The 222,072-nt window shown below is 57.9% G+C and carries 236 protein-coding genes, 1 tRNA gene, 5 pseudogenes and 1 riboswitch (2 of these 243 cut by a window edge); of the genes and pseudogenes, 95 read left to right on the top strand and 147 right to left on the bottom strand.

The genetic code is table 11. From position 1 onward, the window contains the following. Window positions 1-9 carry the start of a hypothetical protein gene (locus ACZ1G7_RS16270; protein ID WP_472660431.1) on the bottom strand. Its footprint begins 168 nt before the window's first position, so 9 of the gene's 177 nt are visible here — the first part of the coding sequence; its start codon is at window positions 7-9; its stop codon lies beyond the left edge, outside the window. Window positions 10-178: 169 nt separating this feature from the next. After that, the gene (locus tag ACZ1G7_RS16265) at window positions 179-1,762 is read right to left on the bottom strand and encodes a winged helix-turn-helix domain-containing protein (protein WP_472660430.1); all 1,584 of its coding nucleotides are present in this window, start codon (window positions 1,760-1,762) and stop codon (window positions 179-181) included. A 316-nt stretch (window positions 1,763-2,078) separates the two neighbouring features. On the opposite strand from ACZ1G7_RS16265, the gene ACZ1G7_RS16260 reads away from it, so the two are divergent. The 7 genes and pseudogenes from ACZ1G7_RS16260 (at window position 2,079) to ACZ1G7_RS16230 (ending at window position 8,281) form a co-directional block, all read left to right on the top strand. Next, window positions 2,079-2,645, top strand: coding sequence for an OsmC family protein (locus tag ACZ1G7_RS16260; RefSeq protein WP_472660429.1), 567 nt, complete (start codon window positions 2,079-2,081; stop codon window positions 2,643-2,645). A 31-nt stretch (window positions 2,646-2,676) separates the two neighbouring features. After that, complete coding sequence (locus ACZ1G7_RS16255; protein ID WP_472660428.1) at window positions 2,677-2,892, top strand: DUF1127 domain-containing protein; 216 nt, start codon at window positions 2,677-2,679, stop codon at window positions 2,890-2,892. A 109-nt stretch (window positions 2,893-3,001) separates the two neighbouring features. Beyond that, complete coding sequence (locus ACZ1G7_RS16250) at window positions 3,002-4,234, top strand: NAD(P)-binding domain-containing protein (RefSeq protein ID WP_472660427.1); 1,233 nt, start codon at window positions 3,002-3,004, stop codon at window positions 4,232-4,234. Between the two features lie 21 nt (window positions 4,235-4,255). Next, on the top strand, window positions 4,256-5,413 hold the full coding sequence (locus tag ACZ1G7_RS16245; protein WP_472660426.1) for an NAD(P)/FAD-dependent oxidoreductase: 1,158 nt from the start codon (window positions 4,256-4,258) through the stop codon (window positions 5,411-5,413). Between the two features lie 92 nt (window positions 5,414-5,505). After that, window positions 5,506-6,546, top strand: a pseudogene (gene cysK, locus ACZ1G7_RS16240) (cysteine synthase A); the annotation flags it as partial. 117 nt (window positions 6,547-6,663) lie between these two features. Beyond that, window positions 6,664-7,002 carry a glutaredoxin gene (locus tag ACZ1G7_RS16235; RefSeq protein ID WP_472663747.1) on the top strand — a complete coding sequence of 113 codons (339 nt, stop codon included), beginning with the start codon at window positions 6,664-6,666 and terminating at the stop codon, window positions 7,000-7,002. A gap of 37 nt (window positions 7,003-7,039) precedes the next feature. Beyond that, a complete protein-coding gene (locus ACZ1G7_RS16230) occupies window positions 7,040-8,281 on the top strand; it encodes an MFS transporter (RefSeq protein WP_472660425.1) in 1,242 nt (413 codons plus the stop codon). A 78-nt stretch (window positions 8,282-8,359) separates the two neighbouring features. On the opposite strand, the gene ACZ1G7_RS16225 is transcribed toward ACZ1G7_RS16230, so the two are convergent. After that, window positions 8,360-8,788, bottom strand: a complete 429-nt coding sequence (locus ACZ1G7_RS16225) for an Lrp/AsnC family transcriptional regulator (protein WP_472660424.1) — start codon at window positions 8,786-8,788, stop codon at window positions 8,360-8,362. A gap of 123 nt (window positions 8,789-8,911) precedes the next feature. Here ACZ1G7_RS16225 and rocF point away from each other — a divergent pair, with 123 nt between their 5' ends. Together rocF and ACZ1G7_RS16215 are read left to right on the top strand one after the other, a co-directional pair. Beyond that, window positions 8,912-9,844, top strand: coding sequence for an arginase (gene rocF / locus ACZ1G7_RS16220; RefSeq protein WP_472660423.1), 933 nt, complete (start codon window positions 8,912-8,914; stop codon window positions 9,842-9,844). Then, a complete protein-coding gene (locus tag ACZ1G7_RS16215; protein WP_472660422.1) occupies window positions 9,841-10,884 on the top strand; it encodes an ornithine cyclodeaminase in 1,044 nt (347 codons plus the stop codon). The genes rocF and ACZ1G7_RS16215 overlap by 4 nt, the downstream gene beginning before the upstream one ends. A 66-nt stretch (window positions 10,885-10,950) precedes the next feature. Here the strand turns inward: ACZ1G7_RS16215 and ACZ1G7_RS16210 are convergent, their stop codons facing one another. The 8 genes from ACZ1G7_RS16210 to ACZ1G7_RS16175 all read right to left on the bottom strand — a co-directional run bounded on the left by ACZ1G7_RS16210 (window position 10,951) and on the right by ACZ1G7_RS16175 (window position 20,583). Beyond that, on the bottom strand, window positions 10,951-11,649 hold the full coding sequence (locus ACZ1G7_RS16210) for a peptidoglycan-binding domain-containing protein (RefSeq protein WP_472660421.1): 699 nt from the start codon (window positions 11,647-11,649) through the stop codon (window positions 10,951-10,953). Next, window positions 11,646-12,971: a DUF3131 domain-containing protein gene (locus ACZ1G7_RS16205; protein ID WP_472660420.1), complete on the bottom strand. Its 1,326-nt coding sequence runs from the start codon at window positions 12,969-12,971 to the stop codon at window positions 11,646-11,648. The genes ACZ1G7_RS16210 and ACZ1G7_RS16205 overlap by 4 nt, the downstream gene beginning before the upstream one ends. Then, window positions 12,968-14,833 carry a glycosyltransferase family 2 protein gene (locus ACZ1G7_RS16200; RefSeq protein ID WP_472660419.1) on the bottom strand — a complete coding sequence of 622 codons (1,866 nt, stop codon included), beginning with the start codon at window positions 14,831-14,833 and terminating at the stop codon, window positions 12,968-12,970. The genes ACZ1G7_RS16205 and ACZ1G7_RS16200 overlap by 4 nt, the downstream gene beginning before the upstream one ends. Beyond that, window positions 14,794-15,945 carry an acyltransferase gene (locus ACZ1G7_RS16195; protein ID WP_472660418.1) on the bottom strand — a complete coding sequence of 384 codons (1,152 nt, stop codon included), beginning with the start codon at window positions 15,943-15,945 and terminating at the stop codon, window positions 14,794-14,796. Before ACZ1G7_RS16195 ends, ACZ1G7_RS16200 begins: the two co-directional genes overlap by 40 nt. Beyond that, window positions 15,942-17,666 (bottom strand): DUF3131 domain-containing protein, encoded by a 1,725-nt coding sequence (locus tag ACZ1G7_RS16190; protein ID WP_472660417.1) that lies wholly within the window; start codon window positions 17,664-17,666, stop codon window positions 15,942-15,944. The genes ACZ1G7_RS16195 and ACZ1G7_RS16190 overlap by 4 nt, the downstream gene beginning before the upstream one ends. A 4-nt stretch (window positions 17,667-17,670) precedes the next feature. Continuing rightward, window positions 17,671-18,066 (bottom strand): ATP-binding protein, encoded by a 396-nt coding sequence (locus ACZ1G7_RS16185; protein ID WP_472660416.1) that lies wholly within the window; start codon window positions 18,064-18,066, stop codon window positions 17,671-17,673. A gap of 17 nt (window positions 18,067-18,083) precedes the next feature. Then, entirely contained in the window at window positions 18,084-19,610 is a 1,527-nt protein-coding gene (locus ACZ1G7_RS16180; RefSeq protein WP_472660415.1) for an anti-sigma factor antagonist, read from the bottom strand. A 358-nt stretch (window positions 19,611-19,968) separates the two neighbouring features. Continuing rightward, entirely contained in the window at window positions 19,969-20,583 is a 615-nt protein-coding gene (locus ACZ1G7_RS16175) for a LuxR C-terminal-related transcriptional regulator (RefSeq protein WP_472660414.1), read from the bottom strand. A 403-nt stretch (window positions 20,584-20,986) separates the two neighbouring features. Between ACZ1G7_RS16175 and ACZ1G7_RS16170 the strand changes: the two genes are divergently transcribed. Both ACZ1G7_RS16170 and ACZ1G7_RS16165 read left to right on the top strand, forming a co-directional pair. Then, window positions 20,987-21,490, top strand: coding sequence for a putative pterin-binding protein (locus ACZ1G7_RS16170; RefSeq protein WP_472660413.1), 504 nt, complete (start codon window positions 20,987-20,989; stop codon window positions 21,488-21,490). Window positions 21,491-21,531: 41 nt separating this feature from the next. Then, on the top strand, window positions 21,532-24,039 hold the full coding sequence (locus ACZ1G7_RS16165) for a hybrid sensor histidine kinase/response regulator (RefSeq protein WP_472660412.1): 2,508 nt from the start codon (window positions 21,532-21,534) through the stop codon (window positions 24,037-24,039). A 1,354-nt stretch (window positions 24,040-25,393) separates the two neighbouring features. Here the strand turns inward: ACZ1G7_RS16165 and ACZ1G7_RS16160 are convergent. The 8 genes from ACZ1G7_RS16160 to ACZ1G7_RS16125 form a co-directional block, all read right to left on the bottom strand. Further along, window positions 25,394-27,124: a hydantoinase B/oxoprolinase family protein gene (locus ACZ1G7_RS16160; RefSeq protein WP_472660411.1), complete on the bottom strand. Its 1,731-nt coding sequence runs from the start codon at window positions 27,122-27,124 to the stop codon at window positions 25,394-25,396. Window positions 27,125-27,128: 4 nt separating this feature from the next. Continuing rightward, on the bottom strand, window positions 27,129-29,147 hold the full coding sequence (locus tag ACZ1G7_RS16155) for a hydantoinase/oxoprolinase family protein (RefSeq protein WP_472660410.1): 2,019 nt from the start codon (window positions 29,145-29,147) through the stop codon (window positions 27,129-27,131). A 77-nt stretch (window positions 29,148-29,224) separates the two neighbouring features. After that, on the bottom strand, window positions 29,225-30,307 hold the full coding sequence (locus ACZ1G7_RS16150; protein ID WP_472660409.1) for a M24 family metallopeptidase: 1,083 nt from the start codon (window positions 30,305-30,307) through the stop codon (window positions 29,225-29,227). Between the two features lie 2 nt (window positions 30,308-30,309). After that, window positions 30,310-31,308, bottom strand: a complete 999-nt coding sequence (locus ACZ1G7_RS16145) for a zinc-dependent alcohol dehydrogenase family protein (protein WP_472660408.1) — start codon at window positions 31,306-31,308, stop codon at window positions 30,310-30,312. A gap of 3 nt (window positions 31,309-31,311) precedes the next feature. Next, window positions 31,312-32,949 (bottom strand): hydantoinase B/oxoprolinase family protein, encoded by a 1,638-nt coding sequence (locus tag ACZ1G7_RS16140; protein ID WP_472660407.1) that lies wholly within the window; start codon window positions 32,947-32,949, stop codon window positions 31,312-31,314. A 4-nt stretch (window positions 32,950-32,953) separates the two neighbouring features. After that, on the bottom strand, window positions 32,954-35,023 hold the full coding sequence (locus tag ACZ1G7_RS16135) for a hydantoinase/oxoprolinase family protein (protein ID WP_472660406.1): 2,070 nt from the start codon (window positions 35,021-35,023) through the stop codon (window positions 32,954-32,956). Then, window positions 35,020-35,514, bottom strand: a complete 495-nt coding sequence (locus tag ACZ1G7_RS16130; RefSeq protein WP_472660405.1) for a GAF domain-containing protein — start codon at window positions 35,512-35,514, stop codon at window positions 35,020-35,022. Before ACZ1G7_RS16130 ends, ACZ1G7_RS16135 begins: the two co-directional genes overlap by 4 nt. Further along, window positions 35,507-36,115 carry a helix-turn-helix domain-containing protein gene (locus tag ACZ1G7_RS16125; protein WP_472660404.1) on the bottom strand — a complete coding sequence of 203 codons (609 nt, stop codon included), beginning with the start codon at window positions 36,113-36,115 and terminating at the stop codon, window positions 35,507-35,509. The genes ACZ1G7_RS16130 and ACZ1G7_RS16125 overlap by 8 nt, the downstream gene beginning before the upstream one ends. Before the next feature lie 143 nt (window positions 36,116-36,258). On the opposite strand from ACZ1G7_RS16125, the gene ACZ1G7_RS16120 reads away from it, so the two are divergent. From ACZ1G7_RS16120 to ACZ1G7_RS16085, 8 genes are all read left to right on the top strand, one after another. Further along, window positions 36,259-37,845 (top strand): ABC transporter substrate-binding protein, encoded by a 1,587-nt coding sequence (locus ACZ1G7_RS16120; RefSeq protein WP_472660403.1) that lies wholly within the window; start codon window positions 36,259-36,261, stop codon window positions 37,843-37,845. Between the two features lie 72 nt (window positions 37,846-37,917). Next, window positions 37,918-38,940, top strand: coding sequence for an ABC transporter permease (locus ACZ1G7_RS16115; RefSeq protein WP_472660402.1), 1,023 nt, complete (start codon window positions 37,918-37,920; stop codon window positions 38,938-38,940). After that, window positions 38,937-39,767: an ABC transporter permease gene (locus ACZ1G7_RS16110; protein WP_472660401.1), complete on the top strand. Its 831-nt coding sequence runs from the start codon at window positions 38,937-38,939 to the stop codon at window positions 39,765-39,767. Before ACZ1G7_RS16115 ends, ACZ1G7_RS16110 begins: the two co-directional genes overlap by 4 nt. After that, the gene (locus tag ACZ1G7_RS16105) at window positions 39,767-40,642 is read left to right on the top strand and encodes an ABC transporter ATP-binding protein (RefSeq protein WP_472660400.1); all 876 of its coding nucleotides are present in this window, start codon (window positions 39,767-39,769) and stop codon (window positions 40,640-40,642) included. Before ACZ1G7_RS16110 ends, ACZ1G7_RS16105 begins: the two co-directional genes overlap by 1 nt. Next, window positions 40,642-41,457 carry an ABC transporter ATP-binding protein gene (locus ACZ1G7_RS16100; protein ID WP_472660399.1) on the top strand — a complete coding sequence of 272 codons (816 nt, stop codon included), beginning with the start codon at window positions 40,642-40,644 and terminating at the stop codon, window positions 41,455-41,457. The genes ACZ1G7_RS16105 and ACZ1G7_RS16100 overlap by 1 nt, the downstream gene beginning before the upstream one ends. After that, window positions 41,447-42,496: a proline racemase family protein gene (locus tag ACZ1G7_RS16095; RefSeq protein ID WP_472660398.1), complete on the top strand. Its 1,050-nt coding sequence runs from the start codon at window positions 41,447-41,449 to the stop codon at window positions 42,494-42,496. The genes ACZ1G7_RS16100 and ACZ1G7_RS16095 overlap by 11 nt, the downstream gene beginning before the upstream one ends. Window positions 42,497-42,500: 4 nt before the next feature. Continuing rightward, entirely contained in the window at window positions 42,501-42,815 is a 315-nt protein-coding gene (locus ACZ1G7_RS16090) for a hydantoinase B/oxoprolinase family protein (RefSeq protein ID WP_472660397.1), read from the top strand. After that, complete coding sequence (locus ACZ1G7_RS16085) at window positions 42,806-44,098, top strand: hydantoinase B/oxoprolinase family protein (protein WP_472660396.1); 1,293 nt, start codon at window positions 42,806-42,808, stop codon at window positions 44,096-44,098. The genes ACZ1G7_RS16090 and ACZ1G7_RS16085 overlap by 10 nt, the downstream gene beginning before the upstream one ends. Before the next feature lie 36 nt (window positions 44,099-44,134). Here ACZ1G7_RS16085 and ACZ1G7_RS16080 read toward each other — a convergent pair whose 3' ends face one another. Both ACZ1G7_RS16080 and ACZ1G7_RS16075 read right to left on the bottom strand, forming a co-directional pair. After that, window positions 44,135-45,448, bottom strand: a complete 1,314-nt coding sequence (locus tag ACZ1G7_RS16080; protein WP_472660395.1) for a type I glutamate--ammonia ligase — start codon at window positions 45,446-45,448, stop codon at window positions 44,135-44,137. Continuing rightward, on the bottom strand, window positions 45,445-46,305 hold the full coding sequence (locus ACZ1G7_RS16075) for a MurR/RpiR family transcriptional regulator (RefSeq protein WP_472660394.1): 861 nt from the start codon (window positions 46,303-46,305) through the stop codon (window positions 45,445-45,447). The genes ACZ1G7_RS16080 and ACZ1G7_RS16075 overlap by 4 nt, the downstream gene beginning before the upstream one ends. A 95-nt stretch (window positions 46,306-46,400) precedes the next feature. Between ACZ1G7_RS16075 and ACZ1G7_RS16070 the strand changes: the two genes are divergently transcribed. The 10 genes from ACZ1G7_RS16070 (at window position 46,401) to ACZ1G7_RS16025 (ending at window position 57,466) form a co-directional block, all read left to right on the top strand. Next, window positions 46,401-47,855, top strand: a complete 1,455-nt coding sequence (locus ACZ1G7_RS16070) for an isochorismatase family protein (protein WP_472660393.1) — start codon at window positions 46,401-46,403, stop codon at window positions 47,853-47,855. Continuing rightward, window positions 47,855-49,168: a M20 family metallopeptidase gene (locus ACZ1G7_RS16065; RefSeq protein WP_472660392.1), complete on the top strand. Its 1,314-nt coding sequence runs from the start codon at window positions 47,855-47,857 to the stop codon at window positions 49,166-49,168. The genes ACZ1G7_RS16070 and ACZ1G7_RS16065 overlap by 1 nt, the downstream gene beginning before the upstream one ends. Next, complete coding sequence (locus ACZ1G7_RS16060) at window positions 49,165-49,986, top strand: alpha/beta fold hydrolase (protein WP_472660391.1); 822 nt, start codon at window positions 49,165-49,167, stop codon at window positions 49,984-49,986. Before ACZ1G7_RS16065 ends, ACZ1G7_RS16060 begins: the two co-directional genes overlap by 4 nt. A gap of 19 nt (window positions 49,987-50,005) precedes the next feature. Then, window positions 50,006-51,235 (top strand): ABC transporter substrate-binding protein, encoded by a 1,230-nt coding sequence (locus ACZ1G7_RS16055; RefSeq protein ID WP_472660390.1) that lies wholly within the window; start codon window positions 50,006-50,008, stop codon window positions 51,233-51,235. 55 nt (window positions 51,236-51,290) lie between these two features. Next, window positions 51,291-52,010 (top strand): ABC transporter ATP-binding protein, encoded by a 720-nt coding sequence (locus ACZ1G7_RS16050; RefSeq protein WP_472660389.1) that lies wholly within the window; start codon window positions 51,291-51,293, stop codon window positions 52,008-52,010. Continuing rightward, window positions 52,007-52,723: an ABC transporter ATP-binding protein gene (locus tag ACZ1G7_RS16045; protein WP_472660388.1), complete on the top strand. Its 717-nt coding sequence runs from the start codon at window positions 52,007-52,009 to the stop codon at window positions 52,721-52,723. The genes ACZ1G7_RS16050 and ACZ1G7_RS16045 overlap by 4 nt, the downstream gene beginning before the upstream one ends. Next, window positions 52,724-53,587, top strand: a complete 864-nt coding sequence (locus tag ACZ1G7_RS16040) for a branched-chain amino acid ABC transporter permease (RefSeq protein ID WP_472660387.1) — start codon at window positions 52,724-52,726, stop codon at window positions 53,585-53,587. Then, the gene (locus tag ACZ1G7_RS16035) at window positions 53,587-54,543 is read left to right on the top strand and encodes a branched-chain amino acid ABC transporter permease (protein ID WP_472660386.1); all 957 of its coding nucleotides are present in this window, start codon (window positions 53,587-53,589) and stop codon (window positions 54,541-54,543) included. Before ACZ1G7_RS16040 ends, ACZ1G7_RS16035 begins: the two co-directional genes overlap by 1 nt. Next, window positions 54,540-55,604, top strand: a complete 1,065-nt coding sequence (locus tag ACZ1G7_RS16030) for a saccharopine dehydrogenase family protein (RefSeq protein WP_472660385.1) — start codon at window positions 54,540-54,542, stop codon at window positions 55,602-55,604. The genes ACZ1G7_RS16035 and ACZ1G7_RS16030 overlap by 4 nt, the downstream gene beginning before the upstream one ends. Before the next feature lie 680 nt (window positions 55,605-56,284). Then, complete coding sequence (locus tag ACZ1G7_RS16025; RefSeq protein ID WP_472660384.1) at window positions 56,285-57,466, top strand: tyrosine-type recombinase/integrase; 1,182 nt, start codon at window positions 56,285-56,287, stop codon at window positions 57,464-57,466. Window positions 57,467-57,685: 219 nt separating this feature from the next. Here the strand turns inward: ACZ1G7_RS16025 and ACZ1G7_RS16020 are convergent, their stop codons facing one another. Then, complete coding sequence (locus ACZ1G7_RS16020; protein WP_472660383.1) at window positions 57,686-58,552, bottom strand: LysR family transcriptional regulator; 867 nt, start codon at window positions 58,550-58,552, stop codon at window positions 57,686-57,688. Between the two features lie 304 nt (window positions 58,553-58,856). Between ACZ1G7_RS16020 and ACZ1G7_RS16015 the strand changes: the two genes are divergently transcribed. The 5 genes from ACZ1G7_RS16015 (at window position 58,857) to ACZ1G7_RS15995 (ending at window position 61,536) form a co-directional block, all read left to right on the top strand. Beyond that, window positions 58,857-58,979 (top strand): nuclear transport factor 2 family protein, encoded by a 123-nt coding sequence (locus ACZ1G7_RS16015; RefSeq protein ID WP_472660382.1) that lies wholly within the window; start codon window positions 58,857-58,859, stop codon window positions 58,977-58,979. Between the two features lie 33 nt (window positions 58,980-59,012). Beyond that, window positions 59,013-59,555, top strand: coding sequence for a protein tyrosine phosphatase family protein (locus tag ACZ1G7_RS16010; RefSeq protein WP_472660381.1), 543 nt, complete (start codon window positions 59,013-59,015; stop codon window positions 59,553-59,555). 29 nt (window positions 59,556-59,584) lie between these two features. Further along, complete coding sequence (locus tag ACZ1G7_RS16005) at window positions 59,585-60,388, top strand: sulfurtransferase (protein ID WP_472660380.1); 804 nt, start codon at window positions 59,585-59,587, stop codon at window positions 60,386-60,388. A gap of 38 nt (window positions 60,389-60,426) precedes the next feature. After that, on the top strand, window positions 60,427-60,858 hold the full coding sequence (gene gloA / locus ACZ1G7_RS16000) for a lactoylglutathione lyase (RefSeq protein WP_472660379.1): 432 nt from the start codon (window positions 60,427-60,429) through the stop codon (window positions 60,856-60,858). Between the two features lie 81 nt (window positions 60,859-60,939). Next, window positions 60,940-61,536, top strand: a complete 597-nt coding sequence (locus ACZ1G7_RS15995) for an FMN-dependent NADH-azoreductase (protein WP_472660378.1) — start codon at window positions 60,940-60,942, stop codon at window positions 61,534-61,536. A 37-nt stretch (window positions 61,537-61,573) separates the two neighbouring features. Here ACZ1G7_RS15995 and ACZ1G7_RS15990 read toward each other — a convergent pair whose 3' ends face one another. The 9 genes from ACZ1G7_RS15990 to dctP (ACZ1G7_RS15950) form a co-directional block, all read right to left on the bottom strand. After that, the gene (locus ACZ1G7_RS15990) at window positions 61,574-61,864 is read right to left on the bottom strand and encodes a hypothetical protein (protein WP_472660377.1); all 291 of its coding nucleotides are present in this window, start codon (window positions 61,862-61,864) and stop codon (window positions 61,574-61,576) included. A 97-nt stretch (window positions 61,865-61,961) separates the two neighbouring features. After that, complete coding sequence (locus ACZ1G7_RS15985) at window positions 61,962-62,567, bottom strand: flavin reductase family protein (RefSeq protein ID WP_472660376.1); 606 nt, start codon at window positions 62,565-62,567, stop codon at window positions 61,962-61,964. A 62-nt stretch (window positions 62,568-62,629) separates the two neighbouring features. After that, window positions 62,630-63,265, bottom strand: coding sequence for a YbhB/YbcL family Raf kinase inhibitor-like protein (locus ACZ1G7_RS15980; protein WP_472660375.1), 636 nt, complete (start codon window positions 63,263-63,265; stop codon window positions 62,630-62,632). Window positions 63,266-63,327: 62 nt separating this feature from the next. Then, window positions 63,328-63,852, bottom strand: coding sequence for a YbhB/YbcL family Raf kinase inhibitor-like protein (locus ACZ1G7_RS15975; RefSeq protein ID WP_472660374.1), 525 nt, complete (start codon window positions 63,850-63,852; stop codon window positions 63,328-63,330). A 102-nt stretch (window positions 63,853-63,954) separates the two neighbouring features. Then, complete coding sequence (locus tag ACZ1G7_RS15970; RefSeq protein WP_472660373.1) at window positions 63,955-64,737, bottom strand: helix-turn-helix transcriptional regulator; 783 nt, start codon at window positions 64,735-64,737, stop codon at window positions 63,955-63,957. A 54-nt stretch (window positions 64,738-64,791) separates the two neighbouring features. After that, the gene (locus ACZ1G7_RS15965; RefSeq protein WP_472660372.1) at window positions 64,792-65,577 is read right to left on the bottom strand and encodes a maleate cis-trans isomerase family protein; all 786 of its coding nucleotides are present in this window, start codon (window positions 65,575-65,577) and stop codon (window positions 64,792-64,794) included. 24 nt (window positions 65,578-65,601) lie between these two features. Then, window positions 65,602-66,918, bottom strand: coding sequence for a TRAP transporter large permease (locus ACZ1G7_RS15960; RefSeq protein ID WP_472660371.1), 1,317 nt, complete (start codon window positions 66,916-66,918; stop codon window positions 65,602-65,604). Further along, entirely contained in the window at window positions 66,918-67,469 is a 552-nt protein-coding gene (locus ACZ1G7_RS15955) for a TRAP transporter small permease (protein ID WP_472660370.1), read from the bottom strand. The genes ACZ1G7_RS15960 and ACZ1G7_RS15955 overlap by 1 nt, the downstream gene beginning before the upstream one ends. Window positions 67,470-67,530: 61 nt before the next feature. Continuing rightward, window positions 67,531-68,511, bottom strand: coding sequence for a TRAP transporter substrate-binding protein DctP (gene dctP, locus ACZ1G7_RS15950; protein WP_472660369.1), 981 nt, complete (start codon window positions 68,509-68,511; stop codon window positions 67,531-67,533). 131 nt (window positions 68,512-68,642) lie between these two features. Here dctP (ACZ1G7_RS15950) and ACZ1G7_RS15945 point away from each other — a divergent pair, with 131 nt between their 5' ends. Next, a complete protein-coding gene (locus ACZ1G7_RS15945; RefSeq protein WP_472660368.1) occupies window positions 68,643-69,284 on the top strand; it encodes a GntR family transcriptional regulator in 642 nt (213 codons plus the stop codon). A gap of 274 nt (window positions 69,285-69,558) precedes the next feature. Here ACZ1G7_RS15945 and ACZ1G7_RS15940 read toward each other — a convergent pair whose 3' ends face one another. Further along, the gene (locus tag ACZ1G7_RS15940; RefSeq protein WP_472660367.1) at window positions 69,559-70,167 is read right to left on the bottom strand and encodes a DJ-1/PfpI family protein; all 609 of its coding nucleotides are present in this window, start codon (window positions 70,165-70,167) and stop codon (window positions 69,559-69,561) included. A 41-nt stretch (window positions 70,168-70,208) separates the two neighbouring features. On the opposite strand from ACZ1G7_RS15940, the gene ACZ1G7_RS15935 reads away from it, so the two are divergent. Further along, window positions 70,209-71,249, top strand: coding sequence for a GlxA family transcriptional regulator (locus ACZ1G7_RS15935; RefSeq protein ID WP_472660366.1), 1,041 nt, complete (start codon window positions 70,209-70,211; stop codon window positions 71,247-71,249). A gap of 161 nt (window positions 71,250-71,410) precedes the next feature. Here ACZ1G7_RS15935 and ACZ1G7_RS15930 read toward each other — a convergent pair whose 3' ends face one another. Next, complete coding sequence (locus ACZ1G7_RS15930; protein WP_472660365.1) at window positions 71,411-71,962, bottom strand: TetR/AcrR family transcriptional regulator; 552 nt, start codon at window positions 71,960-71,962, stop codon at window positions 71,411-71,413. A 73-nt stretch (window positions 71,963-72,035) separates the two neighbouring features. On the opposite strand from ACZ1G7_RS15930, the gene ACZ1G7_RS15925 reads away from it, so the two are divergent. Next, window positions 72,036-72,908: an alpha/beta hydrolase family protein gene (locus ACZ1G7_RS15925; protein WP_472660364.1), complete on the top strand. Its 873-nt coding sequence runs from the start codon at window positions 72,036-72,038 to the stop codon at window positions 72,906-72,908. Window positions 72,909-72,992: 84 nt separating this feature from the next. On the opposite strand, the gene ACZ1G7_RS15920 is transcribed toward ACZ1G7_RS15925, so the two are convergent. The 5 genes from ACZ1G7_RS15920 to ACZ1G7_RS15900 all read right to left on the bottom strand — a co-directional run bounded on the left by ACZ1G7_RS15920 (window position 72,993) and on the right by ACZ1G7_RS15900 (window position 77,594). Then, window positions 72,993-73,463: a MarR family winged helix-turn-helix transcriptional regulator gene (locus ACZ1G7_RS15920; protein WP_472660363.1), complete on the bottom strand. Its 471-nt coding sequence runs from the start codon at window positions 73,461-73,463 to the stop codon at window positions 72,993-72,995. 414 nt (window positions 73,464-73,877) lie between these two features. Beyond that, window positions 73,878-73,954 (bottom strand) — tRNA-Arg (locus ACZ1G7_RS15915). Between the two features lie 63 nt (window positions 73,955-74,017). Further along, complete coding sequence (locus ACZ1G7_RS15910; RefSeq protein WP_472660362.1) at window positions 74,018-75,421, bottom strand: sensor histidine kinase; 1,404 nt, start codon at window positions 75,419-75,421, stop codon at window positions 74,018-74,020. 25 nt (window positions 75,422-75,446) lie between these two features. Beyond that, complete coding sequence (locus ACZ1G7_RS15905) at window positions 75,447-76,865, bottom strand: dihydrolipoyl dehydrogenase family protein (RefSeq protein ID WP_472660361.1); 1,419 nt, start codon at window positions 76,863-76,865, stop codon at window positions 75,447-75,449. Window positions 76,866-76,868: 3 nt separating this feature from the next. Further along, entirely contained in the window at window positions 76,869-77,594 is a 726-nt protein-coding gene (locus tag ACZ1G7_RS15900; protein ID WP_472663746.1) for a TVP38/TMEM64 family protein, read from the bottom strand. 321 nt (window positions 77,595-77,915) lie between these two features. Between ACZ1G7_RS15900 and rpmH the strand changes: the two genes are divergently transcribed. The 8 genes from rpmH (at window position 77,916) to yihA (ending at window position 83,833) form a co-directional block, all read left to right on the top strand. Beyond that, window positions 77,916-78,053: a 50S ribosomal protein L34 gene (rpmH, locus tag ACZ1G7_RS15895; RefSeq protein ID WP_472658398.1), complete on the top strand. Its 138-nt coding sequence runs from the start codon at window positions 77,916-77,918 to the stop codon at window positions 78,051-78,053. Window positions 78,054-78,076: 23 nt separating this feature from the next. Beyond that, a complete protein-coding gene (gene rnpA, locus ACZ1G7_RS15890; RefSeq protein ID WP_472660360.1) occupies window positions 78,077-78,493 on the top strand; it encodes a ribonuclease P protein component in 417 nt (138 codons plus the stop codon). Beyond that, window positions 78,490-78,711: a membrane protein insertion efficiency factor YidD gene (yidD, locus tag ACZ1G7_RS15885; RefSeq protein WP_472660359.1), complete on the top strand. Its 222-nt coding sequence runs from the start codon at window positions 78,490-78,492 to the stop codon at window positions 78,709-78,711. The genes rnpA and yidD overlap by 4 nt, the downstream gene beginning before the upstream one ends. A 37-nt stretch (window positions 78,712-78,748) precedes the next feature. Further along, window positions 78,749-79,618 carry a tRNA 2-thiocytidine(32) synthetase TtcA gene (gene ttcA / locus ACZ1G7_RS15880; protein ID WP_472660358.1) on the top strand — a complete coding sequence of 290 codons (870 nt, stop codon included), beginning with the start codon at window positions 78,749-78,751 and terminating at the stop codon, window positions 79,616-79,618. A 59-nt stretch (window positions 79,619-79,677) separates the two neighbouring features. Continuing rightward, window positions 79,678-80,310, top strand: coding sequence for a diguanylate cyclase domain-containing protein (locus ACZ1G7_RS15875; RefSeq protein ID WP_472660357.1), 633 nt, complete (start codon window positions 79,678-79,680; stop codon window positions 80,308-80,310). Between the two features lie 17 nt (window positions 80,311-80,327). Next, window positions 80,328-81,209, top strand: a complete 882-nt coding sequence (locus ACZ1G7_RS15870) for an EAL domain-containing protein (RefSeq protein WP_472660356.1) — start codon at window positions 80,328-80,330, stop codon at window positions 81,207-81,209. Window positions 81,210-81,322: 113 nt separating this feature from the next. Next, entirely contained in the window at window positions 81,323-83,149 is a 1,827-nt protein-coding gene (gene yidC / locus ACZ1G7_RS15865) for a membrane protein insertase YidC (RefSeq protein WP_472660355.1), read from the top strand. A gap of 33 nt (window positions 83,150-83,182) precedes the next feature. Then, window positions 83,183-83,833, top strand: coding sequence for a ribosome biogenesis GTP-binding protein YihA/YsxC (yihA, locus tag ACZ1G7_RS15860; protein ID WP_472660354.1), 651 nt, complete (start codon window positions 83,183-83,185; stop codon window positions 83,831-83,833). A gap of 3 nt (window positions 83,834-83,836) precedes the next feature. Here the strand turns inward: yihA and ACZ1G7_RS15855 are convergent, their stop codons facing one another. Further along, entirely contained in the window at window positions 83,837-84,571 is a 735-nt protein-coding gene (locus ACZ1G7_RS15855) for an SDR family NAD(P)-dependent oxidoreductase (protein WP_472660353.1), read from the bottom strand. Between the two features lie 136 nt (window positions 84,572-84,707). Between ACZ1G7_RS15855 and argB the strand changes: the two genes are divergently transcribed. The 4 genes from argB (at window position 84,708) to ACZ1G7_RS15835 (ending at window position 87,576) form a co-directional block, all read left to right on the top strand. Then, window positions 84,708-85,553: an acetylglutamate kinase gene (gene argB / locus ACZ1G7_RS15850; RefSeq protein WP_472660352.1), complete on the top strand. Its 846-nt coding sequence runs from the start codon at window positions 84,708-84,710 to the stop codon at window positions 85,551-85,553. A gap of 72 nt (window positions 85,554-85,625) precedes the next feature. Next, the gene (locus ACZ1G7_RS15845; protein ID WP_472660351.1) at window positions 85,626-86,420 is read left to right on the top strand and encodes a sterol desaturase family protein; all 795 of its coding nucleotides are present in this window, start codon (window positions 85,626-85,628) and stop codon (window positions 86,418-86,420) included. Then, a complete protein-coding gene (locus ACZ1G7_RS15840; protein WP_472660350.1) occupies window positions 86,417-87,073 on the top strand; it encodes a ferredoxin in 657 nt (218 codons plus the stop codon). Before ACZ1G7_RS15845 ends, ACZ1G7_RS15840 begins: the two co-directional genes overlap by 4 nt. After that, window positions 87,037-87,576, top strand: coding sequence for a SixA phosphatase family protein (locus ACZ1G7_RS15835; RefSeq protein WP_472663745.1), 540 nt, complete (start codon window positions 87,037-87,039; stop codon window positions 87,574-87,576). Before ACZ1G7_RS15840 ends, ACZ1G7_RS15835 begins: the two co-directional genes overlap by 37 nt. A gap of 19 nt (window positions 87,577-87,595) precedes the next feature. Here the strand turns inward: ACZ1G7_RS15835 and ACZ1G7_RS15830 are convergent, their stop codons facing one another. The 32 genes from ACZ1G7_RS15830 to ACZ1G7_RS15675 all read right to left on the bottom strand — a co-directional run bounded on the left by ACZ1G7_RS15830 (window position 87,596) and on the right by ACZ1G7_RS15675 (window position 115,612). Beyond that, a complete protein-coding gene (locus ACZ1G7_RS15830) occupies window positions 87,596-88,390 on the bottom strand; it encodes an ABC transporter permease (RefSeq protein WP_472660349.1) in 795 nt (264 codons plus the stop codon). Further along, on the bottom strand, window positions 88,383-89,321 hold the full coding sequence (locus ACZ1G7_RS15825; protein ID WP_472660348.1) for an ABC transporter permease: 939 nt from the start codon (window positions 89,319-89,321) through the stop codon (window positions 88,383-88,385). The genes ACZ1G7_RS15830 and ACZ1G7_RS15825 overlap by 8 nt, the downstream gene beginning before the upstream one ends. Then, a complete protein-coding gene (locus ACZ1G7_RS15820) occupies window positions 89,318-90,043 on the bottom strand; it encodes an ABC transporter ATP-binding protein (RefSeq protein WP_472660347.1) in 726 nt (241 codons plus the stop codon). The genes ACZ1G7_RS15825 and ACZ1G7_RS15820 overlap by 4 nt, the downstream gene beginning before the upstream one ends. Continuing rightward, window positions 90,037-90,720 carry an ATP-binding cassette domain-containing protein gene (locus ACZ1G7_RS15815; protein WP_472660346.1) on the bottom strand — a complete coding sequence of 228 codons (684 nt, stop codon included), beginning with the start codon at window positions 90,718-90,720 and terminating at the stop codon, window positions 90,037-90,039. The genes ACZ1G7_RS15820 and ACZ1G7_RS15815 overlap by 7 nt, the downstream gene beginning before the upstream one ends. Continuing rightward, on the bottom strand, window positions 90,717-92,240 hold the full coding sequence (locus tag ACZ1G7_RS15810) for an ABC transporter substrate-binding protein (protein ID WP_472660345.1): 1,524 nt from the start codon (window positions 92,238-92,240) through the stop codon (window positions 90,717-90,719). Before ACZ1G7_RS15810 ends, ACZ1G7_RS15815 begins: the two co-directional genes overlap by 4 nt. Before the next feature lie 11 nt (window positions 92,241-92,251). Next, window positions 92,252-92,536 carry a DUF6525 family protein gene (locus tag ACZ1G7_RS15805; protein ID WP_472660344.1) on the bottom strand — a complete coding sequence of 95 codons (285 nt, stop codon included), beginning with the start codon at window positions 92,534-92,536 and terminating at the stop codon, window positions 92,252-92,254. 212 nt (window positions 92,537-92,748) lie between these two features. After that, window positions 92,749-93,540 carry an amino acid ABC transporter ATP-binding protein gene (locus ACZ1G7_RS15800; protein WP_472660343.1) on the bottom strand — a complete coding sequence of 264 codons (792 nt, stop codon included), beginning with the start codon at window positions 93,538-93,540 and terminating at the stop codon, window positions 92,749-92,751. A 15-nt stretch (window positions 93,541-93,555) separates the two neighbouring features. Then, window positions 93,556-94,860, bottom strand: a complete 1,305-nt coding sequence (locus ACZ1G7_RS15795; RefSeq protein ID WP_472660342.1) for an amino acid ABC transporter permease — start codon at window positions 94,858-94,860, stop codon at window positions 93,556-93,558. 1 nt (window position 94,861) lies between these two features. Beyond that, on the bottom strand, window positions 94,862-96,091 hold the full coding sequence (locus tag ACZ1G7_RS15790) for an amino acid ABC transporter permease (protein WP_472660341.1): 1,230 nt from the start codon (window positions 96,089-96,091) through the stop codon (window positions 94,862-94,864). A gap of 136 nt (window positions 96,092-96,227) precedes the next feature. Further along, window positions 96,228-97,247 (bottom strand): amino acid ABC transporter substrate-binding protein, encoded by a 1,020-nt coding sequence (locus ACZ1G7_RS15785; RefSeq protein WP_472660340.1) that lies wholly within the window; start codon window positions 97,245-97,247, stop codon window positions 96,228-96,230. 238 nt (window positions 97,248-97,485) lie between these two features. Continuing rightward, window positions 97,486-98,193 (bottom strand): ATP12 family chaperone protein, encoded by a 708-nt coding sequence (locus tag ACZ1G7_RS15780; RefSeq protein ID WP_472660339.1) that lies wholly within the window; start codon window positions 98,191-98,193, stop codon window positions 97,486-97,488. Continuing rightward, window positions 98,190-98,870 carry an HAD-IA family hydrolase gene (locus ACZ1G7_RS15775; RefSeq protein ID WP_472660338.1) on the bottom strand — a complete coding sequence of 227 codons (681 nt, stop codon included), beginning with the start codon at window positions 98,868-98,870 and terminating at the stop codon, window positions 98,190-98,192. The genes ACZ1G7_RS15780 and ACZ1G7_RS15775 overlap by 4 nt, the downstream gene beginning before the upstream one ends. Continuing rightward, entirely contained in the window at window positions 98,858-99,913 is a 1,056-nt protein-coding gene (locus tag ACZ1G7_RS15770; protein ID WP_472660337.1) for an RluA family pseudouridine synthase, read from the bottom strand. Before ACZ1G7_RS15770 ends, ACZ1G7_RS15775 begins: the two co-directional genes overlap by 13 nt. Then, window positions 99,910-100,299: a fluoride efflux transporter CrcB gene (gene crcB / locus ACZ1G7_RS15765; RefSeq protein ID WP_472660336.1), complete on the bottom strand. Its 390-nt coding sequence runs from the start codon at window positions 100,297-100,299 to the stop codon at window positions 99,910-99,912. The genes ACZ1G7_RS15770 and crcB overlap by 4 nt, the downstream gene beginning before the upstream one ends. Before the next feature lie 168 nt (window positions 100,300-100,467). Further along, the gene (locus tag ACZ1G7_RS15760) at window positions 100,468-101,769 is read right to left on the bottom strand and encodes a replication-associated recombination protein A (RefSeq protein ID WP_472660335.1); all 1,302 of its coding nucleotides are present in this window, start codon (window positions 101,767-101,769) and stop codon (window positions 100,468-100,470) included. Beyond that, complete coding sequence (locus ACZ1G7_RS15755; protein ID WP_472660334.1) at window positions 101,769-103,148, bottom strand: trypsin-like peptidase domain-containing protein; 1,380 nt, start codon at window positions 103,146-103,148, stop codon at window positions 101,769-101,771. The genes ACZ1G7_RS15760 and ACZ1G7_RS15755 overlap by 1 nt, the downstream gene beginning before the upstream one ends. Window positions 103,149-103,285: 137 nt before the next feature. Continuing rightward, window positions 103,286-103,702: a 50S ribosomal protein L17 gene (gene rplQ, locus ACZ1G7_RS15750; protein WP_298299423.1), complete on the bottom strand. Its 417-nt coding sequence runs from the start codon at window positions 103,700-103,702 to the stop codon at window positions 103,286-103,288. 144 nt (window positions 103,703-103,846) lie between these two features. Beyond that, window positions 103,847-104,863 (bottom strand): DNA-directed RNA polymerase subunit alpha, encoded by a 1,017-nt coding sequence (locus ACZ1G7_RS15745; RefSeq protein ID WP_472660333.1) that lies wholly within the window; start codon window positions 104,861-104,863, stop codon window positions 103,847-103,849. Between the two features lie 114 nt (window positions 104,864-104,977). Beyond that, window positions 104,978-105,367, bottom strand: a complete 390-nt coding sequence (gene rpsK, locus ACZ1G7_RS15740) for a 30S ribosomal protein S11 (protein ID WP_472660332.1) — start codon at window positions 105,365-105,367, stop codon at window positions 104,978-104,980. Window positions 105,368-105,382: 15 nt separating this feature from the next. Beyond that, window positions 105,383-105,751, bottom strand: coding sequence for a 30S ribosomal protein S13 (rpsM, locus tag ACZ1G7_RS15735; protein ID WP_472660331.1), 369 nt, complete (start codon window positions 105,749-105,751; stop codon window positions 105,383-105,385). Between the two features lie 207 nt (window positions 105,752-105,958). Further along, entirely contained in the window at window positions 105,959-106,537 is a 579-nt protein-coding gene (locus tag ACZ1G7_RS15730) for an adenylate kinase (RefSeq protein WP_472660330.1), read from the bottom strand. After that, window positions 106,534-107,898, bottom strand: a complete 1,365-nt coding sequence (secY, locus tag ACZ1G7_RS15725) for a preprotein translocase subunit SecY (protein WP_472660329.1) — start codon at window positions 107,896-107,898, stop codon at window positions 106,534-106,536. Before secY ends, ACZ1G7_RS15730 begins: the two co-directional genes overlap by 4 nt. 104 nt (window positions 107,899-108,002) lie before the next feature. Beyond that, window positions 108,003-108,470, bottom strand: coding sequence for a 50S ribosomal protein L15 (rplO, locus tag ACZ1G7_RS15720; RefSeq protein WP_472660328.1), 468 nt, complete (start codon window positions 108,468-108,470; stop codon window positions 108,003-108,005). Between the two features lie 195 nt (window positions 108,471-108,665). Then, on the bottom strand, window positions 108,666-109,565 hold the full coding sequence (yghX, locus tag ACZ1G7_RS15715) for a YghX family hydrolase (protein ID WP_472660327.1): 900 nt from the start codon (window positions 109,563-109,565) through the stop codon (window positions 108,666-108,668). 166 nt (window positions 109,566-109,731) lie between these two features. Then, window positions 109,732-110,607 carry a dioxygenase family protein gene (locus ACZ1G7_RS15710; RefSeq protein WP_472660326.1) on the bottom strand — a complete coding sequence of 292 codons (876 nt, stop codon included), beginning with the start codon at window positions 110,605-110,607 and terminating at the stop codon, window positions 109,732-109,734. A gap of 9 nt (window positions 110,608-110,616) precedes the next feature. Further along, window positions 110,617-111,921, bottom strand: coding sequence for a TRAP transporter large permease (locus ACZ1G7_RS15705; protein ID WP_472660325.1), 1,305 nt, complete (start codon window positions 111,919-111,921; stop codon window positions 110,617-110,619). Further along, window positions 111,918-112,307 (bottom strand): TRAP transporter small permease subunit, encoded by a 390-nt coding sequence (locus ACZ1G7_RS15700; RefSeq protein ID WP_472660324.1) that lies wholly within the window; start codon window positions 112,305-112,307, stop codon window positions 111,918-111,920. The genes ACZ1G7_RS15705 and ACZ1G7_RS15700 overlap by 4 nt, the downstream gene beginning before the upstream one ends. 14 nt (window positions 112,308-112,321) lie before the next feature. Beyond that, window positions 112,322-112,468 carry a hypothetical protein gene (locus ACZ1G7_RS15695; protein ID WP_472660323.1) on the bottom strand — a complete coding sequence of 49 codons (147 nt, stop codon included), beginning with the start codon at window positions 112,466-112,468 and terminating at the stop codon, window positions 112,322-112,324. Window positions 112,469-112,498: 30 nt separating this feature from the next. Next, complete coding sequence (locus ACZ1G7_RS15690) at window positions 112,499-113,572, bottom strand: C4-dicarboxylate TRAP transporter substrate-binding protein (RefSeq protein WP_472660322.1); 1,074 nt, start codon at window positions 113,570-113,572, stop codon at window positions 112,499-112,501. 38 nt (window positions 113,573-113,610) lie between these two features. Beyond that, window positions 113,611-114,072 (bottom strand): OsmC family protein, encoded by a 462-nt coding sequence (locus ACZ1G7_RS15685; protein WP_472660321.1) that lies wholly within the window; start codon window positions 114,070-114,072, stop codon window positions 113,611-113,613. Window positions 114,073-114,086: 14 nt separating this feature from the next. Continuing rightward, a complete protein-coding gene (locus ACZ1G7_RS15680) occupies window positions 114,087-114,752 on the bottom strand; it encodes a malonic semialdehyde reductase (protein ID WP_472660320.1) in 666 nt (221 codons plus the stop codon). Then, window positions 114,749-115,612 carry a fumarylacetoacetate hydrolase family protein gene (locus ACZ1G7_RS15675; RefSeq protein ID WP_472660319.1) on the bottom strand — a complete coding sequence of 288 codons (864 nt, stop codon included), beginning with the start codon at window positions 115,610-115,612 and terminating at the stop codon, window positions 114,749-114,751. The genes ACZ1G7_RS15680 and ACZ1G7_RS15675 overlap by 4 nt, the downstream gene beginning before the upstream one ends. A gap of 83 nt (window positions 115,613-115,695) precedes the next feature. Between ACZ1G7_RS15675 and ACZ1G7_RS15670 the strand changes: the two genes are divergently transcribed. From ACZ1G7_RS15670 to ACZ1G7_RS15655, 4 genes are read left to right on the top strand one after another with little or no spacing between them, the layout of a single operon-like run. Further along, complete coding sequence (locus ACZ1G7_RS15670) at window positions 115,696-116,082, top strand: YciI family protein (protein ID WP_472660318.1); 387 nt, start codon at window positions 115,696-115,698, stop codon at window positions 116,080-116,082. Between the two features lie 14 nt (window positions 116,083-116,096). Continuing rightward, window positions 116,097-116,759, top strand: a complete 663-nt coding sequence (locus ACZ1G7_RS15665) for a GntR family transcriptional regulator (protein WP_472660317.1) — start codon at window positions 116,097-116,099, stop codon at window positions 116,757-116,759. A gap of 37 nt (window positions 116,760-116,796) precedes the next feature. Next, the gene (locus ACZ1G7_RS15660; protein WP_472660316.1) at window positions 116,797-118,065 is read left to right on the top strand and encodes a malonyl-CoA decarboxylase; all 1,269 of its coding nucleotides are present in this window, start codon (window positions 116,797-116,799) and stop codon (window positions 118,063-118,065) included. Beyond that, window positions 118,062-119,543, top strand: a complete 1,482-nt coding sequence (locus ACZ1G7_RS15655; protein WP_472660315.1) for an AMP-binding protein — start codon at window positions 118,062-118,064, stop codon at window positions 119,541-119,543. Before ACZ1G7_RS15660 ends, ACZ1G7_RS15655 begins: the two co-directional genes overlap by 4 nt. Window positions 119,544-119,626: 83 nt before the next feature. Here ACZ1G7_RS15655 and rpmD read toward each other — a convergent pair whose 3' ends face one another. The 11 genes from rpmD to rpmC all read right to left on the bottom strand — a co-directional run bounded on the left by rpmD (window position 119,627) and on the right by rpmC (window position 123,873). Further along, window positions 119,627-119,815: a 50S ribosomal protein L30 gene (gene rpmD / locus ACZ1G7_RS15650; RefSeq protein WP_472660314.1), complete on the bottom strand. Its 189-nt coding sequence runs from the start codon at window positions 119,813-119,815 to the stop codon at window positions 119,627-119,629. A gap of 3 nt (window positions 119,816-119,818) precedes the next feature. Then, window positions 119,819-120,391: a 30S ribosomal protein S5 gene (gene rpsE / locus ACZ1G7_RS15645; RefSeq protein WP_472660313.1), complete on the bottom strand. Its 573-nt coding sequence runs from the start codon at window positions 120,389-120,391 to the stop codon at window positions 119,819-119,821. Between the two features lie 103 nt (window positions 120,392-120,494). Further along, window positions 120,495-120,854 carry a 50S ribosomal protein L18 gene (gene rplR, locus ACZ1G7_RS15640; RefSeq protein WP_472660312.1) on the bottom strand — a complete coding sequence of 120 codons (360 nt, stop codon included), beginning with the start codon at window positions 120,852-120,854 and terminating at the stop codon, window positions 120,495-120,497. Further along, window positions 120,854-121,387, bottom strand: a complete 534-nt coding sequence (rplF, locus tag ACZ1G7_RS15635) for a 50S ribosomal protein L6 (protein WP_472660311.1) — start codon at window positions 121,385-121,387, stop codon at window positions 120,854-120,856. The genes rplR and rplF overlap by 1 nt, the downstream gene beginning before the upstream one ends. Window positions 121,388-121,397: 10 nt before the next feature. Continuing rightward, on the bottom strand, window positions 121,398-121,790 hold the full coding sequence (gene rpsH, locus ACZ1G7_RS15630) for a 30S ribosomal protein S8 (protein WP_472660310.1): 393 nt from the start codon (window positions 121,788-121,790) through the stop codon (window positions 121,398-121,400). Window positions 121,791-121,802: 12 nt separating this feature from the next. Further along, the gene (gene rpsN / locus ACZ1G7_RS15625; RefSeq protein WP_472660309.1) at window positions 121,803-122,108 is read right to left on the bottom strand and encodes a 30S ribosomal protein S14; all 306 of its coding nucleotides are present in this window, start codon (window positions 122,106-122,108) and stop codon (window positions 121,803-121,805) included. Between the two features lie 22 nt (window positions 122,109-122,130). Continuing rightward, a complete protein-coding gene (gene rplE, locus ACZ1G7_RS15620) occupies window positions 122,131-122,694 on the bottom strand; it encodes a 50S ribosomal protein L5 (RefSeq protein ID WP_472660308.1) in 564 nt (187 codons plus the stop codon). Then, complete coding sequence (rplX, locus tag ACZ1G7_RS15615; RefSeq protein ID WP_472660307.1) at window positions 122,694-122,999, bottom strand: 50S ribosomal protein L24; 306 nt, start codon at window positions 122,997-122,999, stop codon at window positions 122,694-122,696. Before rplX ends, rplE begins: the two co-directional genes overlap by 1 nt. 2 nt (window positions 123,000-123,001) lie before the next feature. Continuing rightward, the gene (gene rplN, locus ACZ1G7_RS15610; protein ID WP_116133200.1) at window positions 123,002-123,370 is read right to left on the bottom strand and encodes a 50S ribosomal protein L14; all 369 of its coding nucleotides are present in this window, start codon (window positions 123,368-123,370) and stop codon (window positions 123,002-123,004) included. A 60-nt stretch (window positions 123,371-123,430) separates the two neighbouring features. Next, window positions 123,431-123,664, bottom strand: a complete 234-nt coding sequence (gene rpsQ, locus ACZ1G7_RS15605) for a 30S ribosomal protein S17 (RefSeq protein ID WP_472660306.1) — start codon at window positions 123,662-123,664, stop codon at window positions 123,431-123,433. Further along, window positions 123,664-123,873: a 50S ribosomal protein L29 gene (rpmC, locus tag ACZ1G7_RS15600; protein ID WP_472660305.1), complete on the bottom strand. Its 210-nt coding sequence runs from the start codon at window positions 123,871-123,873 to the stop codon at window positions 123,664-123,666. Before rpmC ends, rpsQ begins: the two co-directional genes overlap by 1 nt. A 190-nt stretch (window positions 123,874-124,063) precedes the next feature. Between rpmC and ACZ1G7_RS15595 the strand changes: the two genes are divergently transcribed. Continuing rightward, window positions 124,064-124,495 (top strand): hypothetical protein, encoded by a 432-nt coding sequence (locus ACZ1G7_RS15595; protein ID WP_472660304.1) that lies wholly within the window; start codon window positions 124,064-124,066, stop codon window positions 124,493-124,495. Window positions 124,496-124,505: 10 nt separating this feature from the next. Further along, window positions 124,506-124,805 carry a DUF2085 domain-containing protein gene (locus ACZ1G7_RS15590; RefSeq protein WP_472660303.1) on the top strand — a complete coding sequence of 100 codons (300 nt, stop codon included), beginning with the start codon at window positions 124,506-124,508 and terminating at the stop codon, window positions 124,803-124,805. A gap of 55 nt (window positions 124,806-124,860) precedes the next feature. Here the strand turns inward: ACZ1G7_RS15590 and ACZ1G7_RS15585 are convergent, their stop codons facing one another. Then, complete coding sequence (locus tag ACZ1G7_RS15585; RefSeq protein WP_472660302.1) at window positions 124,861-125,475, bottom strand: pyridoxamine 5'-phosphate oxidase family protein; 615 nt, start codon at window positions 125,473-125,475, stop codon at window positions 124,861-124,863. 479 nt (window positions 125,476-125,954) lie between these two features. Between ACZ1G7_RS15585 and ACZ1G7_RS15580 the strand changes: the two genes are divergently transcribed. Both ACZ1G7_RS15580 and ACZ1G7_RS15575 read left to right on the top strand, forming a co-directional pair. Then, a complete protein-coding gene (locus ACZ1G7_RS15580; protein WP_472660301.1) occupies window positions 125,955-126,563 on the top strand; it encodes a TIGR02466 family protein in 609 nt (202 codons plus the stop codon). Window positions 126,564-126,630: 67 nt separating this feature from the next. Next, window positions 126,631-127,341 (top strand): lysozyme family protein, encoded by a 711-nt coding sequence (locus ACZ1G7_RS15575; RefSeq protein ID WP_472660300.1) that lies wholly within the window; start codon window positions 126,631-126,633, stop codon window positions 127,339-127,341. A 405-nt stretch (window positions 127,342-127,746) separates the two neighbouring features. Here the strand turns inward: ACZ1G7_RS15575 and ACZ1G7_RS15570 are convergent, their stop codons facing one another. The 8 genes from ACZ1G7_RS15570 to ACZ1G7_RS15535 all read right to left on the bottom strand — a co-directional run bounded on the left by ACZ1G7_RS15570 (window position 127,747) and on the right by ACZ1G7_RS15535 (window position 132,189). Further along, entirely contained in the window at window positions 127,747-128,064 is a 318-nt protein-coding gene (locus ACZ1G7_RS15570) for a hypothetical protein (protein WP_472660299.1), read from the bottom strand. 229 nt (window positions 128,065-128,293) lie between these two features. Continuing rightward, window positions 128,294-128,692: a hypothetical protein gene (locus ACZ1G7_RS15565; RefSeq protein ID WP_472660298.1), complete on the bottom strand. Its 399-nt coding sequence runs from the start codon at window positions 128,690-128,692 to the stop codon at window positions 128,294-128,296. Between the two features lie 145 nt (window positions 128,693-128,837). Next, window positions 128,838-129,251: a 50S ribosomal protein L16 gene (gene rplP, locus ACZ1G7_RS15560; protein WP_472660297.1), complete on the bottom strand. Its 414-nt coding sequence runs from the start codon at window positions 129,249-129,251 to the stop codon at window positions 128,838-128,840. A 13-nt stretch (window positions 129,252-129,264) separates the two neighbouring features. Then, the gene (rpsC, locus tag ACZ1G7_RS15555) at window positions 129,265-129,972 is read right to left on the bottom strand and encodes a 30S ribosomal protein S3 (protein WP_472660296.1); all 708 of its coding nucleotides are present in this window, start codon (window positions 129,970-129,972) and stop codon (window positions 129,265-129,267) included. Further along, a complete protein-coding gene (gene rplV, locus ACZ1G7_RS15550; RefSeq protein WP_472660295.1) occupies window positions 129,972-130,352 on the bottom strand; it encodes a 50S ribosomal protein L22 in 381 nt (126 codons plus the stop codon). Before rplV ends, rpsC begins: the two co-directional genes overlap by 1 nt. A 3-nt stretch (window positions 130,353-130,355) precedes the next feature. Further along, complete coding sequence (rpsS, locus tag ACZ1G7_RS15545; RefSeq protein WP_472660294.1) at window positions 130,356-130,634, bottom strand: 30S ribosomal protein S19; 279 nt, start codon at window positions 130,632-130,634, stop codon at window positions 130,356-130,358. Between the two features lie 3 nt (window positions 130,635-130,637). Further along, window positions 130,638-131,480, bottom strand: coding sequence for a 50S ribosomal protein L2 (gene rplB / locus ACZ1G7_RS15540; RefSeq protein ID WP_472660293.1), 843 nt, complete (start codon window positions 131,478-131,480; stop codon window positions 130,638-130,640). Between the two features lie 349 nt (window positions 131,481-131,829). Then, window positions 131,830-132,189 (bottom strand): potassium channel family protein, encoded by a 360-nt coding sequence (locus ACZ1G7_RS15535; RefSeq protein WP_472660292.1) that lies wholly within the window; start codon window positions 132,187-132,189, stop codon window positions 131,830-131,832. Window positions 132,190-132,786: 597 nt separating this feature from the next. Here ACZ1G7_RS15535 and ACZ1G7_RS15530 point away from each other — a divergent pair. After that, window positions 132,787-132,978 carry a hypothetical protein gene (locus tag ACZ1G7_RS15530; protein WP_472660291.1) on the top strand — a complete coding sequence of 64 codons (192 nt, stop codon included), beginning with the start codon at window positions 132,787-132,789 and terminating at the stop codon, window positions 132,976-132,978. Between the two features lie 208 nt (window positions 132,979-133,186). Here ACZ1G7_RS15530 and ACZ1G7_RS15525 read toward each other — a convergent pair whose 3' ends face one another. The 5 genes from ACZ1G7_RS15525 to ACZ1G7_RS15505 all read right to left on the bottom strand — a co-directional run bounded on the left by ACZ1G7_RS15525 (window position 133,187) and on the right by ACZ1G7_RS15505 (window position 136,749). Then, window positions 133,187-133,483, bottom strand: a complete 297-nt coding sequence (locus ACZ1G7_RS15525) for a 50S ribosomal protein L23 (RefSeq protein ID WP_472660290.1) — start codon at window positions 133,481-133,483, stop codon at window positions 133,187-133,189. Beyond that, a complete protein-coding gene (gene rplD / locus ACZ1G7_RS15520; protein ID WP_472660289.1) occupies window positions 133,480-134,100 on the bottom strand; it encodes a 50S ribosomal protein L4 in 621 nt (206 codons plus the stop codon). The genes ACZ1G7_RS15525 and rplD overlap by 4 nt, the downstream gene beginning before the upstream one ends. After that, a complete protein-coding gene (gene rplC, locus ACZ1G7_RS15515) occupies window positions 134,090-134,965 on the bottom strand; it encodes a 50S ribosomal protein L3 (RefSeq protein ID WP_472660288.1) in 876 nt (291 codons plus the stop codon). Before rplC ends, rplD begins: the two co-directional genes overlap by 11 nt. Window positions 134,966-134,980: 15 nt before the next feature. Continuing rightward, window positions 134,981-135,292: a 30S ribosomal protein S10 gene (gene rpsJ, locus ACZ1G7_RS15510; protein WP_472660287.1), complete on the bottom strand. Its 312-nt coding sequence runs from the start codon at window positions 135,290-135,292 to the stop codon at window positions 134,981-134,983. Between the two features lie 497 nt (window positions 135,293-135,789). Continuing rightward, the gene (locus ACZ1G7_RS15505; protein ID WP_472660286.1) at window positions 135,790-136,749 is read right to left on the bottom strand and encodes a 2-dehydro-3-deoxygalactonokinase; all 960 of its coding nucleotides are present in this window, start codon (window positions 136,747-136,749) and stop codon (window positions 135,790-135,792) included. Window positions 136,750-136,859: 110 nt separating this feature from the next. On the opposite strand from ACZ1G7_RS15505, the gene ACZ1G7_RS15500 reads away from it, so the two are divergent. The 8 genes from ACZ1G7_RS15500 to ACZ1G7_RS15465 all read left to right on the top strand — a co-directional run bounded on the left by ACZ1G7_RS15500 (window position 136,860) and on the right by ACZ1G7_RS15465 (window position 144,443). Then, window positions 136,860-137,768 (top strand): dihydrodipicolinate synthase family protein, encoded by a 909-nt coding sequence (locus tag ACZ1G7_RS15500; RefSeq protein WP_472660285.1) that lies wholly within the window; start codon window positions 136,860-136,862, stop codon window positions 137,766-137,768. Window positions 137,769-137,778: 10 nt separating this feature from the next. After that, complete coding sequence (locus ACZ1G7_RS15495; RefSeq protein WP_472660284.1) at window positions 137,779-138,954, top strand: mandelate racemase/muconate lactonizing enzyme family protein; 1,176 nt, start codon at window positions 137,779-137,781, stop codon at window positions 138,952-138,954. A 60-nt stretch (window positions 138,955-139,014) separates the two neighbouring features. Further along, window positions 139,015-139,983, top strand: coding sequence for a TRAP transporter substrate-binding protein (locus tag ACZ1G7_RS15490; protein WP_472660283.1), 969 nt, complete (start codon window positions 139,015-139,017; stop codon window positions 139,981-139,983). Window positions 139,984-140,061: 78 nt separating this feature from the next. Then, window positions 140,062-140,553, top strand: coding sequence for a TRAP transporter small permease (locus ACZ1G7_RS15485; protein ID WP_472660282.1), 492 nt, complete (start codon window positions 140,062-140,064; stop codon window positions 140,551-140,553). A gap of 2 nt (window positions 140,554-140,555) precedes the next feature. Continuing rightward, complete coding sequence (locus ACZ1G7_RS15480; RefSeq protein WP_472660281.1) at window positions 140,556-141,869, top strand: TRAP transporter large permease; 1,314 nt, start codon at window positions 140,556-140,558, stop codon at window positions 141,867-141,869. 99 nt (window positions 141,870-141,968) lie between these two features. Then, on the top strand, window positions 141,969-142,520 hold the full coding sequence (locus ACZ1G7_RS15475; RefSeq protein ID WP_472660280.1) for an IclR family transcriptional regulator: 552 nt from the start codon (window positions 141,969-141,971) through the stop codon (window positions 142,518-142,520). Continuing rightward, on the top strand, window positions 142,421-143,692 hold the full coding sequence (locus ACZ1G7_RS15470; RefSeq protein ID WP_472660279.1) for an SMP-30/gluconolactonase/LRE family protein: 1,272 nt from the start codon (window positions 142,421-142,423) through the stop codon (window positions 143,690-143,692). Before ACZ1G7_RS15475 ends, ACZ1G7_RS15470 begins: the two co-directional genes overlap by 100 nt. Beyond that, window positions 143,676-144,443, top strand: a complete 768-nt coding sequence (locus ACZ1G7_RS15465; RefSeq protein ID WP_472660278.1) for an SDR family NAD(P)-dependent oxidoreductase — start codon at window positions 143,676-143,678, stop codon at window positions 144,441-144,443. The genes ACZ1G7_RS15470 and ACZ1G7_RS15465 overlap by 17 nt, the downstream gene beginning before the upstream one ends. 74 nt (window positions 144,444-144,517) lie before the next feature. Here the strand turns inward: ACZ1G7_RS15465 and ACZ1G7_RS15460 are convergent. Beyond that, a pseudogene (locus ACZ1G7_RS15460) lies at window positions 144,518-145,094 on the bottom strand (transposase). Window positions 145,095-145,483: 389 nt separating this feature from the next. Between ACZ1G7_RS15460 and ACZ1G7_RS15455 the strand changes: the two are divergent. Next, window positions 145,484-145,918, top strand: a complete 435-nt coding sequence (locus tag ACZ1G7_RS15455) for a putative quinol monooxygenase (protein WP_472660277.1) — start codon at window positions 145,484-145,486, stop codon at window positions 145,916-145,918. 60 nt (window positions 145,919-145,978) lie between these two features. Here ACZ1G7_RS15455 and ACZ1G7_RS15450 read toward each other — a convergent pair whose 3' ends face one another. The 7 genes from ACZ1G7_RS15450 to ACZ1G7_RS15420 are packed head-to-tail and all read right to left on the bottom strand — an operon-like array spanning window position 145,979 to window position 152,625. Continuing rightward, complete coding sequence (locus tag ACZ1G7_RS15450) at window positions 145,979-146,497, bottom strand: redoxin domain-containing protein (RefSeq protein ID WP_472660276.1); 519 nt, start codon at window positions 146,495-146,497, stop codon at window positions 145,979-145,981. 13 nt (window positions 146,498-146,510) lie between these two features. Further along, window positions 146,511-147,818 (bottom strand): TRAP transporter large permease, encoded by a 1,308-nt coding sequence (locus ACZ1G7_RS15445; RefSeq protein WP_472660275.1) that lies wholly within the window; start codon window positions 147,816-147,818, stop codon window positions 146,511-146,513. Between the two features lie 3 nt (window positions 147,819-147,821). Continuing rightward, entirely contained in the window at window positions 147,822-148,361 is a 540-nt protein-coding gene (locus ACZ1G7_RS15440; RefSeq protein ID WP_472660274.1) for a TRAP transporter small permease subunit, read from the bottom strand. Between the two features lie 34 nt (window positions 148,362-148,395). Beyond that, on the bottom strand, window positions 148,396-148,878 hold the full coding sequence (locus ACZ1G7_RS15435) for a (2Fe-2S)-binding protein (protein WP_472660273.1): 483 nt from the start codon (window positions 148,876-148,878) through the stop codon (window positions 148,396-148,398). Next, complete coding sequence (locus ACZ1G7_RS15430) at window positions 148,875-149,738, bottom strand: FAD binding domain-containing protein (protein ID WP_472660272.1); 864 nt, start codon at window positions 149,736-149,738, stop codon at window positions 148,875-148,877. The genes ACZ1G7_RS15435 and ACZ1G7_RS15430 overlap by 4 nt, the downstream gene beginning before the upstream one ends. Then, window positions 149,735-150,274 carry an SRPBCC family protein gene (locus ACZ1G7_RS15425; protein ID WP_472660271.1) on the bottom strand — a complete coding sequence of 180 codons (540 nt, stop codon included), beginning with the start codon at window positions 150,272-150,274 and terminating at the stop codon, window positions 149,735-149,737. The genes ACZ1G7_RS15430 and ACZ1G7_RS15425 overlap by 4 nt, the downstream gene beginning before the upstream one ends. Window positions 150,275-150,288: 14 nt before the next feature. Then, window positions 150,289-152,625 (bottom strand): xanthine dehydrogenase family protein molybdopterin-binding subunit, encoded by a 2,337-nt coding sequence (locus ACZ1G7_RS15420; protein WP_472660270.1) that lies wholly within the window; start codon window positions 152,623-152,625, stop codon window positions 150,289-150,291. Window positions 152,626-152,996: 371 nt separating this feature from the next. Between ACZ1G7_RS15420 and dctP (ACZ1G7_RS15415) the strand changes: the two genes are divergently transcribed. After that, entirely contained in the window at window positions 152,997-154,079 is a 1,083-nt protein-coding gene (gene dctP / locus ACZ1G7_RS15415) for a TRAP transporter substrate-binding protein DctP (RefSeq protein WP_472660269.1), read from the top strand. Between the two features lie 95 nt (window positions 154,080-154,174). Here the strand turns inward: dctP (ACZ1G7_RS15415) and ACZ1G7_RS15410 are convergent, their stop codons facing one another. From ACZ1G7_RS15410 to ACZ1G7_RS15395, 4 genes are all read right to left on the bottom strand, one after another. Next, window positions 154,175-154,627 carry a CoxG family protein gene (locus ACZ1G7_RS15410; protein WP_472660268.1) on the bottom strand — a complete coding sequence of 151 codons (453 nt, stop codon included), beginning with the start codon at window positions 154,625-154,627 and terminating at the stop codon, window positions 154,175-154,177. 69 nt (window positions 154,628-154,696) lie between these two features. Next, window positions 154,697-157,045: a xanthine dehydrogenase family protein molybdopterin-binding subunit gene (locus ACZ1G7_RS15405; RefSeq protein WP_472660267.1), complete on the bottom strand. Its 2,349-nt coding sequence runs from the start codon at window positions 157,043-157,045 to the stop codon at window positions 154,697-154,699. 85 nt (window positions 157,046-157,130) lie between these two features. Beyond that, on the bottom strand, window positions 157,131-157,925 hold the full coding sequence (locus tag ACZ1G7_RS15400; RefSeq protein WP_472660266.1) for an FAD binding domain-containing protein: 795 nt from the start codon (window positions 157,923-157,925) through the stop codon (window positions 157,131-157,133). A 12-nt stretch (window positions 157,926-157,937) separates the two neighbouring features. Further along, window positions 157,938-158,414: a (2Fe-2S)-binding protein gene (locus ACZ1G7_RS15395; protein WP_472660265.1), complete on the bottom strand. Its 477-nt coding sequence runs from the start codon at window positions 158,412-158,414 to the stop codon at window positions 157,938-157,940. Window positions 158,415-158,587: 173 nt separating this feature from the next. Between ACZ1G7_RS15395 and kce the strand changes: the two are divergent. Then, window positions 158,588-159,519: pseudogene (gene kce / locus ACZ1G7_RS15390) on the top strand (3,5-dioxohexanoate:acetyl-CoA acetone transferase). Between the two features lie 146 nt (window positions 159,520-159,665). Beyond that, on the top strand, window positions 159,666-160,301 hold the full coding sequence (locus tag ACZ1G7_RS15385) for a TetR/AcrR family transcriptional regulator (protein ID WP_472660264.1): 636 nt from the start codon (window positions 159,666-159,668) through the stop codon (window positions 160,299-160,301). Window positions 160,302-160,774: 473 nt separating this feature from the next. Here the strand turns inward: ACZ1G7_RS15385 and ACZ1G7_RS15380 are convergent, their stop codons facing one another. Beyond that, on the bottom strand, window positions 160,775-161,101 hold the full coding sequence (locus ACZ1G7_RS15380; protein ID WP_472660263.1) for a hypothetical protein: 327 nt from the start codon (window positions 161,099-161,101) through the stop codon (window positions 160,775-160,777). A gap of 276 nt (window positions 161,102-161,377) precedes the next feature. On the opposite strand from ACZ1G7_RS15380, the gene ACZ1G7_RS15375 reads away from it, so the two are divergent. The 5 genes from ACZ1G7_RS15375 to ACZ1G7_RS15355 all read left to right on the top strand — a co-directional run bounded on the left by ACZ1G7_RS15375 (window position 161,378) and on the right by ACZ1G7_RS15355 (window position 165,617). Further along, window positions 161,378-162,043: a GntR family transcriptional regulator gene (locus ACZ1G7_RS15375; RefSeq protein WP_472660262.1), complete on the top strand. Its 666-nt coding sequence runs from the start codon at window positions 161,378-161,380 to the stop codon at window positions 162,041-162,043. Between the two features lie 32 nt (window positions 162,044-162,075). Next, a complete protein-coding gene (locus tag ACZ1G7_RS15370; RefSeq protein WP_472660261.1) occupies window positions 162,076-163,089 on the top strand; it encodes an ABC transporter substrate-binding protein in 1,014 nt (337 codons plus the stop codon). Window positions 163,090-163,151: 62 nt separating this feature from the next. Continuing rightward, window positions 163,152-163,919, top strand: a complete 768-nt coding sequence (locus tag ACZ1G7_RS15365; protein ID WP_472660260.1) for an ABC transporter ATP-binding protein — start codon at window positions 163,152-163,154, stop codon at window positions 163,917-163,919. Then, on the top strand, window positions 163,912-164,706 hold the full coding sequence (locus ACZ1G7_RS15360) for an ABC transporter permease (RefSeq protein ID WP_472660259.1): 795 nt from the start codon (window positions 163,912-163,914) through the stop codon (window positions 164,704-164,706). The genes ACZ1G7_RS15365 and ACZ1G7_RS15360 overlap by 8 nt, the downstream gene beginning before the upstream one ends. After that, window positions 164,703-165,617, top strand: coding sequence for an FAD-dependent oxidoreductase (locus ACZ1G7_RS15355; RefSeq protein WP_472660258.1), 915 nt, complete (start codon window positions 164,703-164,705; stop codon window positions 165,615-165,617). The genes ACZ1G7_RS15360 and ACZ1G7_RS15355 overlap by 4 nt, the downstream gene beginning before the upstream one ends. Window positions 165,618-166,014: 397 nt before the next feature. Here the strand turns inward: ACZ1G7_RS15355 and tuf are convergent, their stop codons facing one another. Both tuf and ACZ1G7_RS15345 read right to left on the bottom strand, forming a co-directional pair. Beyond that, window positions 166,015-167,190, bottom strand: coding sequence for an elongation factor Tu (tuf, locus tag ACZ1G7_RS15350; protein WP_472660257.1), 1,176 nt, complete (start codon window positions 167,188-167,190; stop codon window positions 166,015-166,017). Between the two features lie 82 nt (window positions 167,191-167,272). Next, window positions 167,273-167,920, bottom strand: coding sequence for a hypothetical protein (locus tag ACZ1G7_RS15345; RefSeq protein WP_472660256.1), 648 nt, complete (start codon window positions 167,918-167,920; stop codon window positions 167,273-167,275). A 509-nt stretch (window positions 167,921-168,429) separates the two neighbouring features. Here ACZ1G7_RS15345 and ACZ1G7_RS15340 point away from each other — a divergent pair. After that, window positions 168,430-168,732 carry a hypothetical protein gene (locus ACZ1G7_RS15340; protein ID WP_472660255.1) on the top strand — a complete coding sequence of 101 codons (303 nt, stop codon included), beginning with the start codon at window positions 168,430-168,432 and terminating at the stop codon, window positions 168,730-168,732. A 99-nt stretch (window positions 168,733-168,831) separates the two neighbouring features. After that, window positions 168,832-169,377: a peptide-methionine (R)-S-oxide reductase gene (locus ACZ1G7_RS15335; protein WP_472660254.1), complete on the top strand. Its 546-nt coding sequence runs from the start codon at window positions 168,832-168,834 to the stop codon at window positions 169,375-169,377. Here ACZ1G7_RS15335 and ACZ1G7_RS15330 read toward each other — a convergent pair. Then, window positions 169,374-171,716 (bottom strand): DNA topoisomerase IV subunit A, encoded by a 2,343-nt coding sequence (locus tag ACZ1G7_RS15330; protein ID WP_472660253.1) that lies wholly within the window; start codon window positions 171,714-171,716, stop codon window positions 169,374-169,376. The genes ACZ1G7_RS15335 and ACZ1G7_RS15330 overlap by 4 nt on opposite strands. 137 nt (window positions 171,717-171,853) lie before the next feature. Between ACZ1G7_RS15330 and ACZ1G7_RS15325 the strand changes: the two genes are divergently transcribed. The 6 genes and pseudogenes from ACZ1G7_RS15325 (at window position 171,854) to ACZ1G7_RS15300 (ending at window position 175,980) form a co-directional block, all read left to right on the top strand. Continuing rightward, window positions 171,854-172,396: an SH3 domain-containing protein gene (locus ACZ1G7_RS15325; protein WP_472660252.1), complete on the top strand. Its 543-nt coding sequence runs from the start codon at window positions 171,854-171,856 to the stop codon at window positions 172,394-172,396. 45 nt (window positions 172,397-172,441) lie between these two features. Beyond that, a pseudogene (locus ACZ1G7_RS15320) lies at window positions 172,442-173,271 on the top strand (SDR family oxidoreductase). Window positions 173,272-173,336: 65 nt separating this feature from the next. Then, the gene (locus tag ACZ1G7_RS15315) at window positions 173,337-173,546 is read left to right on the top strand and encodes a twin transmembrane helix small protein (RefSeq protein ID WP_472660251.1); all 210 of its coding nucleotides are present in this window, start codon (window positions 173,337-173,339) and stop codon (window positions 173,544-173,546) included. Between the two features lie 4 nt (window positions 173,547-173,550). Next, entirely contained in the window at window positions 173,551-174,120 is a 570-nt protein-coding gene (locus tag ACZ1G7_RS15310; RefSeq protein ID WP_472660250.1) for a cob(I)yrinic acid a,c-diamide adenosyltransferase, read from the top strand. Between the two features lie 171 nt (window positions 174,121-174,291). Next, window positions 174,292-175,053: an electron transfer flavoprotein subunit beta/FixA family protein gene (locus tag ACZ1G7_RS15305; protein ID WP_472660249.1), complete on the top strand. Its 762-nt coding sequence runs from the start codon at window positions 174,292-174,294 to the stop codon at window positions 175,051-175,053. Further along, on the top strand, window positions 175,054-175,980 hold the full coding sequence (locus tag ACZ1G7_RS15300; protein ID WP_472660248.1) for an electron transfer flavoprotein subunit alpha/FixB family protein: 927 nt from the start codon (window positions 175,054-175,056) through the stop codon (window positions 175,978-175,980). It abuts the gene before it with no gap. A 50-nt stretch (window positions 175,981-176,030) separates the two neighbouring features. On the opposite strand, the gene ACZ1G7_RS15295 is transcribed toward ACZ1G7_RS15300, so the two are convergent. After that, entirely contained in the window at window positions 176,031-176,855 is an 825-nt protein-coding gene (locus ACZ1G7_RS15295) for a DUF6473 family protein (RefSeq protein WP_472660247.1), read from the bottom strand. 171 nt (window positions 176,856-177,026) lie between these two features. Between ACZ1G7_RS15295 and ACZ1G7_RS15290 the strand changes: the two genes are divergently transcribed. Beyond that, window positions 177,027-177,902, top strand: coding sequence for a 3-hydroxybutyryl-CoA dehydrogenase (locus ACZ1G7_RS15290; RefSeq protein WP_472660246.1), 876 nt, complete (start codon window positions 177,027-177,029; stop codon window positions 177,900-177,902). On the opposite strand, the pseudogene ACZ1G7_RS15285 reads toward ACZ1G7_RS15290, so the two are convergent. The 7 genes and pseudogenes from ACZ1G7_RS15285 to ACZ1G7_RS15255 all read right to left on the bottom strand — a co-directional run bounded on the left by ACZ1G7_RS15285 (window position 177,903) and on the right by ACZ1G7_RS15255 (window position 183,313). Then, window positions 177,903-178,794, bottom strand: a pseudogene (locus ACZ1G7_RS15285) (lysophospholipid acyltransferase family protein). A gap of 9 nt (window positions 178,795-178,803) precedes the next feature. Beyond that, the gene (locus tag ACZ1G7_RS15280; protein ID WP_472660245.1) at window positions 178,804-179,073 is read right to left on the bottom strand and encodes an HPr family phosphocarrier protein; all 270 of its coding nucleotides are present in this window, start codon (window positions 179,071-179,073) and stop codon (window positions 178,804-178,806) included. Beyond that, the gene (locus ACZ1G7_RS15275; RefSeq protein ID WP_472660244.1) at window positions 179,066-179,464 is read right to left on the bottom strand and encodes a PTS sugar transporter subunit IIA; all 399 of its coding nucleotides are present in this window, start codon (window positions 179,462-179,464) and stop codon (window positions 179,066-179,068) included. The genes ACZ1G7_RS15280 and ACZ1G7_RS15275 overlap by 8 nt, the downstream gene beginning before the upstream one ends. A gap of 48 nt (window positions 179,465-179,512) precedes the next feature. Further along, the gene (gene rapZ, locus ACZ1G7_RS15270; protein WP_472660243.1) at window positions 179,513-180,409 is read right to left on the bottom strand and encodes an RNase adapter RapZ; all 897 of its coding nucleotides are present in this window, start codon (window positions 180,407-180,409) and stop codon (window positions 179,513-179,515) included. A gap of 20 nt (window positions 180,410-180,429) precedes the next feature. After that, complete coding sequence (locus ACZ1G7_RS15265; RefSeq protein WP_472660242.1) at window positions 180,430-180,855, bottom strand: hypothetical protein; 426 nt, start codon at window positions 180,853-180,855, stop codon at window positions 180,430-180,432. 26 nt (window positions 180,856-180,881) lie between these two features. Then, a complete protein-coding gene (locus ACZ1G7_RS15260) occupies window positions 180,882-182,609 on the bottom strand; it encodes a sensor N-terminal transmembrane domain-containing protein (RefSeq protein WP_472660241.1) in 1,728 nt (575 codons plus the stop codon). Window positions 182,610-182,611: 2 nt separating this feature from the next. After that, the gene (locus ACZ1G7_RS15255; RefSeq protein WP_472660240.1) at window positions 182,612-183,313 is read right to left on the bottom strand and encodes a response regulator transcription factor; all 702 of its coding nucleotides are present in this window, start codon (window positions 183,311-183,313) and stop codon (window positions 182,612-182,614) included. A gap of 318 nt (window positions 183,314-183,631) precedes the next feature. Between ACZ1G7_RS15255 and ACZ1G7_RS15250 the strand changes: the two genes are divergently transcribed. Then, the gene (locus ACZ1G7_RS15250; RefSeq protein WP_472660239.1) at window positions 183,632-185,230 is read left to right on the top strand and encodes a phosphoenolpyruvate carboxykinase; all 1,599 of its coding nucleotides are present in this window, start codon (window positions 183,632-183,634) and stop codon (window positions 185,228-185,230) included. Between the two features lie 136 nt (window positions 185,231-185,366). Here the strand turns inward: ACZ1G7_RS15250 and ACZ1G7_RS15245 are convergent, their stop codons facing one another. Further along, window positions 185,367-185,819, bottom strand: coding sequence for a MarR family winged helix-turn-helix transcriptional regulator (locus ACZ1G7_RS15245; RefSeq protein WP_472660238.1), 453 nt, complete (start codon window positions 185,817-185,819; stop codon window positions 185,367-185,369). Between the two features lie 14 nt (window positions 185,820-185,833). Continuing rightward, window positions 185,834-186,967 carry an Acg family FMN-binding oxidoreductase gene (locus ACZ1G7_RS15240; RefSeq protein ID WP_472660237.1) on the bottom strand — a complete coding sequence of 378 codons (1,134 nt, stop codon included), beginning with the start codon at window positions 186,965-186,967 and terminating at the stop codon, window positions 185,834-185,836. A 136-nt stretch (window positions 186,968-187,103) separates the two neighbouring features. Between ACZ1G7_RS15240 and ACZ1G7_RS15235 the strand changes: the two genes are divergently transcribed. After that, a complete protein-coding gene (locus ACZ1G7_RS15235; RefSeq protein ID WP_472660236.1) occupies window positions 187,104-188,267 on the top strand; it encodes an alpha-hydroxy acid oxidase in 1,164 nt (387 codons plus the stop codon). On the opposite strand, the gene ACZ1G7_RS15230 is transcribed toward ACZ1G7_RS15235, so the two are convergent. The 4 genes from ACZ1G7_RS15230 to ACZ1G7_RS15215 form a co-directional block, all read right to left on the bottom strand. Beyond that, window positions 188,268-189,404: an MFS transporter gene (locus ACZ1G7_RS15230; RefSeq protein ID WP_472660235.1), complete on the bottom strand. Its 1,137-nt coding sequence runs from the start codon at window positions 189,402-189,404 to the stop codon at window positions 188,268-188,270. Window positions 189,405-189,551: 147 nt separating this feature from the next. Further along, window positions 189,552-190,877: a ferredoxin reductase family protein gene (locus ACZ1G7_RS15225; protein WP_472660234.1), complete on the bottom strand. Its 1,326-nt coding sequence runs from the start codon at window positions 190,875-190,877 to the stop codon at window positions 189,552-189,554. A gap of 20 nt (window positions 190,878-190,897) precedes the next feature. Further along, entirely contained in the window at window positions 190,898-191,395 is a 498-nt protein-coding gene (locus ACZ1G7_RS15220) for a helix-turn-helix transcriptional regulator (protein WP_472660233.1), read from the bottom strand. A 58-nt stretch (window positions 191,396-191,453) separates the two neighbouring features. Then, complete coding sequence (locus ACZ1G7_RS15215; RefSeq protein WP_472660232.1) at window positions 191,454-191,768, bottom strand: PepSY domain-containing protein; 315 nt, start codon at window positions 191,766-191,768, stop codon at window positions 191,454-191,456. A 272-nt stretch (window positions 191,769-192,040) separates the two neighbouring features. On the opposite strand from ACZ1G7_RS15215, the gene ACZ1G7_RS15210 reads away from it, so the two are divergent. Then, complete coding sequence (locus tag ACZ1G7_RS15210) at window positions 192,041-192,700, top strand: 50S ribosomal protein L25/general stress protein Ctc (protein WP_472660231.1); 660 nt, start codon at window positions 192,041-192,043, stop codon at window positions 192,698-192,700. 64 nt (window positions 192,701-192,764) lie between these two features. Here ACZ1G7_RS15210 and ACZ1G7_RS15205 read toward each other — a convergent pair whose 3' ends face one another. The 3 genes from ACZ1G7_RS15205 to ACZ1G7_RS15195 form a co-directional block, all read right to left on the bottom strand. Beyond that, entirely contained in the window at window positions 192,765-194,216 is a 1,452-nt protein-coding gene (locus tag ACZ1G7_RS15205; RefSeq protein ID WP_472660230.1) for a vanadium-dependent haloperoxidase, read from the bottom strand. A 2-nt stretch (window positions 194,217-194,218) separates the two neighbouring features. Further along, complete coding sequence (locus ACZ1G7_RS15200) at window positions 194,219-194,569, bottom strand: hypothetical protein (protein WP_472660229.1); 351 nt, start codon at window positions 194,567-194,569, stop codon at window positions 194,219-194,221. An 87-nt stretch (window positions 194,570-194,656) separates the two neighbouring features. Next, a complete protein-coding gene (locus ACZ1G7_RS15195; protein ID WP_472660228.1) occupies window positions 194,657-195,364 on the bottom strand; it encodes an FkbM family methyltransferase in 708 nt (235 codons plus the stop codon). A gap of 71 nt (window positions 195,365-195,435) precedes the next feature. On the opposite strand from ACZ1G7_RS15195, the gene pth reads away from it, so the two are divergent. The 3 genes from pth to ACZ1G7_RS15180 are packed head-to-tail and all read left to right on the top strand — an operon-like array spanning window position 195,436 to window position 197,527. Continuing rightward, window positions 195,436-196,116: an aminoacyl-tRNA hydrolase gene (pth, locus tag ACZ1G7_RS15190; RefSeq protein WP_472660227.1), complete on the top strand. Its 681-nt coding sequence runs from the start codon at window positions 195,436-195,438 to the stop codon at window positions 196,114-196,116. Next, window positions 196,113-197,150, top strand: a complete 1,038-nt coding sequence (locus ACZ1G7_RS15185) for a DUF2332 domain-containing protein (protein ID WP_472660226.1) — start codon at window positions 196,113-196,115, stop codon at window positions 197,148-197,150. The genes pth and ACZ1G7_RS15185 overlap by 4 nt, the downstream gene beginning before the upstream one ends. After that, the gene (locus tag ACZ1G7_RS15180) at window positions 197,147-197,527 is read left to right on the top strand and encodes a DUF2237 family protein (RefSeq protein ID WP_472660225.1); all 381 of its coding nucleotides are present in this window, start codon (window positions 197,147-197,149) and stop codon (window positions 197,525-197,527) included. The genes ACZ1G7_RS15185 and ACZ1G7_RS15180 overlap by 4 nt, the downstream gene beginning before the upstream one ends. Here ACZ1G7_RS15180 and ACZ1G7_RS15175 read toward each other — a convergent pair. From ACZ1G7_RS15175 to ACZ1G7_RS15130, 10 genes are all read right to left on the bottom strand, one after another. After that, the gene (locus tag ACZ1G7_RS15175) at window positions 197,524-198,192 is read right to left on the bottom strand and encodes a site-2 protease family protein (protein ID WP_472660224.1); all 669 of its coding nucleotides are present in this window, start codon (window positions 198,190-198,192) and stop codon (window positions 197,524-197,526) included. The genes ACZ1G7_RS15180 and ACZ1G7_RS15175 overlap by 4 nt on opposite strands. Before the next feature lie 102 nt (window positions 198,193-198,294). Beyond that, window positions 198,295-198,930, bottom strand: a complete 636-nt coding sequence (locus tag ACZ1G7_RS15170) for a DUF1826 domain-containing protein (protein ID WP_472660223.1) — start codon at window positions 198,928-198,930, stop codon at window positions 198,295-198,297. Then, entirely contained in the window at window positions 198,927-200,138 is a 1,212-nt protein-coding gene (locus ACZ1G7_RS15165; RefSeq protein WP_472660222.1) for a GTP-binding protein, read from the bottom strand. Before ACZ1G7_RS15165 ends, ACZ1G7_RS15170 begins: the two co-directional genes overlap by 4 nt. 103 nt (window positions 200,139-200,241) lie before the next feature. Next, window positions 200,242-201,288 carry a FecCD family ABC transporter permease gene (locus ACZ1G7_RS15160; RefSeq protein ID WP_472660221.1) on the bottom strand — a complete coding sequence of 349 codons (1,047 nt, stop codon included), beginning with the start codon at window positions 201,286-201,288 and terminating at the stop codon, window positions 200,242-200,244. A gap of 6 nt (window positions 201,289-201,294) precedes the next feature. Next, the gene (locus ACZ1G7_RS15155) at window positions 201,295-202,230 is read right to left on the bottom strand and encodes an ABC transporter substrate-binding protein (protein ID WP_472660220.1); all 936 of its coding nucleotides are present in this window, start codon (window positions 202,228-202,230) and stop codon (window positions 201,295-201,297) included. Window positions 202,231-202,242: 12 nt separating this feature from the next. Then, window positions 202,243-203,025: an ABC transporter ATP-binding protein gene (locus tag ACZ1G7_RS15150; RefSeq protein WP_472660219.1), complete on the bottom strand. Its 783-nt coding sequence runs from the start codon at window positions 203,023-203,025 to the stop codon at window positions 202,243-202,245. Continuing rightward, entirely contained in the window at window positions 203,022-203,429 is a 408-nt protein-coding gene (locus ACZ1G7_RS15145) for a DUF1636 family protein (RefSeq protein WP_472660218.1), read from the bottom strand. Before ACZ1G7_RS15145 ends, ACZ1G7_RS15150 begins: the two co-directional genes overlap by 4 nt. A 120-nt stretch (window positions 203,430-203,549) precedes the next feature. After that, window positions 203,550-203,768, bottom strand: a riboswitch (cobalamin riboswitch). A gap of 70 nt (window positions 203,769-203,838) precedes the next feature. Continuing rightward, window positions 203,839-205,269, bottom strand: a complete 1,431-nt coding sequence (locus ACZ1G7_RS15140; protein WP_472660217.1) for an NAD-dependent succinate-semialdehyde dehydrogenase — start codon at window positions 205,267-205,269, stop codon at window positions 203,839-203,841. 129 nt (window positions 205,270-205,398) lie between these two features. Beyond that, window positions 205,399-206,346, bottom strand: a complete 948-nt coding sequence (locus tag ACZ1G7_RS15135) for a LysR substrate-binding domain-containing protein (protein ID WP_472660216.1) — start codon at window positions 206,344-206,346, stop codon at window positions 205,399-205,401. A gap of 10 nt (window positions 206,347-206,356) precedes the next feature. Beyond that, the gene (locus tag ACZ1G7_RS15130) at window positions 206,357-207,142 is read right to left on the bottom strand and encodes an aspartate dehydrogenase (protein WP_472660215.1); all 786 of its coding nucleotides are present in this window, start codon (window positions 207,140-207,142) and stop codon (window positions 206,357-206,359) included. 158 nt (window positions 207,143-207,300) lie between these two features. Here ACZ1G7_RS15130 and ACZ1G7_RS15125 point away from each other — a divergent pair, with 158 nt between their 5' ends. Continuing rightward, the gene (locus tag ACZ1G7_RS15125; protein ID WP_472660214.1) at window positions 207,301-208,254 is read left to right on the top strand and encodes a dihydrodipicolinate synthase family protein; all 954 of its coding nucleotides are present in this window, start codon (window positions 207,301-207,303) and stop codon (window positions 208,252-208,254) included. An 8-nt stretch (window positions 208,255-208,262) separates the two neighbouring features. On the opposite strand, the gene kynU is transcribed toward ACZ1G7_RS15125, so the two are convergent. Genes kynU through ACZ1G7_RS15100 form a run of 5 tightly spaced genes read right to left on the bottom strand, consistent with a single transcriptional unit; the run spans window position 208,263 to window position 212,430 of the window. Next, window positions 208,263-209,459 (bottom strand): kynureninase, encoded by a 1,197-nt coding sequence (kynU, locus tag ACZ1G7_RS15120; RefSeq protein WP_472660213.1) that lies wholly within the window; start codon window positions 209,457-209,459, stop codon window positions 208,263-208,265. A gap of 37 nt (window positions 209,460-209,496) precedes the next feature. After that, window positions 209,497-210,102 (bottom strand): pyridoxamine 5'-phosphate oxidase family protein, encoded by a 606-nt coding sequence (locus tag ACZ1G7_RS15115; protein WP_472660212.1) that lies wholly within the window; start codon window positions 210,100-210,102, stop codon window positions 209,497-209,499. Next, window positions 210,102-210,851 carry a lysophospholipid acyltransferase family protein gene (locus ACZ1G7_RS15110; RefSeq protein WP_472660211.1) on the bottom strand — a complete coding sequence of 250 codons (750 nt, stop codon included), beginning with the start codon at window positions 210,849-210,851 and terminating at the stop codon, window positions 210,102-210,104. The genes ACZ1G7_RS15115 and ACZ1G7_RS15110 overlap by 1 nt, the downstream gene beginning before the upstream one ends. After that, the gene (locus ACZ1G7_RS15105) at window positions 210,851-211,756 is read right to left on the bottom strand and encodes a cell division protein FtsX (protein WP_472660210.1); all 906 of its coding nucleotides are present in this window, start codon (window positions 211,754-211,756) and stop codon (window positions 210,851-210,853) included. The genes ACZ1G7_RS15110 and ACZ1G7_RS15105 overlap by 1 nt, the downstream gene beginning before the upstream one ends. Further along, window positions 211,753-212,430: a cell division ATP-binding protein FtsE gene (locus tag ACZ1G7_RS15100; RefSeq protein WP_472660209.1), complete on the bottom strand. Its 678-nt coding sequence runs from the start codon at window positions 212,428-212,430 to the stop codon at window positions 211,753-211,755. Before ACZ1G7_RS15100 ends, ACZ1G7_RS15105 begins: the two co-directional genes overlap by 4 nt. Before the next feature lie 161 nt (window positions 212,431-212,591). Between ACZ1G7_RS15100 and ACZ1G7_RS15095 the strand changes: the two genes are divergently transcribed. Continuing rightward, entirely contained in the window at window positions 212,592-213,311 is a 720-nt protein-coding gene (locus tag ACZ1G7_RS15095; protein ID WP_472660208.1) for a zinc-ribbon domain-containing protein, read from the top strand. Here the strand turns inward: ACZ1G7_RS15095 and ACZ1G7_RS15090 are convergent. From ACZ1G7_RS15090 to ACZ1G7_RS15080, 3 genes are read right to left on the bottom strand one after another with little or no spacing between them, the layout of a single operon-like run. Beyond that, the gene (locus tag ACZ1G7_RS15090) at window positions 213,302-215,857 is read right to left on the bottom strand and encodes a DUF4175 domain-containing protein (RefSeq protein WP_472660207.1); all 2,556 of its coding nucleotides are present in this window, start codon (window positions 215,855-215,857) and stop codon (window positions 213,302-213,304) included. The two genes, ACZ1G7_RS15095 and ACZ1G7_RS15090, sit on opposite strands and share 10 nt — an antisense overlap. Before the next feature lie 33 nt (window positions 215,858-215,890). Beyond that, a complete protein-coding gene (gene lysA / locus ACZ1G7_RS15085) occupies window positions 215,891-217,156 on the bottom strand; it encodes a diaminopimelate decarboxylase (protein WP_472660206.1) in 1,266 nt (421 codons plus the stop codon). A gap of 4 nt (window positions 217,157-217,160) precedes the next feature. After that, window positions 217,161-217,463, bottom strand: coding sequence for a DUF2834 domain-containing protein (locus ACZ1G7_RS15080; protein WP_472663744.1), 303 nt, complete (start codon window positions 217,461-217,463; stop codon window positions 217,161-217,163). A gap of 202 nt (window positions 217,464-217,665) precedes the next feature. Here ACZ1G7_RS15080 and ACZ1G7_RS15075 point away from each other — a divergent pair, with 202 nt between their 5' ends. The 3 genes from ACZ1G7_RS15075 to ACZ1G7_RS15065 all read left to right on the top strand — a co-directional run. Further along, on the top strand, window positions 217,666-218,631 hold the full coding sequence (locus ACZ1G7_RS15075) for a phosphatase PAP2 family protein (RefSeq protein ID WP_472660205.1): 966 nt from the start codon (window positions 217,666-217,668) through the stop codon (window positions 218,629-218,631). Window positions 218,632-218,692: 61 nt separating this feature from the next. Next, complete coding sequence (locus ACZ1G7_RS15070) at window positions 218,693-220,327, top strand: electron transfer flavoprotein-ubiquinone oxidoreductase (RefSeq protein WP_472660204.1); 1,635 nt, start codon at window positions 218,693-218,695, stop codon at window positions 220,325-220,327. 114 nt (window positions 220,328-220,441) lie between these two features. Beyond that, window positions 220,442-222,072, top strand: partial view of a tetratricopeptide repeat protein gene (locus ACZ1G7_RS15065; protein WP_472660203.1) — the 5' portion only. It continues 49 nt past the right edge of the window; only the first 1,631 of its 1,680 coding nucleotides appear in the window; the start codon lies at window positions 220,442-220,444; its stop codon lies off the right edge, out of view.

The raw sequence follows: 222,072 nt of genomic DNA, 5'->3' as shown, positions 1-222,072 counted from the left end.
GTAAGACATTTGAGTTACCTTTCATTCACGCCGGGACAGACACAGCGCCCATCCCCTGATCAAACGGGTAACCCGCACGCCCCCGCCCCGCTTGGGGAGGAGATGGAGAACATATGGAGATTGTATGGAGACGGCGGTTTTCTAGGAAAATCTAAGAAAAAACCAGTCTTTTGACCGGCTAGAAATTCACGCCGGAACGGCGCAGCCCGTCGAGGAACAGCTCAGCATGGTCGGGGTTTCTGAAAGGGTAGGACGCGGCAATCACGTCGTAATTGAGCGGCAAACCCAGATCAGAGAGCTTGCGCGCGGCGATGCCTGCGCCGTCACGGTCGTCGTTCAGACCGGCCAAAGCGATCTGGCGCTGCAACGCGCGGCCATAGCGCGGATCCCAGCGGTGCGACCGGCTGAGACGCTGATCGGCTTCGGGGAATTCTTCGTCCAGCATGTGCCAAAGACCCAGATCCGCCTCGATCACGGCGGTATAAGGATAGAGCGGGTCAAGCCGGAACAGCCGTTCTTGATAGGCCCGCGCGGCTTCGGGATTGCCCGAGAACCCCGTGATGCAGCCCCCGAAATGGTAGTTCATCGCGGCGCTTGGGTTCAGCTCAATCGCGCGTTCGACATGCAACAGCGCGCGGTCGTGGTTCTTGTTGGTCCACAGCTCACCCACCGCCGTTAGCGCATGGCCGATCCAGGAACCGCGGTCGATCTCTATCGCCTGCCGCGCGGCTTTCAACGTGTCGGTAAAGGCAGAGCTGCTATCCGCGTTGGAAAAGCCCATCATAGCCTGCTGAAACTTCGTGATTGCGATCAGGGTGTAGGGCAAGGGCCAGTCCGGCGCGCGCTCGATAGCGTCTGCGGCGAATTTCTCGGCCTGCGCGAAATCTGCGGCGGTGCCCTGCTCGATCAGCCACGCGGCGCGCATCGCCAATTCCCAGGCGGTCAGGTCGGTGGCGGGCTTGCGCAACACACGCCGCGCTTCGGCGCCTTCCAGCTCGGGCGCGACGAGCACAATGACTTGCGCCGCAATCTCTTCCTCTAGATCAACCAGATCGCCGATGTCGCGTTGAATACGCTGGGACCAGATCTCGGTGTCATATTCTGTGTCGGTCACAGACAGCGCGACTTTGATACGGTTTCCCAGCTTTCGAAACGACCCGCTGAGTATATAGCGCGCGCCCGTATTCTGGCCGATATCCGAGCTTTCGCCATCCGCCCCACGGTACCGAAGCGTCGTGTTGCGCGAGATAACCGGAAAACAACGCCATGCGCTCAGCGCCGCGACGACTTCGTCGGTCAGCCCGTCAGCCAAGAACGTGTCGGATGGGTCATCGGACTGGCAGACAAATGGCAAAACCGCAATTGCGGGGCGATTCAACACATCGTCTGATGCCTTGGCAGGATCGGCTTGGGTGGGCGCCTGCTGTTCCGGTTGGGCGACGGCGGCAGGCGTCTGTTCAGTGACCTCACCGACAAACCGTAACCCGACGCGCTGCACGGTTCGAATGAGCCGTTGGCTGGACCCATCATCGCCGATGGCCTTGCGCGCGTCACGGATACGGCTGGACAAGGCAGCGTCTGAGACGATGCGGTTGGACCAGATCACCTCGAATATCTCGTCGCGGGTGACAACGCGGTCACGCGCCGAGACCAGAAGCTTGATCAGATCAAAAACCTGCGGCTCGATTGGAACTGGTCGGCCACCGCAACGCAGCTCTGCGCGCGAAACATCCAGTTCAAAATCCTCAAAAACATACACCACGGCGTATCGCCTAGTCCCGCTGTCCCTGCCTGACGGTAACAGAACCGTGAAGATTCTACAAAATCGCTGCATCTCAGAGAAAAGCTGCGGCTGATGCAGGCGCCACCTCAAATAAAATTTGTTTTTATTCATATACTTAAGAAGACGCCGCGACATCTCCACCAAATCTCCAAGCTTTCTCCAAGTGTTCCCCAAGCCCGAAAATTTGGCCTGGCCTAGAACTCATTCATCGAACGGCGAGACAGACAAAACACCGGATCGACCAACGCAACACATCAACAAAAGGCCGATGGCCAATTTTACAAAGGACGAGAAAATGAACGTACAGACAGAGATCAAGACCGCGGATAACGGCGTAAACTTAGAAGCCCTGTTGGGCGCCCGTGCGGCCCTGACAGAAGCCCCTGCAGCAGCCCAATTCACCTGGCGCGCAGAATGCGACTGGGTGGGTGGCGTGCACAGCCGGTCCACCGTGAAAGGCTTCTTTGGCCTTGGCGAAGAGCAGTCACACAACAACGAATTCACAATTGAAGCGGATCACCCACCGCAATTCGCAGCCTCAGATAACGGCGCGACACCGGTTGAAATCCTGCTTTCGGCTCTGGCGAGCTGCCTGACGGCCGGCGTGGCATCTGTGGCGCAAAACCGTGGCATCCAGCTGAATTCGGTCACTGCCAAAGTGGAAGGTGACATGGATATAGCGGGCATTCTGGGCATCGACACCGATGTGCGCAACGGCTTCAGCGCGATCCGCGTGTCCTTCGACATCGATGCGGACGCCTCACAAGACGACATCGCCGCCGTGGTTGCGCAATCGCAAAAGCGTTCGGCCGTGTTCGACATCATCACCAACCCAAGCAACGTCCACGTCAGTGTGAACTGACAAAGGGCCTATCCAAAAAGGAGCCAATGACATGGCCTATGTAAACACAACAACAAGCTGGGCCATTCCGCCCCGCCGTTCCCTTCTCAAGCGGGTCATGGCCTTTCTGAAAGCGCGGCCAAAACAACGCCTGAGCCGGCTCGATTACGAGTATCTCTCGCGGGCCGATGATCGCATGCTCAGGGACATTGGTTTGACCTGTGATGACGTAAGAGCAGCGCTGCACAAGCCAACAATCTGGCTCTAGTGCTCTCCTGAACGGTGGCGGTTCCCTCCCGACCGCCACCGTCCCTTCCCTAACAACCGAATTCATATGCCGGACCTTTTGGTTCTGCCTTCCGACGAGGATCAGACAGATGAAACGCACAAACACAGTGATCATTGGTGCCGGCCAATCCGGTCTGGCGATGAGCCGCGAGCTTGCCATGAAGGGCGTGGATCACGTCATCCTTGAGCGCGGCCAGATCGCCAATAGCTGGCGGACGGAGCGCTGGGACAGCCTGCGCTTGCTGTCGCCCAACTGGATGAACGGCCTGCCCGGGTTGGACTATCGCGGCGACGATCACGACGGCTACATGCATGTCTCTGAACTTATCGACCGCTTTGACGCCTGCGCGGCCCAGAACGGCGCGCCTGTTCAGGCTGAGACCACAGTTTTGTCCGTCAGCGGTGTTGCCGGTCACTACACGGTTCAGACGGATCAAGGTGCGATCACTTGCGCCAACGTCGTCATGGCCAATGGGGCCTGCGCGACACCGAAAATTCCGGGCTACGCCTCCGAGCTTCCTGGCGCTATGCAAAGCTTCACAGCGCATAGCTACAAGCGCCCGTCGCAATTGCCGGATGGCAAAGTTCTGGTTGTTGGCGCGTCCGCAACCGGGTTGCAGCTGGCCCGTGAAATTCAGGCTTCAGGCCGTCAGGTCGTTCTGGCTGTTGGCAGTCATTTGCGCCTGCCCCGCAGCTATCGCGGCGCGGATATCAGCATGTGGCTTGAGCTTATTGGCGCCACGACACTTCCCTACACCGAGGTTGACGACATCAATCGCGTGCGGCGCACACCGTCGCTGACATTAGTGGCGGATGAGACGCTGGACCTGAACGTTCTGCAAGACTTGGGCGTCGAGATTACCGGCCGTCTGGCCGCGGCCTATGATGGGCGCGCGTGGTTTTCCGGCTCGCTGGCGAACAATTGCGTGGCGGCGGATTTAAAGATGAACCGGCTTCTGGGCTCGATAGATGAGTGGGTCGCCGCGCGCGGCATGGATGACGTGATCGCACCCGCCGAACGTTTCGCGCCGACCCGCGTCGCGCCGCAGCACCGGTTGAGCATTGATCTGGCCGATGAAGGGTTCGGATCGGTTCTTTGGGCCACGGGATACCAGCCGGATTTCGGCTGGCTGGACCTGCCGGTTTTCGACCGCAAGGGCGCGATCATGCATGACGGCGGCGTCGTTGGTGAGGGGCTTTACGTGATGGGCCTGCCTTACCTGCGGCAACGCAAATCCACCTTCATCGACGGTGCTTGTGACGACGCAAAAGCGCTCGCCAACCACCTGAGTGCGGGCCTGTCACAGCAGCTGGCCGCGTAAATTTTCAAAAGGATCAAACCGATGACACAGAGTTTCAACCACGCGCGCTATGACGCGCTTATCATCGGCGCACGCTGCGCCGGTGCCGCCACCGGACTGTTGATGGCCCGCAACGGTGCCCGCGTCCTGATCGTGGACCGCGAGGCGGAGATGGGGGACACGCTGTCCACCCATGCTTTGATGCGCCCGGCAGTCACCTTGCTGGATCAATGGGGCCTGCTTGGGCAGATCAAGGCGGGTGGCACACCTGCAGTTCAGAACACGCACTTCCACTATGGCGCCGAGCATATCGATATCCCGGTCAAACCGCTGGGCACTGCCGAGGGCCTTTATGCCCCGCGCCGCTGGCTGCTGGATCGCGTGTTGCGCGACGCCGCCCTGGAGGCGGGGGCCGAGCTGCGCACCGGCGTCAGCCTTGCCGCAATCGTCAAAGACAGTGGCGGGCGCGTTATGGGCGCTGATCTGCGCATGCCTTCTGGCGAAACCGCGCGGGTACATGCTGGCATTGTGATCGGTGCAGATGGTCGTCAATCTAGCGTTGCTTCGGCGGTTGGTGCGAAGACACGTGTCACCTCGCCGACCAGCTCCGCCACCGTTTACACCTATGTCGATGGTCTGCCGAATGAAGGGTATCGCTGGTACTATGGCGACGGCATCGCGGCGGGGCTGATCCCGACCACCGATGGGATGCACTGCCTGTTCACCTCATGCGCACAGCACGCGTTCAAAGCGCGGTTCAAAGATGCGTTCGCGGGCGCGATGGACATTCTAGCCAACTGGGAGCCGGAGATTGCAGCGGACCTGACGGCGCGCGGCCCGGCTGGGCGCATGCGCCGTTTCCCCGGCGCGCCCGGCCATATCCGCGACTGCGCGGGGCCCGGTTGGGCCCTGGTGGGCGATGCCGGGTATTTCAAAGACCCCGCGACGGCGCATGGGATTACGGACGCATTTCTGGATGCGAACCGGTTGGCGCATGCCTTGGCCATCAATCCGGGGGATGCGAGCGGTTACCAGGTCGAGCGCGATTGGATCGCACCGACACTGTTTGAGCTGACCCACAAAATCGCATCGCTGGAGTGGAATTTTGACCAGCTGAAAGCCCTCCACATGGACCTCACCCTCTGCATGAAAGCCGAGCAAAACGCTTTGATGCCAACCCCAATCGCACAAGCGGCATAAAGGATAGACCAATGATCGACCCACGTAACACCTGGCATGACGACAAAACGCAAAAGCTTGAAACATTCAGCGCTCAGCCGGATTTCGAAGACATCCGCGTCGCGCGGCTGTTTGGTCCCAAGGCGTCCATTCTGGATACGGTCGGACGCACGCCCGTCGTGCAACTGAACCATATCGCGTCAAAAAATGTTTCGGTCTTTGCGAAGCTGGAAGCGTTCAACCCGCTTGGGTCCGTTAAGGACCGGCTGGCGCTTGCCATTATCGAAGATGCGGAGAAATCTGGCGCGTTGAAGCCCGGTCAAACGGTGATCGAGGCCACGTCGGGCAATACCGGCATTGGCTTGGCGATGGTCTGTGCCCAGAAGGGCTATCCGCTGGTCATCGTCATGGCCGAAAGTTTCAGCGTCGAACGCCGCCGCCTGATGCGGTTTCTTGGCGCAAAAGTCATCCTGACGCCTGCGTCCGAGAAAGGCACGGGCATGGTTGCCAAGGCGGATGAGCTGGCCCGCGAACATGGCTGGTTTTCGGCCAATCAATTTGCGAACCCGTCCAACAGCGCCGTGCATACCCGCACGACCGCGATGGAGATCCTTGCCGATTTCCAGACCAGCCCGCTGGATTATTTTGTCTCTGGCTTCGGAACCGGCGGCACGCTGCGCGGTGTTGGCGAGGCGTTGCGGCTGCATAGCCCCGAGACAAAGATCGTCGTGGCCGAGCCGGACAATGTGCCGATGCTGGCCAGCGGTTTGGACAATGACAGCGCCGATGGCAAAAGCCATTCCGGCTTCCGCCCGCACCCGATGCAGGGCTGGTCGCCCGATTTTCTGTCCCGCTTCGCCATTGAGGCGCGCGACATGAACATCATTGATCAGTTCTATGGCGTCTCAGGCGAAGGTGCGATCCAGACCGCAAAGGACTTGGCCACGCGCGAAGGTATTTTGGCGGGCATCACGGGTGGTGCAACGGTTGCCGCCGCTTTGGCGGTTGCCCGCACTGCGCCCGAGGGGTCCAAAATCCTTGCGATGGTGCCCGATACCGGCGAGCGCTACATGTCGACGCCGCTTTTTGCCGGGATTGAAGAAGATATGAATGCCGAGGAGGTCGAGATCTCGACTTCCACTTCGGGGTATCGCTTCGACGTGACCGCGGCGAAACCCAAAGCGGCGCCCGCAGCCAAGCCACTCACGGTTGACCCAAAGGCTGCGGGTTTTGTTACCGCCCAGATCAGCAACCCGGACGCGCCCATCGTGATGTTTGCGCTGGAATGGTGTGAATTCTGCTGGTCTGTGCGCCGCCTGTTTGAGGCACTGGGCGTGTCTTACACTACCGTCAATCTCGACAGTGCGGGTTTCGAAGGCGGACAGACCTTCGCTGGTCTTGTGCGCGGCGCTTTGCTGGAACGCTGCGCCGCACCGACAATCCCGCAGATATTCATCAGCGGCACCCATATCGGCGGCGCGACGGAGACGTTTGATGCGTTCAACGACGGCCGGCTGACCAAGCTGATCGAAGCGGCGGGGCAAACGCCCAAAGAGCCCGCATTCGAGAACGCCTACAGCCTGCTGCCCGCGTGGCTGCACAAGCGCTAGCGCGATCAACCCCACCTTAACGAACCGGAAACCCGTCATGAGACAGCCCATCCAAACCCTCCCCGTCCCTTCAAAACGGAGCATGCTTTACAGCTGGCCTGAACAGCGGATGCGCTGGGTCATCGTCACAGCCGCGGCCTTGCTGCTGGGGCTTGCGATGGGCACGCTCGTAAACGGGTTGTCCGCCTTCCTGATCCCGCTTGAAACCCATTTCGGCTGGAGCCGCGCGGATGTGTCGGCGATCAACTCCTTCGGGTTGATCGGCATCGGTTTGGGTGGGATCGGCATGGGGTTCCTGGCCGACCGGATCGCAACCCGGACTGTCTGCCTGATCGGGTCTTGTGTTCTATCGGTATCGTTGCTTCTAGCGGCTGAGGCGCATGCGCTATGGCAGTTCTACGCGCTGTTCTTCGTGGCGGGTGCCATAGGCGGCGGCGCGCTGTTTGCGCCCGTCATCGGCCTTGTCGGTCGCTGGTTCAGCACCGGCGCGGGGCTGGCAATTGGCATCGCATCGGCAGGGCAAGGTCTGGGCCAAGGGCTGATCCCGTTCATCTCGGGCCACCTGATCGGGTGGATGGGCTGGCAAGCAGCCTTCACCAAGCTCGGCCTGGCCATCGGGCTGACCTTGCTGCCGCTTTCCCTTGTGATGGTCGAGCCATCAGAAAAACCAGTTGGCGCGACCGCACCCGCCGCAAGCAAACCTGTTTTACCACAATGGATCGTGCTGCCCGCATTGTCCGTCGCCGTGCTGGCTTGCTGCACTGGCATGGCCGTGCCCTTGATGCACCTTGTCCCATTGATCGAAAGCATATGCGGGCCCGGCACAAGCTCAGGCGGGCCGCTTTTGGTCATGCTTATTGCGGCCATCGGCGGGCGCATCTTCTTTGGGAAACTCAGCGATATCATTGGGCCGTTGCTCACATGGATGGCGGCAACCGCATGGCAGACGGTGATGGTTTTGGGCTTCGTCTATCTGGGCGACATCCAGTCCTTCTGGCTGTTCGCGCCGCTCTATGGCTTTGGCTATGGCGGGGTCATGACGGGCGTGCTGGTCAGCGTCCGCGCGCTCGCACATCCGGCGCATATGGCGGTGTCCACCGGGTTCGTTCTGGCCTTCGGCTGGATGGGCCATGCTTTGGGGGGCTGGCAAGGCGGGTTGTTTTTCGATCTGACGGGCACCTATTTCTGGGCCTTCGCAAATGCGGCGATTGCAGGCGCGCTTAACATCGCAATTGTTTTTGTTCTGTGGGCTGGGGCGCGTCGCAAAATTGAGCCTTAGTCGCGAATAGCGGCGCGCGCTTCTTTTACGATGCGGAGGTGTCTGCATCCAAGTTGTCGGGAGAAACCCGCCCGCCGATCAAATGACTTTGCGCAGCAATGGGCAGGTCTCGGAGTTAGAAACGCCGGGCAGTTCGCGTATCTGGTTCAGCACGCGATCGAACTCATGCAATGAAGCGCATTCAAGCCGCACGACCATATCCCAAACACCGCAGGTCCGGTGGAGGCTTGTGACCTCTGCCATGCGTTGCAGCGCTTGTTGAACCTGCGATGCGGTATTGCCGCGCACCTCGATCATCATGACCGCATGGACCATGTTGTCGGCGTCTTGCTCGCCCAGCTCAATCGTGAAGCGCTTTATGGCGCCTGTTTCAATCAGGCGATTGAGGTGGGTTTGAACCGTCCCGCGCGCCAGTCCGAGCAGGCCGGAAAGCGTCGTCACCGAAGCACGCCCATCCAGTTTCAATTGGGCGATGAGGCGCCGGTCGATGTCACTGAAATCACTCATTGAACAGATTGGCCTTTGCGTTCTGGATTTTGATCATTTTGCCTGATTAGTGACCAAATTACACTATTCTTGCCCAGATTGATATTCGGTATTTTTCTTTTTGTAAGAATAAGGAGTTGGTAGATGGCGCGTGTTTGCTCAGTTTTGGGGCTGCCTGTCGAGGCGGGCACCGGTCGTGGCGGCTGTTTGATGGGGCCTGATGCGTTGCGAACCGCAGGGTTGCTGGACGTGATCTGCGAGCTTGGTTTTGACGTGCGGGATTTGGCGAACATGGTGCAGCCTGCGCCAGCCGATGTGCACGGACCCGAGCATCTTGAAAAATTACCCGAGATTATCGCCTGGACGAAGGCCATTCAAAAGGCCGCTTATGAGCTGGCGATATCGGATACATTGCCGGTTTTTCTGGGCGGCGACCATTCGATGGCGGCAGGCACACTGACTGGCGTTGCTCAGGCGGCCCACGAATTGGGTCAGCCGCAGTTTGTTTTGTGGTTGGATGCGCATCCCGACATGAACACGTTGAGCTCAAGCGTGTCAGGCCATCTTCACGGCGTCCCTATGGCCTACGCTTTAGGCTGCGACGGCTTTCAGGGCATTTTCCCTGATCTGCCGCAGCCGCTTGATCCCAAGAACGTCTGCATGGTTGGGCTGCGATCCATCGACCCGCCGGAACGCAGCCTGATCCACGATTTGGGCGTTGATGTCTGGGACATGCGCCGCATCGATGAGGAAGGCGTCCGCAAGCCGGTTGCGGATCTGATCGACCGCGTAAAACGCGAAAACGGGCGGCTGCATGTCAGCTTTGACGTCGATTTTCTTGACCCGAGCATTGCGCCGGGCGTGGGGACGACGGTGCCGGGCGGTGCGACGTTTCGCGAAGCCCATCTGATCATGGAAATGCTTGCCGATAGTGGCTGCGTTACGTCGCTGGACCTGACAGAGCTGAACCCGTTCCTCGATATCCAAGGAAAAACTGCGCAGCTGATGTGCGACCTGACCGCCTCCCTTTTGGGGAAACGCGTGCTGGACCGCCCGACCCAGAGGATCGGACTATGATTGCCCCATCCGAGTTGGCCTATGTGCCGTTTGTCAGTGTTGAAAACATGTTGCGCATCGTGAACCAGATCGGGCCACGCCGGATGATGGCGGGGATGGTAGACTATATCGAGGCGGACTTTCTACGCTGGCCAGAATTTGACAAGACACCACGGGTGGCCGCGCATTCGGCGGAGGGCGTGATTGAACTGATGCCGACCTCAGACGCCGAGCTCTATGGGTTCAAATACGTCAACGGCCATCCGGCCAATATGAAGCGCGGCTATCAGACTGTCACAGCCTTCGGTGTGCTGTCAGAGGTCAAAAATGGCTACCCGGTGTTGTTGTCAGAGATGACATTGCTGACGGCTTTGCGCACGGCTGCGACCTCGGCTATGGCTGCGAAATATCTGGCGCCCCAGGGGGCCAAAACGATGGGGATGATCGGGAACGGCGCGCAATGTGAGTTCCAAGCCCTGGCCATGGCTGAGGTGTGCGGGATCGACGCGGTGCGCCTGTACGATATTGATCCCGTTGCAACTGAAAAGGCGGCCCGAAATCTGGCGGATCAGGGACTAGACGTGACCCGGTGCAAGACCGCGGAAGACGCGGTGACCGGGGCGCAAATCATCACAACCTGCACCGCCGACAAACGAAACGCGACGGTTCTGTCCGACAATATGGTTGGCGCAGGCGTCCACATAAATGCGATTGGCGGCGATTGCCCGGGCAAGACCGAATTGCACAGCGACATTCTGCACCGCGCCGACATCTTTGTTGAATATCCCCCACAGACGTGGATCGAGGGCGAAATTCAGGTTCTCGACAAGGATCATCCGGTGACCGAGCTTTGGACGGTGATTGCAGGTCAAACGCCGGGACGCGCCTCGGATCGTCAGATCACGCTGTTTGACAGTGTTGGCTTCGCGATGGAGGATTTTTCAGCGCTGCGCTACGTCGCCGACCAGTTGGAACGGACGGGTCACTACAGCAAACTGGACATGCTGGCCGATCCGGACGAGCCACGTGACCTGTTCGGCATGGTCAAGCGCGCGAGATAAGACGTTGCGGGGGCCGAGACCGTCCGCAAATCCAGCAACGTGCCCGATCTTGAGGTCCTATCTGAGCTAACGCTTTTTTGTCTGGGGAACGCGGGTGCAATGCGTCTCATCCAGAACAGCGATCAAATCTGGAATGGACGTGTCCCGTCCGGCATCGTCCACGAAAGTAGCCATTGCGGCGAAGGTTAGCGGCCCAAGCAAGCCGTCTATGGGCCCAGGGTCTGCGCCCAGCAGGAGCAAGAGCCGTTGCATGGTCGCTATGTCTGACACTTCATCGGTCACGGTAACGCCGCAAGGCTTGGACGCTGGCGCCACGATTGGTTCGTCAATTTGCGGGGACGCTATTTGGTCTTGCGCGATCTCGGGGGGCGAGATTTCAGCGGTTGGAGGAATTAGAAATGCCGGATCAAGGCAGTGCGCAATCTGTTCTGCGGCACGGATTGCTGGCTGCGGCGGTGTGCCAGTTTGGGTGAATGCACAGATGTCGGCCGACGCATTACATGTAATGTCGATCGACCAAATCTGATCTGGCCCGCCCCCGCTTAAAACGCCCGTCGTATTGGCAAAAATTTGATAGGCATATCCATCAAGGCGGCCTTCCTGCCAGAAGGCCGGAAAGGCAGATGACGGCAAGTCTGTCACATGAGCCTTCACATCTGTCGCGCCGGGAAACGGCACATCGAATGTCGGTGACACGCATGGGGTCGTCTCAGCCTGCGCCATCGAGGCAAATAGACACAAGATAGCGCTGACCGCTTTCGTCATTGTCCTGCCCGAATAAGCGGGCCATGGGCGCGAAATGCGAGCGCGGCCAGCACAACCGCGTTCGTGTTGACCGTCACGGACGAATTGGTCGATCCATCAACCTCATAAATACCCTCCGGCCAGCCGCGTTCCGGGTCGCCCAAAGGGGCAATCGTGGCGACCAATTCACGCGTGTAGTCGGTGCCAAAAAGCGCGTCCCACGCAAAAGCGACCTTGGTGGTGATCGTGCGGCGGCTGTCCATGCGTTCGCCTTTGAAGGTCATAACGGCCCAGTCCGCCCCACCGCCCCAGACGGACGAGTAAATAAAGTAGGGCGCTACATCGATGTGAGATTCGCTTACCGCCGTCAGGATGCCCGTGTTGCGGTAACGGGCTTCCTGCGCGGCGTAGATCGAGGTCGCGAACCGGGCAGAGCGCGCATCAAAGCCAAACTCCAATCCATCAAACAAATATGGCTCGCTGACGGTGAACGCGGGTGTGATGTTGCGGTGAAGGCGGCTGTCCACGGGGATCGGGTAGCCTTCGACCTCCCGGACCATCAAATGGCTTTGCGCATCATAAGCGCGGTACATGTCAAATCCGAACAGCATCATCGCTTTGGCCGCGTATTGCTCATAGCCGACACGCCCTTCTTGATCCCGGCGCAAGGCGTCGTTCGCGATGTTGCCGCCAATCAGCTGGCCATCCTCTACCATGATGGCAAGGTCCCAGCGTTCCATCAATTGCGCTGTTTTGGGCGCAAGGTCCGGGTAGTTTGCGTTGACATGGCCGAGGGCTGCGACCATGCGCGCGATGTCCAAGGCAGACCAGCCCAGCCCGCGTTCAACGGGCTGATTTGCGTAATTCACCAGCTCGCCAGTGCGGACATTATAGGCCTTGTTGGGCAAGATATCATCAAACAGGCGCATGGCGATCAGTGTGTCGAGCGCCAGATCAATGCGCGCGGTTGCTTCGCGCTGTTCGATCAGACCCAAGCGTTGGGCGGACATGGTCGCCACGAAATACGATCCTGTTTCCCACATCGTGGTTGATGGATATTTGTCCGTTGAATTGACCAAACCGGTCACCGGGTCGGTGTTGTTTTCAAAATACCGCCAAGCGATCTGGGCGTGCTCCAAATCCATGGGCGAGGATGTTCCAGTGATTGCCAGCGGCAGCGGCGTTACGTCGTCAAACTGCACCATCGGAGTGTTCCCAATTTGGGTTGGACCGGTCTTTTCTACCGTACGGTCGATCGCCGTCACCAAAGCTAACCCGCAGCCGAGTGCGAGCAGAAAAATAATGTGGCTGCGGGCCCTGATCAGGTTGGTCTTGAAGCTCATGCTGTTTCGCCTTCTTCAATCGCGCCGGGCACCCAAAGGGCCGCGCCGATGATGCCGGCCATAGCCAAGCAATTGTTGAACCCCCAAAGGATGTTGGACACGACGCCTGTGGCAGAATGGGATGTGGTGCCGAGCGTGAGCGCAATGAGCGCCCAAATCATCGCCACGCCCGTCGCAACCAAGACGGCGATTTGCGGTCGTACCAAGCCCAGAAAATTTCCCGATTGGCGTACCTTTGGCGTGACCTTGAAAGAAATTGTCTGCCCCCGAAGCACCGACCAAATCGCGCGCATTCCAAGGGGGAAGAACGCCAGATAGCTGGCCTTGGCGGCGAAACCGGAGATGCCCCATGTACCGGCCATCATTGCCAATTCCAAAGCCACCAAGAACGGAATCAGATGCCAGAAGAAGTCCGCCGAATAGGCCGACACCGGAGAGACACCTGTGAGCAGATAGACAATCGGCGCGATCAGAAAGATCAGGTTCCAGATTGGCGCGAGGTAGGAATAGAAGGTCGTCGCATACATCATACGCTGCGGAAACGTCAGGCCGCGCCCGAATATCGGGTTGTCGTTCACCAAAATATCAAGGCTGCCGCCCGCGTATTTGTAGCGCTGCACGGTCCATGTCAGCAAATCCTGTGGCGACAGCATCTTGCTTTCGACAATCGGATGCATCTTCGATTTCCAGACCCGTTCACGGTCCGAATGCAGCACAATCGAGGTGTAGATATCCTCGGACACATGGAAGCGGTAGGGCGTCAGAATCTCGGTGGTCGCTGCCTCCGTGCGGATCGCGTCCATCAGGTCGGGGGCGATGTCGCGCTCTTTGCTGGAGACGGTGATGACCTCCTCGGTGGCATAGGCCCGGCGTTCAACTTTTGCGCCGAAGCTGCGTAGGGCGGCCTCCATTACGGCTTCGCGGCGGTGAATGGACCCGGCGCCACAACAAAAGGACGCATTGGCCCAGTTCCGGCGACGTTGAATAATGTCGTAGAACATCTTTGGATCACTGACGAAAGGATCAGCGCCTATCCGGATCGGGCCAACCAGCTTTTGCAAACCGCGCCCCAACGCCCCCACGCCGCGGCCAAACCTGCGATCCAGCATCGTATCAAGGGCTTCACCTTCGGGCAGATCGTAAAACCATTGCGGCGTCTGGACCCACGCCATCTTGGGGTCCTGAAAATAGCCCAGCGTGTTCTCTAGGATCGTTGGAAAGGGCCGCGTGTCTGCATCACAGATGACCAGCAGATCGCCGGATGTTTGCTCCATCGCATGGCGCAAGTTGCCGGCCTTAAACCCCTCATTGGTGCTGCGAGAAATGTAATTCGCACCAGCGGTCTCAGCGGTTTTGCGCATCTCGTCGCGCCGCCCGTCATCGAGCACATGAATTCGGATATCAATCGGGTGCGGGTAGGTAATGCGCTGCGCGTCTTTGATCCCGAGCAGAACCAGCTCAGGGTCCTCGTTATAGGTTGCAAACATGATATCAACCGACAGCATTCGCGGGCCTTCGGGGTGACCCGGGGCGATATCCGCCAGCGTCGCGGGCGGTTCCAACAGCTCAACCGGGTCGTCTTTCCACAAGTTAAACACGAACAGCACCATGCCAAAAAAGGCGCAGGTCTCGGCGACAACCAACGGCACCGCGAACCAGAGCGCATCTGTGTTCAGCGACGCGGTCCAGCGCCACCAAATGTACCAGGCACCGATGATCAGGGCGACGGTTGCCAGAAACTGCCAGACCAGTTCGCGCATAGCAGAGTATTCCAACGGAGGCTCTGGCATGCGGTTTTCATATTTCAAAAAGTAGTCGTCCATTACGACGCCGCCGCCTGCCGGGATCGCACGATGTCCCAAGGCGTCGGGCCAAGGCCGATTGTCCAGGCCAGCGGCTTGAACTTGGACAACCCGTAGGCCAGGGCAAAAGAACCAGTCACAGCAACCGCAAAGCGCGAGGTAACGATCATCCAAGGTTCCATCGCGGCAGACAGGCCGGAAGAAAAGACCGCAACATCGAATAGGTCGATCACCAGCGGATGCACCAGATAGACACCAAATGTGTAGCTAGCCAAGAACGTCCAGCGCGGCGACCATTGCAGGTATTGCCCGCCAACGAAGATCAGGAACACGAAGATTGGCATCAAGAAGTGGCCGTAAAAATCCCAACCGCTGCGTATGCTCCAGGAACCAGTCTCGAACGCTACGTAGAAGAAGGGCAGCGTTGCGACATAGGCGAGGATCGCAAAGTAGAAACCGCAGCGCCGGATCAGGCGCGCTTCACCGCGCGGGATGCCGTCATTCCACAGGCCGTAAATCGCAAAAGCAGCCATACCGTAGCCGACATATCCAAAGATTTTCAATGCGCGCACAAGGTAGTCGCGCAGGACCGGATCAATGTCCAAACCCCACAGAAACCCTTGTGCGTTGTTCATAACACCGATGGTGATCACGACCGTCAGGCCAAGGACCGGATAGCGGGTGGCCGCGCGCATCACCGGGAAAAACAAGAACAGTGCAAACAGCGTCGGCAAAAAGTGCATGTGGTACTGCGATTTGCCCAAAATGAAGTAACCAAACCAGCTTTGGACCTGGCCCAACTGTTCCCAGATATAGGGCGCGTAGTTGAATGTATCTGCCTTGAGCAACCGAAAGAACGCGTAGAAAACGACCCAAAAGGCGAAAGGCACCAAGAGACGTTTCGCCTGCATGGCAATGGCGCTGCCATAGCTTGGCATTTTTTTGTCCACACGCATGGCCATGAGGAAAAGCGAGAACATGAAAAACATCTCGGAGCCCGAAAACTCCCCCAAGGAGCGGAGGAAAACGGGAACAAGCCGCGCCCCCTGATCAGCGTCCGCAAAGGCTTGTCCACCAAAATCCGTGGAGGAGTGGATCAGGACGACACCAAAGGCCGCAAACACGCGGTTGGCATCGAACCAGACAAGGCGTGGTTTAGAAGCTGCGCTCATTGGGTCGACACCGGAATAGGGCAGCTTAGTGGGCGGACCTGACGCGCTTTTGGAAGGGGCAGATTGTGTTCAACCGTGCTGCACTCGGTAGCGCCCACTTCCATGCCACCGACCACGGGACGGCAGTACACAAATTCTTCAACCGGAATGACGGGGGCAATTTGGGTCGCATTCGCGCAGGCGCAACAGGGAACCTCCTCGATCATGCGGTTCGGGTGGCACTTGTTGTCGCGAATATCGGTACCGACGAATGCGGTGTCCCAGACTTGTGTGTTTTGATTGACGCGCTGCAGGATCGGACCCTGCACTTTGTAAAGAAGCGCCGCCAATATGATGCCGTTGTTGTTGGCGGTTTGTAGCGGAATAAATCCGTTGCCGTTTTCATAGAGACCTTCGTAAAAGCCGCGATCAGGTTCGGACAAGTCGGCCACGGCTTCGAACAACAAATCGGTGTAATCCGTTTCCCAAAGCGCCCACATCCCAATAGCGGCCTTGGCCGACACGGCGGCGCGGTCGGGCTGATATTCACCTGTCGGGTCCAGCGTATTCCATGGATAGCCATCTGCAAAAATCGTGTCGTAGACAAAATAAGGACGGCCTTCGACCTGATGCTCTGATCGTGCGGTAATGACACCCGTTTGTTCGAAACGGCGCTGCTGGGCCAAATAAATTCGGTTTGCAAATTCGGCGCGCCAGCCGTTGCTGGCCACCATGCCGTCATTGGTGCGATCTGTCGGCAGATCCCACCCCATCTCTAACCCATCAAGGATGTAGCCTTCGGTCAGCACGTAGTTTTGGTTTTTGAACACGCGCGGGTCGCGGCCGTCATAGGGCACGCGGACGCCGAAAATCTCGACATAACTCACGGGTTCCGGCGACATGGCGCGATCCACGCCAAACCCCCATAACGCAAAGCCCTTGGCGGCGTATTCTTCATACCCGAGGCGGCCTTCCTGCACATAGCGCGTGTCGCCATTGGACTGGGTGAAGGAGCCGAACATGCGGCCATCTTCGTTTATCAAATTGCAAAAGTTCCAACGCATCGGAACGTTGTCGACACCGTTGGCAAGGTGCGGGTGGCGTTCTTTGAGGATTTGCAGCCAGACCAGAAGACGGCCAATATCATTGGCCGACATTCCAATTTCACCAGGTTTATTGGCGTAATCCACCATTTCCCCGGTGGCGGCATTGTACACTTTGTTGGGCGCTTCGCCACGATAGAGCGGCAAATTGCGCAGGGTGTTGATCAGACGGTTGGCGCGATTGTCAAAGGTGCGTTTGTCGATCACGCACAGCTCATACGCGGCGACCAGGGCGCTGACATAGGACGCGGTGTCCCACAACGTCGTCGACGGGAAAGACCCAACCGCGTTCACCAAACCGGTTTCGTCCTGATAGCTGGTTTCGAAATAGGACCACGCGGTTTTGGCCATTTCGAATTCGCGCGGCGTAAGCTGCCCGTTGCGGCCAAAATGGCCTGACAGTTGCGCGGCCGGGCGGCGCGTACAGGTTTGAACAGCAAGATCGCCATACTGGATGTTCAAAGGCGTGTCTGACGTGATGGTCACTGCGCGGTAGCCGTCATGCTCACCCGATCTTTCATCGATGGTGACGGACAGAGCATCGCTAGCGGCGTCCTGCGCGTGGCCTGTCATAGGCAGAACCGCGAAAACGCACGCAGCACCTGCAAGGAACCAACGGGTGAGTTTGGGTGAGGCCATTTGATCAGTCTCCTGTCTTTAAGAACTCTAGGGACAAGCATGTGCGACCGTCTTTGGCGCCGTAGTCCACGTGATCTGTGTATTGAATGATGAGGCCGAGCCCCCTGCCGCTTTCGACGAAAGGATCAAGCGTATCCAACGGTTTGGCATGGTCACGGATGTCAAACATTTCGGCGCCAATCGGGTCGCAAATGTCCAACCGGATTGCGGTTGCCGTCTCTGAAAGCTCAAGCGCAATCGGCAGCGATGGGTCGCTGGCTTTTGCGTGTTTCACGACATTGCTCAGCGCCTCCGAGACACTGACTTCAAACTTAAATTGCGCGGATGGGGTGAGGATGGTGTCCACATGCGCTTTTAGCGACAGGACCATGCGGTCCACGTCGCCAAGATCATTTTGCATATGGAACCTGTGTTGGTTCACAGCTCTTCTGCCATCTTTTCAATGGCTGCATCGACCGTTGTGTGGGTCTTGAACACGCGGTCCATGCGGCAAATCTTGAACATCTGCGTGACATCATCATTCAGGCCACAGACCGCCAGATCACCGCGGTAGCCTATCTTTTTCAGAACACCGACCAACGCACCAAGGCCAGAAGAGTCCACGAAGGACACGTCCATGAAATCAACGATCAGCTGCGCCGCACCGCCTTCAATCAACTGGGTCACATCATTCTTGAACGTCTTTGCATTTGCAGCCGTGAGGCGGTCAGCGCCAGGGCGGATCACCGTAATTCCGGCGTCATGCGTGGTTGTGTGGATCATGGGATGTCCTTCTTTTAGGGAGACGACTGTCAGGTCGTCCTCTAGGGGTTTGCCGCCGCGCCATTCGGACAGAGCGCAAACCATTTTTTCCGGAATTTCGCAGGGTTCTTGCGCCACAATTGTTTGTGCAAGCTGGCGCACCCGTTTGGTGCCGAATTGCTCTTGCGTGGCGTTTTCGGCCTCGCAGGCCGCATCCGAGCAAATGACCAAAGTGCTGCCAATTTCAACGTCGCGTGCATTGTTTTCATAGCGGGCGCTACTGATCAGCCCGACCGGAAACCCACCATTCCCAACCGGTTCCGCGACGCCCGTTTCAGTGACGAGGAACGGAGAGGGGTAGCCCGCTTGGCAGTAATCCAGCCGGCCCGACCGAGTGTCCACAATGCCGCAGAACATGGTGAAATAGTCATCATTGTCAGACGCGCTAAACCGGGCGTTCAACGCGTCGACCAAGGCGGCAGGGTTGGGCACACCACCCACATCGAATGCTTGATTTTGGAAATATTCTGGCGTGACCAAATGGCCGATGGCCACCGACAAAAGAGACGCGTGAACGCCGTGCCCGGCCACGTCAACGGCGTAGAAACCAAGGTTGCCGTCATCAAGTTCAAAGCAACCGAACATGTCACCTGACACGATGGAAGACGGAACAAAGGCGGACGCCACGCTAAAGCCCAAGATATCTTCGCGCATGTTTGGCAGAAGCTGACGTTGTGCGGCTGCGGCGGCGCGCAGATCTTCCTGGATGCGTTCATTGATCTCGGCCAGAACACGGGTGCGTTCCGCCAGTTCGGCCGCATGCGCAATCAGTCGCGTGGCGGTGCGCAACCGCGCCTTCAGCATCGCCATACTGCTGCCTTTGGTGATGAAATCATCGACACCCGCCAAAAGCGCCTCGTCGCGAACTTCGCTCTCATCGGCCTCGGTCACCATGATGATGTGCACGTAGTGATCAAGGTCCAACTGTCTGACTTTGCGGGTCAGGCCAATGCCATCCAGATGAGGCATAGCAAGGTCGCTGATCAGGATTTCGGCACCAGATTGCTGGATCATGTCCAAAGCAGCACGTCCGTCTTCGGCCTCGATCGCTTCGAAGCCCAGCCCATTGATAAGGCTGCACAGGTACAGTCTTTGCACCTCGCTATCCTCAGCAACGACAATTTTCAGTGGCGCGGTTACCATTTAAGCATCGCTAACCTAGGGTTTTGGCCTTTGAGGGAGCTGGTCCCCTGCCCTCTAAGCCAACTTTTCAATTTCGACCTCAATGAGGCTGAGCGTAAAATCATTATTGAGGGTTTATTGAAAATTCCTTTATTTTCTGGGGGAAAAATGATTGAAACACGTCAAGCACGCGCAAAAAGCCAGCTTCAAATGCTTGGACCACGCGGAAAGCATTACTGTTGAATAGACGTGTTGGGTTTTGCCAGATCATCGTTCGCTCCTTTCGGAGGGAACTAGCACTGAGCTTGCGGCCGATCATCTGCGCGAAAGGTTGGATCCTGGGCGCAATCGTGTGGTGGGTCCATCCGAACGGATAGTTTTAGAAAAGCCCCGCCTCACGCGCGATCAACGCTGCCTGTGTGCGATTGGCGGCACCGACTTTGCGATACAGCGTCTTCATATGCAGCTTCACGGTTGGCTCTGTTATGTCCAGATCGCGGGCAATTTCCTTGTTGGACTTGCCCTCTGTCAGGCCTTTAAGGACCTGTTGTTCACGCTCGGTCAATTTGGCCGCGAGCAGGTTTTCCTCAACCTCATCTTCCGCGGTCATGAAATCAATCGGCGCGTATTGCTCACCCATGGCCATGAACTTTACGGCGTTAACCAGTGACTTGGCGGGCAAGGATTTGGGTATGAACCCTGCGGCGCCAGCCTCAAGGGCCTCTTCTGCGGTCTTTTTGGTCGCTTCACCAGATATGAGGGCGACCCGTTGGCCATCCCCGAGCTTGAGCGCGGCCTTTAACCCGTCCAAGCCGTGCATCCCCGGCATATTGTAGTCTAGCAGCACCAAATCAAAGGCGGGGCCCGCGTTGATCTCGGCGACGGCTTCGTCAAATGTTCCGACGGCTAGTGTTTCGATGCCACCCGCATTTTCCAAGAACATGACAAGAGTATCTCGCAGCAAGCCATGGTCATCAGCGATTAGGATTCTCATCTTCATATCCTCAAACAATAGCAGGCGGACTAGACACCAACTATGACGATAGGATGGCTTGATTAAAAGGGAAGTTGACGACGACATCTTGGGTTATTCAGTCTTTTTCAAGCTCGACCGCATAGGTACGGACGCTTTGCGGCAATAGGTAGAGCGTCAAAGCAATCGCCTTAACGTGTGACTTGCATACTGCGTTTTGAATGCTGAGAGATCACACCGATCTGGAGGTCACGCTTACGACCTTTTTAAGAAAAACCCGCTAGCCGTTTCGAGTGATTGCACAAGGAGCGGAAGCTGGAGAAGCCTCTGAGCTATCCGTTCGGATATGCCGATATCCGTTTGCCCAACTGCATCATAGACGAAGAAATGCGATACCGACCCCAGAAAGCGGAAGGACTATACCATGTTCAAGACACTCATTCGCCTCATGTACGGCGTCGCATTATCGGCCTGCCTGTCCCAATCGATCATGGCTGAGGGTGGTGCAGAACCACTGCTAAGCATCACGGGCGACTTTGAACTGGCGTCTGGTGAAACGACACTGACCCTGAACATGGCATCGCTTCAAGAGCTTCCGAAAACCACGTTCGAAACCAGCACCATCTGGACAGATGGGGTTCACACCTTTGAAGGGGTGTCCTTGGCGGACTTGTTGAGCGAGCTGGGCGTGGAAGACGGCATGTTGATTGCCAAGGCGATCAATGACTACGCGGTCGAAATCCCGGTATCCGACGCAGTGACCGGTGGCCCGATCGTCGCCTATTTCATGGATGGTGAAGCCATGAGAGTGCGCGACAAGGGGCCGCTTTGGATCATCTATCCCTATGACAGCAACGCCGATTACCGGACCGAAGTTATTTACTCGCGCAGCATCTGGCAGCTCGACAGGCTGGAAATCGTCCAGTAACCCAATCGCAGATGGAAGCGCGCGCCCCCAAGACTGACGACTTGAACGTCAAACTGCCCAAACGCGCGATCCATGGGCGGACCTTTGCAGCGATTGTCGCTTTCTTGGCGATTGTCGCAATCGCGCTGTTAACCTACAACGTGTCCCGCGAAATTCGGCTATTAGGGTCCGCGCGTTCGGACAACGTTCAATGGTCGTTGGTCCAGACACAGGTAGAGTTTTTGGAGTTCCAAAGAGAGCTCGAAAGTGACCCTGTTGATTTGGAACAACTCCGCCAAGAGTTCGACGTTTTCTACAGCCGTATTACGACGCTAAGGCAGGCCACTGTGTTCGAAGGCCTCCGCGCTAACCCGTCGTCGCGTGAACACCTCGACGATCTGGTGGCATTTCTGAACGAAGCGGTCGTCAAAATCGATGCGACGGACGCTGAGCTAATACGTCAAATACCCACCCTGACAGACCTGGCAAAGACGACGGCACCTGTTGTGCGGGCCTTAGGAAATTCGGGCCTTGATATGTTTGCGCGGTCTGCTGATGATCAAAGACAGGCCGTTGCAAGCACGATGACCCAACTTGCCGTTGCGATCGCGGCCTTGATTGGCGTGCTGACGCTCGCGGTTGTGTTTCTGATCCGGCTCAACGCACGTATCTACCGTCGCGAGCGGGAAAATCATCAGACCACAACGCGTATGAAAACAGTGATGAGCACGTCGCTGGATGGTGTCATTGTCTGCGACGCGAATGGTGACATTCTTGAATTCAGCCCCGCTGCTGAAGGCATCTTTGGCCACGTTGAGGCAGATGTTTTAGGCAAAGATATCGGGTCGGTCATCGTGCCAGATCATATGCGCGAGGCCCATGACGCAGGCATGGAACGTATGCGTGCAAAGGGTGAAAAACGCGTTGTTGGCAAAGGTCGGGTGAAACTGGAAGCCAAACATCGCGATGGTCGGGTCTTTCCGGTTGAGCTTGCCATTCAGTCCGCAACGACTCACCAAGGTGAGATTTTCATTGCGTTCTTGCGCGATATTTCCCGGCGCGTCGCTGCCGAGGCCGAGCTTGTTGCGGCCCGCGACAAGGCCCTGGCGGGCGAGAAATTGAAGACCGACTTCCTGTCCACAATGAGCCACGAGATCAGAACGCCGCTGAATGGGTTGCTGGGCAATATGAACCTGTTGCGGGATACCGATCTGGACGCCAACCAAGACCGCTATGTCGGGCATATGGAAACCTCCGGACGCCTGTTGATGAGCCATATTTCTGATGTGTTGGACATCACCCGATACGATGCAGGCAAGTTGAACACACGATCAGAACCGGTCAATATTTCCGAGCTTCTTCAAGACATTATTGACAATCAAAGTGGCGCTGCAGCGAAAAATAACACCTCCTTGAATTGGGCATGGCACGGCAAACCGCTGCATTGGATCTTGTCGGACAACGACCGATTGCAGCATGTGATGATGAACCTGATCGGGAATGCGGTGAAATTCACGCCGCAAGGCAAAGTTGACGTCTCCATCGAAAATGTGGGCACACATGATGACGCGACACTGATGTTTAAGATCAACGATACCGGCCCAGGTATGCCGCCCGACCTGATGGAACGTGTGTTTGATGATTTCGTCACCGGAAACACGGCCTATGATCGCAATGTCGGGGGAACGGGGCTTGGGCTCAGCATCGCACAACGGTTTGTACACGCATTGGGCGGTGAGATCGGTGTAGACAGCGTCGTTGGAACAGGCAGTACGTTTTGGGTTTCGTTGCCTGTGACCGAAACCGACGCGCCCGCACACGCATTGAAAGATAAGCGCAGCCTTCAGGCCACCGTGTCCCTGAATATCCTTTTGGTGGAAGACAATGAGATTAACCGCATCGTTGCACGTGAAATGCTTCAAGCAGACGGCCACGTCGTGACAGAAGCCTTTGATGGCGCCGAAGGCGTCAGCGCCGCATCCAAAGAGAAATTCGACCTGATACTGATGGATATCAGCATGCCGGTGATGGATGGCAGAGCCGCAACTAGGGCGATACGTGGTGGTACTGGCTTGTCAGCCGCGACCCCCATTATTGCGCTAACAGCCAATGCCATGGCAGAAGAACAGAAGGAATTCTTGGCGGACGGAATGACCGATATTCTGACAAAACCGCTTTCCAGGGACGCCCTGCGCGCGTTGTTGGGTCGTGTCGAACGCCCCTTGGCGCAAGCGGCTTTGCCTACATTGATAAATATCGCCCACATTAGTGAGACCCGCGACGCATTGGGCGACGAAACTTTTGAGAATTTGCGCGTGCGGTTTGTGAGCGAGGCCGAAGACCTGATTGCGTGGCTTGCCACGGAAGCCAGCACAGACATGTCTGAGGTCCGGTCACGAACCCATAAATTAGCCGGCAGTGCCGCAGTTTTTGGCGCAGACGCGTTTCGAAAGTCTCTGAAGTCACTCGAAACAGCCGCAAAAAAGGATGACGTCGCGTTCATCGTGAGAACAAAAGATGAGCTAACCAGAATTTGGAAACTCACCGAAACTGAGCTGGTAACCAGCTAGAGGCTTGATTTGCGACCGTGGTTATCAATGCATTGCAAGATATCTGCACTCGCCGCGCGGCGCTCGGATTCTCTGGTTTCCTGACCATCGTGGGCAGATGGTTGGAGCTTACTTTCACCAGAGCTTTATCCCAGCCTATGGACCTTTCAATGGTGACGTTGGACGCCAGATTTCATGAGACGTCCCTTTTTTTGCGATTTTTTCATCACGCAGGATCCGCAAGTATTTGGCCAGGGAGAGACATGTACCGCGCATGCCATTCCGTTTGCGGCTGACGAAGAGGTTCGAGACATTCAGGAGGCTCGGCAGGCACTTGATTGGGAAGAAACACCGGACCTCCCAAATGCCGGGGCGCTGTTCGCTGATAGAACATTGTTAACATGCAAATGATGTTGCATCTCGCAGTCATTGTCGCAGCCACCCTTCTAAACTCTATGGCCGTTGACCTCAGCGCCGTAACGCCATGTTGCGTCTAGCATCGCGCAAGCGCTTACGGCTATTTTCTTGGTCTATGGTGGCTTTGCCCTTTTTAATCTCTCGGCGCGGCCGGCCACGTTCCGGGCAGAGGATATTTTCGCACCGGAAAGCTACCTCGCAATACCGTTGGTCGGGGCGTTTTGGTCTGGCGCGAGGCGCGCGTTTTCATGACCCGCACCAGTGCAAAAGCGCATAGCCATGATCAACTATGCGCGTCTTGCGGACATGCTCATGGGACGTCACCTAAAGGTTTTGAACGCGTTAGCTCAATCAAAGAGGTGATTGGAAGCATCGCTATTCGACCCTGCACAGGTGCGGTTTTGCTGCTTGTGATCGCCTGGCAGATGAATATTCCAGCTGCCGGAGCGGTCACGCTAATGGGACTCAGAGCCGCCGCTCTGAACAGTCTTATCGCTGTATCAACTGTGGCCGCCCGCTTTTCTGCTCTCGCCCCGGCGCATCAGTTGGCGCCTTGCCCAGCGTCGCACCCGCGGCACAGATATTGGCGGGCATATGCATTGTCTGGAGCAGCAAGGCGCTTTTTCTGTACGGCATGACGTAACGGCCAACACCCCTGCGCTAGCCATGCCGAGCATAGGAGCGACCGCCACCATTTTACTGGAACGTGAAACCCTCTATCCAACTATTATCAATATGTTTTTACTAGTCGAGAATTTCCTGACACGGTTTTCAGAAAAGGCTACGGCGGTCCGGGATTTATTGCCGCTCTCGCATTCCCTGACATTGCCGACCTGAGTTATCTGTTCGCTAGGCCCGACCCCGGGTTTGATCGTGAATGGCGACCTTAACACACACAGACACCAGAGAACCGGTTCATCACCAGATATGCAGGGACGCTTGAAATTTTGACGCCTTGTCAGATGCCGTCTTCAGCCGCTTGCCATTGCGGGTAGTTTTGGCGCGCGAAGTCTTTGGTGATGTACCCATCTGCGACGTCGTCCTGCACGGATTTGAGCGGGCGCTTCGCCGGGTCGCCGTATCCGCCGCCGCCGCCGGTGTGAAACTCAAGGCGTTCGCCTGCGGGAATGAAAACGCCGGTCGCTTTGGAGACGTTTTGTCGGTCTTCGCCCGTGATCGCCAGATTGCACAGGTTGGCGCGGCCTTCGGCACCGCCTGCCAAGCCCCATGGCGGCAGTTTTGTCCGCTCAAAGACCGTTGTGGCATAGGTGTCGCCCAGCATTCGGAAGGTGAAATCGACCCCGGCACCGCCGCGCCATTCCCCCGCACCACCTGAATCTGCGGCAAGCGCCATTTGTTCGACCACCCAAGGGTTGCGGTTTTCCCAGACCTCCACTGGCGTAAAGCGCGTGGCACTTTCAGCGATATGCAGCATCGTGCCGCCATCACCGCCGGCCCAAGCGCCCTGGCCCACAGGATGCGGTGCGCCATCCATCCAAGGGCTGCCGTCTTCGTTTGTGCCCCACCAGACGCAGGATACGATACATCCGCCCGAGGAGGCTGGCACCCCTTCGGGGATGGCTTCGGCCAGTGCGCGGTAGATGATCTCGATCGCCTGCAACGCGGGCCAGCCGTAGATAAAGCACGGGGCCGGAGAGACCGGATGAAACATCGTCCCTTCACGCGTGATAACCTGAATGGGCCGAAAATGCCCTTCATGCGGGGGTTCGCCGTAACCTGCCAGCATGGTGATCGCGACCCGCGCTGCCGACATGGTCGATGGCAGCGGGCAGTTGATCGGGCCACGGGTCTGTTCCGGTGAATTGGAAAAATCTATGACCACGTCAGAGCCTTTGACCTCCAACGCCACTTCGAACGGCACGACCCCTTCGGTAACGCCGTCGCTGTCCATTTGCCCGCGTCCGACATAGCGCCCGTCAGGGATTTTTTCGAAATAGGACCGGATAACACGGTCGCCATGGTCGAACATGTCTTCTACAGCGGCCTGAAATGTGTCGATCCCGTAGCGGGTGACGATTTCCTCGAAACGTTCCACGCCGACGCGGCAACCGGTGACTTGCGCGCCCATATCACCCGCGACCGCTTTGGGCATGCGCGTGTTGGCGATGATGATCCGGTAGACATCATCATTCAGCTCGCCCTTGCGATAAAGCTTCAGGCCCGGATAGACGGTGCCTTCCTGAAATATGTCAGTCGTATCAGTGCAATAGGGTTCCTTGGCGGCGATATCGAGCCAATGCCCCTTGATCGCCGTATACCCAATCACTGCGCCGTCGTGGAACGCGGGCATCACAATCACCACGTCCTGCGCATGGCTTCCGGTGCCGTAGGACCAATTGTAGATCAGCACATCACCGGGATCGAGGTTCTCTGCACCACCGATCCCTTTGACAGCTTCGTCGACGGCGTAGTTCAGCGTGCCCATGAACAGCGGCAGGCTGGGGGCTTGGCTCAGCATCCGCAGATCGCGGTCATAGATCGCGACGGCGAAATCCAGCACCTCATAGATGATCGGCGAGAACGCCGTGCGGATCAGCGCGCGTTTCATTTGGTTGGCTGCGGAATTGAGTGCATGTCTGATCACTTCGGTTGTGATCGGGTCAGATGTGCCGCTGACCTCATTGCGCGGCAGACCGGCGGGGTGGGTGAGTGTGGTGTCTGAAAGCATGGTATTATCCCCGCTCAATCGTAAGTTCGCCAAAATCGCCTGCGCGAACGGTCCATCCGGCATCGACATAGGTGGTGGCCACCGTTTCGGTGATGATCACAGGCCCGGCCACGCCTGCGCCCACATCGTCACGCGGGCAGACCTTGAACGGCACCCGTTTTTTGTCTCGGAAGGAATAGGCAGTGATGTCGCTGGGCGACATGCCGGCACTTGCAGCCGTTGGCCCGCCGGAATGGTCGCGTTTTGGCAGCGCCGCTTTGAGCTGGGCGCGGATGGCCGTGACCTCAACCCCGTCATTCAACGTGGCCCCAAAGGTTTTGGTGTAAAGGGCGGAAAAACGCTCTGCGATCTTGTCCGCAGGGTCCGATATGGAAAGACCATTCAGCGGCACCGGCACAGAAAGCGTGTGTTCCTGCCCCACGTAGCGCACGTCCAGTTTCAGGGATGGTTCCGCGTCTGCCACGGTTTCACCACGCTCTTTGATGCTGGCAATCAGCTCGCCAAACACCGTTCCGAATTCGGCAAGGGCCGCGTCGGTCAGGGGCCGCACCAAGGTGCGCGATGCGCTTTGCACCATGTCCGCCCCGAGCAGCCCCCAGGCCGAAAAGATGCCGGCAAAGGGTGGCACCACGATCCGTTTCATGGCCATTTCATCGGCCAAAAGCGTCGCCATCATGCCGCCCGCGCCACCGAAGGGCAAAAGCGTCATCTCGCGCGCATCAAGGCCCTGTTCGGTCGAAATCTCGCGGATGGCATTGGCCATGGAACTGGCGGCGATGCGGATCACGCCTGCGGCCGTGTCCTCGACCGGCTGGCTGATCGCATCTGCCACACTGGCCAGTGCGCGTTCAGCGGCGTCGATATCCAGCGTGATGCCAGAGGCCAATTCCCCCGGTCCCAGCATCCCAAGATAGGCGGCGGCGTCCGTCACGGCAGGCTTTTCGCCACCTTTGCCATAGCAGGCAGGTCCGGGTTCGGCGCCTGCACTTTGCGGACCAACCCGCATAAAACCACCGCCGTCTTCATAGGCAAGCGACCCGCCGCCCGCCCCGATGGACCGGACATCAACCCAAGGGCTCAGGATCGGCATATTGTCGATCTCGCCCTCAAACAGCACCTGCGGCTCGCAGCCCAAGATAAGCGCTGCATCAAAGCTGGTGCCGCCAACATCTGCGGTGATCATCCCCTTATCGCCCATCATCCGGGCGAATTCGGATGCGCCGATGGCCCCACCGACCGGGCCGGACATGATGGTTTCAAACGGACGCTCTTCGGCTTCCGAAAAGTTCATCGACCCGCCACCGGACCGCGTGATCAGGCATTTGCCCGTGAACCCAGCTTTGCGCAGCTGCCCCTCTAGCCGGTTGAGATAATTCGACATGCGCCCGCGCACGAAGGCGTCGATCACAGCGGTCGAGGTCCGTTCATATTCGCGGTATTCGCCACAAACCCGATGCGAAAGGGTGATGCCGCCCTCAAACCCGGCCTCGCGCAACAGCCGTTCAACCCGCAGCTCATGGGCGGGGTTCGCATAAGCATGCATCAGAGAGACGGCAACGCTGGTCACGTCATGCGCCGCAAACGTCTGCGCGGCGGCGGCGACAGCCTCTGGCGTGGGGCCACCATCGGTGGAGCCATCGGCCATCGTGCGCCCCGGCACCTCAAGCCGCAACCTACGTGGCACCAGCGGTTTGGTTTGCTCCCAAAACAGGTTGTACATCTCGGCCCGGTCACCGCGCCGAATTTCTAGCACATCGCGGAAGCCTTGCGTGGCAATCAACCCGACAGTGGACCCGCGCCGTTCCAACAGCGCGTTCAGACCCACCGTAGTGCCATGCAGGAAATATTCCGCCTTTGTCAGCACGTCCTGCGGGACATGGGCTTCAATGGCCGCGATGACGCCTTCTTCGGGGGCGGCGGGCACCGTGGGCACCTTGCCCTGCACGGTCTTGCCGGTGGCATCGTCATAGTAGACCAGATCGGTAAATGTGCCCCCGATATCAACTGCTATACGTGTCGCCAACTCAGCCTCCTGCCGTTGTGTCAAGCCCGCCCGGGGCTTGGTTCGTCCATTTCAGTCGCGCTGCGCGACCACCAAAATCATCCAATCACTGTCAGGTCGCGCGGCAAGCCTGACAGCACCTCAGGCCCATCGGCACGCATGATCACGATATCCTCCAGACGCAGTCCAAAGCGTCCGGGCAGGTAGATCCCCGGCTCGATGGAAAACACCATGCCTTCGTCCAGAACGGACTGGGATGAGGCCGAAATATAGGGCGGTTCATGCACCTCGATGCCCATGCCATGGCCCAGCCGGTGGACGAAATATTCACCGTAGCCCGCATCGGTGATCACCTTGCGCGCGGCGTCATCAAGCACATGGGCCTTCACGCCGGGTCGGGCGACCTTCATCGCGGCTTGCACGGCGGCTTCGACGATGGCGTGCACCTCTGCATAGCCTTCGGGGGCCTCGCCGATCACCGCCATGCGGGTGATGTCAGAGCTGAACCCGTCCCGGCCGGCACCGATATCCATGACCACGGCCTGGCCCGTTTCCAGAACCGTGTCGCCGGTTTGGTGATGCGGCAGCGCGCCGTTCGCGCCTGCGCCGATGATGGTGAAGATTGGTTTTGCGCCGAGGCTGACAAATGTGTCCCGCGCCACCTCTGCGACCTCCAATTCGGTCATGCCCGGGCGCATCGCCGCCCATGCAGCCTGCATGGCCTTGTCCGCGATAAGGGCGTTGGCCTTCAGTGCGGCGTATTCGTCGGGCCCCTTTCGGGCGCGCAAGGCGCTGACGGTTGTTTCGCAAAACTGGCGCTTGGCATTCATCAGCCGGTCTTGGATCAGGGCGGCGTGATCGGCGCGCATGGTTTCGTCCAGCACGATAGACCGCGCGGCATTCGCGCCAAATGCGTCCAGCATCCGTTCCAGCGCACCTGTCGGGCCGTCCGCATCCAGCCATTCAAAAAAGGGCAGATCGGTTTGGCGGCGCGCACTTTCGGTTTCCAAGGCAGGCATCAGGATCCCCGCATGATCCGCTGTGATGCAAAAGATCAGCGGGCGTTCATCGGCATGAGGATGCATGCCCGTCAGCCATTCCAGATGCGCACCGGGTCCAAGGGCGACAAGATCGACGCCTTGTGCGGCCATAGTCTCGCGAAGTCGGGCTAGTCGATCCATGCTCAGGCTCCTGTTTCAATGACGATTTTTCCGTAAGATGACCGGGCGCCTGTCAAATAGCGCCAAGCCTCCACATAGCCTTCCATCGGGAACACGCGGTCCACATTGGGCTTTAGCTCCCCTTCGGACAGTGCTTTGTAAACAAAGGCTTTCCCGCGGTCACATGCCTCTGCGTCCTCAACGTAATTGAACAAAGAATAGGCGTGGAACCACAGGCTGTTCTGGATCATCGCAAGGAATGGCGGGTTGGAATATGTCCCCTCAAGCCCACCGTACAAATAGAGGTGCCCGCCCTTGGCCAAGGCATTGGCATAGCGTTCCATAAAGTTGCCGCCAACGGGATCAAAGGCCGCGTGGATGCCAACACCGCCCGTCACATCGCGCAAATAACTTTCGATGTCGCTGCCATCATCCACAAAGACATGATCGGCGCCACTATCCAGCAGGATCTGGCGATTGGCCTCGGACCGCGTGGTGCTGATCAAGGTGGCACCATGCATGCGCCCAATTTGCAGCGCCGCATTGCCCGCCGTGCTGGTGCCCGCCGGGACCAGAATATTGCGCCCCGGTGCCGCCTTTGCCAGTTCGACAATCGGGAAATAGGCGGTCATGAATTGCATCCAGACCGATGCGGATTCAACCGCTGACAACCCCTCTGGCGCTTTGGTCACATAGGCCTGATCAATGATCATCGTGTCCGCGCTTGCGCCTTTGCGGTCATAGAAATAGGGCAAGGTGCAATAGCGATCACCCACGGCGATGCCTTTGACGTCCGCGCCAACGGCTTCTACGATACCGGTCGCTTCTATGCCGATGCGGGCGGGCAGCGCCGAAAAGCTGAACGAATACCGGTCATGCATCAAATCATTGTCGCCCCAGTTCAGGGCGAAGGCCTCAACGCGCAGCCGGATTTCGGTCGCTTTGGGGTCCTGGGGGGCGCAGTCTTGCAGCTGTAGCCCCTCAAACCCCTCATATGTGTTGATCACCCATTCCCGTGCCATGCCTCAGCTCCCGTAGATTTCGGCTGCGCGCTCGGACGTGATCAGGCCCGCCTTGACGTCAGCGGCCACTGCCGCGCGGTCGCGCTTCTTGGGGTTGCCATAGCCCGCGCCCGAGGAGGAGACGACGCGGATCACGTCATCGGTTGTCACATCGAGGCCAGAGACAAAGCTGTAGCGTTCGGTGCCATCCGGTTTGATCACCTCGACATAGTTGCCCGACCCTTCATGGCCGCCCTCCATCCCCCAGGGCTTCACTTTTGAGCGCGTGTAGCCCATCGTCAGGAACCCGTTCTTTGTGCGAATGCGGTATTCCAGCAGCAAACCACGGCCGCCGTTAAACTCGCCTTCGCCCCCCGGCGAGGTGTTCAATTCCATGCGGTCCACATAAAGCCCGTTGCGCGCCTCGGAGATTTCGGCAGGCGTGTTGTAGGTCTCGCCGTGGAAATTGCAGAAGGTGCAGGAAATACCGTCGTGATTATACCCGGCACCCCAGCCGCCAATCTGCGGCTCGATGATCGTGTATTGCCGCCCCGTATCGGGGTGAATGCCGCCGATAAATGTGCCGCAGATCGAACTGAAATGCCCGGCGGGCAACAGGTCTGGGATATGCGGGGCGAGGCATCGCCAGATCAGATCATTGCTGCGGATTTCAGTTTCATAATAAAACCCGATCGCGGCGGGTTCTTTCGCATGAAAAATTGACCCTTCGCGGGTCTGCACTTTTAACGGGCGGAAGCTGCCGTCGTTGGCGGGCGTGTCCGGCCCGGTCAGCGCCTTAAAGATCATCTGTGCACAGATCAGCGTGCCGTCGCGCGTGGCATTGGTGGGGCCGGTTGTCTGATCAGGATTGTCCCGGAAATCGACGATAAATTCCTTATCGCTGATCGTGACCTTCACGTTGAATATCTGGCCGTCATCCTGCGGCTCCGACAGCTCAAACGTGCCTTTGGGCAGCTTGGCAAGCTCGGCCAGTGCGGCCTTTTCACCAAAGTCCATAAAGCTGTCCATCGCGGCCAGAAACGTCTTAGGTGTGTATTTTTCCGCCAGCAGACCCAGCCTGCGTTCGCCCACACGCACAGCGGCAATCGCAGCCCAGACATCGCCTTTCAGGAAATCGGGCATCCGCGAATTGCAGGTCAGAATATCCATCACCGCGTCATCGGTGACACCCTCATTGATGATCTTGACCGCAGGCAGTCGCAGCCCTTCCTGAAACACCTCTGTCGCATCGCCCGACAGCGAACCAGGGGCCATGCCGCCAATGTCAGAGTTGTGGGCGATATTGGCGGTCCAGGCGATCAATTGACCGTCAACAAAGACGGGCATCGCCAGCACCAGATCGTTCAGATGGGTCACACCCCCATGCCACGGATCGTTGGTGATAAAGACGTCACCGGGGCGAATGTCATTATGTTTCGACAGGATAAACTGCACCGATTTGTCTAGCACGCCGATAAAGGCCGGAATACCAGCACCCGAGGACGCAAGCCGCCCCTCGGCGTCCGTAATGCCCGTGCCCATATCGAGCACTTCGTAGATAATGGACGACATCGCGGTTTTGCGCATTGCCGCAAACATCTCATCCGCCGCGGCCTGCAAGGCGTTCTGGATGATTTCGAGTGTGATTGGATCTTCGCTCATGCCCTTAACCCTCCAGCGTGATGTGAATATTGGAATAGGCATCCACCGACACCTGATTGCCGGGGTGGATCACCACGGTTGACCCGCTGTCCTCGATGATGGCCGGTCCCGTAAATGCCATGCCAGGCCGCAGCGCGTCACCGTTATAGATCGCGGCCTCATGCACGCCTTCCAGCGCGTAATCCACCTTGCGGGTGGCTTTGATCGCAGATGCTGCATCAGCCGGGCCAAGGTCCGCGGGGGCCATGGTCAGCTTGCCGACCTCAGCGCGTGCGACAAGGTGGATGCCCACCATCTCAACCGGGGCATCGAGGCGATAGGTGTATTCCTTTTCGTAAATCGCATGGAATTCCTGCGCGATCTGATCCAGCGATGCATCGGTGATATCGGCACCCAAAGGCACCTCGGTCGTGTGTTCCTGGTTTTGATAGCGGAACTTGCCGTAGCGCAGGAAGCTGACCTTGTCGGTCGCGACGCCCTCGGCCTCGAACGTGGCGCGGGCCTCTCCTTCGGTCCGGGCAAAAATGTCTTCGATCCGCGCCCCGGCGCCTGTTGTCAGGTCCATCAGTTGGGTCGCGAAATAGTCGCGGCGCAGGTCGCTCATCATCATGCCCCATGCCGAAAAGACAGAAGCCGCAGCAGGCACGATGACCTTCTTCATCTGCAATTCCTGCGCCAGCGCCACCGCATGCATCGACCCGCCGCCCCCAAAGGCCAGCAGGGTAAAGTCGCGCGTGTCATGGCCCCGGTTCAGGCTGACGAGCTTGAGCGCATTGACCATGTTGTCATTCGCAATCCGCACAATCCCGCGCGCGGCGTCGTCCACGGTGACATCCAGCTTACTCGCCAGTTCGCTCAGTGCGGTTTCCGCCGAAGTCATATCCGCCTCAACACTGCCGCCGCAGAAGTAGTCGCGATTGATCCGGCCCAGCCAAAGGTTCGCATCGGTTGTCGTGGCTTGCGTTCCGCCTTTGCCATAGGCCGCAGGCCCCGGCACAGCGCCCGCCGATTGCGGCCCGACATGCAGTTTGCCGAAGTCATCGACCCGCGCAATCGACCCGCCGCCATTGCCGATCTCGACCAGATCAACGACCGGCACCATGATCGGGTAGCCCGCAGATTTGCGGCTCCGCTCAATCCAGTAGTCGGTCATGATCTTGACCTCGCCGCCTTCGATCAAGGAGCATTTTGCCGTCGTGCCCCCGATATCGAGCGCGAGGATGTCAGGCTCACCAATCAGCTTGCCCAGCTCCGCAGCCCCCCAAAAGCCAGAGGCCGGGCCGCTTTCGACCATGGTAATCGGGATTTTCGACGTCGCCGCAAGGCTGTCGATCCCGCAGTTGGACTGCATGATATAAGGCGATTTGGGCAACCCGCGTGATTTCAGGCCGTCGTCAAGCTGGCTCAGGTAGCGCGCGGCCACGGGTTGCACAAAGGCGGACAGGACGGTCGTATTCGTCCGCTCATATTCGCGCCACTCGCGGGTGATCTGATGCGAGGCGACAACCGAAACCTCTGGCCAAAGCCCTTCAACCTCGGCCAGCGTTGCTTTTTCATGGTCAGAATTGGCATAGCCGTGCAGCAAGCAGATCGCGACGGCCTGCACCCCCTCTGCGCGGAACATATCCAGAATTTCGGGCAAGCCTGACAGGTCCAGCGGCTGGCGTTCCGCCCCCAGATAGGTCATGCGCCCCGGCACTTCGGCACGCAGATGGCGCGGCACGAAAGGTTCAGGCTTTACGTAGTGCAGGTTGAAAAAATCGGGGCGGTTTCCGCGTGCAATTTCCAAGATGTCGCGGAAGCCTTCGGTGGTGATCAGACCAACGGGCACGCCCTTGCGTTCGGTCAGAGCGTTGATCACGACCGTGGTGCCATGGGCCATGAAATCTACGGTCGCCGGATCAATGCCGCCTTTTTCGAGCACGTTCAGAACGCCAGCCTCGAAATTGGGCGGCGTTGTGTCTGACTTTGCGGTGGTGATTTTCAGCTGACCGTCGGCACCGGTCTCAAACGCCACAAGGTCAGTGAATGTGCCACCAACATCGGTGGCGACACGGCGGGTTGTGTCACTCATGTTTTGGGTCCTGCGGTTTGGGCCGCCAGCAGGAATGCAGCAGCCCCGGGGAGTTTCAACTGGTGCGCGGCGGCAATCCGTTCAGGCGTGAAATGGCCCGCAACGTTCAGGCAATTCAGCGTCCCCATCACCCGGCCATCAACGATGATCGGCAGGTTTAGGCAGCTCTCAAGCCCCAGCGATTGGATCTTTTCCCAATCGGGGAACACCTCGGCAAGCGCTTCGATGGTGTTGCCCACAAAGGTTTCTTGTCGCTCCAGAACCGTCTGCGTCCAGATGTTGTCGATGATCGGTTTTTCGCCGCCCACCGGGTAAGACGCCGGATCATCCGAAAAAATGCGCGCCGCCACGCCGCGGTCCTGATCGACGGTCATGATCGTGAATTGTTTGAGATCAAGATATTCATAGGCCAGTTGCGCCAACGCTCTGAACGCCGCCTGCGATGCGTTTGGTTCGGCCAAGGCCGCGACAAAGGGTGCGTAACTAGCCATGAGGCGATCCGTCCTCACGATCTTCGCCGAACAGGTCCATCGTGTTGACGACCAGAACCGTCACCGTTTCATTGGTTTCGTTCCTTACGGAATGGGGGCGCATGCTCGAAAAATGGATTGAATCGCCGGCACCAATGACCGTCCGCACGCCGTCCACGGTCATCGTCAAGGCCCCCTTGATGATATAGTAAAATTCCTCACCCTGATGGACCATCTCTTCGCTGACAAAGCCGGGCGGGTGATACACCATCAGACTGTTCAGGGTACTGCCATCAAAAGATGTGGACAGCCGTTCGAAATCGAAGGTGCCGCCGGGCGACGCATAGAGTTCGCGCATCTGGGCGCGGCTGGTCTCTGCGGGCTTTGGCGGCGGGTCGAAGAAGTCAGCGATATGTGCGCCCAAAGCGTCGGCCACCGCCGTCAATGACGCCAGCGACGGTGATGTGATATTGCGTTCGACCTGGCTGATGAAGCCGGTCGTCACCCCAGCCTCTTTCGCCACAGCCTCTAGGGTGAGACCCAGCGTTTTGCGGCGTTGGCGCAGCTTGCTGCCCAAATCGGTGGCATCTTCGGCGGATTGAGCGGTGTTCGTTTTTAGCATGACTAAATTAATGTTGACAAACGTCGCCCTTTGTCAAGATGATTGCAGTAGAACTAAAAAATGAATCTGATCTTCTGACGCCGTCCATCTGCTGGGGTCTTGGGGTTATCGGGTCATGGTCAATCAAAGACAGGGGATTTCTCATGCTATTCAACACAAAGACCACGCTTTTGGGCACCACGGTTCTGGCGCTGACGTTGGCGGCAGCCCCCGTTGCCGCCGAGCGGATTTTGCGCACTGACGAAGTCGCGGTCGGTGAAATCGACCCGGCAAAAGGGACGGATTATGCCGATACGGTGCTGGCGATTAACCTTTATGACACGCTGGTTTACCCCAAGCAGGGCGGATCGGGTGTGCAGCCACATCTGGCCACGGACTGGGCGATTGATGGCGCGACCTACACCTTCACGTTGCGCGACGATGTCACGTTCAATTCCGGCAACCCGCTGACCGCCGCTGACGTCGCCTATACGTTTGAGCGGATGATGGCGATGGGCCAGGGCAATTCCAACCTCTTCTCCGGCATCGTTGAAAGCGTCGAAGCGACGGGCGAGCACACGGTTGTCTTCACGCTGGTCGAACCCTTCGCGCCCTTCCTCGCCTCGCTCGTGCGGATGCCGGTTGTTGATATGGCGGTCGTGAAGGCCAACGAAGTGGATGGTGACTGGGCCTCCACATGGATGTCGCAAAACAGCGCGGGTTCGGGCCAATACGCGATCACCAGCCATGATCCGCAGACCGAAACCGTCATGGCCTATGAGCCCGACTACTTCATGGAGCCGGTCGAAAACCATCCCGAAACCGTGCGGTATAGCTATGGGTTGGAGCCCTCCACCGTGCGCGCGCTGATGAGCCGGGGCGAGCATGACATCTCAAGCCAGTGGCTACCACCAGAGGTCTTTGCCGGACTTGCTGATGACGGCGCAACCTTGGTCACCGAGGCCGGTTTGACCGGTGAGTATTTCAAGTTGAACACGCAGCGTGCGCCTTTGGATGATGTGCATTGCCGCCGCGCGCTGGCCTATGCCTTTGACTACGCGACGATGGCGCAACTGACCCAGATCAACGCTGAAGTCTCAACCGGACGGCCAATGAACGGCGCACTTCCGCAGGGCTTGCTTGGGTATGACGCCAGCGTGCCGAATTTTGCGCAGGACATGGCGCTGGCGCAGGAAGAGCTGGAAAAATGTGCCTATGACCCGGCGGAATATCCGTTGGATGTGGCCTTTATCGCGGAAACCCCGGCACGCGAACGCGGCGCGCTGATGATGCAGGCCATCTACAGCACCATGGGCTTTGACGTGGAAATCACACGCACGCCCTGGGCGCTGGTGACTGAGCAGGTCACCGCACCGCCAACCGCGCCGCATGTTGTGGAAATCGCCGTGAACGCGGCCTCACCGGATACGGATTCACTGCTTTATGCGATGTATCATTCCTCGCAGCCGGCCAGCTGGATCGCCTCGTCCTACTACAAGAACCCCGCGCTGGACACGCTGCTGGATCAGGCCCGGATTGAAACCGACCCGGCCGTACGGGAGGATCTTTACAAGCAAGCAAACGCAATTTTGGCAGAGGAAGTGCCTGACATCTTTGCCTATGAATTGTTGGGGGCCTTTGCGGTGCGCGAAGGTGTGACCTTCCACAACCTTGCAGACCCGGCCCTGACCTACCCGACCTCTGGGTTCAACATGCGGTTCGCGGATATTTCGGTTCCTGAAGCTGAATAATCCGTTCTCCCTGAATTGGGGCCGCGCTGAACTTGTGCGGCCCCAATTTGCACGTCTCCCGAAAGGTGTAGCTTGTCGATTTTCAAAAGACTTTTGGGGCGTCTGGGCGCGTCGCTGATCGTATTGGTCGGCGTGTCGATGCTCATCTTCTTCATCGCCCGCATCATCCCTGGTGACCCTGCACGCATTGCCCTAGGCCCCCGCGCAACCGACGCGCAGGTGGAACAAATGCGCGAAGCCCTGAACCTGAACGAACCCATCATCGTACAATACGGCCTGTTCATGAGTGATCTTGTCCGCGGCGACCTTGGTATCTCGCTGTATTCCAATCGGCCGGTGATGACCGATCTGCTTGAATATCTGCCCGCCACGCTGGAACTGGTCCTGCTTGCGGGATTCATGATGGTGATGATCGGGCTGCCACTTGGCGCAATCTCCGCCCGCTATCGTGGGCGATGGCCGGACAATCTGGTGCGGGTTATCACCTTGCTCGCGGTCTCTGCACCTGCCTTTGTCTGGGCGGTGGGGCTGGTTTTGGTCTTTGCCTATTTCACCCCGCTTTTCCCGATCACAGGTCGGATCAGCGACACGTTGGAGGTTGAGCGGTTAACCGGCTTCATGCTGATCGACACGCTCGCCGCCGGTCGCTTTGACGCCTTCGCCTCGGCCATCCACCACCTGATCCTGCCCGCCTTTGCGCTTTCGCTGTCGGGCATCGGGCAGGCCGCGCGTCTGACACGGTCGAACATGATTGCGACCTATGAACAGCCCGCGATTGAGATGGCGCAGGCCTACGGCTTTTCAGAGGCCCGCATCGCGCGGCGCTATGCCTTCAAGCCGTCGCTTATACCGTCCCTGACGATCATCGGGCTCGACTTCGCGGCCCTCCTTGGCAATGCCTTTCTGGTGGAGGTCATCTTCGCCTGGCCCGGCCTGTCCCGCTACGGTGTAGGGGTGATCCTGCAAAAAGATCTGAACGCGATTGTGGGCACCGTCCTGATCATCTCGGCCACCTTCCTAATCGCCAATATCATTGTCGATTTTCTGGTTTCGGTTCTTAACCCCCGGATCAGATACTCTGAGGACAACAAATGAAACGCGCCGCGTACATCCTGTTGTCCAACCCGCTGTCGGTGATTGGCCTTTTGCTGGTGGGGTTGGTGCTGTTCTGCGCCATCTTCGCGGATTTCATAGCGCCATATCCCGACCACGCTGGCGCCGTGATCAACTTTGCCTTTGCAAACAAGCCGCCCTCGGCTGACTACCTGTTGGGCACCGACGTAGTGGGCCGCGATCTCCTGACGCGGATCATCTATGCTTATCAAGTCGCCCTTGGCATGGGGCTGGTGGTGCTGCTGATCGCCCCGCCCATCGGTGTCGCTGTTGGGCTGATCGCAGGATACATAGGCGGCTGGACGGATTTCATCCTGATGCGCATTTCCGACATCTTCCTGTCGATCCCACCCTTGGTGCTGGCCCTTGCCATCATGGGCCTTTTAGAACCAACGCTGCTCAACGCCATGCTGGCGATCACCGCAATGTGGTGGCCGTGGTATGCGCGGCTGGTCTACAACATCACGCGCGGTGAAAAGGTCGAAGGTTACGTGCTGGCGGCTGAGGTCATCGGTGCGTCCAAAGCCCACATCATGTTCCGCGAAATCTTACCCAATTGCGTGCCTGCGATTGTCACCAAGATGACGCTCGATTTCGGTTTTGTGATCCTGATCGCCTCATCGCTCAGCTTCCTTGGGCTGGGCGTGCAGGCACCGACGCCGGACCTTGGCTCGATGGTATCAGAGGGCACGAAGTACCTGCCTGACAGCTGGTGGATGACGGTGTTCCCGGGGCTAGCCATTGTGGTCGCCGTCTTTGGGTTCAACCTTGTCGGCGACGTGCTGCGCGACGTGTTAGAGCCTGATTGATGTCTGATCCCCTCACCCTTGATATCAAAGACCTGCGGCTGTCCTTCAAAAACTGGTCCGGCACCACTGAGGTCCTGCATGGCATCGACCTGAAAATCGCGCCGGGCGAACGCGTGGCGCTTGTGGGCGAAAGCGGGTCGGGAAAATCTGTAACCTCGCGTATCGTGCTGGGCACAATGCAAGATGTGCGCAGCGCCCGCGTCAGTGGGCAGGTGTATTTCGAAGGCACGGACCTGTCCGCGCTGACATCCGCGGACCGCCGTGCCTTGCGCGGGCGCGATATCTCGATGATTTTCCAGGATCCCACCTCTGCGTTGAACCCCGTCTTTCGGATTGGGGAGCTGTTTCAAGAGGTGCTGAAACGCCGCGACCCACAGGTAACAAAGGCGCAGGCACGCGAAAAGGCCGCCAAAATCCTGCATGATGTGTCCATTGAGGACACCGACCGCGTGCTCGACAGCTACTCGTTCCAGCTGTCTGGCGGTATGAACCAACGGGTCATGATCGCAATGGCGCTGATCAATGAACCGCGCTTGTTGCTGGCCGATGAGCCGGGCACCGCGCTGGATGTGACGGTGCAGGCCCAAACCTTGGCGCTGATGCGCGATCTTGTAGAGCAGCAAGGCACCTCAGTGCTGTTCATCTCGCACAACCTTGGCGTCGTGCGCGAATTCGCCGACCGGATTTACGTCATCTACCAAGGCCGGATCGTCGAGCACGGAGCGACCAAAGCCCTGTTCGACGCCCCACAGCATCCCTACACTAAGGCGCTACTGTCCGCGATCCCGCGCCTGACGGGCGGCGGCGTGCCGGATATCGAAGAACGCTCGCCGGACTTTGAAGCGCCCCTCATTGACCATGCAAAGGTGCCGTGATGCCTGACCCGATCCTGTCGCTGCACGCGGTCACCAAAGAATTTCACGTCGGCAAATCCGTTGTAACAGCCGTCGACAACGTGACCATGGACGTGGCGGAGGGCGAATGCCTTGCCATCGTGGGCGAAAGCGGGTCTGGCAAAAGCACCATCGCCAATATGATCCTTGGTCTGTTTCCCGCCACCAAAGGGCAAATCAGCTATCGCGGCACCGAATTGCCCGCCAAACGAACGCTTCAACACCGCAGCCAAATCCAACTGGTCCAGCAAAACCCACTGTCCGCCCTGAACCCGCGCCGCTCTGTCGGGGCGTCGCTGCGGCTGGCCTTGGACGTGCACGATCACGGTGCGGCGTCCGAGCGGCCCGCAATGGTCGCAGCCTTGCTAGAGGAAGTCGGGCTCGATCCCGCCATGGCCTCCCGCGCGCCCTCTGGCATGTCGGGCGGCCAGCGTCAGCGCATCGCGATTGCCCGCGCCCTGGCCTGCCAATCGCAGATCGTGGTGCTGGATGAACCGACCTCGGCCTTGGACGTGTTGGTGCAGGCCCGCGTGCTGCGCCTATTGAATGACCTGCGCGAAAAGCGGGGCCTGACCTATCTGTTCATCACCCATGATCTATCGGTGGTGCGCAATATCGCGGATCGCGTCGCGGTCTTTCAACGGGGCCAGCTGGTGGAACTGGCCGAGACTGAAACCCTGTTTGAAAACCCAACCAACCTCTACACGCGCACGCTAATCTCAGCGGTCCCCGTCGTGTCTCAATCCGAAATCGCCCTGCGCGACAGGCTGGCAGCCGGGGCCACAGATGCGCGCTAGCAAGGTCATCACCGCCGTGGAGGCCCATGCCGAAGGCGAGGGCGGGCGGGTCATCACCGCAGGTCTGCCGCCTCTCAAAGGTGCCACGGTCAAAGATAAGATGCTCTATATGCAGGCGCATCACGACGATATCCGCACCCTGATGCTGCAAGAACCGCGCGGCAATCCGGCGCTGTGCTGCAATGCCATCGTGCCGCCCTGCCACCCCGACGCGCAGGCCGGGTTCCTCATCATGGAGCAGACCGAATATCCGCCGATGTCCGGCAGCAACACGATCTGCGTCGTGACCGTGCTGCTGGAAACCGGCGTCATCGCGATGCAAGAACCCGTCACCAATCTGACGTTGGAGGCCCCTGCCGGGCTGATCAAGGTTGAGGCCACCTGCAAGGACGGCAAGGTCAAACAGGTGAAATTCCGCAACGTCCCCGCCTTTGCCCTGCATCTGGATGTGGCGCTGGACGTGCCCGGATTTGGCGCGATCACCGCCGATATCGCATGGGGCGGCATGTTCTACGTCATCGCGGACGCGGCCCAATTCGGCCTTGGCCTGACCTCGGATGAGGGCTTCGAGATCGTGAAAGCCTGCGAAGCCATGCTGTCGGCCAGCCGGGAACAGTTCCCCGTCACCCACCCGATTGATCCGGAATTTACTGGCCCCACAATCTCGCAACTGACCCTGCCGCCTGACCAAACAGGCCATGACGGGATCAGCGCGGTGTCAGTCTCGGGCGGGGCGTATAGGCCCAATGGGATCACCGGCGCGCTTGACCGCTCACCCTGCGGCACCGGCACCAGCGCGAAAATGGCGGTGCTGCACGCCAAGGGCCTGCTTGCGCAGGGGCAGGATTATGTGAACGCAGGCCCGCTCCGCACGACCTTCACCGGCCAGATCGAAGAGACCACCAAGATCGGCGCCCATGAGGCCATCATCCCCAGCATTTCCGGGCGCGGCTGGATTTCAGGGATCAGTCAATACCTGCTGGACCCTAGCGACCCGTTCCAAACAGGCTTTACGGTAGGCGATATCTGGGCAGGGTAGTCATATGCACGACCCCTTTACCCTATCCGTGATCCAAGCCGGCTTTGAAAACGCAGCGGAAGAGATGTTCGCCGTGCTGCGCAAAACCGCGATGAGCCCGATCATCTACGAAGTGCTTGATGTCGGCACGGGCATCACAGATGCACAAGGGCGCTTGGTCAGTTCCGGCGCGGGCATCCCGACCTTTGTAGGCGTGCTCGACAAGGCAGTGAAGGTCATAGTGGACCGCTACGGCGACAGCCTGGCCGACGGTGACATCTTCATCACCAACGATCCCAACCATGGGGGCGTGACCCACCTCAATGATGTGTGGTCATAGCCAAGCCAGTATTCTTTGATGGCCAGTGTGTCGCCTTTACGGCCTCCATCGCGCATTGGGGCGATATTGGCGGCAAAGTACCGGGGTCGATGGCCAGCGATGTGACCGAAATTTTCGCCGAAGGCCTGCACCTGCCCCCCGTGCGCCTGTTCAACGCAGGCGTCCAGAACGCGGCAGTATTTGACATCATCCAGATCAATTCGCGCCTACCCGACTTTGTACACGGTGATCTTTGGGCGCAGATCGCAGCCAGCAATAGCGCGGAACGTCAGCTTTTGGCGATTTATAAAAACCATGGGGCCAAGACGGTCACGGTGGCGATGAAAGATGCTTTTGCCGCGGGTCGTGCGCGGGCATTGGCAGGTCTTGCAGCGCTGCCGAAAGGCACCTTTTCCATCAAAGAAGAACAAGACGACGGCAAGATATCGCACGCCACGATCACAGTCACCGACGACACCTTCGAGGTCAACCTGACCAACGCCCCGCCCGACGGCGGCACCCCCTACAACACCAGCCGCGATGGGGCCGTCATCGCCTGCCAGATGATGTTCAAAGCGCTCTGCGATCCCGAACGCTTTGCCAATTTCGGATCATTCTCACCCCTGCGGGTGATAACCCAGGAAGGCACGGTGTTCCACGCCGGGCCAACAACACCCCAAGGCTATTATTTTGAGACCCGCATCCGGCTGTTCGACATGCTTTGGCACTGTATGGCGCGGGCGCTTCCGGGGCGTTTGCCCGCCGGGTCGTTTTCGTCGATTTTCGGCACCGTGATTGCGGGGCAACACCCGGATACGGGACGGAAATACACAATGGTCGAACCGCAAATGGGCGGTTGGGGAGCGACCTCTGAGCGCGACGGCCTCCACGCGATGTTCTCCCCTAACCACGGGAATACGTTCAATTGTCCCGTGGAAATCTGTGAAGCCCGTTATGGTTTGAACGTCGTGCAAAAGGGGTTAGCAGCGCGGCAATGCAACGCCACGGGCCATACAGGTGGGCATGGCGTCAGTGTCACCTACGAGGCGCGCGCCAGCCAGCCTGTCGGTCGGCTACACCCGCGCACGCATACCTGTGTGGTCTCTCAACGATCAACCGCCCGGCGGGACAAACACCATGGTTATCGAGCGCATGTCGAGACCCGTGGAAACATATCAATTTGCCAGTGGCGTCGCCATGCAAGCGGGCGATCGCATCCATATCAAAACCGCAGTTGGTGGACACGCATAGCGGGGCGTCAAAGGACTCAGGACTGCAGAATTGCTACATTTTGGGCGCAATGAGGTGTGATCATAAATGTTATGATGACACCTGCAATGTCAGTAGACACCAGCGTAGACGGCGCAGGCTGCTTCGACGTCCATGTCTTTTACGTGGTCCGCCTCCGCGGCCTTATGGGCCGCATATAGCTCCCCAAATCCGTCCGGGAACCACGATAGGACGGTGCTATCATTGCAAAACCGTGACACAGCGGCGTCCAGAGTTTCGGGCAATCGCTCAAACCCGCGCTTGGCGAGATCTTCGCCTGACAAAAGTGACAGGTCGTCGGTTGTTGGTTGCGGCGTGCCAAGCGCCTCTTCAATCCCCTGACATCCCGCATGAACGAGTGCGGCTAGGGCAAGGTGCGGACAGGCGGCGGCATCTGCCGCGCGGTATTCAAGGTTGAACTGCGCGGCTTTCTTGGCAGGATCTTGCGACGATGTCGGGCAAATGCGCAGCGATGCCTCGCGGTCCTGATCGCCAAGGTTGTTATATGCCGCTGACCAGCGGTGCGGGGTCAACCGTTCATAAGAAATCACCGAAGGTGCAGTCAGCGCGAGGATGCTGGGCAGGTACTTCAAAACCCCTGCCGCAAAGGAGCCGGTGAGGTTTGACATGCCGCTTGGGCCTTCTGGGTCAAAGGTGACGGGCTTGCCGGACTTGTCCAGAAAACTGAAATGGATGTGCACGCCGTTGCCCACCGAAGCGATATCCTGGATCGGGGCAAACGTGGCCGCTTGGCCGTGATGGCGGGCAATCATATGGGTCAACTCGCGCAGGATGACAGCGTCGTCCGCCGCGCACAGGCCGATGGCGGGGGTCACTACGACCTCGAATTGGTTTGCACCATATTCCTTCATGATGCTGTCTGGCGCGATGCCCGCGTCAGACAATGCGCCCATAAGATATTCGCACAAACCTCGCTGATCCTCAAACGCGCGCAGGCCAAACCCCTGATGGACAATGGCGGGCGGCCCTTTGAGCTGAAACTCATGTTCAAAGGCAGCTTTCAACGTGACACCGGCCACGTCGTTCAGGCGGTCTAGCGCGGTGCGCAGAATGTGGCGCATACAGAAGGGCCAGGGCGTATCGTCCAGATGTTTGATATCCCCGAGCATGACTTGGGTCGCGGGGCGATCATCCAAATTCAATTTCATTTCCGCCGATGGGTCCGGCACCAACTTAAGGTCACCCAGCGACCCGAACGGGCTGTCGGCAATGCCATCAAAACAGGTGATCTGGATGTTGGTCGGCACCCAGCCGACGCCGCGCCGAAGCCGCTTTTCCAACTGATCCGCAGGGAAAGCCTTGCCGCGCACCTTTCCGGACAGATCACAGGTTGCCGCCAAAATCAGAGGTGTCGGTTGTGTCATTCACTCGGCCTTTCCAGATGCCTCAGACGATCCCAAGCTTTGATCCGTTCGCGCGCGCTGTCCCAGTTATCTTCGGCGATGCGTGTGACGATGGCTTCCGTCACGGCCAAAGCGGAAGAATAGGTGTCCCACAACGTGCCGGAGTCGATGGGCACAGCCAAAACCTCGCTGCTGTGGCGCGCGACGGGAGAGATCCATTTGTCCGTCATCAAGACAATCTGCACGCCACGTTCTTCCTGCGCTATGCGCGCCAGCATTTCCAGAGCCTGTTGGTATCTTCGGAAATCCACAAGGAACAAAACGTCCCCCTGTTTCATGCGTAACAGATAGTCGGGCCATTGCTCGCTGGATTGCGGAATGTGATAGACTCTTTCGCGGGCCTGCCGCAGGTGGAATGTCAGATGCGCCGCGATTGTGTCGCTGATCCGCCCGCCAATCGCATAGACCGAGCGTTTGCGGTTGGACAGTGTTTGACAGATGCGATCGAACTGATCTTCGGTGATAGCATCGCCGGCCACAGCCATTTGCGCGACCGTTTTTTGCAAAAAGTCCGCCAGATACCCGCCTTCTATGGTGCGTGGGCCATCATGAATGTCCACGGGGCTGCGATCCCCATCCTTCAGTTCATCGATGAGGTCGCGCTGGAACTCTTGATACCCGTTCAGGCCAATCTTGGTCACAAAGCGCGAGATTGAGGCCATTGAGACCTCGGACCGTTCGGCCAACTCCTGAATCGACGTCAAACCAGCATAGGGATAGTCCGCCAAAATCGCGGTCGCGAGCTTGCGTTCACCAGCCGTTAGCGTGCTGGCAGACGTTTCAATCCGTCCTTTGATTGTCAAAAATTCTGTTCCCATCTTGCGGTCCATAGTGAGTGAATAAAATTTTTCATTCAATTGAAAAAAGTTGACTCTGGAAAAAATTCATCAATGCTGGTGTATAAGGATGCGGCATGCCTGCGTCCTCCTGCAACGCATTTGACTGGGGCGGTCGCGTGGAGAGTACGATATCTTACGATCCTTTGTTGTCAGCGTGTGATCCGTCGCCGGTTGAGGTGTACAATGCCAATGCAACAAGCCCAATCTTATTGCTGTGTGAACATGCCGGAAATCATATCCCGAATAGGCTGCAAGGCCTCGGGTTGAGCGAGGACGCGCGGACCAGCCACATTTCTTGGGATATCGGAGCGGATCAACTAGCGCGCAGCCTTTCGGATCGGCTGCGCGCGCCCTTGATCCTGCAACGCTTCAGCCGGTTGGTCATAGATTGCAACAGACCGCCCGGGGCTACGGGATCGTTTTGTGAAACCTCGGACGGGGTGGTCATTCCAGGCAACGCCGGTCTGGACCGAGAAGCGAAAGATGCGCGGCAGCGGGCGATTTTTGACCCTCTGGACAGGGCCATTAAAGATGCGCTCACGGAGCGCAAATACTTGGCGGCATTTTCAATTCACACTTTTACCCAGACTTTGGGGGGCAAGGCGCGGCCATGGCACGCAGGGTTTCTTTCGAGACAGGATACCGCGATGGCCGAGGCGTTGATGGGTCATATCAGCGCCCAAGTCCCGACCCTGAACCTCGCCCTGAACCAACCCTACCAGATTGATGACACCAGTGATTGGTTCATCCCCCGCCACGCAGAACCGCGCGGGTTACGCCACACGTTGATCGAGATCTCGCAACGACCTTGTGGTGGACAAAGCGGGGCAAGATCGATGGGCCGACTTGCTCGCCGGTGCGATTCAGGCCGGTTTGGAGGATCGCCCATGACCCTGTCACGCGACGTGCCCCTACAGGCAGACCAATCCGCCTTGCTGTTTATCGATGTGCAAAACTTCGCGGCCCACAGGGACGGCGCGGAATTTGACGGGCTGAGCGACGCCGCATTTGAATCCAAATACGGGGCTTTCTTTGCAGGCCTGAAAGAACGCGTCATTCCCAATATGCAGACCCTTCAAGCCGCCTGCCGCAAGGCCGGGATTGAGGTGATGTATACCACGATTGAAAGCCTGACCCTGGACGGGCGGGATCGCTCGCTCGACTATAAGATCACAGGCTTCAACGTCCCCAAAGGATCGTGGGACGGAAAGGTAATCGACCAGATTGCGCCACAAGGGGACGAGATCGTGCTGCCGAAATCATCTTCCTCGGTCTTCGTCTCAACCCATATCGACTATGTGCTGCGCAACCTTGGGGTCAAACAGCTCGTGATTTCCGGCATCCTGACGGATCAATGCGTGGAAAGCGCTGTCCGCGATGCCTGTGACCTTGGCTATCTGGTCACGCAAGTGACGGATGCCTGCCTGACCTACACCGCCGAACGGCACCAAAATTCAATCCGTGCGATCAAGGGCTATTGCCGTCAGGTGACGACAGCAGAGCTGCTCGCAGAACTGGAGGCAGGCTAATGGAAAAAGCGCTCAAAGCAGTCATGGACGCGATTGAGGCGGACACGGACCATGTCGTTTCCTTGACCCAAGACCTTGTCCGCATTCCATCGGTGAACCCCAAGTTTCAAGCCGAACAAGGGCTGAACCGCGAAGCCGATGTGCAGGACAGGATCGAACAGGAACTGCGCCCGCTTGATTTTGGGATTGAGCGGTTTGAGACCTTTGAAAACCGTCCCAATGTGGTCGCAGACCTACCCGGCTCAGAGGACAAAAGCATGATCCTGTGCGGCCATGTGGATGTGGTGCCTGTCGGCGATGCCAATGCCTGGGCGCGTGATCCGTTCGGGGGCCAGTTGGATGCTGGCAAGATCTGGGGCCGCGGCGCTGTGGACATGAAGGGCGGCGTGGCGGCCTGCATTTCGGCGGCGCGGGCGATCCGCGAGGCTGGCATTGAACTGGAGGGTCGGCTGTCGGTTCACACCGTTGTCGATGAAGAGGCGGGTGGTTTCGGCGCGATTGACGTGGTGGCGCGCGGCCATCTGGCCAAACACGCGATTATTGCAGAACCGACATGGGGCGATGTGATCCCGGCGGAAGGCGGCCTCGATTGGACCAAGATCACCATCTTCGGCAAGCAATCCCATGCGGGTTGGCGCTACAACATGATCTGGCCGCAGCATGACACGCCCGGCCGACTGGAACCGGGCGTAAACGCGATTGAGCTGGCCGCACGTTTCATCTCAGCCCTGCGCGATTTTGAAGCCAGCCGTTGCCGTGACAACAACCACCACCTCATGCCCGCCGGTCTGGCGACGATCAATCCGGGCACGATCATGGGTGGCGCGGGCATGGGCGAAGATGGCAACCCGGCGGTCATGACCAACGCTGCGATGATGTCGGACGTCTGCACCATCGTGCTGGACTACAAATTCATGCCGCAGGAAAGCTTTGCTGATGTGAAGGCCGAGTTTGAGGCCTTCGTGCATCACTTTGCGCAAATGGACCCTTGGATGCGAGATAATCCTCCCAAGATCGAATGGTCGCTGTGGGACCTCCACTTTCCCCCGATGAACACGCCAGAGGATCATCCGCTGACCCAAGCAGCCTTAGCCCGCGCTGCACAGTTGCAAGCCAAACCTCCGCGCATAAAAGGGTTCGAGGCTGTCACAGACGCGGCACATTACGCAGGCAAAGGCGTGGTACCGATTATATATGGCCCGGCGGGGGACGGGTTCCACGGCGATAACGAATGCGTCGAGGTGGACAGCCTGATCGAGACCACCAAGGTCATCGCCGCGACCGTTCTGGACATGTGTGGCGTCAAATCATGAGCGATTTGAAACATATCGACACCAGCCACGCGCGGCTTGCCTATCGCGAAAGTGCGGGAACCGGCTTGCCGGTCGTGATGATCCACGGCAATTCCACTTGCCGTGAGGTGTTTCGCAACCAGCTTGATGGCGCAATAGGGGCGGCCCATCGGTGCATTGCGTTTGACTTGCCGGGGCATGGGGACAGTGACGACGCTACGGACCCGGATCGTAGCTACAACGTGCAGGGCTATGGCGCTGCCGCGATTGAACTGATGCAAAAGCTGGGTATCGCACGCTACGCGGTGCTCGGCTGGTCGCTGGGCGGGCATATCGCGATTGATATGATGGCGCAAACTGCTCCGCTTGCGGGCGTGATGATCACAGGCTCCCCGCCGATCACCCAGGGCAAGGGCGCAATGGCGGAAGGATTTACCGGAGATATCGAGCATTCCATCGCGTCCAAACAGATCCTGAGCGATGAAGAAATAGACATGTTTGCGCATGGCACCTGTGGTCCTGACGCGCCCTATGACCCGTTCCTGAGAGAGGCGGTCGCGCGGTGCGACGGGCGCAGCCGGGCTTTGATGATTGCCAAATTGGCCTGTGGCGTCGGCCCCAACCAACAGGTCATCGCCACGAATGCGCCCGTGCCCTTCGCCATCGTAAACGGCGCGGAAGACGCCTTTATCCACAACGATTTTATCGCTGGGCTGTCATACAAAAACATCTGGGAAAACAAGGTGCATAACATTGCGGGCATCGGCCATGCGCCGTTTTGGGAAGCACCCGATCAGTTCGAGACCTATCTGAGCCGATTTCTAACAACACTCAACTGAACCCACTGGGAGAATGAACATGAAACGTAGAACTTTACTTGCCGCATCCACCGCCATCGCTCTGTTGGCGCAAGCAGGCATCGCCGCCGCTGAGGTCGTCAAGATCGGCGTGCTGGCCCCTGTCTCGGGCGCGCAGGCCGCAGATGGTGCCGAAATGGTCAATGGCGCGCAGATGGCCATTGATGAATTAAACGCCGCAGGTGGGGTGGCGGGGTACACGTTTGAGCTTGCCGTGGGCGACGTGGTTGACGGGGCCGCTGACAAAGTGACCACCGCTGCAGAGCGTCTGCTGGGCGACCGGGACATGGGCGCGATCATGACTGGCTATGCCTCCGGCTCGAACTTCGAGATCGAGCTGATGGCCGAAATGGAAATGATCTACATGATCTCGGCGAACTCCTCACAGACGGCCGAGATCATCTCGCCCGACCCGGATGCTTTTCCAACCGTTTGGTCGCTGACCCCGTCTTTCGCGGGCTACAACACCGAAATTGTGCCGGTGATTGATGGGCTTGCAGCAGACGGAAAACTGGATCTGCCGAACAAGAAGGTCGCGTTAGTCGCGTCGGACAACCCTTATTCCAAGGGCATCGCTGATGGCATGGTCGAGGCTTTCGCTGCGGCAGGCTGGGATGTCGTGACCAACGACCTTGTGCCATTCGGTGAAATCAACGACTGGCGCGGGTTCCTTGGCACAGTGCGGGACGCTGAGCCATCGGTCATCATCAACACCGACTACGTGTCGTCCAATGCCGCATTGTTTGTGTCGCAATTCAACGAAGACCCAACCGACAGCCTCGTGTTCATCCAGTACGCGCCGTCGGTGCCGGAATTTGTTGAACTGACGAAGGAGCAATCCTCGGGCATCGTCTACAACCTGTTGGGCGGCATCCTGAACACGCCGACCAACCCACGTGCGGCAGAGGTGATCGCGAAATACGAAGACGCGTTCGGTGTAGAACCGGGCACCTATGGTGCGGCGCTGTATGAACAGGTGCTGATCTACGCGGCTGCCCTGGAAGAGGTCGGCGACCCCGCAGACCGCGTGGCCATTGGGGAAGCCATCGGCGCGTCATCGACGCAGACGGCGATGGGTATGGTGTCGTTTGATCCTGAAACCCACCTTGCGGTTCAATCAAACGACGGTATTCCACTTCAGTTCTACCAAATTCAGGACGGTGAGCGGGCACTGTTTTACCCGCCGGTATATGCCACAGGCGAATTTGTTGAGCCGTCTTGGATGCAATGACCTCCCTGAACTGGGCTGCGCATCCTGCGTGGCCCATTTTTCCTGAAAGCACCCCATGACCAAACCGATCCTCTCCCTCAAAGGCGTCATGAAACGCTTCGGAGGCCTCACGGCGGTGAACGACGTCAGCTTTGACGTGCCGCAGGGCGAATTCCTCGGGATCGCCGGGCCAAACGGGTCGGGCAAAAGTACGCTGTTCAATGTCATGACCCGCGTCCCCTTTGGGCCAACTGCGGGTGAGGTTTGGTTTGACGGGCACAGGATCGACGCTATGGCCGCGCATAAGATCGCGCGGCTGGGCTTGGCGCGGACCTTTCAAAAGGATGTGGAGTTCCCCGACCTGACCGCGACCGATACCGTCGCGATTGCGGATGTCTACGGCGGTCAAAACACCCAAAACCATCAAGCACCGCTTGATATGGTGGATTTCGCCAAAGACCGCCGTGACATGCCAACGACTGAACTGTCGGTCTATGAACGCAAGCAATTGATGATCGCCTCCGCCCTTGTCACCAGCCCCAAAGTCCTGATGCTCGATGAACCAGCGTCGGGCCTGACACGGCCTGAAATCGCGGCGCTTGGAGTGCTCTTGCGCAAGATCAATGAAACCGGGGTGACGGTGATCTTGATCGAACATGTACTGGGGCTTTTGATGGACGTGTCCGAGCGGTTGATCGTGTTGAACCAAGGCAGCTTGCTGGCAGAGGGCGACCCGAAAGCCGTGATGCAAAACCCGGCTGTCGTTGAGGCTTATCTGGGGACACGCGCCGCATGACCCGCATATTAGAGGTGAAGGGGATCAAGGCCGCATATGGGTCTGTCACCGTGCTGCGCGGCCTCAGCCTGCATATGGCAAAGGGTGAGAATATCGGCCTTTTCGGCCCCAATGGCCATGGCAAGACCACGCTGCTGCGGGTGATTTCCGGCTTGATGAAACCGCTTGCCGGTGAGGTGCTGTTGAAGGGCGAAGAGATCACTGGCCAGCGGCCGTCTGCCATCGTGTCCAAGGGTGTTGTTCAATCCCAACAGGGTAACACGCTATTTGGGGATATGGCGGTGCGGGAAACGCTAGAAATGGCGGCCTTCACCAAACCGGCCCGTGCGGTTGCGAAGAACTCCCTTGAAATGGTCTATGACCTGTTTCCCCGGCTGGCCGAACGCGGCCCGCAAAAGGCCAAGACCTTGTCAGGAGGTGAGCGTCAGATGCTGTCCATTGGCGCCGCTCTCATGTGCGCACCCAAATTGCTGTTGCTGGACGAACCGACGCTGGGCCTGTCGCCGAAACTCAAACAAGAACTGGCCACAGCCCTCATGGAAATTTCAGCCCAGGTGCCCGTGATCGTCATCGAACAAGACGTCGAATTGCTTCTGTCACTGGCAGATCGGTTATATTTGGTCGAACACGGCGAGGTTGTCCGCGAAATCGCGAAAGACGACGCGCCGGACCACCAAGAAGTCATGAACATGTATTTCGGGGAGCATGCCTGAATGGACGCCCTGATCACGACACTTGTCTCGGGCATCGTCCTTGGCTCTCTCTATGCGCTGATGGCGAGCGGTCTGAGCTTGATCTGGACGACCCTTGGCGTGTTCAACTTTGCCCATGGCGCGCTGATGATGATCGGAGCTTTCGTCGCTTGGACCGTCTCCGAAGGCATTGGGCTGGGCCTTTGGCCTGGTCTTTTCGCAGGTATCGGTGCCGCCGCCCTGTTGGGCATCATCATCGAATTCCTGCTGGTGCGTCCTTTCTATGGGCGGCCCAATATGCTGCTCATTACCGTGATGACAACGCTGGCCGCCATGATCATTTTGGAGAAATCGGCCCAAATCATCTGGGGCGCCCGGCTGAAACAGCTGCCCCGTCTGGTCGAAGGTGACATCTCAATCCTTGGTGCGGTCATATCCCGGCATGAGGCTTTAATCGTCGTGATTGCACCGGTGATCCTGATTGGCCTTTGGGCCTTTGCCACCAAAACCGCGACCGGCAGATCGCTGCGCGCGGTGGGGCAAAATCAGGACGCCGCTGCCTTGCTTGGCGTCAATGTGCCCTTCACCTTTGCGCTCGCCTTCGGCCTCGGGGCCGCACTGGCGGGCCTGACAGGTGTGTTGCTGGGCGGCATCCGGTTCATTACACCGTCCTTGGGCGCAGAGCCGCTTGTCAAAGCCATGATCGTGGTGATTTTTGGCGGGCTGGGGTCGCTGGGGGCAACCGTCGGGGCGGCCTTCGTCATTGGCATCGCAGAGGCGTTTCTTGTGCTGGTCCTGGGCCTTTATTGGACCCCCTTCGTGCTGTTCCTGGGCCTGATCATCGTGCTGATCTTCCGCCCCAATGGCCTGTTTGGGAGGGTATGATGCGCGCTTTCCTGTACATTCTGTGCCTTGGCGCCTTGGCCATCGTGCCGCTCTTTGTGCTGGATAGCTACACGCGGCACCTGTTCATTCTCGCGTTCATCTATGCGGTCGTCGCGTCGAACTGGGACCTGTCGCTTGGTTATGCCGGGCTGTTCAACTTTGGCCACCTGACGTTCTTTTCCGTCGGCGTCTACACCGCTGCCATTGCCGCCAAGACATTCGGCATCGATCCCTGGCTTGCGATCCCGCTGGGTGGGATCACGGCAGCACTCGCGGCCCTGATCGTGTCACTCCCAGTGGCGCGGCTGAAGGGGATTTACGTTGTTCTAGTCACGTTCGGGTTCAGCCAACTGGTCTTGCAGCTGATACTGTCGCAAAGTCAGATCACCGGCGGGGCTGGCGGCATGGTGCGCATTCCGGGGCTGGAGATCGGTGACTACCGCTTCATTCGCGATTTCAAGTTCGGCTACTACTACGTCGCTCTTGGATTGCTCGCCATCTCGACGGGCTACCTGCTGTGGATCACACAAACACCTTTTGGCAAATCCTTGCTCGCCGTACGGGACAACGAAGACTACGCCAAGGCGCGCGGCATTTCGGTTGCGCGCCAACGGGTGTTAGCGTTGGTGGCAAGCGCGGTCTTTCCCGGCATCGCGGGTGGGTTCTTTGCCATTTACCTGCGCGTTGCCGCCCCCGAAGTGCTGAGCTTTGGTACCCTCAGTCTTGCCTTGTCGATGGTGTTAATCGGCGGCACGGCGACCGTCTATGGCCCCATCCTCGCCGCGATTGTCCTGACCTTTGCTACCGAAGCCATGGCGGGTTTGCGCGGCATGGAGGAGGCCCGCTTCATCGTTGTGGCCGTCGGCATGATCCTGGTCTTGCGTTTCGCGCCGGGCGGGCTTGCACGGATCGTCAGCCAAGCAGGTGCCAAGTTATTCAAGGACACAAAGACATGAAGAAAATCGCAGTTCTGGGCTTGGGCAAAGTTGGCACGCTCGCGTCGGAGCTGCTGCATGACGCGGGTTTTACCGTCACCGCCCATGACCAAGTCGCGCCGAAAGAGGACTTGCCCTTTGAGGTTAAAGGCACAGATGTCACAGACGCCGACGCCATTGCACGCGCCTTTGCGCAGGTCGATGCCGTCCTGTCCTGTCTGCCCTATCATCTGAACATCCGACTTGCAGAAGCAGCTGTGGCGGCAAACATTCACTACTTTGACCTGACCGAAGATGTGCCCACTACGAAGGCGATCCTTGATATGTCCACGCGTGCTGGCAAGCTCATGGCCCCGCAATGCGGCCTCGCACCCGGGTTCATTGGCATCGTGGGCGCGGATCTGATTGCGCGCCTTGATGAGTGTCGGTCCTGCAAACTGCGTGTGGGGGCCTTGCCGCAGAATCCAACGGGTCTGATGGGGTATTCGTTCAATTGGTCCCCAGAGGGCGTGGTGAACGAATATTTAAACGATTGCGAAGTGCTGGAAGACGGTAAGATCAAATCCGTCTCGCCCATGGAGTGGATGGAAAAAATCTACATCGACGGGGTCGAGTTGGAAGCCTTCACAACTTCGGGCGGCCTCGGCACTATGTGCGAGACCTATCATGGGCAGGTTCCCAATATAGATTACAAAACCATGCGCTATCCGGGCCATGCGGCGTTGATGAATTTCTTCTTTCATGAATTGTTGATGCGCGACCGGCGCAAAGAAGCGGGGGAAATTCTGGTCAACGCAAAGCCGCCCGTTTCTGAAGACGTGGTCTTTGTCCACGCCGCCGCCGAAGGCCTACGAGACCGAAAATTGGCGCGTGAAGAATTTGTCTGTGCCTACAAACCAAAACTTCTCGCAGGCAAAACCAGAACGGCCATCGCATGGACGACGGCATCGTCCGTCGTGGCGATCATCGAAATGGTGCGTGACGGGACCTTGCCAGCCAAAGGGTTCTTAAAGCAAGAAAATGTCGACCTAAACGCATTCCTGTCCACGACCACCGGCGCGCATTTTGAGCTGCCCAATTAATAACTTGAACGCAGTCGCTTGTTATCCATGCACCATTTGGAGGTTTGGGCTCCTAGGACACCTTCGCTGCATTTAAGATAGATGTCCGCTTTGGCGCGTTCTCAAAAGGCAAGCAAAGCCAAAGACGTTGGTCTTTCTGGGATCAAAGTCAAGATGCGTTAATTTCTTGAGTCCGTTCTAAATGCCTATGAAATGCACGGCGTAAACGAACTTGCTTTAACCAAGATCAATAATTTCTTGCGCGCCCGCTACGGCGGCGACAATGGTGCAAAGCATGTGCTGAGAGGAATACCGCAAATTAAGCAAGCATTCACAGAAATAAAGACCCACCTTTACTCCGACTTAGATAGAGATACACAACCACAACTTTTAGCGAACGCCTCAAAATCCCATAATTCTGACAGTCTGTATTGGAGCCACAACATACTGTCGGACGTCAGACATTGCGGATAAAGGACGAAGAAATAGTCCTTGGGACAATATAACCCTGCAGTTCCACAATAAGGGGGCACTTGGCGGATGGGGAACCGTCTAACCCCTGTTTCCACATGTTCATCAGGGTTCGCCAATATCCGCATTAATCGTTTATTTTCTGATAGTTATTTTCACAACTAATCATTGAAGTTCATTCATGGTCGCGCTAAACCCGAGGAAAGTGTGGGAACAAATGTGGGAACAGCATGTTATTGAGCGCGCAAAAAATCAAAGGTGCAAAGGCTGGAAGGCACGGCGACGGACGCGGGCTTTTCTTGTACGTGAAAGCCTCTGGTGCGCGCTCTTGGGTGCTGCGCTATCAAGTTCAAGGACGTAGGCGCGATCTGGGCCTTGGAGCTTTTCCAGATGTCTCTTTGGCAATGGCCCGAGAAAGAGCAACAGAGGCACGCCAACTGATTGCAAACGGCGAAGATCCAATTGCCAAGAAACAGCATGCAAAACCCAAGACATTCAAAGAGGCCGCACTTGAGTTAATCGAAAACAAGCGACACGGGTGGAAAAACGCCAAGCATGCCGCCCAATGGACTTCGACACTTGAAAGCTATGTATTTCCCAAGATCGGACAAATGCAAATTGCCAAGATCGAAACGGCAGACGTCGTTGGCGCCTTGCGACCCATCTGGTCAGATAAGCCAGAAACTGCCAACCGAGTGCGCCAACGTATCGAAGCCGTGATAGACTATGCCTCTGCGTTGGGTATTCGAACTGGCGAGAATCCGGCCCGTTGGCGCGGCCATCTTGATTATCTATTGCCAAGGCCAAAGAAGGTGCGCGCTGTGAAACACCACGCCGCCCTGCCCCATGCTGACATCGCAGACTTTATGATCGACCTTTCCAAACGAACCGGCGTCGCCTCAAGCGCGTTGGGCTTCACGATCTTAACCGCCGCAAGGTCCGGTGAAACGCGCGGCATGACTTGGGGCGAGATTGATATTGAGAACGCAACGTGGACTATCCCCGCCCAGCGCATGAAGGCAGGGAAAGAACACCGCGTCCCGCTAAACCAAGCCGCTATCGCTTGCCTTGGTCCACGTCGCGACGATGAAACGCTTGTCTTTGGAAGCGAAGCGAAGCCCGGCAAGCCAATCTCAGACATGAGCATGACGGCAGTTTTACGCCGCATGAAGCGAGACGACATCACAGTCCATGGCTTTCGGTCCACATTCAGAGACTGGGCTGGTGAGACGACCAGCTTCCCCCGCGAAGTCATCGAAGCCGCATTAGCCCACGGGATTAAAGACAAATCAGAAGCGGCCTATGCGCGATCTGACCTTTTCGACAAACGGCGTGATTTGATGGAAGCTTGGAGTAGCGCCGCTATTGAACCCAAAGATACAGGCAAAGTGGTTAGCATTATTACAGCATAAGTTCTTACTGAATATTTGCTCAAAGCCAACAGCGCCACATAGCGGACGATTAACTTCACTCAAAACATTGTCCGCTGTGCGGGACCAACCTGCCGTTGGATTTATGCGCCTAGAGGTATGCAACCCGAACTTTGCGTTGGTTGCCTCATCGTATTGACTGGGTTTCGGGCATACAGAGTATGAAAGATAGCCATAGTTCCAACAGCCGAAGTTCAATCATCAGGTCGCTCGACGTATCGCTTCCGCCATGGCTTCAGCCAGGTCTTGAGGGGCGTTATCGCCAATAAAGATGGATCTCTTGAATTTTGGCAAAGGTGGAAAGTTGTCTTTGGAAGTTAATATTTTCATGCCTTCTTCGACGCTGTCTTGGTAGATGACGCCAACTGCGAAACCGGCTCGGATCGCAGCCTTTTGGCTCATGATACCCGTACAGGCAAAGGCGACGTTGTAAGTGCGCCCTTGCTGATCCAGCGATACTTTCGGCAATTCCGCCAGCCAGCATCCATGGTCAATGATCGCAAGTGGCACGGGATCGTTTGCTTTGAGATTGAGCGTCTCGCTTGCGGCCCAGACCGCTTGTTGTTCGCGGAATACCTCGCCCGGGACAGTCGTTACAGCAGAGCAAACTGCGATATCCAACTCGTCCGCCCGGATCGCATTGGCAAAACTTGCAGTGCAGCCCGATGTTGCAACGACCTCGACACCTGGATTGGAACGGCGGAAATCTGACAGAGCTTTTTCCAAAACGCCCTCGTCGAAATCCTCTGGAATACCGACGCGTATGCGACCGTTCAGAGGTTCAGCAAAGAGTGACTTGATCCCCGCCAGTTCTGCCAAGCTACGCCGTGCGGCCGGTAGCAGCTTTTCCCCACTTGGAGATAGGGACATGCCTTTTCCATCACGCAGGAACAGGGATGCGCCCAACTCTTCTTCCAGTTTACGCAATTGCACGCTGATCGCGGATTGGCTTCGGTTCAACCGCGACGCGGCTAAGGTCAGGTTTTTGCAATCCGCAATCTCGACAAATGTCTTTAGGAGGTTGCCATCGGTGAAGTTGCGTTCGCTTTTTTGCATCTCATCGTTCATATCATTTCATTTTATTAAACACAATGCGCGCCTTACGTGTCGGTCAAGCAACGAACACCCGAAAGGAAAAGACGATGACCGACAAAGAGCAAATCATTGCAACTGTGACGGACTATATTGAAGGCATCCGTGATGGCAGTGGAGCCCGTGTCGCCAAGGCGTTCTATTCCAGCGTCAATCTGAACTCGCTGGATGCGGACAGAAGTCTTGTTCTGACGCCGCGCAGTGCGTTGGAGGCTTTGGCAGACAGCGGAACGCTTCCCCCAACAACAGCGAGATCACTCATGTTGAGATCAACAACGACATGGCTCTGGTCAAGGTCACCATTGATCTGCCGACGTTCCAGTTCTTCGATTTGCTGACCCTGCTGCGGCTGAACGTAGGCTGGAAGATCGTCTCCAAGACCTACACCACGGTCAACAAGTAAGGCTAAACAGATAATTCGATAGGAGGTACAGACATGACATCCCGCAAGATGACAGGCGCCGCACTCATCATGGTAACACTGGCGATGACGCCCGCATTCGCTGACATCAGTGAGGCCCGCAATTTCTATCAGTTTGAACCAACGGTCCTAACGTCTGGCCAACCCAGTGCCGCACAATTGGCTGAAGTTGTGGACGATGGCATCGAAGTTGTAATCAACCTCGTCCCGGAATCTGAAGGCATTTTTAACCCTGAAGAAGGAGAAATATTGGCGGCCCAAGGCGTCGAATATATCCATGTGCCAGTCAACTGGCGCGATCCCAAGGCCGAGGAATTTCAAACCTTTCTGAAGGCGATGGACCGTGTTGGTGATCGTAAGGTTCTTGTCCATTGCTGGGCGAATGCACGAGCTTCTGCCCTTGTGGCGGCACATCGCGCCATTCAAGCGCCGGATACGCAAGCCGCCGAACTTGAGCAGTTGGAAACCATCTGGAGCGACGTTGCGGGCTATGATTTTGCCCGAGACACAGTTTGGCAGGAATATTTGGCAGACCACATCGCAGGGGAAGCGCAGTGAAGCGGGGACCCTTGATATCAGCAGACGACTTGAACACCGTCATAGATGCACCAAACGTTAAGATCTTCGATGTGCGCGGTACTTGGGCATCGCCTGCACGGGCCTTGCCGGACGACTATGATGCGGGAAACATCCCCGGAGCCGTCTTTCTGGATTGGACCCGGCATTTCATCGCGCGGGGCGTTGCCCCTGGTTTGGCCCCGATAGCGGATGAAGCAGAGGCCCGAGCGTCCTTTACGGCGCTCGGAATCAATGAGGGCGACCTTGTCGTGCTCTACGATGCGTCCTCACACATGCATGCGGGTCGGATTTGGCTGGCCATGCGGCACTGGGGTTTTACCAATGTGCGTGTGCTTGATGGTGGGTGGTCGAATTGGGTTGCCAAAGGTTATCCGATTTCGACGGAGGTTACTCAGCCAACGTCAGGTAGCTATGAGCCGGTATTGCAACCTGGATTGAAGATCGACTTGGATGTGTTTCTTGCCGCGCAGGCAGAAGCCTGTGTCATCGATGCTCGCGGTGCTCAAAATTTTGCCGGAAACGAGGGTGATCCGCAGACAGGTCATATTCCCGGAGCGTTAAATGTGCCGTTTAGCGCAGTTCTGACCCCGGAAACAGGCGAGTTTCTTGATGATGTCGAAATCCGAGAAGCAATGGATCGCTTGGCGCCGGAGTGGAAGTCCAAACCTCTCATAGCTTCTTGTGGATCTGGGTATGCCGCTACGGTTGTTCTTCTTGCTTTGGCTAAGATTGGCGAAAAAGGAACGCTATTCGACGGATCATTTGCCGAATGGAAACAAGACCCGAGCCGCCCTGTCGCACAGGGCTCATAGAGTTCCGCTCTCGCTGAATTACGCAAAGGACGATATCAATGTCTGGAAACCCTGTACCGAACCGAATTCTCTACACGATGCTGCGCGTCTCCGATTTGGAGCAATCTCTTAAGTTCTACCAAGACGCTTTTGGTATGCGCGAACTGCGCCGCGAGACGTTTCCTGACGGAAAATTCACCCTCGTCTTCATCGGATACGGCGATGCCGCGTCAGATGCCGTGATCGAACTGACCTACAACTGGGATGACACAACATACGATCTGGGGAACGCCTATGGTCATATCGCGCTGGAAGTCGACGATATTTATGCGATGGAACAACATCTAATCGCAAAAGACGTGAAAGTGACCCGTGCCGCAGGACCGATGACATTTGCACCCGAAGAGACCGGCCTGAAAGAGGTCATCGCTTTCATTGAAGATCCAGATGGATATCGCATCGAGTTGATCGAGGCTCACTTGGCCGCTTGAGGTTTAGCAAACCATCATTTCCCGAAGCCATATGACCCGCCGTCGTGTTTTCCAACGCATGAACGGCTCAAGAGGAAAAAAATGACCACTATTCTTAACGTCAATTCAAGCGTCAGAATGACTGACTCCGCATCTCGTCTTGCTGGTAAGCAATTGATCGAACAGCTTGAAGCACGGCATCCTGATGCCAGTATTATCCGCCGCGAAGTGACCGACGATGCTGCGTATATGACGGAGGAATGGGTTGGTGCCAGCTTTTCTGCACCTCCTGAACGCTCAGATGCCCAGACCGAACTTCTTAAGACCTCTGACAAGCTGGCCCAGGAGGTGTTGGATGCAGACATCTTGGTCATCACGGTATCCATGTACAACTTCGGCATCCCTGCGCCGCTGAAGGCTTGGATCGATCAAATCGCTCGACCAGGTCTGACGTTCCGTCCTGACCCGGAACACACCTACGTTGGACTAGCTACGGGGAAGTCAGCGTATCTATGTGTGGCCACAGGCGAAACCGAAGTGGGTGGGAACATGGATTTTGTGACGCCATATCTAAAGCACGTCCTTGGGTTTCTTGGCATTGAAGACGCAAAAATCGTCTCCGCAGATATGTCTGTTTTGGATGGAGATACATTAGGATCAAGAATAGATGCCCAAGTGCTGCAGGCGGTAGCAGACTAGGCTGAAGCTGCGTTGCGATGACACTCTTTGGAACCCATCAAACTGAGCAGCGCACAAAGGCGACAAAGTGGATTAGGCCAAACCCACCGCTAATGGCGGCGGCACCGGTAAGACCTAACCAAAGTCTGTCCGGCCAGTTTTGTGTCCAGCCGGAATAGGCGGCACGCAATGCCCATAACAGGAAGCCCGTCGCCATCGCCAGACTTGCAAACATACCGAAGATACCTGTCATACAGGATTGCGTTGATAAGGGGTTTTCAAGGGTAAACAGCACCGACAGAATAGCCCCAAGGGACTGAAGCAGGAGAAGGACAACAACTGTTTTCAACGCGCTCTTTCCACACAGACCTTTATGGGCAGGAGAGAAATAGCCCCTAAAAATTCCTAAGGTAACCTTATGATGAATTTTGTAGGCTATTTCCAGATCAGGCGTGTGGCCTTTTGAGGCTGAATAACTCTGTCACTCGGGCGTAGTCACGGTAGCCCAGACGTGCCAACGGCTGGAATTTGGTCACATCGAAAATGCCGTCGATCAGGTATTCATCCTGCAAATGGATGCCAGTTACTTCGCCAAAGACCACCATGTTTGCCTCGCCCGGCAGATCAACGACTTTGACCAACTTACACTCCATGCTGGCCGGGGCCGCTGCCACGCGCGAACATGCGATGGTGGCGCAGTCTTCGCGTTCCAATCCCGCAAGATCGAACTCGTCGACATCACGCGGTGCGGGGGCCGAAGTTGCGTTCATGGCGTCACGCATCTCAAACCCGACGACATTTACGCAGAACACACCTGTGTCGATGATGTTGCCAACCGAGTCCTTGCCGCGCGCGCGGTCTGCTTTGCTAGCGGTAGAGGCGAACATGACTTGGGGAGGCTCGTATGACACTCCGTTGAAGAACGAATAAGGTGCGAGGTTTTCGGACCCATCATTGCCGCGTGTTGATATCCAACCAATTGGGCGCGGAGTGATGAGCGCGTTAAAGGGGTTATGTGGTAGACCGTGGCCGTTGCGAGGTTCGTAAAACATGGGTCATTTCCTGGTGTTAAGGATCTGCGCCTGTTGTGTCGGCGCAGACCAAAATGTGTGCCTTATGCGGCTTGGTCACCTAGATCGCGGTTCATGGAGTAGGTGCCCATGTGGGAGGCTTCAGCCAGCACATGACCTTTGATCGCGGCTAGGGCATCTGCGCCCGTAAACGCGCCATCAAGGTCAACCTGTTCGACATCCAGTGCATAAACGCTGAAGTGATAGTGATGGATGATGCTGTCATTCCACGGTGGGCATGGGCCGTCATAGCCGCCGTAATCGCCGCCCATATCCGCGTCACCAGCGAACCAATCGGTATAGCTGTTGATGCCCGTTTTCCCGTAAGATCGCTGACCAGCGGTCTTGCCGCCTGGCGTCACACCAAGGCTGTCCGCGCCTTCGGCGATTTCGCGTGTCGAGGCAGGGATGTTCACCAAGACCCAGTGGTAGAAGTCTACGCGTGGCAGGTCGGCGGGAACGGTTTTGCCCTCTTGGTTTACATCTTCGCCTGACGACGGCACATCCGGGTCATGCATGATTACGGCGAAGGACTTTGTGCCTTCGGGCGCGTTTGACCAGCTGATCTCAGGGTTGATATTGTCAGAGGTGTCGAACCGGCCTTCTGCCGGGATTTTACCAAAGGCGAATTTTTCTGGGATCGGCGCGCCATGCGCCCAAGCTTTGAGAGTGATGTCCATGGGATTGGTCCTGTTGCAAATGTAGGGGGTAGCGCCCCGACAGAGTGCCGAGGCGCGTTGTTTTAGCGGTTGTAGACTGCGGTGATGGTTGAAGACGCCAAGCTATTCGCGTTCACCATGAAGCCTGCAAGTGCGTTGCTCACCGAATTGTCGATCTCAAGCGTTGTGCCCAAGGCGTGGACGGTGAACTCGTAGCGGTGAACTTCACCTGGAGGAGGACATGCGCCGCCGAAGCCCTCCGCACCGTAGTCATTGGTCAGCTGGACGCCGTTCACGTCGCTGCCACTAGGCAATGATGTCACATCCGCAGGAATGTTGAAGGCAAACCAGTGCCACCAGCCCGAACCTGTTGGTGCGTCTGGGTCATAGACAGTGACGGCGAAGCTTTCGGTGCCTTCAGGCGCGCCGGACCATTCCAGTGTTGGAGCCACATTGCCACCTTCGCAACCAAAGCCTTGGAAGACAAAGTCAGAGCTCAGCTGCTGGCCTTCGGCAATGTCTGGGCTGGTCAAAGTGAAGCCGTCGGCCATGACCGGTGCTGCGAGTGTTGTTGCCAAAGCGGCAGCGAGGAAAACGTTACGTGTCATTGGGATAATCCTTTCTAGGATTGTTTGTTGTTGATGAAGCTAACTTAGCCATCACAACGCGGTGCCGCTTCCGGCTCCCAATCAAGAATTATCGGATTTCGATCAATGTGCAGCCAAACGGATATCTTTTGGCTTAATCCCGAACCTTTTGCGGAATGCGTCGGAAAAGTGCGACGGTGTTTTGAACCCGCAATCCAGCGCTATTTCCGAGACTTGGGCATCGGTCGTCTGAAGCTGGCTAAGCCCGTGTTCCAACCGCGTGTGCAGCAAGATTTTGGCAAAGCCTTGCCCGCCCTTTGAAAGCCAACGCCGCATAGTCGCTTCGCTCATCGCAAAATGTTCGGCGACCTCGTCGGCCATCCAAGAGTGGCTGAGGTCTGTTTCGATCAAGCTGCGGACCTGACTGATCGGATCGTCTTCGACTTGTGTGGGCAACTGAAAGCCTTGCTCACGCAGCCATAACAGTGGCTCTAACAGCCGATGGTCGCGGATGGTGTTGGGTAGCGCTTCGTTGTCCAGCGTGTCTTGGATGAGGTTTAGAATGTCCGCGGGATTGTTTTCAGCCGCGCGGACGATTTGCACGCCATTCTCAGCATCGGATTTCGGAAGGTCAGAGAAGACAGAATTGATCAGATCATGCGTGTAGCAAACGCCCAAGGCACGGTAGTCGCCTTCCATCACGGGGCGGTTTTCCATCGTCACCATGGATCCGGGCGGGAAGATCATCAGATCGCCCTCTTCGCCGAGCATTTCACCCTGCTTGGGGCTAAGGACGTATTTGCTGCCGCGTTGGATGAAGAAAAAGAATGTAAGACGGAAATAGAGTTCCGTAAAAGTCGCCGTGGTGGCCTGTGTGATTGGAAAAATAGAGACTTTGCTATCCACGACGTGTCCTTGAGTGTTGGGGCACAGATTTGATAATCGCTGTGCCCCGTTTTGTCAGGCCACTTTTGGCAAAGTAGAGGGCACACCACCCGCCAGCAGCGCCCCGCCACCGGGGGCAACTTCTGTAAGATCCAAACTACGCAGGATTTGACGTGTTGTAGCAACCGCCGCAGACATGGTTGGCAGGCCGGATGCGCGTTCGATCATTTCAATGGATGGCAGTGAAGGCATCTGCACACAGGCCGACGCGACGATGGCATCCACGCCGCGCAGATCCAGTTTGCGCCACAGCTCCGCCGGGGCCGTTGGGTCTTGGGAGGCGACCTCCAGATTGTCGGGGATTTCGAGGGCGAGGAAATCCTGCACTTCAATCCCCTCGTTTTCGATGTAATCGACAACAAGTTTCGTGAGTGGCTTCATATAGGGACAGATGATCGAGACCTTCTTGACGCCCATATCCTTCAGCCCATCAATCAAAGCACCGGCGGAGTTCAAGACAGGCGTCGGGCAACCGTTGTCGACGGTGGCTTGGTTCAGTTTGCGGTACGATTCATGATGATATCCCAGTCCCATCGACATGATCGCAACAAGACAAGCGTAGGCTTGGACCTCGACCGCCGCGTCGGACAGTTCCGTGGCGCAGCGCACACTGTCTGCGTCCATCGCCTCCAGCTCTTCTTTCACAACGCTCTTCATCCGCATCCGCGAAGAGTGAAAGGTAAAGCGTTCCGGCAAGATGGTTTCCCGGGCCTTTAAGAGCGCCGGGATTTCGGTTTCCATGGTCACGTTCGAGCTGGGGACGATCAAGCCAACGCGGCGGTAGTGCGATGTATAGGACATTGGTTTTTCCTTTTAATTTAAGGGTTAAAGCGCAGGGCCCATGACGGCCTCTGGCAACCACGTGGCGATGCCGGGGAAGACGCACAGCAGGACAATGGCGAGCAACATGCAGGCCACGAAGGGCAGCGAACCTTTGAGGATGGTCTTGAGCGAGATGTCTGGCGCGATGCCGTTGATCACGTAGAGGTTCAGGCCAACCGGTGGTGAGATCAGGCCGATCTCCATGTTGATCGTCAGAATAACAGCGAACCAGATCGGATCAAATCCAGCAGTCGTGATGATCGGCAACAAGATGGGTGCCGCCATCAAGATCACAGCAACTGGCGGCAAGAAGAAGCCAGCAATGATCAAGAAGATATTCACCGCGATCATCAGGACCCACGGGTTCACATCCAGCGTGCCGATCCAAGTTGCGATGCTTTGTGTGATGAACAGGCTCGACAGCATGTAGGAAAACACACCGGCTGCGGCGATGATGAACAGGATCATCACGCTTTCCTTGGTACTGTCCTGCAAGATCGTCCAGATTTTGCGGACGTCGTAGAGTTTGTAGATCATGATGGCGACTGCGAGGCACAGAAGCGCACCGACAGCGGCTGTTTCGGACGGTGTCGCAACACCGCCGTACATTGCATAGAGCACACCGATGATGATGCCGATGAAGGGCAGCACGCGGGGAAGGACTTCGAACTTTTCTTTCCAAGTGTAGCTGCGCGCAGTCAGCAGGTTGGAGTCGCCGGACTTCCATGTGGCGTAGAGCGACCACGCCATGAACAGACCAACAAGCAGCAGACCCGGAAAGACACCGGCCAGAAAAAGACGACCAATCGAAGTCTCGGTTGCGATGCCGTAGACGATCATTGTGACAGAGGGCGGGATTAGGATGCCCAACGTGCCGCCCGCCGCGATAGAGCCTGTTGCGATCTCCTCAGGGTAGCCACGCTTGCGCATCTCGGGGATGCCCATTTTGCCGATGGCGGCACAGGTCGCAGGGCTGGACCCCGACATCGCTGCGAACAAGGCGCAAGCCCCAAGGTTAGAAATAACCAAGCCCCCCGGCACGCGGGTCAGCCACCGTTCCAGAGCTTCGTATAGGTCAGCCCCGGCGCGGGTTGAGGCGATCGAGGCCCCCATGATGATGAACATCGGGATCGACAGAAGCGCGAAACTGTCGAGTTTTCCAAAGAAAATCTCGGGCATCAGTTCAAGCGAGCGCATGCCATCAAAGATCACCAGAAAGCCTGCGGAGACGACGAGCAACCCAACACCGACGGATACGCCAGAGAACAGGACAAGGATGGTACAGATGCCGACGAGGGCACCAAGAATGAGGGGGTCCATTACGATGCCTCCAGCCCAAAGGGCGTTTCAGATTTCGTGAGAAGGGCTACAAGATCGGCGATCAATTGCAGCAGCAACAGTCCAAAGCCCACAGGCAAGGACAAGTAGGGTATCCACAAAGGGACAGCCGTCACAGTGTCCGATGTCCAGCCACGTGCCCAAGCGAAGTGCCAATATTCATAGCCGTAAAACAGCATCACGCATGTAATGGCGATAGAGAGCGTCAGGGTGATGATGGCCAGCCCAAACCGTGCCTTACCTTTCAGTGCCAGTGGGATGAGGTCCACATTCACGTGGCCCCGTTGAAACTGAACAAACGGTAATCCGATGAGGGTCGCAGCAATCACCAAGAACACAACAATCTCGGTCTGCCAAACGGTTGACCCGTTCAACGCAAAGCGGATGAAGATCATTTGGCATGTCAGAAAGACAGCCGCCAAAATCATCAAGGCAGAGCACCACCCAGCGACGCTAGAGATATTTTGGACCGTACGTACAAAGGCATTCTCGCTCTTTGTGCGTTGGGTAGCCGAAGGGGTATGGCCAGCCATGACGTTCTCCTTCCAATTGGGATGGGATGGGCGAGAGGCAGCGTGCCCCTCGCCTTTGGGTTCACTCGACCGCGAGCGCCATATCAAGCAGCTCTTGGCCACCTTCGACATCAGCCACAAACGCGGCGTAAGATGTTTCCTGGGCCAGTGCCTGCCATGCCGCGAAATCATCCGCCGTCATTTCGGCGATCTCGACACCAGCTTGGCGGAACACTTCAACTGACGCGGCATCTTGCAGTTTGGCCTGTTCAAGATAATGCGCCTCGGCCACCTCTGCCGCGGCAAGGAGCGCTGTTTGTTGCTCTTCGGACAAACCCTCGAACGTGGACTTGTTCATCAAAAGCGGTTGGTAAAGGAACCATAGCGCAATGTCGGACGCAGGCGTGTAGCAGGCCACCTGTTCAAAAATCCGGTATGATACGAAGGAGGAAGACGACGTGTTTGCCGCGTCCAAAACGCCCGTTTGCATGGCTGAATAAATCTCGGATGACGCCATAGATGTGATCGACGCATCCGCACCCACCAGCATCTGCTCAAACGACTTACCCGCCGCACGGGTCTGCAAGCCTGCCACATCATCTGGATGCGTGATGCAAGTGTCTTTGCCGACAAAACCGCCCGCGAGGTAGCCATGGACCAGGACCATTACATCATCTTCGGCCATCTTTGCCTCAAGCGCTTCCATAAAGGGCGATTGGCTCAGACGGGCCGCGTGATCATGGTTTTTCACAAGACCCGGCATAAGCGTCAGGTTGAATGCCGGTTGCTGGCCACCTGCATAGGACAGTGGGAAGACTGTCATGTCCAACTGCCCGCGTGACAACGGACGATACTGTTCGCGCGGCTTAAAGAGCGACTTTGACGGGAAGATGGTGATCTCAAGATCGACACCGGCTGTCGCGACTTCATCAGCGACAATCTGGGCCACTTCATGACGCACATCACTGGTGGACCATTGGTGAGACAAGCGTAACTCCTCCGCCTGCGCGACCCCTCCCGCAACGGCAAATGAGAGCACGGCTGATTGGATAAATTTGTTCATTTTGATTCCTCCTATGGATTCTTATTTGTATTATATGTATACATATAGCAACTAAAAAAATGCACATGGATCGTTTTTTGCCTAGCGAAAGAAACGCACCGCACCTATGTAGAGACGCGAAAGGAATGCTTATGCCGCGCGCATCAGATACGCTCATAGAGCAGCTAAAACATGATATTTTCAGTGGCTTACTAAAGCCTGGTGATCAGCTCGAAGAGGCTGATCTCGCCGCGCGCTTTGGTGTCAGCCGGACGCCAATTCGCGAGGCGATCCGGTCTATGGTTGATTGCGGGCTCCTTGAAACGCGGCCCCGCAAAGGGGCCATCGTGCGTGTTCTGACGGCAAAAGAGCTCAACGACCTGTTCGAAGTTGCCGCTGAATTGGAGGGCATGGCCTGCCGTTTGGCCAGCGATCTGCTTACACTTTCGGGCAAGAAAGACATCGAAGCGGGCTTGGAACAATGCGGTGCAGCCGCCGCAGCCGAAGACATTCCCGGCTACGCCGAAGCCAATCTGGCATTCCACGCGGCCATTCACAAAGCCAGCGGCAACGCGTGGCTTGTCGATCAACTGGATCAGATCCAGGCGCGGATCAATGTCTATCGCCTGATGCCTTACGAAGTTGTTGGCCGTTTGGGAAAGTCGCTCGCAGAACATCGTAACATTAGCGATGCTATCTTTGCCAAAAACGGTGCACTGGCCAACACTCTGATGCGCGACCACATGATGCTACAGGGGGCTAGATTGCCGAGTTTGCTGAAAGCTCTGGAATGAGTTTTCTTGCATTCAACAATTTGCTATCGACAGCATAAGGCGCGATCTCAGAAACCAGTTTGCAGAGCTGACAATACAAAATTCAAGCGGAGCAGTATAGTTCTTCGAATGGCAGCATTCAGCGCTTCGTTTCGGTACGTGAACTGTGCAGCATTTGGTAGGTTTGGGCTCATAGCGGTCATTGCCTGCCTGACGGCGCTTGGGATGGCCGGAAGGCCACTATGCGGACAAAGCACCATTTCGCTGCGGCTGCGCCAACGTCCGCACTTAGGTTTCAGACTAGCCCTGCTAGTCTTGCGAAGGGGTCTACATTTGGGTCTCGGTGCCAAGAGTATTCGCATCCTAAGGCAGTCTTTTCTGCCTGCTCCACACCATAGAGGTTCGCCAGAGCCCCAAGTGCCATATCAGTCCCAGCCGAAACGCCTGAAGATGTAAAGAATTTGCCGTCCTCGACCCATCGCGCCTGCTTTACCCATTGAACCTTCGGCGCAAGATGAACCGTTGATGTGAAGTCCATCTTGTTTGTCGTGGCCCGTTTGCCATCAAGCAAGCCTGTCATCCCAAGTACGATGGTGCCCGTGCAGACCGCCATGACCCGTTCCGCGTTTTCTGACACATCTCGTATCCACTGAAGAAAATCTGGCGCAATACATTCTTCGAGAGCGCTGTCACCGCCAGGTATGAAGAGCAAATCATACTCAGTACGCTCTGACATCGTGATGTCTGGCACAATCCTTTGACCATGACGGCTAGGCACCGGGTCGGCTCCGGCGGCAACCGTAATCACGTCTATTTCGTAGGTGGGATCACCCAACATTTCCATCGGGCCAAAATAGTCCAGCGTTTGGAAACCCGGAAATACAAGGGCAGCAAGAGTTCTCATTTTCATTTCTCCTAAATCGTCCTGCTCTCTGGATAAGAGGTTTGATTTATGGCATAAATGACAACATGCCCTCTTTTCACGCCAACGTGCCAAAACCTAGCACCGACAAACCGAATGTTGTTTTTCTGGTCTATGATGGCATCGTGTTGCTGGACCTTGTGGGGCCACTGCATGTGTTTTCTCGTGCTTGCGAAGACGAAACAAATGATCTGGCCTATAACACCCATATTGCGTCAGTGAAGGGCGGTCCGGTCCAAACGAACACTATTGTTCACGTGGATAGTACGCCCCTTACGGAGCTATGCGATGCCTCCCGGGGATTGAAAATCGACACTTTGGTGATTGTTGGTGGTGATGGCGCGAATGCTGCCGAAAAAAATAGGGAACTGGTAGCGCAAGTTGCCGCACTTTCAGACAAGGCCAGACGCACTTGTTCGGTTTGTTGCGGTGCCTTTTTGTTGGCCGCAGCAGGTTTGCTGGACGGCCGTCGCGCTGTGACGCATTGGGAGGATTGCACACTTCTGGCGGCGCGTTTTCCAAGGGTGAATGTCGAGGTAGACCCAATTTATATCAAGGAAGGCCCAATTTGGACATCAGCCGGAATAACAGCGGGCACTGACATGGCCCTTGCTGTCGTTCGTGAAGACTTGGGGCCAGGTTCCGCATTAAGTTTGGCAAGGTCGCTGGTGACCCCGATGATCAGGTCTGCGGGACAATCCCAATTCAGTTCCGATCTTGCGCGCCAGACCCGAGATTCAGAGGGCGAATTTGCAGCGCTACACAATTGGCTGCGAGATAACTTGGCAAAGCGCATCAACGTTAGCGACATGGCCGAAAGATGCGCCATGAGTTCGCGCAATTTCTCCCGACGTTATATGGCAAAGGTGGGCCTGACGCCCGCCAATTCCTTGGAGGAAATGAGAGTAGAAGCTGCGAGAAATCTTCTTGTAGAAACAGATCACGGTATCAAAATTATCGCACGGCAATGTGGCTTTGGTGACCAAGAAAAAATGCGAAGAGCATTCCATAGACGTTTGCGCACATCTCCTTCCAGCTATCAGTCGTCGTTTCACGAAAGCTGACATTCATGCTCCGCGCAGCATCGGTAACAATGGGCTCGAAGCGGTCATCTGACGCATTATGTCGGGTTTCCCCGTTAACATGACCCCCTTCGATGTCGGTTTGGCGGAACTAATTTCGCGTCAACCAAGCGTCGGGGGTGATCGCGTTGCGCTCCACAGTATTATGGTCCGAACAGCAATTCAGGCGCGCGTCGCAATGGGTCACTATCCTCATTGGCGCGCGCTAGCGTCCAGCACCCTTGGAGGGTGATGAATAGCCGTTCGGCGTGTTGCTGAGATATCTCGTCCGTTTCGCCGAGCCGACTAGCGTGGCCTGCGATACTGGCAATCCAACCATCGAAGTAAGTCGCCGATTGGGCGCGGAACTCTGCACGATCAGGCCCTGCAAACAGAATTTCTGATATTGGACACCCGGTGTGTTTGCCCATCAGCTCGAACAGCTTTGCCAATTTGTGAAATAGCGTTGTGGCCCCATCTTTATAGGTAGAGGCACTTTCAAAGGCATCGTTGATAATCCGCAACATTTCCCGGTCGGCAAGAAACGCAGCTTCAAGTGCGAGGTCGGTCTTACCGTTTGGAAAGTGGTGATAAAGCGATCCTTTCGGCAATCCAGCTGCTGCCAAAATTTCGGTCAATCCTACGCCGTCGAAGCCCTTCTCTTGAAAGAGCTTGGCAGCTGTCCATGCAAGTTTTTCTTTGGTTGAAGCGTTCATAATGTTTCTTTTGACATGATTAGACCGGTTGGTCTAGAGTTCGACTAGACCAGTCGGTCTAGTTGGGGGAAGTATGATGAATGCGCACGAACAAATAGACATATCATCGAAAAAGGAGCCTGTGTCGTTTCTCTCAGGTGAATACAAACTAAACGGCGAACTCTTTTGCCCGACCCAGTCACCTCGTGCTGTTGTAGTGATCAATCCGGCAACTGGCGTGAAGGCCAGATTCTATGCAGATTTTGCAAAGTGGCTTTGCGACAACCGAGGATTTGCAGTTCTATTGTACGATTATCGTGACTTTGGAGCGTCTGCATCTGCTCACGTCAAGACCTCGAAAGCGACGATGTCTGATTGGGGGGTTCACGACGCTCAGGCAGCCCGTGACTTTGCAGCCGCCCGCTTTCCTAGTACGCCGCTCTGGGTAATTGGTCACTCTCTCGGCGGTCTCTGCTTGCCATTTCAAACAGGGCTTGACCGTATTGCTCGTGTGATCGCCGTGTGCAGCGGTCCGGTCCACACCACCGACCATCCTTGGCCATATCAAGTAAAAGCTCGATTGTTTTGGCACGGACCCGTTCCTATTCTAGCAAATCTTGCGGGCTATCTTCCTGGCAAGCGTCTTGGCGTCGGTCCCGACTTGCCTCTGGGGGTCTATAAGCAATGGAGAAAATGGTGCACGAGCCGTAGTTTCTTTTGTGACGACTTTGGAACCCGTTTACCGTATCCAGATTGGCGCGGATTGACAGCGCCAATGCAATTCATTGCCGTCTCTGATGACACATTGGTACCAGCATCAGCAGTCTGGCGGCTTATGCGCTTTCATCCGGAAGCGCCGAAAACCCAACTCGTTTTGCGACCCTCGGACTTTGACCTCGCTGAAATAGGCCATATCAATGCTTTCTCCACTCGATCCAGCGCAACATGGGATTCATTGATCGAGTGAAAAGGGGAATGCCAGAGACATTTCGCCGCCCGCGCGCTCCACTGTTAGCTCGCAACTTTGAAGTCATGCCGGTCAGAGTATCGTTTAGCTGCCAGCGTTTGGGTCCGTTAGATGTTTTGACACCTTTGCCAATGCTGACAACAGAGCCTTCTGCTCAGTGTCGTTCAAAGCGCTTAGCATGGCTCCAGCGTTTCGAAGGTCTTGGCGAATGATAGCCTCGATCACTTCTGATCCTTGTTTTGGCAAAGACAGGACAACAGCACGTCCGTCTTCCTTGTCTTTCTCCGACTGGACAATCCCGCGTTTTACGAGAGATGTAACTGCAGTCGAGATGGTCGTGCGCGGTACCGACAAGACGTCCGCAAGATGTGAGGGGCGACAACGACCCTCCGCTTGAAGAATGCGCAGCTTATTAAAATAGAGCGGGTTGAATGGGATGAGGCCTTCTGCAGGTGCCCCCTGTTTGCCTGCAACCAGCAACGCCCGAATGATCAGATTGAGATATGCGCCTAACGATCCATTATTTCCCGCAACTGGCTTGCTTGCCAATTCCAACGCTGGCTTTGAACGCAACGGGTTTGAAAGACGGCACTGGAAAACGACAGAACCCGTTCGCAAAATTGTTAACCAAGCATTCGATAATGCAGGGCAACCGAATTATGGTCCACACGCATTCCGGCATATGCTCGCGCGGCACGCAGTAGACACATCGCAATCCGTCGCAGAAATCGTAGCTGCGTCTCAGAACCTTGGCCACGCTAGTCTGTTGGTCACTTTGACCAGTTACGGTCAGATCAGTCGCGAAAGACAGCGTGAACTTGTAACGGGTGAAAAGTAAAAGCACGGTGGTTTGGACTTACTGCGTATCAAAAACGGCGTTGACCAAGGGCGAAATGTGGGAACAAATGTGGGAGCAAATTTCTTTTCCTTACGAAAATCGTTATATTTTAGTGACTTGATGGGTAAATGTGGCGGACTGGGGAGGATTCGAACCCCCGACCCCTTGATTCGTAGTCAAGTACTCTATCCAACTGAGCTACCAATCCGCGTAACGGGGGATTTAACGCCGCCCCTTTGGCTTTGCAAGCGCAAAGCGGGCAATTGCAGCTTTATTCAGCGGCCTGCTCCAGTTCCAGAGGGTTCTTGGGCAAAGTGATCGCGAATTCCGTTCCCGATGGGTCGGTTTTCACCAATGTAAGCCCGCCACCATGGCCGCGGATCAGCTCAGATGCAATCACCAGGCCAAGCCCTGTGCCGCCTTTACGGACACCGCCCTCAAAGGCCGTAAACAGGTTTTCTTGCGCCTTGGGAGGCAAACCCGGGCCGGTGTCACAGACCGCGATTTGCCAGAAATCCTCGCCTTCAGAGCCCTTCACTTTAATCCGTCCCGGTTTGCCGGTCGCCTCAATCGCTTGGCGCGCGTTGCGTACGAGATTGCCAAGGACGCGGAACAGCTGTTCCCCATCAGCGCGCACCGCCATCCCGGGCGGCACTTCGTCTTCGAGCACGACTTGACCGTTAACGGCCAGCTTTTCGCCCTCGATCACGTCTTCAATCAGATTGGCCAAGGGCACCATGGACAATGACGGGGGCGGCTCCTCAACGCGGCCAAAGGCCAGGGTGCCTTCGCATAGGTTCACGGCGCGGCTGAGCGAATTGACCAGTTTCGGCGCCGAGCGTTGGACAGCCGGGTCTTCACTGAGCTCCATCCGGTCAGCAAGCAACGTGGCCGTCGTCAAGATGTTGCGCAGATCGTGGCTGATTTTGGCGACGGCGCCACCAAGTTGGGCAAGCCGTTCTTTTTGTTTGAGCGACCCGGTGAGCTGCGTTTGCATCGCTGCGAGCGCTTCCTCAGCGGAGCGCAATTCGGTGATCTTGGCGCGCGGCGAGATGATGCGTCGCGCGTCCTCGGGGGCTTCTGCGTAGACCTCCATATGGCGCACCACACGTTTAACAGGTTTGACCATAAACCTGCGCACCGCCACAAATAAAAGCAGTGCCGAGATCACCGAAATAACCAATGACAGCAGCAGAATGCGCAGACCGTAATCCACCATCGCTGCACGCAACGGGGCCTGCGGCATGGTCACGTCGATCATGGAACCCGCTTCATTTGTAGGCGAACCAATGGCACGGATAACGCCTTCGGCCGGTATCGCCAGCTGCATCAATGCGCCTTGGATCAGGTAGAAGGCAGACGGATCGCGCAGGTCGACCATGGTCGTGACTTGCCCGGGCACAGGCGATGACAACACCAATTGGCTTACCGCGTTGCGTCTGAGCGCCACGTTATAGACGCCAGCATTGTCCAGTAGTTCCTGCGCCAATTCTGCGGAAATCATCTCGTCTTCCGACGCCAGAACCGACAGGGACGCAATTTGCGCCTTCTCCAGGCGGATGTTCAGGTAGTCCTGTCTGAACCGGGCAATTGAGGGCACAAAAATCAGGACTTCGGCTATCATCACGAAGATGACCGAAAGGATCAAAAACCTTCCTGATAGCGATCTGATCACCGAATACCCCTCCTAAAGGCGTAGCTCAGGGCAAATACCTTTGCACAAAGCCCACCACACGTTTGACCATCGCACTTTCGAACAGCCTAGGCGAGAAATAAGCACCCGCCGCGCGTTTGTTAACCTCTCCCAGCGTCGGATAAGGCGCAACCATTCCGGCAACCTGGCTCATTTTCAGATTATTCGCGATTGCAAGCGCCCAGACCCCGATAAGATCACCGGCCGATGCACCCACAATGGAGGCGCCCACCGGCCGCCCTTTTGCCACCATTACCTTGATCAAGCCTGTGGTTTTCCCCTCAGCAATAGCGCGATCGTTTTCGTGAAATTCGAACCGGGCGATTTCCAGCGCGGTGCCAAATTTTTTGCGCGCTTGCGCCTCGGTCATCCCGACTTGTGCAAGCTCAGGGTCCGTATAGGTGGCCCAAGGGATATGGCCCTGCTTGGCCTTTGACGGCAGCCCAAACAAGATTGACCGGATTGCCACACCGGCGTGATAGCCCGCAACATGGGTAAATTGTAGCTGCCCGGCCACATCACCAATAGCGTAGACCTTTTTGTTGGTCGTGCGCAGGCTATCGTCCACTCTAATGCCACGCCGGTCGAATGTGATACCGGCTTCATCCAAGCCCAGATCATTAACATTCGCGGCGCGGCCGACGGCGACCAGAAGGTGGCTTCCTTTGAACACACGGCCATCTTTTGCCGTAACTGTAATGTCACCCGCCGTGTCGGTAATTTTCTCCGCCAAAGCACCTTCTTCGATGACCATGCCCTCCGCGCGCATGCGGTCCAGTACAATGGCGGCAAGTTCCGGGTCGTCCTTGCCCATGGCTTTGTCGCCCTCGATCACCGTGACCTTGGAACCGAGCCGTAGGTGGGCTTGCGCCATCTCGATCCCGATTGGCCCGCCACCAATGATCAGCAAATGCTCGGGCAGATCACGCAGGTCCCATAGGCTTTCATTTGTCAGATAAGGGACGTCGTCGAGCCCCGGAATTGGCGGCACAAACGGGGCAGAACCCGTCGCCACGACAATGCGCCGTGCCGTGATCTGATGCGCGCCAGCTTGCACGATGTCTTTATTGATAAAGCGGCCACGTTCTTGGATCACGCGCACGCCCAGCCCTTCAAACCGTTCCACGCTGTCAACAGGTGCAATCGTTTCGATGACATGGTTCACATGGTCTTTCGCAGCGGCGTAGTCGACTTTTGGTTCCACGTCAGCGACGCCAAACTTTGCACCGTTTCGCAAACTATGCGCCTGCTTACCTGCAGCGATCAGCGCCTTGGACGGCACGCAGCCATAGTTGAGACAATCGCCACCCATCTTGTGGTCTTCGAGCAGCACCACATCAGCGCCCATCTGGACCGCGCCCGCCGCGACCGACAAGCCGCCAGACCCTGCGCCAATGACCAACAGGTCGGTCTTTACCTTTTCCATGTCCTAAATCCCGTCTTTGCCGCGAACAGCCTTGAGCACAATGGGCAACGCCGCAAGGGCACAAAGGCCTAGGATTGGCAGCAGGATATGAGGTTCAAAAATGATACCCAGATTCGGCGTCTCACCGCGCGCGAAAACCTCGCCCAAGCCCGCACCGACTGACGTATAAACGACCGAGCCCGGGATAATACCGAAAAACGTCGACACGACAAAACGGCGATAAGGAACATCAACCAAGGCCGGAACCAAATTTGCCACGAAAAACGGCACTGCGGGCACCAGCCGAATAAGGAACAAAACCGACCATTGGTTCTCGTCGATACCGTCCTTGATCCGCTTCACCAAGCCTGATCCAGTTTCCATCTTATCGGCCAGCTTGTCGCCAAATCCAATGCGCGCGGCAGTGAAAATCGCGGTAGCCCCAATGGTTGCCGCAACCATATTGTACAGCGCCCCGGGAAATGTCGCGAACAGGAAGCCGCCGGTAAGTGTCGCAATCGCGGCACCGGGCAAAGAAAACGCCACGATCACGATATAAACCGCCATGAAAGCCAAGACTGCCAAAAGGTAGTTGGCGTCACGAAACGCGATCAGCGCCTCGCGATTGTCCTGCAAGGCAGAAAAGCTCAGGTAGTCACGCAAAAAGATGGCACCCAATAGCGCCGCAACCGCAACAACTATTATTGGCAGGCGCTTTTGCAGCGCAGATTTCCCCGGTGCGGCGGTCATGTCGGTCACGTTAATCGGCTCCTTCGGCCCATGCGTCAAGTTTGCGCCACTGATGCACGTTGCGGACGGCTCAAGATAGCGTCCTCACGCGCGCTTGATGAGCCGTGACCCGTTTGAGCCCAAAACCACGCTATTCTCACGCGAATGCTACCAAACACATGTTTTCGTGGTGCGTTCTGGACGAAAAATGTTGCAAAATCTGCCTACGCCTACGGGGTTTGGCCGTTGACGGCTCGGGGTTGCCGCTCTATGACGCGGGTTCGAAATACTGTTGGGCATCGAATCTGGCGATTTGCCGCCCCACCCGTAAGGAGGCTCCCGATGAGCAAACGTACATTCCAACCGTCGAACCTGGTGCGCAAGCACCGCCACGGGTTCCGCGCGCGCATGGCCACAAAAGCAGGCCGCAAAATCCTGAACGCGCGCCGCGCCAAAGGCCGCAAGTCGCTGAGCGCGTAAGCGCCACCGATTTCGCTAGCGCTTTGAAACCGCCGGAGGCACCCGTGGCAGGACGCAACGTCCCGGTCGCGGAAACGCCACCGGCGGTTTCCGTTTGCCTGCCGTTCAAACTTGAGACGCTGACAGCCCGCGCTGATTTCCTGAAAGCCGCGCGGGCCAAACGGTCAGGCCAACCCGGCTTTTTGCTTCAAGCCCGCGACCGCAAAGATGCCGACCCAGTGGTCCGCATCGGTTTCACCTGTTCCAAAAAGGTTGGCAACGCCGTCGCGCGCAACCGCGCCAAACGCAGATTGCGCGAGATCGCCAGGCTGGTGTTGCCAACTGGCGCAAAACCCGGCCATGACTATGTGCTGATCGGCAAAGCACAGGACACCGCCGTACGCGATTTCAAGCTGATGCAAAACGACCTGAAACGCGCGCTTGCAAAGGTGCATGCATGACCCCGCTCGCCTTCGTCATCTCCCTGCCCGTTCGCGCCTATCGCAAAACCTTCAGCTCCTGGGTCGGCTTCAACTGCCGCTATGATCCGACCTGTTCCGCCTACGCCATGGAAGCGTTGGAGAAACACGGCGGCATCCGGGGCACATGGTTGGCCGCCAAACGTGTGCTGCGCTGCCACCCTTGGGGCGGCATGGGTGTCGACGACGTGCCCGATTAGGCTTTCTTGAACGCCCCGACCGCCCTATAAGCCGCGCATGCTTGATCAACCCGACGATATTCATCCGCTGTTTCACGGCGCGCCATCAACCACCGAATTCAAGAAGCTGCGCAAGCGGATCATCCGTGACACACGCGCCGCAATCGACGATTTCGGCATGGTGGAACGCGGCGCCAAATGGCTGGTTTGCCTGTCCGGCGGTAAGGACAGCTACACGCTGTTGGCAGCGCTGACAGAACTGAAATGGCGTGGATTGCTGCCGGTGGAAATCCTCGCGTGTAATCTTGATCAGGGGCAACCCAACTTCCCCGCGACGGTGCTGCCAGAATTTCTGGAGCGCATGGAAGTACCCCACCGGATCGAATATCAAGACACCTATTCCATCGTCGTCGACAAAGTCCCGCAAGGGCGCACTATGTGCGCACTCTGCTCGCGGCTGCGGCGCGGAAATCTCTACCGTATTGCGCGTGAAGAAGGCTGTACCGCTGTCGTTCTGGGCCATCACCGCGACGACATTCTGGAGACGTTCTTTTTGAACCTTTTCCATGGCTCAAGGCTGGCGACGATGCCGCCGAAGCTGGTGAATGAAGAGGGGGATTTGTTTCTCTACCGCCCGCTGTCTTACGTGGCCGAGGCCGATTGCGAGAAATTTGCGACCGCCATGAATTACCCGATCATTCCTTGCGATCTCTGTGGATCTCAGGACGGGTTGCAGCGCCAAAACATCAAACAATTGCTTAATTCTTGGGAAGAAAAGGCTCCCGGCCGCCGTCAGAGAATGTTCCGTGCCCTGATGAACGCGCGCCCATCGCACCTGCTGGACCCAAAGCTGTTCGATTTTGCGGGGCTCTCCACTGAAGCGGCTGAAATTGATGAAAATTTGCCGAATTTGGGCGGCAATGATTAAGACCTTCTGAGGGGATTGAACGCTAAGCCACATGCGTGTGTATTTGCATGGGTGTGTCTATGAGTTCCTTTCTGAATGGCTTTCGTTTCATCACCGGCCACGGTTCTCAGACCGGAATGTCTTTCAGGACCGCCCTTTTGGCTATTGTGCCAGCACTTGCCACGCTCTCCTATTTTTCCAACGCTATAGAGCTGCTTTTGGCCATTGCCGTCTTCGCTCCTTTGATTGCATTGCTCGGCTCAGCCCACAAAGCATCAAAGCGTAGGTCAAACAATCAGCCGACAGACATCGTCGACAATTCGCGTTTTGCGGATTTAATCGATGATGGCCTAAAATCCGATCCAGGCCACCAGAAAAGCGCTTGTATCGCGGTCTCAATTGACGGGTTCGACGCCCTTAAAAACACGTGGGACCAGGCTGCTTGCGACTATGTCGTATCGGAGATCGCCGCACGCATACATGCAATGCTGCGATCCGGGGATGTCATGGCCCGTGTCAGCGAGACGGAATTTGCAGTATATGTCTCGGCTATTCGCACCCCTGAAACCAGCGCTGTGTTGACGATGTGCCAGCGGTTTGATGAAGCGACCTCCCCCCGATCAACATCGACAATGGCGTTTTACATATTACCGTTTCTTCGGGGTTCTGCCTCGGGTCACGCGCGCCCAGTCGTACGGGCGCCGCAATTTTAACCGCAGCCCAATCCGCATTGCGCGAGGCGCAGCAAAATGCACCGCGCGCGATACGCGCCTATTCCAAAAGCACGTCAGAACCGATTGATACCGAATTGTCGAAAGAGGCTCTTGGGGCCTTGCGCGACGGCCAAATCATCCCATGGTTTCAACCACAAATTTCGACAGATACCGGTGAAATCACAGGTTTTGAAGCGCTCGCACGTTGGGACCATCCCGAACGCGGGGTTTTGCTGCCGGAGGAATTTGTGCATCTGTTTGAGCAAGCCAACCGGATGGAAGAATTCGGCGAAAACATTCTCAACCACGCGCTAAGAGCATTGGTCGGCTGGGACAATGCAGGTTTAACCGTTCCCTCCATCGCGGTAAATTTCGCGACACAAGAGCTGCGCAACCCCAGTCTTGTCGAACGCATCAAATGGGACGTTGACCGTTTTGCGCTGGATCCCCGCCGTTTGACGGTCGAAATCCTTGAAACGGTCATATCCGAGCATGACGATGATATCATCACGCGCAATATCCGTGCTTTGGGGTCGCAAGGTTTTCGCATTGACCTAGACGATTTTGGAACCGGCCATGCCTCGCTTTCCAATATCCGACGCTTTGCAGTGGACCGCATCAAAATCGACCGGTCTTTCGTTGCAAATGCGGATTCCGATCCTGAACAGCAACGCATGATCGCCGCAATCGTGGGCTTAGGCGAAAGGCTGGGCATCGAAACCCTTGCCGAGGGCGTTGAGACGATGGGCGAGCAATCAATCCTGTCGCAATTGGGCTGCAACCATCTGCAAGGCTTTGCCATTGTCAGGCCAATGCCCTTTGAACAAACCATGGATTGGATTGCGCGCCACCAGGAGACGCTTCACCCAACCACGATCATCGGGAAACGTTTGCGCTGATCCTCCTGTTTTTCTTGGCTCAACTTGCCGTTTGAACGCCGAAAACTGCTTGACCTTTCCGGGTCTAGTCTATTGAACCGGCTGCACGTTATTTACACAGGTGGCAGGCCAAAATGGACGAGCAAAACAAGAACCTCATTCTCGCGACAGCGTTGAGTTTCCTCGTTATTCTGGTCTGGTTTTTTATTTTCCCGCCAGAGCAGCCTGTGACACCGGACGCGACAGATGTCGCAAGCCAGCAAATCGGTGATGACGGAACGGTGTTGCCCCCCGTCGCAGGCGCGGCACCCGATAGCACCTTCACACCCACAACACCGCAAGAGCTGCGTGACACGGCGCTTGCGGAAGGTGTCCGGGTCGACATTGACACGCCACGTTTGGAAGGCTCCATCTCTTTAATCGGTGGTCGCATCGACGACCTGTCCCTCAAGGACTACCGCGAAACCCTGGTCGAAGACTCGCCCATTGTGACGCTGTTTTCACCCGCGGGCAGCGCGCATGGGTATTACGCACTTTATGGCTGGGTACCGGCACAAGGGCTGGCCGTGGACGCGGTGCCTGGCCCCACGACCGAGTGGGAGCTTGAAACAGGTGAAACATTGCAACCCGGCGCGCCCATCACGCTGCGCTGGGACAATGGCGCGGGGGTGACCTTCCGCCGGATCATTGAAGTCGATGACGACTTTATGTTCGACGTCACGCAAACCGTTGAAAACAATTCCGGCGAGACGCAGCGCGCGTACCCCTATTCAATGTTGATCCGGCACGGTGAGCCGCTCGACCTGAAAAATTTCTTCATTCTCCATGAAGGCATTATGCGCCAATCCGGCGAAGAGCTGACGGAAATCGACTATGACGATGTGCGCGATTTCGACGTTGATTCGGCCGAGCGCGCCAATGCCGAAAAGCTCGCAGTCGCTGGCAATGGCTGGCTGGGTTTCACTGATCACTACTGGATGTCGACCCTGATCCCCGATGCGGAACAACCCTTCGAGTCGGTCATCAAATACGTGCCTGGCAGTGATCGCTTTCATACAGAAATGCGCCTACCCGTCATGGAGCTGCAGGCAGGCGCCACGACTGAAGCGCATACGCGGCTTTATGCTGGCGCGAAGGAATGGCAAACGATCCGCACGTATGAGCGCGAATTTGGCGTCTACAAATTTATCGACAGCATTGACTGGGGCTGGTTCTTCTTCCTGACCAAACCAATTTTCGCAGTGCTGCATTGGCTGAATGCTCTGATCGGCAACATGGGCTGGGCGATCATCGTACTGACGCTGCTGATCAAGGCGCTTCTGCTGCCGCTGGCCTATAAATCCTACGTATCCATGGCGAAGATGAAAGAGCTGCAACCAGAAATGGAGAAGCTCAAGGAAGCCGCCGGCGACGATCGCCAGAAGATGCAACAAGGCATGATGAAGCTGTACAAGGACAATAAAGTGAACCCCGCCGCAGGGTGTTTACCGATCCTGATGCAGATCCCGATCTTCTTCTCGCTTTACAAGGTGATTTTCGTCACGTTGGAATTGCGCCATGCAGACTGGTTCGGCCCGTTTCGCGACCTCTCCGCACCGGATCCGACGTCGATCATGAACCTATATGGCCTGCTGCCTTTCAGCGGACCGGAACCAGGATCCATCGTTGCGCTCCTGTTTATCGGGATATTGCCATTGATTTTGGGGATCTCGATGTGGCTGCAGCAAAAGCTGAACCCGGCGCCCACCGATCCGACACAAGCCATGATCTTCGCGTGGATGCCATGGGTGTTCATGTTCATGCTGGGCAGCTTTGCCTCCGGCCTGGTCGTGTACTGGATCGCCAACAACGTCATCACCTTCACCCAGCAATATGCAATCATGCGCAGCCAGGGCTATAAGCCGGACCTATTTGGCAACATCATGTCCAGCTTCAAACGCAAGCCCAAGGCTGAAGAATAGCGCGTAAGCCGCGATCCGAAGGACGCACGCCACATGGCCTTTACATTTTCAGTCGCGCCCGAGCCGGACAGCGAAGACGCCGAGCTTGGCCGCAAGCTATTCGCGGGCGAAACCGATTTCCTGAAAGGCGTGGTCGCGATGAGCGGCCTGCCCCCCGCTGACCGCAAGGAGGTTTGCTTCGCAGGCCGGTCCAATGTGGGGAAATCCAGCTTGATCAACGCCCTGACTGGGCGCAAAGCGCTCGCGCGCACCTCAAACACACCGGGCCGTACTCAGGAGATTAACTTCTTCACCTTGAAGGAGGCGCACTATCTCGTCGACCTGCCGGGCTATGGCTTTGCCGAGGCCCCCGTTGCTGTGGTCGAAAAATGGCAACGCCTGCTGAAATCCTACTTGTCAGGCAGGCAAACCCTGCGGCGCGCCTTCGTGCTGATCGACGCGCGCCATGGCGTTAAGAAAGTGGATCAAGATATTCTTACGCTTCTCGACAAATCTGCGGTGACGTTTCAGGTCGTGCTGACCAAGATCGACAAGATCAAACCTAGCGCGCTGGACGCGTTGATCGCGCAGGTCAGCGCAGCGCTTTCCAAACATCCTGCGGCCTTCCCGGAACTCGTGCTGACCTCATCAGAGAAGGGCGACGGCATCGCAACCCTACGAAGCATTATTGCGACGCTGGAATAGCGCTCAGACGTGCTGAGCGCCGTTCACTTCGATTTCTGTACCAGAGATGTAGCTGGCCTCGCCCGAGCATAGAAAATAGATCGCTGATGCGACTTCCGCCGGTTGGCCCAAGCGACGCATCGGCAGAGTTTCAACAATTTTGTCCGTACCCGGCGACAGGATCGCCGTTTCGACCTCCCCCGGCGCAATTGCGTTTACACGAACGCCCAAAGGCCCAAAATCATGTGCCATTTCGCGCGTCAAAGCCGCAAGCGCGGCCTTGGATGTAGAATACGCGGCGCCGGCAAAAGGATGCACCCGGCTGCCCGCGATTGAAGTTACGTTCACCACGGAGCCTTTGGCCGCGGTTAACTCCGCCCTCAATCCTCGCGCCAAAACCACAGAAGCGAAGAAATTGACATGAAACACATGCCCCCATGTGCGCAAATCCGTCTCAAGCGTGTTGAGCCGCGCGCCGTCCTCCCCCTTGGGCGATATCCCGGCATTATTGACGAGCGCATGCACCTTCCCGTTCAACCGCTTGCGGATTGTATCGATGGCCTCAATCGTGTTGGAAGGGTCCGCCAAATCAACCTGGACGTGGTTTTCCTCACCCCCGCCCCATGGGCATTCTTGGGGAAACGCGTGCCGCGAGCAGGTGATCACGCGCCAGCCTTCGTCGCTAAAACGCCGTACCGTGGCGTGGCCAATCCCTCGGCTTGCCCCGGTTAAGACCATGACTTTTTGCTCATCTGCCATATCGCGCCCTCTTTTCGCACGACCCTACGCCTCTGGGCAGAGATTACAATCGCATCCAGCAAGGCTTGGCACCGCCCCGCGCAGTCGTTAACACGGACCGGCATCACGTGGATTTCAAATGAAAAAGCAGACCTCAATGAACAGGGATTGGATCGCAACCGCGCGCACATTGTCTGAGGCATTGCCTTACATGCAGCGTTATTCCGGCGCGACTGTCGTTATTAAGCTCGGCGGCCATGCAATGGGCAGCGACGAAGGCATGGCCAGCTTTGCCCGCGACGTCACCTTGATGCGGCAGGTAGGCATCAACCCGGTCGTTGTTCATGGCGGCGGGCCAATGATCAACGAGATGCTCGAAAAGCTGGGCGTCAAATCCGAATTTGTCGGCGGCAAGCGGGTTACAGATGCGCAAACGGTCCAAGTCGTCGAAATGGTGCTGTCGGGCCAAGTGGGCAAACGCATTGTCCAAGCCATCAATGACGAGGGCGGGCGCGCCGTTGGATTGTCGGGCAAAGACGCCAACATGATCGTATGCGACCCGAGCGACCCGAAACTGGGCCTCGTTGGCGACCCGGTTGAAGTCGACCCCAGCTTGATCCGGCAAATGTTCGACGCGGGCGTGATCCCGGTTGTGGCACCCTTGGGAACCGGGCGCGACGGCGAGACGTTCAACATCAATGGCGACACCGCTGCGGGCGCAATCGCGTCGGCTTTGAATGCCGACCGCTTGCTGTTGCTCACCGACGTTCCGGGCGTCAAAGGCGCGGGTGGCGAGGTTTTGACGGAGCTGACACCTGAAGATGTAAAGCGATTGACCAAAGACGGTGTTATCGCAGGCGGCATGATCCCGAAAACAGAGACAGCGCTTGCAGCCTTGAAGGGTGGCACCCGCGCGGTTGTTATTCTTGACGGGCGGGCGCCGAACGCATGTCTGTTGGAGCTGTTTACCGAACATGGCGCGGGCTCGATTATTCGGCTGTGACGTCACAGCAATGTGCACCTGCTGCGTCAGCAGGTCACTTGCGCGCTGTGATCTGTGGCGTATCTTCGCGCCATGGAACATGAAACACTCATCCGGCTCGGCATCTTCCTTGGGCTGTTCGCTGTGCTGGCCTCTGCCGAGGTCTTCGCGCCGCGGCGCGCCCTGTCCCAGAAAAAAGCACGGCGCTGGGGGACCAATTGGGGGTTCACCATCGCCAACACGGTGATGTTGAACGCGTTTGCTTTTGCGGTTCCGCTGCTGGCGGTGGGCGCAGCGATTGATGCAGGCGACAATGGATGGGGGCTGTTCAATGCGACGGGCTGGCCGGTCTGGGTTGAGGTGGTGCTGGCGATCCTGATCCTCGACTTCGCGATTTGGCTGCAGCATCTGATCACGCATAAAGTGCCGTTCCTGTGGCGGCTGCACCGGGTTCATCATGCGGATGTGGATATTGATGTGACGACGGCGATCCGGTTTCATCCGGTGGAGATTGCGCTGTCGATGGGGTTGAAGATCGGGCTGGTCTATTTGCTGGGGCCGGCGGCTTTGGCGGTGATCTTGTTTGAAATCATCTTGAATGGTACGGCGATGTTCAATCATGCCAATATTAAGCTGCCGTTGTGGCTGGATGGGGTCGTTCGGCGGGTGCTGGTGACGCCGGATATGCACCGGGTTCATCATTCGGTCGACCGGGCGGAGCATGACAGCAATTATGGGTTCGCCTTGTCGATCTGGGATCAGCTTTTCGGGACCTATATTCCGCAGCCTGTCGACGGGCACGATCGGATGAAAATCGGGCTGAAATGGCAGGATGATCGGCCTTCCAAATTTGGGTGGAGCATGGCGCTTCCGTTCTTCAAAAAATGACCGCCCCGCAATTCCCCGCATGCGGGGAATCTGATAAGCTGTTGATCTTAGGCGGTTTTCACAATTCTGATAACCCATTTTTAACCAAGAACTGCAAGACCTTGCTGCTGCTTGGACCCGCCCCGGATTTCTGGCCGCATTTCACAAAAAGCCCGGAATGGCGCGACGGGAAACCAGACGCGATGGACCGCTGGTCCACGCGGGTTTTGACCCGCCTGGCCACAGAGATGGGCGGCGAAGCCCTGTTTCCCTTCGGTGGCGAGCCATTCCTGCCCTTTTTCAGCTGGGCGCTGCAATCAGGACATGCCTGGCAAAGCCCGGTGAACCTGTTGGTCCATGCCGAAGCCGGATTGATGGTATCTTACCGAGGGGCGCTTGCACTGCCCTACAGGCTGGAGCTGCCCCCTGCCCCCGAAAAACCCTGCATAACCTGTGACGCCAAACCTTGCCTGACGGCCTGCACCAGCGGCGCTTTGGGGGCGGACGGCTATGACGTGCCCGCCTGCAAGAGCTTTCTCGCCACAGAAAAGGGGCGCGATAACATGGCGCTAGGCTGCAATGTGCGCCGGGCTTGTCCGGTGTCGCAAAGCTATGCAAGGATGAGTGAGCAAAGCGCATATCACATGCGCGTCTTCATGGGAGAGAAGCGCTGAAACTGATCCTGACCCGCCATGCCAAATCAAGCTGGGACGACCTGACACTTGATGACCACGACAGGCCGCTGAATGAACGCGGCGAGGCCGGGGCCGAGCGTATGGGCACATGGCTGGCCGATCGCGGCCATATACCGAAAGTTCTTTTATGTTCGACCGCCAAACGCGCAGTGATGACGGCACAGATCATCATGGAGCAGTTCGCCGACAAACCGGCCGTTGACTACATTGCGGGGCTCTATCATGCCTCCCCCGACACGATTTTGGCCAAGATCCGCAACGCGCCCGCACAGGATTTAATGGTTGTCGGCCACAATCCTGGCATGGCCAGCTTTGCCGATCTGATCAGCGAAACCCGCCCCAAACATGAGCGGTTCGCGGTCTACCCGACCACGGCGACGCTGGTGTCCGAAGTGCCAAAATCCAGTTGGGAGGCGCTAAAATTTGGCGATGCACGCATGCTGAATTTCGTTGTGCCGCGCGACCTGAAAGCGCTGATCTAACGCCAGTCATTGGCTCCCCTCAATGGCTGACATCCGTCTTCGCCATAGCATCGCGCATGGCATCGCCTGTCAGGTTGATGGCCAACACACACAGCACAACTGCCATGCCGGGCCAGATCATTTGCAACGGGGTTGAGCGCATGTGAACACGCGCATCCAGCAGCATCGTGCCCCATTCCGGCATGGGCGGCTGCACGCCAAACCCCAGAAACCCAAGCGCTGAGATACCCAGAATGGCGCGGGCAAATGCCCCGGTCCACACGACCGTCAGCGACGGCAAGAGCGACGGCAGATAGTGCCAGCGTGCAATTGAAAGCGGTGAGAGCCCTGCCAGTTTTGCCTGCAATACATAGCCACGCGAGCTGACCGACAGCCCGATACCGCGCGCGACCCGGGCGTAGCGCATCCAACCGGTGAGGCTGAGCGCGAAGATCAGGCTGTTGACGCCGCCGCCCAGAATGCCCGCGATGACGACGGCGGCGACCAGCTCAGGGAAGGCCAGAAAGGAATCTGTGGCGCGCATCAACAGCCAATCGAGCGTCTTGCCGCCAAGCGCCGCCGTAAGGCCCACGACTGTCCCGATGACAAGCCCGATCAGGGAAATCAGGAACGCCAGCCCAAGCGACCAACGCGCACCGTGCAAAAGACGCGACAAGATATCACGGCCAAGCGCATCGGTGCCCAGCAGCCAATCGGCCCCCGGCGGGCTGAGCCGGGCGGGAATGTTGATCATTGTGGGGTCATGCGGCGCCACGAGCGGCCCGCCAATTGCCACCAGCAACAACACGCAGACAAGCGTGACCAGACTACGCATTCTGCCCCCCAATCCGCGGGTCGATGACCTGGTAAATGAGGTCGATCAGCAGGTTGATGGTGACAAAGATTAACGCAGCCACAATCACCACGGCCTGCACCTGCGGGAAATCGCGCGCGCCGATTGCGCTGACCAGAAACCCGCCAAGCCCAGGGCGGCCGAAAATGACCTCTACCATCACCAATCCCTCCAGCAGGAAGGCAAGCTCAAGTCCGAACACGGTCACGACCGGGATGGCTGCATGCGGGGCCACGTGATCGCGGCCCAGGTTGCGTTTGGACACGCCACGCCGCCGGAAAGCGGGCAGAAAGGCCTGCCCCTGCGCCTCCAGAATGCCGGAGCGGATGATGCGCGTCAGCGCCGCCGCCGATCCCAACCCCAGCGTCAGCGCGGGCAAGATCATATGCGACGGCGTCCGCGCGCCCATCGCAGGCAACCACGCCAGCTGCACGGCGAAAAGCAAAATCAGAAGCAGCCCCAGCCAATAGGCCGGGATCGCCGTCCCGAGCGACGCAATGGCGACCGCAAACCGGTCTACCCAGCCCCCGGGGCGGCGGGTGGCCAACATGGCCAAGGGCACCGAAATCGCCAGCGCAATGGCGAGTGCTGCGAAGGCCAGCGGCAATGTGTAGGACATGGCCGTGGCCAGATCGGGCCAGACCGCGCGGCCCGTGACCGAGGATTTGCCGAAATCGCCTGTCAAAAGCGGCCCGATCCAGCCCATGAAGGCAGGCCAGAACCCTGCATCGAGCCCGGCCTCCGCCCGGATTTGGTCGATGACCTCATCGGGGACCACCACCTTGAACCGCGCCAGCGCAATGGCAAGGGCCGGATCGCCCGGCGCGTTCCAAAGCAGCGTGAAGGTCGCAATTGCGGTGCCCGTCAGCACCACCACCGCGCGCAGCAAAAGCCCCAGGATTGCTTTTATCACGCCACCTGCTCCAACGCGCCGAGGGCGAAGGCCGCATCGCGCAGGCTGTGGCCATAGGCGGATTGCGGGTTTTGCACGAAACTTGCAGTGGGCGTCGCCTCGACCACGCGCCCGGCCTGCAGCACCGCGATCTGGTCGCTGAAGGCCGCCGCATAGCCCAGATCATGGGTGACGATGAGTGCGGCGAAGCCTTCCTCCTGCTGCAGGTCGGCGATCAGCCGGGCGGTGTGCTTTTGCGTCACCGCATCCAGCGCCGAGAGCGGCTCATCGAACAAGACCAGCGGGGGCGCGGCGATAAGCGCGCGCAGGATGCCCGCGCGCTGCGCCTGCCCGACGGAGACCTCACCGGGGCGGCGGTCCAGCAGGGTTTGCGGCAGCTCCAACCCGTCGCAGAGCCGCGCGATGCGGTCGGGCATCGGGGTTTCGCCGCGCGCGGTCAGCGGTTCCAGCACGGATTTGCGCAAGGGCAGGACCGGGTTGAAGGCGGCGCGCGGCTCCTGCATGACCAGCGCCGGGCGGCAGGCGGTGACGGGCGCGCCGTCCCAAGTGATGCGGCCCTGCGATGGGGGCAACATGCCCAAGACGGCGGCGATGAGCGTTGACTTTCCGGCGCCGCTTTCGCCGACCACCGCCAGCGTGCTGCGGGCGGGCAGACCCAGCGAGATGCCCGACAGCGCGACATGGCTGCCGCGTTTGACGGTGATGTCGTCGACATTCAGCATGGCAGGGCCAGCCAGTTTCGATGCGCGCAGAGCCCGCGCGCGGCCTCGGTTCGGGGGGCGGCGAGCAATGTGGCGGTCGGGCTGTCTTCGACCAGATGGCCCGCCTCCATCACCAAAAGCCGGGCGACATGTTGCGCGGCGAGGCCAAGGTCATGGGTGATCAGCAAGAGCGCGGTGTCGCGGCCGTCGAGGTAGCTGTGCAGCAGCGCCATGCCGCGAGCGGCGACGATGGGGTCAAGGGCGGAGGTGGGTTCATCCATCACCAACAGGTCGGGCTGGCCGATCATTGCCATGGCGATGACGAAGCGTTGCTGCATGCCCCGGCTCCAGCCCCAGGGGCGTTTGCCGAGATCGCCGTCGCCAAGGCTGAGGGCCGCGAACAGCGTGTCGCGCTGCGTGTCATCTTGGGGAAGGCCCAGCGCGCGCACGGCTTCGCGCCAGTGAAACCCCATGCTGCGCAACGGGTCCAGCGCCTCATCCGGGCTTTGGGGAACATGGGCGACGGAACGGCCCTGCGCCCGCAAATCATCAATGAGCACATGGCCCAGCGTCGATTTGCCGGAGCCTGACGCGCCCACTAGTCCGATGCGGTCGCCGGGGGCAATCGCGAGCGTGGTGGGGTGTAGAATGGTCCGGCCCGAGCGCACCGCGCTTAGGCCGGAAACATGAAGTGTCATTTTGTCAGCGCCGTCTCATGGGTGATCCAGTAGGTTTCCGTCGGGTGGACCTGATATCCGGTCAGACCCGCGCGCGCCACATTGACCTGCGAGACGTGAAACACAGGGATCATCGCCGTATCAGCCGCAATGATCTGCTGCACCGCATCGTAGATCCGCTTGCGCATATCCGCATCAAATGTCGTGCGACCATCGGCCAGCAACTGATCAAGCTCAGGATTGGTGTACTGCCCCGCATTCGAGCCGCCATCGGATTTCAAAAGCGCTTCCAACACGGCACCGGGATCGCCTTGTGGCGTGGTCACCCAGGCTTGCAGGAACATATCCGCCTCACCCGCCGCGATAGCGTCATTGCTGGCACCGTATTCGCCGACGCGCACATTGGCGGTAACGCCAATTGCTTGCAGGAAGGCTTGTGTCAGCTCAGCCGTTGGCGCCAAGGCCGCGCGGCCCGAATAAGTCACAATGTCGATTTCCAGCGGGGCGCCATCCAGCATCCAGCGACCGCCCTTTTTGACGGCACCGGCTTCGGCCAAAAGCGCCTCGGCCTGAGCTGGATCATAGGTGGCCGGTATGTCGGCGGCCCAGCCTTTGCCTTCGGGGTAGATCGTGCCTGCGGGCACACCACCGACGCCTGACAGCGCAGCTGTGACGATGCCGTCGCGGTCAATTGCCAAGGACACGGCGCGACGGATCAGCGGATTGGCCATCGGGCCGCTGGCAGCGTTCAGCGTATAGAAATACAGCCGTGCAGTGGGTGCCGAAAAGCCTAATGCGCCGGTGCTTTTGATGCGGTCAAAATCGGCCTCGGGGTAGTTGATCACCATATCAACTTCGCCCGCTTCAAAGGCTAGAGCCGAAGAAGCCGGGTCGGCGGCGACAACAACGCGGACCTCTTCCAGACCCGGTGTGCCGAGACGGTAATTTGTGCTGGCCTCAGCGCGGTAGAGCTGGTCGGGGATTGCTTCCTTGAACACATAGGGGCCTGTGGCGTTGATCGGGAAATCCTCAGACGCCGCGCCCAACACCGCGACAGCCGGGTCAGACAGGTTCCATGGAAACGCCGCACTTGGGCTGTTGGTTTCAAACACGATGGCGTCGTCGCCTTCGGCCGTGATGCTTGCCAGATCCAGCAATTTCGCGACGCGGGCATTATGACCAGCATGCGTTTCATCTGAAATCGCCGAGATTGCAGTGACCACCGCAGAGGCCGTCACCGGGGTGCCGTCATGAAACTGAACACCGTCGCGCAAGGTCACCCGCCATGTCGTCGGGCCGGCTTGTTCAATGCTTTCAGCCACACGTGGGTAGATGTTCATGTCATAGTCTATGCCCATCAGCGTTTCCGTCACGCCAGTCTGGTTCGACGTCCAGCCATTATAGCCTGAGCGCGGATCGGGCACTTCGGATTGCGGCCCGAAGGTGACGGCGATTGAGAGGCTACCCTCCTGCGCGACGGCAGGAAGGGAGACGGCAAGTGCGAGGCAGGCCGCAGAGATGGTCCGGGTAAAAAAAGACATAGAGGGCTTTCTTAGTTTGAAGGGCTAAACTGTGACAGGCCCGCATATTTGTCGCGGGCAAGTGTGCGCATTTCGACCTGAGCAGGTGAATGGAGCGTCTCATCGACGCTGCATCCGCGTGCGCGGGCACGGCTCCAGACACGTCTTGCTGAATTGGGCGACCACGGCAGTACGGCTTGCGCCAACCATTGGCGAAGTGGGCCGGGTAACGCGTCATAGGCTGTCATCGGGTCAGCGGTGCGACGCTTGGCGCGCAGGCTGGTGGTTCCGAGATTGCGTGACGCGCGGTTCTGCATCGGGGTCGTCCGTGGGCTAGATATGTTATATCATAACGTCATTAACGAAGCCGCCAAAAACACGCAACCGGTTATGCTGGCTGAAAAGTAGAAGCCCGGACACAGCCCCTTATACGGGCGGCCGCCTATCGTTTACGCAGCGCCTGACGTGGCATGTGCCTAAAAAAAGGCCCCGCGTGAAGCAGGGCCTTTTCGGAAATATCTGAGAGTGTTTAGTGCCCCAAAATCTGGCTGAGGAACAGCTTGGTGCGTTCCGATTTGGGGTTGTTGAAGAACTCTTCCGGTTCATTTTGTTCAACGATTTGACCGGCATCCATGAAGATCACGCGGTTGGCGACCTGACGGGCGAAGCCCATCTCGTGGGTCACGCAGAGCATGGTCATGCCCTCCTCGGCTAGCTCGATCATGGTGTCGAGCACCTCTTTGATCATTTCGGGGTCGAGGGCGGATGTGGGTTCGTCAAACAGCATGATGCGCGGCTTCATGCAGAGCGAGCGGGCAATTGCCACCCGCTGCTGCTGCCCACCCGAAAGCTGGCCGGGGTATTTGTCGGCCTGTTCGGGGATTTTCACCTTCTCAAGGAAGTGCATCGCCGTTTCTTCGGCTTCCTTCTTGGGCGTCTTGCGCACCCAGATCGGGGCGAGCGTGCAGTTTTCCAAGATGGTGAGATGCGGGAAGAGGTTGAAGTGCTGGAAGCACATGCCGACCTCGGACCGGATCTTGTCGATGTTTTTCAGATCCGATGTCAGCTCGGTCCCGTCGACGATGATCTGGCCGGCCTGATGTTCCTCAAGCCGGTTGATGCAGCGGATGAGCGTGGACTTGCCCGACCCAGACGGCCCGGCGATGACGATACGCTCGCCGCGCTGCACGGTCAGGTCGATGTCGCGCAGCACGTGGAAGGTGCCGTACCACTTGTTCATACCCGAGATTTGGATCGCGACCTCATCGGAGACTTGCATCTTGGAGCGGTCGATTGCGCGGTCAGTTGCCAATTCAGACATAAAACAGACCCTTTCTTAGTGAGATGTTTTGAGCTTGCGCTCAAGATACATGGAGTAGCGGGACATGCCGAAGCAGACGATGAAGAACAGCACCGCGATGAAAGCGTAGAGCTCCCACAGGATGCCGATCCAGTTGGTGTCCGCCCGGATGGCTGTGGCCCAGCCGATGGGGTCCATCAGGCCGATGACCGACACCAGCGTGGTGTCTTTGAACAGACCAATGAAGGTCGACACGATGCCCGGGATGGAGATTTTCAGCGCCTGCGGCATGATGATGAGCCGCTGCGCCTGCCAGTAGTTGAGGCCCAGGCTGTCGCCGCCCTCGTACTGGCCCTTTGGCAGCGCCGCGAGCCCGCCCCGGATCACCTCGGCCATATAGGCCGACGAGAAGAGCGTCACCATGATGATCACCCGCAACACGATGTCGAAATTCGTGCCGGGCGGCATGAAGATGTTGAGCAGCGTTGAGGCCACGAAGAGCAGCGTGATCAGCGGCACGCCACGGATGAACTCGATGAAGCCCACGCAGAGTGTTTTGACGATCAGCAGATCGGATTGACGGCCAAGGGCGAGCACGATGCCGATGGGCAGCGAGAGGCCGATGGCGACCACGCCGATGACGAAGGCCAGAAGCAAGCCGCCGATGTCACGTGAGGAATTGAGCGGCTCCAGTGCGAGCGGCAGGACCGACGCGAAGGCACCTGAGACAGGGCCCAGCAGGAACACCCACCAAATGATCGCCGCAACCACCGCCGCAACCATCGCAAAGAGCGAGCCCATGGCTTTTTCGCCGAACTTCATAACCAGGAAGCCAATGACGAAGCCCATGGCGGCCATGACGGGCACCCAAACGGTGCCACCCCAGATCAGCCAAGGCATGATGAACGGGTACGCGGCCGAGAAATACAGCATTTTGCGCGGCAGGTTGGTGAACAAGATCGGCGCGAGCGCCACACCCAGCAGCACCAGATCCAGGATCGGCCGCCAGCGCATATGCACCGGATAATTGCCGAACAGGATTTGACGCCAGCGTTCGTTGATGACGCCCCAACAGGCGGCACCGTGATCTTTGCCGGTCATTTCGCGGCATTCGGCAAGCGAAGACGCAGACCAGGTATTATGCGACGCCCATGGGATGAGGATCGACAGGATCAGGTAGAGGAACGCAAAGGCCAAAATGGTGATGACCGTGTTAGCCGGGCTGGAAAACAGGTTTTCCCGCGCCCAGCCGATAGGACCCACCGCTGTCGCGGGGGGCGCTTTTTGTTCCAACATGGTTTCGCGAACGAAAGCGACGGAATTTGTGTTTGTGTCAGCCATCCTAGCGCTCCACCAATTGCATGCGTGCGTTGTAGATGTTCATCGCGCCCGAGATCAGCAGCGAGATGGTGAGGTAGATCAGCATGCCCAAAAGCAGCGTTTCCAGCTCACGACCCGTCTGATTGAGCGAAATGCCCATCAACGTACCGGTGATGTCCATATATCCCACCGCAATCGCCAGCGACGAGTTCTTGGTGAGGTTGAGGTATTGCGAGATCAACGGCGGGATGATGACGCGCAGCGCTTGTGGCAGCACGACGAGGCTCATCACACGGTTAGGGCGCAGGCCCAAAGCACCTGCGGCCTCGGACTGGCCTTTAGAGATGGCCATGATGCCTGAGCGCACGTTTTCCGCGATGAAGGCGGCAGTATAGAGCGACAGGGCCAACCACAAAGCAATCAGCGAGTTCCGCAGGTGGATACCACCTTTGAAGTTGAAGCCTTTCAACTCTGGCGTTGACCAGGAGAGCCCGAAGATCATCAGCACAATCGCCACTGGCACAATCAAGATACCCAGCTGCAGGTACCAAGTTGTCGGACGCACACCGGTTGCTTCCTGCGTGGCGGAGGCGCGGGCGCGCACGAAGCGCACAGCGAAGATCGAGGCGACGAAGACCGCCAGAACGATCAGCCAGTTCAGGCCCGAGCTTGCAAACCCACCATCCAATGTTGGACCGGGGATAAAGACGCCCCGGTTGGTGATGGCCACGGCGTCAAACAGCATCGAGGCAGTCGCATCCTCACCCTTAAAGGCGCGCGGTGCGGGTTGGGTTTCGATCATGATGGCCATGGCCAGCACGATCCAAAGGAGCACAGGGACGTTGCGGAACATTTCCACATAGACCGTCATGATGCGGGCCACGATCCAGTTTTTGGACAGGCGCAGCACCCCGATGATGATCCCAAGCACCGTCGCAAGCGCACAGCCCAACACAGCGATCACCAGCGTATTCAACACGCCGACGATCGCGGCGCGGAAATGGCTTGATTGGGAGGTGTATTCAATCAGACGTTGGTTGATATCGTAGCCAGCGGGTTCCCACAGGAACCGAAAGCTTAGGGTCTTGCCCAGCGCGGCCATGTTTTGAGCGGTGTTCCCGATCAGCCACCAGACAAACGCGCTAAACCCGATCAGTGCAATTACCTGAATGGTCATCGACCGGTAACGCGTGTCGTAAAGCAGCATAGAAAGCTGGAATGACTCCTTGGGAGGGTCAGTGAGTGTCGTCATCTTGGACGTCCCCTGTCTGTGTCAGGCCTTTTTAAAAGGTCGCGTCGTTGCGCGGGGTGGCCTGACTTAAAACGTAATCTGTTGGCAGTAGATAAGAAAAGGGCGCGGGATGAACCGCGCCCTTTCCTTGAAGTTTTTAGCGGAACGGTGGGGAGTACATCAGGCCACCAGCAGTCCACTGCGCGTTCAGACCGCGCGCCAGACCGATTGGCGTGTTCTCACCAATGTTGCGCTCAAAGCTTTCGCCGTAGTTACCCACTGCGGAGATGGCACGGTATGCCCACTGAGCGTCGAGGCCCAGCATCTCGCCGAGGTTACCTTCGGTGCCCAAGAGACGGTTGATCTCTGGGTTGTTGCCAGCAGAAGCGCCCAGCTCAGCGATGTTTGCCGATGTGACGCCCAGCTCTTCAGCCGCAACCAAAGCGTTGAATGTCCAACGTACAATGTCGCCCCACTCTGCATCACCGTGACGTACCAACGGGCCCAGCGGCTCTTTGGAGATGATTTCTGGCAGGATTACGTGTGCAGAACCGTCAGCAAAGGACGACCGTACAGACGCCAGCGCGGACGCATCAGTTGTGTACACGTCACACGCGCCAGCAAGGTACTGCTGCTGTGCTTCTGTCTGTGTTTCGATTGGCACAGGCTCGTAAGACATGTTGTTGACGCGGAAGTAGTCAGCAAGGTTCAGCTCGGTTGTTGTACCGGTCTGGATGCAGACAGTTGCGCCGTCCAGCTCGGTTGCCGATGTGACACCCAGCTCTTTTGGCACCATGAAGCCTTGGCCGTCATAGTAGTTCACGCCAACAAATTCGAACTTCAGGTCGACGTCGCGGCTGAATGTCCATGTTGTCACGCGGGACAGCATGTCAACTTCGCCGGATGCCAGCGCTGTGAAGCGTGTTTTACCGGTTGTTGGAACAAATTCCACGGCGCTTGCGTCGTTCAGAACGGCAGCGGCAACAGCGCGGCATACGTCTACGTCGAAGCCTTCCCAGATGCCTTCAGCGTTTGGTGCTTCAAAGCCTGGAACGCCGGTTGAGACGCCACAGTTCAGCGTGCCACGTGCCTTGACTTCGTCAAGTGTCTGCGCAGCAAGACCGGAGGCCGCCAGGCCCGCGACAGTCAGTGCTCCGAGAAACAGTGATTTTTTCATTTTTACCTCTTCCTGATGCCCGCCCGAGTGCAGGGCGGATATGTTTGGCCAATTGGGCCACGTTTATGTCGCGGGGACTCCCACCCCCGATGAGGGCCGATAAGGCCAAACCTCAACGTTAAGGTCAAGGTTATTAAGCAAATTTACCCAAGGGAAAGCCCAATTTTTACGCAGAAATTTTTGCGATTTTCCAACTTGTTCAACAATCTACCGCGAGACTGGCAGATTTGTTCACGCTTTAGGCGCTAACACGAAAGAAAGCTTCGGCATGCATGAAATCAGCCCTCTTAAATTGCGCTTGGGCCTCCGCCTCGTCGTCGACGCCCCATTGGTCGATCTGCCACTGCTCATCGATTCGGCTGATATCCCACATTGCGTTTGCTGATGCGTAGCCCTCCGTCACCGCGAAGCCGATGATCAGCGAGCCCGACAGCGACACCAGATCGTGGAACGCCGTTAGCTGAAACGGGGTCATTTGGTGCACCCGTTTTGACAGCGTCTCGAGGCTGGGCTTGGGCTGCTGGGCGTGCATAACGCCGACATAGACCTGAAGCGGCGCCTTGAGATGGGTCGTGGACCAGTCGACCAGCGGGTCCCAGCCCTTGTTTTGCCGTTCCACCAAGCCTTTGGGATCGCTGGCGCGGTAACAAATGAGGTCGCTGTCACCGTAGGAGGCCAGCATATCGGCGACCTCGGCATGCTGCACGGCCACCTTGTCGGTCGCGGCATTGGCGGAGCGGGTGAAGGGCATGGTGGCGGGCACGATCTTGCCCTCCTGCGCGTCCCATTCGGCGGCAATCTGGTCGGCCATGGAGCGAGTTGGCACAATCAGCGGCGCTTTGGCGGGGGTGCGCACTGGACGGCCATCGAGTGCCACCGTGAACCCGCCTGCTGCGGGCGCGACATCGGCCTTGTCCCAAAATCGTTTCGCGGCCCAATCGCTCATATCGAAATCCCCAACCGGTCGGCCACAGCACCGTCCAGCGCTGCGAAATCGTCAATCAAATGGTCGCAATATGGCTCCAGCGCCGCATCCGCGTGATAGCCCCAGCGTACACCGATTGTATGGATGCCCGCATTGCGGCCCATTTCCATATCGAAGGACGTGTCGCCGATGATGACGGCGTTCTTTGCCTTCACACCGGTCTCATAGAGCGCCTGTTCGATCATGGACGGGTGCGGTTTGGACGGGTGGTCATCGGCGACCTGGGTGGTCACGAAAATCCCTTCCAACGCGTGAACCCCCATCATCCGCACCAGCCCGCGGCGCGATTTTCCGGTGGCGACACCGAGTAGCAATTCATCGCTGCGGTTCAGCCGGGCCAGCGCGTCTTTCGCGCCGGCAAACATCGGGGCCTCGCGCTGCACATCAGCCGTGGCGGAGGCGTTGAAGCTGTTCTTATAGGCCTCGACCACTTCCAGAACCTCCGCGTCCGACAGGTTCGGATCGAGCTTGCGCATCGCTTCAGGCAGGGACAGCCCGATGATGGAACGCACCGCTGCCTCATCCGGGGCGATATGCCCGCAGGCATCAAAGGCGCGGGTCATCGCGGTTTTGATATGCGCGAGGCTGTCGATCAGCGTGCCGTCGACGTCGAAAATGACCAGTTTCAGCTCTGCCATGTCTCATCCCCGTCAAACGGGTCTTTGGGCACGTCGCGTTCGGTCCAGCCGAAATAATCCCAGGTTTTTTGCATATGGGGCGGGAGTTTGGCCTCTATATGCAGCTCTGAGCCGTTGGGGTGCTGTATCGTGAGCGAACGCGCGTGGAGGTGCATCTTCTTGGAGACTTCCTCCCCCAGCTCGGCACCCCAGCCATCACCCAGATTTTCCTGACCTGAGCCGCCATATTTGCCGTCGCCCACAATAGGATGGCCCATCTCAGCCATATGCGCGCGTAGCTGATGCGTGCGGCCTGTCACCGGGACCAGCGCCATCCATGCGGCGCGCTGCCCGAGGAAACAGAGCGTTGCATAGTCGGTATGGGCGCGTTTGGCGCCATAGGTCGCATCAACGTCGCGCGGATGGATGGCGTGCATCTTCTCGCCTTCCCCCTTGGCGCCGTGACCGGGTGCTTTGACAAGGCCGAATTTCACGGTGCCGATCTTGGGATAAGGCACGCCCGCGACAAGCGCCCAGTAGATTTTGCGCGTGCCGAAATGACGAAAGGCCTTGGTAAGATGGCTGGCCGCGGCTTGGGTGCGCGCCAAGACCAAAACGCCCGACGTGTCTTTGTCGAGCCGGTGAACGAGGCGGGGTTGTTCATGCTTGTCATATTGCAATGCGGGCAACATGCCATCGACATGGCGGGTGGTTTTAGAGCCGCCCTGCACCGCGAGCCCGGCGGGTTTGTTGATCACAATCACGTCGTCATCCATGTGGATCACGCAATCCTGGATCATCTTGGCATCGGCTTTGGACACAAAAGGTTGGGCGCGCTGCGCCTCGATCTCATCCTGGCTGGGCAGTGGCGGGATGCGGACCTGCTGGCCCGGACCCACGCGTGTGTTTGATTTCACGCGGCCGCCATCAACGCGGATTTCGCCCTTGCGGCACATCTTTTCGACGCGGCCCTGGCTGACATGCGGGAAGTGGCGGCGGAACCAACGATCGAGCCGTTGCTCAGCCTCGTCGTCGCGGATTTCTATCGTTTGGACGCGGCTCATGCCCATATCCCTCTTGCGATCATGATGCCGGCGATCAGCCCGGCGATGGACAGAATAACAGAGGCGCCCACATAGAGTGCGGCGGCGCCGGTCTGCCCTCTTTCAAATAAGGTGTAGGCTTCCAAAGAGAAGGCCGAAAACGTGGTGAACCCGCCCAAAATGCCGGTCATCACGAAGGGGCTGAGATGGGTGTTCGATGTTTTGGCGGCAAAAACCACAAACAGCCCCATTGCAAAGCTGCCCAGAACATTGACCGTCAGCACGCCCAGCGGAAACCCCGCAAAGGATCCCGGCCCGGTTGCCTTGAAGACGCCCACACCAATGAGGAACCGCAAGGCGGCCCCAATTGCGCCGCCCAGGGCGACGTGAAGGGTGGTCATAAACATCCCGGTTCTCTGTGCCCTGCCGGGCCCAGTGTCAAGCTTGTGTCGGGTTGCTCAAGCTTGCGTCGGGTTGAGTGCCCTAACGGAGCGGCTGCGCCGCAAGCGACATTTGAGTGGGGGCTCTGCCCCCGGCTGCGCCTCCCCCGGAATATTTTTGAAACAATGAAGGGACTAGCGTTTCGCGCGGAGCTTGGCGAAATAATCGACGCGCTTTTTAAGCTCGCGCTCATAGCCGCGTTCCACAGGGGTGTAGTAGACGCCGCGTTTCATCGTTTCAGGGAAGTAATTTTGGCCCGAAAACCCATCTTGCGCGTCGTGGTCATAGGCATAGCCGTCGCCGTAGCCCTGATCTTTCATCAAGCTGGTCGGCGCGTTCAGGATGTGTTTCGGGGGCGGCTCGGAACCGGTTTGTTTGGCCGATTTCATTGCTGCCTTATAGGCCACATAGGCCGCGTTGGATTTGGGCGCGAGGGCGAGGTAGATCACGGCCTGCGCCAGCGCAAGTTCCCCTTCGGGCGAGCCGAGCCGTTCATAAGTTTCCCACGCATCGAGGCAGACCCGATGCGCGTTGGTGTCGGCGAGCCCGATATCTTCGACGGCCATACGGGTGATGCGGCGGGCGAGATAGCGCGGATCTTCGCCCCCCGTGAGCATGCGCGCAAACCAGTAAAGCGAGGCATCGGGGTCGGACCCGCGCACGGATTTATGCAGCGCGGAGATCAGGTTGTAATGCGCGTCGCCCGACTTGTCATATTGCGCGGCGCGGCGCATCAGACGTTTGGACAAGCCTTCGGGGTCGAGCTTTTGTTGGGTTTTCCAGGCGCTGACCTGTTCGATCAGGTTGAGAAGCGCGCGGCCATCGCCATCTGCCATTTCCAAGAGCGCCGCGCGGGCATCGGGGGTAAGCGGGAGCGGTTGGTTCAGCTCTTTCTCGGCGCGTTGGGCGAGGCGTTCGAGGTCTTTCAGGTCAAGCCGTTCAAGGACCAGAACCTGGCTGCGGGACAAGAGCGCGGCGTTGAGCTCAAAAGACGGGTTTTCGGTGGTGGCGCCGACGAGGAGGATCGTGCCATCCTCCATATGCGGCAAAAACCCGTCCTGCTGGGCCTTGTTGAAACGGTGGATTTCGTCGACGAACAAGAGCGTGCCCTGCCCGTTTGCGGCACGGATTTTGGCGGCCTCAAACACCTTTTTCAGCTCGGCCACGCCAGAGAAAATTGCGCTGATCTGGACGAAATGCAGATCGCTTTCGCCTGCGAGCAGCCGCGCGATGGTGGTTTTTCCCACGCCGGGCGGCCCCCAGAAAATGAGCGACCCGAGGGAGCGATTGGCCAGCATCACACCCAGCGGGCTATCCGGCCCAAGCACCTGTTCCTGCCCGATGACGGCGTCCAAAGATTGCGGGCGCAGGCGGTCGGCCAGCGGCTGCATTTTCGCGGGCCCAGCCGGGACGGCGCTGTCGAACAGATCGGCCATCAGAGGCGGAACCGGTAGGTGAAACGGCGGCCATTATCGATCCCGTCGATGCGCCAATTGCGAGCGTCGACACTGCCCAGCGCCTCCGCCTCGGCGCTTGTGGTGACTTTCGTGCCATTGATGGACAGGATGATGTTGCCGGGACGCAGCCCGACGCGGCGCAGCGGGCCTTGGACGTCAGTGATAACAACGCCAGTTACGTCGCTGCGATACCCGTTTCGGGCGGCGAGGCTGGGATTGAGCGTGGCCACGGACAGCCCGGCCAAGCCCCCTTCGCCAATGCGGCGCAGATCGACGGGCGGATCGTTGGGCGGCACAATAAGCGCGACGCGTGTGCGGCGGATTTCGCCGTCTGAGAGGAATTCGATGTCCGCCTCCGCGCCGACACCGCGCACCGACATGTGGTGCAGCATCTCGGCGGGCGCGTTGACAGGCAGCCCGTCGACGCTGAGAACGATGTCGCCCACATCAAGCCCGGCTGCGGCAAAGGGGCTGAGCGGGTGCATCGCGGCGATCACCACGCCTTCGGGGACGTCCAGCCCGAAGCCTGCGGCCACGTCGCTATCGACCGCCTGCCCGTTGATGCCCGCCCAGGGGCGCATGAACTGATCTGCGCCGTCGCGGGCCTGGGTAACGAATTGCGCGACCAGATTGGACGGGATCGCGAAGCCGACCCCGTTGGAACCGCCCGAACGCGTCAGGATCGAGGTGTTGACCCCGATGAGCCGGCCTGTGACGTCGATCAACGCGCCGCCGGAATTGCCGGGGTTAATCGCGGCGTCGGTTTGGATGAAATAGCCGCGGGCGTTGCCGGTCTGCACGCCGGAGCGCGCGAGCCCGGAGATAATGCCAGAGCTGACGGTTTGGCCGATGCCGAACGGGTTGCCGATGGCCAGGGCGAGCTCCCCCACTTCGACGTCGTTTGAATCGCGCAGGTCCAACCACGGCAGCGGGTCGGGGCTTTCGATTTTCAGGATGGCAATGTCGCTTTGCTCATCCGCCAGCAACACAGTCGCGGCGAATTCGCGGCGGTCTTTCAGCACGACGCGGATATCGGTGGCCATGCCGACCACGTGATAGTTGGACACGACGATGCCGTCCTCCGACAAGATCACGCCGGAACCCAACGAGTTTTGCAAGCGGGGCTGGGCTTGGCGCATATCGCCGAAAAACTGCTCAAAGAACGGGTTGCCCATGAAGGGCGTGACGCGTTGTTCGACCACGCGGTTGGCGAAGATGTTCACAACGGCGGGGGCGGCCTGTTTGACGAGCGGTGCGAAGCTGAGCGAGATCTCGGGCTGGCTTTGCGGCACCTGTTGCGCGGATGCAGGCAGGCCGGACAGAGACGCTGCAACAAGACAGATGAGCAGGAAACGCATAGATACCTCTTTCATTCGGGCATCTTAGCATATGTGCAGGTCACGGCATCAACACAATGGCCTCAACGCAAAAGCCCCGCCAGAAACTGACGGGGCTTTGACTGATGTCGCGTGGGCGGGTCCGGGACCCGAGCAGATTACTCTGCAGCTTCTTCCGCTTCGACGCGGGCTTTGTCAGCCGCACCTTTGGCGGAGACGTCGCGGTCTACAAATTCGATGATCGCCATTGGCGCCATGTCGCCGTAGCGGAAGCCGGCTTTCAGAACGCGCACATAACCGCCTTGGCGGTCCTTGTAGCGTGGGCCCAGAACATCGAACAATTTGGCGACGTCTTTGTCCTGGCGCAGCTTGCTTGCGGCCTGACGGCGCGCGTGCAGATCGCCGCGTTTCGCCAGCGTGATCATTTTCTCGATGATCGGGCGCAATTCTTTGGCTTTTGGCAGGGTTGTTTTGATTTGCTCATGTTCGATGAGCGAGCCGCACATGTTGATGAACAGCGCTTTGCGGTGTTCATGGGTGCGGTTCAGGCGGCGGTAGCCTCGTGCGTGACGCATTTTTCAAGTCCTTCTAGGTCGTCTATACTTTGTACGGGCTTTCCGATGCGTGTCGGTGCCTCTGTTGGGGCAGGATTGCCCAGGCAGTCCCCGGTATTGTCCGGGCATTTGTTGGGGTCCGCACGGATGCGAACCCCGAATTCTTTAGAACTGGTCTTCGAACTTCTTGGCCAGGTCTTCGATGTTTTCTGGTGGCCAATCAACGATGTCCATACCCAGGTGCAGACCCATGCCCGACAGCACTTCCTTGATTTCGTTCAAGGACTTGCGGCCAAAGTTCGGCGTGCGCAGCATCTCTGCTTCGGTCTTCTGGATCAGATCGCCAATATACACGATATTGTCGTTCTTCAGGCAGTTTGCGGAACGCACCGAAAGCTCCAACTCGTCGACCTTTTTCAAGAGCAGCGGGTTGAATTCCAACTCGTCTTCGTCGTCCTGCGCACGGGCCGATTCCGGCTCGTCGAAGTTTACGAAGATGCCCAGCTGGTCCTGCAGGATGCGTGCGGCAAAGGCCACGGCGTCGTCAGGGCTGATCGAACCATCGGTTTCGACTTTCATGGTCAGCTTGTCATAGTCCAGAACCTGACCTTCGCGGGTCGGCTGCACGTCGTAGCTGACTTTTTTCACAGGCGAGAAAATCGCGTCGATCGGCATCAGGCCGATAGGCGCATCTTCTGGCTTGTTCTTCTCTGCCGAGACGTAGCCTTTGCCGGTATTCACGGTCAGTTCCATGAACAGGTCGGCGCCATCATCAAGGTGGCAGATGACATGGTCACGGTTCAGGATTTCGATACCCGCGCTGTCGGAGATATCGCCAGCGGTGACAACCGCCGGACCTTTGGCCGAGATCGACAGGCGCTTGGGCCCTTCGACTTCCATACGGATCGCCACGCCTTTGAGGTTCAAAACCACGTCGGTGACGTCTTCGCGAACGCCAGAGATCGAGGAGAACTCATGCAGCACGTTGTCGATTTGCACCGATGTGATCGCCGCACCTTGCAGCGAGCTCATCAGCACGCGGCGCAGCGCGTTGCCCATGGTCAAACCAAAGCCACGCTCAAGCGGCTCGGCAATCACCGTCGCTTTGCGCGCAGGATCAGTGCCAGGCTTAATCTCAAGCTGGTTGGGTTTTATTAATTCTTGCCAGTTCTTATGGATCATAGGGGGCCTCCATGCTCGTTCAGGGTCATGTCCAAAACCCGGAACACTCGAGGTTGAAATGTCAAAGCCAGGGGACGGCGCTTGTGGCTGCCCCCTGACCCCAATTTGGATATCTTAGACGCGGCGACGCTTTGGCGGGCGGCAGCCGTTATGGGCCATTGGCGTCACGTCGCGGATCGACGAGATTTGGAAGCCAACTGCAGCCAAAGCGCGCAATGCGCTTTCACGGCCGGAGCCCGGGCCCTGCACTTCGACCTCAAGCGTTTTCACGCCGTGATCTTGTGCTTTCTTGCCCGCGTCTTCTGCTGCCATCTGAGCCGCATAAGGTGTCGACTTGCGCGACCCTTTGAAGCCCATGGTGCCCGCAGAGGACCACGAAATTGCGTTGCCCTGAACGTCAGAGATCAGGATTTTTGTGTTGTTGAACGAAGAGTTCACGTGAGCCACGCCCGCAGCGATATTCTTGCGGACCTTCTTCTTCGTTTTGACCTTATCGCGTGCCATTGATCAAACCCTCCCTTATTTCTTCTTACCAGCAATGGCCTTTGCAGGGCCTTTGCGAGTACGAGCGTTGGTGTGCGTGCGCTGACCGCGCACAGGAAGGTTGCGGCGATGACGCAGACCGCGGTAGCAGCCCAGGTCCATCAAACGCTTGATGTTCATTTGCGTGTCGCGGCGCAGGTCGCCTTCGACAGTGTAGTTCTCGTCGATATGCTCACGGATCTTCAGGATGTCAGCATCGCTAAGATCGTTCATACGGCGGGTCTGATCGATGCCGACAGCCTCACAGATCGCTTGCGCGGAGGTGTTGCCGATACCGGTGATGTAGGTCAAAGCGATTGGGACGCGCTTTCCGTCGGGCAGGTTAACGCCAGCAATACGAGCCAAAGTGGTCTTCCTTCTTGGTCGCGGTTCCGTAATCCCGGAACCTTTTTTCACAACATAAGCCCGCAGGATTTTCACCGACGGGCTTGGGGTTTAGGTACTCATGCGCGGGGCTGTCTGGCCAGATCAGCTGATGCGCGATTCCCTTGCGGGATGGCGCGGTTTAGGCGCTATTAACTGTGGGGTCAAGGGGGTCAGGAAGAGCCTTTGTTAACTGTCCAGAACCCCGGCAATCGCCACCGCCACTTCACCAATCTCGCCGAGCCCATCAACAGACTGCAACGCACCCTTGGCATGGTAGTAACCGATCAGTGGGCTGGTTTGTTTGTAGTAAGCCATGAGGCGGGTTTTGAGGCTTTCCTCGTTATCGTCGGCGCGTGCGGTGCCGCCTGCGGCGACCGCGTCGGCTGCGCGGCCGAGGATGCGGGTGACGAGCACCTCGTCATTCACGGCAAGTTCGATCACTGCGTCGAGGCTCGCGCCATGCTTGTCCAGCAAATCACCCAACGCGTCGGCCTGCGCCAAGGTCCGGGGGAAGCCGTCAAAGATGAAGCCGCCGCCGGGGTTGGCTTCAAGCTGTTCCTCGATCAGGCCGATAACAATCTCATCGGTAACCAGCTCGCCCGCATCCATTACTGCGGCCACTTTCTTACCCATCTCGGTCCCGGAGCTTTTGGCGGCCCGCAACATGTCACCGGTTGAGAGCTGGATCATGCCCCGCTCTTCGACAAGTTTGCTTGCTTGCGTGCCTTTACCAGCACCCGGCGGTCCGAGAAGGATAATGTTCATTTGCGTGATGGGCTCCGTTTGCCCCGCTTCTTGGCGCCTTTGCCGCGAAGTTGGGATTTTTCGATCAGGCCTTCATACTGGTGGGCCAGCATGTGGGACTGCACTTGTTGGATCGTGTCCATGGTCACGGAGACTACAATCAAAACGGACGTACCGCCAAAGTAAAATGGAATGGCCAGTTGCGCGCGCAAGATTTCCGGCAGCAAGCAGACCAGAGCCAGGTAGCCGGACCCCAGCACCAAGATGCGGTTGACCACATATTCCAGATACTCGGCGGTGCGCTGCCCGGGGCGGATGCCGGGGATGAACCCGTTCTGGTTCTTCAGATTGTCGGCCACGTCATCAGGCTTAAACGCCACGTTGAACGTGTAGAAATAGGCGAAGAACACGATCATCGCCGTGAAGAACAACAGATAGAGCGGCTGGCCCGGCCCGAAATAGGCGAGGATTGTGGCCATCACCGGGCTGGTCGACGCGCCAGAAAACGTGCTGATCGAGGTCGGCAGCAGCAAGAGCGAGGATGCAAAGATCGCGGGGATCACGCCCGATGGGTTGACCTTGACTGGCAGGTGGCTTGAGCCGCCATCATAAACCTTCATGCCAACTTGGCGGCGCGGGTATTGGATGTGGATTTTGCGCAGCGCGCGTTCCATGAACACCACGAAGGTGATGGTCGCAACGACCACCAACAACACGCCGATGATCACTGCTGGGCTTAGCGAGCCGGAGCGGCCTTGCGCGAAGAACTGCGCCAGAGCGGCGGGAACTTCGGCGATGATGCCCACGAAGATGATCAGCGAGATGCCGTTACCGATGCCGCGTGCGGTGATCTGCTCACCCAGCCACATCAGGAACATGGTGCCACCGACAAGGGTGATGACGCAGGAAATGCGGAAGAACCAGCCGGGATCGGTCACTAGACCGCCCGATTCAAGGCCTGCCGCCAAACCGTAAGCCTGCAAGGTCGCCAAAAACACCGTGCCGTAGCGCGTGTATTGGTTGATTTTCTTGCGGCCCTGTTCGCCTTCTTTCTTCAACTGCTCCAGCTGTGGGACCATGGCGGTCATCAGCTGCACGATGATCGAGGCCGAAATATAGGGCATGATCCCCAGCGCAAACAGGCCCATCCGGCCAATCGCGCCGCCAGTGAACATGTTCAGAATGCCGCCCACGCCGGTCGAGATTTGTTCGACAAAATTGCGCAGCGCGTCCGCGTCGATACCGGGCACCGGGATATAGGTTCCCAGCCGGTAGACGATCAGCAGGCCAATGGTGAAAAGGATCCGCTGCCTCAGCTCGGTCGCCTTGCCAAAGGCGGACCAGCTCATGTTTGAGGCCATTTGCTCGGCGGCTGATGCCATCTGTTATGTTCCCTGTATCAGCACAGCGCCGCGACCGGGCTTCCCCGTCGCGGCGCTGGAAAACTTGAACTTATGTAAGAGGCCTCAGGCCCCCTCACAAGGTATTATTCAGCAGCTGCCGCGACTGTGAGCGAACCGCCTGCTTTTTCAACAGCCTCGATCGCCGATTTCGACGCGCCGGTGACGTTGATTTTGACCTTCGCGGTGATCTCACCCTTGGCCAGAACGCGCACACCGTCGAGCTTGCGGCGCACGACGCCGGTTTCGACCAGCAGGTCTTCGGTGATCTCGGCTTTCGCGTCGAGGGTCTTGGCGTCGATGAATTTCTGGATCAGGCCCAGATTGATGACGGCAAATTTCTTGCGGTTCGGCTTGTTGAAGCCGCGCTTTGGCAGGCGCATGTAGAGCGGCATTTGGCCGCCTTCGTAGCCGTTCAGAGCCACACCCGAGCGGGATTTCTGACCTTTGATACCACGGCCACCCATTTTACCGGTGCCGGAGCCCGGGCCACGGCCCACGCGTTTTTTACGTTTGGTCGCGCCGGGATTGTCGCGCAATTCATTGAGTTTCATATCGCTTCTCCTAGAGCCGGAATTGCCCCATGAAGCGAAGGGAGGCAAACGCGGCGTTTCTTGATTGATTCCATGAACCCGCAGGTCCACCGGGGGTGTTTAGATGAGCCGTGATCTTCACGCAAGGGCCGCGATCCCCCGCATGCGGGGAATCTTGCAGGCCTTTGATTTAACGCTGTTTTCTAGATTTATTAACTAACTAGCAACATGTGCGTCGAAGAAGGCGATGGTCCGGGCCCATGCAAGGTTTGCGGCCTCCTCATCGTAGCGCGGCGTGGTGTCATTGTGGAACCCGTGGTTCACATCGGGATAAAAATGCACGCTGAACTCTTTCTGATTGGCCTTGAGCGCATCTGAATAGTCCTGCCAACCCGCGTTGATCCGCTCGTCCAACCCGGCATATTGGATCATCAGGGGCGCCTCGATTGCAGGCACATCTTCGGCAGCCGGTTGACGGCCATAAAACGGCACAGAAGCCGCAAGGTCGGGATATACGACGGCCAGCGCGTTGCAGACCCCGCCGCCATAGCAGAACCCAACCGCGCCAACCTTGCCTGTCGTCTCGTCATGATCGCGTAGAAATTCAAACGCGGCGAAGAAATCTTCCATCAGCTTGGCGCCGTCGAGGGATCGCTGCATCTCGCGACCGTCCTCGTCATTGCCCGGATATCCACCCAGCGGGCTCAGCCCGTCCGGCCCAATCGCCAGAAACCCAGCCTTGGCCGCGCGGCGCACGACATCTTCGATATAAGGATTTAGGCCACGGTTCTCATGGATCACCAGCACGGCTGGCAGCTTGCCGGTCGCGCCCGCAGGTTTGGCCATCAGCGCGCTGATCGTTCCGTGACCATTGGGGCTTTCATAACTGGTCAGTGTTGTCTCGATATCGGGATCATAGGGGGCGACCTGCTGGGCTAACGCATAATCCGGCTTGAGCTGATCCAGCAGCATCGCGCCGGTGACGCCGGCGGCGGCATATTTCGAGGCTTGCGTCATGAACTGACGCTTGGTGACTTTGCCATGCACATATCCATCGAATATTTCGAGGATACGCGGGTCGAAGTCGGAGGCTTTCTTGCGAGATTTCTGGGTCATTGAGTCGTCTCCCGTTACGGTTGGAATCGTTTTGTCCCTATGTGTTCAAGCATAGCGTGGATTTTGGATGGAGCGAGGGAGAGGCGAAAATTGTGATCAGACGGAATGGATCGTTTTGCCCGACATATTCGAACGCATCACGACCCCAGTCGTTCTGGCGCGCGTCCTAAGACCCGCTGTCTGATTTCAAGATCACGTCAAAATCAACGTGCAAGAAGGGCTCATTCACCTGGCCCGAAATTGCCATCCCGTCCGGGAAGTCGGAGGCCGGTTTTTCGACATAGGTCATAACGAGGTCTTCGCGCACCCCGAAGACAGTGTCCTGGTCTAGATAGGGATCATCGTCGGGGAAAATCTCAGTCACCAGTGATTTATAGCCCGGTGCTGTGACGATGTAGTGCAGGTGCGACGGCCGCCATGGGTGACGCCCGCAGGCCCGCAGAATATCACCGACCGGGCCATCGGTGGGCACCGTATATTCAACCGGTTTCACCGTTGTGAACGCGTAGCGCCCATCGTCGCCCACCGTCATCAACCCATGAAAAGAGAACGTGTCCTGATCGTCATCCTGACTGGCATAAAGCCCGTTGGGCGCGGTTTGCCAAATGTCGATTTGCGCCCCTGCGATGGGGGTTCCGTCCGTATCTTTGACGCATCCCTCCGCCAGCAAAATGGGCCCGCCAAAGTGTCGTTTCATGTCGCCGCCAAACGCAAGTGGTGGCGCGCCTGACACGTGGAACGGGCCAAGCACGGAGGAGGACGTCGCCTCATCGCTTGAATGGAGCATGTCCACAAGCGACGACAGCCCCAACACGTCCGAGGCCAGAATGAATTCATGCCGGTCTTCGGATTCGATTGCGGCGCAGCCTTCCAGAAACGCGATGCCCTTGCGCCATTCATCATGGGTCAGGTTTGTCTCGCGGGCGAAATCGTGCAGGTGTTTGACCAAGCTGCCCATCACCTCACGCGTGCGAGCATCGCAATCGTCTGAGATATAGCCCATGAAAACATCGGTGATGTTGTGTTTGGTGACGTTGCGCATGATGGCTCCTTACAAAAGTGCGAGGCTGAGGATCGGGAATTCGATCAGGATGAACAGCACGATCAACATGACAAAGGCGAAGGGCAGCGCGCCCATGAACACATCCTTCAGCGATATGCGGTCGTCGTTGATCGTCGATTTGATCACGAAACACGATATGCCAAGCGGTGGGGTCAGCAGCCCAATCTCGGCGCCGACAACGGTGATGATGCCGAACCAGATCAGCGACAGGTCAAGCGCCTCGACCAATGGCAAGAACAGCGGCACCACGATCAGGATGATTGAGGCCGTGTCCAGCAATGTGCCAAGGAACAACATCAGCAACACATAGATCAGCATGATCGTCCAGAATGATGCAGCGTTTCCAGCGAGCAGGTCTTGCAGCTGGTTTGGCAAACCGGCGAGCCCCAGCATACGGCTGTAAATTGAGGCCGCGGTGATAAGGAACAAGATGGCCGCCGTGATGTGGCCGGTTTCTAGCAAGGCCTCCCAGAACGCCTTGGGTGACATGGTTCTGCGAACCACCGCGATGATCAGGGCGACCAACGCGCCTGTCGCGCCCGCCTCAACCGCCGTGAGCCAACCTGTGTAGATGCCGCCAAGGACGATGGTGATCAGACCAAGGGTGGGCAGCGTTTTCGATGCCACTTCGCGCGGGGTCATCCATTCAGTGTCTGCGACGACGCGCCCGCCAACGAAACCCGGCGTGTAGCGGCCCATCACCCAAATCGCCCCGACATAAGCAATCGCCAGCATGATGCCGGGAATGACGCCGGCCAGGAACATGTCGCCAACCGATTGCTCGGACACGAAGGAATAGATGATCAGCATCGCGGAGGGCGGAATGATCATGCCAAGCACGGATGACCCTGCAACAACGCCCACCGCAAAGCGCGGGTTGTAGTCCTGCGCCAACATCTGCGGCACGGAAACCTTGGTGAACACCGACGCGGAGGCGATGGATGATCCGGTGACAGCCGCGAACACTGCATTGGCCCCCACGGTTGCCATGCCGATCCCGCCTTTGACCTTGCGAAAGCGCATGGTCATCACCTCGTAGATGTCGCGACCCAGCCCCGCCTTACTGACTATGAGCCCCATGAAGGTGAATAGCGGTATCGTGGCAAAGCTATATTCCATAGCACTGTCCCCGACCGCAATTTTGAGCAGGTTCAGCGCCAGCGTGAAGTTGTCCCGCATCAACCAGATCGACACGAAGGACACCACGCCCAGCGCCACCGGAATGTAGACGCCTGCGTAGATCAAAAAGACAATTGCAACGACCGAGATCAGGCCAATCTCAATGGGGGTCATGGCGCGGGCTCATCATGTTCAGGGGTGCGGACCAGCTGCGGGCGATCCTGCGCCGTGACAACCTTGAGCACAAAGATCAGGCAGGACAGCGCGGTGCCAACGGCGATCACCAGCTTCACCGGCCACCATGGCAGGGTGAACAACCCCGGCACCCCGAAATAGTCGTTGGTGTCCCACATATGCAGGAATTCAGGGAAGGTGATGTAGGCAATCAGCCCCATGAAAATCGCCGATATCGCGTTGATGATCCGCCGGAGGGTGGCCGTTAGCTTTGGGCGGCGCCCATGCAGCAGGTTCAAAAACCCATCAGAGCGGGTGAGCCTGTCGACCCGCACCACATCGGCCAGCTGCAAGAACACGATCAACACCACCGAGAATTGCACCATTTCATAGGTGCCCTTCAGGGGGCCGAAAAGAGGCCGCGAGCGACCACATCGACGTTCAACACCACCACCAGTGCCAGCACGACGAGCGTGCCCAGGGCATTGGCGGCGATAGCACATGTATTGGCAACCCGAGAGAGGCCGGCGATCGCGGTTTTCAGCATTTTTCGACCCCTCCCAAGGTGTGGGGCTGCTTATTCAGCAGCCCAATCGCGCGCGCCGACAAAGCCCGCATCGCCCAGTTTGGCGATATAGGCGGCAATCATGCCGGACCCGTCTTCGCCACGGTCGTTCAGCGTTGTCGCCAGCTCCGCCGCGATGTTGGGCATGGCATTGGCCCATGCGGTGCGATCCGCGTCCGACACTTCCACGATGGTTCCGCCTGCCGCGACATAGGCGTCACGCGATGCGGCGGCGCGGTCCATGGCAATACCGGCCAGGTGATCGCGGTAGTCAACGGCCACCTCGTTCAACGTGCCTTGCACATCTTCCGGCAAGGACGCCCAGTAATCGGCGTTCACGGTGACGGTCTTGGAGTTCACAGCGCCCAGGTTGGCGGCCAGCATATAGGGCGCCACCTCCGCGATTTTGAAGGTCACGGCGGCTTCGGGCCACAGCATGCCGCAATCGGCGAGACCGGTCTGGATCATGTTGTAAAAGTCGGTCAGGCCGCCGCGCACGCCAGCGGCATCCTTGATGCCTTCGAGATAGCGCAGGTTCAGACCGGCGCCCGCAATCTTGCGGCCTTCAAGATCCGACACGGATGACACGGGTTCGGAACAGAAAATCTGATAGGTGTCGAGCACCACGCCGGTTGCCAGATACACCTGATTTTGCTCGGCAAATTCGTTCTGCATGGAGGGGAATTCGCGCGCGATTTCATCCACGGCCTTCGCCACAGCGCGGGCGTCGGATGTGATGAACGGCGTGGCCCCGGCCAAACCTTGGCTTGGCAGTTTGGACGAGTGGAAGATCGTGGTGACGATGCCGATATCGCCCAGACCCAGCTGCACGCCTTCGAGTACACCTTTGGGCTTCACGATGGAGCCGCCGTAGTTTTCCTGCCAGTTCATGCTGTATTTGCCAGCTTCAGCCAGACGGCGATCCACTTCGGGGATAAAGAAGTTACTGAATTCCTTCACCCAAAGCGCGCGGTCCGGGTAGCCGTCGATCACCACGGCGGACAGGCTTTCTTGTGCAGCGACAGGCAAAGCCGTCATCGTCGCGAGCGTTGCCCCCAAAATCGTTTTCTTCGTCCAGTTCAACATTGTCATTCCTCCCAGAAATTTAGGCCTATGCCCTGATTTTACGCGTTCGTTTTCACCCAATTGACGGTCAGGTCAGTGCCTGATTGCTCAAAAAGCTTTGCGATTGCGCAGTATTTTGCGGTCTCGATGCCGACTTGCGTCAGCTCTTCCTGACTGGCGGTGGTGTCACAGTTCACCGTCAGCGTGACCTTTGGAAACGGCACGTCGATCTCTTCCTCCATGAGAACGCCGCGCCGATCAAATTGGCAATTTGCGTCGATGTCGATTGTGCCCAGATCGACGCCCAACCTGCGCGCATTTTTGTGGCCGATCACATTGGTGCAGGCGATCAGCGCGGTCATCGCGGTTTCGGTCGGTGTCGGGCCCAAATTGGTGCCGCCGCGCTCCAACGGCTCGTCGATCACGACATCCAGGTCGCGCACGGGAATTTCGGTGCGCGCATGTGTCGGGCATGCGGCCTTGGTGCGGTAGGTGACGACGGTTTTCATTTTGACAGCCATGGTGCTGCTCCCTTTCATGCGAATGTGCAGACCTTATCGAATGCGAAGCGCGGCAGCTTTTGGAACAAGGCCGTCTCATCCGCGTAGCCGATATTGCACAGAAAATTGGATTTCAGCGTGGTGCCTGCGAAGAACTCTTCGTCAACAATCTTGTTCGAAAAGCCCGACATCGCGCCGACATCCAAGCCAACCGCGCGCGCGGCAATCATGAAATACGCGCCTTGAAGCGTGCCGTTGCGATAGGCGGTGTCTTCGCAATAGGCATCGTTGCCATCGAACAGATGGCGGCGGTCTTCATGCGGAAACAGGAAGGGCAGTTCGTGCCAGAAATTCATGTCATGCGCGATGATTGCCGTCACCGGCGCGCCCATCATTTTGCCGACATTCGCAGGCTTGAGCGATTTTGCCAGACGGTCCTTGCCCTCTGGCGATCTCACAAAAATAAACCGCGCGGGCAGCGTGTTCATGCTTGTCGCGCCATTGATGGTGATGTCGTAGATTTCTTCCAGCATGCCGTCAGGAATGGGCTTATCCGTCCACGCGTAGTGGGATCGCGCATCGCGCAGGATAAGATCGATGGCGTCATCAGACAGCCGATCAATCCGCGCCCGCAAATCGCGGTGCCCCTGCTGCGCGGCCTGGCGCAATGCGGTCAGTTCATCACCCGTTGGTGCGTTCATGCGGTCGCCTCGTCCACAATTGGGCTTGCGCAAATGCCGATGCCTTCGATTTCAATTTCGACGGTTTCACCGGGCACCAGCCAACGTGGGTTCGGCTTTTTGGCGTGCCCAACGCCCGGAGGCGTGCCGAGAGCGATCAGATCGCCCGGCGCAAGCGTCGTGTATTCCGACACGATGGCCATGATCTTGCGCACGCCCCAAATCATGTTCGCGGTGTTTGAGCTTTGCAGGATCTCATCACCCACACGGCTTTCGATCTTCAGGCCAGCGGCGCCTTCGGGCACCTCGTCCGGGGACACAACAAACGGGCCAATCGCGCCGGTGTTGTCAAAGTTTTTGCCCGGCGTCCATTGATGCGTTTTGCGCTGATAGTCCCGTACGGAACCATCATTGAACACGGTATAGCCGAACACATGGTCAAGCGCGTCCGCTTCGGAAATGTGGCGCCCGCCTTTGCCGACGATCAACATCAGCTCGGCCTCGTAATCCAGCTTTTCAGAACATGTCGGGCGCACAATCGGCTTGCCCGCGGCCATGATCGACGCTTTGGAGCGCATGAACAGGGCGGGGTAATCCGGGATGTCATACCCGCCCTCTTTGATGTGGTCCGTGTAGTTAAGGCCGACACAAATAATCGCGCCCGGGGCGGCAATCGGCAGCGCCGGAGTGATCGAAGACACCGCCACTGTCGGCGCGCTTGCGATTTTTTGCGCGAGGGATTCGGCATCAACCCGGCCCGCCGCGAGCCCTGCGAGGTCTGCGCCGACATTTGGATCAAGCGCACTGATATTAACGGCTTTCTCGCCAGTCACAGCAAAAACAGCCGTGCCGTTTTCCACCTCTCCCACCAGATATTTCATGCATCAATCCTTGTATACTTTCCGAATTTCTGCCTACAATATTCGAAACTGTCAATAAATATCGATATTTTTGGAGGGACGTTATGGTTGCATGGGCCGACTACAAGACAGAGGCAAAGTCGCGCGGCGCATTGGCGCTGGAGCTTTATGCCGCCATCTCGACCCCGGCGAAGGAACCGCAAGATGTGAAAGCATCCCTGCCCGACCACCTTGCCTATCAGGCGGATTTGGAACGCAAAGGGGCTTTGGCATTTGCGGGGCCGATGTCGGATGAAACGGGTGATCACATGCAGGGCATGGGCCTGATCATTTACCGCGCCGAAAGCCTGGAGGCCGCCCGCAAGTTGGCAGAGGCCGACCCAATGCATCAATCGGGCGCGCGCAGTTTCACGTTGCAGCGATGGATGATAAACGAAGGCTCGCTCACCCTGTCGGTTGGGCTGTCCACCAACACCGCTGTGCTCAGTTAACCCAGAGAATCGTCATGAACATGACCGTCCCCAATAGCGGCAAGGAAACATCGGCGACCCGCGCGGCCTATCTGGCGCTGCGCGAGATGATCCTGACCGGGGAATTGCCAGCCGGGCAAAAGATCAAGATCGAGAAGCTGCGCGCCATGCTCGACACCGGCGCCTCGCCGGTGCGCGAGGCGCTGAGCCTGCTGACATCGGACATGTTGGTGGAACGCATTGATCAGCGCGGGTTTCGCGCAGCCCCCGCCAGCCCGGAGAATTTTGCAGAGATCCTGAAGCTGCGCTGCGCCTTGGAGGATATGGCGCTGCGCCAATCCATCGCAAACGCGTCGCCGGACTGGGAAGAACGGCTGGTGCTTGCGCATCACCACATGAACCGCGCGGCGGGCGGCCCGGCGTTTGAGACCGCGCATAAGACTTTTCACATGACCCTGCTAAGCAACGCAGCATCGCCGATGATGGAACGCTATTGCGACCAGCTTTACGACCTGAACATCAGATATCGCAACCTGGCCAAGGGCGAGGCGAACTACCAAAGCCGCGACATTGCGGCGGAACATTCCCAGATCTTTGAGGCGGCAATTGCCAAGGACGCGGACACGGCCGCGACCGCGTTGCTCAGCCATTATCGATTGACGGGCGACTATTTGGCCAAACAGCTGACGGGGCTTTAGACCAGCGATGCAACGCAACCGGTTTCTTGGCGATATCTTGACGACTCTGCTGGAACGCAGCGGCATGGTTGGCCAATATGATGACAAGCGTGACATCTACCAGCTTTGCCGCGCGCTTATGTCGGCGGAAGGCGATGTCTCGGGCCAGAAGTTGGCGACAAGCGTGCTGCGCCGCTACCGCGCCTTGTCGGATGATGAGAAAACGGCGTTCTTTGTGTTTCTCAACGACGCGTTCGATCTTGATCCGGTGGCCTTGTCCGACCTGGCACAGGCCTACGCAAAGACCCCTGACCCCAAGACATTCGCCGAGCTGTCAGCGGCGTCGGAGCCCAAACGGCAAGAGCTTTTGCGCCGTCTGAACCAGCCGATGGGGGCCACGGCGGACATCGTGGCGATGCGCGTTGATTTGTTGAAACGGCTCAAAGACCACCCCGATCTGGCGCGCACGGACCACGATTTTGTGCATTTGTTGCGCAGTTGGTTTAACCGCGGGTTTCTGGTGCTTCAGGCGATTGATTGGGACACGCCCGCGCGCATCCTGGACAAAATCGTGGCCTATGAGGCCGTTCACGAAATCAGCGATCTGGATGATTTGCGGCGCAGGCTGTACCCGCCGGACCGGCGCTGCTTTGCGTTCTTTCATCCCTCCATGCCCGATGAGCCGCTGATTTTTGTCGAGGTTGCCCTGACGAAAACAATTCCGGGATCCGTTACTGACCTGTTGTCGGAGGATCGCGCGCCGCTGGAGGCGGAGCACGCAACGGTTGCTGCTTTTTATTCAATCTCGAACTGCCAAAAGGGCCTGACGGGCATTAGCTTTGGCAACCTTTTGATCAAACAGGTGGTGGCGGAGCTGTCCTTGACCTTCCCCAAGATCGAAAGCTTTGTGACGCTGTCGCCGATCCCGGGGTTGAACAAATGGCTTGATCAAAAGCGCGACGACCCGGAGTTTGGCCCTATCGCGACCCGCATTCTTGACGGGCGGGCAGACCCCAAGGACCTGCGCGCCATGGCGGCGCGGTATCTGCTGTTGGCGAAACGCGCCGATGGCATGCCCTTCGACCCGGTCGCGCGCTTTCATCTGACAAACGGCGCGAAGGTGCATGACATTCACGCCGATGCGGATATGTCTGCCAACGGGATGGCGCAATCCAGCGGGGCGATGGTGAACTACCTCTATGATCTGAACGTGACCGAGAAGAACCACGAAGAGTTCGCCTTCCACGCGATTATTGCCGCCGACAAACCTGCGCGCACCCTTTCAAAGGCCGCTCTGACGGCGCATCCACCCGAGGAAAATCTGTGACCAACGTCTTGTATGACGCGCTTTTTGCGCCGCATGCCGAAAATGAAACCTGCTTTCTTGAATTCGATGATGGCACGCAGCTCAGCTATGCCGGTCTGATCGCACGCGCGGCCCAGCTGGCGAATGTCCTGGTGGATGCCGGGGTTGTCCCCGGTGATCGGATCGTAGTGCAGGCCCCCAAAACGCAAGATATCATCCCGCTTTATGCGGCCAGCGTGCAGGCGGGCGCGATCTATTTGCCGCTCAACACTGCCTATACCCAAAGCGAGCTGTCTTATTTCATCGAGGACGCCGCACCCGTGCTGATTGTCTGTGACGCCGCCGATGCAGGCGATATCGCGCAGATTTCCAGCACGCCGATCCTGACGCTGGCCACCGACAAATCGGGCACGCTATCGCAAGCCGCCGACAAAATGTCTGAGGTGTTTCAGACCGTCCCGCGCGGTGCCGATGATCTTGCGGCGTTGCTGTATACGTCGGGCACGACGGGCCGTTCCAAGGGTGCGATGCTCAGCCATAAGAACCTACTGTCAAATGCGCAAAGCCTGACGGCGCTTTGGCAGATCACCAATCAAGACCGGTTGATCCATGCCCTGCCGATTTTCCACACGCATGGACTTTTTGTGGCGATGAACACCGTCCTTCTGGCGGGATCGCAGGTACGGTTCATGGCGGGGTTTGACGCAGAGACGATCCTTGCGGAAATACCGTCAAGCACGATGCTGATGGGCGTGCCGACATTCTACACGCGGCTGTTGGCTGATGAACGACTGACGAAACCGCTGGTCGCGAATATGCGCCTGTTCGTGTCGGGGTCTGCGCCGCTTTTGGCGGAGACGCATACCGCGTTTGAAGAGCGCACCGGCCACCGTATTCTGGAACGCTACGGCATGACGGAAACGAACATGATCACCTCAAACCCCTTCGATGGGGAGCGTGTCGCGGGCACTGTCGGCTTCGCGCTGCCGGGCACCGAAGTCATCATTACCAATGATGGGACCCCCGTCGCAGATGGTGAGATTGGCGTAATCGAAGTGCGCGGCGACAACGTGTTCCAAGGCTATTGGAACATGCCCGAAAAGACCGCCGAAGAGCTGCGCAAGACAGGGTTTTTCATCACCGGCGATCTGGGTGTCAAATCTGCGGATGGTCGCGTGTCGATTGTCGGTCGCGAGAAGGACCTGATTATTTCGGGTGGCTACAACATCTACCCCAAGGAGATTGAAGACGTGATCAACGACGTCGACGGCGTGCTGGAAAGCGCGGTGTTTGGGGTGCCGCATCCCGATTTCGGCGAAAGCGTTTTGGCCGCGGTTGTGCTGGAAGACAGCGGGATGACCGACGAGCAGGTTGCAGATCAGGTAACCCCGCATCTGGCCCGGTTCAAACACCCACGGCGCTATATCATTGTCGATGCATTGCCGCGCAACACGATGGGCAAGGTGCAAAAGAACGTTCTGCGCGCCGATCACGGGTGACCCAAATGCAAAACGCCCCGCATTTCTGCGAGGCGTTTTGACGTGATTTGCAAGGCTCCGCGTCGATGCGGACTGAAAGGCGCTTAGCCTTTTTCCTCGATGATTTCGACCATGTGCGAGATGCTCTCGACCATGCCGCGGATGGAAGGTGTATCTTCCAGCTCACGGGTGCGGTTCATCTTGTTCAGGCCCAGACCGATCAGGGTCGCGCGCTGTTTGGCGGGGCGACGGATCGGGGAGCCGACTTGTTTGACGACAATCGTTTTAGCCATGATTTAGGCCTCCGCGTTTTCGGTTGCGTCTGCTGCCGGGGCTTCGTCGCCCGTGCGCAGGATATCCGCAACTTTTTTGCCGCGACGCTGAGCAACCATGCGAGGCGACGCTTCGCGGGTCAGACCGTCCAGCGTGGCACGGATCATGTTGTAAGGGTTTTGCGAGCCGATGGATTTGGCAACAACGTCTTGCACACCCAGCATCTCGAACACGGCGCGCATTGGACCACCGGCGATGATACCAGTACCTTGCGGCGCTGTGCGCATAACGACTTTACCAGCGCCGTGACGGCCATTGGTGTCGTGGTGCAGCGTGCGGCCTTCGCGCAGCGGGACGCGGACCATTTGGCGCTTGGCTTGCTCGGTGGCTTTGCGGATGGCCTCTGGGACCTCTTTCGCTTTACCTTTGCCGAAACCGACGCGGCCCTTTTGGTCGCCTACGACGACGAGGGCTGCGAAGCCAAAGCGCTTACCGCCTTTAACTGTTTTGGAAACGCGGTTGATTGCAACCAAACGATCCTGAAATTCGGGTGTTTCGTCGCGATCGCGGCGGCCCCGTCCTGGTTCTCTTGCCATGTTGGCAGTCCTTTATGTCGTGGGCATAGGCCCGAAATTATCAACCGCAGTGAGCGAACGCCCCCCGGTCATCGAAGGTGGGCACGCATGCCCACCCTACGCTTTAGAGTTTCAGACCGCCTTCGCGGGCTGCTTCGGCCAGGGCTTTGACCTTGCCGTGGAACAAGAAGCCACCACGGTCAAAATACGCCTCGGTCACGCCAGCTTTCTTGGCGCGGGCCGCAATCTCGGCGCCCACTTTCGCGGCCGCGTCGACGTTGTTTTTGCCAACCAGACCCAGACCTTTTTCAAGGGTGGACGCGGAGGCCACGGTGTTGCCGTTCGCATCGTCGATCAGCTGAACGCTGATGTTCTTGCTTGAACGGTGTACCGAAAGACGCATACGGCCAGCATTGACCTTGCGCAGTTTGTTCCGAACGCGCAGGCGGCGTTTGATGAACAGATCACGTTTGGAGTTAGCCATTACTTTTTCTTCCCTTCTTTGCGGAAGATGTACTCATCTTTGTACTTGATGCCTTTGCCCTTGTAGGGCTCTGGCTTGCGCCAAGCACGGATTTCAGCGGCAACCTGACCAACCTGCTGCTCGTCGATGCCTTCGATCACGATCTCGGTCTGCTTCGGAGCAGCAACGGTCACGCCTTCGGGCACTTCGTAGACAACATCGTGGCTGAGGCCGAGGTTCAGCTTCAGGTTTTTGCCTTCCATCGCGGCACGGTAGCCAACGCCGTTGATTTCAAGCTCTTTCTTGAAACCGTCGGTGACGCCGACGACCAGATTGGCCACGCGGGTGCGGCTCATGCCCCATTGCTGGCGCGCGCGCTTGGATTTGCCGCGCGGCTCAACAGAAACGACAGCGCCGTCCACAGTGATGGTGACATCGTCAGTGGCCGTGAAGGTACGCTGACCTTTCGGGCCTTTGACCGAAACCGTCTGGCCGGAGACCGAAGCCTCCACGCCGGAGGGCAGGTCGATCGGTCTTTTACCAATACGAGACATTATGCTCTCCTTAGAAGACGGTGCAGAGCACTTCGCCGCCGATATTCTGGGCGCGTGCATTTGCATCAGACATCACACCTTTTGGCGTGCTGACAATCGACACACCCAGGCCCTGACGGACGGTTGGGATGTCTTTGGACCCCACGTAAACGCGGCGACCGGGCTTGGAGACCCGCTTCACTTCGCGAATAACGGGTGTGCCTTCGTAATATTTCAGCTCGATGTTCAAAGCCGGGTGACCGTCTTTGCCCGTGGTTTTCTCGTAGCCACGGATGTAGCCTTCATCGGCCAACACGTCCAAAACCCAGGCGCGCAGCTTGGAAGCTGGCGTTTCAACGGTGGCTTTGCCACGCAGTTGCGAGTTGCGGATGCGGGTGAGCATATCTGCGATAGGATCGTTCATTGATATACCTCCTTACCAGCTCGACTTAACCATGCCGGGGATCTGGCCCGAAGAGCCAAGGTCCCGCAGCGCGATCCGGGAAATCTTCAGCTTACGGTAGTAAGCGTGCGGACGGCCGGTCAGCTGGCAGCGGTTGTGTAGACGGACAGCGGACGAGTTGCGTGGCAACTCAGCCAGTTTCAGACGCGCCTTGAAACGCTCTTCCATTGGTTTTTCGCGGTCATTTGCGATTGCCAGCAGGGAGGCACGCTTGGCGGCGTATTTCTTCACCAGGCGCTCCCGCTTCTTTTCGCGTTCGATCATTGCTTTTTTAGCCATGTCTTTTCTCCTATCCCGGCGCTTAGTTGCTGAACGGCATGTTGAAGGCTTTCAACAGGCTTTTCGCTTCAGCGTCGGTGGGTGCGGTGGTGCAGATTACGATGTCCAGGCCCCAGGCCTCGTCGATCTTGTCGAAGTCAATCTCGGGGAACACGATATGCTCTTTCAGGCCCATGGCGTAGTTGCCACGGCCGTCAAAGCTTTTGCCGGAGACGCCGCGGAAGTCGCGAACGCGGGGCAAAGCAATCGTGATCAGACGATCGAGGAATTCGTACATCTTGTCACCGCGCAAAGTGACCTTGGCACCAAGTGGCATCTCTTCGCGGACCCGGAAGCCAGCGATGGATTTCTTGGCGCGTGTCACCAGGGCCTTTTGGCCGGAGATTGCGGTCAGGTCGTCAGCAGCACCTTGTGGCTTCTTGCTGTCTTTGACAGCGGCCTTGCCGGCACCGATGTTCAGAACGATCTTGTCCAGACGCGGGATCTGCATGTCGTTTTTGTAGGAAAACTCTTCCTTCATCGCGGCACGGATCGTGTCTTTGTAGACGCTCTTCAGGCGGGGTGTGTAATTTGCTTCGTCTAGCATCAGATCACGTCCCCTGTTGTCTTGGCGTAGCGCACTTTCTTGTCGCCATCCATTTTGAAGCCCACGCGGGTTGGCTTGCCTTTGGCATCGACCAACGACAGGTTGGACAGCTGGATCGGCATGGCAACTGGCTGGCGGCCGCCTTGCTCGTTCTGGCTTTGCTTGACGTGGCGGATCGCGATGTTGATCCCGTCCACAACGGCTTTGCCGGATTTCGGGTTGATGGACGTGATTTTGCCCGTCTTGCCCTTGTCCTTGCCTGTCAGCACGATGACGTCGTCACCGGATTTCAGTTTAGCGGCCATGATTACAGCACCTCCGGAGCGAGCGAGATGATTTTCATGAAGTTCTTTGCGCGCAGCTCGCGAACAACTGGCCCGAAGATACGAGTGCCAATCGGCTCGCCCGAGTTATTCAGGATAACAGCGGCGTTGCGGTCAAAACGAATTGCGGTGCCGTCTTCGCGACGGACCTCTTTGGCGGTGCGTACAACAACGGCCTTGCGGACGTCGCCTTTTTTCACGCGGCCGCGTGGGATGGCTTCCTTTACCGACACGACAATAATGTCGCCGACGGATGCGTATTTACGCTTGGAGCCACCCAGAACCTTAATGCACTGAACACGGCGTGCGCCGCTGTTGTCAGCAACATCAAGATTGGTCTGCATCTGGATCATGTGATGTCTCCCGACCTTTGGGGACGCCCCTTAGCGCCCCACGGTTTCGTGGTATTGGGGTTACGCCTCGACGAGGACTTCCCAACGTTTGGTTTTCGACTTTGGAGCACATTCCTGGATGCGAACCTTGTCGCCCACATTGAATGCGTTGTTCTCATCGTGCGCCCGGTATTTCTTGGACTTACGAATGGTTTTCTTCAGAACGGGGTGCGTGAAGCGACGCTCAACGGAAACCGTAACAGTTTGTGCGTTTTGGTTGCTTGTGACCGTGCCGGACAGAATACGCTTAGGCATTAGGAGGCCTCCCCAGCTGCGGCTTTCGCCTTTTCGTTCAGAATAGTTTTGACCCGTGCCGCGTCACGTTTGACGGAGCGCATACGAGCAGTGTTTTCCAGCTGCCCAGTGGCCGCTTGGAAACGCAGGTTAAAAGCTTCTTTTTTGAGGCTGGCCAGTTCTTCATTCAACTGGTCGGCGCTCTTCTCGCGAAGTTCGCTGGCGTTCATGCCATTTCCTTTGTGTCAAACACTGGAGGGCCGCATAAGCGCGTGACCCTGATTCCAGTGGAATGGGTGTAGAAGTGGTGCGTATAGGCGGCCCGCTTTTGCTTGGCAAGTGTTTACTTGGCCTTCGCCCTCGCTTGACGAAAAATCGGTGTTGGTGTCTGTTCTATAAGGCCGAGGGGGACATCTTTTTATGTGGTTACTCATTATCATAGTAGCGGTCATATGTTGCATCGTAGCGGCGGCATCTGGGTCAGCTTCCGCGAGCAAAGAAGAAGATGACAGAAAGAAGTTTGCGGCCCAGCGACCTGACGCGTTCCTTCGGTTGTTTGCCGAAGAATTTCCCGATTTCAAAGACGAGCTGACCTACTCCAAATCCGAGGCCGTGCTTCGGACATGGGGGAGCGCTATGGCTTCGCACCAATACACCCGAAACTTGAAAATGTTCGACAAGTCCCAGTTCAAAACCCCGGAGAGCGAACGCATCGCAATCGTCTACGTTCTGGAAAACGTCGTACTGCAAGTCTCTCCGGCATTTAAACAATATGCGACGACGAACCCAAAGACTGTGTTTGACGGCCTTAGACGAGCTTATAATTCATCGGGAACACTGGCAGGCAAATAGGGGACCACACATGCGTTTGCCGATTTGCAACGGACGCGCGCACACCGCACCAATGGTGTTCGGCTACCGTTGGCCCCTATGTTGGCGATGTACCAGCATTTCGGCGAGCGTTATCTTTTGCTCTGCTCTGATCAGCGCGTTTGGAGCCATTTCAGTCAATGGGTTCGCCGTCTCATTCGCGCTCTTGCTGATTTGCTTCGGCCTGTTCGACGGCTACCGGTCACATTTCACTAAGGGCGGAACCACGAACAAAAACCGCATCCTGTATGGGATGATGACCGGGATCGGCCTGTCGATATTGTTTCTGTAATGCGATGTACCCAGACACTTCTTAGAGCAATTGTGAGGCAGACTTCGCGTCATACTTACGCCAAGCCGGTTTCGGCAAGCTGCGCCTTCAACCTCTCATTCTCCGCCTCCAAGGCCGCGATCCTTGGTCCTATGACCTCTCTCAACGCCGCCTCTGAATACATGCGCGGGATATATTTGGGGCAGTTCCAGTCCATCGCCACCACCTCGATCTCCAAGACGCGTTCGGCCTCCGGGCCGCCCTCGGCCAGCAGGTCCAGCAGCTCCGGCTCGACATCTGCCGCTTTGCGCAGCCGGGCGCGGGCTTGCATCTTCAAACGGCGCTGGTTCTCGTAGTCCATCGCGAAGATCGAGACGCGGTCGTCGCGCGCGAGGTTGCCCATAGAGATGAACTGCCGGTTGCCCGCGTAGTCGGCGCAGATGATCCGGTTGTCCCCCACCACTTTCAAAAACCCACGCGGACCGCCCCGATGCTGCAAATAGGGCCATCCCTCTGGATCGGCACTGGCCATATAGATGCTTTCACGCGACTGGATAAAGTCGATATCAGCCGGGCTGAACGCGTCTTGGCGCCGGTGCGGATACAGCTTTTGGTATTTGGCGAAGCTGCAGTCTTCCTTTTGAAGCTCGGCCACGGCGTCATGAAACATCAGGTCTGCATAGTTTTCCATCGGTCGCGCTCCGCTTGTTGGACGGATACTAGACCAACTGCGCCCAGATATGGCAATTGCCCAAAAACGCAGATGTCTTCTGCATGACAAAAGGTCGAAGGCGATTTCTTGCCCAGAATGTCCGTTTCTACAGCGTCTTAGTATTCTGTTAACCAAGAGTCGCGAATTTGCGAACGTCAACTTGGGCGGCGGAGAAAGCTGCAACTTTCTCCGCCTTATTTTTCCGGTAGGTTTGAGTTGATAAGTTTGGTGGCCCCAGACTGCTAGCGGGGCCACTAACACTTCTCCCTCTTTAGTAAACTTCTGATAAAATTAAGAAAAACAATACAATCGATATTGAATCAAATTTGAGTCACTTTTGCCCACAGGCAAGAAATCGAGCGTTGCACTGTTGGTAAAACCTTGAAACTTGCCGAATCAGCGGGGCAAACCTTTGATGCTTGCTGGCCCTTTGCGCGCAAGAACGCTATTTCCGGGCTATGTCAAACTTCATCTCCCTCTTCGTGACCCGGCTTTACCGCGACAAATTACAGGGCATCGACCCTGTGGAGCTGGAGGCATCCTGTTTTTCCATCGCAGAGGATGACGAGGCGGGTCAGGAGTGGTGTGAACGGGAGGGGTTTCCGGGCTACACCTCCTACGCCTCGCTGACTGACCTGCCGTGGCGGTTTCCGATCTTTAAGGATTTGGTCGCGGCGCTTGATGCGCATGTGGCCAAATTCGCCGAGGACGCGCAGTTCAACCTGGATGGGCGGGAGCTGAAACTGGAAGACATCTGGATCAACATCCTGCCCGAGGGCGGCATTCATACCAGCCATATCCACCCGCATTCCGTGATCTCGGGCACCACCTATGTGACCGTCCCCTCTGAAGGCACAGCCATCAAGTTCGAGGACCCCCGGTCACAGATGATGATGGCCGCCCCTGCCCGACTGCCGCACGCGCGCGAGGAGATGCGGCAGTTCCACTATGTGGCCCCGGAGGTAGGCGATGTGCTGCTGTGGGAAAGCTGGCTGCGCCATGAGGTGCCGATGAATATGAGCGAGGACGACCGCGTCTCCATCTCGTTCAATTACAATTGGAGCTAAATTCCACACGGTTTCTCAAACCTTGCCTGCCATAAGGCCCCCGTGACGTAATGAGTGCGGGGCCAGAATGGCGCGATTACTACTATTGTTCTGTTTTTTGTGGCCCAGTTTGGGCGTGGCGCAAAATGGCTCGCTTTTCTCTAGCGGCAACGCGCCACGCCCCTTATTTTCAGAAAATGAGGTCGGCGTAGCTGCGCCTAGGGCACAAACGGCGAGCCTGTTTGTTGGCCAGGCCGCGCGCGGCATCTTCGCACCCTGGCCCGACCGGGTGCCGCCGCATCGGGCCCGCCCATATGCCAAGCTTAGCGCGGGCGCAGCAGACTTACTGGACTTGATCGCCTTGGCGGAGGCCGGCGCCGCCGGGTATGACGCGGTGCAGCACGGCGCGCGCATCAGACCGAAGGACAAACCGACGGCAATGACCTTGGGCGAGATTTTCAAGTGGATCAAAGGCACGCCAGGCCAGCCGCATGCCATTGGGCGCTACCAATTCATTCCTGCGACTTTGGGGCGGCTTGTGACGATCAAGGATTACGGCCCCGAGGTGCGGTTTACCGCCAAAGTGCAAGACGAATTGGCCTATCTGCTGCTGCAAGAAGCGGGGATCGCGGAATTTCGCGCAGGCACCCTGCCCCGCCGCGCGTTTATGAAAAACCTCGCCCGCATCTGGGCCGGGCTGCCCTTGCCGAATGGGAAATCCTACTATCAAGGCTACGCAGGAAACAAAGCCACGATGAGCTTTGCGCGGTTTGAAGCGGGGATGGAGCGGATTTTCTAGAACCGCACAGCCGTCTCACGGCAGATATCCGGCATTGGTGAGATGGGTCGAGCCGGGCTAAGTTAAAAGCCTCCTTACCGCACATGAGCCGGTTTCATGCCAAACTACATCTCTGCCCGAGAGGGATACCAAATCCTCATCAGCGCCCACCGTATCCTTGTGATTCGCTTCTCTGCTGGCGGAAAATCGACGCTTTCAAAAAAGATCGCACTTAAGCTGGATGTCCCTTACGTCTCGCTCGATCATGACGTTCGTTGGCTGCCGGGGTGGAAGGTCCGCGACCGAACAGAACAACGCCGGCTGACAGAAGGGTTCTCAGCCATGGAGGCATGGGTGATGGACGGAACGACCGTTTCGAGCTTTGACATCCGCGCGCCACGCCGCGAAAACACAAAAGCAGTCTGTTTACTGCGGGGTCAGCGCCGTCTTCACACATCCATACCCTGCCGCCTCGAATGCTGACGGTGAGGCATCCACCTCCAAAAATCTGATCTGGATGACAGAGATATTATGTGGCAGATCGCTGAATTCATTCAAAGCGCGCAATGCACCTTGTCTAAGCCCGTTCATCCATTCGAGTACGACACCAGGGGTCTCGGAGACGTCTTCAAATGTCGTTTCTTCGCCCGCTTGCTTTTGTTCGATGTAAAGTGTGACTTCTGCAAATTCGGCAAGGTTGTTTTCAGTGGGACCTTTGGCGTGGCAGTAGGTGTTTTTGATCAAGTTCGCCACTCTCTTGCTAGTTCGAGGTATTGAGCCTTCTCATCCTTTAGTCGAGCGATGTGTTTCGATCCCAAATCGGGCCATTCATCCACTGAAACCACTTTACCTGTGTAATACCACTTTTTCCATTTAGCCCTCTCACGGTCCCATCCGTTCTGCAGTAGCCCCTTCCACGTTTCCGCCACCTTTTTTGCTTGTTCATCTAATTCTTCAATGGTTTTTGGGTCAGTCAGACTTGGTCTGGTCGGTGACCCGAAAATCCATCCATATTTCCAACTTCTTTTCCAAAAACTGGTACATCTGCGCGGTAGTAGCCTCTAACTAAATATAGCGCTTCTTTGTCGGCCAGGCTCGAGAGTTCGTCTAGCTCTCGGTCAAGTTCGAACTCACAATAATCGACTTGCCAGCTCATGCGACCAACCCCGGACATAAAATTAATGAGCAAAATCCTTTTTGACTCTTCCAAACAGTAGCATGGAAAATAACATCCTTGTTGATGATCCATACCATACCATTGGTCGCGAAACGGAGTTCGTTGGAAGTCCATCGCCGTAAGTACAGGGAAAACAACTCTCTCGAATGCTTTTGCAAGAGCAACGTCGGCCTGTTTTCTAGTGATCTTTCGCATCAGCCTCTCCAAAAAAAAGACCCCCACCATTTATCACGGAGGGGGTCATAATTTCTACTGGGTGATTAGTGCCCAGTTTCCGAGCGGGTGCCGCTCTCGGTCATTTTTCTACGAAAAAGAACCTGCCGCGCACGGTAAGAGAAGACTACCAGTCTTCTCTTACGACAACACGGGTCTTAATCGGCAGCTTCATCGCGGCCAGACGCAGGGCTTCGCGGGCGACGGCGTCGTTGACACCATCGATCTCGAACATCATGCGGCCGGGTTTGACTTTGCAGGCCCAGAAATCCACGGAGCCTTTACCTTTACCCATCCGAACTTCGATGGGCTTGGAGGTGACGGGCAGGTCCGGGAAAATCCGGATCCACACGCGGCCTTGGCGTTTCATGTGGCGTGTCATGGCACGACGGGCGGCCTCGATCTGGCGCGCGGTGATGCGCTCAGGCTCGGTGGCTTTCAGACCATAGGTGCCGAAGTTCAGGTCAGACCCGCCCTTCGCCAGACCCTTGATCCGGCCCTTGTGCATTTTGCGGAATTTCGTCCGTTTTGGCTGTAGCATTTAAGTGTCCCCCTTAGCGGCGGCCGCCTGCACCGCGAGGTGCTGGGCCGTCTTGGAGTTCTTGTTGCTTACGGTCACGTGCCTGTGGATCATGCTCCATGATCTCGCCTTTGAAGATAAAGGTTTTGATCCCGATGATCCCGTAGGCGGTCATCGCCTCGACATGTGCGTAATCGATATCGGCACGCAAAGTGTGCAATGGCACGCGGCCTTCGCGGTACCATTCGGTCCGTGCGATCTCGGCGCCGCCAAGACGGCCCGCCAGGTTCACACGGATGCCCAGGGCACCCATCCGCATTGCGTTTTGCACGGCACGTTTCATCGCACGACGGAAGGAGACACGACGCTCCAGCTGCTGTGCGATGCTTTCGCCGACCAATGCAGCGTCCAGCTCAGGCTTGCGCACTTCAACGATGTTGAGGTGCAGTTCGCTGTCGGTGAACGCGGCCAGCTTTTTGCGCAGGGTTTCAATATCGGCGCCTTTTTTGCCGATGATGACGCCCGGGCGCGCTGTGTGGATCGTGACGCGGCACTTTTTGTGCGGACGCTCGATGATCACACGGCTGATGCCGGCTTGCTTGCATTCTTTGTTGATGAACTCGCGCATGCGGACGTCTTCGAGAAGAAGATCACCGAAATCAGCGGAGTTTGCGTACCAACGGCTGTCCCAGGTGCGGTTGACCTGCAGACGCATTCCGATGGGATTAACTTTGTTACCCATTATGCTTGCTCCTCAACTTGGCGCACTTTGATTGTCAGCTCTGCGAACGGCTTGACGATTTTGCCGAACCGGCCACGGGCCCGCGGGCGACCGCGTTTCATGGTCAGGTTCTTGCCGACATAGGCTTCCGCCACGATCAGCTCATCCACGTCCAGGTTGTGGTTGTTCTCGGCATTGGCAATCGCGGACTGAAGGCATTTCTTCACGTCATCCGAGATACGCTTTTTCGAGAATGTCAGATCGGCCAAAGCGCGGTCGACCTTCTTGCCACGAATGAGCTGAGCAACAAGGTTCAGCTTTTGCGGGGAGGTGCGGACCATGCGCAGTTTCGCCATAGCCTCGTTATCTGCCACGCGGCGGGGGTTCTTATCCTTACCCATGGCTTATTTCCTCTTCGCTTTTTTGTCAGCGGCATGCCCGTAATAGGTCCGGGTTGGCGCATATTCGCCAAACTTCTGACCAATCATCTCTTCCGAGATGTTGACGGGGATGTGCTTGCGGCCGTTATAGACGCCAAACGTCAGGCCCACGAATTGGGGCAGGATCGTCGAGCGGCGCGACCAGATTTTGATGACTTCGTTGCGGCCAGATTCTTTGGACGCCTCGGCCTTTTTCAACACGTAAGCGTCGACAAAAGGGCCTTTCCATACTGAACGAGACATATTCTAACGCCCCTTCTTCTTGGCATGACGCGACCGCAGGATCAGGTTCGACGACGCCTTTTTCTTGTTACGTGTCTTGGCACCCTTGGTTGGCTTGCCCCATGGGGTAACCGGGTGACGACCACCAGATGTCCGGCCTTCACCACCACCATGCGGGTGATCGATCGGGTTCATCACAACACCACGCACAGACGGGCGGATGCCCTTGTGACGGTTGCGACCCGCTTTACCGAAGTTCTGGTTGCTATTGTCTGGGTTCGACACGGCACCGACGGTGCACATGCATTCCTGACGGACCAAGCGCAGCTCGCCCGAGGACAGACGGATTTGCGCGTAACCACCGTCACGACCAACGAACTGCGCGTAAGTACCAGCGGCACGTGCGATCTGACCGCCCTTGCCGGGCTTGAGTTCGATGTTGTGGATGATTGTCCCGATGGGCAGGCCGGAGAACGGCATCGCGTTGCCCGGCTTTACGTCTGCTTTAGCTGTCGAGATGATCGTGTCGCCAACGCCCAGTCGCTGCGGAGCGAGGATATAGGCCTGCTCACCATCTTCATATTTCACCAGCGCAATGAAGGCTGTCCGGTTCGGGTCATATTCAATCCGCTCAACGGTCGCTTTCACGTCCATCTTGTTGCGCTTGAAATCTACGATACGGTAAAGGCGTTTCGCGCCCCCACCTTTGCGACGCATCGTGATCCGCCCGGTATTGTTCCGTCCGCCATTCTTGGTCAAACCCTCAGTGAGAGCTTTGACCGGGCGGCCTTTCCAAAGTTCCGAACGGTCGATCAGAACCAACCCACGTTGGCCTGGCGTCGTCGGCTTATACGACTTGAGTGCCATGCTTTCTGTCTTCCGTTGTCAGTGGCGAGAACGCATTCTCGCCTATGTATGTATAGGGCCCCTGAGGTCCCCAGCTTTCGTTCTTGCGAACAACAACAAAGCCCCAGACGAATCTGGGGCTGTGCTGATGAGGGTGTTTAGGTTGGAGGGTGTTTGCGGTCAAGGGTCGAAGTTTGACACAAGAGCAAATCCGGACGCGATTTCTGTTAGGCTCTTAGCCTGGATTGTCGCCAAAAGAGATCAAGCCCGCGAAGACTATGAAACACGTGAGTTGATGAGGATACTAGAATTGGCACGTACCGAATACATCGCAGAAAAACTATCGAACAGCGACTTAATTCGGACGCCATCACGCCTCGTCGATAGTAAAGATTCGATAGAATTCTGCCGCAAGTAGTGGAACATAAAGAAACCCGATTAGGGCTTCTATGGATGCTCCGATACGGCACAGGATTGTGACAGGAACTATATCGCCATATCCCAGCGTCGTTAGCGTAGCAACCGAAAGATAGATGAAATCGAATGGATGTGAATTATTCGAGACCGCACCACATCTCGAATAGAAGTCTGAAAACCCGATCACGATCACAAGCAAGACAGCAATAGTAGCAAATAGTGCAAAAAATTTCAGAGAGGTGTCTTTTCGTCGCTCATAACGCAATACTGAGATCATTGCAGACAATGCGAATGCACCGATTGCAAATGGCATTATAACCAACAGACCATCTGTGAGCAAACAAGCGAATACCAACAGTGAAGTCGTAGCGAGCAATATGGACGAATAGAACTTTGAGATAGTTTGATACATGAAACGAAAATTGAGAAAGCCTGTTTGTTCTCAGATAATACAAAACTCTGACATCGAATAAAAGTAGCCTTCCGCCGGACCGATGGATGGCGATCTGAGGACAGTTCTACAGAGCTTTATGTCTGCCAAGCACATCTTCCATATCTGCGACGCACCAAGATTAACCAAATCGCCAACCCGTGGGGCCGGTCTGTCGATGCCCGGCGCCTTCGGCTTGATTCCGGGCTAAGGAGCTAAGCAAAAGACGTTTTTGATTTCACACTCGAACAAACAAGTGCCCTCGAGTAACTACCAAACCAGTATTCGCGTACCGCTTTGCTCAAAGCCGCCTGAAGTCACATCAACTCATTCAAAGCGACGTGGCACAAATATACTTTAGGTTAGGTCGCCTGTACTCAGTCGTGCTGCATTATCCTTACGCGCACCGACAACGGGAACATTTCGCCTTATAGTGTCCATACAACATCACCGCAGCCCGCAACGCCGGAGGTATACAAAATGGAAAATGACAGACTTCAAAACAAGGCTCGCAATTCACGTATTCAGGCGCTGCATAGTGTCAGCCAACTCCCTCAGCTCGCTGAACGCCGCCAAGCATCCCTAGTGGCAGATGAGGAGCAGTTTCAGGTTTGTCGTCCAAACCTCGACCGCCTGTTTACTCGCCTCTATGAATTAGAAATGGCTGCTTAAGACTTTCCCTCCACCCCAGCAGCCCTCCCCAAAGCACGTTTTCTGTGCGCGGCCAGAGTTCTGCCAAAACAAACCATCCCTCTGTATACACGACTTACACCCGGCTCACTAAGAGCCGGGTTTTTTTGCTGTCACTCAAAAAAAGCCCCGGCCTGCTATCCAGACCGGGGCCAATATTTTTTCTGGTCGCGGATCATCCGCAGCCGGATCACAGACCGGTTGATACGTCGATCGTGTTACCTTCTTCCAAGGTCACATACGCCTTTTTGACGTCCTTGCGCTTGCCGAGTTGGCCGCGGAAGCGTTTGGCTTTGCCTTTGGTGATCGTCGTGTTGACCGCCTTCACCTTGACGCCGAAGAGGTTTTCGACCGCTTCTTTGATCATTGGCTTGTTGGCCTCAATCGCCACTTCGAACACAACCGCATTGGCCTCCGAGGCCATGGTGGCTTTCTCGGTGATGATCGGTTTGCGGATCACGTCGTACATTTCAGCTTTAGTGCTCATGACAGGCGAGCCTCCAATGCTTCCAGACCGGCTTTGGTGATGACCAAAGTGTCGCGTTTCAGGATGTCGAACACGTTCGCGCCCATTGTTGGCAGGATGTCCAGACCAGCAATGTTGCGAGCGGCTTGAGCGAAGTCTTGGTTCACCTCAGCGCCGTCGATGATCAGGGCGCGCTTCCAACCCAGCTCCTTGACCTGTGCGGCCAGTGCTTTGGTTTTCAGGTCCTTGCCGTCGATATTGTCCAGGATCACCAGCTCGCCTGCGTTCGCCTTGGCGGAGAGCGCATGCATCAGGCCCAGCTTGCGGACCTTCTTGGGCAGATCGTGGCCGTGGCTGCGAGGTGTTGGGCCTTTGTAGACACCACCACCGCGGAAGATCGGAGCAGAACGCGCGCCGTGCCGTGCGCCGCCGGTGCCTTTCTGGCGATAGATCTTCTTGGTGGAATAGTTCACCTCGGAACGGGTCTTCACCTTGTGGGTGCCAGCCTGCGCATTGTTGCGCTGCCAACGGACCACACGGTGCAGGATGTCCGCACGTGGCTCCAGACCGAAGATGGCGTCAGACAGCTCTACCGAGCCAGCTTTTTTGCCATCAAGTTTGATTGCATCAGCTTTCATCTGACTTGTCTCCTTCTGGGGCAGCATCGGCTTCAGCGGCTTGATCCGCTTCGATGGACGCTTCAGCTTCTTTCAATGCGGCTTCTTCAGCGGCTGCGGCTTCTGCTGCTGCGGCTTCTTCGGCTGCTTTTGCTTCGGCTTCGGCTTCGGCGGCAGCTTCATCAGCCAAACGCTTGGCTTCTTTCGCAGCGGAGGCCAGAGCGGCCGGGAAGATCACGTTCTCGGACAATGGCTTTTTCACCGCGTCCTTGATTGTGACCCAGCCACCTTTGGAACCGGGTACCGCGCCTTTGATCATGATCAGACCACGGTCGATGTCGGTTTTGACAACCTGCAGGTTCTGCGTGGTGACACGGGCAGCGCCCATGTGACCAGCCATTTTCTTGCCTTTGAACACCTTGCCCGGGTCCTGACACTGACCAGTCGAGCCGTGCGAACGGTGGGAGATTGACACACCGTGCGTCGCGCGAAGACCGCCAAAGTTGTGGCGCTTCATCGCACCGGCAAAACCTTTACCGATCGAGGTGCCCGCAACATCAACGAACTGGCCCTCAAAGTAATGGGCCGCGATGATTTCTTCGCCGACGGGGATCAGGTTCTCTTCCGCTACGCGGAATTCAGCAACCTTACGCTTTGGCTCAACCTTGGCGGCTGCAAAGTGACCGCGCATCGCTTTGGATGTGCGTTTCGCTTTTGCTGTGCCAGCACCAAGCTGAACAGCTGTGTAGCCGTCTTTGTCAGCAGTGCGCTGAGCGACAACTTCCAGCTTGTCGAGTTGAAGAACGGTCACAGGGATCTGCTTGCCGTCTTCCATGAAGAGGCGGGTCATGCCGACCTTCTTCGCAATTACACCGGAGCGCAACATATCGGGGTGCCCTCCTTAAACTTTGATTTCGACGTCAACGCCGGCAGCAAGGTCGAGCTTCATCAGCGCGTCCACAGTCTGCGGTGTTGGATCGACGATATCCAGCAGACGCTTATGCGTGCGGATTTCGAACTGGTCACGAGACTTCTTGTCCACGTGTGGACCCCGCAGAACGGTGAATTTCTCGATCTTGTTTGGAAGCGGGATCGGGCCGCGCACGTCAGCGCCAGTGCGCTTTGCGGTGTTAACGATCTCTTGGGTAGATGCATCCAGAACCCGGTAGTCAAACGCCTTCAGGCGGATGCGAATGTTTTGGCTTGCTGCCATGACATTTTCCCTCATGAGTGAGGTCTTAACGGATTGGACGACCCATGCTCATCACAGGCCCTCATCGCGTCTTATGGCGGAACATAAAGAGGGGCACGCATGCGTACCCCTGTTCCGTGACGTGCGTATAGGGGGAGTCGGGGAACAGTGCAACACCCTATAATGTGAAAACCCTCCTCCCCCGCAGCCGGGCATCGCCAGACCACGGGTTGGCGAACGCCTCACCAAAAGTGGTCGTCCGTGGGTGGCTGCTGCGCCATGTGATCGGTGTACTTTATGCTGGCCAAACACACCTTCCGATGCCCGCAAAGCGCTAAGATTAAATAGAGCTGCAACCTGTCGGGACGGATGACCGTTGGCCCGGCGCGGCAAAGCCGCTTGATTTCGGGCGAGGGCGATGAATGACTACTTAGAGCTAAAACTACCGATTTTCTGTGGCGCAGCTATAGTCTGTTTTCCGGGCGTAAACGGCCCTTTCTACGCGATCAAAACAGCAGCTAGGCCCGTGCCAATGCAACATTTGCATTCAGCTCTCTATAAACTTCAAGGGCCCCTGCAACGGCTGCTTGCTCGCCTCCGTCGCGCACGGTCAGGTCGAATATGTCTGCAACACGGTGATATCGCGCGTTCAGGCCGTCATTGCCAACGATGCCAATCGTGTCGCCTGCTTTAAACAATCCGCCGTCCTTGGCTTGGCGAAATTCGTTCCCAATCAAAAGGCCAGACAGATAACTTATCATGTCACCCGCTGCGAGCTGGCCCGCCAACATCCCGGTCCGCACTGAGAAGAGTTGCGTCAGGAATGACGTATCTGTCCCCACACAATCGCGCGCGACCTTGGCGCCGCGTTCGAAAGCATCGGCATTTTCAGCCCTAGTTTCGACGCCGGCAGCCTTGGCGATGAACGAGTACTGAGACATCAATGCAAAGATCTCGCCCGTGACAAAGGTTTGAAACCCTTGGATGCGGCCTGCGCTAACTGTGGACCATTTGCTGTGGGTTCCGGGCAAGACGACGGTTGAGGCATCGGTCAAACCAAACCCGAGGATTTGAGTCTCTTCCCCTCTCATCACATCTGGGAACGGTGCGCGTGTTTTGTCGGTGATGCCCGAGAGAAAATACAAGCTCGATCCATTTGAAAGTTTTCGATGCATGACCCCTTTGGCCAAGTCGTTTGGGGTCGCGGGGCAAGCCACGTAGGGCACTTCAACCCAGCCGTTTTTGCTGGTGATCATCCCAAGGGCTACGACTGAAAGGGGACCGTGTTCCTTGAGCCATGGGTCAATTGCGGCGACCAGTTCAGGCTCGAAGGCTTTGTCCTTGATGAACTGAATGCCCTTTTCATTTTCCATCTCTGCAATGATGCGCCCCGACATGTCTGCAAGCGTGGCCCGCAGGGATGTGGTGCCCCAATCAACGATAATGATTTTGTCCATCTGAGTCTGGTGCTGGTTCATGTCAGGGTCCCATCTTGCATTTTGCGCCATTTGATCTGGTCTTGCGTTATGGGTATTTTCCAGGTAGTGTCAAATTATGATTTTTAGTCTTATAATATGGACCATAATAAATGTCTAACGCTTTGACTGGTATCCTTCCTGTTTTGCCCACCCCATTCACCGATGACGGGGATATTGATCTCGGTGCTATGCCAGGCGTTGTGCGCTACGCCTGTGACGCTGATGTCGGCGGCGTCGTCTTTCCCGGCTTCGCAAGCGAGGTAGAGCACCTTTCCGCGGCAGAGCGCCAAGCCTTGCTTCAGGTCGTTGTCGAAGGTGCAAAAGGTAAGGCGCCCGTAGTCGCTGGAGCCAGTGCCGAGACGCCGTCAAAAGTCGTTGTATATGGACAGGCAGCGCGTGATTTGGGGGTGGAATGGCTGATGATACAGCCCCCCATCGCCATCGGATCAAAGATCGAAGACGTCACCGCATTCTTCACAGAAGTTGTCGACGGCCTACCTGACATGCGCATCATCTTGCAAAATGCGCCCGCGCCACGCGGATCGGACTTGTCTCCCGCCACGATATTGGAACTCGCTGAGGTCTTTCCCCAAATCGCCTACGTGAAGGAAGAGACGCTCCCGGCCGGCCCCGCGATCAGCTTTATTCTAGGCAGAAAACCCGCCCATTTACTGGGCATGATCGGGGGTGGCGGTGCGCGCTACATTCTGGATGAGTACGAGCGTGGCGCCTGTGCGGCGATGCCTGCGCTGGAAATTGCAGGCGAACACGTCGCTCTCGACAAGGCCTGGCGCAACGGCGATCGCCAAGGCGCGCGCGACATCTACATAAAGACCTTGCCGCTTTTGACGCTGCAGGCCGTGTACCGGATGCGCCTGACCAAGCATACAATGATGCGCCGCGGTGTTCTAAAAAACGCAATCGTCCGCGCCCCTACAGCAGAGTTGGACGCGCTGGCCACCGCTGACATTGACGCCAATTTGGTCGAGCTGGGCATTATCCCGGCGCAAACGGCATAGGTGCCTGTGCATGACTGACGTCGTCAAATCCGTTGAAGCGTTCACGCTCACGATCCCAAGAGACACGCCGTATCTGGGCGCGCCCCGCCCAGGGGAGGAGCCGAACGAAAAAGGCTACCTCGTCCGGAAAGGCAATAAGACGGTCTACCCGATTTTTGATCGCTCCATCGTTGTGCGCATTGAGACAGCGAATGGCGTGATCGGTTGGGGTGAAACCTACGGCCTTGTGGCTCCCGGTGCGGTCGGTGCAATCATCAGCGACCTGTTGGCGGACTTTACGATTGGGCGTGATCCAAGCGATCCGTCTGCGATCTATGACGACCTTTACGACTTGATGCGGGTGCGTGGGTATGGCGGCGGGTTTTATGTGGATGCGCTAGCTGCCATCGATATTGCGTTATGGGATATTGCCGGCAAACAGGCGGGTGTTTCCGTGACCCAGCTGCTTGGCGGCGCGCAGCACACGACCATTCCCGCCTATATTTCCGGCCTGCCCGAAGAGACACAACCAAAGCGTTCGGCCTTGGCGCGCCAATGGCAGGACCGCGGGTTCACTGCCTTCAAGTTCGCGGCTCCGGTGGCCGATGATGGCCCTGCGTCCGAATTGCAATCGTTGCGCGACGCCCTTGGGCCTGATGCCCTGATCTCGGCGGACATGCATTGGAACCAAACAGCGCAAGAGGCCCTTGACCTGATCGCTGCGATGGCACCGCATGATCTTTGGTTTGCCGAGGCACCTGTTCGCACCGAAGACATCGCGGGCCTATCAACCGTATGCAAAGCCAGCCCAAGCCCAATCGCAGTGGGGGAGGAATGGCGCACCCATTTCGATATGCTTCACCGGGTCGATCAATGCGATATCGCGATTGTACAGCCAGAAATGGGGCACAAAGGGATCACCAATTTCATGCGGATCGGTGCCATTGCGCAGGACCGTGGCATTGACCTGATCCCCCACGCTACCATCGGAACAGGTATTTTTCTGGCTGCCAGCCTGTGCGCCAGCGCGGCTCTCAAAGCCACGACATTCCATGAATTCCAACATTCCATCTTCGAGCCGAACCGCGTGCTTTTACGCAGCGACATGGATTGCAAAGCGGGGGCTTACACCCTGCCAAGCGGTCCCGGTTTGGGGGTGGAGCTGACGCCGGCAGCGATGGAACTCTTGAAGCCCATCCGCTGCTAACAAACTGCGCCTCACGAAAATTGGGGCGGTAAAACATTGTTAAAACGAGGAGATACGACAATGAAAATTTCGACCAAATTACTGTCCACGCTGGCGCTTTGCAGCATTGCGTGGGGGGCTCAGGCCGAAACCCTGACGCTGGTGAACTCGGACGCAATAGATTCCCAGATGGACCGGATGAACATCCACTTCAAAGGGCTGGTCGAGGAACGCTCTGGCGGTGAGATCGAAGTCAACTACATTACGGGCACCCAGTTGGGCACACCGCCGCAAGTCATGGACCAGATGTCCACCGGCTCTGTTGATGCGCTTGGGACTGCCGGATCGTGGCTTTCGGCCTATGCCCCTGATACGCAGATCATGACATGGGGCTTCACGTTCCGCGACAGCGATCACGTCTTTGACTTCTTCCGTAGCGAGCTGTTTCAGGAATTGACCACTGACATGCGGGAAGATGCGCGCATTCGCGTCCTCTCAGGCGGGCCGACAGAACCGCGCATTGCATTCTTGGTGGATGAACTGCCTGCAGATGGCAGTTTTGAAGGGCGCAAAATGCGCATTCCCCAAATCCCGTCCTACCTGCAACTGTGGACATCTCTTGGCGCGCAACCCACACAAGTCGCATGGGGCGAAGTCTACCTTGGCCTAAGCACAGGTGTTGTAGACGGTGCCGAAGGGCCGCCGACAGCTGCGATTTCTCAGCGCTTCCATGAAGTCGCATCGAACGTCTACATGACAAACCACGTTTGGGCCTCTTCCGCGATTATGATCAACGAGGACAAGTTCCAAAGCATGTCGCCCGAGCATCAGGAAATTTTGGTCGCAGCCGCTGCGGATGCCGCAACCTTTGCTTATGAAGACGCAACAGGTCGCCGCGACGAGGTGTTGCAGCAAATGCGCGACGGTGGTGCGACGATCCGCGAATATGACACAACGGCGCTTCAAGCTGCCGCACGTGCAGCAGTCGCAAACGCCGAGGCCGAGGGCCTGTGGAGCGAGGGCCTGTTCGACAAGGTCCAAGCCCAGTAACCATGTAAAAGGGTCGGGCGAAATCTGCCCGACCTTCACCCTGCAACGCGGCTCAGCCCACAACGCCAAAGGTGAACCATGCGAAACGGACTTAAGCGATTTATCGATCTTCAAGGACGCATTGAGATGGGCCTGTGCATCATCCTCGTGGCATTGATCGTGGGGACGATCACGTTCCAGATCATCGCCCGCTATGTCTTCAACGCGCCGGTGCCGTGGATGGAAGAGTTGGTCACGATCTTCTTTATCCTTCTGACACTTCTGGCCGCCGCCGTCGCTACCAAGGAAAAACGCCACATCCTTGTGGATCTGTTTCCAAAAGGTCAGGTGGCGCGCGCTTTGGGGGCCATTATGTCGGTCCTGACCATTGTAACGCTCGTCGTTCTGATCGCGCATATCGGGCCGATCCTGAAGGTTGAGATGCGGCGCACAACGATCTCACTGCCCAGCAACTTTCCAATCGCGTTCTATAACTCGATCCCGCTCATCTACTGTTTTTGTTCGATCATTTTGGCCACGGCCTACGATGTGATCTTTGAACGCAAAGACGAACAAGAGGCATTGGTCTAGCCATGGAAGCCTTAATTTTATTGGCCCTTTTGTTTGGCCTGATTTTTCTACGTATGTCCGTGCCCTTCGCGATGCTGACGGCAGCGACGGTGTTCATCGCCGGGCAAACCTACTTTGGCGGGTCGCCTATTTTTTCCGCAGCCGGCATTCGGATCATCCCGCAACGCATGACGCCATCGCTGGAAAGCTTTCCACTTTTGGCGATCCCACTGTTTGTGTTTGCGGGCAATTTGCTCAACGTGTCGGGCATTGCCGACCGCATCTTTGCCTTTGCAAAATCGCTGGTCGCGCATATTCACGGCGGGCTGGCCCATGTGAACATCCTCGCCTCAATCGTGTTTTCCGGTATGTCCGGTGTTGCGGCCGCTGACGCGGCTGGCTTGGGCGCGATTGAAATCAAAGCGATGGAGAAGGCCGGTTTCAGCAAACCCTTCAGTGCCGCAGTCACCGCGTCATCCTCGATCATCGGGCCGATTATTCCGCCCAGTGTGATCATGGTCATTTATGCCGTCTTATCCGGTGAATCCATCGCCAAGCTGTTCCTCGCCGGGATCGTACCTGGCCTGTTCCTGGGGTTTGTGCTGATGGTGCTGATCTATGTATTGGCCGTCACAAAACGCATCGATGCCCCCGTGACACCGCGGGCCAGCTTTCGCGATGTAACTTGTTCCGCGTGGCGCGCATTGCCCGGATTGCTCGCGCCTTTGTTGCTGGTCGTTGGTCTGTTGTCGGGCGTCGCCACGCCGACCGAACTGGGGGCCATCGTCACGGTCTATGCCATCATCCTTGGCATTGGCATGCGGGAACTTACCTTCTCGGCCCTGATTGAGGCCATGCGTAGCACGGTCTACACGATTGGCGCGTTGGTTTTCATTCTGGCCTGTGCGGCCCCGATCTCTTGGTTGATTTCAGTCCTGAACGTCCCTGAGACGCTGCAAACCGCGCTACTGACCATCTCTGACAACCCGATCATCCTGCTGTTGATGATCAACGTGATGCTGTTGGTCGCAGGCCTCGTTATGGAAACGACCGCAATCATGTTGATCGCCGTGCCAACGCTTTGGCCGCTGATCGGAACACTGGGCATGGATCCCACGCAGTTCGGTGTGATGTTGATTTTCAACCTTCTGATTGGCGCAATCACCCCGCCGTTTGGTGTGATCTTGTTCATCATGATGGATGTTGCCAAAATCTCATACGGGTCGCTGGTGCGGGCTATGATCCCGTTCTACATCCCGATTGCCGTCACTCTGCTGGTCATCACATTCGTCCCCGCCGTCACGCTGTTCTTGCCCGAATTGCTCACCGGAAGGTAGGGCGAAAGCTGGGCGGGCGCACACGGGTTGCCCTCGTCAAAAGCAGCGCGCAGTTATATCATCTTGTGACGCAATCAAACCTATCGGAGCCGCCGCCCTGTGACACCACGTGACGCCCCTAAGAACGTACCAGACGGTGCTGCGGCCTTGGCAAAGGGGCTGACCCTGCTGGACATCATCGCCGACGCGGACAAGCCGCTGCGGTTTGCAGAGCTTATGCAGCTGTCGCAACTTCCAAAACCGACCTTTGCGCGGATATTGAAAACCCTGATTGCCTTTGGGCTGGTGCGTCAGAACAAAGACCAAGGCACCTATGTTTTAGGCGGGCGGTTCCTTGAGTTGTCGCACCGGGTTTGGGACACTTTCGATCTGAACGCGGTGGCGATCCCGGAACTTGAAAGACTTTCCCTCGATTTCCGCGAAAGCATCGCGCTGAGCAAGATCGACCAAGGTCAGTTGCTCTATCTCGAAGAACGCTCGGGCGCGGGACTGGCTGTCAAAGTCACTGTTGGTCAACGCTCCCCCTTCATTGCACCAGTGCAGGCAAGGCTTTGCTGGCCTTTCAAGACCCATCAGAAACACGCCGGTTTCTGGAACAAAATGACCTTGAACGATTTACCGACACGACAATCACGGATGCAGAGGCTTTGAACGCGGACCTGACTCTGACACGGGCGCGCGGCTATGCAATTTCGTTCGAGGAACATCTGGCAGGTGTGAACTCGGTCGCCGTTGCAATCGGTGGGCCCGACGGAACGCCGCTTGGCGCGCTGGCCGTTCTGGCCCCGTCATCGCGCATGGACGAGACGAACATTCATCCCATCGGGCGTGACCTCATAGCCGCCGCCCGCCGCATCACCGGGTCAGTGGGGGCGGTGGCGATCAGCTCCAGCCCGCAACCGCGCGCGGCCCAAAACGATCGGGCAAGCGGGTTGAATTGTGTCTTGCCGTGGGGCGCTCAGTTGGGCGAATCTCCGGTTTGGCATCCCGTCGAGCAACGTTTGTACTGGGTCGATATTCTGCGCCCCGCCGTCTACCGTTTTGATCCCGCCACCGGCACGAATGAAAGCTGTGAATTGCAAAAGCTGGTCAGTGCGGCCCTGCCCTGCGCGCAGGGTGGTGTGATGGTGGCCAGCCAAGACGGGATAGAGGCGCTGGATTTCGCAACAGGTGGATTAACGCCCTTTTGTGACCCCGAAGAAGGCCAAATTCACAATCGACTGAACGACGCCAAGGTCGGCGTTGGCGGAGCGATTTGGGTGGGCTCTATGCGGTTGGACGCAAGCAAGCCAACAGGCGGATTGTTCCGGGTCACGCCCGAGGGTCAGGTGGATCAAAAAGAAAGCGGTGTAACCGTCTCGAACGGTCTTGGCTGGTCGCCAGATGGCGATACGTTCTACTTCGTCGATACAGTTCCGGGCTTGATCTATGCCTATGACAGCGTTCCCGGCACGGGCGATCTGACAAACCGCCGCGTCTTCGCCCAAATCCCGCAGGAAGACGGGCGACCGGGCGGGCTATGTGTCGACAGCGAAGGTGGTGTGTGGTGCGCCATCTGGGACGGCTGGTCGGTCATTCGATTTGCGCCTGATGGCACTGTCGATCGTCGCATTGATCTGCCCGTGCCGCGTGCCACCAGCCTGTGTTTCGGCGGCGCCGACAACGACGTCCTATACATCACCAGCGCCCGCACCAGATTGCCTGCAACGACTTTGGCCGAAGCACCGCTTTCGGGTGGTCTCTTCGCGATCAAAACCGAACTCAGTGGACTGCCAAGTTCGCTCTTCACCCCCGAATGGAGCATGCATGAAAACGCCCAATGACGTGTTTGACCTCAACGGCAAAACCGCCCTGGTCACGGGGTCCAGTCGGGGCATCGGCGCCGCGATTGCGCAAGGCCTTGCGGGGGCTGGGGCGCATGTGATCGTTCATGGCCAGTCTCTGGATGCGACCGCAGACACGGTGCAGGCAATCTCCTCTGCCGGTGGGTCGTGCAGCGCATTGGCCGCCGATCTTTCGCAGGACGGCGCAGGCGGCAAGCTTGTCGAAGTCTGCGAAGCTGAGAGCCGTCCCCTCGACATTCTGGTGATCAACGCATCGGCCCAGATAAATGCGCCTCTGGCCGAATTGACCGACGATGACCTGACCTTCCAACTCAACGTCAACGTGCGCTCGACCATTGATATGCTTCGGTCCTGTTTGCCACGCATGGCACAGCGTGGCTGGGGCCGTGTTGTCAGCATCGGGTCCATCAACCAGTTCGGCCCGAAACCCATCGTCACCGCCTATGCCGCAACGAAAGCCGCACAGCACAACCTGATCCAAAGCCAAGCGCGCGCTTATGCCCAAACCGGGGTTACACTCAACACGCTCGCCCCCGGCCTTATCGACACCGACCGCAACGCAGAACGCAAATCATCCGATGCGGAGGCTTGGGCGCGTTATGTCGTTGAGGCGAATTGGATGGGCCGGGCCGGGCACGTGAGCGAAATGGTTGGAGCCGCTCTGTTTCTGTCCACGGATGCGAGCAGTTTCATGACAGGCGAAGTTCTGACCCTTTCGGGTGGATATTGATGCGTCCCAAATATGGAGGCCGGACAGTCCTTCTGCAATTCTTGTTGTCCATGACCTGCGCCCCTTTGAGTCCGCTAATTTAGGTTAGCTCTGCTCAGGTTTTGGTTTTCCTTTGACCGGTTAGGATATTCCGCTGGCGTCAGGCCAGCGAGGCTTCTGTGGGGGTGGTAGTTGTTGAAGTCAGTACGCGACGCTGCGATCAGCTTACGGGCATGGTGCAGGCTGTCGAAAAAGTGCTCGTTCAGACACACATCCCGCATCCTGCCGTTGAAGTTCTCGACGAACCCGGTCTGCATCGGTTTTCCCGGGGCGATGTAGTGCCAATCAAATTTGGGGTCCTCCTGCCATTTCAGCGTCGCGATCCGGGCCTCAAAAGTTTTTTCCCAGCAATTCCTTGAGCGTCGACACATCCATCATCTGCTCAGCTAACAGCTTCTTCATCTTGGCGTTCTCGGCTTCAAGCGCCTTCAATTTCTTCGCATCAGAAACTTCCATGCCCCCATATTTGGATCGCCATTTGTAAAAGGTCGCATGGCTGACGCCATTCTTGCGGCTCAGATCAGCAGCGGTCGCACCGGCCTGATGCTCCTTCAATACCCCAATGATCTGTTCTTCGCTGAAACGGCTTCTCTTCGTCGTCTGTCTCCTCAGTTGGAAAACAGGCCAACTCTAGCCACCGGACATTTCAGGGGAGCAGGTCATTAACCCTGAGTTCGGCACCGCGGGCTCAAAATGAAACCTGCTACGCGACCGGTGCTTGTGCAGCGGTTGGTTGCGTTTTGGGGTATGTGCTCATCGCGCTCATCAGGTCTCTCACCGACACTTTGCAAGTTCGTGGTCCAAAGGCGATTGGCAACGTTGTGTCGCTGCACGTCACATCTCCTAAGCAAGAATAGACAGATGCCTGCAAATTAGTTATCAATTGATAAATAGAATCGACTTGAGACTCTCCGTTCTTTTCTCAGGCTCGGGTGAAATTCTGTGACGATTTGGGCCCGCCACAGAGAAACAGAAATGCCCAAAAATGGAGGAGAAATACCATGATTTATCGTTTCTTGACTGCAATTACGCTGGCGTTTGGTTTGTGCACGACGGCTCTTTACGCCGACTCTGAGAAATTGCCTTTGGGCGTTTCGCTTGTCGTTAAGATCACGTCCCCGGAAGCGGATGCCGAGAAAGTGCAACCAATTCTGGACGGATTGCTTGCCGTCGCAGAAGGCAATGATGGTGTGCGCACCTACGAAGCATCGCGCGAAGGGGATACGATCTGGCTGGTCGAGCGGTATGCGGATTTCGCCGGGTTCCAGAAACACATCGAACTGACAGGCGAATCCGGGCTACTGGAGGACTGGTTCGCAAACACCAAGCTTGAGTGGATCCTGGTCATGGATGAAGGTGAAAGCGCGGAGGCAGCTGCACTCTACGAAAAGTTCAACATGCGCGTCGCAGACAACATCGGTGGTTTCGACCGCTAGACGTTCCGGACCTAAATGAAGCAAGGCTGGCCCGCGAAAGTGGGCCAGCCTTGCTTCGTTCTAAGCGATCGTGCCGCGTGGCGGATAACCCCGTTCGCGATGAACTTTCGCAACATCCATAAGATCTTCCAAACTTGGACGCGCGAAGGGGAATGTATTGATGACGGCACCATAGAGTTTCAGGTCAGCCGTGACAAAGAAAACGCCCGGTTCTGCAAAGCGGTTCGTTTCATGCGGGGCGATACTTTCAGAGATATAAAGACCCAGTGACCGTGCTGTGGCTTCATCCAGACCATATCCGAACGGGATCCCGTCGACGGCCCATTCTGACACCGCCTTTTTGGCGCGATCCTGCGGGTCGGTCGAAACCGCCAAGATCTCAAGTCCGAGGTCGGCAAGATCGGCCTTGCGCGCTGCTGCCTCTTCGAGATGTCGCTTGCAGCGTGGGCAATGCACGCCTCGATAAACATCTATCATCAGCATGAATTCCGGCGGGTTTTCCGACAATTTCCATCGACCGCCTCCCGTAAGAGGCACGTCAATATCCGGCATCGGTTGCGAAGGGATTACATGGGACATGTCGTCTCCAATCCTAGTTTGCCAAGAAGGTGACGGTTTCCGGCCAGACCCAGATCATCAACATGACGATCAGCATCAAAAGCCAGTAGGGCACGGAGCCGCCGAAGATCTCAGAGAGCTTCACGGACGGATCAGGCACGGCGCCCTTGACGGTATAAACCAATAGGCCAAAGGGCGGGGTTAGAAGCCCTGCTTCGATGGCCAACACACCGAAAATTGCAAAGGCATAGACATTCCAGCCAATGGAATCCGCCAACGGCCAGAAGATCGGGACCGTGAGCAGGATGATCGACAGGCTGTCGATCAGGGTGCCCATCACAAGCCAGATCACAACCATCAACAGCGTCAGGCCGATCACACCCAGGCCAAAGCCGCCAAGAACATCCTGGATTATGTCAACGATGCCTCCAAGTGCCAGAAACTTCGAGTACATCGCCGCCATGATCAGCAGGAACATGATAGGTGCGATTGTTCGACCCGATGAAATGATCGCGTCGCGGTAGTCCGCCAGTTTCATGCCCTTGACCCATGCCAGAACGATCGCACCGGCACATCCGACAGCCGCAGACTCCGATGGGGTAAAGAACCCCACAAACAACCCGCCCAATACGAGGCCGATCAAAAGGACAATCCCAACCCCGCTGACCACCTGCCGGCCCGAAAGCTCAGGAATGTCCTCCCCCTCAGCTATCGTCTGTGGTGCGATATTCGGGTCCATCACCGCGCGCACTGTACAGTAGAGCCCCATGAGAAAAGCGAGAACCAGACCGGGAACAATCCCTGCGAGAAACAGCTTACCGATGGATTCTTCGATCAGAAGGCCCCAGACGATCAGCAATACGCTCGGCGGTATCAACATCCCCAAGCAAGATGACCCCGCGATAGACCCCAACGCAAATCGACGGTCATAGCCAAACCGGCGCATTTCCGGGTAGGCGATCCGCGAGAACGTCATGGCAGATGCGATGCTCACCCCGGTCACCGCCGAGAAGACGGCATTGCCAAAAATTGTCGCCACGGCCAGACGCCCGGGCAGTTTTCGTAGCATCCGGTTTGCCATTTGGTAGAGGTCAGTTGCGACCCCCGATTTACTCATGAACTCGCCCATCAAGACGAAAAGCGGAATCGCCGCAAAGATAGCGTTGCGCAGCACCGCATAGGAAGATTGCGCCGCAAGATCGAGCGCGATGGGCAGATTGCCAAACAGCAGGTATGTGCCCAGCAATGAGACGCCTCCCAGGACAATACCGATGTGAAGACCCAAAATGATCAGGCCGATGAGAAGCGCCAGAATGATAAGAAGGACGGAAACGGGATCCATGGCTTACACCTCGCCTGTTAGGTCGTTGTCGGCAGACGCCAGATAGGGACGCCCTGTCACGGCCTGAAAGATCATCTGGAGGTAGAACAGGATGCAGACAATGCTCATCACGACGATCACTGTGCGCACCGGTGCGACAGGTACTTCAAAAGCCCCAAAGCCTTCGATCTCGCCCGTGCGCCAACTGATGATCATGTTGTTCCAGCTGGCGTAGACAATGGAGCAAAAGACAATCAAGCCGACGGCAAAAGACAAAACATCTATCATCCGTCGCTTACCATCATTGACAGCGTCAAAAACGATTGTCGTGCGCAACATGGTTCCGCGTTTGATCGCGGACGGGATGGCCAGAAACACGATGGCCACAATCGAATTTCCGACAATCTCATAGGTGCCCAGGAACGGCTTGTTGAACAACTCCCGACCCAAAATATCGTAGAGATAGATGGCCATAAGCGACAACGCCCAAAAGGCGGATATCACCGTCAGCGCGTCCGCAAAGCGCGTCACGGGGTCCCTTACTGGGTCAATGGAATGTTTCATGTTGCCGTTCCTCCCTCTCCGACGCCCGTTTTGCCTAAGCGTCGCCTCTCAATTTTTTTGCTGTTGCGACGCCTGCAGCGACGATACCCTGATAGCCCGTGCAACGACACAGGTTGCCCGAGATGGCGACCCGGATGTCTTCCTCCTCGGCATCCGGATGGTCCCTTAGATACGCGGTCAGCGACGTCAGCATCCCCGGTGTGCAAAACCCGCATTGTAGGGCGTGGTGTTCGGCAAAGGCTTCCTGGAGGGGGCTGAGCGTATCGCCATCCGCCAATCCCTCGACTGTTATAACCTCCGCACCGTCGGCTTGCACGGCTAGCATCAGGCAGGACCGCACGGCTTGCCCGTCAACCAGCACCGTGCATGCGCCGCAAGCTCCGTGTTCACATCCCAGATGTGTGCCCGTCAGTTTCAGTTCTAAGCGCAAAAAGTCGCCAAGATGCATTCGCGTCTCGGCGGTCCCGCGCATTTCTGTGCCATTCACGGTCAATGTGATGGGGCGTTTGTCGCTCATGCGGCACCTACTGATGCTGCGGCCCGCGCCAAGGCGCGGCGGGTCATCGTTGCTGCGATACGTTGGCGATAGGCGCTGGTGTAGTAGGCATCTGACATGGCTTCGCGTTGAGCGGCCAGTGATGCCGCCGCTTCGAATGTATCGGCGACCGCCGGCTGACCGATCAGCGCATCTTCGGCTTCGCTCAGCCGGTAAGGGACCTGATCAGCACCAGCCAGCGCGATAGCGGCGCGGCTGATCGTGCCGTTCTGGACCTCTAGCAAGGCCCCTGCGGCCACGATTGCGAAATCGCCGTGGCGGCGCGAGAATTCCGTAAAGCCATGCCCGGCATCACCCGACCACGGAGCAAAAGATAGCGACGTCAGGATTTCATCCTCTGCGATGGAGGGCATCATGTAAGCCAGCGGCCAATCTTGAGCGGCAATAGTTCGTGCGCCCTCTGGTCCAGTCACGGTCAACTCTGCATCATACAGCAACGACACTAGCGGAAGCTCCGCTGCGGGATCGAGATGACACAGTGAGCCGCCGATCGTTCCACGATTGCGGGTCTGGAAATGCCCGACCCAATCGAGCGCTGCCTGCATGATCGGCAAATGTCGGGCGATCTCGGCGCTGCCTTGCAAGGCTGATTGACGCGTCATTGCGCCGATGACGACACGTCCGTCCGTCACGTCTATGCCGTCGAGGCCAGTAACCCGAGCGAGGTCGATCAGATGATCGGGCTGCGCAAAACGCATGTTTAGCATGGGCATCAGGGACTGGCCGCCCGCCAAGAACTTGTAGTCCTCACACTCCTCCAAAAGCGCGAAGACGTCCGACAGGCTGCTTGGATCGTGATATGTGAACGGAGCAGCCTTCATGCGCCAGACGTGTCCTTCCCTTTGCCGCGCATCGCGCCGTACAGCAGCTTTATCCCGGAGACAGAGGAGTTACCCACCTCTTCGCCAGCAAGTTGGGCCTCCAAGTTTGTCACGAATTGCGCAATAAGTTGTCGGGCAACATTGTCGATCAACCCTGAGGCGCGGCCGTACTGCGCAATAGAACCCGTCAGAGCCATATCGACGGTGACCTCTACCTTGGTTGTGGTCGTGTCGGGGGCCGAAAGTCGAAAGTCTATCTTCGCATTGCCGCCACCACGCCCTTTCTTATCGGTGCCCTTGGCTTCCAACGTCGCGTGATAGTCGTCCTGATTGATTTCCAAGAGCTTTGCATTGCCGTTGAATGTCAGTGAAACCGGCCCCAGCTTTACCTTTGCAGCCCCATTGCATTCGCGGTCATTGACCACTTCGGTGACTTCGGCTCCTGGCAGGCATGGTGCGATGCCGGGCATGTCAAGAAGCGCGGGCCAGGTTTGTTCAACCGGTGCGTTGATTGTGAAATCGTATTTGAGGTCCATGTTTCGCTTTCCGTTCAGGCGGCGTTTTTTGCGTTGTCCAGCAATTCGCATATCCGCTGCGGATCAACTGGGTGGTCGTGGATCAGAACGCCTAAGGGTTGGAGCGCGTTTTCAATGGCCGCAATGATGGCCCCCGCCGCAGGGATCGTCCCGCCTTCGCCCGCACCCTTGACGCCAAGCGCGTTACAGGGCGACGGGATTTCCTGATGCAGGATGTCGATATGCGGAATTTCCGGCGCAGTCGGGATCAGGAATTCGCCATAGTTCGTCGACTGCGGCTGCGCACTATCGTCATAGACCATCCGCTCAAACAGCGCATTGCTGATGCCGTGGACCACCCCGCCAAGGATTTGACCGTCCACCAGTTGCGGATTGATCATCGTGCCGCAATCATGGGCAATGACGTAATTGAGCAGCGTAACATCCCCGGTTTCGATATCGACTTCGACCTCGACGACGGTGGACCCGCTTGAATGCGGTACGGCCTCTGAAGACACGAAAGATGTCGACTCTAACTCCGGCTCAAAACCGTCCGGCACCTTGGCGTTCATAAGCGGTGATAGCTTGCTCGACAGCTCGCCAAGTGAAATGAACTCGTTGCGTCCGGTCTGGGGCTTGCAGCGCACCACTCCGTCTTCAATGTCCAAATCCTCTGGATTGGCGTCCAGCATTTCGGCAGCCAGTCGCAGCGCCTTGGCCCGCACCCGCTGTGCTGCATCCAATGACGCAGGTCCGGCGTTCGCTGTGATGCGACTACCCGATGTCGAGATGCCGTGTGGCACAAGGGCTGTGTCGGCGGACTGATAGACAATGTCCTCAATTTTGACCCCAAGCTCTTCGGCGACGACCTGGGAAAACACCGTTTGGTGCCCTTGGCCTTGGCCAGCAGCACCGGTCTGCAACAAAACCTTGCCACTGGGCTGCACCTTGACCTTTACGCCCTCGTAAGGGCCAAACCCGGTATCTTCGATGCACGATGCCATCCCGATCCCGATGTAGCGACCATTGGCGCGCGCCTCGGTCTGACGTGCCTTGAAGGCTGAATAGTCGGCCTTCTCAAGGGCCATGTCCAACAGGTTGTGATAGTCGCCGATGTCGTAGACCGCCGGATCGCCGCTCGGCAATGTGTTGCCGTTGGTGTAGGGAAACTGATCAGGTCGCACGAAGTTGCGTCGCCGGACGTCTGCCGGGTCCAGGTTCAAACCACGCGCAACCGTCTCAATGACCCGATCCATCGCGTAGGCTGCGTTGGGGCGCCCAGCGCCGCGCACCGGCGAGGTAGAGACCTTGTTGGTAAAGACCGCATCCAGCGAGATGTCCATCGCTGGCACAGCAAACGGCCCCGGCAAGGGAAACATGCTTGTTGCGGGCAACAGCAGCCCATAGGGCACGAACGCACCCATGTCGCAAATCACTCGGCCGCGCACACCAAGCACTTTTCCGTCATCCTCGCACGCAATCTCGACCGACCAGTTTTGATCTCCGCCCTGCCATGTGGACAGAAAGTGTTCACGGCGGTCTTCGATCCACTTCACCGGGCGGTTCAGCTTTTTCGACAGGATCGTCAGGATGAACTCTTCTGGATATGGCCCGATCTTTGGCCCAAAGCTGCCACCGACATCAGGGCAAACCACGCGGATTCGGCTTTCATCTTCTTCAAAGTAACGCGCCATTTGGCGGCGGATCATGAAAGGCGCTTGGGTGGTCAGGTAGATCGTCGTCTCGTCCAGACTTCGGTTGTAATCCACCAGAACGTTCCGACATTCCATTGCATGGCAACCGCCGCGATGTTCGTTGAACGTGGTCTCGAACCGATGCGAGGCCCGCGAGAACATGTCGTCGATGTCGCCAAACTTCGTGTAGAAGTTGCCGACCAGATTGCTGTCTGCGCCCGCGTGGACCTTTGAAGCCTCTGACGCGAGTGCGTCGCGACAGTCGCTGATGGCAGGTAGGGGCTCGTACTCAACCATGATCATGGCCGCAGCATCCTCGGCAATATGGCGGCTATCGGCAACGACAACGGCCATTGTTTGGCCGACGAAACAAACCTCGTCTTTGGCAAGCAAAAACTGACAGATCGGCTGCTTCAAGAGGGGTGAGGAATAGACCGTCGCCATGGGCTTTTCATCGTATGGCGCACCAAGGTCAGCCAGTGTGTAGACAGCATGCACACCGTCAATACTAAGTGCGGCACTCGTATCAATGGTCCGAATGCGCGCGTGGGCAATGTCAGACCGCAGAAAGGCCACATGCAACATTCCCGCCAGTTCGATATCGTCCACATAGCGTCCATTTCCAGTCAGGAACCGCTTGTCTTCCAGACGTCTTTCGGGCTTTCCGAAATACCTCATCGCGGTCGCCATGACATCGTTACATGCCGAAAAGTCATCCCGCCTTGCTCCCCCCGATTGGCCCAAGTCTTCAGCTTCAGTCTACGACAAGACGCTGTCGACTCACCAGTCTTTTAGTTTATCATATGATAATCTATCAGCTTTCAAGCTAATGTCCAGCCATCGAGGCAGCGCCTAAATTCTTACACCGCAAGGCGTTAAAGATTTGACAGGGATCGCAAGCTCGCGTTATTTATCAATTGATCACAATCTGCTGTGATTTGATCTTGGGGACATCAAGCGGGCCAAGAAGAGGCATTCGTCGAGATGTGTAACGCGCGTTGGAGGACGCGACACCCTTGCTCGGAATAACACTGTGTATGGAGGAACACATGATACCCAATATTAAGAAGTCCCGATCCGTATTGACTGCCGGACTTTCGGTCGCAGTTTTGCTGGGAATGACCGCTGCATCAGCGGCTGAGACCTTCAATCTGAGGATTGGATCCGGCCAAGCACGAGACCCGTTGGAGCCAAACTTTATCGCACATACAAGCTTTATTCCGCGCGTGACGGAAAGGGTCGCTGCGGAAACCGATCACGAGGTCAATTTTCAGGAACTTTGGAGCACTGTGTCCGGGCCTGCTGACACGCTGGAAGCTGTGGAAACCGGGTTGATGGATATCGGACTTTGGTGTCCATGTTCCGAACCGACCAAGGCCCGGCATTTGGCGCCCCATTACTACATGCCTTTCATCACAGATGATCCGGTTGAGCAAATCAACATTACGATGCAGGTCTATTCAGAATTCCCGGCTTGGGGTGAGACGCTGCAGCAGTACAACCAGACCTGGCTTGGAACCGGCACATTCAGCACCTATGGGCTGGGCACAAAGTTTCCCTGGGACGAAATGATCGATCTTAAGGGGCAAAAAATCGCGGCTGTCGGACCCAACGTCCCATGGATCGAGTCGTCAGAATCTATCGCGGTCACCTTTCCGCTGAATGAGGCATACTCCTCGCTCAACTCAGGCGTTGTTGAGGGCATGGTGATGTTCCCGACTGGCTGGAACGGGTTCAAACTATATGAAACCGCAAGCTACTACACGCTGACAGGCTGGGGCGCGATGTCGATCTATACGATGTCGATCAACAGCGACACCTTGGCTAAACTGCCCGACGATGTCGTCGCCATCTTGCGCGAAGAAGCTGACAAGTGGATGGTCGATACGGCAGAAGAAGCCAAGCGTCGCTACGGAGCAGCGCTCGAAAACATGGAAGCCAACGGCTCGACCATTACGACTCTGTCATCTGAGGCCCGGGCCGAAATGGCCGCCGCACTTGAGCCTTTCGTGAATGAGAACATTGCAGCATTTAATGACGAGGGCTTGCCAGCGACCGATTTCTACAAGCGGTATCTGGCCCTGGCTCAGGAAGCTGGCTACGATCTGCCGTATATCTACAACGTCCAGTAGATTACGCTCAAAAAATGAGACTTTCGGCAGGTGTGTGATCCACACCTGCCGTTTTCGTTTCCCCCATTCCCTTTGAACGGACTGATGAAACTAGGCTAAAGGGCTGCGCGCTCTTCGGCCACCTTCGAGAACTCCTCAAAGAACTGATTGGACAGCTTCTTGGCAGTCGACTGAATAAGGCGCGACCCCAGTTGGGCGAGCTTGCCGCCAACTTTGGCCTCCGCAGTGTAAACCAGCCGCGTCCCTTCATTCTCTGGCGCCAAACGCACATTAGCTGTTCCGCTTCCAAAACCGGCAATGCCGCCCTTTCCCTCACCCGAGATTGTGTAACTTTCCGGCGGGTTCATGTTGCTCAGTTCAACTTCGCCTTGGAAGGTCGCCTTCACTGGTCCGATCTTAAGCTTTATTGTCGCTTCGAACCCGTCAGCCGGACTACCCGACAACGTCTCGCAACCCGGCAGACAGCGCTGCAACACCTCGGGATCATTCAACATGTCCCAAACCGCCTCGCGCGACAAAGGAAGGTCATGTTCGCCGGTGAGTTCCATGTTTGGCTCCTTGCAAGAACAAAAAAAGGGCGTCACACGAATGCGACGCCCATAGGGTCGGGAGAAACCCTATAGTTTACCCATGGCACGCAGCACCTTTTCACTTGTGACTGGCATATCGATGTGGCGCACGTTGTAGTCTTTCAACGCGTCAGTGCAGGCGCTCACAATCGTTGCAATCGATCCGACGATCCCGCCCTCTCCGGCGCCCTTAACCCCGAGTGGGTTCGATGTGCAGGGCACCTCGTTTTTTTCCATGTGGAACGTCGGAACGTCGTCTGCGCGTGCCAGACAGTAATCCATGAAGGAGCCGGTCAAAAGCTGGCCACTCTCAGGATCATAGACGATCTGTTCAAGCAACGCCTGACCAATACCGCCGGCGATACCACCCGCGATCTGGCCTTCGACGGTCATCGGGTTGATGATCCGGCCAACATCGTCGACGGCCACGAATTTCTCTACCGAGACTTTGCCGGTCTTGGGGTCAATCGTCACTTCGCAAACATGGCATCCATTGGGGAATGCGGCCCCACCTGCGGTATAGTCCATCTCATCCCAAAGGCGGTCACCCAGGTCGTCCGGCATGCCGCCATCCTCAGCCTTCTGAGCCAGTTCGAATATCCCGATACTTTGGTCTCCGGCAGAGAAGGTCGCGTTCGCAAAGGTAACGTCATCCGCTTTTGTACCAAACAGATGCGCCGCCATGGCCTTGCCTTTAGCAATCATGTTCTCGCCAGCAAGATGCACAGCCGTCCCACCCAAGCGCATGGAGCGTGTTGCGTAAGAACCATCGCCCCATTTCACGCGCGCGCTGTCGCCTGATACGAAGTCGATCAGGTCATAATCCACGCCCAGTAAGTCGCATGCGACCTGGCAGAAGGCGGTCTCAGCACCTTGCCCGATGGCGGCAGTACCAGTGAAGATTTCGACACGACCCGTGCCTCCGTGAACTCGTACTTCGCCGAATTCGCGCGGCATACCGCCTGACACCTCCACGTAGTTCCCGATGCCGATCCCACGCAGCAGCCCGTCTTTGGCCGACGCTTCGCGGCGGGCCTCAAATCCGTCCCAATCGGCCGCCGCCATGGCACGGTCCTGAGATTCGTGGAATTTACCGGTCTCGTAGTTCATATTAAGGAAAGTCGTAAACGGCAGGTCTTCTTCTGCAATCAGGTTGCGCTTTCTGATCTCCGCCTTGCCCATTCCAAGCTCAAGTGCCGCCATATCCAACAGGCGCTCAGTGATATAGGTGCCCTCCGGCCGGCCCGCGCCGCGGTAGATATTGGCCGGGCAGGTGTTGGACACAGCGACCTTCACTTCACAGTAAATCAGCGATGTCCGATAAAGCCCTTGCACCGACCGCAGGAAGTTCCAGGTGTGCGGAATGGTTGCGAGCGGTGTGTTGAACGCACCGACGTTGCCGACCATTTTGATCCGTTGCGCCAGAATTTCGCCATCTGCGGCGACGGCCAGCTCGCCGGTGGCGACCTGGTCACGGGTGTGCCAATCCGCCAGCATCCCTTCGCTGCGGTCTGCGACCCATTTGACCGGGCGCCCGCCCAAAGCCTTTGTGGCCATCACAGCTGCGACAGTCTCATTATAAAGATGGATCTTGCCGCCAAACCCCCCGCCAATATCGGGTGAGATCACATGGAACTTCTCGTTCGGCATGTCGAAGACATATTCACCCAGGAACTCTGACAGCCGGTTTGCCGCCTGGCAGCCCACGTGGATTGTCCACTTGTCCGCATCTGGATCGTATTGTGCGATGGTCGCGCGCGGCTCCATAAAGCCTTGCGTGAAGCGGGCCTGTGTAAGGTCAATCGTCGCGACTTTGGCTGCCTTCTTGAAAGCCTCTTCGACCTTTTCATTGTCCCCGAAATGCCAATCCAAAACGCAGTTTTGAGGGACTTCATCATGCAGTTGCGGGGCGCCGGGCTTGAGCGCATCCACGGCGGCCGTCACAGGCGGCAGTTCTTCGTAGTCCACGATAATTGCCTCGGCGGCATCACGCGCTTCAGCCACGCTGTCGGCCACCACAACTGCGACCTCATGGCCGACATAGAGCGCTTTGTCGCGCGCGAACGGGATGCAGGTCGGGTCGAGCTGCAGTGAGTCGTCCCGGTTCTTGGGGAAGGCCGCAACCGCAGCACCTGACTTGCCGGGCGCCTGGCCCAACCCTTCGGCATCATCGCGCGTCAAGACAAGCTGCACGCCTGGCATGGCCATCGCTGCGCTTGTGTCAATCGACAGAATCTTGGCGTGCGCATGCGGCGACCTGACCACGACCATATAGGCCTGGTTCGGCATATTCATGTCTGCGGTGTATTGGCCTTTGCCGGTGATGAATTTCTGATCTTCGCGGCGCAGGACGCGCTTACCGATCCCGAATTCCGTTGCACCATTGGTGACGTTCATGGTGTCCTCCCTTTTGTCGTGGACGCCCGATCCTTGTCGGGCTCTCGCGTTAGTCCGCGCCGCCGGGTGCGGCGGCACGTTTGGGCTAGATTGCGGCAGCCGCAGCCCGGCCAATCATGACCGAGACCAAATGGGCCCGATATTCCGCGCTGCCATGCAGGTCACTGACCAGATCTGTCGCCGGATGTTTGATGGCTTCGGCGGCCTCGGCGGTAAAGGACGCCTCTAGCGCCTGTTCATGCACCGGACTGCGGAACACGCCGGGGCCTGCCCCTGTAACGGCTGCACGCACCTTGCCATTTGCATCCTTCGACACGAACGCACCCACCATCGCATATCGTGATGCCGGTTGCGGGAACTTGGCATAGGCAGACGTCGCTAGCCTTGGAAAGCTAATCGCCGTGACAATTGCCCCTTCCGCAAGGCTGGTTGAAAACAGACCATCAAAGAAATCATCTGCTGCAATGTCACCGGCAGAGGTGTGAACCGTCGCGCCAAGCCCCAGAACAGCAGCTGGATAGTCGGCAGCTGGGTCATGGTTGACCACCGACCCACCAATGGTACCTCGGTGGCGCACCTGCGCGTCCCCAATATGTGACGCAAGGCCGGAGAGCGCAGGAAGGGCTACACCAATTTCAGCTGAAGCTGCGACATCTGCATGTCGCACCATCGCGCCAACCCGCACAGTGTCGTCAGTGATCTCCACCTCGGTTAGTTCGCTGATGCCACTCAGGTCAACCAGCTTCGATGGTTGTGCTAAACGCTGCTTCATCGTCGGCAACAGCGTCATGCCGCCCGCCAACGGTGCCGCGTCCGGGTCCGCAAGCGCCGCTGCTGCGTCAGCGATGGATGTCGGGCGTTCGAATGAAAAATCGTACATTTATCTCTCCCCCTATGCCCGATCTTGCCGCATCTCGGCGGCAGCTGCCTGAATGGACTTGACGATACCGTGATACCCAGTGCAGCGGCACAAATTGCCCTCGAGCCATTCGCGGATGGTCTGCTCATCGGGATCCGGTTTCTTTTGCAAAAGATCGAGCGAGCTCATGATCATACCCGGTGTGCAGTATCCGCACTGTAACCCGTGGTTCTCTTTGAAGGCGGCCTGCATCGGATGCAGGTTGTCGCCTTCGGCAAGGCCTTCGATGGTGGTGACGGATCGGCCTGCGCATTGGGCCGCAAGCATCGTGCAGCTTTTGACCGACTCTCCGTCGACATGCACGACGCAGGCGCCACATTGGCTGGTGTCGCATCCAATATGCGTTCCGGTCATTCCCAAGTGTTCTCGCAACAGCTCGACGAGCAATGTGCGGTTCTCAACGTCCACGGCTTTCGCCTGTCCATTGACGGTTAATTCTATGCGTGGCACGGACACCTCCCTTTGTGCGGTGACGAGCGTTTCCAGGTCCTTGAATTGCCCGAATGGTCGGTCAATCCTCCTTACAGGGACTTGTCGGCTTCGTTCCTAAAGTTTATCGTATGATAATTAACTGTCAACAGATTCCGCATGACACCATCGCGGGGCATGGGGAGGACCAACACATGGCTGATAAAAAGAAGGTCATAATTACTTGCGCAGTCACCGGGGCCATTCACACACCGTCAATGTCGCCTTATCTGCCGATTACTGCTGAGGAGATTTCAGACGCCGCCATAAGCGCAGCCGAGGCTGGGGCGGCCATCGTCCACCTTCATGCACGCAACCCACAAGATGGTCGTCCCGATCAATCACCCGAAGCATTTGCGCCGTTCCTGTCGGTGATCAAACAACGCTCAGACGCGGTCATTAATCTGACCACCGGCGGCGCGCCGACAATGCTGGTCGATGAGCGTCTCAAGCCGACGGCACAGTTCAAGCCGGAGCTGGCTTCGCTGAACATGGGCACGATGAATTTCGGCCTGTTCCCGATGCTGGATCGGTACAAAGACCTGAAACATGATTGGGAACGCGATTATCTCTCTGGGTCACGCTCCAGTTTTTTCGCAACACGTTTGCGGACATCGAACTGATCCTGTCGATAGGCGCCGAGAATGAAACGCGATTCGAGTTCGAATGCTACGACACCGCGCATCTCTATACGCTTGCCCATTTCGCGGACCGCGGCCTCGTGAAGCCCCCATTCTTTGTCCAAACCGTCTTTGGAATCCTGGGCGGCATCGGGGGCCATCCAGAAGACGTCAGCCACATGAAACGCACCGCTGACCGTTTGTTCGGTGACGACTATCGCTGGTCCGTCCTGGGCGGAGGCAGATCGCAGATGAGCATAGCGGCGATGGCCGGCGCGATGGGCGGCAACGTCCGTGTGGGGTTGGAAGACTCTCTATGGATCGGCCCGGGCAAGCTGGCCGAAACAAACGCCCAGCAAGTTACGAAAGTCCGCCGCATCCTCGAAGACCTTGGGCTGGAGATTGCAAACGCGGATGACGCCCGCGAAATGCTCGCGCTCAAAGGTGGCGACCGGGTAGCTTTCTGACAGCAGCCTCGCTCAAGTCGTCTGAAGAAGCACGCTGAACTTCTAAAGGGCCCTAGGAAATCAAATACCAGGCTACAGTTGTCGATAGCGCTGCAATAACCTAGTTTCCTGAGTTCAACAGATAGCGAAACGAGAAAACGAGAACCATGCCCCGTCTAAGCCGAGAAGCACGCGAACAGCATATGGTCGAGTGCGCAATTAAGTTCTTCTCCGAACGAGGGTTTAGCGGCCAGACACGCGAGTTGGCAAAGGAACTGGGGGTCACGCAACCCCTACTGTATCGTTATTTTCCCTCTAAGCAGCATCTGGTGGATCGCGTTTACAAAGAGCTTTTCGAAACGCGCTGGAAGGACACCTGGGAAGACGGGATTGTGAACCGGGACTTGCCCCTGCGTGAACGGCTTATCTCGTTTTGGACCGACTACTGCGAAACGATTTTTACGCGGGATTGGGTCCGCATGTTTGTATACTCGGGCTTGAACGGGGGCGACTACAATCGTCGCGCTCTTGAAGAGCTGAGGCACAAGATCTTCCGGCGTGTTGCATTGGAAGTACGCCATGAGCTTGGATACCCCGGCGAAAGTTTGAAGCGGGTGAGAGAGAAAGAAATCGAATTTGTCTGGGAAGCGCATGGCATGCTGTTTTACCATTTTCAGCGCCAACATGTGTACGAAATGAAACCGTCGCAAACACTCGACGAAGTCGTTGAAATGATGGTCGATGTGATCTTTGCAACTGCGCCGATCATTCTGAAAAAATCCGGGGCGAGAAAGCGGCTGTAGCAGATTTAATCCTCGCACATATTTTTTTGTACTAGTTGGAGCCAGCCTTGAGCAATGTACGGGGTTTCGTTTTCTTTGCGGTCGTAAACGGCACCAAGCGGCGAAAACAGTCATTTTCGTCGGTGGTTACGCCCCAGTGCGAACCTTCGCCCGATTGTTAGATCGCTGCAATTGCAATCTGCATTGGTGCCATTCGCCCCGGTGACAATCTCAGGGTGTGCCTGAAACTTCATCTGAGCTTCAATTTGCCCCTGTCCCATCTCCTGCTCTTCTACGATGGTCTTTCCCGCATGTTCAGCCAATGTCAAAAGCTGGCTCGTCCGCAGGCTACCAGCGATATCGCAGACGACCTAAGATCTTTCGATAGCGATGTCGGTGAACAATGATTTGGCATTGATGCATTTGCCGTTCGCGGTTGCGTCAACAAGGATGCCTGCGGGTTGATTGTTTGAGACCGAAACGCCTGGCCAGTACTAGCCAATCAATTCTACGGTTTCTACGCGTCGCGCCTCGCCCATATCTTCGATAGTCAAACCTGTGATCCCAGCCTCACAAAATGCATCGATAATTGCACGGCCAGCGCCGCCGCCAGCGCCAACAATATAAGCTGTCCGCCCAGCCAAACTGGTACGTTTGTTCGTGATCGTCCGCACCAATGCTAGCCCGTCGGTAGCATCACCTATCAATGATCCGTTAGGATTGCTTCCAACAGTGTTCAAAGCCCCCAAACGGGCTGCCCTTTCTGTCAGCGTGTCGACCTGTGCGAAGGCAGCCTGCTTATGAGGATATGTACCGAACACCCCATGAACGTCTCGGAAATACGCAAAAGTTCCCAGAACGCACCGATGCTCTGCGCCGGGATGTTTAACAGCACCATTTGGCGTCTTTATTTTGCGTCCTTAGCCAAGCGTTGATTTCAGGGGGTGATACAACGCCATTCACCGGGTCGCCCACGGTTGGAAATAGTTTTGTCTTTCCTGAAATTTCCATTTTCAGCCTTCGAATGCGTTGGAGATTGACAGAAGAATGTATGTAAATTTAAAAACATCCAATGTTTTTATTTTTGCGGAACAAAAATGCTTTTCTCGGGTAAAAAAACTGATGACGGTACGATCGTTGAGCTGCTGGCCTCGACCTTGCGACGCGACATTGCGTTTGGCACCTTGCTGCCCGACCAGAAGTTGAAGATCGACGAGCTGCGCGCACGCTACGGCGGGTCCAACCATTCGATGCGCGAAACCTTGAGAATCCTTTCAACCGAAGGCTTGGTCGAAGCAACTGCGCAGCGCGGGTTCCGAGTGACCTCTGCGACCGAAGCCGATATGCGCGATATTCAAATGGTACGCTTCGAGGTTGAAAAACTCGCGCTGTCGCGCTCGATCGCTTTTGGGGATGTGGCTTGGGAAGGACGGGTGATGGCCGCGCATCACGCTCTGCAAAAGGCAGAAGATGAGGCGGCATCAAGCCCAGATGATATGATTGCATTAGCCTGGGATGAAGCCTGCCGGGCCTTTTCCTATGCGTTGATTGAGGCATGCGACAGCCCGCGTCTGATCGATCTGCACCGAAAGTTCTTTGATCAGAGCCGTCGATTCAGGTTGGCGCAGTTGCGCGAAGGCCAGCTTGACTGGGTGGCACGGAAACAGCGTCAGAAAGGCTTGTTAGAGGCTGTGCTGTCGCGAAATGAAGACGCCGCGTTACGGCTTTTGCAGCACGATGTTAATGCGGAGTTACAGCACTAAACAAAGACAAGTGATCATTTAGGGAGGATAACATGACACTTTTTAATCGCCGCAAGGCACTGGCCTTGATGGGCGGAACGGTTGCCGCCTCGGGGCTCGCCGCACCGGCATTGGCCATGAACAAAAAGATCAAAGTGGGCGCACTTCGGTTCACGTCGCATTCGGGCAATTTTGTGGGCTTTGAACGAGGCTATTTCGCAGATGCAGGTCTCGACGTTGAGTTTGAATTTTTCCAAGCAGCGCAGCCTATGGCTGTCGCGATTGCCTCTGGAGACGTTGATTACGCCGTCACGGCCGTCTCGGGTGGGTTGATCAACCTCGCCGAAAAGGGCGCGATCAAAGTCATCGGTGGTGCGCTGAGCGAAGAGGCTGGCATTGACGGTCAGAAATACCTGATTTCAGATGCCTCTTATCAGGCCGGGATCAAGACGTTGAAAGACCTCGACGGCAAAAAATACGCCATCACACAGGCAGGCTCGTCCTTCCACTACATGGGCTCCAAAATGGCGGCGGCCGAGGGCATCGACCTCAAGTTCACGCCCTTGCAAAAGGTCGGCGCGATTATCGGCGCGATGAAGTCCGGCCAAGTTGATGGGTGGTCCATTGTGCCCCATATCGCCAAACCACTGGCTGCAGCAGGCGCGTGGCACATGGTAGCCAATGTGGCGGACTATATCCCTGACTATCAGGTGACGACGGTCTTCACCTCCGCCAAGAACGCCGCTGATGAACGTGGCATGACCGAAGGATTCCTGAATGGTTTTTCCAAAGGTGTCGATGACTACGCGGCTGCGATGATCGACGGAACCGCCGATCAGGATGAGATGGTCGATTTGATCCACAAATACGTCTACACCGACCGCGAGCGCGCCAAGGCAGCCCCGTCCATCATCAACGGGACCATGCGCATCAATGCGGGAGCTGCACTCAATATCGCGTCAATCCAAGATCAGTTGTCTTGGTTCCAGTCCGAAGGTCTCGTGGATGCAAATATCACAATCGAACAGCTGGTGGACACGTCCTACGTAGACATAATCGGGGCCTGAGTTTTCCCAACAGTGGGGCTGGCATAATGCTGGCCCCTCATATCTCATGCAAAAGGTCCGTGATGGATATTCGACTGGACGGCATTGGCCATTCCTATGACGATTTCGAGGTGATGCGTGACATCTCGCTGGATATTTCCAGCGGGCAGATTGTCTGTATCGTCGGGCCCTCAGGCTGCGGAAAATCCACCCTTTTGCGCTTTATCGGCGGGTTGGAGCGGCCCAAGCGGGGACGCGTGTTGCAGCTGGGGGACCCGCCTGCAGATTGCCTGAACCCGCTCACCTATATATTCCAAGACTTCGCGCTGCTGCCGTGGCGGTCGGTGTCGGGCAACATCTCACTGGTGCTGGAAGATCACGGCATCAAGGGTGCGGCCGCCAATGAGATCATTGCGGACGTGCTGTCGCGCACCAAACTGACCGACTTTGCCAAAGCCCTGCCCAAACAGTTGTCCGGCGGTATGAAACAGCGCGTGGCCATTGCGCGCGCGCTCGCTGTGAACCCCGCTGTGATGCTGATGGATGAGCCGCTCTCGGCGCTCGACAGCCAAACCCGAGAGTTGTTGATGGATGATCTGGTGGAGCTTTGGACCCGCCAGCCGTTCACCGCCGTTTACGTCACCCATAATCTGGCCGAGGCCGTGCGCGTGGGGCACCGCGTTGTTGTGCTGTCGCGTCGTCCGGGAAAAATTCGCGAGGTGGTCGATATCGACAAACCCCTTGCCGCGCGCGAATTTGGGGATGCTGATCTTGAGAAAACACAAAAATACCTTTGGCAGTTGATGCGCGACGAAGCGCGCGCCGCTGATGCGGAGCTGCTTCATGGATGACACCGGGAAATCAGTTGTCTTTCGCGGGGGCGGCTTCGCCCCCAAATCGCGCCGCTGGGTCGGTGTCGTCGTTTTCGTTTCTCTGGTGCTAATTGTCGAATGGGGCACGCGGGTGGGCTGGATATCGTCTCTGTCCCTGCCGCGCCCCTCGGATGTGTTTGAGACGTTCCGCCAGCTTTATGACAGCGGGCTGCTGTTCAAACATCTTGGCCCTAGCCTGTCCCGCCTGACCGTGGGGGCTATTATCGGGGCCAGCGTTGGGATCAGTGTAGGCATCCTGATCGGCCTGTTCTCATACGTCCGCTCTGGCCTTGTGCCGTTGGTGGCAGCAATTTTCCCTATTCCCAAAATCGCCCTTTTGCCGCTGTTTGTGATCTGGTTTGGCATCGGCGAAGGCTCCAAATACGCGCTGATCGCCTTTGGCACCTTCACCCCGACCGTGGTGGCGACCTACGGCGCGGTAGACAATGTGGACCGCACGCTGATCCGCATGGGCCAAAGCTTCGGCCTGTCCTGGTGGTCTATCGTGCGCAAGATCGTCCTGCCCGGGGCGATGCCGGGAATATTGTCAGGACTACGTATCAGTCTCGCCATTGCGATCATCCTGCTGGTTGCGGCAGAAATGCTTGGCGCAGAGTATGGCATCGGGGCGTATATCCTTGAGGCCGGATCGCTCTATGATCTCGAACGGCTCTTTGCGGGCGTCGTGATCCTGTCCTTGCTCGGGGTTCTGGTCAGCGCGGTCATCGGCATGGCCGAACGCCGTTTGTTGGGTTGGCGGACGTGACGCGCAAGCCGAAATCCGACTATAATGTTGTGGTTGCCGGCGGCGGTGCTGGCGGTGTTGGGGCAGCTCTAGGAGCTGCAAAAGCCGGCGCGCGCGTTTTGCTGGTTGAGAAGTATGGTTTCCTCGGTGGGGCAGCGACCAACGCGCAGGTGCTGGCCTATTGTGGGTTTTTCCAACAAGGGCCGGACCCTATCAAGGCAGTCGGCGGCGCGGCTGATATGGTTCTAGATGAGCTGCGCAAACTGGGCCTTGATTGTGAACCTTTCTCATCACCCACGACGTTGAACTGGATCATTTTACTCGAACCAGAGGCGGTTAAGCTGGCACTGGACCGGGTGCTGGCAAACAACGGGGTGGAGGTTTTACTGCACACCCGCATCGCGGCTGCCACACGAACGGCAGAAAAAATTCAATCCGTTACATTGGCTGGGATGGACGGCCGCACCCGCGTGTCGGCCGAAAGTTTTGTCGATGCCACTGGGGATGCGAACTTGTCTCTGGTCGCAGGTGTGCCCTGCCGCACGGGCGACCTGGGGGGCAAGCTTCAGGCGATCTCCGCCCCTGTTCGGACCGGCGGGCGTGATCCTAACGTTGCGATCGACCGCGACGCGATAAAGGCTGTGTTCAAGGCCTACAAAGGCAACTGGCCCTCGGCCCGTGAGGATGGCGAGGCAAAAGCCGCCTGGCCAATGGAGGATCACGCAATCCCCGGAAAACCGGTCTACACTTCCGTTGGCGGTGAAGGTTGGGCATCCATTCCCTTGGACGCGTTGCGCGCAAAAGGACTAGAAAATCTGTATTTCGCTGGCCGGACCATCGGCGCTGACCCACGCGCTTATGCCTCCGTCCGCGTGATGGGAACGGCCTTCGCCACAGGTGATGCGGCTGGTCAAGCAGCGGCTAGGCTGTAGGCAAGATTTTAAAGAGGATGGAATTCCGGTTTTGTGCGTTGAGCGGCCTCAGGCACTGCGAATGGATGTAGGAATGAATGATGCCAAAATACAGACCTTCCGACAGCAAGGATTCACTGTTGTGGCTTCATTTCCTAGTTCTTGCGGCGATTGTCTGGTTGCACTCGAGGGGCTGTCCGATGCTGTAGTTAAGCGTGCATTGCGATCATTTAAATGCAAAACTTCCACGACCGCAAAGTCCCGCGTGGCGGACATTTCGAGCGAGAAAAAAGGCCGCCTCCTTTCGGAAGCGGCCTTTCTTTATTTCTAACCGGTGTCCCCCAGGTTTTCAGGGGTGTGGGCTCTCGGCGATTTCCGTTGGAAACCGCCTGCCGCCCACCCGACGGCGGAGCCGTCGTTACTCGGTGATTTTCGACACAACGCCCGCGCCAACAGTGCGGCCGCCTTCGCGGATCGCGAAGCGGAGGCCTTGCTCCATGGCGATCGGTGCGATCAGCTCGACGTCGAACTTCAGGTTGTCGCCAGGCATCACCATCTCTGTTCCGCTCGGCAGCTCAACTGTGCCGGTGACGTCTGTCGTCCGGAAGTAGAATTGCGGGCGGTAGTTGGCGAAGAATGGCGTGTGGCGGCCACCCTCTTCCTTGGTCAGGATGTAGGCCTCTGCCTCGAACTTGGTGTGGGGCTGAACCGAACCTGGCTTACACAGAACCTGACCGCGCTCAACGCCGTCACGGTCGATGCCGCGCAGAAGCGCGCCGATGTTGTCGCCAGCTTCACCGCGGTCCAGCAGCTTGCGGAACATTTCAACGCCTGTGCAGGTCGTTTTCGCGGTGTCGCGGATACCCACGATTTCAATCTCTTCACCAACGTTAATGACACCGCGCTCAACACGACCGGTCACAACGGTACCACGGCCGGAGATCGAGAACACGTCCTCAACCGGCATCAGGAACGGCTGGTCCACGGCGCGCTCTGGCGTCGGGATGTAGTCGTCAACAGCGGCCATCAGCTCTTTGATCTTCTCTTCGCCGATCTCAGGGTTGTTGCCTTCCATCGCCGCCAAAGCGGAGCCCGCGATGATCGGAATGTCGTCGCCCGGGTATTCGTAGCTGGACAGCAGCTCGCGGATTTCCATCTCGACCAGCTCCAAAAGCTCTTCGTCGTCAACCTGGTCAACCTTGTTCATGAACACGACCATCTTCGGGATGCCAACCTGGCGGCCCAGAAGGATGTGCTCGCGGGTCTGCGGCATTGGGCCGTCAGCGGCGTTCACAACCAGGATCGCGCCGTCCATCTGAGCGGCACCGGTGATCATGTTTTTGACGTAGTCGGCGTGGCCGGGGCAATCAACATGCGCGTAGTGACGCGCGTCGGTTTCATACTCAACATGAGCGGTCGAGATGGTGATCCCGCGGGCTTTCTCCTCAGGCGCGCCGTCAATCTGGTCATACGCCTTGAAGTCACCAAAATACTTCGTAATCGCAGCCGTCAGCGTCGTCTTACCATGATCAACGTGACCAATCGTGCCAATGTTTACGTGCGGTTTCGTACGTTCAAACTTCTCTTTTGCCATCTCGAAAGGCGCCCTTCATTTTATGGGGATCATCTGCCCCGATTCCACTTCGCGCGGTACCTATTCACCATGGGAAGAAAAATCAACCCTCTGTCGGTCGCGGCAGTGGACGAGGTGGTGCGGGTTGTGGCTCTGTAATCTCTTTGGCAAGCTGCGTCGCATCGTCTTTCTGCGCCGCCTGCTTTTCAAGATCGGAGACGTCGCGCCCAAAGAGATCGCTATTGGCGCGCAACCAACGTTCCATCGCTTTGGCGAATTGCGCAGACAGGCGCGCCATTTGTTCTTCTTTGGTGCGGAACAAACCCGATCCGATGACGGTTTCCCCGTCCAATCCTTCAAGCACAAGCAGTTGGGTCGAACGATCCTCAAGCCGCACAAGCGGGTCGGTTTCCCAGATATGAACCGTCGCTAAAATGGCCGACTTGTTCGACAAGGCCAGCCGCCCGCCTTTCGTCGCCAGCAGGTAACCATCCAGCGAGTAGCTCAGCGTGTAGGCGGTGTCGCCTTGGTACCTGCGGAAACGTTTCTCGACGGCAGCCTCAAGCGCCGTTTCCCATTCCTCAGCCGTGGCGTCCCGGGACACACCCATTTTGCGGGCCGTCTTGGTCACCCCGACGTTGCTTTCAAGGCGGAAATTACCCAGATCAACGGCTTCGTCGACCTCAGGATCGGGCGTCGCGCAGGCGCTGAGCACAAGACATCCCAGCAAAATCAATCCAAATCGCAACATGCGCTGCCCTCCAATGGCTCAGGGTTTGATAGCGGCCGAACGGCAAGAGGGCAATTCACACCGCGCGGGGAAAAATGCGGGTTCGCTCTCATTCCTGTGACCAAAGATACGCTCGTGAAGAAAGTGTAAGAAAGTTGGCGGCCACTCACCCACAAAACATGTCATCGATCTCACTTAGGCGTGATTTTGAGGCGCGCGCAGCGCTGCTCGATGGAGAATTTCGGTACTTTCACCGAAGAAAATCAATCCGAATGAGATCGTGATCGAGGCCGCGTGTTTCCAAGGAATACGCCGGAATGTTGTTCAAAATCTTGGGCTTGCGCTTCGCCCAATTTCGTTTGGGCGGTGCCTTAAGGCGCGCACAAAATCACGCGAGCCTCACGAACCAGAAACAAATCGATCACGCCCCGTCTCGGCAACGTTCGTTTTGAGTGAACGCCGTCCGAACTAACCATAGGCTGTCCATCCAGGAACGGGATTTGGACCAAACAATCTAGGAGCGAAGACCAATGAAAACACTTATCACAACGCTTGCCGTAACTGCGGCTTTTGCAACACCTGTTTTGGCAGAATCCGCCGCCGAACGGGCCGCTGCACTTTTTGCTATGAGCAACAACTCGGCTGCTGAAATCATGCTGCAAGACACATCTATGGGCGATTTCTCCGTCGCACAAATGCGCTTTGCCCTGGGCAATATGAGCGCCGCCGAGCGCGAAGCGTTTTTCAAAGCTGACACCACGGCTCAGATGAAAATCCTCGAAGCGCAGGTCATCTTGATGAATGGCGACAGCGCGGCTGAAGCAACCAACTAGTCATCAAAAGCAAAGCGCCCAAGCGGTTCTCGATTGCTTGGGCGCTCAGATCAGTAGGCACGTTCACCGACGAAACCCCACTAGAAAAGGTAGATGCGAATGCAACATTCAAACAGTACGAAGATAACGCGCCGCAAATTCTTTGCCTCAACCAGTGCGGCGGCGATCGGAATAGGTGCTTTGCCCGTCGCCGCCACCTCGCAAACAACGCCCGCCGGCGAAGACATGGTCTATGAGGTCGTAAGAACAGAAGCAGAATGGCTCGCCCAGCTCGAAGAATTTGAGTATTTCATCCTCCGGAAAGGCCTGACGGAGCCGCCAAAAACCAGCCCGCTTTGGACGGAGGTGCGAGACGGCACATACCATTGCAAAGGCTGCGATCTCACCAGTTTCGATGGGCGTTGGAAAGTCATTTTGGACAAAGGTTGGGTGTTCTTCCACCACGCTGTTCCTGACGCAGTTCTATTAGGCATTGATGGTCCTGTGCCAGAATACGGCCAGATGGCTGATAGCGGTCAGGCCGTGACAGAGGTGCATTGCCGCCGCTGCGGCAGCCATTTGGGTCATTTGCTGAATATCAGCCCGGTTGGGATGGTCCATTGCATCAATGGAACCGCGCTCACCTTCAAGCAGCTTGATGCCTAGCTGAACTTATTGTTCCGCGGGAAACCATAAGGTGGGCGTTTGCCGACGCCCGCGCGCTTGCCAAGCCATTCGGTCATGTCGGGTTCAGTGCGGGTTTTGCCGCCACCCATTTCCCAGCTCAGCCCGTCATCCCAATTGAACGTGGTCAGGTCGGACAAACCGCCATCCAGCTCCAACGCTCCCTGTTTGCCGCGGGCCTGATTGTATTTCTGCAGCCGAACACCTTTGCCGCGCCCCATTTCGGGCAGCTCTGACGTTGGGAAGACCAGAAATTTTCCATTCTCGCTGACAATCGCGACGTGATCGCCTGTTACCGGTTTGCAGATCACGGCGCGGATGTCGTCCTTGACATTCAGGACCTGCTTGCCCGACCGGGTCTGCGCCACGACGTCGGCCTCTGGAACCACGAAACCGTCGCCTGCCGTTGAGGCCACCAACAATTTGCGCGCCGGATCATGCAGAACCAAGTCCACAATTTGGGCTTCATTGGGCAGATCGACCATCAGGCGCACGGGCTCGCCCATGCCCCGCCCGCCCGGCAGGTTGGACGCAGCAAGCGTATAAAACCGACCGTTGGAACCAAAGACCAGAAGCTTATCCGTCGTCTCTGCATGGAAGATAAAGCGCGGCCCATCGCCGTCTTTGAATTTCAGTTCGCGGGTCAGATCGATATGGCCCGTCATGGCCCGGATCCATCCCATTTGGGAGCAGACAACGGTGATCGGTTCGCGTTCGATCATCGCTTCAATCGGCACATCTTCGAATTCGACTGCTTCGGCAAACTCGCTGCGCCGTGCGCCAATCTCAGAAGATTTACCAAAGGCCTTCCGGGTTTCGCGTAATTGGTCGGCAATGCGCTTCCATTGCAGGTCCTCGCTGTCGAGCAGGTCTTCAAGGGAAGCGCGTTCGGCCATCAGCTCGTCGCGCTCACGCTTCAGTTCTAGCTCTTCCAAACGCCGCAAGGACCGCAAACGCATGTTCAGAATTGCGTCAGCCTGCACTTCTGTCAGAGACGGCTCATCGCCTGTTTTTGCTGGCCCAACATAGTCTTTTTCGGACGTGGCGCGGACATGCGTCTTGCCCCAATCCTCGAACATCAACGCCGATTTAGGGTCATCATCGTAGCGGATAATGTCGATCACCCGGTCGAGGTTCAGAAACGCGACAATGAACCCTTCGAGCACCTCCAAACGGTGATCGATCTTCTCCAATCGGTGGCGAGAGCGGCGCAGCAGCACATCACGACGATGGTCCAGAAATGCGCGCAGCACCTCTTTCAGCGAGCAGACTTTTGGCGTCAGCCCGTCAATCAACACATTCAAATTCAGCGAAAACCGTGTTTCCAGATCGGAATTGCGGAACATCATCCCCATCAATACATCCGGGTCGACATTCTTTGAACGCGGCTCAAGGATCAGCCTGATCTCGTCTGTGGATTCATCGCGCACATCGGCAAGAATCGGAATTTTCTTGGTCTGGATCAGCTCCGCGATCTTCTCGATCAATTTGGATTTCTGAACCTGATAGGGGATTTCGGTGACGACAATCTGCCATTGCCCCCGCCCCATATCCTCCACCTCATAGCGCGACCGCAGCCGGAAAGAACCGCGCCCGGTCGTGTAGGCCTGCAAAATATTCTCGCGCGGCTCAACAATGATGCCCCCGGTCGGGAAATCAGGGCCAGGGATATGTTCCAGCAAGGTCTCATCACGCGCATTTGGCGCTTTGATCAGGTGCAAGCACCCGTTGATCAGCTCCTCGATGTTATGCGGCGGAATATTCGTGGCCATCCCCACCGCGATCCCAGCGGCCCCGTTGGCAAGCAGGTTCGGGTAGCTCGCAGGCAGCACCACGGGCTCTTCCAGGCGCCCGTCGTAGTTCTCCCGAAAGTCGACAGCGTTCTCGTCGAGCCCTTCCAATAGGGCTTCAGCATAAATCGTCATGCGCGCTTCGGTGTAGCGCGACGCAGCGGGGTTATCGCCGTCGATATTGCCAAAGTTCCCCTGCCCGTCGACCAGCGGGTAACGGACATTGAACTCTTGCGCCAGCCGCGCCATGGCGTCGTAGATCGCGCCGTCGCCATGTGGGTGGAAATCGCCCATCGTGTCGCCGCTGATCTTGGCGGATTTCATAAACTTGCCGGTGGCGTTCAGCTTCAACCGCGACATGGCGTAAAGAATCCGACGATGCACCGGCTTCAATCCGTCGCGCGCATCCGGCAGCGCGCGATGCATAATCGTGGAAAGCGCATATTGCAGATACCGGTCCCCAATGGCGCGGCGCAAAGGCTCGACCATGCTGGCGGCGCTCATGTTGGGGTCGGTGGTCTCATCTGACATAGATCGTGTGTAGCGCCCGTGTCGGTGGCGGTAAAGCCATCTTGCCGCAGTCGCAGCGCAAATTTTTTCCCCTGAGAATCGCAGCCATCCACGCGCTAGCACAGGTGCCGAACGGAATTGCTGCATCGGGGGATGTTATGTTTAAATGGGTCGCGGGCCTTTGCGCCACACTGTATCTGACGCTTCTGATTTTCGGGGCGCCACCCAAAGGTGTCGAACTGGCCGAACATAATCGCGTGGACACGCCCGTGATCGCCGTATCCGCCAGCCCGAAAGCGCAGCTTGATACAAATGCCATTGCTTTGCCAAAACCGGCGGTAGCCTTGGCGACCCCCGACACAGCAAAGACACCTGATGTCGCGGTCATTGCCTTGCCGACGACCGCCGCGCCATCCCTTGCCGTGGCCAAACCCGTCGCGCCAAAAATCACCGCCAAGCCAAAGCCGCAATCCGAAATCGCGCAACCAGACACCGGCATCGGTGAAATCTGGCGCGTCACCGGCTCGACCGTGAATCTGCGCAAAGGGGCCACCACACGGGCCAGCGTTGTCGGCCAAACGCGGCGTGGTGACAGCGCCGAAGTGCTTGAACTGCTCGACACAGGCTGGGCACGCGTCTTCATTCTAGAGTCCGGGATCGAGGCCTATATGTCCGCTAAATTTATCAGCCGCGAGAGCTAAAATCGCGGCTGGTCAGCACAGCGCAGATCGCTTAGCGATGCGTCCATGACGCAGAAATCTATCCTGATCACCGGCTGTTCCTCGGGCATCGGTTATGACGCCGCCCACAGCTTGCAGAAACGCGGATGGCGGGTGTTCGCAACCTGCCGAGCGGAGGAAGATTGTGCCCGGCTACGGGACGAAGGCTTGGAGAGCTTCCCGCTCGATTACACCGATTCCGCATCATTGGACGTGGCTTTGGCCGAATGCCTGAGCCGCACGGGCGGCACGTTGGACGCGCTTTTCAACAATGGCGCCTATGCCACCCCCGGCGCGGTCGAAGACTTACCGACAGACGCTTTGCGCACCAATTTCGAAACAAATTTCTTTGGCTATCATGCGCTGATCCGGCGCGTGATCCCGGTGATGCGCGCGCAAGGACATGGCCGTATCCTGAATTGTTCCTCCGTGTTAGGGCTCGTTACAATGAAATGGCGCGGGTCCTATAATGCGACCAAATTCGCTATGGAGGGCCTGACCGACACCCTACGGTTGGAGATGCGCGACACGCCGATCAAAATCATCCTGATCGAGCCCGGTCCTATTACGTCAGACATTCGGAAAAACTCGATCGCCCCGTTTGAACGCTGGATCGATTGGGAAAATTCCCCCGGCGCGCGCAATATGAAGATCAACTCATCAAGCGGCTCTATGAGACGCGCGGCCCCGACCCGTTTGAGCTGCCCGCAAGCGCCGTCAGCAAAAAACTGATCCACGCATTAGAACATCCCAACCCGCGCCCGCGCTATTTTGTGACCACGCCGACCTATGCCATGGCGCTTCTCAAACGCCTGCTTCCGACGCGCGCGCTTGATTGGATTCTGGCCAAAGGCTAAATTCGCGTTCGCTTTTGGCGCGCCGCCCGCTAAGTCGCTTACAAAGAAATGGAAGGAGCCGGCCCATGGCCAAAGACCCGCTTTTTATCGTTGTGGCGCTCGCCTGTATCGGGGTGCTGATCATTTTGATGATCGGCATCGGGGGCTTTGCAAAGGGCGGTGACTTCAACCGCAAACATGCCAACAAAATCATGCGCTACCGCATCTACGCTCAGGCTGTTGCCGTCGCTCTAATCCTCGTCTTCGTCTTTTTCCGCCGCATGGGAGGCTCCTGAACCAATGGTTGTTCTGAACAAAATATACACAAAAACCGGCGATGCTGGGGAAACCGCGCTCGGCAACGGGGCGCGCGTTGCAAAACACTCTATGCGTGTCACAGCCTACGGCACGGTTGATGAGGCCAATGCCACAGTCGGCCTCGCCCGGCTTCACGCCTCAGGTGATCTCGACGCGCAGCTTTCTGCCATCCAAAACGACCTCTTTGATCTCGGTGCGGACCTGTGCCGACCCGATATGGAGATGGACGCGGAGGCCGAATTCCCCCTGCGCATCGCACAAACGCAGGTCGCTCGGCTCGAGTCAGAGATCGACGCAATGAATGACGCGTTGGAACCGCTTCGGTCCTTCATTCTGCCCGGTGGTTCGGCCCTGGCCGCTCAACTGCATCTGTGTCGCACAGTGTCGCGCCGCGCAGAGCGGCTCACGGTGGAATTGGCCACAATGGAATCGGTCAACGACGCGGCGGTGAAATACCTGAACCGCCTCAGCGATTGGTTCTTTGTGGCGTCTCGTATCGCCAATAATGACGGCAAAGACGACGTGTTGTGGGTGCCCGGCGCAAATAGATAGCGCTAACTTGGATGCCATCGTGAAAAAATACGCTTGAATTTCACGGACGCGACGTCAGAATGCCGGGGCGCGTCGATTTTGACCTATTTTCCGTCACGGCGCTCGGCTAACGATTAGCCAAACAGTTTCCTGCGCCCAGCCGGGCGCTTCAATTTTTGGGAGAGAACGCAGATGAAGGTCCTCGTGCCGGTCAAGCGTGTGATCGACTATAACGTGAAAGTCCGTGTGAAGGCGGATGGCAGCGGGGTCGATCTTGCAAATGTGAAAATGTCGATGAACCCGTTTGACGAAATTTCCGTCGAACAGGCAATTCGGCTGAAAGAAGCCGGCCAAGCTGACGAGGTCATCGCGGTTTCTGTGGGCGTCAAGCAAAGCCAGGAAACGCTGCGCACCGCGCTTGCGATGGGTGCTGACCGCGCCATTCTGATCGTTGCTGCAGACGACGTGCACACCGATATCGAACCACTTGCCGTCGCCAAGCTGCTCAAAGGCGTGATCGACGAAGAAAAACCCGGTCTGGTGCTCTGCGGCAAGCAAGCCATCGACAATGACCTCAACGCCACCGGCCAAATGTTGGCCGCGTTGATGGGTTGGAGCCAGGCAACTTTCGCATCTGAGCTGGAAATCGAGGGCGACAAAGCTGTCGTAACCCGTGAGGTTGATGGCGGCCTGCAAACGATCAAAGTGAGCATGCCAACCGTTGTCACCGTGGACTTGCGCTTGAATGAACCGCGCTATGCCTCGCTTCCCAACATCATGAAAGCGAAGAAAAAACCGCTCGATGAAAAGACGCCCGAAGATTATGGCGTTGATGTTTCGCCACGCTTGAGCGTTGTGAAGACAGAAGAGCCGGAAGCGCGCAAAGCGGGCGTCAAAGTGGGCTCCGTCGACGAGCTGGTCACAAAACTTAAAGACGAAGCGGGGGTTCTCTAGATGGCTGTACTTCTTTTGGCTGAGGTCAACGATGGCGAGCTATCCGTTGACGCAACCGCATCCGCAATCACCGCCGCAGGCCCATTGGGCGATATCGACGTGCTGTGCATCGGGGCCACTTGCGCCGCAGCCGCAGCCGAAGCGGCAAAAATCTCCGGCGTCGCAAAAGTGCTCTGCGCTGAAGATGCGATTTATGGCAAACGCCTTGCCGAACCTGCCGCCGACCTGATCGTGTCGCTGGCCGGTGGGTACGATCATATCGTCGCCCCTGCCACAACGGATGCGAAAAACATCATGCCGCGCGTCGCTGCTTTGCTCGACGCGATGGTGATGACGGATGTGTCCGGCGTTGTCGACGCAAACACTTTTGAACGCCCGATTTACGCCGGTAACGCAGTGCAAACAGTACAAACGACCGATGCGAAGAAAATCGTCTCATTCCGGACATCGTCTTTTGACGCGGCCGACATGGGTGGATCAGCCTCAGTTGAAAATATCGGCGCGGCAGGAAACCCGGGGCTTTCCGAATGGGTCGCAGACAAGGTCGCGGAATCCGATCGCCCAGAGCTGACATCGGCAGGCATCGTTGTGTCTGGCGGTCGCGGCGTTGGGTCTGAGGAAGACTTTGCGATGATCGAAAAGCTGGCCGACAAGCTGGGCGCCGCCGTCGGCGCGTCGCGCGCTGCGGTTGACTCTGGCTACGCACCAAATGATTGGCAAGTTGGTCAGACCGGCAAGGTTGTTGCACCGGACCTGTATGTTGCTGTCGGCATCTCCGGCGCTATTCAGCACCTTGCGGGCATGAAAGACAGCAAGGTAATCGTCGCGATCAACAAAGACGAGGAAGCACCGATCTTCCAGGTTGCAGATTACGGCCTTGTGGCCGACCTGTTCGACGCCGTACCGGAGCTGCTTGAAAAGCTCTGATCAGCCCGCAACTAGATTTAGAAAAGGCCCTGCATCTGCGGGGCCTTTTTTTACTTTTCGTCCAAGGCAGGCAGTAGTTTTGTCGCCACCAAGCCATGAAATGCGGGGCCTGGGACATGTTCCGCAGCGGCAGCTTCCATTTGTGGGAAAAGCATCCCGTCAGTCCCCAAACCCTTGATCTCAGGCGTATTGACCACCTCAACATAGCCATCTGTCTTGGCAACCATACGGTCCAACATGTCGCGATCCACAAATAGCGGATCTGACCCAAGTTCGGGCCCCATATCTTCGTCATCAGGGCTGCGTTCAGACGCCCACAACAAGATCACTTTGGTATCAATGCGCTTGAGGAGGAGCTCCATCCGCGCTTGCCATGCGGTCTTCAGCTCTTGTTCAAGAACAACAAACTTTTCTGGCGACAGCGTTTTCAAAGTCATCAGCAGATGCCGCGTAAAGGCAAATTCGGTAAAGTCCACCTCGCGAAAGATGGTGCTCATCAAGGTAGAAGCTTTCAAGAAACGGTCATTGCGGCGCGGATGCACCGAATAGAACCGGTTCGACATATTATGCGCCCCCATGATCTGGATCACGGTGAACTCCGCCTCGCAGCATAGCGCCAGGACTGCCTCATCATTCACAAAGGCGTCTACACCGCCATTCACGGTGCCAAGGTTCACGCACGGATGCCCCAGCGTGTCTTCAACGATCTCTGGAAAGGGTTTGGGAATGTACTTCCCATAGGTTTCGGTGCTTCCCAGAAACACACCATATTTCTTGTTTGTATCCCGACGCGGCCCCCGAAACAGAAGTTTTGAGTTGCCGTAACGGCATTGCTGATAATCAATTGGGCTCTCGCCCGGTCTTTCATAGGCCATAACCCACCTCACACGACTCACATGAGGCCAATGTGAGCCGCAGCCCTTTCCAAAAAGCTAAACCCGAAATTTGCCCAAATTTTTAGGAAACACGGCCCCTTGTTTCCGGTCCTATGCGCGGCCTATGTTGCCACAGGATTTGCGGATTTACGCGGTAGGGGTGCCGGTCACATGGACATCAAAAAAGTCGGTATCGTCGGTGCGGGGCAGATGGGAAATGGCATCGCGCATGTCTTCGCTCTATCGGGCTATGAAGTGATTTTGTCGGATGTATCCCAAGATGCTTTGGACCGCGCTGTCGCTCTGATCGACGGCAATCTCGCCCGTCAGGTGACCCGCGAAAAGATCACCGCGGACGCGCATCGCGGCGCAATGGAGCGCATTTCAAGCACGCTAAAGCTCTCCGATGTAGGTCCGACCGATCTGATCATCGAGGCCGCAACCGAGCGCGAAACCGTAAAGAACGCCATTTTCGACGATCTGTTGCCCCATCTCAAACCCGACACGATCCTCACGTCCAATACGTCCTCCATTTCGATCACGCGTCTTGCCTCCCGCACGGATCGACCCGAAAAATTCATGGGGTTTCACTTCATGAACCCGGTCCCGATCATGCAATTGGTCGAGCTGATCCGCGGCATCGCCACCGATGATGAGACGTATGCCTCTTGCCTGGCAGTGGTCGAAAAGCTTGGAAAAACAGCGGCTTCTGCCGAAGATTTCCCCGCCTTCATCGTGAACCGCATCCTGATGCCGATGATCAATGAGGCGGTTTATACGCTGTATGAAGGCGTCGGGAATGTCTCGTCCATCGACAGCGCGATGAAACTGGGCACCAACCATCCGATGGGACCGCTGGAGCTGGCTGATTTCATCGGGCTCGACACTTGCCTGGCGATCATGAACGTTTTGCATGATGGGCTTGCTGACACAAAATACCGCCCCTGCCCGCTGCTGACAAAATATGTGGAAGCCGGCTGGCTTGGGCGCAAATCGGATCGTGGTTTTTACGACTACCGCGTCGATCCACCGAAACCCACGCGCTAGCTACTTCTTTGCTTGCGCGGCTAAGGCCAGTGTTTCTTCGCGCAACCACGCCACGAGATCCGCGCGGGTTTGACGACCATTCCCTGATCTTTTCTGGATCGAACGGTTCTCCGACCACCGGGGCCTGCGGTTTGTAAAGCGCGTGGCGAACCTCGTAGATCAGCAAGCCCTGACGCAGGGTCGCCGAAATCTGATTGGCGATCTGGTAGGCCCTCGAATTGCGTCCCGGGAAATATATCGGCACCACCGCCGCACCGGAGCGTTGTATCATCTTTGCGGTAAACGGGTTCCACTCTTTTTCAATCGCGGGGCCAAACCATGTCTCAGACGTCGCCACAACACCCGACGGGAACAAGACGATCACGCCCTCATCCTTCAAATGCTCCATCGCGCGGCGGCGCATCTCAAGGTTCTGTTGCAGCGCGTCTTCTTCATGCGGGAACGGCACGGGGATCATGAACTGGTCGATCGCGTTGACGCCGGTCAAAAGGGACCGTGTCAAAATCTTGTAATCCGTGCGCACGCGGCCAATGGTTTCGGCCAACACCATGCCGTCGACCAGCCCATGGGGGTGGTTAGCGACGATAATGACGGGACCCGTTTTCGGGATGCGGTCAAGCTGATGTTGAGGGGTTTGCAGCTTGATACCCATCACGTCCAGCGCATCAGCCCAGAAGCCCTGCCCAAACTTAACCCCGCGTTTTTCGAACTTCCGCACAAGGTAAAGAAGATGCAGCTTTCCGGTGAACAGCTCCATCGTTTGAATAGCTAAACGCTTGAAAGGATTGGCAAACGTATTTGCGTAAGACAGGTTGCGACGGTCATAAGCCACATATTCCGGGTCGCCCGGAACTGGCTCCACCTTCGGGTCCAGCTGGTTGGGATCACTCATCGGCGGGGGTCAACGCTCTTCGCCAAACTTGTCGGCCACCAGCGCAGCAATTGCCGCACCCAGCGGTTCCGCCTGCGGTCCTTGGGTCTTGACGTCGATTGAGGTGCCCCGCGCTGCGCCCAACATCAGCAAGCCCATAATGCTATCACCGGACACGTCCATCCCGTCCTTACTGACGGTCGCCGAGGCGTCAAACTGTTCGACCACCTCAACAAGCTTGGCCGAAGCGCGCGCGTGCAGGCCCTTTTCATTGACAATCTGCAAGCACTGCTCAGTCATCCGAGGTCATTCCGTTGAAGCTGTTTATGTATTTTCGACCCGCTTCCATGGCGAAGTCAACGGCTTGCGGCACCTCAAGATGGCGGGACTTGGCGAGCTTGATCAGCATCGGCAAATTGGCCCCATACAGAATTCGGCGGTTTTGCGGTTTGCATGCCTGCAAAGACAGGTTCGACGGGGAGCCGCCAAACATATCCGTCACCACAACGACCCCTGCCCCGGTATCAACCTCGTCCGCGGCGGCACAAATCTCGGCCTGTTTTGATCCGCGGTCGTGATTTTCTTCAATCGTGATCGCTCGGATACCGTCCTGGGCGCCCACAACATGTTCGACCGCAGACAAATACTCCTTGGCCAGCCCTCCATGCGCCACGATAACAATACCAATCAAACCGAGCCGTCCCCGTTGCGGCGCGCCCTTGCGCCTCTATGTGCTATATCAAAGCCCCGAACCAACCCCAGCCTGGCGACTTTCCAATTCTCGGTGCCTTATAGACACCCGCCACCCCTTATTGGCAAGGGCTTTGCCGAATTCTTCCGCTACGGCAACGGAGCGGTGTTTCCCACCCGTGCAGCCTAGCGCCAGACCCAAATGAGCTTTCCCTTCAGCCCGGAATGCGGGCAGCAAAAGCTCTGCCATATCGTTTAGTTGCGCAAAGAAAGGCGCATAGCTTGGGTCGGTGCGCACATAGGCCGCAACATCAGCATCTTGGCCGGTTTTCGGGCGCAGCTCGCGATCCCAATGGGGGTTTTTCAAAAAGCGGCAATCCCAGACCATATCGGCGCCGCGCGGCAATCCACGCTTGTAGGAAAACGACTCAACCGTCAGCGACATCAACCCGCCATCAGACGCTTTGAACCATCCCGCGATTTCCGCCTTCAGCTCATGCGGGGTCAGGGCCGTGGTGTCGATCAAAATATCAGCGCTCGCACGTAGCGGTTCAAGCAGCTTGATTTCCTGTTCAACACCTTCGCGCGGGCTGGCATTTGGCGCCAGCGGGTGCCTGCGCCGGGTTTCCGAATACCGCCGGATCAGCACATCTGCATCAGCATCAATAAAAACCAGCTGGTGATCCAAACCGGGCCGTTCCGCCAGCTCATGTCCCAACTGGGCCACGCGTTCAGGGGAAAAGTCACGGTTACGAATGTCGAGCCCCAAGGCAAGCGGAAGCTCTAGTTTCGGACCATCCAGCAAGCGCGCCACCAAGGAGATTGGGATATTGTCAATTGTCTCAAAACCCAGATCCTCAAGCGCATTAATCGCGGTCGAACGCCCCGCGCCCGAAGGCCCGGTCACCAGCACCACTGCATTGTCCGTTTTCGAATCTGTTGCCATTCAGGCGTCTTTCAAAAGACCTAAGCTTGGCCGCGAAGATAGAGCAAAACAGCGGCAGGGAAATACGCCGCTTCAACGTATCGCCAAATTGTGACGGGAATGCCCAAGCAATCGATGTGCTGCGGAGCAGGCAATCGTTGCGTCTGCCGCACATCCATGTCGACGATCAACGCAATCGGCACAGCGCCAACCCGGATCCGGACATCCAGCAAGCCGATACCACGTGCTTCAATCTTGGCCGGCAACCCGTCCGGTTTTGACGCAATAACCTGTTCTCCGCTGCGTGTCAGGGTGACTTGATCATCCGCGACCAGCTCCGCACCTAGGGCCAAAAGCTGTAGCGCGAGGCCTGATTTGCCGCTGCCCGAACCTCCTGTAATCAACACGGCCGCATCGGCCACGCAAACACATGTCGCGTGACGCATTTCTTGCGCGCCGTCAGACATGAGGGCACGAAGGCTGTTCAGGAAGACTAGGTTGGCAGGCCAACAACAAAGCGCGCGCCCAATGGCTCGGAGGTAATGTCGGCATCAGTTGGTCGGATATTCTCGGCCCAGATCACACCACCATGCGCCTCGATAATCTGTTTCGAGATCGCCAACCCAAGGCCAGAGTGATTGCCAAATTGCTGCTCAGGGCGTTCCGAATAGAACCGGTTAAACACTTTGTTCAATGCCTGTTCCGGGATGCCCGGGCCGGTATCCTCAACAACGACAAGCACGCGGTTGTCACGACGGCGCGCCCAAATGCGGACCGCGTCGCCGTCTTCACAAAACGACGTCGCGTTGGTGATCAGGTTGACAAAAACTTGAGCCAGTCGCGCTTCAAGACCATGGATGATAATCGGCTCATTCGGCACATCGCGGATAAACTCGACGCCTTTCTCGGCGGCCTGTTGTGACAGGTATTCTGTCAGATTGCTCAGCATCTTCATCAGGTCGAACGGTTCTTCGTCTTCCTTGACGAGCTCGCTGTCCAGACGCGACGCGTTCGAGATGTCGCTGACCAACCGGTCGAGACGCCGCACATCATGCTCGATCACTTCAAGCAGGCGGAAGCGCTGATCATCCGTTTTGGCCACATGCAAAGTGCCCACGGCCGAACGCAGTGACGCCAGCGGGTTCTTGATCTCATGCGCGACGTCGGCGGCAAACTGTTCGTTCGCATCGATGCGTTCATAAAGTGCCGAAACCATGCCGCGCATCGCCCCAGAAAGGCGTCCGATTTCATCGGGGCGTGCGGTCAAATCAGGGATGCGAACGCGTGATGGGCTCACCTTGCGGGCGTTGCGATCGCGACCAAGCTCAGCCGCAGCGGCCAGATCAGACAGCGGGTTGGCTATGGTCGATGCCAAAACAAGGCTCAAGCCAATCGACACAAGGATTGCGATCACGAACATCTGTAAAACTTGCTCACGCTCAACGCGCACAAGCTGGTCGATCTGCCCAGCGATAGTGGTCAGGGCAACCACACCAACGGTGCCGTCGCTCAGCTCAATCGGTGTCGCGACCGAGAAAATGCTGCCGCTGGCGCCGTCCAAACCGCTGCGCACTTGCGTTTCACCTTCCAAGGCACTGGACAGCAACCTGCGCGCTTCTTCCTCGCCGGTGATGCTGGGTAGAACAATCTCATCCGGGCCAAAAACGCTTGAAACGCCTTCCCAGACGGAGTTCAAAAAATTCGTAATGATGGTGCTGTTGCTGTCGGGCATCAACGCTTCGGTGCCTGCAAGCGGTTCGCGTTCCATGCCCAATGTGCTGGCGACCAAAGCCTCATCTGCGGCAAAGACAAACACTTCGACGCCCGGCGCAATATCGAGACCTTTCAGTGTCTCTTCCGCCGCCAACCCACCAGACGCTGTTAGCAGAGTTGTTCCTGCCCCAAGACGCGCCTCGAAGACATCTGCAATCAGCTCAGCCTCAGAGACCAATCCGGCCTCCCGCTGTACAACAAGGCTGTCGCGGAATGGGTTCAAGAACAATACGCCCGCGACTAGGATCACCAGCGCGAGCAAATTGAATGTGATAATCTTGCGCGCCAAAGGCGAGCGGTTCAGCGAAATGAAATTCCGCTTCTTCCGGCTGGATTGTAGTTCATCCTCGACCGAGACATCCTGCTCGGTCCAGTCCTCACCCATTTCCAAATCCGCATTACGCACTGGTTTCGCGTCCGCCACGGCAATCCTCGACGCCAAAGTCATCGTTACTCTTCGTTATATCTGTACCCGATCCCATACAGGGTCTCAATCGCGGAGAAGTCATCATCCGCAGTGCGCATCTTCTTGCGCAGACGTTTGATGTGGCTGTCGATGGTACGATCATCCACGTAAACCTGATCGTCGTAGGCCACGTCCATAAGCTGGTCGCGTGATTTAACGAAACCGGGACGCTGGGCCAAAGCCTGCAACAACAAAAACTCGGTCACGGTCAGCGACACGTCATTGCCCTTCCAAGCGACTGTGTGGCGCAGAGGGTCCATCACCAGATCGCCGCGTACCATGGTTTGCGCGACTTCGCCTTCGCCAGCGTCGTCTTTTTCAATCGCGTCCTTGCGACGCAGGATTGCGCGAATGCGTTCCACCAGCAAACGCTGTGAAAACGGCTTGCGAACATAGTCATCCGCACCCATGCGCAGGCCCAGAACTTCGTCAATCTCGTCATCTTTCGATGTGAGGAAGATCACAGGCACTTCGGATTTCTGGCGCAAGCGCTGAAGCAAATCCATGCCATCCATGCGCGGCATCTTTATGTCGAGAACGGCCATATCGGGCATCTTGCGCGAAAACGCATCCAGTGCACTTTGGCCGTCATTGTAAGTCTCGACTTCGAAACCTTCTGCTTCGAGTGTCATCTGGACGGACGTCAGAATATTCCGATCGTCATCCACCAACGCAATCTTGGACATGGGGAAACCCTTTGTACTGCTCATTTTTGTTCTTTGTTTTGACGCATCATCCGCCGAGATCCTCTCAGAATCAATATTTTTGTGCCGAATCATCGGTTTCGGCGCCTCATTTGGGCATTTCAGTCCTAATGTTTGACTAATTTGCCGCACATTGTTTCCAATGATAACGCTAACCCCGCGCTTTCTCCCTGTTCCCCGGCCCCATGCTGGTTGCTATAACTAAGACCTGCCGCATTGCTGCGGCGTCATGTGCGTATGGCCCACCACATGCTTTTTGATCCGCGAGGCATGGACCCCTCGCGACAGGAGACATTTCTCATGACCCAAGGACGCGTCAATCCCGCGCAGACACTTGAAACACAAGGCATTACCGGACTTGGGGCGGTCTACTATAACTACTTAGAGCCTGCACTGATCGAAAGCGCGCTTAAAGCGGGTGAAGGCACGCTTGGCAAAGGCGGCGCGTTTCTGGTGACGACCGGCACCCATACTGGCCGCTCACCAAAAGACAAATTCGTTGTGCGCACCCCAAGCGTTGAAGACACCATTTGGTGGGACAACAACGCGCCAATGGACGCCGACGCTTTTGACGTTCTGCATGCCGATATGCTGGAACACATGAAAGATCGCGACTATTACGTGCAGGACCTGTTCGGCGGCGCGGACCCGTCGCAGCGTCTCGATGTGCGCGTCGTGACGGAGCTCGCCTGGCACGGGCTGTTCATCCGCCACATGCTGCGCCGCCCAGAAGCAAGCGAGCTGGAAAGCTTCATCCCCGAATTCACCATCATCAACTGCCCAAGCTTCAAAGCCGATCCAGCCAAGCATGGCTGCCGCACTGAAACCGTCATCACGATGCATTTCGACAAGAAGCTGATCCTGATCGGTGGCACGGCCTACGCGGGTGAGAACAAGAAATCTGTCTTCTCGCTGCTGAACTACCTGCTGCCCGAAAAAGGCATTATGCCGATGCACTGCTCTGCAAACCATGCCCCGGGCAACCCGGCGGATACGGCGGTGTTCTTCGGCCTATCGGGCACCGGCAAGACCACGTTGTCAGCGGAGCCCAACCGGGTGCTGATCGGCGATGATGAGCACGGCTGGTCGGACCGCGGTTCTTTCAACTTTGAAGGTGGCTGCTACGCCAAGACCATCAACCTGTCGCGCACGGCGGAGCCGGAAATCTACGCCACGACGGAGAAATTCGGAACGGTGGTCGAGAACATGGTCTTCGATCCCGACACGCTGGAGCTGGATTTTGAAGATGACAGCCTGACCGCCAACATGCGCTGCGCTTATCCGCTGCACTACATTTCGAACGCATCCGATACGGCGCTGGGCGGGCATCCGAAGAATATCATCATGCTGACCTGTGACGCGTTCGGGGTTCTGCCGCCGATCTCCCGCCTTACCCCGGCGCAGGCGATGTATCACTTCCTGTCGGGCTTCACCTCAAAAGTTGCGGGCACGGAGCGTGGCGTGACGGAGCCGGAACCGACCTTCTCGACCTGCTTCGGGGCGCCGTTTATGCCGCGTCGGCCGGAAGTCTACGGCAAGCTTCTGCAAGAAAAGATCGCCAAGCATGGCTCAACCTGCTGGCTGGTCAACACGGGCTGGACCGGCGGGGCTTACGGGACGGGGTCGCGGATGCCGATCAAGGCCACCCGGTCGCTGCTGAGCGCGGCGTTGGATGGGTCGCTGAACAAGGGAACCTTCCGCGATGATCCTAACTTTGGCTTCGAGGTGCCGACGGCGGCCGAGGGTGTGGCTGATGTCATTCTTGATCCGCGCCGGACCTGGGACAACCCGGAGGCTTATGATCGTCAGGCGGCCAAGCTGGTGGAGATGTTCTCCGACAATTTCGAGCAATACCTGCCTTTTATTGATGCCGACGTGAAGGCGGCGGCGATCAGCTAGACCCTGCTCTTTTGAAAAGAAAGGCCCGCCCTGTGCAAGCAGCGGCGGGCCTTTTTACGCGCGCCCCGCATGCGGGGAATCTTGTAAGCCGCTGATCAAAAAGGCTTTCCAAAATTTGTTAACCAAATAGAAAGGGTCAATGCGTGTCGCGGCGGGCGTCCAGATAGATGCGGATCCGCTCTAGAATTGGCAACATTTCCTGCAGCTGTTCGGGCGACACGACATCGGCAATCGGGCCCAGCCCGGAGGCCACTTTGACAATCGTCTCTTCGCGCACCTTCCGACCCGCATCCGTCAGCCAAACCTGTTTGGAGCGCGCATCTTCAGGGTTCGGGCGCATCTCAACCAGCCCGTGTTTCACAAGCCCGGCCAGCGTATGCGTCATCGACGTCTTGGGGACCTGAAAGGCGCGGGCCAGCACCAGCGGGGTCTGGCCATCTTTGACGCGGGTCAGATGGTTCAACACCGTAAAATGCGGCGCGATCAGCCCATCTGGCAGCTGCTGTTCCAAACTGTGACGGCTGAGCTGTTCAATGATGCCAATTTCATTGAACAGCTTGAAATACTGCGGAAGGGTCTTTGGGTCCATGGCGCAACCATGGCTCAGACAAGCTTGGCTTCCAAGGGCCAACGCGGGCTTTGTGGCACCGGGGCGCAATATCCCAGACGGGCAAACATCTGCAACGTGCCCCCGTCGGGCGCCAGCATTTGATGAATGTCGCCATAAAGCTGCGCCATTTCGGGATATTCCTGCAAAGCCTGGCTGAGCGGTTGCATCGCGACGCCTTCGCGCGTGGTGGCCAGGTTCATACGTACCCAATCGCGCCCGGCATTGATCTGGTCGATGCGGCTGTTGCCCGCAGTCGTGATCCAGATAAAGCCCATCGCGGTTTCCGCATTCTCCAAAACCGCATTCATGCCTTCTTTATAGGCGGTTGAGCTTGTGTCGAGCGCGGCTTCCCGCGTGAACACCCCGAATGTGCTCATCGTCTCAAAGATCGGGCCAGAAAAATCAATGCCGTCCGGGTTGGCGTTCACTTCCTTATAGCCAATGCGGAACAAATCGACGCTTTCTTTGAATGTGTGGGGCGTTTCCACCTCGATCACCAAGGCTTCGCGCGCGAGGTCGCGCAATGTTTGAACAACGCCTGCATCGACGGTGCTGCCCGTGGTCGTGCCATTGACGCAGGCGGCCTCAAGTCGGGGCAGCAGATCGGCGGCGACAGGTTTGGACAGATCGAACGGCTCTTTCTGGGTGCGACGGTCCATGATCTGGGCGAAAAGCGGATCAGGCGTGCCGCCTTTTTCAAAACGGATATGTGCGATGGGGCGTTGATCCAGCGCTTGGGTCATCTCGCCTTCGGGGAAAAGGTCAAACTGCGCGTCATAGCCATCTTGACTGGCCGCGATCCGCATCGTTTCCAGAAAGCAGCCAAGCCCGATGGTGATCTGTCGCGAAAACGGGTCGGTATGGGGCAGCAACCGGTCCGTGTCGACAAAGAGCGTGATCTGGTCGGGCACGCTCAGATCGACTTTCCAAGGCTGCCGGTTATGCGGGTTCGGCGACAAGATCGCGTAGGACAAAGCGCGCATCCGCGGGCTGTCATAAAGCCCGGCCTGCGCCCAAGGTTGAATAGCGGCACTGGGTTTGCGGGTGACGCGATACCCCAATCCGCCTGCAGCGACGACAACGCCACCGCCCAAAATTGCCAATGTTTTTCTGCGTGTCAGGTCCATTTCGATTCTCCATTTAGTGCGATTTCGTACTATTTAGTTCGATATCGTACTTTTATCAAGCCTGAAGAGATGGATTGCCACTACTTGGCTGAATTGGTAAAAGAACTTAACCAATACGGACCAAAAGAGTTAAGTTATGGCGCCTATCACCGAAATTGCGGACCTCAAGCGCATCTACAAACGACGCGTCCCGAAGATGTTCTACGATTATTGCGAAAGCGGCAGCTGGACCGAACAGACATTTGACGAGAATGTTTCAGACTATGCCCAGCTGCGCCTGCGACAGCGTGTGGCGGTGGATATGACCAACCGAACCACCAAAACGCAGATGATCGGGCGCGACGTGGCGATGCCGGTCGCACTTGCCCCTGTGGGCATGACCGGCATGCAGCACGCCGACGGCGAGATTTTGGCGGCCAAAGCGGCGGAAAAATTCGGCGTGCCGTTCACGCTGAGCACCATGTCGATTTGTTCGATCGAGGATATCGCTGAGAACACCACGGCCCCGTTCTGGTTCCAGCTTTACGTGATGCGCGACGCGCAGTTCATCGACAACCTGCTGGGCCGCGCCAAGGATGCGGGCTGCGACGCGATGGTCCTGACGCTGGATTTGCAGCTTTTGGGGCAGCGCCACAAAGACATCAAAAACGGGTTGTCCGCCCCGCCCAAGCTAACGCCCCTGGTGATCGCGGATCTGGCGACGAAATGGGGTTGGGGCCTCAAGATGCTGCAGACCAAGCGGCGCACCTTCCGCAACATCGTGGGGCATGCGAAGTCGGTCGACGATATTTCCCAGCTGCACAGCTGGACCGCACAGCAATTTGACCCACGGCTGAATTGGGACACGGTGAAGGAATACCGCAAGAAATGGGATCGCAAACTGATCCTGAAGGGCATTCTGGACGTCGAAGACGCCAAAATGGCGCTGAATGTGGGCGCCGATGCGATCATCGTGTCCAACCATGGCGGGCGGCAATTGGACGGGGCGCTGAGCTCCATCAAGATGTTGCGGCCAATTTTGGACGCGGTGGGCGACAAGATCGAGGTGCATATCGACGGCGGCATCCGGTCGGGTCAGGACGTGCTGAAAGCCACCGCGATGGGCGCGCAGGGTACCTATATCGGGCGCGCGTTCATCTACGGGTTGGGCGCGATGGGCGAACAGGGCGTGACCGAAGCCTTGAACGTGATCCACAAGGAGCTGGACACGACGATGGCCCTTTGCGGGGAGCGCGACATCGCCAATCTGGGCGAGCATAACCTGCTGATCCCCAAGGGTTTTGAGGGCGAGTGGGCCTGATTACGCGCCGCGCCGCCTGAGCACCGGCAACAGCACGAACAGCGCGCAGACCAGCAGCGCAATGGCGGCGAAACTTGCGCGCAGCCCGAAGGCATGACTGATCAGCCCCATCGCGGCGGGGGCAATAAAGAAGCCTGAAAACCCGATCACAGCGGCGCGCGAAATGGCCAGCGTGCGCAGCTCCGGCGGCACCAGACGCCCAACGATGGCCAGCCCGATGGGCCCGATGGCGGACACGCCCAGGCCCAGCGTGCCAAACCCCACATAAGCGATCAGCGGCGTGGGGGCCGTAGCCGCGATGACCGCACCGGCGGCGGACAGCACCGCGCCCCAGAAGATGACCGTCAGATCGCTCCATTTATCGGCGACGGCCTGCCCGCCGAACCGCCCTATAGCCATGGTGATGCCCAGCATCATGGGGCCAAACGCGCCCTCCGCCGCGCGCCCGCCCAAGGTGCGTTCGACATGCAGCGCGGACCAACTTTCGACGGCGGCCTCGGTCATGAAGGCGATCAGCACCACCGCACCGCAGAGCCCGACAATGGCGTAGGGGAAGCGGCCGCGCGCCTTGGCGTCTTGCGCGACCTCGGCTACCTGCATGCGGGTTTGGCTGGCCAGCAGTAGTGCCACGACGCCAACGCTGGCGAAGATCACGACGGGGCTCATCGCGGCTTCCCGGCCCAGCCCGGTGGCGAAAGCGCCGATAGCGTAGGCCACCGAAAACATGCCGTGATTGGCGTTCATGAGGGGGCGTTTATGCGCCGCTTCCAGCTCGGACACGCGGGCGTTCATGGTGACGTCGAGCAGCCCCGAGCCCAGCCCGCACAGCATCATCGCCACGAAAAACGCCAGCGGCGTTGTTGCGAGGCCGGGGAACAAGAACGCGGCGGCAAGCACAACGGAGGCCACCGGCAGGCCCCATTGCCCCAGCTTGCGATCAAAAATGGGCGCGAGGATCATCGTGGTCATCAACCCGATGGAGGTGCCCAGCAGCAAAAGCCCAAACGTGGCGTCATCAGCGCCGATCTGCGTTTTGAGCTGCGGCGCCAACGCGGCCATCGACCCCCAGAAGAGCCCCACAATCATGAAGGCCGCGACGGGTTGGTAGGACAGGCGTATGGCAGAAAGCACGGACATATCTTCGCCAGTAGTCAGTTCGCTTTCGGCTCTCAAGACCAATCTTGACCGGCATGACTGGCGCCAGCGCGTAAATCTGTTGGCAGCGCATATCTTTGGTCCGTTTGGCCAAAATGGGTCGTCACAGGCCCGAAATGTCTTTGGCTCTCAGCTTTCAGCTTTCGTTGGTGTAACAAACACATCTCGCTGACGGCGCTCCAAGACCCACGCGGCCAGGCGGGTCAGGCCGATGCCCGTCCGAAATTCGAATTCTTCATAGTGAAGGCGGCGCGGACCCACACCGTATTGGCGTAACCCTTTTTGCAACGCCTCCCGCAATGCGACCGGGCCACAAAAGGACACCTTCGCATGCGAAAGACCACAATGTGAGGCGTCAGATATAAGCCGCGCCGAAAGCCGTCTCATTTCATCCGAGAACACCAAGTGAAGGTCGAGATTGGGTTTTGCGCGCGCCAACGCCTCCAATTCCGCGATATGGGGCGCGTCTTCGCGTGATTTCGCGCAGTAAAACAGCGCAACCTTTGGGCTTTCGGGGTCGAGCGCATCCGCCCATGCAAGAAAGGGTGTGATCCCGATCCCGCCCGCGATCCATATCTCAGGGCCTGTCCCTGAATACCGAAAGCGACCAAACGGGCCCTGAATGCTGACATCCTGCCCGATTTCCAAACTGCCGTTCAGGCGCGATGTATGATCCCCCAGTGCCTTGACGGTCACGCGGAGCGTTCCATCCGCGTCAATCCCGGAGAAGCTGAAGGGATGCGCTTCGCCATTGCCCGACCCAAGAAAGCGCAACACGCCAAACTGACCCGGGATCGGCTTGAGAATTTTGCCAACTGGCGTCAACGTTACCGCCAAAGCGCCGCCCGTTTCTTCAAGGCTAGCAATGGAATACATCTTTGACGGCCGCATGTAGTCGGGCACCAGCGTCCAGACATAAGCCAGCAAACCCGCGAGACAAAATGTGCCGGTATACAGCCCGGACGGGTCCGACATGGAAAACGGCTTCATGATGAAAAAGAAATGAAACGCACCCGCCGCAAAGAGTGCCCCCATCGCTTTATGGGTCCATTTCCAAAGATGGTACGGGATGAAGGTTGCGACGGAAATGACGACAAGGATCAAGAGCCCGTATAAGCTAATCTCACCCAAGGTTTCGGCAATTTCGGTCAGCGCTGTGTCCCGGCCAAGGCCTCGCATCTCCGCATCAATCGTATCGTGAACCAAAATCGCTGCCATGGCGGCGATACCGGCCCATTTGTGCAGCACATATATTCGGTCCAAGCCCCCAAACAGGGTTTCTATACCGGGCAAACGCGTCGATAGGATTTGCCCCCAAGCCATCAAGATAAGTGCGGCCAAACCCAAATATTGCGAAAACAACGCAATCTTATCGGGGACACCGGGAAGCGCGAAAAGCTGGAAGGCCGGAACAGCGACCGTCACAGCAATCAAAATTAATCCTAGAGGGTTCATGGCGGTCCTTACTCGGCACCTTACGGCGTCGTCTTCATCAGGTTGTCGGCCATCAGATCGTCGAGAAAAATGCTCAGCAATTGCAGGCGCCCGGCGACATCTGCCTTTCGGTAGACAGAGGCGCATTGCGCTTTGACAGTGCCTTGTTTTGTGTCCCGCAACGCGGCCATTTCGGCGATGGAAAAGCCTTTGATCGCCAAGATCGCAACTTCACGTTCTGCGCTGGTCAGGGACCAAGATGAAAAGCGCGCCTCCATAACCTCGTTAAAGGCACCTGAGGCGACCTTGATCTGATCTTCCAACTGGCCTTGTCGCGACAGGATTTGGCGCAATTCGTTGCCAGTAAACGCAAGGCCGAAGAACAGCGCGAGCGTCACCAGCGCTTCCAGCACATCGCTTTCAGCGAAGCGGTTGAACGATAAGGGCCAAAACAGGTCCCAGATAACGTCCATCAGGAAATAAGCGCAGCAGATTGCCTGAAGCGCAAAAAGGGACCAAAGCACGGCTGTTCGGGACATATTCGATCCTTAAAACTGGGACGCGCATGCGCCCCATTTGGGGCGCATCACAAAATGTTTAGTCGTCATCATCGTCATCATCATCGTCGTTGTCATCATCATCTTCGCTGTCGTCGTCTTCCGCGTAGACGGCAAGCACCATGCCCGTCTCGGCCGAGACCTCGATTTCGAACAATTGGCCGCCCAATTCTGCTTCGACCTCAATCTCGCCGTCTTCAAGCTCGACCTCTTCGATCGTATAGCCCTGGGCTTGCAGCGCCGCCTGGATTGCGGTTTCTGACGACCCCAACTCGTCGCCAATATTAACCTGGGCAAACGCTGTTCCGGGCACCAGTAGCGCCGCCAAAAGGGTCAGTTTTGCGTGTTTCATCATTTTGAAGTCCTTTCCGAAGGGTTTGACACCGCAGCGTTGCGGTTGCCCCTATCTGGCGCCCTTCGATGGTTTCGGGAATTGGACTTCCGGGGGACCCCAGCAGGCATAGGCCGGAAGTTTATGGGAAAAAGCGGGTGTTTTCGGGCGCGATCTGTCCGCGCTGCCGCCGCCGCAACAAACCTCTTTCCAAACCCGCGATTCCCACCTATACGCGAGCCTTCACAGCGGCCCGACACCCTTGGAGGCAGCCGCGTCTATATTGGAGAATTCAAATGGCAAAAGAGATCCCTGATCTTGTAGTTGAGCCACGCGCGGGGACAGGCAAGGGGGCCGCCCGCTCAGCACGTCGTGCAGGCATGGTCCCCGGTGTGGTATACGGGGGCGGCGCTGACCCGCTCGCGATCCAGATCCCGTTCAACGTTCTGTTCAAGAAGTTGAAAGACGGTCGGTTCCTCGCGACCCTGTTCAACCTGAAAATGGAAGGCCAGGACGATGTCCGCGTGATCTGCCGCAACGTGCAGCGCGACGTGGTCAAGGACCTGCCCACCCATATCGACCTGCTGCGCCTGAAGCGCACCACCAAAATCGCGCTGTTCATCCCGGTTGAGGTTGTTGGCGAAGAAAGCTCGCCCGGCATCACGCAGGGCGGCGTCCTGTCGATGGTCCGCCCCGAGGTTGAGCTGACCGTGACCGCGGCCGACATTCCTGAAAGCATCGAGATCGACATCTCCGAGCTGGAAATTGGCGACAGCGTTTCGATCTCGTCGGTGACATTGCCTGCGGGCGCGAAACCGACAATCGACCGCGACTTCGTGATTGCCAACCTGTCCGCACCATCCGGCCTGAAAGCCGCTGGCGACGATGAGGACGAGGCCGAAGAGGGTGCAGAAGACGCACCAGCAGCAGAAGAAGAAGCGGCTGCAGAAGAATAATCTTCTAATGTCTCAAAGATTTGAAAAGGCGAGGCCCGTTCGGACCTCGCCTTTTTTGTACCTCTTAGCGGGCGCCGATGCGAACGGACTTGCCGTCGAAGGTCTGCACCGACATCACCACCGGGTCGGTCGGATAGCACAACGCCTGTTCCTCCAGCATGCCAATGGCGATTTCCTCACCCATCCGCAGACTGTCGTAATAGTCCGAGAAGTAATGCACCCCGGCCATGTTCCGCGCGATGGAAATATTGGCCGCCAGCTTGTTCAACTCGCCTTCCAAAGTGAGGGGGCATAGCCCTTTCTTAGGGTTGCGAATACACTTCTGTAGCACTTGCGCCTTGTTGCCATCATCATCAGCCACAGGGATAAAATGCACAAATTTATCGGTCGCAGCCGTGTCAGGACCAAAGAAGCCCACCTGTGTGGCACTTCCCGATTTACGTTCAATCAGCTGCGTGCCGGTGTCAAAGAACGCCTTCAGCACAGTAACGCAGGCCCCCGCTACAGTGGCATGCCCCGCCGCATAGGACGGGTGCATTGGTGAGCCTTCCGCAAAAGCCATAGGCAGATAAGCGGTATTCGCGCCACCCACCAAACCAGCATTGTGGGCCCGGATGCGGGAAATCACATCGGAGAGGTCTGAGGCAGATTTTGATAGGGTGCCGCAAAGCTCCGGGTGTTTCGTTTCAATGTCAGCGGCCTTTTCAAACCGCGCGGCAAGAACCTCAGGGCGAGCCCGGATATGGGTATTGAACTTCTGGAACCGCGCCGCCTTGAGCGCCCGGGTCGCGACCTCTGTGACCATGGTCAGGATGTGGGGGCCGCCATAGAGCGCAAAACCACCCGCATTCAGATCACTTACACCGCCACTGGCAACGTTCTTGCGCATACCCGCCAGCTTGCTGAACCCGGGGTCGAACGGGGTTTTCATACCCAAAAGGGTCAAGCAAGCGTTCAGATAAGCCTGATAAAGCGCATCAGTGTGCACATAAGTCGCCATGTCGCGTGGCGTGCAGATGAAACGGCGGGTTCCGTTGAAGTCCTGCCCAGTACCACCGGTTGTATTGAACTTATTAACGTCGACGCCCTGCTGCACCTCGTGCCAGCTGGTATCCGTGACCATATAGTCGTCATCATCATTTGCCACAGCAACCTTTTGCGAGATGAGCTGCGGCCCGTAGCCAATCTCACCCTTGGCGACATCGCCATTGCCGATGAGCATAAATTGCGACAGGTAGGGCCCGTTTTCGACGCCGGGCGTGGACCCGCGGAACGCCGTCTGCCCAGTGATAATCTCCTTTCCACCCGAGCCCTTTGGCTCTGTCTTTCGGGGGCGGTTTGGGAAGCCGTCATCCGCGTAGTCCAATGCATTCAGCGCATCGACGGAGGTTTTCACCATCCCACTGGCAGTGCCTTCAAATTCTGACAGCGCCACGTCGCGCAGCAGGGCCAGCTCGTAGACCTCCGCCATCTCGAAATTCAGCTCATCCGAACCTAGCGCAGGCGCCGGCGCCATTGTCACCGCCTGGCAATCGGGGCCTTGTAGATCAAAAGCTGTCCCCGCTGTGGGTGCCTCCCATAATCGGCGGGTTTTTTAGGGGGCATCTGCGAGACAGGCACCCGGTTGGTAAACGCGTCGATGAATCCATCGTCGATCGCCTGCCGAAACGCCATAAATGCCTCGGGGTCGTCAATTAGGCCGGTGGCAAGGTCATGCTCCAACCCTTTGGTAAAGCTCATCAGGTAATTGCAACTAGCAAGTTTTTGCTCATCGCCGTTTGCGTGGTGGGGGTCTTGGTGGCGGTCTTTGGCGGCTTGGGCGGCGGACACGCGGGCTTGAAACGCGGATTCGCGTCTGTATGCAGACATAGTACTCTCCAATAACTACTTCAAAATAAACGGTATTCCCCCGGTCAAAATAAACCGAAGCAAGACATAGGTAACACAAACGACGCGTCAGGCCAAATCTGCAGGGGTCCCGTCCAGAAGATGGCCTTCGCGGCAGAACCCGACCATCGCGCCGCGGGACAGGTCGGGGGAATAGATCAACCCAGAGGCGGACATGCACGCGAAGATGCGTTTGATCGTGCTGTCCGGGTAGCGTTTGGGGTGCAGCTCCAACGTCACGCCGCGCACATGGTCGGGCCATGGGGTGTCGAACATCGTGGCCTCTGCGCCTTCGACATCCATCATCACAATCGTGGGCCTGTGGGTGTCGAAAAGCTCAGACAGAGCCAGAACCGGCACTTCGACCGCCGACTGCGCACGGCCTTCGACGCCCGTGACGGAAGCGGCCCAAAAGGCGGGGCCAACATGGAGCGTCACCTTTTCATCGGCGCCCCCCTGCCCCATCACCGCGCCGTGCAGGCTGGTGGTGGCGTGACAGCCATTGGCGTCCAGATTGGTGCGGATGATCTCCTGCAGGGCCGGGTTTGCCTCCACCGTCACAACGTTTTCGGGCCCCGCCCGTAGCGCGCAGAGCGTGGCGATATAGCCCACGCCCGATCCCAGATCGAGCACCCTGTCGCCTTGTTGGACCATAAGCTGGGCAGCGCGCGCCTCCTGAAACTCGTATTTGCCGTCCTCAAGCTTCATACGGATGCGCCGGGTCATCAGCGGCGCGGGCACGCGCAGTTGGACGCCGTTCAGTTCGAATTGTGCCACTGGACCAAACCCTGATAAGACTGGGCAAATCTTAGCAGCGCGGCGCGCGATCACAACATGGCATATCGGGCATGAAATTATGGGTAGGGCTGGGCAACCCCGGCGCGAAATACGCGGGCAACCGGCACAATATCGGCTTCATGGCGCTGGACCGGATCGCGCAAGATCACGGGTTCGGCCCGTGGAAATCCAAGTTTCAGGGGCAGCTGAGCGAGGGCAAATTTGGCTCGGAAAAGATCGTTTTGCTGAAACCCACCACGTTCATGAACAAGTCCGGCCAATCCGTGGGCGAGGCCATGCGATTCTACAAGCTCGACAGCACCGACGTGACGGTCTTTCACGACGAGATTGATCTCGCCCCCGCCAAGCTGCGCTGCAAAGCGGGCGGCGGGCATGCGGGGCACAACGGGCTGCGGTCGATCCATCAGCATATCGGGCCGCATTACGACCGGGTGCGCATGGGTGTGGGCCACCCCGGCCATAAGGACAAAGTGCCGGGCTACGTGCTGCGCGATTTTGCCAAGGCCGATCAGGACTGGCTGGACGACATGATGCGGGGCATCTCGGATGGGGCGGGCCATCTGGCGGATGACGACACGGGGCGGTTCCTGAACGCCGTCAGCCTGCGCGTGGCGCCGCCACGCTCATCAACCAGCACGCCGAAACCGAAACCAACCCCGCCAGCGGCACCTGAGACCGAACCCGAAGACACCCGCAGCGCGATGCAAAAGCTGATGGACAAGTTCAAGTGACGCCGCTGGGTGCCGTCTTCCGGGATCAGGCGGAAAGTTGTGCGGCTTTGGGGTCCCCCTTCATGGCGCGCCTGCTGGGGCTTATCGCGGACAACCTGCACCCCGGCAGCCCGGTCATGGATCATATTCTGGCCTGGCCGGGCGATACCAGCAGCCGGGGTCATTCGGTCCCGTTGCGGCTGGCGGGCGGGCTGCATGCGTTGGTGCTGAAGGGCTGGGACCAGACACTGGCGGACGCCTACCCGCCCGCGACGGTCAGCGACGCCCAGCTTTGGGCGGCGGTGAAGGGCGCGATGACCACCCATTCCGCGCGCCTGATCAGCTGGATGGCCAACCCGCCGCAAACCAACGAAGTGCGCCGCGCCGCCGCTCTGATCCCAACCGGGGCGCTGCTGTCGGACCTGTTTCACCTGCCTTTGACCCTGACGGAGATCGGCGCGAGCGGCGGCTTGAACCTCAACTTTGACCACTTTGCGCTGCAAGCCGGTGCGGTGACGCTTGGTCCCCAAAACCCGGCGCTGACCCTGACCCCCGAATGGCATGGTGAGACACCGTTTCAGACCGCTGTGACGGTGGCCGGGCGGCGCGGCGTTGACCTGAACCCGTTGGCGCGGCCCGAAGACGCGCTGACGCTGCGGGCGTATCTCTGGCCCGACCAACCCGAACGGCGCGCCCTGACCGACGCCGCCCTTGACCTGCCCCGCGCGCCCGTCGACCGCGCCGATGTCGCCGACTGGCTGCCCACCCGGCTGGCGGAACCGACCGAGGGCACCACCCATTTGATCTATCACACGATTGCATGGCAGTATTTGCCCCCCGCGACGCAGGAAAAATGTGCCACCTTGATTGAGATCGCGGGCGCGGCGGCGACGAAACAGGCCCCCCTTGCATGGATGGGCATGGAGGCCGATGATCACCCCGATGGCGCCGCGCTGACCCTGCGGCTGTGGCCGGGGAACCGGCAGATCACGCTGGGCCGCGCAGATTTTCACGGACGCTGGGTGCGTTGGACCCCGAAGGAGCATGAGCAATGAATATGGACCCCTCTTTGAACGTTTTGGGCGCCCCGTTGGAGAGCTGCTCAACCGACCCCGTCACCGGATTTTTCCGCAACGGATGCTGCGACACCGGGCCCATGGATCAGGGCAGCCACACGGTTTGCGCGGTGATGACGGCGGAATTTTTGGCGCTGTCGAAATATCTGGGCAATGACCTGTCGACCCCACGGCCCGAATTTGGCTTTGAAGGCTTAAAATCCGGCGACCGGTGGTGCCTGTGTGCGGCGCGTTTCTTGCAAGCCGTTGATGAAGGCGCGGCCCCGCGCGTGAACCTTCAGGCCACCCATCAGCGCGCCCTGGACGTTGTGTCGCTGGAGGTCCTCACGCAATACGCTTTGGAGGGCGAGAGCTAGCGCTGCGCCAACCCCACCCGCGTCATCCGCCAGTGGATGCGGATCAACGGCACGAAGAACAGCACGAAACCGAAGCTGAAAAACACCCAGATCATGCCAGGCAGCCACATCACGCAGATCACCACACCGACCCAACCGGCCATGCGCGTCGCCGTCGCGGCCGGGAAAAACCGTATGAGGCACAGCTGAAACAGCCTGCCGCCATCCAGCGGCATCACCGGCAGCAGGTTGAAAATCGCGAGAAACAGATTGATCTGCGCCAACCAGTACAAGGCCCATTGCAACGTCGGATCACCCAAAACGGGCGCGATCAGCGAGGCTACGGCCCAGATCGCCAAATTCACAATCGGACCCATGGCCACAATCAGTTCTTCCTGCTCAAGCTCACTGGCGCCTGCATGTTCGCAAAACCCGCCGCCGCCATGGATCATGATGCGCTTGACCGGCACGCCTTGCACCAGCGCGCCCCAGGCATGGCCCAGCTCATGCGCAAGGATAGACCCCACGATCATGGCCACAAACAAAATGTCGTAAAACAGCATTTCCGGCCCGGCGCTGAACAGCAAATAGACCAGCGGCAGCATCATGATCGAGCCGCCAAACTGGATCGGCACGCCCCATGGGCCGGGGATCTGAAAGACCGGTTTTTCGGTGAGATGCCTCATGTCTGGCCGCACGCCCTCGCTTGGTTTGCGATATGTTAACAGCAAACTGGGGCCAAAATTGGGTCATTTGTCAGTTCTGGTTAAGATCTGCGCAAAGGGCCGTCAGGCGTTTTCGTCCGGGTCATCCAAAGGGTCGAGCACCAAAACAAGCCGCGTCTCCCCGCTGCCCTCAATAGGTGGCGACCGGTGCACAAGACCAGCCGCAGGTTTGGGCGGCCATAGCGTGCCGCGCAACATGATCGGCGCGCCGGTCGGAACCGTGAAAACCCGGGCCGGATCATCGCCAGACTGTGACATACCATATTGCGTTCCGGTGCCGCGATAGGTGCAAACCAACCGGCCTGTGATGGCATCAACATGGAACCGTCGGCAGGCATTCGTGGTCACAACATCCAGACGCAGTCGCAGAAAAATGCTGGGCATCAGCTTCGACACCACCGCCGCCAGCGATGCAATATCGCCTTCAAGCCAATCGCGTTCTGGCCCAGCGGGCAGGCCCGACATGTCGCAAAGCTGCGCGACGGCCCCGGCCACCATACCCGGTGGCAAGATCACCCGTCCGCTTGGCAGCACGTCCGGGTTCAGCGCATTGAGCCAATCCAGCACCTCGCGTGGCGGTTGCCTGCGCCAGATCGCCGCCGCACATGCGGGCCGCAAAAACATATCAAGCGATGCCGCATCATCCGCAATGCCGACGCAGCCGCCTGCGTCGTTTACGCTTTGTGATGCAACGCTCATGCGGCGTCTTCCACGCGGCGCCAGATCGGGAACGGGTCAGGATAGACCGGCAGGTTATCGGGGCCAGTGGCCGTGACGGCGGGGACCAGGCAGGCGTCCAGACGCGCCTTGATATCGGCCCAGTCAATGCCCGCGCCGATGAACACGATTTCCTGTCGGCGGTCGCCCCACGGTTCCTGCCAATGAGCCTGCATATAGGCTTGCGCGCTTTCATGGGTGGGCTGGCGTTCCTTCGGCACGGAGGCCCACCAGGTGCCAAGCGGCTTGATGCTGGACAGCGCACCGGCGAGCGAAAATTCGGCCACCCAATCGGGCCGCGTCGAAATCCAGAAATGCCCCTTGGCGCGGATCACGCCCGGCAGATCGCCGTTGAACAGCTCCAGAATACGCTCCGGAATAAAGGGCTGCCGCGCGCGGTAGACATAAGAAGCCACGCCGTATTCCTCGGTCTCGGGCACGTGGTCGGCAAAGCCGTACAGCTCCTTGGCCCACATTGGATGCTCATGCGCCTTTTCAAAGTCAAACAAACCAGTGTCGAGGATTTTCTCCGCCGCCACGGCGGATTGGTTGGTCTCGATGATCTCGGCATCCGCGTTCAGGCTGCGGATGATCTTGCGCGCGGCATCCACCTTTTCAGGCCCCGCATCCGCGACCTTGTTCAAGATCACCACATCGGCGAATTCGATCTGATCGGTCAGCAAATGCACCAGCGTGCGTTCATCTTCCTCGCCCAGCGTCTCGCCTCGGTCGCGCAGGAAGTCATGCGAGGCGTAATCGTTCATCAGGTTGGCCGCGTCGACCACCGTCACCATCGTGTCCAGCCGGGAGACATCGGCCAGGCTGTCGCCAAATTCATCGCGGAAATCGAAGGTTGCGGCGACTGGCAGGGGTTCTGAAATCCCGGTGGATTCGATCAGCAGATAGTCAAACCGGCGCTCCGCCGCGAGCCGTCGGACCTCCTCCAGCAGATCGTCGCGCAGGGTGCAGCAGATGCAGCCATTCGACATTTCGACCAGAGTTTCGTCGGTGCGGCTCAGCTCTGTATCCGCGCGCACCAGGTCGGCGTCGATGTTGACCTCTGACATATCGTTGACGATCACCGCGACACGGCGACCTTCGCGGTTGTTGAGCACCCGGTTCAGCAGCGTCGTCTTGCCCGCCCCCAGAAAGCCCGAAAGAACAGTGACCGGTAGGCGAATATCTGACATAGGTGCGCTCCAAATATGTTATGTTATAATATAACATAAATACGATATCACCGAGGCAATGCAACACCAAAAGCTACGTATGAGCGCGGTTTTGAGCGCGTCCCTAGATGCGCCGCCTCAGCAGCCACACGAAAGCAACGCCACCAATCAGACCCGTGACGATGCCAATCGGCATATCGTCAGGCGCCATCACGGTGCGCGCGATGATGTCAGCCCAGACCAGAAAAATCGCGCCGCAGAGCGCCGATATCGGCAGCAGGCGGCGGTAATCGCCGCCCACCAGCAGCCGCACGATATGCGGGATCATCAGGCCCACAAAGCCGATGATCCCCGAAAATGCCACCATCACGCCGGTCACAAGCGCACCGATGACGAAGACGCTCAGCCGGAAGCGCGCCACCGGGATACCCAATGTCGTGGCCGTCTCATCCCCCACCGTCATGGCGTTCAACGTCCCCGATTTGGCCCACAGATAGCCGCCGCAGCCCAGCAAAATGACGGCCGGGTAGATCAGCTGATCCCATTGCGCCAAACCAAGCCCGCCCAACATCCAGAACACGACGGTGTGGGTGGCCTTGGGATCGCCCATGAAGATCAGCACATTGGCCGCCGACATCACGACGAAGGACACCGCGACGCCCGCCAGAACCAACCTGTCAGCACTGGTCGCAGCAGCAAATTGCGACACCGCCAGAACGATCAATGTCGCGCCAAGGGAACCTGCGAAGGCCAGCAGCGGCACCGTCAAAAGGCCCAGAAACAGCCCTGTGTGCAGCAGCGCCAATATCGCACCAAACGCCCCACCCGCCGAGATGCCCAGCAAATGCGGATCGGCCAGCGGGTTGCGCGTCACCGCTTGCAGGCTGGCGCCAACCATCGCCAGCCCGGCCCCCACAAAACACGCCAAGATCGCACGCGGGAAGCGGATGTCCCAGACGATGGCCTCGCGCCCTTGCGACCAGTCCTGCACGATTGTTCCGGGCGCAATCCGGTTCACCAGAATGCCCCAGACCGTGTCCAACGGGACGGCTATCGCGCCCACGCTGACAGCCATCGACAAAGACCCGATCAGGGCCAAGCCGCCCAAAACCACCGTCGCCCAAAAGCGACTGTTTGTCCCGAGTTGCGATGTTGCCGATGGCGGCGCCATGCGTGATCACTCGGCCCGGAAGGCCGCAGCAAGGGTTTTGACCGCCTCGATATTGCGGGGGCCCGGTGTCGCTTCGACATATTCAAGCACGACGAACCGGTCGTTTTTGATCGCATCAATGCTGGCAAACGCAGGGTTGTTCATCAGGAAGGCACGTTTTTGATCAGCTGTGACTTCCCCGTAATTCACGATCACGATGATCTCGGGGTTGCGCTCGACAACCGCTTCCCAGCCGACCGTGGCCCAGCTTTTTTCAAAATCGTTCATGATATTGGTGCCGCCTGCGGCCTCGATCAGCGCGTTGGGCATGGCGTAGCGGCCCGAGGTGAACGGCACGTCTTCGCCGCTGTCATAGACAAAAACGCGGGGGGCGTCCTCCAGCGCGGGCTGCGTGTCAAGAAACGCGGCCAGTTCGGTTTGATAGCCTGTGATCAGCTCTTCGGCGCGCGCCGAAACGTCGAAAATCGCGCCCAGATTGCGCAAGTCATTATACATGTCATCCATCGACGCGGCGTCCTTGGCGCCAATATGGATGCAGCTTTCGGTCAACTCGTAGACCTTGATGCCGAACGGGTCCAACGTGTCAGGCGTGACTTCCCCGCCGACCTTCATACCGTAATTCCAACCGGCAAAGAAAAAGTCAGCATCCGCGCCGATCAGGACTTCCTTGGACGGGTATTTCGCCGACAGCTCGGGCAGTTCCTTGATGCCAGCGGTCATGCCCGCGTCCAGCGTTTTCCAGCCGGAAATGCCGGTATAGCCGACCATGCGATCCGCGAGGCCGAGCACCAACATCATTTCGGTCAGGTTCACATCGTTCGAAATCGCGGCCTGCGGCGGCGCATCGAATGTCACGGCGCGATCGCAGCTTTGCACGGTGGTCTGGGCCATGGCAGAGCCTGCCAAAGACAGCGCCGCAAGCGTGGTGAGGGTGAGTTTCATCTCGGAGGTCTTTCAGTTTGGTAGAGTAAAGGAAAAATGCGATGTCCCGCTGGTGGCGAGCATGTCGCGTTTGGCATCGACGCGGAACGTGTCGGACACAAGCGCATCGGTCAGCAGCGTACCCGGCGGCCCAAAACCCTGCGGATGGCCGTCTTTGAGGATCAACACCGCATCGCAAACCCCGTCAGCCATGTTCAGATCATGCAAGGAGACCACAATCGTAACACCAAGACCTTGGATCAGAGACACGATTTCCAGCTGATGGCGCACGTCCAGATGGTTCGTGGGTTCATCAAGGATCAGCACCTGCGGCTCTTGCGCCAAGGCCCGTGCGACCATCACCCGCTGACGTTCCCCGCCCGACAGCGTGCCAAAATCGCGATCCGCCAAGAGGCGCAGGTCGAGCTGTTCCAGCACTGTATCAACCACCTGTTCACCATGCGCGCCCGCTGCGGCAAAGCCCGATTGATGCGGCGTCCGGCCCAATCGCACGATGTCGCGCACGCTCAACCCGAAGCCCGTGGCCTGTTCCTGCAGCACGGCGGCGACCCGAGTGGCCGCGTCGCGCGCGGTCATCGACCAGATATCCTGCCCGCCCACGCGCACCTGCCCGGTCATCGGTTTTTGGAACCGATAGAGCAGCCTCAGCAGGGTCGATTTGCCCGCGCCATTGGGGCCGACAACGCCCAGCACCTGCCCGGCCGCAACTTGGAAACTGGTTGTGTGCAGCAACGGGTCGCGCGACTTGGGCGGCGCCCAGCTGACCCCACTGACGTCAAGATCCGCCGCCATCATGACGCGCGCGCCTTGGTCCCTGCAACCGCGCTTAAAGCGCCGGGAACGCGGGCAAGCGTCGATTTGCGCAGCTTGCCGGGGCGGTCAAACGACGCGCACCAGCCGTCATGCAGGTAGGCATACTGCGCGGCGAAGGTGATCAGGTCGTCCACATCCAGTGCAGGGTCGATATCACCGAACAGATAAGTCGCCTTACCGCTGCCCTGATAGGCCACGGTGCAGGGGCGGTCGCAGCCCGCCATGCAAGCCACGCCCGACACCTCAAACGCCTCAGGGATTGCTGTGCCCGCCGCCTTGAATGCGGCGCGCAACTTTTCGATCAGCTCAAAACCTGGCCGATGCTCAGTGCCTTTATGCCTGCACGAGGTGCAAACTGTGATCCGGTGATCCGTGCCTGTGTCCATATCGCCCTCCGCGACGCAGCGGGGCGCAAGGCTGACATGTGTTTCGGCACGCGTGGTTTCGTGTCGCCATCATGATCTCCTAACCAGACACCCCGTCTGAGTTCAGTTGCAGTCACGGCGCCATAGCGCCGCGTGATGGCAGGTCTCCTGACTTGCGGATCAGCGTTTCCCCTTACCTTCCCAAGCCCGTCGGGCTCAGTGGTATTTGCCGGGGTCACTCACCGCTCACAGTTGCGGGGGCAGTTACGGATTCGGCGCGTGTTCGCTCCTCCTCACCGTATTCCCTTTTCATTCCAGCCGCATATTCGGCGGCTGAAAACCATCTGGCAGCGATATTGAAGAAATCCGTGGGCGCGTCAAGAACGATCAACGGCGCTTGTCAGGCGCGCACCGAAGCATAAAGGCGGGATCAGACGATCTTGCTGGAATGCCAGACATGTTTGACCGTCATGTAATTGTCCAACCCCTCGCTGCCGCCCTCGCGGCCATAGCCGCTGGATTTCACGCCGCCAAATGGGGTCTCCGGCATCGAGGCTTCCAACGTGTTGATCGACAGGTTGCCGACCGCGACCTCCTCCGTCAGTTGGGCCAGATAATCAGCGCGGTTGGTGAAAGCGTATCCCGCCAGCCCGAAAGGCACCGCATTGGCTTTTGCGATCGCCTCGTCCAATGACGCGACCGGGTTGAGGATCGCAATCGGGCCGAAAGGTTCTTCCTGCATGATCCGGGCGTTATCGGGCACATTCGCCAGCACCGTCGGCTGGAAGAAATACCCGGTGTCGCCATGCCGCGCGCCGCCTGTCAGCAGCAGCGCGCCTGTCGCCTGCGCGTCATCGACAAGGCTGGCCAGCACCGGCACGCGGCGGTCATTGGCAAGCGGGCCCATCTCAATGCCCGGCTCAAGCCCGTTGCCGACGACGGTTTGCTTGGCGCGCGCCACAAATGTGTCGCGGAACTGGTCAAAAATATCCTCATGCACAAAGAACCGCGTGGGCGAGGTGCAGACCTGTCCCGCGTTGCGGTATTTGCGCACGGCACCCGTCAGCGCGGCGGTCTCCACATCGGTGTCTTCGCACACGATCACGGGCGCGTGGCCGCCCAACTCCATCAGCACCGGCGTCATGTGCTGGGAGGCCAGCGTCGTCAGGTGCTGCCCCACCGCCGTAGAGCCGGTGAAGGCCACAAGGCGCACGGCATCCTGCGGGATCAAATGGCCCGAAATCTCCGCCGGGTCGCCAAAGACCAGGTTCAAAACGCCGGGCGGCAACCCGGCATCCGCAAAGGCTTGCGCGATGTAGATGGCACCTGCCGGGGTTTCTTCCGCGGCCTTCAGAATGATCGAGCACCCGGACGCCAAAGCGCCCGCGATCTTGCGGGCGGGCTGGCTCATCGGGAAATTCCACGGCGAAAAAGCGGCCACAACGCCAATCGGCTGGTGGTGCACGGTGAAGGTCTCGCCCGGTTTTGACGGGATCACCCGGCCATAGGTGCGCATCGCTTCGCCCGCGTCCCATTCAAAGAATTCCGCCCCGCGGATCACCTCAAGGCGCGCTTGGGCAAGGGGTTTGCCATGCTCCAGTGTTATCGCATGCGCGATCTCGTCCTGCCGGTCGCGCAGCAGGGATGCGGCCCGCCGGATCAGGTTGGCGCGGTCGCGCGGCGCGGTTTTGCGCCAGACCTCAAACCCCGCAACCGCCGCCTGCACTGCGTCATCAAGGTCGCTGATTGCGGCTTTCGGCAACCGCCCGATCTGCTGCTCGGTGGCGGGGTTGATCACGGGCAAATCGTCAGACGCTTTGCGCCACGCGCCGCCAATGAAAAGGTTCAGGTCAGGATACATGGTCATACGCCTTGGCCAAAAAACGGTCGCGCCAGCTTCCCGCGGAACAGCCGCCGCACTCAAGCGATATGGGCGAATACAGATATCAAGAAGGGGAATACCTGACGCCCGCGCGCCCAATTCGCCGCGTCAGACGATCAACTGCGCGGCGCCACGCAGCGCCTCCAACATCGCGACGCCCGCCGGGGCCAGCTGCCCCCGTCCGCGGAACGACACGCCCACCGGTCCGGTGCCAAACGGCAGCGCGATGTCCAGCTTCACAAGGCGCCCGGTATCCAGATCATCAAGGATGACATGCGCGGGCATCAGACCGATGTAGTTTTGCGATTGCAGCAGGCTGCGGTTCGTCAGGTAGGACACGGATTCCAGCGCAAAGGGGGGCTGGTACTGGTCATGCTTGATGAAATATTGGTCCAGCTGCCGCCGCAAACTGGTCTCCAACGGCGGGACGATCCAGCCAAACGCTTTCAACGCTTCAAACGTCAATCCTGGGCGGTTGGCCAGCGGGTGATCGCAGCCCACCACCAGCGCCACGTCGTCGTCATAGAGCTTTTCCTGCTTCAGGTCATTGCGATGCCGATGCGTCGGCAACCGGCCCACCACCAGATCAATCTCGCCCGCGCGCAGTTCGGGCATCAACACTTCGTTGGTCCCCTCGATGACTTTCACCAGCAATTTGGGCCTTTCCTTCAGCACCAACTCAATCGCCATCGGCAACAGATGAGACGACGCCGCCAGCAACGTGCCGATTACCACGCGACCGCTATTGCCTTCGCTCAGATCATCCAATTCCTGCGCGGCGTTGGAAATCTGGGCGAAGATCAGTTTGCCGTGGCGGATCAACGCCTCCCCAAAGGCCGTTGGGACGACACCGCGATTGGTGCGTTCAAAGAGCTGCACTTCAAAATCCAGCTCAAGGTCCTTGATCATCTTTGTCGCGGAGGGTTGCGAGATATTGAGATCCCGCGCCGCATTCTGGATGTTGCCATGCTTGCCAACCTCCACCAGCAAGCGCAGTTGCTTAAGCTTCAAACGCGTGCTGGCGCGTTCCACGATCCGGGAATAGCTCGATGCCATAGGCCGCCCCTTAGAAGCGAATTGCGGTTGCGCGTTGCTCAAGTGCGGCGACAACGCTCATCGCCGCAAGCGCGGAACTTTTGGGGTTCCCCGCCAGCGCATTGCCAGAAATCCTGAACTCAAACCGGCCAAAATCGCCCTCAGCCGTGATCTCATGGATATTTTCGGTGACACCCGGATCAGCGATCAGGAGCGCCTCGGTCCGGTCGAACCCAATCCCCGCCAGCGCCACGGCAGCAGCAACATTGGCGTTCTTTGGATAGGCTTGCGCCGCATCCCGCGCGCTGCCGTCAAAATGCACCTGTGCCGCACCTATCATCGTCGCAAGTTCAAGCTTGTCTTCAGCCGGTGAGCCCACCCAGCCCATCGGTGGTTTGCGCCCGACATAGCACACTCGTTTCACCGCACCGCTGCGCGCCGCACGCAACGCATCCAGCGCGCCAATTGCCCCGCTCGCACAATAAAGATGCGCCCCGCCCTCAGTTGCGGCTTGCATCAACGACTGCTCAAGCTGTGGGTCCGCCAACGCGCCCAGCGACACGGTCGTCATATCAAACCCGCGCCGCAAAATGTCGGCGCCGTAGGCGCGCAGCGCCTCATGCCCGGCGCAATCAACGATCTGGTCCAGCCCATCCGGCAGGTCTGCGACATCTGACACCACCACGGCGTCACTGGCACCATCCTCAAACACGCGCCCCGCGCGCAACAGGTAGGCGCCGACGCTATGGCCCTTTTCCGCAAGCTTTTGTTCGACATATTGCGCAATGGCGCCGCGCCCGATCAGGCCAATTTTCATCTGAGTCTCCGTCAATTTGCACCATAGATATCCGCAAAACCAACCCTCTGGCTATTCTTTCCGGCTATATCCAGTTTCGCTCTTTCGAATTGAAATCTACCGCGCGAACCCGCATTTTTCGACCTATCGCGCGCGCCCAGATGGAAGGTCCTACCCCCGTGAAATACAGCAAACACGACGCCAAGGACTACGCCCGTGACACAATGCGCGGCATCTGGGCCGCCGCCCTGAACCCGTTTGACGACAGCGGTGCATTGGATGAGGCCGGTCTGCGCGCCAACATCCGGCACTGGATTGATGATCTGCACATCCAAGGCCTGTTCATCGCCGGAAAGCAGGGTGAGTTCTGGTCGATGTCGCTGGACGAACGCAAACGCAACATGACCATCGCGGCGCAAGAATGCGGTGATACAGCCGGGACGATCATGTCGATCTCTGATCAGAACGTGAACACGGTGCTGGAGCTTGGCCGCCATGCGCAAGACTGCGGCGCGGATTACGTGGTCGTCCACGCACCGATGCTGAGCTTTTGCCATGACCGGGACGAAGTGCTTTATAACTACTACAAATATCTCTGCGACCGGCTGGACATTGGCATCGCCATGTGGAGCCACCCCGACGTGGGCTACCTGATGGCGCCGGAAACCTGCGCGCGCATCGCCGAGCTGCCCAATATCGTCGCGATAAAATATTCCGTCCCGCGCGAGATGTATACGCGCCTCACGCAGATGGTCGGCGACAAAATCCATGTCTCCACCTCCTCCGAAGATGAGTGGATGGACAATATCGAACAGCTGGGCTGGAAGCTGTACCTGTGCTCCTCCCCGCCCTACCAGCTGCAAACCAAGACCGATCTGCGGATGCATGAATACACGCAGCTGGCTTTCGCCGGGAAATTCGACGCCGCCCGCAAGCTACGCGACAGTCTGGACCCGGTGCGCGCGGCGATCAAAAGCACCAAACCCGCCGGAAAACCCACCGCGCATGGCAAATACTGGCAAGAGCTGCTGGGTCAGGTCGGCGGGCGCGTGCGCCACCCGATGCTGGAGCTGACGGAGGCCGAAAAATCCGCGACCCGCGCTGCATTCGAGCGCTGCGGCCTGACGCTTTAGCAGCCCCCTTAGGTCACTTTGGAGCGCACCTGAAACCGGTCTTCCTTCCAGGTCTCCCGCTTCAAAATATCCTCAAGCACGTCCACGGCCCGCAAGATGTCGGCCTCATTGATAAAAAGCGGCGTGATCCCGAACCGCATAATGTCGGGCGCGCGGAAATCGCCAATGACGCCCTGCGCGATCAGCGCCTGCATGCAGGCATAGCCATGCTCAAACTGGAACGCGATATGGCTGCCGCGCGCATCCGGGTCACGCGGCCCGGCAAAACTCACGCCGGGGCAGCGGGCCTCCACTTCGCGGATGAACAGCTGTGACAGGTCAACGGCGCGGGCATGCACATCGTGCATATCGACATGGTCCCACACATCCAGCGCCGCGCTCAGCAGGGAAAACGCAGCAATTGACGGCGTGCCGATGCGCATCCGGTCAATCTTGCCCGGCATCGGGCGAAAATCCGTCTCAAATGCAAACGGCGCCTCGTGGCCGTACCAGCCCGACAGCGCAGGCTCGACGCTGTCCAGCAGCCGCGGCGCCACGTAAATGAAGGCCGGCGCACCCGGCCCCGCATTGATGTATTTATAAGTGCAGCCCACGGCAAAATCGGTGTCGCTGCCCGCAACATCGACCGGAATGGCCCCGGCGGAATGGGCCAAATCCCAGACCACCACCGCGCCCACGTCATGCGCCTTGTCGATGATCGCCTTCATGTCGTGCCGCCGCCCGGTGCGGTAATCGACCTCCGTCACCATCACCACGGCCACCTCATCGGAGATCCCGTCCATCACGTCTTCAGGGTCGGGGATGCACAGCGTGTAGCCGTCATCTTTCAGCTTCATCAGCCCCTCGGCCATATACAAATCCGTGGGAAAGTTGCCGTTATCCGACAAGATCACCCGCCGGTCGGGCACCATCGCAAGCCCCGCCGCGACCGCCTGAAATACCTTGATCGACAGCGTGTCGCTGACCACTGTGGTCCCGCGGGCCGCGCCGATCAGCTTGGCCACGCGGTCACCCAGAACATTGGTCTGCATCCACCAGTTTTTGGTGTTCCAGCCCTTGATCAGCTCGGTGCGCCATTCATCCAGCAAAAACCCCTGCATCGCATCCGGCGCGGCCTTTGGCATCGGACCAAGCGAATTGCCATTGAGGTAAATCATGCCCTCCGGGATATCGAACATCGCGCGGGTCTTGGTGAAATCAGTCATGGTCCCTCTTTGGTATCGCGTGGCGGTGATTGCAGCCTCACCACATGGTGCTCGCGGCGCGCGCGCCCCATTCAGCGTCATAAGTGCCGCCATCAAATGCGCCGGAGCTCATTTCCGCCAACATGTCGCCGACACTGGGAAGCCCGGCGCTGTCATCCTCGCCCGCCCAGACCCGTGCGCGCATCAGCGCACGCGCGCATTGGCTGTAAATCTCTGCAATCTTGATCACGATCACGGACCTTGGGTGCCGCCCTTTCTGTTCAAACGAAGCCAGCAAATCCGCATCCACACAGACCCGTGCGGTCCCGTTCACCCGAACGACATTGTTTGATCCGGGTACCATGAACATCAGGGAAACACGGCCATCTGATACGATATTGCGCAATGAATCCATACGGTTGTTGCCGCGCCAATCCGGCATTGCCAGCGTATGTTCGTCCAGCTCGCGTACCACCGGGCCGTCATCACCGCGTGGGCTGCCATCCGTGCCCTCAGGCCCCACGGTCGACAAGATGCACAAGCGGGAGGCCATGATCCACGCCCGATATGTCGGCGTCATCTGGCACGCGACTTTCAGAAGGGAAGCCTCACCGGGGGTGCCGTAAAGCGCCTCCAAATCCTCGATGCGCTCTACAAATTCCATCAGCTTTGCTCCACCTCTGGGGGCCGCGTGAACCCCGCTTCATCCAGTAATTCCTCGCTGGAGGTTTCGACTTCCTGCTCCAACCGCTGCAAAAACTCTTCTTTGCCAAGCCCCGCCGGGATCGGCGGCAGAAAATCCACCACCGCCGTGCCGGGCTTTCGGTAAATGCCGTGGCGCGGCCAGAACACACCAGCATTCGTGGAGACCGGGTAGCATTCGGTGCCCATCTGCTCATACAGCACTGCCGTGCCGACCTTGTAGGGCCGCTTTACCCCTGGCGCGAGCCGCGTGCCTTGGCTGTAAATCACCAGCTGGCCCGGCAGGCTTTCACCCTTTTTGACGTCTTCCAACATCTTGGCAATCGCCTTGCCACGCTTGCCACGGTTCACCGGCACACTTCCCAGCCGGTAGGCATATTGCCCTAGGATCGGCGCATAGAGCAGGATTTGCTTCATGATGAATTTGCCATGCGGGATCGCGTCGTAAATCATGATGATATCAAGGAAGGACTGGTGCTTGGCGGCCACCAGAACTTGGCCTTCCGGCGGCGTGCCCCGCACCTCGCAGCGCAGATTCACCATCCAGCGCGCCAGAAATTTCACATAACGGCAATAGGCGTGGCAGGCCGCCACAGCACCGTGCGGGCTGACAATAGTCCAAGGCAGATACAGCAGCGCATAGACCGGCATGCCCGCATACATCACGATGATAAACAGCAATGACCGCAGCCATTGAATTGCATAGCTCATCAGGTCACTCCCTTCAGCACCGACATTGCAGCACTACGCGTCGCCCAAAATGCGACCACCGCGCCCAGGATCGGGATAAGCAGCGGCAGCAGCCAATGCACGCCCTGAAAGCCCAATCCGGTCAGGAAGGCGCCTTCCTCGGCCGCGCCGGGCAGAAGCGCGATTGCGGCCATCCCGGCCAAAGTGCCCACAAGCGCGCCCAACGCCGTGCGCAACGTAAACCGCCGCACAAAAGCGCGCGCGATGTAAGTGTCGCGCGCGCCCACAAGCCGGGTAACTGAAATCACCTGCGCATTTGCCGCCAAGGCCGCGCGCGCCGCCAATGTGATCATCGCCGCCGTCGACAAGGCGATCAGCCCAATCGCGATCCAACCCAGGTTGCGCAGCCGCGTCGCCGCCGACACCAGCGGCCTGCGCCACCGCGTGTGATCATCCAAAACCGCGCCGGGCGCTTCAGCGGCCAATCGCAGGCGCAAACCTTCAATGTCATAGCCCGCGTCATCCTCGATCACCTCGATCAGGCGCGGGATCGGCAGCGCGTCCACCGGCAGGTCGGGTCCGAACCATGGCTCCAGCAACAAGCGTTGTTCTTCGTCGCCCAGGATGCGCGATCGCGCCACGCCCGGCGTCAGCCGCAGCACCTCCTGCGCCGCGCGGGTCTGCGCCTCCAATTCCGCCACTGGCGCCGAAATCCGCACCGTCGAAGATCGCGCCAGTTCCGAATCCCACCGATCCGCCAGCCGTTCCGTGGCCAACGACAAGGCCAACGCAAACACCGTCAAAAACGCCATCGACGCTGCCGTCAGCGTGGTCAGCGTCGCGGTAAATCCCGTCGGCGGCACAACCCGGTCGGCCTGAGGGTCGCCCCGCAACAGGTCGCGTAGTACGGTCAAAACGCGGCTCACAAATCCGCCCCCGCCAGTTGCAACGACTTGTTGGCAATGCGCAAAACCCGCACCGAGACCTGGTTCTTTGCCGCCCGGATCAGGTTCATGTCATGCGTCGCCACAATCACCGATTTGCCCAGTTTGTTCAGCTCAATCAACAGCTTCAGCAGGCGCTGGGACATTTCCCAATCGACGTTGCCCGTCGGCTCATCGGCCAAAATCACATCCGGGTCCATGATCACCGCGCGTGCCAGCGCCGCGCGTTGCCGTTCCCCGCCCGACAGTTCGGCGGGGCGCTGTTCGGTCTGCGCGCGCAGCCCCACCCAATCCATCAAGGCGCTCAAATCCTCAGCCCCCGCGCCCGGGTCGCGCCCCGCGACGGTCAGCGGCAGGGCCACGTTCTCGCGCAAGCTCAGATGGTCCAGAAAACGGCAATCCTGATGCACCACGCCGATGCGCCGCCGCGCGGCGGCAATCTGGTCGCGCCCCATCGCGCGCACGTCCTGGCCAAACACCTGAACCAGCCCGGAACTGGGCACCAATTCCATGTAGCACAGCTTCAAAAAGGTCGATTTGCCCGCCCCCGACGGCCCCGTCAGGAAGTGAAACGAACCCGGCTGCACCCGCAGCGATAGGTCGTTCAAAAGATCTCCGCCGCCGTAGGAATAGGCAACCTTGTCAAATTCAATCACGCGCGGCGGCTCCGGTTTCTTGGTTAAGGACAATTAGGCCATAGCGGGGCACAGTTGCAATCAATCAGAAACACTAACGCTTGGAATAGGTTTTCTCCCGCGTTAAGAGTGCATAGGTTAACGGGGACCCGCCAGCAAGCCGGCGGATACAAGGGACAACAATGCGGCTGATTTGCCCGAATTGCGATGCTGAATATGAGGTCGAGGCGAGCCTGTTTCCGGTCGAAGGTCGGGACGTGCAATGCTCGAATTGTTCAAACACCTGGTTTGTGAAACCCGGTGAGCTTGAACCTGCGGAGGCAGGCCCGGCCGAAACGCCCCCCGAACTGACCGCCAAACGCACTGAGACCGACCCAAAAGCGCTTGATATCCTGCATGAGGAAGTCGCCCGCGAAAAGCGCGCGCGTTCAGCCGAAAGCAGCGGGTTAGAGACGCAAACTGATCTGGGCCTCGAAGACCCGACGCCCGCCGCCGAAAGCCAAGACCCAGCGCAGGTTGAAGCTGCCCTCGCGCCCGCGCCGCGCCGTCCCGAAGGCGGCAAGCGCGAACTGTTGCCCGATATCGAGGAAATCAATTCAACCCTTGCCGACACGCCTGATCCCGATCTTGACAGCGACGGGTCCGAAACGGCCACAAAGACTGGCGGGCGCAGCGCATTCCGGCTGGGCTTTGGCCTTGTTTTGTTGCTGATCGCCGCGATTTTGGTCGTCTACGCCTACGCGCCGGAGTTGGCAGAACGCTTCCCAGGCGCTGCAGGCATGTTGAAAAGCTACGTCGACATGATCGACACGTTGCGCGCAGCACTCGACACAGGCGCGCAAGCCTTGCTTGAACAGCTCAACGCCCTGACCGAACAGGTCGGTGACAATTCTCAGAACTGATCGAGCAGCCTGTTAAGGTAGTCGCGCTCGACCTCAGGGCGATCTTGCTCCCCTGACCGGCGGCGAATTTCGTCCAGCAGCTCGCGTGACCGACGCTCCGCCAGCTCATCGCCCAAAAGCCCTTCATTCGTGCCGATCTGGCCGTTTTGACCCGGTTCACGGCCCAACGGGTCGCGGCTGTCATCGCTGGCTTGGCCGGGCGCATCGCCTTGCTGGCCCTGTTGCTGGTTCTCGGCCATCGCCTCACCCAGATTGCGCATGCCTTCGCGCAACGCGTCCATCGCATCCGATTGCGCGCCCAGCGCTTCGGCGGTGTCGTCATCGCGCAAGGCTTCCTCGGCGCGGCCCATGGCCTCATCGGCGCGTTCTAATGCTTCGCGTGCGGCGTCGCCAGCTTCCGTGCCTTCGCCCGGTAGCGGTTGGTTGCGCTGTCGGTTCAGCTCGTCGCGCAGGCGTTCCTGACGGTCGGCAAGGCTGTCTTCGCCACTGCCGGAATTGCCTTCGCCCGGCTCCTGTTCGCCTTGATTTTGCGCCTGACCTTGCCCGTCGCCGCCTTCATGGCTTTCGCCGCGGCCCTGCCCGCCATTGCGGCCTTCATTGCCTTCATTTTCGCCCGCTTGCGCGCCGGGATTGAACTGCTCTTGCAGGTCGCGGAACGCCTCATCGCTTAGGCCTTGCTGGTCGCGCAGGGTTTCCTGCAAGCCCTGCATGGCCTGATCGCCTTGGCCCTGCTGACCTTGGCCCGGCTGGCCTTCGGTCACTTGCATGTTCTCCATCATCTCCATGAGCTGTTGAAGAAGTTCCTGCGCCTCAGCGGTGCGGCCTTCCTTCATCAGCTCTTCGATCCGGTCGAGCATATCTTGCAGGTCTTGCCGCGTCATTTCCTGGCTATTTTCAGATTGCTGGCCCGGCGCCTGCTGGTTGGGCTCTTGCGCCAACTGCTCCATGAACTCGCGCATCGCCTCTTGCATTTCGCGCATCAGCTCGGAGATTTCTTCGTCCGACGCGCCTTCTTCCATCGCCTGATTCAGGCGCTCCTGCGCGCGTTTCAGCCGCTCAAGCGCGTCCGACAAGCGCCCCTCTTCCAGCATGGTCGCGGCGCGCCACAGCAATGCGGCAATCTCATCGCGCTTGGCTTCGCTCAGCCCATAGGTGCGGTGCACGTCCAGCCGTTCAATCGCCCGGCGGACCATCAGATAGGCGGTCTCATTCGGGAAATACCCGTCCGGCTCAAAGGTGATGGTTTTCAAAACCTGGCTCACACGTTTCGCGTTTTCGCGCGACCACAGGATGTCGCGGCGCTGTTCAATCAAGGCCGATGCAATCGGTTGAAAAAACCGCCGCCCCGGCAGCGCGGTGTCGACAAATTCATCCGGGCTCTCCTGGCCCAGCGCGTCAAACACATCCAGCGAGAAGCGCACATTCAGCCCCGCCCAGGGGTGCTCCGCCAGATTTTCGACCAGCAATTCCGAAAAATTGTCGCGGTTGCCGCTGATGGGCATTGGCAGGTCCAGCACCAATGCGTCACGCGGTTCCGGGTCAACGCTTAGGCCGTAGCGCCGGTCAATCTCTTCCAGATGCAGCGTGACGGTGGTCGTGCCACCTTCGACGCCGTAATCATCCGAGGCCGAGAAAGGCATTTTCATCTCGCCATCAAGGCTGCGCTCAATCTCACCATCAAGTTTGACATGCGGGCGCGCATCCGCGCGCGCGTTCACCTGCCATGTCTGGTCATCAATGCTCAGCGCGCCGCTGCGGGTCACGTCTATCGAAAAGGCCGATTGCGGTTCCGTTGGCGGTGCCGTGCCGGAAAGCGTTTCGGACCAAGGGATCGCGCCCACCTGACCATAGAGGCGCACGGTAATTTCACTGCTGGTCGGCACCTCAAACGCGCCCACTGTTACGTCGTTTAGATAAATCGTGGGCTTGCCGGTGTAATCGGGCGGTTCCACCCAAGCCTCCCAGCTGGGGCCCGCGATCACGGCCTCGCCCGGCGTGCCCGGCAAAACGCCCTGCGGCGCGCCCAGCCGCCAGATCGAGCCGAACAGCACCGCAACCCCGAACAGCAACAGCGCCGCGTAGCGCAGCGCGAACGGGTCGCGTTTGGAAATCTTCAAATCCGGCTCTACCGCCTTGGCCGCCGCCAGCCGCTTGCGGGTCCGCGCGATATGCGCCTGCCACACGCTGCGCGACGCCACATCATCGGCCCCAATCGCCATGTCATCAAACGTCGCCGTCAGCGGGCGGCCCGGCATCGATTTGTCCAACGCGTCCACCGCGTCGTCTTCGCTGACCCAGCGGAAATTGCGCCGGGCGTAGATCAGCCCGCCGACAATCGCCGCCGCAAACGCGACGCAGCCAATCCAGAACACTTCCAGCGACACGCTGTTATGCAGCCCAAACGACAGGATGAAAAACGCCACCAGCAGCACTGACCACAGCGGCCAAAGCCCGCGCACGGCCTGTTCCGCCAACATCCCGGCCCGCGTCAGCCCCAGCGGGCGGCGCAAATTGTACAGCTCAATCTTGCGGTCGTTCTCGTTCAAATCACGAATCCTGCGGCCCAGCACACCATAGCGCTACAGCCATGAAGGAATAGTATCGCGATTTATCATCTCGTCAAAGGTCGGGCGCGCCCGGATGACGGCGAATTGATCCCCCTGCACCAAAACCTCCGGAATGAGCGGCCGGGAGTTGTATTCCGACGCCATCACCGCGCCATACGCCCCAGCCGAGCGGAAGGCGACCAGACCGCCCGGCGCCATGCCCGCCATTTCGCGCCCTTTGGCGAAGGTGTCGCCGCTTTCGCAGACCGGGCCGACCACGTCATAGACCGCGCGTTCTGCCCCCGGGGCGGGCTCTATCACCGGCACAATGTCGTGATGCGCGCCATACATGGCGGGCCGGATCAGGTCGTTCATCGCGGCGTCCAGGATCAAAAACTGGCGGTCCTCGCCCTGCTTCACATAGATCACTTCGCTGACCAAAATGCCCGAGTTCCCGGCGATCAGCCGCCCCGGTTCAATCTCGATCTCGCAGCCCAGATGGCCGACCTCCTCGCGCACCACTTGCCCAAAATCGCGCGGCAGGGGCGGGTCGGCGTTGGAGCGCTCATAGGGGATGCCCAGGCCGCCGCCCAGATCGAGCCGCGAAATCTCATGGCCTTCGGCGCGCAGGGTCTCCGTCAACGCGGCGACTTTGCGAAACGCCAGCCGGAACGGCTCCAGATCGACCATCTGGCTGCCGATATGGACGTCAATGCCGATCACTTTCAGCCCCGGCAGGCTGGCCGCAAGGGCGTAAACCTCAACCGCACGGCTGATCGGGATGCCAAATTTGTCGCCCTTCTTGCCGGTTGAAATCTTCTCATGCGTCTTGGCGTCCACATCCGGGTTCACGCGGATCGTCACCGGCACCTCGGCCCCCATCGACGCCGCAACCCGCGACAGCACCGCCATTTCCGGCTCGCTTTCGATGTTGAACTGGCGGATGCCGCCTTCGATGGCCACACGCATCTCGGCTTCGGTCTTGCCGACGCCGGAAAATACGATCCGGTCGCCTGGCACGCCTGCCGCGCGCGCACGCCTGTATTCCCCGCCGGACACCACATCCATGCCCGCGCCCAAATCGCCCAGCAGCTTCAACACCGCCTGATTGGAATTGGCCTTCATCGCGTAGCAAACCAGATGCTCCATGCCCTCCAACGCCTCGTCGAACAGCTTGAAATGGCGCGAAAATGTCGCGCTGGAATAGCAGTAAAACGGCGCGCCGACGGCGGCGGCAATCTCGGACACAGGGACGTCTTCGGCGTAAAGCGCGCCGTCGCGGTACAAAAAGTGGTCCATAAAGTTAGGCCTTGGAACGGAGAAACAGGTAAAGCGGCAGCCCGCAGCTGACGCCGATGCAGAACGTCGCCGGGATTGCGACCAAGTTCAACCACGCTTTGCGTTGAACGCTTTCAACGATCACCCAAATCGTCAACGCCACAGCCGCAATCGTTAAATCCCACACCAGACCGGAGGTCGCAGCATTCGCATGCCAGGCCTCGACCATCGCGCTTAGGGAATAGCCGTTTTCATTAAACCACGCGATAAACCAGCTCATCGGGTGGATCGTCCCCCAAATCGCGAGGCCCAAATAGACAAGGCGCATGATCGTCATTCCGGTGTCCCTTCAGCAAAGACGTGTGCCGCGCTACGTAGAGCGAATCCCGCCGGTGTAAAACCCCGCATAGCAAGCAGAAAGACGAGCGGCGGCAGGTGCCCAATTATGTCCCGTTGGGGGCCACAATCTCGCCTGATTGAACCAATAGTTTCCAGATCAACATTAGGAAACAAAACCTGAGCGTTTGGGCATGAGACAGTTTTTAATCTTTTCGGCGGTATATCTATGCCTCGGGATCGCGTTGGTTTTCCTTGTACGCGAAGACCCTGCGACCCTATTGGCCTTCGTCTATGTAAAATCGATGAGCTTGGCGAAATCGCTATTCGTCTACGCCAAATATCTGGGCGTTTTCCTGATCATCTTGCTGTTTTTCACGCGGCATATGGGCATCGCCAACCGCATTCTACCGACGATTTATGCAATTCTGGGCTGCATGATGTTCTCATCAGCCTTTTCACTGTTTAAAACAACCATCCCCTACGTGGTGCCCTTCTATGCCGATGAGATGCTCGCCAATCTAGATGCGATGCTGCATTTCGGGGTCGATCCTTGGGTCTGGACGCATGGCTTTGCCGACTACATCCACGCCAATGCAGTCGTCGTGCTGTACTTCTGGATGTGGACGCTGCCGGCGATATTCCTGCCCGTCCTCATCGCAGTCACCGACACCGATCAAGAGCGCACAAATCGCTTCCTGCTGCTTCACGTGATCTGTTGGATCGGCTTGGGCAATGTCGTGGCCACCATGTTCAGCTCTGTCGGACCTGTATATTACGACCGCTTGCTTGGCGGAACGCGGTTCAGCGATCTCAACCTCGCGTTAGAGGCGACAGGGATCACTGCCAGTAAACTGGGCATTGTGCAAGAAGGGCTCTGGACCCAATATTCAGAAAACAGCCAGTCCATCGGCTCTGGCATTTCCGCTTTCCCATCCGTGCATGTTGGTGTTTCAACCGTGTTTGCTCTGTACCTGTTCGAACGCAGCAAGGTTCTTGTACCCTTCGCAGTGGTCTTTCTCGCCGCAATTTGCTTCGCCTCCGTCTACAATGGCTGGCACTATGCCGTGGACGGCTATGTCTCGATGATCCTGATCTTTGGCGCATGGGCCCTGACGCGGCGACGCAACGTCGCATTTGCGCCTATGGCACCTGCCTGATTGAACGTTATCTAATAAGGCGCTAACACCGCTTAGATACGTTAAACAGGGATGTCGGAACATGGCTGAAATCGAACGCGAAAGCATGGAATATGACGTTGTGATTGTTGGTGCCGGGCCTGCAGGTCTGTCCGCCGCTATCCGTCTCAAACAGCTTGATTCTGACATCAATGTCGTCGTGCTCGAAAAGGGCTCAGAGGTTGGCGCGCATATCCTGTCAGGTGCGGTTCTGGACCCGTGCGGCCTGGATGCGTTGCTGCCCGACTGGCGCGATATGGACAGCCCCATCAAGGTGCCGGTCAAGAAGGACAATTTCTACATGTTGGGTGAGGCCGGTAAGCTGCGCATCCCCAACTTCCCGATGCCGCCTTTGATGAACAACCACGGCAATTACATCGTCTCCATGGCCAATGTCTGCCGTTGGATGGCCGAGATTGCCGAAGGCATGGGCGTCGAAATTTTCCCCGGCATGGCCTGTTCCGATCTGGTCTTCGGCGACAATGATGAAGTCAAAGGCGTCATCGCCGGCGTCTTCGGCTTGGAAGCGGACGGCTCCATCGGCGAAAACACCGAACCCGGCATGGAACTGCACGGCAAATACGTCTTCTTGTCCGAAGGCGTGCGCGGATCGCTGTCCAAGCAAGTGATCGAGAAATACGACCTCGGCAAAGGCCAAAGCCCGCAGAAATACGGCCTCGGCATGAAGGAAATCTGGGAAATCGACCCCGCCAAGCACGCGGAGGGCACCGTCACCCACACAATGGGCTGGCCGCTGAACTCCAACGCGGGCGGCGGGTCGTTCATCTACCACCTCGACAAAAATCAGGTCTATGTCGGCTTCGTGGTGCACCTGAACTACAAAAACCCGCATCTCTTCCCCTACATGGAATTCCAGCGCTTCAAGCATCACCCGATGGTGGCCGACCTGCTCAAGGGCGGCAAACGCGTGGCCTACGGCGCCCGCGCCATCACCGAGGGCGGCTACCAGTCCATGCCCAAAACCGCCTTCCCCGGCGGCGCGCTGCTGGGCTGTTCGGCCGGCATGGTCAACGTCCCGCGCATCAAGGGCAACCACAACGCCATGCTGTCGGGCAAGGCCGCCGCCGAGGCCGCGTTCAAAGCCATCGGCGAAGGCCGCAGCGGCGACACGCTGGAGGATTACAACACCGAGGTCAAAACCGGCCCCATCGGCCGCGACCTCAAAAAGGTGCGCAACGTCAAGCCGCTCTGGTCCAACTACGGCCTCACCGCGTCGCTGGTGCTGGGCGGCATGGACATGTGGACCAACACGCTGGGCTTTTCAATCTTCGGCACGCTGCCGCACAAGAAAAACGACGCCGATGCGACCGAACAAGCCTCCAAGCATCAGCCAATCGACTATCCCAAGCCCGATGGCACGCTCAGCTTTGATCGGCTCACCAACGTGTCCTTCTCCGCCACCAACCATGAGGAATCGCAGCCCGCGCACCTGCATCTCAAGGACCCGGCGGTCCCAATCGGCATCAACCTGCCGCAATACGCCGAGCCCGCGCAGCGCTACTGCCCCGCAGGCGTGTACGAGGTCGTCGACAACGCCTTCGTCATCAACTTCCAAAACTGCGTCCATTGCAAAACCTGCGACATCAAGGACCCAAGCCAAAACATCGTCTGGACAACGCCGCAGGGCGGCGACGGGCCGAACTACCCGAATATGTAGCGGCCCAACTGTCCAAGATGTGACCAACACGGGCGCGGGGCCGCATGGACAATGCCCCCCGCCCCGCTTAGCTTGACCTCACAGCAAGCATTGAAAAACAGGCGGACATTGCGAATGAATTTGCGAAACACCACGGCGTTGATCTTGGCGGCAGTGATGCTCGCGGCCCCGCTCAAGGCGGAGGTGTCCGGGCCCTATCTCGCCGCGCGTCAGGCAAGCCTGTCCGCCGATTACGCTGAGGCCGTCGACTACTACGCCCGCGCGGTCGCCCAGGACCCCACCAATCTGTCGATCCTGGAAAATGCGGTGCAGGCCAATGTCGGCGCCGGAAACATGGACGCCGCCGCCCGCGTCTCAAATACATATGTTGAGGCCGGCGGCCTGTCCCCCATCATCGCGCTCGTCGCCAAGGTCGCGGCCTTCAAGGAGGGCAACTTCGCCCCCGCCGCCGTAGGCAGCACCCAGACGGAAGGGCTCGCGCCGCTGATCGACGGTCTGCTTCAGGCCTGGGCCTACCTTGGCCAAGGCAACATGGCGCAGGCGCAAGACAGGCTTGCCACGCTGGCGCAGGACGGCGACATCGCGCCGCTGGCCTACTACCATCAGGCGTTGACGCTGGCTCAGGTCGGCGATTTCGAAGGCGCCAACGACATTTTGTCGGGCGAACGTCACGGCCCCCTCACCCTCAGCGCGCGCGGGATTGAAGCGCAGGCGCAGGTGCTGATGCAGCTCGAACGCCCCGATGACGCGCTGGAACTGCTGGCCGCGACCGCCGCCACGCAATTCAACCCTGAGCTTGAAGCGCTTAGCGCGCGCATCGCCGCAGGCGAGCAGATCCCCTACACCTTCGCGACAACCCCTCAAGACGGCGCGGCGGAGGTGCTGTTCACGCTCGCCGCCATCCTGCAAGGCCGCGCCGCGCCTGAAACTGTGCTGCTCTATACGCGCCTGACCAACTTCCTGCGCCCCGTGCATCCGCAATCGTCAATCATGACGGCGGAAATGCTCGAAGACCTTGGGCAATACGCCCTCGCCCAAGCCGCCTATGCTGAGGTCCCCGCAGATCACCCCGCGTTGTTCTTCGCCGAAATGGGCCGCGCGCAGGCGCTCTATCAGGACGACCGAAAAGACGCCGCGGTTGAGGTGCTGACAGCCCTCTCCCGGCAATATCCTGACCGCCCCCGTGTCTTCGCGGTGCTGGGCGATTTTCTGGGCCGCACCGATCAGGAACCCGCAGCCATCGACGCCTATTCCCAAGCCATCGATCTGCGCGCTCCCGATGATTTCAATTCATGGCGGGTCTACTATGCGCGCGGGATTATCCACGAACGCATTGGCGACTTCGAAAATATGGAGGTCGACTTCCGCAAAGCCTTGGAACTCAATCCGAACCAACCAGACGTGCTGAACTACCTCGGCTACTCGCTGGTGGAACAGAAAACCAAATTCGACGAAGCGCTTGAGATGATCGAGACCGCCGTCGCCGAACGCCCGCAAAGCGGCTATATCACCGATAGCCTTGGCTGGGTGTTCTACCGGTTGGGTCGCTATGAAGAAGCCGTTGAGCCGATGGAAAAAGCCGTGATGCTTTTGCCGGTCGACCCCATCGTCAACGACCATCTAGGCGACGTTTACTGGAAAGTCGGACGTTTCCGGGAAGCTGAATTTCAATGGAAACGCGCGCTGTCTTTTGACCCAGAGGAAGAAGAAGCCGACCGCATTCGCCGCAAAATCGAGGTCGGTCT

The organism is Litoreibacter sp. JB4-2, assembly GCF_055693445.1.
This window is presented reverse-complemented; position numbering and strand designations above follow the sequence as displayed.

Excerpts from the sequence above, each read along its gene's own strand:
- ACZ1G7_RS16260 (WP_472660429.1), top strand. The coding sequence starts at position 2,079 with ATGAACGTACAGACAGAGATCAAGACCGCGGATAACGGCGTAAACTTA.
- ACZ1G7_RS16255 (WP_472660428.1), top strand. The coding sequence starts at position 2,677 with ATGGCCTATGTAAACACAACAACAAGCTGGGCCATTCCGCCCCGCCGT.
- ACZ1G7_RS16250 (WP_472660427.1), top strand. The coding sequence starts at position 3,002 with ATGAAACGCACAAACACAGTGATCATTGGTGCCGGCCAATCCGGTCTG.
- ACZ1G7_RS16245 (WP_472660426.1), top strand. The coding sequence starts at position 4,256 with ATGACACAGAGTTTCAACCACGCGCGCTATGACGCGCTTATCATCGGC.
- ACZ1G7_RS16235 (WP_472663747.1), top strand. The coding sequence starts at position 6,664 with ATGTTTGCGCTGGAATGGTGTGAATTCTGCTGGTCTGTGCGCCGCCTG.
- ACZ1G7_RS16230 (WP_472660425.1), top strand. The coding sequence starts at position 7,040 with ATGAGACAGCCCATCCAAACCCTCCCCGTCCCTTCAAAACGGAGCATG.
- ACZ1G7_RS16225 (WP_472660424.1), bottom strand. The coding sequence starts at position 8,788 with ATGAGTGATTTCAGTGACATCGACCGGCGCCTCATCGCCCAATTGAAA.
- rocF (WP_472660423.1), top strand. The coding sequence starts at position 8,912 with ATGGCGCGTGTTTGCTCAGTTTTGGGGCTGCCTGTCGAGGCGGGCACC.
- ACZ1G7_RS16215 (WP_472660422.1), top strand. The coding sequence starts at position 9,841 with ATGATTGCCCCATCCGAGTTGGCCTATGTGCCGTTTGTCAGTGTTGAA.
- ACZ1G7_RS16210 (WP_472660421.1), bottom strand. The coding sequence starts at position 11,649 with ATGACGAAAGCGGTCAGCGCTATCTTGTGTCTATTTGCCTCGATGGCG.
- ACZ1G7_RS16205 (WP_472660420.1), bottom strand. The coding sequence starts at position 12,971 with ATGAGCTTCAAGACCAACCTGATCAGGGCCCGCAGCCACATTATTTTT.
- ACZ1G7_RS16195 (WP_472660418.1), bottom strand. The coding sequence starts at position 15,945 with ATGAGCGCAGCTTCTAAACCACGCCTTGTCTGGTTCGATGCCAACCGC.
- ACZ1G7_RS16190 (WP_472660417.1), bottom strand. The coding sequence starts at position 17,666 with ATGGCCTCACCCAAACTCACCCGTTGGTTCCTTGCAGGTGCTGCGTGC.
- ACZ1G7_RS16185 (WP_472660416.1), bottom strand. The coding sequence starts at position 18,066 with ATGCAAAATGATCTTGGCGACGTGGACCGCATGGTCCTGTCGCTAAAA.
- ACZ1G7_RS16180 (WP_472660415.1), bottom strand. The coding sequence starts at position 19,610 with ATGGTAACCGCGCCACTGAAAATTGTCGTTGCTGAGGATAGCGAGGTG.
- ACZ1G7_RS16175 (WP_472660414.1), bottom strand. The coding sequence starts at position 20,583 with ATGAGAATCCTAATCGCTGATGACCATGGCTTGCTGCGAGATACTCTT.
- ACZ1G7_RS16170 (WP_472660413.1), top strand. The coding sequence starts at position 20,987 with ATGTTCAAGACACTCATTCGCCTCATGTACGGCGTCGCATTATCGGCC.
- ACZ1G7_RS16160 (WP_472660411.1), bottom strand. The coding sequence starts at position 27,124 with ATGCTTTCAGACACCACACTCACCCACCCCGCCGGTCTGCCGCGCAAT.
- ACZ1G7_RS16150 (WP_472660409.1), bottom strand. The coding sequence starts at position 30,307 with ATGGATCGACTAGCCCGACTTCGCGAGACTATGGCCGCACAAGGCGTC.
- ACZ1G7_RS16145 (WP_472660408.1), bottom strand. The coding sequence starts at position 31,308 with ATGGCACGGGAATGGGTGATCAACACATATGAGGGGTTTGAGGGGCTA.
- ACZ1G7_RS16140 (WP_472660407.1), bottom strand. The coding sequence starts at position 32,949 with ATGAGCGAAGATCCAATCACACTCGAAATCATCCAGAACGCCTTGCAG.
- ACZ1G7_RS16135 (WP_472660406.1), bottom strand. The coding sequence starts at position 35,023 with ATGAGTGACACAACCCGCCGTGTCGCCACCGATGTTGGTGGCACATTC.
- ACZ1G7_RS16130 (WP_472660405.1), bottom strand. The coding sequence starts at position 35,514 with ATGGCTAGTTACGCACCCTTTGTCGCGGCCTTGGCCGAACCAAACGCA.
- ACZ1G7_RS16125 (WP_472660404.1), bottom strand. The coding sequence starts at position 36,115 with ATGCTAAAAACGAACACCGCTCAATCCGCCGAAGATGCCACCGATTTG.
- ACZ1G7_RS16120 (WP_472660403.1), top strand. The coding sequence starts at position 36,259 with ATGCTATTCAACACAAAGACCACGCTTTTGGGCACCACGGTTCTGGCG.
- ACZ1G7_RS16110 (WP_472660401.1), top strand. The coding sequence starts at position 38,937 with ATGAAACGCGCCGCGTACATCCTGTTGTCCAACCCGCTGTCGGTGATT.
- ACZ1G7_RS16105 (WP_472660400.1), top strand. The coding sequence starts at position 39,767 with ATGTCTGATCCCCTCACCCTTGATATCAAAGACCTGCGGCTGTCCTTC.
- ACZ1G7_RS16100 (WP_472660399.1), top strand. The coding sequence starts at position 40,642 with ATGCCTGACCCGATCCTGTCGCTGCACGCGGTCACCAAAGAATTTCAC.
- ACZ1G7_RS16095 (WP_472660398.1), top strand. The coding sequence starts at position 41,447 with ATGCGCGCTAGCAAGGTCATCACCGCCGTGGAGGCCCATGCCGAAGGC.
- ACZ1G7_RS16090 (WP_472660397.1), top strand. The coding sequence starts at position 42,501 with ATGCACGACCCCTTTACCCTATCCGTGATCCAAGCCGGCTTTGAAAAC.
- ACZ1G7_RS16080 (WP_472660395.1), bottom strand. The coding sequence starts at position 45,448 with ATGACACAACCGACACCTCTGATTTTGGCGGCAACCTGTGATCTGTCC.
- ACZ1G7_RS16075 (WP_472660394.1), bottom strand. The coding sequence starts at position 46,305 with ATGGGAACAGAATTTTTGACAATCAAAGGACGGATTGAAACGTCTGCC.
- ACZ1G7_RS16070 (WP_472660393.1), top strand. The coding sequence starts at position 46,401 with ATGCCTGCGTCCTCCTGCAACGCATTTGACTGGGGCGGTCGCGTGGAG.
- ACZ1G7_RS16065 (WP_472660392.1), top strand. The coding sequence starts at position 47,855 with ATGGAAAAAGCGCTCAAAGCAGTCATGGACGCGATTGAGGCGGACACG.
- ACZ1G7_RS16060 (WP_472660391.1), top strand. The coding sequence starts at position 49,165 with ATGAGCGATTTGAAACATATCGACACCAGCCACGCGCGGCTTGCCTAT.
- ACZ1G7_RS16055 (WP_472660390.1), top strand. The coding sequence starts at position 50,006 with ATGAAACGTAGAACTTTACTTGCCGCATCCACCGCCATCGCTCTGTTG.
- ACZ1G7_RS16050 (WP_472660389.1), top strand. The coding sequence starts at position 51,291 with ATGACCAAACCGATCCTCTCCCTCAAAGGCGTCATGAAACGCTTCGGA.
- ACZ1G7_RS16045 (WP_472660388.1), top strand. The coding sequence starts at position 52,007 with ATGACCCGCATATTAGAGGTGAAGGGGATCAAGGCCGCATATGGGTCT.
- ACZ1G7_RS16040 (WP_472660387.1), top strand. The coding sequence starts at position 52,724 with ATGGACGCCCTGATCACGACACTTGTCTCGGGCATCGTCCTTGGCTCT.
- ACZ1G7_RS16035 (WP_472660386.1), top strand. The coding sequence starts at position 53,587 with ATGCGCGCTTTCCTGTACATTCTGTGCCTTGGCGCCTTGGCCATCGTG.
- ACZ1G7_RS16030 (WP_472660385.1), top strand. The coding sequence starts at position 54,540 with ATGAAGAAAATCGCAGTTCTGGGCTTGGGCAAAGTTGGCACGCTCGCG.
- ACZ1G7_RS16025 (WP_472660384.1), top strand. The coding sequence starts at position 56,285 with ATGTTATTGAGCGCGCAAAAAATCAAAGGTGCAAAGGCTGGAAGGCAC.
- ACZ1G7_RS16020 (WP_472660383.1), bottom strand. The coding sequence starts at position 58,552 with ATGAACGATGAGATGCAAAAAAGCGAACGCAACTTCACCGATGGCAAC.
- ACZ1G7_RS16015 (WP_472660382.1), top strand. The coding sequence starts at position 58,857 with ATGGCTCTGGTCAAGGTCACCATTGATCTGCCGACGTTCCAGTTCTTC.
- ACZ1G7_RS16010 (WP_472660381.1), top strand. The coding sequence starts at position 59,013 with ATGACATCCCGCAAGATGACAGGCGCCGCACTCATCATGGTAACACTG.
- gloA (WP_472660379.1), top strand. The coding sequence starts at position 60,427 with ATGTCTGGAAACCCTGTACCGAACCGAATTCTCTACACGATGCTGCGC.
- ACZ1G7_RS15995 (WP_472660378.1), top strand. The coding sequence starts at position 60,940 with ATGACCACTATTCTTAACGTCAATTCAAGCGTCAGAATGACTGACTCC.
- ACZ1G7_RS15985 (WP_472660376.1), bottom strand. The coding sequence starts at position 62,567 with ATGTTTTACGAACCTCGCAACGGCCACGGTCTACCACATAACCCCTTT.
- ACZ1G7_RS15980 (WP_472660375.1), bottom strand. The coding sequence starts at position 63,265 with ATGGACATCACTCTCAAAGCTTGGGCGCATGGCGCGCCGATCCCAGAA.
- ACZ1G7_RS15975 (WP_472660374.1), bottom strand. The coding sequence starts at position 63,852 with ATGACACGTAACGTTTTCCTCGCTGCCGCTTTGGCAACAACACTCGCA.
- ACZ1G7_RS15965 (WP_472660372.1), bottom strand. The coding sequence starts at position 65,577 with ATGTCCTATACATCGCACTACCGCCGCGTTGGCTTGATCGTCCCCAGC.
- ACZ1G7_RS15960 (WP_472660371.1), bottom strand. The coding sequence starts at position 66,918 with ATGGACCCCCTCATTCTTGGTGCCCTCGTCGGCATCTGTACCATCCTT.
- ACZ1G7_RS15955 (WP_472660370.1), bottom strand. The coding sequence starts at position 67,469 with ATGGCTGGCCATACCCCTTCGGCTACCCAACGCACAAAGAGCGAGAAT.
- dctP (WP_472660369.1), bottom strand. The coding sequence starts at position 68,511 with ATGAACAAATTTATCCAATCAGCCGTGCTCTCATTTGCCGTTGCGGGA.
- ACZ1G7_RS15945 (WP_472660368.1), top strand. The coding sequence starts at position 68,643 with ATGCCGCGCGCATCAGATACGCTCATAGAGCAGCTAAAACATGATATT.
- ACZ1G7_RS15940 (WP_472660367.1), bottom strand. The coding sequence starts at position 70,167 with ATGAGAACTCTTGCTGCCCTTGTATTTCCGGGTTTCCAAACGCTGGAC.
- ACZ1G7_RS15930 (WP_472660365.1), bottom strand. The coding sequence starts at position 71,962 with ATGAACGCTTCAACCAAAGAAAAACTTGCATGGACAGCTGCCAAGCTC.
- ACZ1G7_RS15925 (WP_472660364.1), top strand. The coding sequence starts at position 72,036 with ATGATGAATGCGCACGAACAAATAGACATATCATCGAAAAAGGAGCCT.
- ACZ1G7_RS15905 (WP_472660361.1), bottom strand. The coding sequence starts at position 76,865 with ATGGAAAAGGTAAAGACCGACCTGTTGGTCATTGGCGCAGGGTCTGGC.
- ACZ1G7_RS15900 (WP_472663746.1), bottom strand. The coding sequence starts at position 77,594 with ATGACCGCCGCACCGGGGAAATCTGCGCTGCAAAAGCGCCTGCCAATA.
- rpmH (WP_472658398.1), top strand. The coding sequence starts at position 77,916 with ATGAGCAAACGTACATTCCAACCGTCGAACCTGGTGCGCAAGCACCGC.
- yidD (WP_472660359.1), top strand. The coding sequence starts at position 78,490 with ATGACCCCGCTCGCCTTCGTCATCTCCCTGCCCGTTCGCGCCTATCGC.
- ttcA (WP_472660358.1), top strand. The coding sequence starts at position 78,749 with ATGCTTGATCAACCCGACGATATTCATCCGCTGTTTCACGGCGCGCCA.
- ACZ1G7_RS15875 (WP_472660357.1), top strand. The coding sequence starts at position 79,678 with ATGAGTTCCTTTCTGAATGGCTTTCGTTTCATCACCGGCCACGGTTCT.
- yidC (WP_472660355.1), top strand. The coding sequence starts at position 81,323 with ATGGACGAGCAAAACAAGAACCTCATTCTCGCGACAGCGTTGAGTTTC.
- yihA (WP_472660354.1), top strand. The coding sequence starts at position 83,183 with ATGGCCTTTACATTTTCAGTCGCGCCCGAGCCGGACAGCGAAGACGCC.
- ACZ1G7_RS15855 (WP_472660353.1), bottom strand. The coding sequence starts at position 84,571 with ATGGCAGATGAGCAAAAAGTCATGGTCTTAACCGGGGCAAGCCGAGGG.
- argB (WP_472660352.1), top strand. The coding sequence starts at position 84,708 with ATGAACAGGGATTGGATCGCAACCGCGCGCACATTGTCTGAGGCATTG.
- ACZ1G7_RS15845 (WP_472660351.1), top strand. The coding sequence starts at position 85,626 with ATGGAACATGAAACACTCATCCGGCTCGGCATCTTCCTTGGGCTGTTC.
- ACZ1G7_RS15840 (WP_472660350.1), top strand. The coding sequence starts at position 86,417 with ATGACCGCCCCGCAATTCCCCGCATGCGGGGAATCTGATAAGCTGTTG.
- ACZ1G7_RS15830 (WP_472660349.1), bottom strand. The coding sequence starts at position 88,390 with ATGCGTAGTCTGGTCACGCTTGTCTGCGTGTTGTTGCTGGTGGCAATT.
- ACZ1G7_RS15820 (WP_472660347.1), bottom strand. The coding sequence starts at position 90,043 with ATGCTGAATGTCGACGACATCACCGTCAAACGCGGCAGCCATGTCGCG.
- ACZ1G7_RS15815 (WP_472660346.1), bottom strand. The coding sequence starts at position 90,720 with ATGACACTTCATGTTTCCGGCCTAAGCGCGGTGCGCTCGGGCCGGACC.
- ACZ1G7_RS15810 (WP_472660345.1), bottom strand. The coding sequence starts at position 92,240 with ATGTCTTTTTTTACCCGGACCATCTCTGCGGCCTGCCTCGCACTTGCC.
- ACZ1G7_RS15805 (WP_472660344.1), bottom strand. The coding sequence starts at position 92,536 with ATGCAGAACCGCGCGTCACGCAATCTCGGAACCACCAGCCTGCGCGCC.
- ACZ1G7_RS15800 (WP_472660343.1), bottom strand. The coding sequence starts at position 93,540 with ATGTCTGAATTGGCAACTGACCGCGCAATCGACCGCTCCAAGATGCAA.
- ACZ1G7_RS15795 (WP_472660342.1), bottom strand. The coding sequence starts at position 94,860 with ATGGCTGACACAAACACAAATTCCGTCGCTTTCGTTCGCGAAACCATG.
- ACZ1G7_RS15790 (WP_472660341.1), bottom strand. The coding sequence starts at position 96,091 with ATGACGACACTCACTGACCCTCCCAAGGAGTCATTCCAGCTTTCTATG.
- ACZ1G7_RS15785 (WP_472660340.1), bottom strand. The coding sequence starts at position 97,247 with ATGAAAAAATCACTGTTTCTCGGAGCACTGACTGTCGCGGGCCTGGCG.
- ACZ1G7_RS15780 (WP_472660339.1), bottom strand. The coding sequence starts at position 98,193 with ATGAGCGATTGGGCCGCGAAACGATTTTGGGACAAGGCCGATGTCGCG.
- ACZ1G7_RS15775 (WP_472660338.1), bottom strand. The coding sequence starts at position 98,870 with ATGGCAGAGCTGAAACTGGTCATTTTCGACGTCGACGGCACGCTGATC.
- ACZ1G7_RS15770 (WP_472660337.1), bottom strand. The coding sequence starts at position 99,913 with ATGAGCCGCGTCCAAACGATAGAAATCCGCGACGACGAGGCTGAGCAA.
- crcB (WP_472660336.1), bottom strand. The coding sequence starts at position 100,299 with ATGTTTATGACCACCCTTCACGTCGCCCTGGGCGGCGCAATTGGGGCC.
- ACZ1G7_RS15760 (WP_472660335.1), bottom strand. The coding sequence starts at position 101,769 with ATGGCCGATCTGTTCGACAGCGCCGTCCCGGCTGGGCCCGCGAAAATG.
- ACZ1G7_RS15755 (WP_472660334.1), bottom strand. The coding sequence starts at position 103,148 with ATGCGTTTCCTGCTCATCTGTCTTGTTGCAGCGTCTCTGTCCGGCCTG.
- rplQ (WP_298299423.1), bottom strand. The coding sequence starts at position 103,702 with ATGCGTCACGCACGAGGCTACCGCCGCCTGAACCGCACCCATGAACAC.
- ACZ1G7_RS15745 (WP_472660333.1), bottom strand. The coding sequence starts at position 104,863 with ATGATCCATAAGAACTGGCAAGAATTAATAAAACCCAACCAGCTTGAG.
- rpsK (WP_472660332.1), bottom strand. The coding sequence starts at position 105,367 with ATGGCACGCGATAAGGTCAAAACGAAGAAGAAGGTCCGCAAGAATATC.
- ACZ1G7_RS15730 (WP_472660330.1), bottom strand. The coding sequence starts at position 106,537 with ATGAACATTATCCTTCTCGGACCGCCGGGTGCTGGTAAAGGCACGCAA.
- secY (WP_472660329.1), bottom strand. The coding sequence starts at position 107,898 with ATGGCATCAGCCGCCGAGCAAATGGCCTCAAACATGAGCTGGTCCGCC.
- rplO (WP_472660328.1), bottom strand. The coding sequence starts at position 108,470 with ATGAAACTCAATGAATTGCGCGACAATCCCGGCGCGACCAAACGTAAA.
- yghX (WP_472660327.1), bottom strand. The coding sequence starts at position 109,565 with ATGACCCAGAAATCTCGCAAGAAAGCCTCCGACTTCGACCCGCGTATC.
- ACZ1G7_RS15710 (WP_472660326.1), bottom strand. The coding sequence starts at position 110,607 with ATGCGCAACGTCACCAAACACAACATCACCGATGTTTTCATGGGCTAT.
- ACZ1G7_RS15705 (WP_472660325.1), bottom strand. The coding sequence starts at position 111,921 with ATGACCCCCATTGAGATTGGCCTGATCTCGGTCGTTGCAATTGTCTTT.
- ACZ1G7_RS15700 (WP_472660324.1), bottom strand. The coding sequence starts at position 112,307 with ATGGTGCAATTCTCGGTGGTGTTGATCGTGTTCTTGCAGCTGGCCGAT.
- ACZ1G7_RS15695 (WP_472660323.1), bottom strand. The coding sequence starts at position 112,468 with ATGCTGAAAACCGCGATCGCCGGCCTCTCTCGGGTTGCCAATACATGT.
- ACZ1G7_RS15690 (WP_472660322.1), bottom strand. The coding sequence starts at position 113,572 with ATGTTGAACTGGACGAAGAAAACGATTTTGGGGGCAACGCTCGCGACG.
- ACZ1G7_RS15685 (WP_472660321.1), bottom strand. The coding sequence starts at position 114,072 with ATGGCTGTCAAAATGAAAACCGTCGTCACCTACCGCACCAAGGCCGCA.
- ACZ1G7_RS15680 (WP_472660320.1), bottom strand. The coding sequence starts at position 114,752 with ATGAACGCACCAACGGGTGATGAACTGACCGCATTGCGCCAGGCCGCG.
- ACZ1G7_RS15675 (WP_472660319.1), bottom strand. The coding sequence starts at position 115,612 with ATGAAATATCTGGTGGGAGAGGTGGAAAACGGCACGGCTGTTTTTGCT.
- ACZ1G7_RS15670 (WP_472660318.1), top strand. The coding sequence starts at position 115,696 with ATGGTTGCATGGGCCGACTACAAGACAGAGGCAAAGTCGCGCGGCGCA.
- ACZ1G7_RS15665 (WP_472660317.1), top strand. The coding sequence starts at position 116,097 with ATGAACATGACCGTCCCCAATAGCGGCAAGGAAACATCGGCGACCCGC.
- rpmD (WP_472660314.1), bottom strand. The coding sequence starts at position 119,815 with ATGGCTAAAACGATTGTCGTCAAACAAGTCGGCTCCCCGATCCGTCGC.
- rpsE (WP_472660313.1), bottom strand. The coding sequence starts at position 120,391 with ATGGCAAGAGAACCAGGACGGGGCCGCCGCGATCGCGACGAAACACCC.
- rplR (WP_472660312.1), bottom strand. The coding sequence starts at position 120,854 with ATGGCTAACTCCAAACGTGATCTGTTCATCAAACGCCGCCTGCGCGTT.
- rplF (WP_472660311.1), bottom strand. The coding sequence starts at position 121,387 with ATGTCTCGTATTGGTAAAAGACCGATCGACCTGCCCTCCGGCGTGGAG.
- rpsH (WP_472660310.1), bottom strand. The coding sequence starts at position 121,790 with ATGAACGATCCTATCGCAGATATGCTCACCCGCATCCGCAACTCGCAA.
- rpsN (WP_472660309.1), bottom strand. The coding sequence starts at position 122,108 with ATGGCTAAAAAAGCAATGATCGAACGCGAAAAGAAGCGGGAGCGCCTG.
- rplE (WP_472660308.1), bottom strand. The coding sequence starts at position 122,694 with ATGCTAGACGAAGCAAATTACACACCCCGCCTGAAGAGCGTCTACAAA.
- rplX (WP_472660307.1), bottom strand. The coding sequence starts at position 122,999 with ATGGCCGCTAAACTGAAATCCGGTGACGACGTCATCGTGCTGACAGGC.
- rplN (WP_116133200.1), bottom strand. The coding sequence starts at position 123,370 with ATGATCCAGATGCAGACCAATCTTGATGTTGCTGACAACAGCGGCGCA.
- rpsQ (WP_472660306.1), bottom strand. The coding sequence starts at position 123,664 with ATGCCTAAGCGTATTCTGTCCGGCACGGTCACAAGCAACCAAAACGCA.
- rpmC (WP_472660305.1), bottom strand. The coding sequence starts at position 123,873 with ATGAACGCCAGCGAACTTCGCGAGAAGAGCGCCGACCAGTTGAATGAA.
- ACZ1G7_RS15595 (WP_472660304.1), top strand. The coding sequence starts at position 124,064 with ATGTGGTTACTCATTATCATAGTAGCGGTCATATGTTGCATCGTAGCG.
- ACZ1G7_RS15590 (WP_472660303.1), top strand. The coding sequence starts at position 124,506 with ATGCGTTTGCCGATTTGCAACGGACGCGCGCACACCGCACCAATGGTG.
- ACZ1G7_RS15585 (WP_472660302.1), bottom strand. The coding sequence starts at position 125,475 with ATGGAAAACTATGCAGACCTGATGTTTCATGACGCCGTGGCCGAGCTT.
- ACZ1G7_RS15580 (WP_472660301.1), top strand. The coding sequence starts at position 125,955 with ATGTCAAACTTCATCTCCCTCTTCGTGACCCGGCTTTACCGCGACAAA.
- ACZ1G7_RS15575 (WP_472660300.1), top strand. The coding sequence starts at position 126,631 with ATGGCGCGATTACTACTATTGTTCTGTTTTTTGTGGCCCAGTTTGGGC.
- ACZ1G7_RS15565 (WP_472660298.1), bottom strand. The coding sequence starts at position 128,692 with ATGCGAAAGATCACTAGAAAACAGGCCGACGTTGCTCTTGCAAAAGCA.
- rplP (WP_472660297.1), bottom strand. The coding sequence starts at position 129,251 with ATGCTACAGCCAAAACGGACGAAATTCCGCAAAATGCACAAGGGCCGG.
- rpsC (WP_472660296.1), bottom strand. The coding sequence starts at position 129,972 with ATGGGTAACAAAGTTAATCCCATCGGAATGCGTCTGCAGGTCAACCGC.
- rplV (WP_472660295.1), bottom strand. The coding sequence starts at position 130,352 with ATGGGTAAGGATAAGAACCCCCGCCGCGTGGCAGATAACGAGGCTATG.
- rpsS (WP_472660294.1), bottom strand. The coding sequence starts at position 130,634 with ATGTCTCGTTCAGTATGGAAAGGCCCTTTTGTCGACGCTTACGTGTTG.
- rplB (WP_472660293.1), bottom strand. The coding sequence starts at position 131,480 with ATGGCACTCAAGTCGTATAAGCCGACGACGCCAGGCCAACGTGGGTTG.
- ACZ1G7_RS15535 (WP_472660292.1), bottom strand. The coding sequence starts at position 132,189 with ATGCCATTTGCAATCGGTGCATTCGCATTGTCTGCAATGATCTCAGTA.
- ACZ1G7_RS15530 (WP_472660291.1), top strand. The coding sequence starts at position 132,787 with ATGGAAAATGACAGACTTCAAAACAAGGCTCGCAATTCACGTATTCAG.
- ACZ1G7_RS15525 (WP_472660290.1), bottom strand. The coding sequence starts at position 133,483 with ATGAGCACTAAAGCTGAAATGTACGACGTGATCCGCAAACCGATCATC.
- rplD (WP_472660289.1), bottom strand. The coding sequence starts at position 134,100 with ATGAAAGCTGATGCAATCAAACTTGATGGCAAAAAAGCTGGCTCGGTA.
- rplC (WP_472660288.1), bottom strand. The coding sequence starts at position 134,965 with ATGTTGCGCTCCGGTGTAATTGCGAAGAAGGTCGGCATGACCCGCCTC.
- rpsJ (WP_472660287.1), bottom strand. The coding sequence starts at position 135,292 with ATGGCAGCAAGCCAAAACATTCGCATCCGCCTGAAGGCGTTTGACTAC.
- ACZ1G7_RS15505 (WP_472660286.1), bottom strand. The coding sequence starts at position 136,749 with ATGAACCAGCACCAGACTCAGATGGACAAAATCATTATCGTTGATTGG.
- ACZ1G7_RS15500 (WP_472660285.1), top strand. The coding sequence starts at position 136,860 with ATGTCTAACGCTTTGACTGGTATCCTTCCTGTTTTGCCCACCCCATTC.
- ACZ1G7_RS15495 (WP_472660284.1), top strand. The coding sequence starts at position 137,779 with ATGACTGACGTCGTCAAATCCGTTGAAGCGTTCACGCTCACGATCCCA.
- ACZ1G7_RS15490 (WP_472660283.1), top strand. The coding sequence starts at position 139,015 with ATGAAAATTTCGACCAAATTACTGTCCACGCTGGCGCTTTGCAGCATT.
- ACZ1G7_RS15485 (WP_472660282.1), top strand. The coding sequence starts at position 140,062 with ATGCGAAACGGACTTAAGCGATTTATCGATCTTCAAGGACGCATTGAG.
- ACZ1G7_RS15480 (WP_472660281.1), top strand. The coding sequence starts at position 140,556 with ATGGAAGCCTTAATTTTATTGGCCCTTTTGTTTGGCCTGATTTTTCTA.
- ACZ1G7_RS15465 (WP_472660278.1), top strand. The coding sequence starts at position 143,676 with ATGAAAACGCCCAATGACGTGTTTGACCTCAACGGCAAAACCGCCCTG.
- ACZ1G7_RS15455 (WP_472660277.1), top strand. The coding sequence starts at position 145,484 with ATGATTTATCGTTTCTTGACTGCAATTACGCTGGCGTTTGGTTTGTGC.
- ACZ1G7_RS15450 (WP_472660276.1), bottom strand. The coding sequence starts at position 146,497 with ATGTCCCATGTAATCCCTTCGCAACCGATGCCGGATATTGACGTGCCT.
- ACZ1G7_RS15445 (WP_472660275.1), bottom strand. The coding sequence starts at position 147,818 with ATGGATCCCGTTTCCGTCCTTCTTATCATTCTGGCGCTTCTCATCGGC.
- ACZ1G7_RS15440 (WP_472660274.1), bottom strand. The coding sequence starts at position 148,361 with ATGAAACATTCCATTGACCCAGTAAGGGACCCCGTGACGCGCTTTGCG.
- ACZ1G7_RS15435 (WP_472660273.1), bottom strand. The coding sequence starts at position 148,878 with ATGAGCGACAAACGCCCCATCACATTGACCGTGAATGGCACAGAAATG.
- ACZ1G7_RS15430 (WP_472660272.1), bottom strand. The coding sequence starts at position 149,738 with ATGAAGGCTGCTCCGTTCACATATCACGATCCAAGCAGCCTGTCGGAC.
- ACZ1G7_RS15425 (WP_472660271.1), bottom strand. The coding sequence starts at position 150,274 with ATGGACCTCAAATACGATTTCACAATCAACGCACCGGTTGAACAAACC.
- ACZ1G7_RS15420 (WP_472660270.1), bottom strand. The coding sequence starts at position 152,625 with ATGAGGTATTTCGGAAAGCCCGAAAGACGTCTGGAAGACAAGCGGTTC.
- dctP (WP_472660269.1), top strand. The coding sequence starts at position 152,997 with ATGATACCCAATATTAAGAAGTCCCGATCCGTATTGACTGCCGGACTT.
- ACZ1G7_RS15410 (WP_472660268.1), bottom strand. The coding sequence starts at position 154,627 with ATGGAACTCACCGGCGAACATGACCTTCCTTTGTCGCGCGAGGCGGTT.
- ACZ1G7_RS15405 (WP_472660267.1), bottom strand. The coding sequence starts at position 157,045 with ATGAACGTCACCAATGGTGCAACGGAATTCGGGATCGGTAAGCGCGTC.
- ACZ1G7_RS15400 (WP_472660266.1), bottom strand. The coding sequence starts at position 157,925 with ATGTACGATTTTTCATTCGAACGCCCGACATCCATCGCTGACGCAGCA.
- ACZ1G7_RS15385 (WP_472660264.1), top strand. The coding sequence starts at position 159,666 with ATGCCCCGTCTAAGCCGAGAAGCACGCGAACAGCATATGGTCGAGTGC.
- ACZ1G7_RS15375 (WP_472660262.1), top strand. The coding sequence starts at position 161,378 with ATGCTTTTCTCGGGTAAAAAAACTGATGACGGTACGATCGTTGAGCTG.
- ACZ1G7_RS15370 (WP_472660261.1), top strand. The coding sequence starts at position 162,076 with ATGACACTTTTTAATCGCCGCAAGGCACTGGCCTTGATGGGCGGAACG.
- ACZ1G7_RS15365 (WP_472660260.1), top strand. The coding sequence starts at position 163,152 with ATGGATATTCGACTGGACGGCATTGGCCATTCCTATGACGATTTCGAG.
- ACZ1G7_RS15360 (WP_472660259.1), top strand. The coding sequence starts at position 163,912 with ATGGATGACACCGGGAAATCAGTTGTCTTTCGCGGGGGCGGCTTCGCC.
- tuf (WP_472660257.1), bottom strand. The coding sequence starts at position 167,190 with ATGGCAAAAGAGAAGTTTGAACGTACGAAACCGCACGTAAACATTGGC.
- ACZ1G7_RS15345 (WP_472660256.1), bottom strand. The coding sequence starts at position 167,920 with ATGTTGCGATTTGGATTGATTTTGCTGGGATGTCTTGTGCTCAGCGCC.
- ACZ1G7_RS15340 (WP_472660255.1), top strand. The coding sequence starts at position 168,430 with ATGAAAACACTTATCACAACGCTTGCCGTAACTGCGGCTTTTGCAACA.
- ACZ1G7_RS15335 (WP_472660254.1), top strand. The coding sequence starts at position 168,832 with ATGCAACATTCAAACAGTACGAAGATAACGCGCCGCAAATTCTTTGCC.
- ACZ1G7_RS15330 (WP_472660253.1), bottom strand. The coding sequence starts at position 171,716 with ATGTCAGATGAGACCACCGACCCCAACATGAGCGCCGCCAGCATGGTC.
- ACZ1G7_RS15325 (WP_472660252.1), top strand. The coding sequence starts at position 171,854 with ATGTTTAAATGGGTCGCGGGCCTTTGCGCCACACTGTATCTGACGCTT.
- ACZ1G7_RS15315 (WP_472660251.1), top strand. The coding sequence starts at position 173,337 with ATGGCCAAAGACCCGCTTTTTATCGTTGTGGCGCTCGCCTGTATCGGG.
- ACZ1G7_RS15310 (WP_472660250.1), top strand. The coding sequence starts at position 173,551 with ATGGTTGTTCTGAACAAAATATACACAAAAACCGGCGATGCTGGGGAA.
- ACZ1G7_RS15305 (WP_472660249.1), top strand. The coding sequence starts at position 174,292 with ATGAAGGTCCTCGTGCCGGTCAAGCGTGTGATCGACTATAACGTGAAA.
- ACZ1G7_RS15300 (WP_472660248.1), top strand. The coding sequence starts at position 175,054 with ATGGCTGTACTTCTTTTGGCTGAGGTCAACGATGGCGAGCTATCCGTT.
- ACZ1G7_RS15295 (WP_472660247.1), bottom strand. The coding sequence starts at position 176,855 with ATGGCCTATGAAAGACCGGGCGAGAGCCCAATTGATTATCAGCAATGC.
- ACZ1G7_RS15290 (WP_472660246.1), top strand. The coding sequence starts at position 177,027 with ATGGACATCAAAAAAGTCGGTATCGTCGGTGCGGGGCAGATGGGAAAT.
- ACZ1G7_RS15280 (WP_472660245.1), bottom strand. The coding sequence starts at position 179,073 with ATGACTGAGCAGTGCTTGCAGATTGTCAATGAAAAGGGCCTGCACGCG.
- rapZ (WP_472660243.1), bottom strand. The coding sequence starts at position 180,409 with ATGGCAACAGATTCGAAAACGGACAATGCAGTGGTGCTGGTGACCGGG.
- ACZ1G7_RS15265 (WP_472660242.1), bottom strand. The coding sequence starts at position 180,855 with ATGTCTGACGGCGCGCAAGAAATGCGTCACGCGACATGTGTTTGCGTG.
- ACZ1G7_RS15260 (WP_472660241.1), bottom strand. The coding sequence starts at position 182,609 with ATGACTTTGGCGTCGAGGATTGCCGTGGCGGACGCGAAACCAGTGCGT.
- ACZ1G7_RS15255 (WP_472660240.1), bottom strand. The coding sequence starts at position 183,313 with ATGTCCAAGATTGCGTTGGTGGATGACGATCGGAATATTCTGACGTCC.
- ACZ1G7_RS15250 (WP_472660239.1), top strand. The coding sequence starts at position 183,632 with ATGACCCAAGGACGCGTCAATCCCGCGCAGACACTTGAAACACAAGGC.
- ACZ1G7_RS15245 (WP_472660238.1), bottom strand. The coding sequence starts at position 185,819 with ATGGACCCAAAGACCCTTCCGCAGTATTTCAAGCTGTTCAATGAAATT.
- ACZ1G7_RS15240 (WP_472660237.1), bottom strand. The coding sequence starts at position 186,967 with ATGGACCTGACACGCAGAAAAACATTGGCAATTTTGGGCGGTGGCGTT.
- ACZ1G7_RS15235 (WP_472660236.1), top strand. The coding sequence starts at position 187,104 with ATGGCGCCTATCACCGAAATTGCGGACCTCAAGCGCATCTACAAACGA.
- ACZ1G7_RS15230 (WP_472660235.1), bottom strand. The coding sequence starts at position 189,404 with ATGTCCGTGCTTTCTGCCATACGCCTGTCCTACCAACCCGTCGCGGCC.
- ACZ1G7_RS15225 (WP_472660234.1), bottom strand. The coding sequence starts at position 190,877 with ATGAACCCTCTAGGATTAATTTTGATTGCTGTGACGGTCGCTGTTCCG.
- ACZ1G7_RS15220 (WP_472660233.1), bottom strand. The coding sequence starts at position 191,395 with ATGTCCCGAACAGCCGTGCTTTGGTCCCTTTTTGCGCTTCAGGCAATC.
- ACZ1G7_RS15215 (WP_472660232.1), bottom strand. The coding sequence starts at position 191,768 with ATGATGAAACACGCAAAACTGACCCTTTTGGCGGCGCTACTGGTGCCC.
- ACZ1G7_RS15210 (WP_472660231.1), top strand. The coding sequence starts at position 192,041 with ATGGCAAAAGAGATCCCTGATCTTGTAGTTGAGCCACGCGCGGGGACA.
- ACZ1G7_RS15205 (WP_472660230.1), bottom strand. The coding sequence starts at position 194,216 with ATGGCGCCGGCGCCTGCGCTAGGTTCGGATGAGCTGAATTTCGAGATG.
- ACZ1G7_RS15200 (WP_472660229.1), bottom strand. The coding sequence starts at position 194,569 with ATGTCTGCATACAGACGCGAATCCGCGTTTCAAGCCCGCGTGTCCGCC.
- pth (WP_472660227.1), top strand. The coding sequence starts at position 195,436 with ATGAAATTATGGGTAGGGCTGGGCAACCCCGGCGCGAAATACGCGGGC.
- ACZ1G7_RS15180 (WP_472660225.1), top strand. The coding sequence starts at position 197,147 with ATGAATATGGACCCCTCTTTGAACGTTTTGGGCGCCCCGTTGGAGAGC.
- ACZ1G7_RS15175 (WP_472660224.1), bottom strand. The coding sequence starts at position 198,192 with ATGAGGCATCTCACCGAAAAACCGGTCTTTCAGATCCCCGGCCCATGG.
- ACZ1G7_RS15170 (WP_472660223.1), bottom strand. The coding sequence starts at position 198,930 with ATGAGCGTTGCATCACAAAGCGTAAACGACGCAGGCGGCTGCGTCGGC.
- ACZ1G7_RS15165 (WP_472660222.1), bottom strand. The coding sequence starts at position 200,138 with ATGTCAGATATTCGCCTACCGGTCACTGTTCTTTCGGGCTTTCTGGGG.
- ACZ1G7_RS15160 (WP_472660221.1), bottom strand. The coding sequence starts at position 201,288 with ATGGCGCCGCCATCGGCAACATCGCAACTCGGGACAAACAGTCGCTTT.
- ACZ1G7_RS15155 (WP_472660220.1), bottom strand. The coding sequence starts at position 202,230 with ATGAAACTCACCCTCACCACGCTTGCGGCGCTGTCTTTGGCAGGCTCT.
- ACZ1G7_RS15150 (WP_472660219.1), bottom strand. The coding sequence starts at position 203,025 with ATGATGGCGGCGGATCTTGACGTCAGTGGGGTCAGCTGGGCGCCGCCC.
- ACZ1G7_RS15145 (WP_472660218.1), bottom strand. The coding sequence starts at position 203,429 with ATGGACACAGGCACGGATCACCGGATCACAGTTTGCACCTCGTGCAGG.
- ACZ1G7_RS15140 (WP_472660217.1), bottom strand. The coding sequence starts at position 205,269 with ATGTATCCTGACCTGAACCTTTTCATTGGCGGCGCGTGGCGCAAAGCG.
- ACZ1G7_RS15135 (WP_472660216.1), bottom strand. The coding sequence starts at position 206,346 with ATGGCATCGAGCTATTCCCGGATCGTGGAACGCGCCAGCACGCGTTTG.
- ACZ1G7_RS15130 (WP_472660215.1), bottom strand. The coding sequence starts at position 207,142 with ATGAAAATTGGCCTGATCGGGCGCGGCGCCATTGCGCAATATGTCGAA.
- kynU (WP_472660213.1), bottom strand. The coding sequence starts at position 209,459 with ATGACTGATTTCACCAAGACCCGCGCGATGTTCGATATCCCGGAGGGC.
- ACZ1G7_RS15115 (WP_472660212.1), bottom strand. The coding sequence starts at position 210,102 with ATGGAATTTGTAGAGCGCATCGAGGATTTGGAGGCGCTTTACGGCACC.
- ACZ1G7_RS15110 (WP_472660211.1), bottom strand. The coding sequence starts at position 210,851 with ATGAGCTATGCAATTCAATGGCTGCGGTCATTGCTGTTTATCATCGTG.
- ACZ1G7_RS15095 (WP_472660208.1), top strand. The coding sequence starts at position 212,592 with ATGCGGCTGATTTGCCCGAATTGCGATGCTGAATATGAGGTCGAGGCG.
- lysA (WP_472660206.1), bottom strand. The coding sequence starts at position 217,156 with ATGGACCACTTTTTGTACCGCGACGGCGCGCTTTACGCCGAAGACGTC.
- ACZ1G7_RS15080 (WP_472663744.1), bottom strand. The coding sequence starts at position 217,463 with ATGCGCCTTGTCTATTTGGGCCTCGCGATTTGGGGGACGATCCACCCG.
- ACZ1G7_RS15075 (WP_472660205.1), top strand. The coding sequence starts at position 217,666 with ATGAGACAGTTTTTAATCTTTTCGGCGGTATATCTATGCCTCGGGATC.
- ACZ1G7_RS15070 (WP_472660204.1), top strand. The coding sequence starts at position 218,693 with ATGGCTGAAATCGAACGCGAAAGCATGGAATATGACGTTGTGATTGTT.